Annotated in this window: 195 protein-coding genes, 1 pseudogene and 1 riboswitch (2 of these 197 running past the window's edge); of the genes and pseudogenes, 102 read left to right on the forward strand and 94 right to left on the reverse strand. The window is 63.4% G+C overall.

Translation table 11 applies throughout. The features are described 5' to 3' along the window. Positions 1–286 carry the end of a serine/threonine-protein kinase gene (locus QN085_RS23390; RefSeq protein ID WP_031325784.1) on the forward strand. It extends 320 nt beyond the left edge of the window, so only the last 286 of its 606 coding nucleotides appear in the window; the start codon falls outside the window, past its left edge; the stop codon is at positions 284–286. 3 nt (positions 287–289) lie between these two features. On the opposite strand, the gene QN085_RS23395 is transcribed toward QN085_RS23390, so the two are convergent. From QN085_RS23395 to putP, 9 genes are all read right to left on the reverse strand, one after another. Continuing rightward, a complete protein-coding gene (locus tag QN085_RS23395; protein ID WP_013974476.1) occupies positions 290–1,381 on the reverse strand; it encodes a glycosyltransferase in 1,092 nt (363 codons plus the stop codon). Positions 1,382–1,418: 37 nt separating this feature from the next. After that, positions 1,419–2,192: a glycosyltransferase family 2 protein gene (locus tag QN085_RS23400; protein ID WP_023663307.1), complete on the reverse strand. Its 774-nt coding sequence runs from the start codon at positions 2,190–2,192 to the stop codon at positions 1,419–1,421. A 66-nt stretch (positions 2,193–2,258) separates the two neighbouring features. After that, positions 2,259–3,215 (reverse strand): glycosyltransferase family protein, encoded by a 957-nt coding sequence (locus QN085_RS23405; RefSeq protein WP_015272035.1) that lies wholly within the window; start codon positions 3,213–3,215, stop codon positions 2,259–2,261. Positions 3,216–3,263: 48 nt separating this feature from the next. Next, entirely contained in the window at positions 3,264–4,667 is a 1,404-nt protein-coding gene (locus QN085_RS23410) for a PIG-L deacetylase family protein (protein ID WP_041506361.1), read from the reverse strand. Continuing rightward, a complete protein-coding gene (locus tag QN085_RS23415) occupies positions 4,664–5,560 on the reverse strand; it encodes an antimicrobial resistance protein Mig-14 (RefSeq protein ID WP_013974480.1) in 897 nt (298 codons plus the stop codon). The genes QN085_RS23410 and QN085_RS23415 overlap by 4 nt, the downstream gene beginning before the upstream one ends. Continuing rightward, the gene (locus QN085_RS23420) at positions 5,560–6,690 is read right to left on the reverse strand and encodes a glycosyltransferase (RefSeq protein WP_038410177.1); all 1,131 of its coding nucleotides are present in this window, start codon (positions 6,688–6,690) and stop codon (positions 5,560–5,562) included. Before QN085_RS23420 ends, QN085_RS23415 begins: the two co-directional genes overlap by 1 nt. After that, on the reverse strand, positions 6,674–8,431 hold the full coding sequence (locus tag QN085_RS23425; RefSeq protein WP_013974482.1) for a carbamoyltransferase family protein: 1,758 nt from the start codon (positions 8,429–8,431) through the stop codon (positions 6,674–6,676). Before QN085_RS23425 ends, QN085_RS23420 begins: the two co-directional genes overlap by 17 nt. 211 nt (positions 8,432–8,642) lie before the next feature. Next, positions 8,643–9,479: a 23S rRNA (adenine(2030)-N(6))-methyltransferase RlmJ gene (locus QN085_RS23430; RefSeq protein WP_013974483.1), complete on the reverse strand. Its 837-nt coding sequence runs from the start codon at positions 9,477–9,479 to the stop codon at positions 8,643–8,645. A gap of 185 nt (positions 9,480–9,664) precedes the next feature. Beyond that, positions 9,665–11,143, reverse strand: coding sequence for a sodium/proline symporter PutP (gene putP / locus QN085_RS23435; RefSeq protein WP_023661766.1), 1,479 nt, complete (start codon positions 11,141–11,143; stop codon positions 9,665–9,667). A 74-nt stretch (positions 11,144–11,217) separates the two neighbouring features. Here putP and QN085_RS23440 point away from each other — a divergent pair, with 74 nt between their 5' ends. The 11 genes from QN085_RS23440 (at position 11,218) to yccS (ending at position 27,678) form a co-directional block, all read left to right on the forward strand. Continuing rightward, the gene (locus QN085_RS23440; protein WP_128637173.1) at positions 11,218–11,436 is read left to right on the forward strand and encodes a hypothetical protein; all 219 of its coding nucleotides are present in this window, start codon (positions 11,218–11,220) and stop codon (positions 11,434–11,436) included. 64 nt (positions 11,437–11,500) lie between these two features. After that, positions 11,501–15,454 carry a trifunctional transcriptional regulator/proline dehydrogenase/L-glutamate gamma-semialdehyde dehydrogenase gene (putA, locus tag QN085_RS23445; protein WP_041506360.1) on the forward strand — a complete coding sequence of 1,318 codons (3,954 nt, stop codon included), beginning with the start codon at positions 11,501–11,503 and terminating at the stop codon, positions 15,452–15,454. Positions 15,455–15,666: 212 nt separating this feature from the next. Then, complete coding sequence (locus QN085_RS23450) at positions 15,667–15,924, forward strand: hypothetical protein (protein WP_023661765.1); 258 nt, start codon at positions 15,667–15,669, stop codon at positions 15,922–15,924. A 97-nt stretch (positions 15,925–16,021) separates the two neighbouring features. Next, positions 16,022–16,264, forward strand: a complete 243-nt coding sequence (locus QN085_RS23455) for a hypothetical protein (protein ID WP_023661764.1) — start codon at positions 16,022–16,024, stop codon at positions 16,262–16,264. 182 nt (positions 16,265–16,446) lie between these two features. Further along, a complete protein-coding gene (locus tag QN085_RS23460; protein WP_041506359.1) occupies positions 16,447–18,249 on the forward strand; it encodes an acyl-CoA dehydrogenase in 1,803 nt (600 codons plus the stop codon). Positions 18,250–18,281: 32 nt separating this feature from the next. After that, positions 18,282–19,724: a TldD/PmbA family protein gene (locus QN085_RS23465; protein WP_013974487.1), complete on the forward strand. Its 1,443-nt coding sequence runs from the start codon at positions 18,282–18,284 to the stop codon at positions 19,722–19,724. Further along, on the forward strand, positions 19,724–21,043 hold the full coding sequence (locus tag QN085_RS23470; protein ID WP_023661529.1) for a TldD/PmbA family protein: 1,320 nt from the start codon (positions 19,724–19,726) through the stop codon (positions 21,041–21,043). The genes QN085_RS23465 and QN085_RS23470 overlap by 1 nt, the downstream gene beginning before the upstream one ends. A gap of 126 nt (positions 21,044–21,169) precedes the next feature. Next, positions 21,170–22,597 carry a multidrug transporter subunit MdtD gene (gene mdtD, locus QN085_RS23475; protein ID WP_015272048.1) on the forward strand — a complete coding sequence of 476 codons (1,428 nt, stop codon included), beginning with the start codon at positions 21,170–21,172 and terminating at the stop codon, positions 22,595–22,597. Positions 22,598–22,709: 112 nt separating this feature from the next. Continuing rightward, positions 22,710–24,047: an ATP-dependent RNA helicase DbpA gene (gene dbpA, locus QN085_RS23480; protein WP_230396947.1), complete on the forward strand. Its 1,338-nt coding sequence runs from the start codon at positions 22,710–22,712 to the stop codon at positions 24,045–24,047. A 137-nt stretch (positions 24,048–24,184) separates the two neighbouring features. Further along, entirely contained in the window at positions 24,185–25,366 is a 1,182-nt protein-coding gene (locus tag QN085_RS23485) for a BaiN/RdsA family NAD(P)/FAD-dependent oxidoreductase (RefSeq protein ID WP_015272049.1), read from the forward strand. Between the two features lie 128 nt (positions 25,367–25,494). Then, positions 25,495–27,678, forward strand: coding sequence for a YccS family putative transporter (gene yccS / locus QN085_RS23490; RefSeq protein WP_013974492.1), 2,184 nt, complete (start codon positions 25,495–25,497; stop codon positions 27,676–27,678). Between the two features lie 130 nt (positions 27,679–27,808). Here the strand turns inward: yccS and QN085_RS23495 are convergent, their stop codons facing one another. Then, positions 27,809–28,546 carry a substrate-binding periplasmic protein gene (locus QN085_RS23495; RefSeq protein ID WP_023661311.1) on the reverse strand — a complete coding sequence of 246 codons (738 nt, stop codon included), beginning with the start codon at positions 28,544–28,546 and terminating at the stop codon, positions 27,809–27,811. A gap of 155 nt (positions 28,547–28,701) precedes the next feature. On the opposite strand from QN085_RS23495, the gene QN085_RS23500 reads away from it, so the two are divergent. Beyond that, complete coding sequence (locus QN085_RS23500; RefSeq protein ID WP_024087828.1) at positions 28,702–29,154, forward strand: GNAT family N-acetyltransferase; 453 nt, start codon at positions 28,702–28,704, stop codon at positions 29,152–29,154. Positions 29,155–29,186: 32 nt separating this feature from the next. On the opposite strand, the gene QN085_RS23505 is transcribed toward QN085_RS23500, so the two are convergent. The 9 genes from QN085_RS23505 to tkt all read right to left on the reverse strand — a co-directional run bounded on the left by QN085_RS23505 (position 29,187) and on the right by tkt (position 38,634). Beyond that, positions 29,187–29,483: a winged helix-turn-helix domain-containing protein gene (locus tag QN085_RS23505; RefSeq protein WP_013974495.1), complete on the reverse strand. Its 297-nt coding sequence runs from the start codon at positions 29,481–29,483 to the stop codon at positions 29,187–29,189. Between the two features lie 12 nt (positions 29,484–29,495). Beyond that, positions 29,496–29,996, reverse strand: a complete 501-nt coding sequence (locus QN085_RS23510) for a M48 metallopeptidase family protein (RefSeq protein ID WP_003259625.1) — start codon at positions 29,994–29,996, stop codon at positions 29,496–29,498. 39 nt (positions 29,997–30,035) lie between these two features. After that, positions 30,036–32,162, reverse strand: a complete 2,127-nt coding sequence (locus tag QN085_RS23515; protein WP_023661310.1) for a putative bifunctional diguanylate cyclase/phosphodiesterase — start codon at positions 32,160–32,162, stop codon at positions 30,036–30,038. 261 nt (positions 32,163–32,423) lie between these two features. Beyond that, on the reverse strand, positions 32,424–33,488 hold the full coding sequence (fba, locus tag QN085_RS23520; RefSeq protein ID WP_015272054.1) for a class II fructose-bisphosphate aldolase: 1,065 nt from the start codon (positions 33,486–33,488) through the stop codon (positions 32,424–32,426). A gap of 100 nt (positions 33,489–33,588) precedes the next feature. Beyond that, positions 33,589–33,918 carry an MliC family protein gene (locus QN085_RS23525; RefSeq protein WP_023661309.1) on the reverse strand — a complete coding sequence of 110 codons (330 nt, stop codon included), beginning with the start codon at positions 33,916–33,918 and terminating at the stop codon, positions 33,589–33,591. 79 nt (positions 33,919–33,997) lie between these two features. Then, positions 33,998–34,249, reverse strand: coding sequence for a hypothetical protein (locus QN085_RS23530; RefSeq protein ID WP_003257743.1), 252 nt, complete (start codon positions 34,247–34,249; stop codon positions 33,998–34,000). Next, complete coding sequence (locus QN085_RS23535; protein WP_024087831.1) at positions 34,249–35,412, reverse strand: phosphoglycerate kinase; 1,164 nt, start codon at positions 35,410–35,412, stop codon at positions 34,249–34,251. Before QN085_RS23535 ends, QN085_RS23530 begins: the two co-directional genes overlap by 1 nt. Positions 35,413–35,424: 12 nt before the next feature. Beyond that, on the reverse strand, positions 35,425–36,486 hold the full coding sequence (epd, locus tag QN085_RS23540) for an erythrose-4-phosphate dehydrogenase (protein ID WP_013974502.1): 1,062 nt from the start codon (positions 36,484–36,486) through the stop codon (positions 35,425–35,427). A gap of 150 nt (positions 36,487–36,636) precedes the next feature. Next, on the reverse strand, positions 36,637–38,634 hold the full coding sequence (tkt, locus tag QN085_RS23545; protein WP_013974503.1) for a transketolase: 1,998 nt from the start codon (positions 38,632–38,634) through the stop codon (positions 36,637–36,639). Positions 38,635–38,863: 229 nt separating this feature from the next. Here tkt and QN085_RS23550 point away from each other — a divergent pair, with 229 nt between their 5' ends. From QN085_RS23550 to QN085_RS23565, 4 genes are all read left to right on the forward strand, one after another. Beyond that, positions 38,864–39,856, forward strand: a complete 993-nt coding sequence (locus tag QN085_RS23550; RefSeq protein ID WP_023661307.1) for an ArsR/SmtB family transcription factor — start codon at positions 38,864–38,866, stop codon at positions 39,854–39,856. 18 nt (positions 39,857–39,874) lie between these two features. Next, positions 39,875–41,065: a methionine adenosyltransferase gene (metK, locus tag QN085_RS23555; protein WP_015272060.1), complete on the forward strand. Its 1,191-nt coding sequence runs from the start codon at positions 39,875–39,877 to the stop codon at positions 41,063–41,065. 145 nt (positions 41,066–41,210) lie between these two features. Continuing rightward, entirely contained in the window at positions 41,211–42,911 is a 1,701-nt protein-coding gene (ligB, locus tag QN085_RS23560) for an NAD-dependent DNA ligase LigB (protein WP_024087832.1), read from the forward strand. A 132-nt stretch (positions 42,912–43,043) separates the two neighbouring features. Next, positions 43,044–43,436 carry a DUF1090 domain-containing protein gene (locus QN085_RS23565; RefSeq protein ID WP_003257749.1) on the forward strand — a complete coding sequence of 131 codons (393 nt, stop codon included), beginning with the start codon at positions 43,044–43,046 and terminating at the stop codon, positions 43,434–43,436. A 73-nt stretch (positions 43,437–43,509) separates the two neighbouring features. On the opposite strand, the gene QN085_RS23570 is transcribed toward QN085_RS23565, so the two are convergent. Continuing rightward, positions 43,510–43,956 carry a c-type cytochrome gene (locus QN085_RS23570; RefSeq protein WP_024087833.1) on the reverse strand — a complete coding sequence of 149 codons (447 nt, stop codon included), beginning with the start codon at positions 43,954–43,956 and terminating at the stop codon, positions 43,510–43,512. A 119-nt stretch (positions 43,957–44,075) separates the two neighbouring features. On the opposite strand from QN085_RS23570, the gene mltA reads away from it, so the two are divergent. Beyond that, a complete protein-coding gene (gene mltA, locus QN085_RS23575) occupies positions 44,076–45,227 on the forward strand; it encodes a murein transglycosylase A (RefSeq protein WP_013974508.1) in 1,152 nt (383 codons plus the stop codon). Between the two features lie 49 nt (positions 45,228–45,276). Here the strand turns inward: mltA and QN085_RS23580 are convergent, their stop codons facing one another. Continuing rightward, on the reverse strand, positions 45,277–45,663 hold the full coding sequence (locus tag QN085_RS23580) for an MAPEG family protein (RefSeq protein WP_013974509.1): 387 nt from the start codon (positions 45,661–45,663) through the stop codon (positions 45,277–45,279). A gap of 28 nt (positions 45,664–45,691) precedes the next feature. Then, positions 45,692–46,525 (reverse strand): EamA family transporter, encoded by an 834-nt coding sequence (locus tag QN085_RS23585; RefSeq protein WP_013974510.1) that lies wholly within the window; start codon positions 46,523–46,525, stop codon positions 45,692–45,694. 320 nt (positions 46,526–46,845) lie between these two features. On the opposite strand from QN085_RS23585, the gene QN085_RS23590 reads away from it, so the two are divergent. Then, positions 46,846–48,081, forward strand: coding sequence for a cation:proton antiporter (locus QN085_RS23590; protein WP_013974511.1), 1,236 nt, complete (start codon positions 46,846–46,848; stop codon positions 48,079–48,081). 122 nt (positions 48,082–48,203) lie between these two features. Here QN085_RS23590 and QN085_RS23595 read toward each other — a convergent pair whose 3' ends face one another. Continuing rightward, entirely contained in the window at positions 48,204–48,605 is a 402-nt protein-coding gene (locus tag QN085_RS23595; RefSeq protein WP_003257757.1) for an acyl-CoA thioesterase, read from the reverse strand. A gap of 178 nt (positions 48,606–48,783) precedes the next feature. Then, positions 48,784–48,880: riboswitch (S-adenosyl-L-homocysteine riboswitch) on the forward strand. A 20-nt stretch (positions 48,881–48,900) separates the two neighbouring features. Between QN085_RS23595 and ahcY the strand changes: the two genes are divergently transcribed. From ahcY to rhlE2, 5 genes are all read left to right on the forward strand, one after another. After that, positions 48,901–50,310 (forward strand): adenosylhomocysteinase, encoded by a 1,410-nt coding sequence (ahcY, locus tag QN085_RS23600; protein ID WP_013974512.1) that lies wholly within the window; start codon positions 48,901–48,903, stop codon positions 50,308–50,310. Positions 50,311–50,476: 166 nt separating this feature from the next. Beyond that, positions 50,477–51,322 (forward strand): methylenetetrahydrofolate reductase [NAD(P)H], encoded by an 846-nt coding sequence (gene metF, locus QN085_RS23605; RefSeq protein ID WP_024087835.1) that lies wholly within the window; start codon positions 50,477–50,479, stop codon positions 51,320–51,322. 92 nt (positions 51,323–51,414) lie between these two features. Beyond that, positions 51,415–52,491: a hypothetical protein gene (locus QN085_RS23610; RefSeq protein ID WP_023661386.1), complete on the forward strand. Its 1,077-nt coding sequence runs from the start codon at positions 51,415–51,417 to the stop codon at positions 52,489–52,491. A gap of 166 nt (positions 52,492–52,657) precedes the next feature. Further along, a complete protein-coding gene (locus QN085_RS23615; protein ID WP_023661387.1) occupies positions 52,658–53,446 on the forward strand; it encodes a substrate-binding periplasmic protein in 789 nt (262 codons plus the stop codon). Positions 53,447–53,665: 219 nt separating this feature from the next. Further along, the gene (gene rhlE2, locus QN085_RS23620) at positions 53,666–55,552 is read left to right on the forward strand and encodes an RNA helicase RhlE2 (RefSeq protein WP_285688679.1); all 1,887 of its coding nucleotides are present in this window, start codon (positions 53,666–53,668) and stop codon (positions 55,550–55,552) included. 158 nt (positions 55,553–55,710) lie between these two features. Here rhlE2 and QN085_RS23625 read toward each other — a convergent pair whose 3' ends face one another. The 3 genes from QN085_RS23625 to QN085_RS23635 form a co-directional block, all read right to left on the reverse strand. Next, positions 55,711–56,289 (reverse strand): YceI family protein, encoded by a 579-nt coding sequence (locus QN085_RS23625; protein WP_013974517.1) that lies wholly within the window; start codon positions 56,287–56,289, stop codon positions 55,711–55,713. A gap of 34 nt (positions 56,290–56,323) precedes the next feature. Beyond that, positions 56,324–56,875, reverse strand: a complete 552-nt coding sequence (locus QN085_RS23630) for a cytochrome b (protein ID WP_023661484.1) — start codon at positions 56,873–56,875, stop codon at positions 56,324–56,326. Positions 56,876–57,089: 214 nt separating this feature from the next. Then, the gene (locus tag QN085_RS23635) at positions 57,090–58,955 is read right to left on the reverse strand and encodes a flavin monoamine oxidase family protein (protein ID WP_013974519.1); all 1,866 of its coding nucleotides are present in this window, start codon (positions 58,953–58,955) and stop codon (positions 57,090–57,092) included. 265 nt (positions 58,956–59,220) lie between these two features. On the opposite strand from QN085_RS23635, the gene QN085_RS23640 reads away from it, so the two are divergent. Both QN085_RS23640 and QN085_RS23645 read left to right on the forward strand, forming a co-directional pair. Next, complete coding sequence (locus tag QN085_RS23640; RefSeq protein WP_013974520.1) at positions 59,221–60,627, forward strand: adenosylmethionine--8-amino-7-oxononanoate transaminase; 1,407 nt, start codon at positions 59,221–59,223, stop codon at positions 60,625–60,627. Between the two features lie 129 nt (positions 60,628–60,756). Next, complete coding sequence (locus tag QN085_RS23645; RefSeq protein ID WP_013974521.1) at positions 60,757–61,476, forward strand: 16S rRNA (uracil(1498)-N(3))-methyltransferase; 720 nt, start codon at positions 60,757–60,759, stop codon at positions 61,474–61,476. On the opposite strand, the gene trhA is transcribed toward QN085_RS23645, so the two are convergent. The 7 genes from trhA to QN085_RS23680 all read right to left on the reverse strand — a co-directional run bounded on the left by trhA (position 61,477) and on the right by QN085_RS23680 (position 71,137). Continuing rightward, entirely contained in the window at positions 61,477–62,094 is a 618-nt protein-coding gene (gene trhA / locus QN085_RS23650; RefSeq protein ID WP_013974522.1) for a PAQR family membrane homeostasis protein TrhA, read from the reverse strand. A 157-nt stretch (positions 62,095–62,251) separates the two neighbouring features. After that, positions 62,252–62,725 carry a chemotaxis protein CheW gene (locus QN085_RS23655; protein WP_285688687.1) on the reverse strand — a complete coding sequence of 158 codons (474 nt, stop codon included), beginning with the start codon at positions 62,723–62,725 and terminating at the stop codon, positions 62,252–62,254. Further along, positions 62,718–67,670, reverse strand: a complete 4,953-nt coding sequence (locus QN085_RS23660) for a hybrid sensor histidine kinase/response regulator (RefSeq protein WP_024087837.1) — start codon at positions 67,668–67,670, stop codon at positions 62,718–62,720. Before QN085_RS23660 ends, QN085_RS23655 begins: the two co-directional genes overlap by 8 nt. Before the next feature lie 35 nt (positions 67,671–67,705). Further along, complete coding sequence (locus tag QN085_RS23665) at positions 67,706–69,760, reverse strand: methyl-accepting chemotaxis protein (RefSeq protein WP_041506358.1); 2,055 nt, start codon at positions 69,758–69,760, stop codon at positions 67,706–67,708. Between the two features lie 11 nt (positions 69,761–69,771). Further along, on the reverse strand, positions 69,772–70,326 hold the full coding sequence (locus QN085_RS23670) for a chemotaxis protein CheW (RefSeq protein ID WP_003257767.1): 555 nt from the start codon (positions 70,324–70,326) through the stop codon (positions 69,772–69,774). After that, positions 70,323–70,688: a twitching motility response regulator PilH gene (gene pilH / locus QN085_RS23675; protein WP_003257768.1), complete on the reverse strand. Its 366-nt coding sequence runs from the start codon at positions 70,686–70,688 to the stop codon at positions 70,323–70,325. The genes QN085_RS23670 and pilH overlap by 4 nt, the downstream gene beginning before the upstream one ends. A gap of 47 nt (positions 70,689–70,735) precedes the next feature. After that, positions 70,736–71,137: a response regulator gene (locus QN085_RS23680; RefSeq protein ID WP_003257770.1), complete on the reverse strand. Its 402-nt coding sequence runs from the start codon at positions 71,135–71,137 to the stop codon at positions 70,736–70,738. 212 nt (positions 71,138–71,349) lie between these two features. Here QN085_RS23680 and gshB point away from each other — a divergent pair, with 212 nt between their 5' ends. From gshB to QN085_RS23750, 14 genes are all read left to right on the forward strand, one after another. Continuing rightward, on the forward strand, positions 71,350–72,303 hold the full coding sequence (gshB, locus tag QN085_RS23685) for a glutathione synthase (protein WP_013974527.1): 954 nt from the start codon (positions 71,350–71,352) through the stop codon (positions 72,301–72,303). Between the two features lie 91 nt (positions 72,304–72,394). Beyond that, positions 72,395–73,300 carry an energy transducer TonB gene (locus QN085_RS23690; protein WP_013974528.1) on the forward strand — a complete coding sequence of 302 codons (906 nt, stop codon included), beginning with the start codon at positions 72,395–72,397 and terminating at the stop codon, positions 73,298–73,300. Between the two features lie 171 nt (positions 73,301–73,471). Continuing rightward, positions 73,472–74,041, forward strand: a complete 570-nt coding sequence (locus QN085_RS23695; RefSeq protein ID WP_013974529.1) for a YqgE/AlgH family protein — start codon at positions 73,472–73,474, stop codon at positions 74,039–74,041. After that, positions 74,041–74,478 (forward strand): Holliday junction resolvase RuvX, encoded by a 438-nt coding sequence (gene ruvX, locus QN085_RS23700; RefSeq protein WP_013974530.1) that lies wholly within the window; start codon positions 74,041–74,043, stop codon positions 74,476–74,478. Before QN085_RS23695 ends, ruvX begins: the two co-directional genes overlap by 1 nt. Positions 74,479–74,527: 49 nt before the next feature. Continuing rightward, a complete protein-coding gene (pyrR, locus tag QN085_RS23705; protein ID WP_023663354.1) occupies positions 74,528–75,046 on the forward strand; it encodes a bifunctional pyr operon transcriptional regulator/uracil phosphoribosyltransferase PyrR in 519 nt (172 codons plus the stop codon). A 12-nt stretch (positions 75,047–75,058) separates the two neighbouring features. Next, positions 75,059–76,063 (forward strand): aspartate carbamoyltransferase catalytic subunit, encoded by a 1,005-nt coding sequence (locus tag QN085_RS23710; protein ID WP_041506357.1) that lies wholly within the window; start codon positions 75,059–75,061, stop codon positions 76,061–76,063. Further along, positions 76,060–77,331: a dihydroorotase gene (locus tag QN085_RS23715; RefSeq protein WP_013974532.1), complete on the forward strand. Its 1,272-nt coding sequence runs from the start codon at positions 76,060–76,062 to the stop codon at positions 77,329–77,331. The genes QN085_RS23710 and QN085_RS23715 overlap by 4 nt, the downstream gene beginning before the upstream one ends. A 212-nt stretch (positions 77,332–77,543) precedes the next feature. Beyond that, positions 77,544–78,074 (forward strand): ATP-dependent protease subunit HslV, encoded by a 531-nt coding sequence (gene hslV / locus QN085_RS23720; RefSeq protein ID WP_003249309.1) that lies wholly within the window; start codon positions 77,544–77,546, stop codon positions 78,072–78,074. A gap of 76 nt (positions 78,075–78,150) precedes the next feature. Beyond that, positions 78,151–79,494 carry an ATP-dependent protease ATPase subunit HslU gene (gene hslU, locus QN085_RS23725; protein WP_015272084.1) on the forward strand — a complete coding sequence of 448 codons (1,344 nt, stop codon included), beginning with the start codon at positions 78,151–78,153 and terminating at the stop codon, positions 79,492–79,494. A gap of 196 nt (positions 79,495–79,690) precedes the next feature. Continuing rightward, positions 79,691–80,068, forward strand: a complete 378-nt coding sequence (locus QN085_RS23730) for a gamma-butyrobetaine hydroxylase family protein (RefSeq protein ID WP_003249306.1) — start codon at positions 79,691–79,693, stop codon at positions 80,066–80,068. 269 nt (positions 80,069–80,337) lie between these two features. After that, the gene (gene phaC, locus QN085_RS23735; RefSeq protein ID WP_015272085.1) at positions 80,338–82,017 is read left to right on the forward strand and encodes a class II poly(R)-hydroxyalkanoic acid synthase; all 1,680 of its coding nucleotides are present in this window, start codon (positions 80,338–80,340) and stop codon (positions 82,015–82,017) included. A 62-nt stretch (positions 82,018–82,079) separates the two neighbouring features. After that, positions 82,080–82,931, forward strand: a complete 852-nt coding sequence (phaZ, locus tag QN085_RS23740) for a poly(3-hydroxyalkanoate) depolymerase (RefSeq protein ID WP_013974535.1) — start codon at positions 82,080–82,082, stop codon at positions 82,929–82,931. 168 nt (positions 82,932–83,099) lie between these two features. Then, positions 83,100–84,782 carry a class II poly(R)-hydroxyalkanoic acid synthase gene (gene phaC, locus QN085_RS23745; protein ID WP_024087840.1) on the forward strand — a complete coding sequence of 561 codons (1,683 nt, stop codon included), beginning with the start codon at positions 83,100–83,102 and terminating at the stop codon, positions 84,780–84,782. A gap of 13 nt (positions 84,783–84,795) precedes the next feature. After that, entirely contained in the window at positions 84,796–85,410 is a 615-nt protein-coding gene (locus QN085_RS23750; protein ID WP_013974537.1) for a TetR/AcrR family transcriptional regulator, read from the forward strand. 130 nt (positions 85,411–85,540) lie between these two features. On the opposite strand, the gene QN085_RS23755 is transcribed toward QN085_RS23750, so the two are convergent. The 3 genes from QN085_RS23755 to QN085_RS23765 all read right to left on the reverse strand — a co-directional run bounded on the left by QN085_RS23755 (position 85,541) and on the right by QN085_RS23765 (position 87,143). Next, positions 85,541–86,314 carry a phasin family protein gene (locus tag QN085_RS23755; protein ID WP_013974538.1) on the reverse strand — a complete coding sequence of 258 codons (774 nt, stop codon included), beginning with the start codon at positions 86,312–86,314 and terminating at the stop codon, positions 85,541–85,543. Between the two features lie 10 nt (positions 86,315–86,324). Then, the gene (locus QN085_RS23760) at positions 86,325–86,744 is read right to left on the reverse strand and encodes a phasin family protein (RefSeq protein ID WP_023663112.1); all 420 of its coding nucleotides are present in this window, start codon (positions 86,742–86,744) and stop codon (positions 86,325–86,327) included. Positions 86,745–86,867: 123 nt separating this feature from the next. Then, positions 86,868–87,143 (reverse strand): polyhydroxyalkanoic acid system family protein, encoded by a 276-nt coding sequence (locus QN085_RS23765; RefSeq protein WP_013974540.1) that lies wholly within the window; start codon positions 87,141–87,143, stop codon positions 86,868–86,870. Positions 87,144–87,267: 124 nt separating this feature from the next. On the opposite strand from QN085_RS23765, the gene ubiE reads away from it, so the two are divergent. The 13 genes and pseudogenes from ubiE to QN085_RS23825 all read left to right on the forward strand — a co-directional run bounded on the left by ubiE (position 87,268) and on the right by QN085_RS23825 (position 98,722). Next, on the forward strand, positions 87,268–88,038 hold the full coding sequence (gene ubiE, locus QN085_RS23770) for a bifunctional demethylmenaquinone methyltransferase/2-methoxy-6-polyprenyl-1,4-benzoquinol methylase UbiE (RefSeq protein WP_013974541.1): 771 nt from the start codon (positions 87,268–87,270) through the stop codon (positions 88,036–88,038). Next, on the forward strand, positions 88,038–88,661 hold the full coding sequence (locus tag QN085_RS23775; protein WP_013974542.1) for a ubiquinone biosynthesis accessory factor UbiJ: 624 nt from the start codon (positions 88,038–88,040) through the stop codon (positions 88,659–88,661). The genes ubiE and QN085_RS23775 overlap by 1 nt, the downstream gene beginning before the upstream one ends. After that, the gene (gene ubiB, locus QN085_RS23780; protein ID WP_013974543.1) at positions 88,658–90,277 is read left to right on the forward strand and encodes a ubiquinone biosynthesis regulatory protein kinase UbiB; all 1,620 of its coding nucleotides are present in this window, start codon (positions 88,658–88,660) and stop codon (positions 90,275–90,277) included. The genes QN085_RS23775 and ubiB overlap by 4 nt, the downstream gene beginning before the upstream one ends. A 72-nt stretch (positions 90,278–90,349) precedes the next feature. Beyond that, on the forward strand, positions 90,350–90,742 hold the full coding sequence (gene hisI / locus QN085_RS23785; protein WP_013974544.1) for a phosphoribosyl-AMP cyclohydrolase: 393 nt from the start codon (positions 90,350–90,352) through the stop codon (positions 90,740–90,742). A 1-nt stretch (position 90,743) separates the two neighbouring features. Continuing rightward, on the forward strand, positions 90,744–91,079 hold the full coding sequence (locus QN085_RS23790; RefSeq protein WP_013974545.1) for a phosphoribosyl-ATP diphosphatase: 336 nt from the start codon (positions 90,744–90,746) through the stop codon (positions 91,077–91,079). Between the two features lie 172 nt (positions 91,080–91,251). Further along, complete coding sequence (locus QN085_RS23795) at positions 91,252–91,524, forward strand: twin-arginine translocase TatA/TatE family subunit (protein ID WP_003259853.1); 273 nt, start codon at positions 91,252–91,254, stop codon at positions 91,522–91,524. A gap of 3 nt (positions 91,525–91,527) precedes the next feature. Further along, positions 91,528–91,905 carry a Sec-independent protein translocase protein TatB gene (tatB, locus tag QN085_RS23800; RefSeq protein WP_003259854.1) on the forward strand — a complete coding sequence of 126 codons (378 nt, stop codon included), beginning with the start codon at positions 91,528–91,530 and terminating at the stop codon, positions 91,903–91,905. After that, the gene (gene tatC / locus QN085_RS23805) at positions 91,902–92,690 is read left to right on the forward strand and encodes a twin-arginine translocase subunit TatC (RefSeq protein WP_013974546.1); all 789 of its coding nucleotides are present in this window, start codon (positions 91,902–91,904) and stop codon (positions 92,688–92,690) included. The genes tatB and tatC overlap by 4 nt, the downstream gene beginning before the upstream one ends. After that, positions 92,687–93,394 (forward strand): 16S rRNA (uracil(1498)-N(3))-methyltransferase, encoded by a 708-nt coding sequence (locus QN085_RS23810; protein WP_013974547.1) that lies wholly within the window; start codon positions 92,687–92,689, stop codon positions 93,392–93,394. Before tatC ends, QN085_RS23810 begins: the two co-directional genes overlap by 4 nt. Before the next feature lie 217 nt (positions 93,395–93,611). Further along, a pseudogene (locus QN085_RS26075) lies at positions 93,612–94,508 on the forward strand (methyl-accepting chemotaxis protein); the annotation flags it as partial. 198 nt (positions 94,509–94,706) lie between these two features. Beyond that, positions 94,707–95,411 carry a methyl-accepting chemotaxis protein gene (locus QN085_RS26080; RefSeq protein WP_502945424.1) on the forward strand — a complete coding sequence of 235 codons (705 nt, stop codon included), beginning with the start codon at positions 94,707–94,709 and terminating at the stop codon, positions 95,409–95,411. A 263-nt stretch (positions 95,412–95,674) separates the two neighbouring features. After that, positions 95,675–97,618, forward strand: a complete 1,944-nt coding sequence (locus QN085_RS23820) for a methyl-accepting chemotaxis protein (protein WP_023661321.1) — start codon at positions 95,675–95,677, stop codon at positions 97,616–97,618. Positions 97,619–97,771: 153 nt separating this feature from the next. Then, entirely contained in the window at positions 97,772–98,722 is a 951-nt protein-coding gene (locus tag QN085_RS23825) for an RHS repeat-associated core domain-containing protein (protein ID WP_080563828.1), read from the forward strand. A gap of 116 nt (positions 98,723–98,838) precedes the next feature. Here QN085_RS23825 and QN085_RS23830 read toward each other — a convergent pair whose 3' ends face one another. From QN085_RS23830 to pip, 7 genes are all read right to left on the reverse strand, one after another. After that, a complete protein-coding gene (locus QN085_RS23830; RefSeq protein WP_013974550.1) occupies positions 98,839–99,573 on the reverse strand; it encodes an amino acid ABC transporter ATP-binding protein in 735 nt (244 codons plus the stop codon). After that, positions 99,566–100,528: an amino acid ABC transporter permease gene (locus QN085_RS23835; RefSeq protein ID WP_013974551.1), complete on the reverse strand. Its 963-nt coding sequence runs from the start codon at positions 100,526–100,528 to the stop codon at positions 99,566–99,568. Before QN085_RS23835 ends, QN085_RS23830 begins: the two co-directional genes overlap by 8 nt. A 78-nt stretch (positions 100,529–100,606) precedes the next feature. Further along, entirely contained in the window at positions 100,607–101,404 is a 798-nt protein-coding gene (locus tag QN085_RS23840) for a transporter substrate-binding domain-containing protein (RefSeq protein WP_024087841.1), read from the reverse strand. Between the two features lie 253 nt (positions 101,405–101,657). Further along, a complete protein-coding gene (mdoH, locus tag QN085_RS23845; protein WP_013974553.1) occupies positions 101,658–104,231 on the reverse strand; it encodes a glucans biosynthesis glucosyltransferase MdoH in 2,574 nt (857 codons plus the stop codon). Next, on the reverse strand, positions 104,224–105,945 hold the full coding sequence (locus QN085_RS23850; protein WP_015272100.1) for a glucan biosynthesis protein G: 1,722 nt from the start codon (positions 105,943–105,945) through the stop codon (positions 104,224–104,226). The genes mdoH and QN085_RS23850 overlap by 8 nt, the downstream gene beginning before the upstream one ends. Before the next feature lie 263 nt (positions 105,946–106,208). Beyond that, entirely contained in the window at positions 106,209–106,646 is a 438-nt protein-coding gene (gene dtd / locus QN085_RS23855; protein WP_013974555.1) for a D-aminoacyl-tRNA deacylase, read from the reverse strand. Beyond that, on the reverse strand, positions 106,643–107,614 hold the full coding sequence (gene pip / locus QN085_RS23860) for a prolyl aminopeptidase (RefSeq protein ID WP_013974556.1): 972 nt from the start codon (positions 107,612–107,614) through the stop codon (positions 106,643–106,645). The genes dtd and pip overlap by 4 nt, the downstream gene beginning before the upstream one ends. Positions 107,615–107,784: 170 nt before the next feature. Between pip and QN085_RS23865 the strand changes: the two genes are divergently transcribed. Then, positions 107,785–113,310 (forward strand): dermonecrotic toxin domain-containing protein, encoded by a 5,526-nt coding sequence (locus tag QN085_RS23865; protein WP_230396974.1) that lies wholly within the window; start codon positions 107,785–107,787, stop codon positions 113,308–113,310. A 59-nt stretch (positions 113,311–113,369) separates the two neighbouring features. Here the strand turns inward: QN085_RS23865 and hutG are convergent, their stop codons facing one another. The 7 genes from hutG to hutC form a co-directional block, all read right to left on the reverse strand. Continuing rightward, on the reverse strand, positions 113,370–114,173 hold the full coding sequence (hutG, locus tag QN085_RS23870) for an N-formylglutamate deformylase (RefSeq protein WP_013974557.1): 804 nt from the start codon (positions 114,171–114,173) through the stop codon (positions 113,370–113,372). Positions 114,174–114,183: 10 nt separating this feature from the next. After that, positions 114,184–115,389 carry an imidazolonepropionase gene (hutI, locus tag QN085_RS23875; protein WP_013974558.1) on the reverse strand — a complete coding sequence of 402 codons (1,206 nt, stop codon included), beginning with the start codon at positions 115,387–115,389 and terminating at the stop codon, positions 114,184–114,186. A gap of 16 nt (positions 115,390–115,405) precedes the next feature. Then, positions 115,406–116,809, reverse strand: coding sequence for an L-histidine transporter HutT (locus tag QN085_RS23880; RefSeq protein ID WP_023663049.1), 1,404 nt, complete (start codon positions 116,807–116,809; stop codon positions 115,406–115,408). Positions 116,810–116,966: 157 nt separating this feature from the next. Further along, positions 116,967–118,499 (reverse strand): histidine ammonia-lyase, encoded by a 1,533-nt coding sequence (gene hutH, locus QN085_RS23885; RefSeq protein ID WP_038410196.1) that lies wholly within the window; start codon positions 118,497–118,499, stop codon positions 116,967–116,969. A gap of 107 nt (positions 118,500–118,606) precedes the next feature. Beyond that, the gene (hutU, locus tag QN085_RS23890; RefSeq protein ID WP_013974561.1) at positions 118,607–120,280 is read right to left on the reverse strand and encodes a urocanate hydratase; all 1,674 of its coding nucleotides are present in this window, start codon (positions 120,278–120,280) and stop codon (positions 118,607–118,609) included. A gap of 255 nt (positions 120,281–120,535) precedes the next feature. Next, positions 120,536–121,108 (reverse strand): HutD/Ves family protein, encoded by a 573-nt coding sequence (locus QN085_RS23895; protein WP_013974562.1) that lies wholly within the window; start codon positions 121,106–121,108, stop codon positions 120,536–120,538. Further along, entirely contained in the window at positions 121,105–121,815 is a 711-nt protein-coding gene (gene hutC / locus QN085_RS23900; protein ID WP_013974563.1) for a histidine utilization transcriptional repressor HutC, read from the reverse strand. Before hutC ends, QN085_RS23895 begins: the two co-directional genes overlap by 4 nt. Before the next feature lie 145 nt (positions 121,816–121,960). On the opposite strand from hutC, the gene QN085_RS23905 reads away from it, so the two are divergent. After that, positions 121,961–123,325, forward strand: a complete 1,365-nt coding sequence (locus QN085_RS23905) for a formimidoylglutamate deiminase (protein WP_013974564.1) — start codon at positions 121,961–121,963, stop codon at positions 123,323–123,325. Between the two features lie 169 nt (positions 123,326–123,494). On the opposite strand, the gene QN085_RS23910 is transcribed toward QN085_RS23905, so the two are convergent. The 5 genes from QN085_RS23910 to QN085_RS23930 all read right to left on the reverse strand — a co-directional run bounded on the left by QN085_RS23910 (position 123,495) and on the right by QN085_RS23930 (position 128,860). Continuing rightward, a complete protein-coding gene (locus tag QN085_RS23910; protein WP_003259870.1) occupies positions 123,495–124,067 on the reverse strand; it encodes a lipocalin family protein in 573 nt (190 codons plus the stop codon). Continuing rightward, a complete protein-coding gene (gene bamE, locus QN085_RS23915) occupies positions 124,064–124,318 on the reverse strand; it encodes an outer membrane protein assembly factor BamE domain-containing protein (protein ID WP_003249234.1) in 255 nt (84 codons plus the stop codon). The genes QN085_RS23910 and bamE overlap by 4 nt, the downstream gene beginning before the upstream one ends. 225 nt (positions 124,319–124,543) lie before the next feature. Next, positions 124,544–125,140, reverse strand: a complete 597-nt coding sequence (locus QN085_RS23920; protein ID WP_013974567.1) for a DUF924 family protein — start codon at positions 125,138–125,140, stop codon at positions 124,544–124,546. A 3-nt stretch (positions 125,141–125,143) separates the two neighbouring features. Continuing rightward, a complete protein-coding gene (locus tag QN085_RS23925) occupies positions 125,144–126,154 on the reverse strand; it encodes a class 1 fructose-bisphosphatase (protein ID WP_013974568.1) in 1,011 nt (336 codons plus the stop codon). A gap of 255 nt (positions 126,155–126,409) precedes the next feature. Continuing rightward, positions 126,410–128,860 carry a glycogen/starch/alpha-glucan phosphorylase gene (locus QN085_RS23930; protein ID WP_024087843.1) on the reverse strand — a complete coding sequence of 817 codons (2,451 nt, stop codon included), beginning with the start codon at positions 128,858–128,860 and terminating at the stop codon, positions 126,410–126,412. A gap of 184 nt (positions 128,861–129,044) precedes the next feature. On the opposite strand from QN085_RS23930, the gene QN085_RS23935 reads away from it, so the two are divergent. Further along, the gene (locus tag QN085_RS23935) at positions 129,045–129,449 is read left to right on the forward strand and encodes a YkgJ family cysteine cluster protein (RefSeq protein WP_003259873.1); all 405 of its coding nucleotides are present in this window, start codon (positions 129,045–129,047) and stop codon (positions 129,447–129,449) included. Positions 129,450–129,600: 151 nt separating this feature from the next. Here the strand turns inward: QN085_RS23935 and QN085_RS23940 are convergent, their stop codons facing one another. From QN085_RS23940 to thiI, 3 genes are all read right to left on the reverse strand, one after another. After that, the gene (locus QN085_RS23940; RefSeq protein ID WP_038410199.1) at positions 129,601–131,025 is read right to left on the reverse strand and encodes a PhoPQ-activated pathogenicity-related family protein; all 1,425 of its coding nucleotides are present in this window, start codon (positions 131,023–131,025) and stop codon (positions 129,601–129,603) included. 191 nt (positions 131,026–131,216) lie between these two features. Next, positions 131,217–133,037 carry a translational GTPase TypA gene (gene typA, locus QN085_RS23945; protein ID WP_013974573.1) on the reverse strand — a complete coding sequence of 607 codons (1,821 nt, stop codon included), beginning with the start codon at positions 133,035–133,037 and terminating at the stop codon, positions 131,217–131,219. A 127-nt stretch (positions 133,038–133,164) separates the two neighbouring features. Further along, positions 133,165–134,619, reverse strand: a complete 1,455-nt coding sequence (thiI, locus tag QN085_RS23950; RefSeq protein WP_013974574.1) for a tRNA uracil 4-sulfurtransferase ThiI — start codon at positions 134,617–134,619, stop codon at positions 133,165–133,167. Positions 134,620–135,089: 470 nt separating this feature from the next. On the opposite strand from thiI, the gene glnA reads away from it, so the two are divergent. The 4 genes from glnA to ntrC all read left to right on the forward strand — a co-directional run bounded on the left by glnA (position 135,090) and on the right by ntrC (position 139,904). Next, positions 135,090–136,496, forward strand: coding sequence for a type I glutamate--ammonia ligase (gene glnA, locus QN085_RS23955; RefSeq protein ID WP_015272115.1), 1,407 nt, complete (start codon positions 135,090–135,092; stop codon positions 136,494–136,496). Between the two features lie 173 nt (positions 136,497–136,669). Next, a complete protein-coding gene (locus QN085_RS23960; protein ID WP_031324390.1) occupies positions 136,670–137,113 on the forward strand; it encodes a cupin domain-containing protein in 444 nt (147 codons plus the stop codon). Positions 137,114–137,385: 272 nt separating this feature from the next. Continuing rightward, the gene (gene glnL / locus QN085_RS23965) at positions 137,386–138,471 is read left to right on the forward strand and encodes a nitrogen regulation protein NR(II) (protein WP_013974577.1); all 1,086 of its coding nucleotides are present in this window, start codon (positions 137,386–137,388) and stop codon (positions 138,469–138,471) included. Further along, positions 138,468–139,904 carry a nitrogen regulation protein NR(I) gene (gene ntrC, locus QN085_RS23970; RefSeq protein WP_013974578.1) on the forward strand — a complete coding sequence of 479 codons (1,437 nt, stop codon included), beginning with the start codon at positions 138,468–138,470 and terminating at the stop codon, positions 139,902–139,904. The genes glnL and ntrC overlap by 4 nt, the downstream gene beginning before the upstream one ends. Before the next feature lie 357 nt (positions 139,905–140,261). On the opposite strand, the gene QN085_RS23975 is transcribed toward ntrC, so the two are convergent. Beyond that, positions 140,262–140,699, reverse strand: a complete 438-nt coding sequence (locus QN085_RS23975) for a hypothetical protein (RefSeq protein ID WP_023660971.1) — start codon at positions 140,697–140,699, stop codon at positions 140,262–140,264. Between QN085_RS23975 and trmL the strand changes: the two genes are divergently transcribed. Beyond that, positions 140,698–141,159 carry a tRNA (uridine(34)/cytosine(34)/5-carboxymethylaminomethyluridine(34)-2'-O)-methyltransferase TrmL gene (gene trmL / locus QN085_RS23980; RefSeq protein WP_013974580.1) on the forward strand — a complete coding sequence of 154 codons (462 nt, stop codon included), beginning with the start codon at positions 140,698–140,700 and terminating at the stop codon, positions 141,157–141,159. The two genes, QN085_RS23975 and trmL, sit on opposite strands and share 2 nt — an antisense overlap. A gap of 74 nt (positions 141,160–141,233) precedes the next feature. On the opposite strand, the gene secB is transcribed toward trmL, so the two are convergent. The 3 genes from secB to QN085_RS23995 are packed head-to-tail and all read right to left on the reverse strand — an operon-like array spanning position 141,234 to position 142,428. Continuing rightward, positions 141,234–141,719 carry a protein-export chaperone SecB gene (secB, locus tag QN085_RS23985; RefSeq protein WP_013974581.1) on the reverse strand — a complete coding sequence of 162 codons (486 nt, stop codon included), beginning with the start codon at positions 141,717–141,719 and terminating at the stop codon, positions 141,234–141,236. A 39-nt stretch (positions 141,720–141,758) separates the two neighbouring features. After that, positions 141,759–142,013: a glutaredoxin 3 gene (gene grxC, locus QN085_RS23990; RefSeq protein WP_003249204.1), complete on the reverse strand. Its 255-nt coding sequence runs from the start codon at positions 142,011–142,013 to the stop codon at positions 141,759–141,761. A gap of 1 nt (position 142,014) precedes the next feature. After that, positions 142,015–142,428 (reverse strand): rhodanese-like domain-containing protein, encoded by a 414-nt coding sequence (locus QN085_RS23995; RefSeq protein ID WP_003259887.1) that lies wholly within the window; start codon positions 142,426–142,428, stop codon positions 142,015–142,017. A gap of 206 nt (positions 142,429–142,634) precedes the next feature. Between QN085_RS23995 and gpmI the strand changes: the two genes are divergently transcribed. The 4 genes from gpmI (at position 142,635) to QN085_RS24015 (ending at position 147,789) form a co-directional block, all read left to right on the forward strand. Beyond that, the gene (gene gpmI / locus QN085_RS24000; RefSeq protein ID WP_013974582.1) at positions 142,635–144,170 is read left to right on the forward strand and encodes a 2,3-bisphosphoglycerate-independent phosphoglycerate mutase; all 1,536 of its coding nucleotides are present in this window, start codon (positions 142,635–142,637) and stop codon (positions 144,168–144,170) included. Between the two features lie 142 nt (positions 144,171–144,312). Further along, positions 144,313–145,617: a murein hydrolase activator EnvC family protein gene (locus QN085_RS24005; RefSeq protein WP_041506356.1), complete on the forward strand. Its 1,305-nt coding sequence runs from the start codon at positions 144,313–144,315 to the stop codon at positions 145,615–145,617. Between the two features lie 79 nt (positions 145,618–145,696). Then, positions 145,697–147,013, forward strand: coding sequence for a S41 family peptidase (locus QN085_RS24010; protein ID WP_023660970.1), 1,317 nt, complete (start codon positions 145,697–145,699; stop codon positions 147,011–147,013). 8 nt (positions 147,014–147,021) lie between these two features. Further along, positions 147,022–147,789: a divergent polysaccharide deacetylase family protein gene (locus QN085_RS24015; protein WP_023660969.1), complete on the forward strand. Its 768-nt coding sequence runs from the start codon at positions 147,022–147,024 to the stop codon at positions 147,787–147,789. A gap of 42 nt (positions 147,790–147,831) precedes the next feature. Here QN085_RS24015 and QN085_RS24020 read toward each other — a convergent pair whose 3' ends face one another. Both QN085_RS24020 and QN085_RS24025 read right to left on the reverse strand, forming a co-directional pair. Further along, positions 147,832–152,448, reverse strand: coding sequence for a dermonecrotic toxin domain-containing protein (locus tag QN085_RS24020; RefSeq protein ID WP_285688731.1), 4,617 nt, complete (start codon positions 152,446–152,448; stop codon positions 147,832–147,834). A gap of 132 nt (positions 152,449–152,580) precedes the next feature. Beyond that, entirely contained in the window at positions 152,581–154,527 is a 1,947-nt protein-coding gene (locus QN085_RS24025; protein ID WP_230684671.1) for a BCCT family transporter, read from the reverse strand. A 533-nt stretch (positions 154,528–155,060) separates the two neighbouring features. Between QN085_RS24025 and betI the strand changes: the two genes are divergently transcribed. The 7 genes from betI to trxC all read left to right on the forward strand — a co-directional run bounded on the left by betI (position 155,061) and on the right by trxC (position 166,528). Further along, a complete protein-coding gene (betI, locus tag QN085_RS24030; protein WP_003259891.1) occupies positions 155,061–155,717 on the forward strand; it encodes a transcriptional regulator BetI in 657 nt (218 codons plus the stop codon). 39 nt (positions 155,718–155,756) lie between these two features. Next, positions 155,757–157,229, forward strand: a complete 1,473-nt coding sequence (gene betB, locus QN085_RS24035) for a betaine-aldehyde dehydrogenase (protein WP_013974588.1) — start codon at positions 155,757–155,759, stop codon at positions 157,227–157,229. 78 nt (positions 157,230–157,307) lie between these two features. After that, the gene (gene betA / locus QN085_RS24040) at positions 157,308–159,005 is read left to right on the forward strand and encodes a choline dehydrogenase (protein ID WP_013974589.1); all 1,698 of its coding nucleotides are present in this window, start codon (positions 157,308–157,310) and stop codon (positions 159,003–159,005) included. A 264-nt stretch (positions 159,006–159,269) separates the two neighbouring features. Continuing rightward, positions 159,270–161,012 (forward strand): potassium/proton antiporter, encoded by a 1,743-nt coding sequence (locus tag QN085_RS24045; protein ID WP_013974590.1) that lies wholly within the window; start codon positions 159,270–159,272, stop codon positions 161,010–161,012. A gap of 35 nt (positions 161,013–161,047) precedes the next feature. Beyond that, complete coding sequence (mscK, locus tag QN085_RS24050) at positions 161,048–164,383, forward strand: mechanosensitive channel MscK (RefSeq protein ID WP_013974591.1); 3,336 nt, start codon at positions 161,048–161,050, stop codon at positions 164,381–164,383. Between the two features lie 180 nt (positions 164,384–164,563). After that, positions 164,564–166,024: a protein adenylyltransferase SelO gene (selO, locus tag QN085_RS24055; protein ID WP_023660966.1), complete on the forward strand. Its 1,461-nt coding sequence runs from the start codon at positions 164,564–164,566 to the stop codon at positions 166,022–166,024. Between the two features lie 69 nt (positions 166,025–166,093). Beyond that, positions 166,094–166,528, forward strand: coding sequence for a thioredoxin TrxC (gene trxC / locus QN085_RS24060; RefSeq protein WP_013974593.1), 435 nt, complete (start codon positions 166,094–166,096; stop codon positions 166,526–166,528). Here the strand turns inward: trxC and QN085_RS24065 are convergent. Both QN085_RS24065 and QN085_RS24070 read right to left on the reverse strand, forming a co-directional pair. Next, positions 166,525–167,298 carry a ParA family protein gene (locus QN085_RS24065; RefSeq protein ID WP_013974594.1) on the reverse strand — a complete coding sequence of 258 codons (774 nt, stop codon included), beginning with the start codon at positions 167,296–167,298 and terminating at the stop codon, positions 166,525–166,527. The genes trxC and QN085_RS24065 overlap by 4 nt on opposite strands. Before the next feature lie 79 nt (positions 167,299–167,377). After that, positions 167,378–168,280, reverse strand: coding sequence for a LysR family transcriptional regulator (locus tag QN085_RS24070; protein WP_023660965.1), 903 nt, complete (start codon positions 168,278–168,280; stop codon positions 167,378–167,380). Positions 168,281–168,387: 107 nt separating this feature from the next. On the opposite strand from QN085_RS24070, the gene QN085_RS24075 reads away from it, so the two are divergent. Next, positions 168,388–169,632: an MFS transporter gene (locus QN085_RS24075; protein ID WP_023660964.1), complete on the forward strand. Its 1,245-nt coding sequence runs from the start codon at positions 168,388–168,390 to the stop codon at positions 169,630–169,632. A 100-nt stretch (positions 169,633–169,732) separates the two neighbouring features. Here QN085_RS24075 and QN085_RS24080 read toward each other — a convergent pair whose 3' ends face one another. From QN085_RS24080 to pilM, 11 genes are all read right to left on the reverse strand, one after another. Next, complete coding sequence (locus QN085_RS24080) at positions 169,733–170,080, reverse strand: YgiW/YdeI family stress tolerance OB fold protein (protein ID WP_003257844.1); 348 nt, start codon at positions 170,078–170,080, stop codon at positions 169,733–169,735. Positions 170,081–170,194: 114 nt separating this feature from the next. Then, a complete protein-coding gene (hemE, locus tag QN085_RS24085; protein WP_013974598.1) occupies positions 170,195–171,259 on the reverse strand; it encodes a uroporphyrinogen decarboxylase in 1,065 nt (354 codons plus the stop codon). 236 nt (positions 171,260–171,495) lie between these two features. Further along, entirely contained in the window at positions 171,496–172,914 is a 1,419-nt protein-coding gene (locus tag QN085_RS24090) for a glutamate synthase small subunit GltD family protein (protein WP_013974599.1), read from the reverse strand. A gap of 106 nt (positions 172,915–173,020) precedes the next feature. Further along, positions 173,021–177,466 (reverse strand): glutamate synthase large subunit, encoded by a 4,446-nt coding sequence (gene gltB, locus QN085_RS24095; RefSeq protein WP_013974600.1) that lies wholly within the window; start codon positions 177,464–177,466, stop codon positions 173,021–173,023. A gap of 372 nt (positions 177,467–177,838) precedes the next feature. Further along, positions 177,839–179,449 carry an SPOR domain-containing protein gene (locus QN085_RS24100; RefSeq protein ID WP_013974601.1) on the reverse strand — a complete coding sequence of 537 codons (1,611 nt, stop codon included), beginning with the start codon at positions 179,447–179,449 and terminating at the stop codon, positions 177,839–177,841. A gap of 15 nt (positions 179,450–179,464) precedes the next feature. After that, positions 179,465–180,562: a 3-dehydroquinate synthase gene (aroB, locus tag QN085_RS24105; protein ID WP_013974602.1), complete on the reverse strand. Its 1,098-nt coding sequence runs from the start codon at positions 180,560–180,562 to the stop codon at positions 179,465–179,467. Positions 180,563–180,658: 96 nt separating this feature from the next. Beyond that, complete coding sequence (gene aroK, locus QN085_RS24110) at positions 180,659–181,177, reverse strand: shikimate kinase AroK (protein WP_015272136.1); 519 nt, start codon at positions 181,175–181,177, stop codon at positions 180,659–180,661. Positions 181,178–181,181: 4 nt separating this feature from the next. Beyond that, positions 181,182–182,450 (reverse strand): type IV pilus secretin PilQ, encoded by a 1,269-nt coding sequence (locus QN085_RS24115; protein ID WP_080563829.1) that lies wholly within the window; start codon positions 182,448–182,450, stop codon positions 181,182–181,184. Further along, positions 182,374–183,375, reverse strand: coding sequence for a pilus assembly protein PilP (locus tag QN085_RS24120; RefSeq protein ID WP_031325416.1), 1,002 nt, complete (start codon positions 183,373–183,375; stop codon positions 182,374–182,376). The genes QN085_RS24115 and QN085_RS24120 overlap by 77 nt, the downstream gene beginning before the upstream one ends. Positions 183,376–183,386: 11 nt before the next feature. Further along, the gene (locus QN085_RS24125; protein WP_023662590.1) at positions 183,387–183,923 is read right to left on the reverse strand and encodes a PilN domain-containing protein; all 537 of its coding nucleotides are present in this window, start codon (positions 183,921–183,923) and stop codon (positions 183,387–183,389) included. Next, positions 183,920–184,801, reverse strand: coding sequence for a type IV pilus biogenesis protein PilM (pilM, locus tag QN085_RS24130; RefSeq protein WP_024087852.1), 882 nt, complete (start codon positions 184,799–184,801; stop codon positions 183,920–183,922). Before pilM ends, QN085_RS24125 begins: the two co-directional genes overlap by 4 nt. Before the next feature lie 207 nt (positions 184,802–185,008). On the opposite strand from pilM, the gene QN085_RS24135 reads away from it, so the two are divergent. Further along, positions 185,009–187,459, forward strand: coding sequence for a penicillin-binding protein 1A (locus QN085_RS24135; protein ID WP_397427740.1), 2,451 nt, complete (start codon positions 185,009–185,011; stop codon positions 187,457–187,459). A gap of 215 nt (positions 187,460–187,674) precedes the next feature. On the opposite strand, the gene QN085_RS24140 is transcribed toward QN085_RS24135, so the two are convergent. The 3 genes from QN085_RS24140 to rpmE form a co-directional block, all read right to left on the reverse strand. Beyond that, complete coding sequence (locus QN085_RS24140) at positions 187,675–188,943, reverse strand: malic enzyme-like NAD(P)-binding protein (protein ID WP_024087853.1); 1,269 nt, start codon at positions 188,941–188,943, stop codon at positions 187,675–187,677. A 177-nt stretch (positions 188,944–189,120) separates the two neighbouring features. Then, positions 189,121–189,942 (reverse strand): thermonuclease family protein, encoded by an 822-nt coding sequence (locus tag QN085_RS24145; protein WP_023662593.1) that lies wholly within the window; start codon positions 189,940–189,942, stop codon positions 189,121–189,123. A 2-nt stretch (positions 189,943–189,944) separates the two neighbouring features. Then, positions 189,945–190,160 (reverse strand): 50S ribosomal protein L31, encoded by a 216-nt coding sequence (rpmE, locus tag QN085_RS24150; protein ID WP_003257833.1) that lies wholly within the window; start codon positions 190,158–190,160, stop codon positions 189,945–189,947. Positions 190,161–190,327: 167 nt separating this feature from the next. Here rpmE and QN085_RS24155 point away from each other — a divergent pair, with 167 nt between their 5' ends. The 3 genes from QN085_RS24155 to QN085_RS24165 all read left to right on the forward strand — a co-directional run bounded on the left by QN085_RS24155 (position 190,328) and on the right by QN085_RS24165 (position 195,105). Beyond that, positions 190,328–192,547 (forward strand): primosomal protein N', encoded by a 2,220-nt coding sequence (locus QN085_RS24155; RefSeq protein ID WP_013974612.1) that lies wholly within the window; start codon positions 190,328–190,330, stop codon positions 192,545–192,547. A gap of 121 nt (positions 192,548–192,668) precedes the next feature. Continuing rightward, positions 192,669–194,405, forward strand: a complete 1,737-nt coding sequence (gene argS / locus QN085_RS24160) for an arginine--tRNA ligase (protein ID WP_013974613.1) — start codon at positions 192,669–192,671, stop codon at positions 194,403–194,405. Between the two features lies 1 nt (position 194,406). Continuing rightward, the gene (locus tag QN085_RS24165; protein ID WP_003257831.1) at positions 194,407–195,105 is read left to right on the forward strand and encodes an SPOR domain-containing protein; all 699 of its coding nucleotides are present in this window, start codon (positions 194,407–194,409) and stop codon (positions 195,103–195,105) included. A gap of 36 nt (positions 195,106–195,141) precedes the next feature. Here the strand turns inward: QN085_RS24165 and QN085_RS24170 are convergent, their stop codons facing one another. Continuing rightward, entirely contained in the window at positions 195,142–195,561 is a 420-nt protein-coding gene (locus QN085_RS24170) for an NINE protein (protein ID WP_013974614.1), read from the reverse strand. A gap of 166 nt (positions 195,562–195,727) precedes the next feature. Here QN085_RS24170 and QN085_RS24175 point away from each other — a divergent pair, with 166 nt between their 5' ends. Further along, positions 195,728–196,363: a C40 family peptidase gene (locus QN085_RS24175; protein ID WP_013974615.1), complete on the forward strand. Its 636-nt coding sequence runs from the start codon at positions 195,728–195,730 to the stop codon at positions 196,361–196,363. Between the two features lie 127 nt (positions 196,364–196,490). On the opposite strand, the gene QN085_RS24180 is transcribed toward QN085_RS24175, so the two are convergent. After that, a complete protein-coding gene (locus tag QN085_RS24180) occupies positions 196,491–197,489 on the reverse strand; it encodes a type IV pilus twitching motility protein PilT (protein WP_023661483.1) in 999 nt (332 codons plus the stop codon). A 65-nt stretch (positions 197,490–197,554) separates the two neighbouring features. Here QN085_RS24180 and QN085_RS24185 point away from each other — a divergent pair, with 65 nt between their 5' ends. The 9 genes from QN085_RS24185 (at position 197,555) to QN085_RS24225 (ending at position 204,124) form a co-directional block, all read left to right on the forward strand. After that, complete coding sequence (locus QN085_RS24185; protein ID WP_013974617.1) at positions 197,555–198,241, forward strand: YggS family pyridoxal phosphate-dependent enzyme; 687 nt, start codon at positions 197,555–197,557, stop codon at positions 198,239–198,241. A 38-nt stretch (positions 198,242–198,279) separates the two neighbouring features. Further along, positions 198,280–199,098 carry a pyrroline-5-carboxylate reductase gene (proC, locus tag QN085_RS24190; RefSeq protein WP_023661482.1) on the forward strand — a complete coding sequence of 273 codons (819 nt, stop codon included), beginning with the start codon at positions 198,280–198,282 and terminating at the stop codon, positions 199,096–199,098. A 10-nt stretch (positions 199,099–199,108) separates the two neighbouring features. Further along, positions 199,109–199,699, forward strand: coding sequence for a YggT family protein (locus QN085_RS24195; protein ID WP_013974619.1), 591 nt, complete (start codon positions 199,109–199,111; stop codon positions 199,697–199,699). A 99-nt stretch (positions 199,700–199,798) separates the two neighbouring features. Beyond that, the gene (gene metX, locus QN085_RS24200; RefSeq protein ID WP_013974620.1) at positions 199,799–200,938 is read left to right on the forward strand and encodes a homoserine O-succinyltransferase MetX; all 1,140 of its coding nucleotides are present in this window, start codon (positions 199,799–199,801) and stop codon (positions 200,936–200,938) included. Positions 200,939–200,945: 7 nt separating this feature from the next. Further along, on the forward strand, positions 200,946–201,566 hold the full coding sequence (gene metW / locus QN085_RS24205) for a methionine biosynthesis protein MetW (RefSeq protein ID WP_013974621.1): 621 nt from the start codon (positions 200,946–200,948) through the stop codon (positions 201,564–201,566). Positions 201,567–201,588: 22 nt separating this feature from the next. After that, positions 201,589–202,023, forward strand: coding sequence for a DUF4426 domain-containing protein (locus tag QN085_RS24210; RefSeq protein WP_013974622.1), 435 nt, complete (start codon positions 201,589–201,591; stop codon positions 202,021–202,023). Further along, complete coding sequence (rdgB, locus tag QN085_RS24215; protein WP_003257822.1) at positions 202,020–202,616, forward strand: RdgB/HAM1 family non-canonical purine NTP pyrophosphatase; 597 nt, start codon at positions 202,020–202,022, stop codon at positions 202,614–202,616. Before QN085_RS24210 ends, rdgB begins: the two co-directional genes overlap by 4 nt. Then, positions 202,613–203,788, forward strand: coding sequence for a radical SAM family heme chaperone HemW (hemW, locus tag QN085_RS24220; protein WP_013974623.1), 1,176 nt, complete (start codon positions 202,613–202,615; stop codon positions 203,786–203,788). Before rdgB ends, hemW begins: the two co-directional genes overlap by 4 nt. Positions 203,789–203,797: 9 nt before the next feature. Beyond that, positions 203,798–204,124: a DUF3392 domain-containing protein gene (locus tag QN085_RS24225; RefSeq protein ID WP_003257821.1), complete on the forward strand. Its 327-nt coding sequence runs from the start codon at positions 203,798–203,800 to the stop codon at positions 204,122–204,124. Positions 204,125–204,921: 797 nt separating this feature from the next. Here QN085_RS24225 and trmB read toward each other — a convergent pair. The 4 genes from trmB to QN085_RS24245 form a co-directional block, all read right to left on the reverse strand. Then, complete coding sequence (trmB, locus tag QN085_RS24230; protein WP_013974624.1) at positions 204,922–205,644, reverse strand: tRNA (guanosine(46)-N7)-methyltransferase TrmB; 723 nt, start codon at positions 205,642–205,644, stop codon at positions 204,922–204,924. A gap of 9 nt (positions 205,645–205,653) precedes the next feature. Continuing rightward, entirely contained in the window at positions 205,654–206,448 is a 795-nt protein-coding gene (locus QN085_RS24235) for a thiazole synthase (protein ID WP_013974625.1), read from the reverse strand. A gap of 53 nt (positions 206,449–206,501) precedes the next feature. Further along, positions 206,502–206,702 carry a sulfur carrier protein ThiS gene (gene thiS / locus QN085_RS24240; protein WP_003257817.1) on the reverse strand — a complete coding sequence of 67 codons (201 nt, stop codon included), beginning with the start codon at positions 206,700–206,702 and terminating at the stop codon, positions 206,502–206,504. Between the two features lie 103 nt (positions 206,703–206,805). Next, positions 206,806–207,177 carry a DUF423 domain-containing protein gene (locus QN085_RS24245; protein ID WP_013974627.1) on the reverse strand — a complete coding sequence of 124 codons (372 nt, stop codon included), beginning with the start codon at positions 207,175–207,177 and terminating at the stop codon, positions 206,806–206,808. Positions 207,178–207,241: 64 nt separating this feature from the next. Here QN085_RS24245 and mtgA point away from each other — a divergent pair, with 64 nt between their 5' ends. Next, positions 207,242–207,952: a monofunctional biosynthetic peptidoglycan transglycosylase gene (gene mtgA / locus QN085_RS24250; RefSeq protein ID WP_013974628.1), complete on the forward strand. Its 711-nt coding sequence runs from the start codon at positions 207,242–207,244 to the stop codon at positions 207,950–207,952. Positions 207,953–208,119: 167 nt separating this feature from the next. On the opposite strand, the gene rpoH is transcribed toward mtgA, so the two are convergent. From rpoH to ftsY, 4 genes are all read right to left on the reverse strand, one after another. After that, positions 208,120–208,974: an RNA polymerase sigma factor RpoH gene (gene rpoH / locus QN085_RS24255; RefSeq protein WP_003249083.1), complete on the reverse strand. Its 855-nt coding sequence runs from the start codon at positions 208,972–208,974 to the stop codon at positions 208,120–208,122. Positions 208,975–209,085: 111 nt separating this feature from the next. Then, positions 209,086–210,108 (reverse strand): permease-like cell division protein FtsX, encoded by a 1,023-nt coding sequence (ftsX, locus tag QN085_RS24260; protein ID WP_013974629.1) that lies wholly within the window; start codon positions 210,106–210,108, stop codon positions 209,086–209,088. Further along, positions 210,105–210,776, reverse strand: coding sequence for a cell division ATP-binding protein FtsE (ftsE, locus tag QN085_RS24265; protein ID WP_013974630.1), 672 nt, complete (start codon positions 210,774–210,776; stop codon positions 210,105–210,107). The genes ftsX and ftsE overlap by 4 nt, the downstream gene beginning before the upstream one ends. Positions 210,777–210,778: 2 nt before the next feature. Continuing rightward, the gene (gene ftsY / locus QN085_RS24270; protein ID WP_041506355.1) at positions 210,779–212,290 is read right to left on the reverse strand and encodes a signal recognition particle-docking protein FtsY; all 1,512 of its coding nucleotides are present in this window, start codon (positions 212,288–212,290) and stop codon (positions 210,779–210,781) included. Positions 212,291–212,520: 230 nt separating this feature from the next. On the opposite strand from ftsY, the gene QN085_RS24275 reads away from it, so the two are divergent. The 6 genes from QN085_RS24275 (at position 212,521) to QN085_RS24300 (ending at position 219,776) form a co-directional block, all read left to right on the forward strand. Further along, a complete protein-coding gene (locus tag QN085_RS24275) occupies positions 212,521–213,876 on the forward strand; it encodes a M16 family metallopeptidase (protein ID WP_013974632.1) in 1,356 nt (451 codons plus the stop codon). Beyond that, entirely contained in the window at positions 213,869–215,359 is a 1,491-nt protein-coding gene (locus tag QN085_RS24280) for a M16 family metallopeptidase (protein WP_041506354.1), read from the forward strand. The genes QN085_RS24275 and QN085_RS24280 overlap by 8 nt, the downstream gene beginning before the upstream one ends. Beyond that, a complete protein-coding gene (rsmD, locus tag QN085_RS24285) occupies positions 215,359–215,961 on the forward strand; it encodes a 16S rRNA (guanine(966)-N(2))-methyltransferase RsmD (RefSeq protein WP_013974634.1) in 603 nt (200 codons plus the stop codon). Before QN085_RS24280 ends, rsmD begins: the two co-directional genes overlap by 1 nt. Positions 215,962–216,055: 94 nt before the next feature. After that, on the forward strand, positions 216,056–217,357 hold the full coding sequence (locus tag QN085_RS24290; protein WP_013974635.1) for a M16 family metallopeptidase: 1,302 nt from the start codon (positions 216,056–216,058) through the stop codon (positions 217,355–217,357). Continuing rightward, entirely contained in the window at positions 217,350–218,723 is a 1,374-nt protein-coding gene (locus QN085_RS24295) for a M16 family metallopeptidase (RefSeq protein ID WP_285688770.1), read from the forward strand. The genes QN085_RS24290 and QN085_RS24295 overlap by 8 nt, the downstream gene beginning before the upstream one ends. A 60-nt stretch (positions 218,724–218,783) precedes the next feature. Next, positions 218,784–219,776, forward strand: coding sequence for a hydrolase (locus QN085_RS24300; protein WP_013974637.1), 993 nt, complete (start codon positions 218,784–218,786; stop codon positions 219,774–219,776). Positions 219,777–219,904: 128 nt separating this feature from the next. Here QN085_RS24300 and QN085_RS24305 read toward each other — a convergent pair whose 3' ends face one another. Beyond that, the gene (locus tag QN085_RS24305; protein WP_013974638.1) at positions 219,905–220,759 is read right to left on the reverse strand and encodes a sulfurtransferase; all 855 of its coding nucleotides are present in this window, start codon (positions 220,757–220,759) and stop codon (positions 219,905–219,907) included. Between the two features lie 47 nt (positions 220,760–220,806). Further along, positions 220,807–221,472 carry a TetR/AcrR family transcriptional regulator gene (locus QN085_RS24310; protein WP_023663002.1) on the reverse strand — a complete coding sequence of 222 codons (666 nt, stop codon included), beginning with the start codon at positions 221,470–221,472 and terminating at the stop codon, positions 220,807–220,809. Positions 221,473–221,623: 151 nt separating this feature from the next. Here QN085_RS24310 and QN085_RS24315 point away from each other — a divergent pair, with 151 nt between their 5' ends. From QN085_RS24315 to QN085_RS24335, 5 genes are all read left to right on the forward strand, one after another. After that, positions 221,624–223,054 (forward strand): coniferyl aldehyde dehydrogenase, encoded by a 1,431-nt coding sequence (locus tag QN085_RS24315; RefSeq protein WP_023663001.1) that lies wholly within the window; start codon positions 221,624–221,626, stop codon positions 223,052–223,054. A 10-nt stretch (positions 223,055–223,064) separates the two neighbouring features. Then, a complete protein-coding gene (locus QN085_RS24320) occupies positions 223,065–223,550 on the forward strand; it encodes a hypothetical protein (protein ID WP_023663000.1) in 486 nt (161 codons plus the stop codon). Positions 223,551–223,570: 20 nt separating this feature from the next. Continuing rightward, positions 223,571–225,169, forward strand: coding sequence for a GMC family oxidoreductase (locus QN085_RS24325; RefSeq protein WP_013974642.1), 1,599 nt, complete (start codon positions 223,571–223,573; stop codon positions 225,167–225,169). 112 nt (positions 225,170–225,281) lie between these two features. Then, complete coding sequence (gene coaD, locus QN085_RS24330; RefSeq protein WP_003249065.1) at positions 225,282–225,761, forward strand: pantetheine-phosphate adenylyltransferase; 480 nt, start codon at positions 225,282–225,284, stop codon at positions 225,759–225,761. Positions 225,762–225,869: 108 nt separating this feature from the next. Further along, entirely contained in the window at positions 225,870–226,121 is a 252-nt protein-coding gene (locus QN085_RS24335; protein ID WP_013974644.1) for a YfhL family 4Fe-4S dicluster ferredoxin, read from the forward strand. A gap of 168 nt (positions 226,122–226,289) precedes the next feature. On the opposite strand, the gene mutM is transcribed toward QN085_RS24335, so the two are convergent. Continuing rightward, the gene (gene mutM, locus QN085_RS24340) at positions 226,290–227,102 is read right to left on the reverse strand and encodes a bifunctional DNA-formamidopyrimidine glycosylase/DNA-(apurinic or apyrimidinic site) lyase (protein WP_010955661.1); all 813 of its coding nucleotides are present in this window, start codon (positions 227,100–227,102) and stop codon (positions 226,290–226,292) included. A gap of 3 nt (positions 227,103–227,105) precedes the next feature. Next, positions 227,106–227,924, reverse strand: a complete 819-nt coding sequence (locus QN085_RS24345) for an HDOD domain-containing protein (protein WP_169774634.1) — start codon at positions 227,922–227,924, stop codon at positions 227,106–227,108. 191 nt (positions 227,925–228,115) lie between these two features. On the opposite strand from QN085_RS24345, the gene QN085_RS24350 reads away from it, so the two are divergent. From QN085_RS24350 to ilvD, 3 genes are all read left to right on the forward strand, one after another. Then, complete coding sequence (locus tag QN085_RS24350; protein WP_013974647.1) at positions 228,116–228,655, forward strand: type 1 glutamine amidotransferase domain-containing protein; 540 nt, start codon at positions 228,116–228,118, stop codon at positions 228,653–228,655. Positions 228,656–228,856: 201 nt separating this feature from the next. Then, complete coding sequence (locus tag QN085_RS24355; RefSeq protein WP_013974648.1) at positions 228,857–230,053, forward strand: class I SAM-dependent rRNA methyltransferase; 1,197 nt, start codon at positions 228,857–228,859, stop codon at positions 230,051–230,053. Between the two features lie 271 nt (positions 230,054–230,324). Further along, positions 230,325–230,686 carry the 5' portion of a dihydroxy-acid dehydratase gene (gene ilvD / locus QN085_RS24360; protein ID WP_015272169.1) on the forward strand. The gene runs 1,480 nt beyond the window's last position, so 362 of the gene's 1,842 nt are visible here — the first part of the coding sequence; its start codon is at positions 230,325–230,327; its stop codon lies beyond the right edge, outside the window.

Here is a 230,686-nt window from a genome sequence, read left to right on the forward strand (position 1 = left end):
TGAGGGTTTCAGCTGGGATACCTATCTGCCACGCCTGATCGAACTGATCCGCCAGCTGCACCGCAGCGGCGTGTATTTCCGCTCGTTGCACCTGGGTAATGTAGTGGTCACACCCGACCAGCAGTTGGGCCTGATCGACGTGGCCGACATGCGCTTCCTGCGCCCACCACTGTCGGCGCGCATGATTCGGCGCAATGTGCAGCATATGGTGCGCTATATCGAGCGGGAGAACCTGGGCGACCGCTTCCCCCTTGCCGCCTTCGAGGCAGCTTTGCTCGCGCGCTGAGCGTCAGCTGCGCAAAAGGCTCTGCGAGCCGTTGCAGAACGCCTGCCAGGCCTGCTCCGGGGCCAGCGCCTGGCGCTGCCGGGCTGCTACCGCCGGGGCACCGATAACCGAGCAACGCTCGATCGCCTCGGCCCAGGCATTTTCATCGGCAACGGGCAGGTAGCCACCGGTGTCCTGCAACTGCTCGCGGAACACCTGCAGGTCGCTGCATACCACCGGCACGTCGGCCATGACCGCCTCCTGCACCACCAGCCCAAGGCCTTCAGAACGTGAAGGCACCAATAGCCAGTCGAATGCCCGATACAGTCGCTGCAGGTCATCGCGGTGACCACTCAGGTGAACGCGCCCGGCCAGGCCCAGCGCGTCGATACGGGCTTGCAGCACCTCACGTAGAGGGCCTTCGCCGATGATTGCCAACTGCAGGTCCGACTGCCGCACACAGGCCTTGGCGAACGCCTCGATCAGCATCTCGAAACCTTTGCTTTCCACCAGTCGCCCGACCGCGCCCAGCATCACCCCTGTTACCTGTGGCAGCTGCAGGGCTTGCCTGGCCGCATCCCTGCTCAACAACGGTTCGGCGAAAGCCAGCGGGTCAAGGGCCATGCGCAAGGTCTGCACCGGCCTGCCCAGGTCGTGTTCGAGTGACGTGGCAAGTGTCTGTGAAACGGCGGCAATACTCAGCCGCTCGACCGGAAACATACGCAGCAGGCGAACATCGCTGGCACTCAGACGCGTCTTGCCATGGAACAGCACCTTGGCACGTACTTGCGGAACTTGATGCATCAATGGCAACACCAACCGCGCCACACCGACACCGTCGATCAGCACGACTTCAGCCTGTGCCTCTTTCAGAGCCTTGCGCAAACGCATTCGCAACCATGGGCGCAACAGGCGCCAGAAGTGCCGCCCTTTCAGCGCCCGTGACGGCATATGCCACTCCCGGGTCGAACCAAGCCCACAGCACAGTCCGCTACCCAGCAGCAGCCAATTACTGATCCGGGCATCGGCACCCGCATGTGACAGAATCTGCCGATGCACCTTGTGGATGGACATGTACGGCGATCCACCCGCCCACATCATATTGACGATGTTCATGGGCCCTCTCCCGCTCACGTAAGGTGGGACAGCGACTTCATTGAACAAAAATGGTGATTCCCATGCCAATCACGGCACCCGCCACCAGCGTCAATGCCAACTTTATCCGATCACGCTTACGACGTTTGGCCTTGCGTTCCACTTCGATGGGCAAGGTCACGTGATTACCAAATCCAGTGTGCAATACTGCATCACCCTCCAAGGTGACCGCTGTCAGATTTAACTCAGCATAGCGTCGGGAAAGTGCCTTCTCTCCAGCATAGGCGGCAAATGGCGCGCAACGCTGGTAATCGCTCAAACGGCGCAACCCGGGGTTGAGCGAAAATGCCTGCCACTCGGCCTTATCGGACAGCAGCGGGTAGCAAGGCACACCGGCGATCAACCGGCGATCCCCCAGGTGGATGTACGGGCTGTGGATGGCCAGGTCATGGGCATGGCTGCGCAGCCACACCTGCAAAAGGTCGGGGCTGGCCTCCAGGATGGCCCGAGAGTCCTCGACGAAGCCCTGGCGATAGAAGTGCCAGTCGTCCTCGCAGTGAAAGATGTAGGGCGTCTTGACATGGCTGTAGGCCAGGTCGATAGACGGCAACTGCCCCAACTTGGGCCGATTTACGAACACCTTGCAGTGCGGTTTCCAGTGCTCAGGCACAGCGGCATGCACGGCATCGTCACCGGAATCTTCGGTGATGAACACTTCGCGAATGGGCGCGGTATTGTAGCGATCGAAACTCTCAAGGGTGTCTTTGAGCAGATCGAACCGCCCACAACTGGTCACGACGAGCGTGACGTCACTCTCATTTGAAAAGCGCACCGGACTCCCTCCGCATTGCGACTATCGACTTTCAACGCCCGCTCCGTAGGCGCGAAAGTTCTAATGTTAGATGCCCAGCTTCAGGCGCAGCCGCTGCCATGCAGACAACGGCGGATGGGGCCTGAGCGCCGGGCGCATGTGGTCGACGATGCTACGTCCAACTGCCCCGAAACTGAAACGGGAAACCGCCAGGTGGCGGCCATTTTCTGCAATCTGCCGGGCCAGTTCAGGGTCCGCACGCAAACGGCGGAGCTTCTCCTGAAGGGTCGGGATGCTGTCATAGAACACTACGTTGTGCATGTCCTGCAGGCCCAGCGCGCGGTTCTCTTCCTCGCCTTGGTCATACGCCAGCAACACACAGCCGCAGGCCATGGCTTCGAAGTTCTTGATCATGTATTCGCCCATGCCAACGTCGGCACTGACGAAGAAGCGGATCCGGTTGAGCGTGTTGCAGTAATCTTCACCCGACTTGGTACGGGTCACCACCAGGTTCTCGACCCGACCCAACTCGTCCAGCAATGCCTTGCGGCCGCTGTAGGCCACGCTGTTGGTGCTGCCGACGAAGGCCAGTTCGATGTCGCGCTCACGCCCCTGGTCGGCCAGCAATTGCTCGTCGTAGCCCTTGGGCACGAACACGGCGTCGAAACCTTCCTGACGCAGGCGCTCGCTGACCATGTAGCCTGAGCTGATCACTCGCGCCCAGGGCAACTTGCGGTAATGGGCGCTGAACTTGCCTGTGTACTTGCACGGTATGTAGTTCTGGTAGGCATCGTGCTCGAGTATGACCAGGTTCGGCACGGTACGGATGAATGCCGCCTGACGGATTTCCTGCTTGAAACGCAGGAAGAAGACAATGCGGTCATAGCGCTCGACCTGCACTTCGCGCTTGAAATAGCGGCGCAGATTGCGCTGGTCTTCGCTGGTCAGCCAGCGCAAGTCGCACTCGCAGTTGGCCGCGACGCCATCGTACAGGCGGTCGAGAATCGCCCGCTGTTCCTTCTGCACCAGAAATAGGACTTTCATTGGGTTCCTTGGGCGCTCTGCGCCATCGCGGTCAACCATGGGGCGCGGCTACAGCTCACGCCGCCAGAACAGTTCATGTCGGCGCACGGCCTTGCGAAAGAATTCGTTCTCGCCGTAAGGCGACGGGTGCCGCCCGGCCAACCAGCGCTGCAACAAGCGGCGCAGGCGGCGCTTGAACGGTGCTGGCGGCTGCAGGTCGTGCATCATGCCCAGGGCCATGGCCTTGTCGCGCTGGGTCGCAAGGTCCAGTACCAGGCTGCAAGGAGCCCAGGCCTGGACAGCGTCCAGCTGTGGCGGCAGGGCCACGCCATCACCACTGTCGCCCATCGGCCAGCGGTCGTTGTCATGCAGGTGGTTGGCGTAGCACAGCAGGGTTTGCGGCTGCCAGGCCAGGCCTTGCAAGGCTTCCAGCACCGCTGCCTGGGCACAGATGTGGTCGGGATGCGGGTCGAGCTGCGGGTGCGGCATCACCAGCACCTCTGGCCTGGCCATTTCCAGCAAGGCCCGCAGGTCGGCGAGCAGGTTGCGCCAGGTCGGCGCGCCATCGCCATCGGCCGGCAGCGGGAACGGGTTGAATCGGCGGAATACGCGAATGTCGGCGAGGTCGGCCTCGCGAGAAGCGGCCGGCTGGTCTGGCGCAGCCTGCATGGCAGGCAGTTGCAGACAGAAGTAGCCCAGCTGCACGCAACGCGATTCCGCCACACCGGCCCAGCGTGGCACGGCGACACTATCCCAGGCCCTCAGGCGGCCCTTCAGGCGCGCGGCCTCGGCCTTTGCCAAGCCCATCTGCTGATAGTGCTCGGCCTCGATTTCACCAGCGGTCAGGGTCACTACCCAGGTTTCGTCGGCCTGGCTGTAAAGGCCGTAAGCGGCCAGCTCGGCATCATCGGCATGCGGCGCGATCACCATCACCCGGCGCCGTTGCAGCTCGACCGCCGGGGTTATCCACAAGCGCGGCTGGCCCGCCAGCCGGCAATGCCGGCCACGCAGGCGCAACGCGCCAGCCTGCAGAGGTGCGGCGAGGCCGGTGAGGTTGAGGAAGCGCACGCCATCGACGCCACGCTCGAAGGTTTGCCGGTCGGCATGCTCGCCAGCCACCAGCTCGACCTGCGGGTCCAGGAAGCGCCCCAGCCAGCTGCTTTTTACCCGCAGCTCGAGGACCAGGGTTTCGTTGCCCTGCAGCACGCACTCAGCCTTGAGCAAGCCGCCGCTCAGGCTGGCAGGAGCCTCCCGGGTCTGCTCGCCGAAGTCGTAGGCGTAGTCCTCGCCTGGCGCGTAGAACAGGTGGTCGGCAAACCAGGCCTCGTGAGCCGCCCATAACAGCGGCAACAGCAGCAGTGGCAACCACCACCAGCTGAACGCACCTATGGCCACCAGCGCGACCAGGCCCGCCAACAGGCCCAGGCGCTTGTTGCGCCGGTGGCGCTTGAGCAACTGCTGCTTGCGACTCACGCCTGATACACCGGTACGGGGTTGCACCAGCGGTCCTTGTACTCGCGGTCGGCACGGCCGAACGAGAACCGCAGCGGCTTGTTGCGTGCACGGGCGTCTTCCCAGGCGGCCTGGGTATTGAGGAAGCTCAGCACACTGCCGGGGCTGAAGGCCTTGGTTTCAGGGTCGACACCACCATTGATGTACTCGACGCTGATCCATTCCGGCGCTTCGACACGGTAAACCAGCTGGATGGCAATCGGCTTGCCGTCCAGCAGCAGCACCGAGCCGATCAGCAACTCGCGCAGGCGTTCCAGCACTTCGGCCATGCGCTCGGCGCCGGTGGCAGGGAAGCCCCAGCGGCGCTGGAACAGGTCGCAGTACATGCTGGCGATTTCCTGCGCGCTGAAGTCGCCGATCGGGCGCACCACACCGCCCGCCTCTTCCAGCAGGCGCAGTTCGCGGCGCTGGTTGTAGCGGAACTTCTTCGACAGGTCTTCATGGGCGCGGGCCATGGCCAGCTGTTCCTTCTGCGCCTTGAGGCCGCTGAAGCGGCCCTGGTTCAGTTCGGACAGGTAACGCGCGGCATGGCGCAACGGTGCAGCGGCGTCGGCCGCCGCCGGCAGGATGATCTCGGCGTTGCCCAGATCGAACAGGGCCTTTTTGCCGGCACGCTTGAGCACGTCCTTGGACAGCGCAAGGTGGCGCCCCCAGGTAGGAATGGCGGCTTTCAGCTCGCCGGCCTGGTGCCAGCCCAGGTAACGCACAGGGATCTGCGCCAGGTCCGCCAGCTGCTCGACCACCAGAGGATGGGTGGCGACACTGCCACCAAACCGGGCCCATGCCTCGGCATAGGCCTTGGCGTCGATAACTTGCCAACCGCGTTCGCGGAAGGCCTGGATACGGTTGAGCATCAGGCCTGCCCCACCAACGCGCGGACTTGCGGAAGCTGCCAGAATGCTTCGCGCACCGCCTGGTCGGAAAAGCGTTCACGCAGGCGCTGCAGCATGTGCTCGGCACAGGCCTGGCGTTGCTGCCCATCGAGCACAGCCATGTGTTTCAGACCCTGGGCCAATTGCCCCGCATCGCCCAGCGGGAACAGCATGCCAACACCCTCGACCACTTCGCGGGCACCACCACAGGCCGTGGCCAGTACCGGCACACCGGCGACCATGGCTTCGAGCAGGACCATGCCGAACGGCTCATGGTCGGAGCTCAGGGCGAATACATCGAACGCCTGGAAGTAACGGCGCGCATCCGGCACCTGGCCAAGGAAGTCCACTTGCCCGGCAATGCCCAGCTCGGCGGCCAGTGCCTTGAGCCTGGCTTCCAGGCGGCCCTTGCCCATGATTGCCAGGCGGGCGCCAGCCGGCAGCCCCGGTAGCGCTTCGGCAAAGCCACGCAGCAGGGTGGCCTGGTCCTTGTCCGGGTGCAGGCGCCCGACGTTACCGACAATCCACGCCTGTGCGTCCAGCCCCAAGGCCTGACGGGCCTCGGCGCGTGGAACCAGGGCTGCTTGCAGGGCGTCGATGTCGATGCGGTTATACAAGGTCTGGATACGTTCTGCCGGCCACTGCGGCAGACAGCGGCGCATGTCGTCACGCACTGCGTCCGACACGCCCAGCAAGCTCAGACGCTTGCTGAACAGGTTGGCGAAGATGCGTCGCCCCTTGCGCTCGTAGTCACCGAAAGCATGGTGCACGCCGATCACCGGCAAGCCGGTGCCCAGCAACGCCACGTAGATCGGTTTGAAGCGATGGGCAATGCAAAAGGCAAAATTGCGCTCGGCCGCGATCCGCCGCAATGCACGGATGGCGCCGAGTTTCAGGCCGCGCACGGCCTTGGAGCTGAACTCCAGGAACAGCACCTCGTCCGAGGCGCAGCCTGCCGCTACCAGCGGGTCGGCGGCGCCGGTGAGGAACACCGTGGTGACCTGGTAGCCACGCCCCTGGAACAGGCTGGCGTACTGACGGGCGCAGTCCAGGAACGGCCCGTCATAGCCATGGCAGAACTGCAGGATGCGCGGTTCAGAGCGGCTGGTCATACGGGGCCGCGCCGTCCTTCACAACCAGGATGTCTTCCATGATCAGGTACTGCAGGTCTGAGCCGAAGAACATGTTCAGGGCATCGGTCGGCGAGCAGATCATCGGTTCACCACGACGGTTCAGCGAAGTGTTCAGCGACACGCCGTTGCCTGTCAGGTCTTCCAGCGCCTTCATCATGTCGTAGTAGCGCGGGTTGTACTCGCGCTTGAGCACCTGGGCACGCGAAGTGCCGTCTTCGTGGACCACTTCCGGTACGCGGGTCTTCCACTCTTCAGCCACTTCGAAGGTGAAGGTCATGAACGGCGCCGGGTGGTCGACCTTGATCATTTGCGGGGCGACGGTGTCGAGCATCGACGGGCAGAAAGGTCTCCAGCGTTCGCGGAACTTGATCTGCTCGTTGATGCGGTCGGCTACGCCCGGCACGCTCGGGCAACCGATGATCGAACGGCCGCCCAGGGCACGAGGGCCGAATTCCATGCGGCCCTGGAACCAGGCCACCGGGTTGCCGTCGACCATGATTTTGGCGATGCGCTGCGGCATGTCGTCGAGCTTGCGCCACTTCGGCGCGTTCGGGTGACGGGCACAGGCAGCGATCACATCTTCGTTGGAGTACGAAGGGCCGAGGTAGACGTGTTCCATCTTCTCGACCGGTACGCCACGGGCGTGGGAAACGTAGGCGGCAGCACCCACGGCGGTACCGGCGTCACCGGAAGCCGGCTGGACGAACAGCTCTTTCAGGTCTGGGCGGGCAATGATCTTCTGGTTGAGCTTGACGTTCAGCGCGCAACCGCCGGCAAACGCCAGCTTGCCGGTTTCACGCAGCACGTCGCCCAGGTAGTGGTCGATCATCTGCAGGGCGATCTTTTCGAACAGCGCCTGCATGCTGGCCGCGTAATGGATGTACGGCTCGTCGGCGATGTCGCCTTCGCGCTTGGGGCCCAGCCACTCGATCAGCTTCGGCGAGAAGTAGAAGCCCTTGCCCTTCTCTTTATAGCGGCGCAGGCCAATGACGTTGGCGTATTCGGTGTTGATCACCAGTTCGCCGTTTTCGAAGCTGGCCAGACGCGAGAAGTCGTACTTGCTGGCGTCACCATACGGCGCCATGCCCATGACCTTGAACTCGCCATCGAGCATCTCGAAGCCGAGGAACTCGGTGATTGCGCCGTACAGGCCGCCCAGCGAGTCCGGGTCGAAGAATTCCTTGATCTTGTGGATCTTGCCGTTTTCGCCGTAGCCAAAGAAGGTGGTGGCGTATTCGCCCTTACCGTCGATGCCGAGGATTGCGGTTTTTTCCTTGAAGCCCGAGCAGTGGTAGGCACTGGAGGCATGGGCCAGGTGGTGCTCGACCGGCTCGATCTTGACCTTTTTCGGGTCGAAGCCCAGTTGTTCCAGGCACCAGACGATCTTCTTGCGGTAGCGCTTGTAGCGTCGGTTGCCCATCAGTATAGCGTCGAGGGCGCGATCCGGGGCGTACCAGTAGCGCTTGGCATAGTGCCAGCGCGCCTTGCCGAACAGGCTGATCGGGGCGAACGGGATGGCTACCACGTCGACGTCGGATGGCTTGATGCCAGCCTGTTCCAGGCAGAACTTCGCCGACTCGTAGGGCATGCGGTTCTTCGCATGCTTGTCACGCACGAAGCGCTCTTCTTCGGCGGCGGCAATCAGTTTGCCGTCAATGTACAAGGCCGCGGAAGGGTCATGGCTAAGGGCGCCGGACAGGCCAAGAATCGTCAATGCCAAGGGATTAGCCTCTTCATTCGGTAGAAATGCGCCAGCGGCCTCTTGGGCGGGTGGCGGCTAAAGGGCGGGATTATAACGCAAACATCAGGATAGGCACTGCATTAACCTGTGGGAGCGGGCGCGCCCGCGAACACCGGCAAAGCCGGTGCCATGCACCGCAGCGCCTGCTTCGCGGGCACGCCCGCCCCCACAGATACCCCAAGGCAAATGCTTATTCGGCGATCAGCCAGTCCATGCGGAAGCTGCCGGCGGTTTGTGCCAGCTCTTTGGCCAGCCATGGCAGCAGCTCCTTGAGCTCTTCTTCCAACCCCCACGGCGGGTTGGCGATGGCCAGACCGGAGCCGTTGAGCCCCTGCGGGCTGTCCTGGTGGTGCACATACAACTCGACCCGCAGCAGTTTCGGTGCGCCGGTGCTGGTCAGGTCCTGGTAGAAGCGGGTCAGCGAGCGCTGGTCCTTGATCGGGTACCAGATGGCGGCGACAGTCTGGCGCATGCGGCCGATCGCCTCTTTCATGGCGGTAGTGCAGCGCTTTAGCTCGTCAGCCTGTTCGAACGGCGGATCGATCAACATGATCGCGCGCTTTTCCTGCACCGGCAGCAAGGCCCGCGGCACATGCCAGCCTTCACCCAGGTGCACGAACACGCGCGGGTCTTTCTTCATGTTCTCTTTGAGCAGCGGCCCGTCTTCGGGATGCTTCTCGTTGAGCAGGGCGCGGTCCTGCTGGCGCATCAGACGGCGAGCCAGCTCGGGCGAACCGGGGTAGTAGCGCAGCTCGCCATCGGCATTCAGACGCTTGATGATTCGCAAATAGTCGTCAGCCATGGCCGGCAGGTCATCGCGATTCCACAGGCGGGCGACACCTTCCAGGTACTCGCCGGTGCGGGTTGCCTGGTCGCCCTGCAGGTCGTAAAGGCCGAGCCCTGCATGGGTATCGATATAGGCGAACGGCTGCTCCTTGCGCGACATCAGGGCGATGAGGCGGGTCAGCACGATATGTTTGAGGACGTCGGCGTGGTTGCCGGCGTGGAAGGCGTGACGATAGTTCATGGCAACTCCTGCGGGGGTGGCAAGTTTACCTTGCCTTGCAGGCGGAGTCAGGCCTGGCTGCTGATCGGCGGTGACCTCTTCGCGGGTAAACCCGCTCCCACAGGCACCTCACAGAATTTGAGTTCTGTGCAATCCCTGTAGGAGCGGGTTCACCCGCGAAGCAGGCGCCGCCGACTCAACGGGTATTACTTGTCAGCGTGATACGCCGCATCAGCAGTCTCGAAGCGCTTGACCATTGCCTGCGACGGGCTGCCCAGCTTGCTCACCACGACGATGGCGATACTGGCGAACAGGAAGCCCGGAATGATTTCGTACAGCCCGAGGGTGTCGAAGTTCTTCCACAGGATCACGGTCAGTGCGCCCACCACGATACCGGCCAGTGCGCCGTTACGGGTCATGCCTTTCCACAGTACCGAAATCAGCACCACCGGACCAAAGGCAGCACCGAAGCCGGCCCACGCATAAGCTACCAGGCCCAGCACGCGGTTTTCCGGATTGGCGGCCATGGCGATGGCGATCAGGGCGACGGCCAGCACCATCAGGCGGCCGACCCACACCAGTTCGACCTGCGAAGCGTTCTTGCGCAGGAACGCCTTGTAGAAGTCTTCGGTCAGGGCGCTGGAGCACACCAGCAGCTGGCAGCTCAGGGTACTCATCACCGCCGCCAGGATGGCCGACAGCAGCACACCGGCGACCCATGGGTTGAACAGGATCTTGGCCAGCTCGATGAATACACGCTCGTGGTTCTCGGTGACCGGGCCTGCCAGCTCAGGATGTGCCGAGAAGTAGGCGATGCCGAAGAAGCCTACGGCGCAGGTACCGACCAGGCACAGGATCATCCAGGTCATGGAGATGCGGCGGGCTTTGGCGATCGACTTCACCGAGTCGGCAGCCATGAAACGCGCCAGGATGTGCGGCTGACCGAAGTAGCCCAGCCCCCAGCCCATCAGCGAGATGATGCCGATGAAGGTGGCGCCCTTGAACATGTCGAAGTGGGCCGGGTTGACCGCATCGATGGCAGCGAAGGTGGTATCGAAGCCGCCAGTGGAGATCAGCACGATCACCGGAGTGAGGATCAGCGCAAAGATCATCAGCGAAGCCTGCACGGTATCGGTCCAGCTCACCGCCAGGAAACCACCGATGAAGGTGTAGGCGATGGTCGCAGCAGCACCGGCCCACAGGGCGGTTTCGTACGACATGCCGAAGGTGCTCTCGAACAGACGGGCACCGGCAACGATGCCGGAGGCGCAGTAGATGGTGAAGAACACCAGGATCACGATGGCCGAGATGATCCGCAGCAGGCCGCTGTTGTCTTCGAAGCGGCTGGAGAAGTAGTCCGGCAGGGTCAGTGCATCGCCGTTGTGCTCGGTCTGCACGCGCAGGCGGCCAGCAACGAACAACCAGTTCAGGTAGGCGCCGACGGTCAGGCCGATGGCAATCCAGGCTTCGGACAACCCGGAGAAGTAGATGGCGCCCGGCAGGCCCATCAGCAGCCAGCCACTCATGTCGGAAGCGCCGGCGGAAAGCGCGGTGACCACGCTACCCAGGCTGCGACCGCCGAGGATGTAGTCGGAAAGGTTATTGGTGGAGCGATAGGCGGCGAAGCCGATCAGCACCATTGCGGCGATATAGACCACGAAAGTGATCGTTAGTGGATTGCCCATGCGTGTGCCCTGGCGTTTGTTTTTATGTCATGCACAACCGCGGCAATGGCGGTTGCACCCAGGCGGCGAATCGTATGCAACAACGCAAAGCGGGTGCAACCATTTTTCCTTTGCAAGTTGCACCTCCCCGTGCATTTTCCGAAAAATCTGATTTTTTGCTCCCTTTTGGAGCAAAAAACCCGTTTTTCAGAATAAAACACACCGAAAACCACCCTTTTCAGGACATGGAAATGGCTGTCGGACGAGTTGCACCTTTTCCGCAAAAAATTAGGGTTGCACCTGGTTGCACCTGAATTGTCCTACAGCTACTCTTGGCGTCAGCTTAGGCCACAACCGTGGCAATAACGAGGATAAGAAATGGCGACGACCACCCTTGGGGTCAAACTCGATGACCCGACCCGTGAGCGACTCAAGGCAGCTGCGCAGTCGATTGACCGCACCCCGCACTGGTTGATCAAGCAAGCGATCTTCAACTACCTGGAGAAGCTCGAGGGTGGTGCCACCCTGACCGAACTCAACGGCCATGCCAGCAACCTGGCCGACGACGCCGGTGAGGTCCAACCTGACCACAGCCATCAGTGCTTCCTTGAGTTCGCCGAGAGTATCCTGCCGCAGTCGGTATTGCGCTCGGCGATCACCGCCGCCTACCGCCGCCCCGAACAGGAAGTGGTACCGATGCTGCTGGAGCAGGCGCGCCTGAGCGCCCCGCTGGCCGAAGCGACCAACAAGATGGCCGCCGGCATCGCCGAAAAACTGCGTAACCAGAAGAGCGCTGGCGGCCGTGCCGGCATCGTTCAGGGCCTGCTGCAGGAATTCTCGCTGTCGTCCCAGGAAGGCGTGGCACTGATGTGCCTGGCCGAAGCCCTGCTGCGCATCCCCGACAAGGGCACCCGTGATGCGCTGATCCGCGACAAGATCAGCACCGGCAACTGGCAACCGCACCTGGGCAACAGCCCGTCGCTGTTCGTCAACGCCGCCACCTGGGGCCTGCTGCTGACCGGCAAGCTGGTATCTACCCACAATGAATCCGGCCTCACCTCCTCGCTCACCCGCATCATCGGCAAGAGCGGCGAGCCGATGATTCGCAAGGGCGTCGACATGGCCATGCGCCTGATGGGCGAGCAGTTCGTCACCGGCGAAACCATCGCCGAAGCCCTGGCCAATGCCAGCCGCTTCGAGTCCAAGGGCTTCCGCTATTCCTACGACATGCTCGGCGAAGCCGCACTGACCGAGCACGACGCACAGAAGTACCTGGCGTCCTACGAGCAGGCCATCCACTCGATCGGCAAGGCCTCTCATGGCCGTGGCATCTATGAAGGCCCGGGCATCTCGATCAAGCTGTCGGCACTGCACCCGCGCTACAGCCGCGCCCAGTACGAGCGCGTGATGGAAGAGCTGTACCCGCGCCTGCTGTCGCTGACCCTGCTGGCCAAGCAGTACGACATCGGCCTGAACATCGACGCCGAAGAAGCCGACCGCCTGGAGCTGTCGCTCGACCTGCTCGAGCGCCTGTGCTTCGAGCCTTCGCTGGCCGGCTGGAACGGTATCGGCTTCGTTATCCAGGCCTACCAGAAGCGCTGCCCGTATGTGATCGACTATGTCATCGACCTGGCCAAGCGCAGCCGCCACCGCCTGATGATCCGCCTGGTGAAAGGCGCCTACTGGGACAGCGAAATCAAGCGCGCCCAGGTCGAAGGCCTGGAAGGCTACCCGGTCTACACCCGCAAGGTGTACACCGACGTGTCCTACGTCGCCTGCGCCCGCAAGCTGCTGGCCGTGCCAGAAGCCATCTACCCGCAGTTCGCCACCCACAACGCCCACACCCTGTCGGCCATCTACCACATTGCCGGTCAGAACTACTACCCGGGCCAGTACGAGTTCCAGTGCCTGCACGGCATGGGCGAGCCACTGTACGAGCAGGTGGTCGGCAAGATTTCCGAAGGCAAGCTGAACCGTCCGTGCCGCGTCTATGCACCGGTCGGCACCCACGAAACGCTGCTGGCCTACCTGGTGCGTCGCCTGCTGGAAAACGGCGCCAACACCTCGTTCGTCAACCGCATCGCCGACCACTCGATCTCCATCCAGGAACTGGTCGCCGACCCGGTCGCCAGCATCGAGCGCATGGGCACCCAGGAAGGCAGCATCGGCCTGCCGCACCCACGCATCCCGCTGCCGCGTGAATTGTATGGCAGCGAGCGGGCCAACTCGGCCGGCATCGACATGGCCAACGAACACCGCCTGGCGTCGCTGTCCTGCGCCATGCTGGCCACCGCCCACAACGACTGGAAAGCCACGCCACTGCTGGCCTGCGCTGCCAGCGAAGGCGCCGCCGCACCGGTCCTGAACCCGGCGGACCACCGCGACGTGGTCGGCCATGTTCAGGAAGCCACGGTCGCCGACGTCGACAACGCCATCCAGTGCGCACTGAATGCCGCTCCGATCTGGCAGGCCACCCCGCCGGCCGAACGCGCCGCCATTCTGGAGCGCACCGCCGACCTGATGGAGGCCGAAATCCAGCCGCTGATGGGCCTGCTCATCCGCGAAGCCGGCAAGACCTTCGCCAACGCCATCGCCGAAGTGCGTGAAGCCGTGGACTTCCTGCGCTACTACGCGGTGCAGGCACGCAACGACTTCAGCAACGACGCCCACCGCCCGCTGGGCCCGGTGGTATGCATCAGCCCGTGGAACTTCCCGCTGGCGATCTTCACCGGCCAGGTAGCCGCAGCGCTCGCCGCCGGCAACCCCGTACTGGCCAAGCCGGCCGAGCAAACCCCGCTGATCGCTGCCCAGGCCGTGCGCCTGCTGCTGGAAGCCGGCATTCCTGAAGGCGTGCTGCAGCTGCTGCCTGGCCGCGGTGAAACCGTCGGTGCCGGCCTGGTGGGTGACGAGCGCGTCAAGGGCGTGATGTTCACCGGTTCCACTGAAGTGGCCCGCCTGCTGCAGCGCAACGTCGCCGGCCGCCTGGACAACCAGGGCCGCCCGATCCCGCTGATCGCCGAAACCGGCGGCCAGAACGCGATGATCGTCGACTCCTCGGCACTGACCGAGCAGGTGGTGATCGATGTGGTGTCCTCGGCCTTCGACAGCGCCGGCCAGCGTTGCTCGGCACTGCGCGTGCTGTGCCTGCAGGAAGACTCCGCCGACCGCGTGATCGAAATGCTCAAGGGTGCCATGGCCGAAAGTCGCCTGGGCTGCCCGGACCGCCTGGCCGTGGACATTGGCCCGGTGATCGACGCCGAAGCCAAAGCCGGCATCGAGAAGCACATCCAGGGCATGCGCGAGAAAGGTCGCTCGGTCTACCAGGTGGCCATTGCCGATGCTGCCGAGCTCAAGCGCGGCACCTTCGTCATGCCGACCCTGATCGAGCTGGAAAGCTTTGACGAGCTCAAGCGTGAAATCTTCGGCCCGGTGCTGCACGTGGTGCGCTACAACCGTCGCAACCTGGACCAGCTGATCGAGCAGATCAACAACTCCGGCTACGGCCTGACCCTCGGCGTGCACACCCGCATCGACGAGACCATCGCCAAGGTGGTGGAAACCGCCAACGCCGGCAACATGTACGTCAACCGCAACATCGTCGGTGCAGTGGTGGGTGTGCAGCCGTTCGGTGGTGAAGGCCTGTCCGGCACCGGCCCGAAAGCCGGCGGCCCGCTGTACCTGTACCGCCTGCTGTCGACCCGCCCGGCCGACGCGATTGGCCGCCACTTCCAGCAGCAGGACGGCGAAGGCAAGCCTGACCGCGCCCTGCACGAACAGCTGATCAAGCCGCTGCACGGCCTGAAGGCATGGGCCGAGAGCAACCAGCTGGCCGACCTGGCTGCGCTGTGCAGCCAGTTCGCCAGCCAGTCGCAGAGCGGCATCGCCCGCCTGTTGCCAGGCCCTACCGGCGAGCGCAACAGCTACACCATCCTGCCGCGTGAGCACGTGCTGTGCCTGGCCGACAACGAAGCTGACCTGCTGGCGCAGTTTGCCGCAGTGCTGGCCGTTGGTAGCTCGGCGGTATGGGCGGACGGCGAGCCGGGCAAAGCCCTGCGTGTCCGCCTGCCGCGAGAGCTGCAGACCAAGGTCAAATTGGTGGCGGACTGGAACAAGGATGAAGTGGCGTTCGATGCCGTGATCCACCATGGCGACTCGGATCAACTGCGCGGCGTATGCCAGCAGGTGGCCAAGCGTGCCGGGGCGATCGTGGGTGTGCACGGGCTGTCCAGCGGCGACCACCAGATTGCGCTGGAGCGCCTGGTGATCGAACGGGCGGTGAGTGTGAACACTGCTGCTGCCGGTGGTAATGCCAGCTTGATGACCATTGGCTGACGCTGAGGGTTGTTAACGAAAAAAGGAGAGCTTCGGCTCTCCTTTTTTATTTCCAAGGATAAATTCCTGGCAGACGAATATACCGCGCACAGTGCAACCTCGTCTCTATCACCTAAGGTTTCTCAACCTAGCACAAGTGCTAGTTTTACCGCCTCGCTCAAAGAGACATCATTTGCCTCGCACCACTTCAAATAACTTGTAGCGAGAAAAGAATGAAAAAAGAAATAGAAGTTACCGGCATCACGATCTTCGCCAAAGAACAATATGCAGGTGAAATCTGGACCAACCTTTACTCACCTGACGAGCCGCTGCAAAGCTGTGTAGTTCGGGATACAAACGTGATGGACGCCGTTCACACCGCAAAGTCTGTGCTGCAGCCCGGCAAGCCACTGAAGGTTTTTGCCACGATCACGACCAGTGGCCATCCACAACTGTTGGAAAAAATCAGGATAGGTGATTTTTCGAACTGAACTCTAAGTCAGCCGAGACTCAAAGTTGCTCGCCATACGTTGCGCAGAGCAAATCTTATCTAAAAGACCTTGAACCATTTCAGGAAGGAATGCCGCCATGGCCGAATTCAATGTTAAAAAAATAAGCCTCTTTGCCGAGCAAGATCAGGTTAGCACCAATCTTTATAACGCCGCAGGTAATGTTCGGTCCTGCGTCGTCAGGGACAAAACCGTCATGAAGGCATTACACACAGCTCTCGTGACCACCGCATACAACGACGCTTATCAAATCATCGCCACCACCGATGAAACCGTTTCGCCCTACGTACTCACTGAGATCAAAATCGATAACACGCCCTGACAGCTCCACCAAATTAAACAAACTCACTACCCAGAGCAGGATGTTTTTTACGCTCGGTTCCTAGGTAGGCACATAGTGCGATATTTGCGGTAACTCATATTGATCATCACCTCGATCAATCGTCCTTGTCGCCAGTACCGATACAGTATCAAGCTGAATTACCGTATCCCAGGACTGCCGACATGGACGAGACTTTACTCAGCTCTCGCAACCTCGCCTTTGAACTCTACGAAGTCCTCATGGCCGAGGCCCTGACCCAGCGCCCGCGCTTCGCCGAGCACAACCGCGAAACCTTTGACGCGGCGCTATCGATTGCCCGCACCATCGCAGAGAAATTTTTCGCCCCGCACAACCGCAAGGCCGACGAAAACGAGCCGCGCTACGTGGATGGCCGCGCCGAACTGATCTCCGAAGTGAAACCCGCCGTCGACGCCTTTCTCGAAGCCGGCTTCCTCAACGCCAACCGCGACTTCGAAGCCGGCGGCATGCAGCTGCCGAGCCTGGTCTCGCAGGCCTGCTTCGCCCACTTCCAGGCGGCCAACGCCGGCACCACGGCCTACCCGTTCCTGACCATGGGCGCGGCCAACCTGATCGAGAGCTTCGGCAGCGATGAACAGAAACGCCTGTTTCTACAGCCGATGATCGAAGGCCGCTACTTCGGCACCATGGCCCTGACCGAACCCCACGCTGGCTCGTCACTGGCCGATATCCGCACCCGCGCCGAACCTGCCGGTGACGGCAGCTACCGGTTAAAGGGCAACAAGATCTTCATCTCCGGCGGTGATCACGAGCTGTCGGAAAACATCGTGCATATGGTTCTGGCCAAGCTTCCGGATGCTCCGCCCGGCGTGAAGGGCATCTCGCTGTTCATCGTACCCAAGTACCTGGTCAACGAAGATGGCAGCCGTGGCCCGCGCAACGATGTGCTGCTGGCAGGGCTGTTCCACAAGATGGGCTGGCGCGGTACTACCTCTACCGCGCTGAACTTCGGCGACAACGGCCAGTGCGTCGGCTACCTGGTCGGCCAGCCGCACCAGGGCCTGGCCTGCATGTTCCAGATGATGAACGAGGCACGCATCGGTGTCGGCATGGGCGCAGTGATGCTCGGTTACGCCGGCTACCTGTATTCGCTGGAATACGCCCGTCAGCGCCCGCAGGGTCGGTTGCCGGACAACAAAGACCCGCACAGCCCCGCAGTGCCGATCATCGAGCACAGCGATGTGAAACGCATGCTGCTGGCACAGAAGGCCTACGTGGAGGGCGCCTTCGACCTGGGCCTGTATGCCGCGCGCCTGTTCGACGACACCCAGACTGCCAGCGACGACAACGCCCGCAAGCAGGCGCAGGAGCTGCTCGACCTGCTGACCCCGATCGTCAAATCCTGGCCCTCGACGTTCTGCCTCAAGGCCAATGAACTGGCGATCCAGATCCTCGGGGGCCACGGCTACACCCGCGAGTACCCGGTAGAACAGTATTACCGCGACAACCGCCTGAACCCGATCCATGAAGGCACCGAGGGCATCCAGTCGCTCGACCTGCTGGGCCGCAAGCTGGCGCAGAACAATGGTGCCGGCCTCAAGCAGTTGATCCGGTCGATCGCTGCCACCGGCGAGCGCGCCAGCCACCATGCGAACCTCGACCCACTGCGCCAGCCGCTGGAGCAACTGGTCAACCGCCTGCAAGGTGTGACCCTGGGCTTGCTGGGTGACCTGGCCCAGGGCAAAGTCGCCGGAGCCCTGGCCAACTCGGCCCTCTACCTCAAGGCCTTCGGCCATTGCGTGATCGGTTGGCGCTGGCTGGAACAGGCGATCCATGCCGAACTCGGCCTGCTCAAGGGCAAACCCGCCGACCGCGACTTCTACCTCGGCAAGCTGCAGGCCGCGCGTTATTTCCTGACCTGGGAGGTACCTGGCTGCCATAATGAGCTGGCATTGCTCGAGGCGCGCGACGACACTTGCCTCGCCATGCAGGACGAGTGGTTCTAAGGGGGAGCCACCGTGTACACGGAGGCTTCCACATGTTCGATACCAGCGCCCTGCTGCGCCAGCGCTTTGCCGCGCTGCGCAGTAAGGCCGAGCTGTTTTCCCTGCGCCATGTGAAACAATCGCACCAGGCGCTGTCGGTTCGCCGCAACGTCGCGGAACCACCCTTCTTCAGCCAGGACGAGGGCGCCATGCTCACCGTGCGGGTGAATGGCGTGGAAGCCTATGCCGCCACCGCCGACCTGTCCCAGGCCGGCCTGCAGCGCGCCCTGGAGCAGGCCGAGGCGCTGGCCCGGCAGATCGCCCGATACAACCTGCTGGACCTGCGCGAGCAACCGGTGACCAGCGCACGCCACGACCACATTTCGCCCAACTTCGACCAACCCGTGCCCAACCTTGCCGACTGCCTTGGCCTGCTCGCTGCCGAATCGGCCAGCGTGCCCAAGGACAGCCGCCTGGTGGACTGGCAGGCCGGCCTGGGCCTGAGCCTGGTCGAGCAGACCTACCTAAACTCGGCCGGCGCCGAGCTGCGCCACGCCCAGCGCTTCCTGTTCCCGGGCCTGGGCGTGACCGCCAGCGATGGCCAGGACAGCCAGAGCCGCAGCCTGGGCCGCGACAACTTCGGCCAGCAGGGCGGCTTCGAGGTCATCGAGCGCTGCGGCCTGATCGGCGCTGCCCGCCGGGTGGCCGACGAGGCGCTGCAGCTGCTGCAGGCACCGAATACCCCCAGCGGCCCGCGCGACCTGCTGTTGATGCCGGACCAGATGATGCTGCAGATTCACGAATCCATCGGCCACCCGCTGGAGATGGACCGCATTCTCGGCGACGAACGCAACTACGCAGGCACCAGCTTCGTCAAAGCCGATGACTTCGGCCACCTGCAGTACGGCTCCGCGCTGCTCAACGTGACCTTCGACCCAACCATCGGCGAAGAGCTGGCCAGCTACAGTTTCGATGATGACGGCACCCAGGCCAACAAGCAGTTCCTGATCCGCGATGGCCTGCTGCTGCGCCCGCTGGGTGGTGCGCTGTCGCAGTTCCGCTCCGGCCTCGACGGCGTGGCCAACAGCCGCGCCTGCGGCTGGAACCGTGCGCCGATCGACCGCATGGCCAACCTCAACATCGAGCCGGGCGACCAGAGCCTGGATCAGCTGGTGAAGGGCATCGAGCACGGCATCCTGATGCGCACCAACCGTTCCTGGTCCATTGATGATGCTCGCAACAAGTTCCAGTTCGGCTGTGAATGGGGCCAACTGATCGAAAACGGCGAGCTCAAGGGCATCGTCAAGAACCCCAACTACCGTGGCATCTCCGCGCAGTTCTGGCGCAACCTGGCGGCGGTCGGCGACAGCAGTACCTTCCAGGTGCTGGGCACGCCCAACTGCGGCAAGGGCGAACCCAACCAGGTGGTACGGGTGGGGCATGCCTCGCCGGCCTGCGTGTTCCGCCAGATCGACGTATTCGGAGGAGACGCCTGATGAAACAAGCTTTCGAAACCCTGGTCGGGGATGTGCGCAAAGCCCTGCAGACGGGCGAACAGTTCACCCTCGGCTACAGCGCCGAACAGTCGCAATTCGTGCGTTTCAACCATGCCAAGGTGCGCCAGGCCGGCACCGTGAACCAGGCCGGCGCGCAACTGCGGTTGATCCGCGATGGCCGCCAGGCAGAGCAACAGGTGACCTTGAGTGGTGACACGCAACTGGATAGCCAGCGTCTGTTCACGGCCCTGGAGCAACTGCGCCAGACCTTGCCATTGCTGGCGGTCGATCCGTACTTGCGCCTGGACGAAAGCGCCTGGCACAGCCACAGCCAGCAGGAGCAGCCGCTGCCCGAACTGAGCGATGTGCTGACCTTGCTCGAGCGTGAAGCCGGCGACCTGGACCTTGTCGGCATCTACGCCGCCGGCCCCATCTGCCGGGGCTTCGCCAGCTCGTTCGGGGCCTTCGGCTGGCACCAGGCCAACAGCTTCAACTTCGACTGGAGCCTGTTCCACGAAAACGGCGAGGCGGTAAAGGCCAATTATGCCGGGCAAGTGTGGAGCGCCGACGACTTCACCGCACGCCTGCGCCAGGCGCGGGAACAGCTGGGTTTCCTTGGCCGCCCTGCCGTCACGCTGAAGCCTGGCAGCTACCGCGCCTACCTGGCCCCGGCGGCCATGGACGAAATAGCCGGCATGCTGTGCTGGGGCGGTTTTTCCGCACAGGCCCTGGCCACTGGCAACAGTGCCCTGCAGCGCCTGTACAACGGCGATGCGCGGCTGAGCCCGCTGGTGAGTTTCACCGAGCAGGTCAGCGGTTCGCTGAGCCCTGCGTTTTCCGATGAAGGCTCGCCGCGCCTGGATGTGCCGTTGATCCAGCAAGGCGAGGCCCGGCAGCGATTGATCAGTGCGCGCAGTGCGGCCGAGTTCGAGCTGCTGGCCAATGGCGCCGATAGTTACGAGTCGCCGTGTGCGCTGAGCCTGGCAGCAGGTAGCCTGCCGAGCGAGCAAATCCTGGAGCGGCTCGGTACCGGGCTGTACATCAGCAACCTGTGGTACCTGAACTATTCCGACCTGCCGGCGGCACGCATGACCGGACTAACCCGCTTCGCCACCTTCTGGGTGGAGAACGGGCAGATCCAGGGCCCGGTGAGCACCATGCGCTTCGATGACAGCCTGTACAGCTTGCTCGGCAGCCAGCTGGAGGACCTGACAAGCGAGCGCGAGATGATCCTGTCGACCAGTACCTATGGACAGCGCAGTACCGGGTCGAGTCATTTGCCGGGGGCACTGGTCAAAGGCCTGACCCTGACATTGTGACTGGACTTACCGGCCCTTTCGCGGCTAAAGCCGGCCCCACAGGATCTCCACGGCCCTTAATGTGGTGATATCCCTGTGGGAGCGGGTTCACCCGCGAAGAGGCCGGCACTGACAAACGAGGAAGTCATGCCCGAACGCACCCCGCTGGACCCCGTCACCGCCCGCTGGATCCCTTGGGTGGTGGCCATCGCCTTTTTCATGCAGTCCCTGGACGGCACCATCCTCAACACCGCACTGCCAGCCATGGCCCGGTCGCTGGCAGAAGACCCGCTGCGCATGCAGGGCGTGATCATCGCCTACATGCTCACCGTGGCCCTGCTGATCCCCGCCTCAGGCTGGATCGCCGACCGCTTCGGCACCAAGCGCATCTTCTTCAGCGCAATCCTGCTGTTCAGCTTCGGCTCGCTGCTGTGCGCCGCCGCCAACAGCCTCGGTTTCCTGATCTTTGCCCGTGTCGTGCAAGGGCTGGGCGGTGCGCTGATGCTGCCGGTCGGGCGCTTGGTAGTCCTACGTGCCTACCCGCGCACCGAGCTGGTGCGCATCATGAGCTTCATCACCATCCCCGGCCTGCTCGGGCCGCTACTGGGCCCTACGGTTGGCGGCTGGTTGGTGGAAATACTGAGCTGGCACTGGATCTTCCTGCTCAACCTGCCGGTCGGCCTGATCGGCTGCTACGCCGTTTGGAAGTTCATCCCCGACCTGCGCGGCGCCGAGCGCACCACGTTCGACGGCCCCGGGTTCCTGCTGTTTGGCGCAGCGATGGTATTGATCACCATCGCCATGGAAGGCCTGGGCGAACTGCACCTGCCGCACCTGCGGGTGATGTTGCTGCTGTTCGCCGGCATGGCCTGCCTGGCGGCCTACTGGCTGCGCGCCGGGCGCGACCCGGAGCCGTTGTTCTCACCCAGCCTGTTCCGCGTGCGCACCTTTGCCATCGGTATTCTCGGTAACCTGTTCGCCCGCCTGGGCAGCGGCGCGCTGCCGTTCCTTGTGCCGTTGCTGCTGCAAGTGGCGCTGGGCTACTCGCCGGCCCAGGCCGGCATGAGCATGATCCCGCTGGCGGCTGCGGCGATGCTGGCCAAGTCCATTGCCCGACCACTGATCGAACGCTTTGGCTACCGCATCATCCTCACCGGCAACACCCTGCTGCTGGGCCTGCTGCTGGCCAGCCTCGGGCTGGTCGACGAGCAGACGCCCTATGCCGTGCTGCTGATTCAGCTGGGCCTGCTCGGGGCAGTCAACTCGATGCAGTTCACCGCGATGAACACGGTGACCCTGATCGACCTCGACGACGCCAGCGCCAGCAGCGGCAACAGCCTGCTGTCGGTGGTCGCGCAGCTGGCCCTGAGCCTGGGCGTGGCATGTGCGGGGGCATTGCTCGGCGGCTTTACCGCAGCCGGAAACGCCGACGGTGTGGAAACCACCTTGGGTGCATTCCAGCTGACCTTCGTCACCATCGGCGTGATGGCCATGCTGGCGGCGGCGATATTCCTGCAGCTGTCGCCGACGGACGGAAGGCGTGCCCGTCGTCCGGAACAACACATGGAGTCGTAGGGCGAATGGCCATGAGGCTGGTAGACTATGCGGCATTTTTCGCTTCGCACCGCAGGCCCGCCTCGTGACCACCGAATCCACCGCCTTTGCCACCTTGCCGCTGTCCACTGCCATGCTGGCCAACCTGGACGCCCTCGGCTATGCCTCGATGACACCGATCCAGGCCCAGAGCCTGCCGGTCATCCTCAAGGGGCAGGACCTGATCGCCCAGGCCAAGACCGGCAGCGGCAAGACCGCCGCCTTCGGCATCGGCCTGCTCAACCCGATCAACCCGCGCTACTTCGGTTGCCAGGCGCTGGTGCTGTGCCCTACCCGCGAGCTCGCCGACCAAGTGGCCAAGGAGCTGCGCCGCCTGGCCCGCGCCGAGGACAACATCAAGATCCTGACCCTGTGCGGCGGCGTTTCGCTGGGCCCGCAGATCGCTTCGCTGGAGCACGGCGCACACATCATCGTCGGCACCCCAGGGCGCATCCAGCAGCACCTGGACAAGGGCACCCTGGTGCTCGACGGGCTGAACACCCTGGTGCTGGACGAGGCCGACCGCATGCTCGACATGGGCTTCTTCGATGCCATCGCCAGCATCATCGGCAAGACCCCGTCGCGCCGCCAGACCCTGCTGTTCTCGGCCACCTACCCGGCCGGCATCAAGCAACTGGCCGCCGACTTCATGCGCAACCCGCAACAGGTCAAGGTCGAGAGCCTGCATGCCGACAATCAGATCGAGCAGCGCTTCATCGAGATCGACCCGCAACAGCGCCTCGAGGCGGTCACCCGCGTGCTCGGCCACTACCGCCCGCAGTCCTGCGTGGCGTTCTGCTTCACCAAGCAGCAGTGCGAGGATGTGGTCGCCCACCTGACCGCCAAGGGCATCGTTGCCCAGGCCCTGCATGGCGACCTGGAGCAGCGCGACCGCGACCAGGTGCTGACCATGTTCGCCAACCGCAGCAGCTCGGTGCTGGTGGCTACCGATGTGGCCGCCCGCGGCCTGGACATCGATGGCCTGGATATGGTCATCAACGTCGAGCTGGCACGTGATGCGGAAATCCATGTGCACCGTGTCGGCCGCACCGGCCGTGCTGGCGAGAAAGGCATTGCGGTCAGCCTGGTGGCACCGGCCGAAGGCCACCGCGCCCAGGCCATCGAAGACCTGCAGAAGAGCCCGCTGCGCTGGGACCAGCTGGACAGCCTGAAGCACAAGGGTGGCGAACCGCTGCTGCCGCTGATGAGCACCCTGTGCATCGCCGCCGGGCGCAAGGACAAGCTGCGCCCGGGTGACATCCTCGGGGCGCTGACCGGTGACGCCGGCATCCCCGGCAAACAGGTGGGCAAGATTGCGATCTTCGATTTCCAGGCGTTCGTGGCCGTTGAGCGGCCGCTCGCCAAGCAGGCCATGCAGCGCTTGAACAGCGGCAAGATCAAGGGGCGTTCCCTGAAAGTCCGCATCGTCTGACCTAATTTTGGGGCCGCTTTGCGGCCCTTTCGCGACACAAGGCCGCTCCTACAGGGGATCGCAAACTCCTGTAGGAGCGGCCTTGTGTCGCGAGAGGGCTGCAAAGCAGCCCCCAGCAATCCTGAAGAGGTAACACCGTGCACTCCACCGACGTGATCATCCTCGGCGCCGGCGCCGCCGGCCTGATGTGCGCACAGCTCAGCGCCCGCCGTGGCCGCCGGGTACTGGTGCTCGACCACGCCAACAAACCGGGCAAGAAAATCCTCATGTCCGGCGGCGGCCGCTGCAACTTCACCAACATGTATACCGAGCCGGGCAACTTCCTCTCGCAGAATGCGCATTTCTGCAAGTCGGCCCTGGCTCGCTACACCCAGTGGGACTTCATCGAGCTGGTGTGCAAGCACGGCGTGGCCTACCACGAGAAGAAACTCGGCCAGCTGTTTTGCGACAACAAGGCCAGTGACATCCTCGACATGCTGCTGGCCGAATGCGATGAGGCCGGCGCCGAGATCCGCATGCACACCAGCATCGAGCAGATCGAGAAGACCGAAGGGGGCTACCTGCTGCAGACCAGCGGCGGCCAGTTCGCCTGCCAGTCGCTGGTGATCGCCACCGGCGGCCTGTCGATCCCGACCCTGGGTGCCACCGGCTTCGGCTACCAGGTGGCCCGCCAGTTCGGCCATACCCTGCTGCCAACCCGCGCCGGGCTGGTGCCGTTCACCATCACCGAGCCCCAACTGAAGGCACTGTGCACCGAGTTGTCCGGTACATCGCTGGATTGCACCGCCAGCTGCAACGGCACCAGCTTCCGCGAGAACCTGCTGTTTACCCACCGCGGCCTCAGCGGCCCGGCGATTTTGCAGATTTCCTCGTTCTGGGAAGCAGGCGACACGGTCGAGATCAACCTGCTGCCCGACCGTGATGCACTGACCTGGCTGCAACAGATGCAGGCCGAACGCGCCAACACCGAGCTGAAAACCGTGCTGGGCGAGGTATTTACCCGCAAGCTGGCCAACCTGCTGGCCGAGCAGTGGTTCGAGTCCCGGCCCATGAAGCAGTACACACCGGCGGAACTGGCACAGATCGCCGAGAAGCTGGCGAACTGGCAGGTGGTACCGGCCGGCACCGAGGGCTATCGCACTGCCGAAGTGACCCTGGGCGGCGTGGATACCCGAGAGGTGTCGTCCAAGACCATGGAATCGCTGAAAAGCCCTGGGTTGTATTTCATTGGTGAAGTGCTGGATGTGACTGGCCATTTGGGCGGTTTCAATTTCCAGTGGGCCTGGGCCTCCGCCAACGCCGCGGCGCAGTTCGTGTAGAGTAGAATCCATTCAGCAGCACGGAATGCTTCTTGCTGGCCCGTGCTCAGTGTCGGAATCCGGGCCGCTTCGCGCCCCGGTAACCGTCTCTGAAAGGTATTTCTCTGATCACTGCCTAGCAGGCCATCATGTCATCGAGCTCGTTCCGTCAGTCACTGCGTCGCCTGTGGGGTCAAGACAAGTTCAGCTACAGCATCCGGGTCACCATCGCCCTCACCGGCAGCCTGGCCCTGTGCTGGTACCAGAACGAAATGGCCCTGCTGATTCCGCTGTTCCTCGGCATCATCGCCAGCGCCCTGGCCGAAACCGATGACAGCTGGCAGGGCCGCCTCAGCGCCCTGGCCGTCACCCTTGTGTGTTTTGCCATCGCCGCACTGGCAGTCGAACTGCTGTTCCCCTACCCGTGGGTATTCGTCATTGCCCTGGCCTTGGCGGCCTTTGGCCTGACGATGCTCGGTGCCTTGGGCGAACGCTATGGCGCCATCGCTTCAGCGACCCTGATCACTGCGGTGTACACCATGATCGGCGTGGACCAGCGCGGCGGCCAAGTCACCGATTTCTGGCACGAACCGCTGCTGCTGGTGGCGGGCGCAGCCTGGTACGGGCTGCTGTCGGTGCTGTGGCAGGCGCTGTTTTCCAACCAGCCGGTGCAGCAGAGCCTGGCCAAGCTGTTCTTCGAGCTGGGCAGCTACCTCAAGCTCAAGGCCAGCCTGTTCGAACCCGTCCGCACCCTTGACGTCGAAGCCCGGCGCCTGGAGCTGGCCCAGCAGAACGGCAAGGTGGTGGCGGCGCTCAACGCGGCCAAGGAAATCATCCTGCACCGGGTGGGCAACAGCCAGCCGAATTCCAAGGTCAGCCGCTACCTCAAGCTGTACTTCCTGGCCCAGGACATCCATGAACGGGTCAGTGCTTCGCACTATCCCTACAACGCCCTGACCGAGGCTTTTTTCCACAGCGACGTGATGTTCCGCTGCCAGCGCCTGCTGCGCAAGCAGGGCTCGTCCTGCCAGGAACTGGCCCGCTCGATCCGCCTGCGCCAGCCGTTCGTGCTGGCCAGCGGTTATCCCGAGGCCCTCGAAGACCTAAACGCCTCGCTGGAACACCTGCGTATGCAGAACAACCCGGCCTGGCGTAGCCTGCTTCGCTCGCTGCGGGCGCTGGCGGCCAACCTGGCGACGCTCGACCGCCTGCTCAGCGCCGCCAGCAACCCGGACAGCCTGGCCGACACCAGCGATAGCAGCCTGCTCGACCGCTCTCCACGCTCGCTGAAGGACGTGTGGACCCGCCTGCGCACCCAATTGACGCCGACCTCGCTGCTGTTCCGCCATGCCCTGCGCCTACCCCTGGCGTTGTCGATCGGCTATGGCATGGTGCACCTGATCCACCCCACCCAGGGCTACTGGATCATCCTCACCACGCTGTTCGTGTGCCAGCCCAACTACGGTGCGACCCGGCGCAAGCTGGTGCAGCGGATAGCCGGCACCGCCGTCGGCCTGACGGTGGGCTGGGCATTGTTCGACCTGTTCCCCAACCCGGTCATCCAGTCATTGTTCGCCGTGGTCGCCGGGGTGGTGTTCTTCGTCAACCGCACCACCCGCTACACCTTGGCCACGGCCGCGATCACCCTGATGGTGCTGTTCTGCTTCAACCAGATCGGCGATGGCTATGGCCTGTTCCTGCCGCGCCTGTTCGATACCCTGGTCGGTAGCCTGATCGCCATCCTTGCGGTGTTCCTGTTCCTCCCCGACTGGCAGGGGCGGCGGCTGAACAAGGCGCTGGCCAATACCCTGGCCTGCGCCAGCGTGTACCTGCGGCAGATCATGCAGCAGTATGCCCACGGCAAGCGCGATGACCTGGCCTACCGCCTGGCCCGGCGCAACGCCCACAACGCCGACGCGGCGCTGTCCACCACCTTGGCCAACATGCTGATGGAGCCGGGGCATTTCCGGAAGGAGGCCGACGTCGGCTTCCGCTTCCTGGTGCTGTCGCATACCTTGCTTAGCTACCTGTCGGGGCTGGGTGCGCACCGCGACACCGCCTTGCCGGCGGAGGTGCAGGAACAGTTGATCGAAGGTGCCGGGCAAAGCCTGGCCAGCAGCCTGGACGAGATTGCCAACGGCCTGGCCGCGCGGCTGCCGGTGGCGATTCACAGTGATGCCGAAGAAGCGCTGGCCAATGCCCTGGAGCAGATGCCGGAAGAGCTGGACGAGCACCAGCGGCTGGTACAGACGCAGTTGGCGTTGATCTGCCGGCAGTTGGGGCCGCTGCGGACCTTGGCAGCGCATTTGATCAAGGAAGGTGCACCGGCCTGAGTTTCATATCGCCTGTGCGGGCCTCTTCGCGGGTAAACCCGCTCCCACAGGAACATCACAAATATCGAGTCCTGTGAGATACCTGTGGGAGCGGGTTTACCCGCGAAGAGGCCGGCACAGGCGATATAGATCAAAAGCCATGCTGGCGCATGAGCCGTGCATAGCTGCCATCCGCCTTCATCGCCGCAATCGCCTGCTCGAACCGCTCGACGATCCGCGCATGCTCCGGGTGCTTCAGGCTGACCAGGATATGCAGGGTGTTCTCTCCCAACGGCGGCTCCACCAGCATCACCCCATCGCGTACCTCTGGCAGCTCGCGCTGCAAGTTGTAACGGGCCACGTACTCGTCTTCCACCGCCAGGTCCACCCGCCCCGCCGCCAGCATGCGTACCGCAGAGGGAAAGTTGCGCACCGCCACCTTGTGCAGGCGGGTGTCGCGGTCGAACTCGGGGGAATAGGCATAATCACGCACCACAGCGATGCTGTAGGGATACAAATCTGACTGGCGCTTGTAGCGAAACGCCTCGCCCTTGCGTTGCAACAGGCGAATGCGGTTGACCAGGTAGGCTTCGGAAAACTGCCCGATGCTGGCGCGCGAGTCGTTGTACCAGGCGTTGATCAGCACGTCGTAACGCCCCTCGCTCACCCCCAGCAGAGCCCGCGCCCAAGGTGCCTCTTCGACCCCACTGGTGTAGCCGGCCCGGGCCAGCGCCGTGGTGACGATGCTGGTCGCCAGGCCACCGCCCGGCATGCTGGCATCGGTGAACGGCGGCCAATTGTCGGCCACCAGACGCAGCTTTTCGCGCCCCAGGGCGGGTGTTGCAAGCATCATTGCCAGCAATCCCAACACACAAAACAGTGGCCGCATGCTCACGTCCTTTCGCAATGGAGGGCACACACTGCCGATGAGATTACACAAAGGCGTCTTCGAGGGCAGCGGCCAATAGTGTCATTTAGCCTCTATTTTGGCCGTGGCACGTGCATCATGCGATGATCGACGGTCCACTCAAGGAGTTCGCACCAATGTCCATCGACTGGCTTTGCAAGCACCACACCGACCTCAGCAAGGACCAGCTCTACGCCATTCTGCAGTTACGCACGGAAGTGTTCGTGGTCGAGCAACGCTGCGCCTACCAGGAAGTCGATGGCCAAGACCTGACCGGCGATACCCTGCACCTGATGGGCTGGCGGGATGACAAGCTGGTGGCCTACCTGCGCCTGCTCGACCCGCAATCCCAAGGAGGGGATGTGGTGATCGGGCGGGTAGTGACTGCACCTGCGGCGCGCGAGCTGAAGCTTGGGCATACCTTGCTGCTCAAGGGGTTGGAGGCAGCGGAGCATTGCTGGCCGGGGGTGCCGGTTTATCTGTCGGCGCAGGCGCATTTGCAGGCATTCTATGCCCGGCATGGGTTCGCTGTGGTGGGCGAGGAATATCTTGAGGACGACATTCCGCATATCGGGATGCGCAAGGGATGAGATCGCCGGGCTGCAAAGCAGCCCGCAGTGGATCAGGGATACCCCAGCACTTCGCGAACCTGCCGCAGGTGCTGGATGATCCACTGTTTGTCAATCGCCCCCCAGTCATGAATGCGGTAATGCCCGGCGTGGTTGCGCGCGCCTTCCTGCTGTTCGAACTCGCAGACGATATCCAGGTCGGCTAGTGCCGCAATGGTGTCCTGGGCGGTGCGCCGGGGCATGCCGGTGGCTTCCATCAGGGCCGGAACGCTGGTCGCGGTCTGGCTGTCGATCAGCCAGGCCACGTACAGACGGCGGTAGAAGCTGCTCTTGGTCTTGCTCACTTCCATGCTGCGTGGTCCTTAACAGTTGCCCGGCAGCTCCCGATAGGTCAGGTAGACGCGCAGGTCGAATTCCAGTTGGTGGTAGTCCGGCTCCATGTGCTGGCAGAGCTGGTAGAACGCCTTGTTGTGGTCGCGCTCGCGCAGGTGTGCCAGTTCGTGCACCACGATCATGCGCAAGAACTGCGGCGCGGCCTCCTTGAACAGCGAGGCAATGCGGATTTCCTTCTTCGCCTTGAGCTTGCCGCCCTGCACCCTTGATATCGCCGTATTCAGGCCCAGGGCCCGATGGGTCAGGTCGAGACGATTGTCGAACAGCACCTTGTCCAGGTTGGGCGCGCTGCGCAGGTATTGCTGGCGCAAATCCTGGGCATAGCCGTACAACGCCTTGTCGTTCTGCACGTCATGGCGGTCGGGGTAGCGGCGCTGCAGGTACTCGCCCAGGCGGTCGCTGTCGATCATCTGCCGCACTTGCTGCTGCAGGTGCGGCGGATAGGCTTGCAAATATCGTAATACGGTCATGGCGCTGCATTCGGTGTAACGAATGCCGATTCTAGCCAATCATGGCCCCGGCCAGGAGAAAATCGCCGGGAAGCTGCTGGCATCCGTGGCGGTCATCGGGTAAGCCACCAGGAACCCCTGCACGTACTCACAGCCATTGGCTTTGAGCCAGGCTGCCTGAGCCGGGGTTTCCACCCCCTCGGCGATCACCGTGATGCTGTAGTCGAGGCACAGGCCGATGACGCTGCGCACCAGCGCGGCATCCACCACCGAGTCGGGCAAGCGCGCCACCAGGTGGCGGTCGAGCTTGAGGGTATCGATCGGCAGGTCGCGCAACATGCGCAACGAACAGTCGCCGGCACCAAAGTCATCCAGCGCCACCCGCACACCCAGCTCGCGCAAGCGGTGTATCTGTTTCACTGCCGCATCGATGTTGTACATCAGCGAGGTTTCCGCCACTTCCACTTCCAGCTGCGCCGGGTCCAACTGGTAAAGCTGGATGACCCGGTGCAGTTCGTCGACCAGGCTGGGCATGGCGAACTGCGCGCGGCTCAGGCTGATACCCAGCACCAGGTCCGCCGAGAAACGCTGGCACCAGGCCTGGCGCTGTGCCGCGCCCTGGCGGTAGATCCAGCTGGCCAGGCGGTTGATCAAGCGCGCCTCTTCCAGCAACGGGATGAACAGCCCCGGCGGTACGTCGCCGACACTGGGATGCTGCCAGCGCAACAAGGCCTCGAAGCCACGCAGGCGGCCATCGATGAAGCCGACCTGCGGTTGATAAACCAGAGTGAAGTCTTGCTGCTCCACGGCCATGCGTACGCTGTCCTCGAGCATCAGCCGCGAACGTGCCCTGCCATTGAGTTCCTGATCGTAGAAGCGATATTGCTGGCGCCCGGCCTGCTTCGCTGCGTACATCGCCGCATCGGCCGCGCGCAGCAGGCCTTCGACATTGGCCCCGCAATCCGGATAAGTGGCGATGCCAATGCTCACCCCAAGGCTCACATCCAGCCCTTCCACCTGGTGGCTGATGGAAATGCGTTCCAGCAACCGCTCGGCATAGCGCCCGGCCTGCTCCGGGTAAGGCAGGCTGTCGAACAGTGCAGTGAACTCGTCCCCGCCCATGCGCGCCAGCAGCGCTTCACTGCCCAGGCAATCCTTGAGCTGTTCGGCCACCCAGTGCAGCACCCGGTCGCCCGCGTCGTGGCCGAGCGAGTCGTTGATACGTTTGAAGCCGTCCAGATCCATGTACATCAGCGCCTGTGCCTTGTCCGAGCGCTCGTTGCGCAGCAGCGCACCTTCGGCGGCCTGGTAGAACCCGCGGCGGTTGAGCAGGCCGGTAAGCGGGTCGGTGACGGCCTGGTACTCCAGCTGCTGGTGCAGGTTGCGCACCACCGACATGTCCAGCACGGTGACCACCATGGCCTGTTGCTCGGACGGCAGTGGAGCACAGGACAACGCCACCGGCACCAGCTCCCCGCCAAGCGTACGCAGTTGGGCATCGTGAACGCGGAAGATGCGCCCCCCCAGGTAAGCCTGGTAGAACTCCGACTCGTTCCACAAGCAGGCACTGGCCAGTTGCACCAAATCGAGCAGATGGGCGCCCTGCAACTGCTGGACTGGCGCTGACAACAAACGGGAAATGGCCGGGTTGGCAAAGCTGATGATGCCTTGGGCATCCACCACCAGAATGCCTTCGGCAGCATTCTCCAGGATCGACGCGTTGAACGCCCTGGCCGTTTCCAGCTCACGGGTCAGGCGCTGCAGCATGCGCCGATTGCGCTGCTGGTCGAGCAGGGCCTGAACCTTGGGTTTGAGAATTTGCGGGTCGAACGGTTTGAACATGTAGTCCACGGCGCCACTGGCGTAGCCCTTGAGCACGGCCGCTTCGGACTGTTCATTGGCAGTGAGGAAAATGATCGGAGTCAGCCGGGTGCGCTGGCTGCCGCGCATCAGTCGGGCGACTTCGAAGCCGTCCATCTCCGGCATCTGTACATCCAGCAGCACCAGGTCGACATCGTGCTCGAGCAAAGCACCCAGGGCTTCCATCCCCGAGTTTGCCGTCAACACCTGCCAATCCTGACGGGCCAGCAATGCCCGCATGCTGATGAGGTTTTCGGGGTAATCGTCTACCACCAGAAGAACCGAGTTGCCATCCAGTGGCTGAGGGTGAGGTTGAGCGCCATCCATGCTGCTTCTCTATTATGTGACCGACTTCAAAATACGGTTGGATCCACTAGTACTCTAGACCTGAGCGGATAACACGCAATGCAATCAGAACGCTATCAGCGCCTCAATTCTACGGTAGCCGACTAACGGTCGCTCTGCCGGGAATATGTACCGCCCTCTTCGCAAGCATGCCGGCAAAGAGGCCTACACCGAGGCAAAGTTCTAACACCCAAAAATGAAAAAACCCGCATCGCTGCGGGCTTTTTCATTAATACCAGAAGATCAGTTGACCTTGGCGGCCAGTTCACCTTTCAGGTAGCGCTGGTACATGCCTTCCAGGGAGATCGGCTTGATCTTCGAGGCATTGCCAGCGGTGCCGAAGGCTTCGTAACGAGCGATACACACGTCACGCATGGCCTTGATGGTTTCACCGAAGAACTTGCGCGGGTCGAACTCGCTCGGGTTCTGCGCCATCAGGCGGCGCATGGCACCAGTGGAAGCCAGACGCAGGTCGGTGTCGATGTTGACCTTGCGCACGCCGTACTTGATACCTTCGACGATTTCCTCGACCGGTACACCGTAGGTTTCCTTGATGTCGCCGCCGTACTGGTTGATGATCGCCAGCCACTCTTGCGGCACCGAGGACGAACCGTGCATCACCAGGTGGGTGTTGGGGATGCGCTTGTGGATTTCCTTGATGCGGTCGATGGCCAGCACGTCACCGGTTGGTGGCTTGGTGAACTTGTAGGCACCGTGGCTGGTACCGATGGCGATGGCCAGGGCGTCGACCTGGGTCTTCTTGACGAAGTCGGCAGCCTCTTCCGGGTCGGTCAGCATCTGGCTGTGGTCCAGCACGCCTTCGGCGCCGATGCCGTCTTCTTCACCGGCCATGCCGGTTTCCAGCGAACCCAGGCAGCCCAGCTCGCCTTCTACCGAAACACCGCAGGCGTGCGCCATGGCAACGGTCTGCTGGGTAACGCGAACGTTGTATTCGTAGTCGGTCGGGGTCTTGCCATCTTCACCCAGCGAGCCGTCCATCATCACCGAGCTGAAGCCCAGCTGGATCGAGCGCTGGCAGACGTCAGGGCTGGTGCCGTGGTCCTGGTGCATGCACACCGGGATATGCGGGAATTCTTCGATGGCCGCCAGGATCAGGTGACGCAGGAACGGGGCACCGGCGTATTTGCGGGCACCGGCCGAAGCCTGGACGATCACCGGGGAGTCGGTCTTGTCGGCCGCTTCCATGATGGCGCGCATCTGCTCGAGGTTGTTGACGTTGAAAGCTGGTACGCCGTAACCGAACTCGGCGGCGTGGTCCAGCATCTGGCGCATGCTAATGAGTGCCATTGTGTATCTCTCTCCCGACAAGCGTCGTTTGTTTCGTGCAAGCCTGCCGCAGGGGCGGTTGCTGTTCAAGTAGTGTGGGCCACCCTCGCGGCCCGGCCAGTCACGGTGCCTTGCAGCCCCGCCCAATCAGATCGTTGGTTGCCACCCAGTACACCAGGCCTTCTTCGCCCTTGGTATGGAAGGCCAGCATGCCATCGCTGTACAGCACACCCGAGGCACCCGGCTCGGCCTTGAGCCGGTAGACCTGGTCGCCGCCACCAAGGCGCACATCGACCTGATCGCGCTGCGCATCGGCGAAGCGCCACAGCACTTCAGCCTGAGTGTCGCAGACCCAGCGGGTCCAGTCGTCTGCCGGAGCGGGTTGCGCCGGCTTCAGCAGCGAGCATCCTGCCAGTGTCGCCAGGGCCGTCACGGCCAAAAGCGCTTTCATTCAGTTTCCTCGATTTGGGGCTGCACAGCGGCCCCTACCTCAAGACCACAAATCAGCCTTCGGGTTGCCTGTTACCCGATCAAGGGCAACCAGGCGCCTTGCGCTGGTGGTCTTCGTCGTACTTTTCCAGGCCTTCCGGGCCCACGCGCTTGCTGATGACCGGCACGGTCTCGGCCTGCCACTCGGACTGGTAGCAACCGCCCTTTGGCGGCTGCGCCGGGTCGGTATCCGAGGCCGGGCTGCCGGCGCATGCGCTCAGCAGGCCAGCCAGCATCATCACAGGCAATTGCTTGACCATCAGGCCGCTCCCTTTGCCAAGCGCCGACGTCATCAGGCCTTGGCCCGCTCTTCCAGGATCGCCACGGCCGGCAGTACCTTGCCCTCGACGAACTCGAGGAAGGCGCCACCGCCGGTAGAAATGTAGGAGATATCGGCGCCAACGCCATATTTGTCGATGGCAGCCAGGGTGTCACCGCCACCTGCGATGGAGAACGCGGCGCTGTCGGCGATGGCCTTGGCCAGCACCTTGGTGCCGTTACCGAATTGGTCGAACTCGAACACGCCGACCGGGCCATTCCACAGGATGGTCTTCGACGACTTCAGCAGCTCGGCGAAATTGGCTGCGGTTTGCGGGCCGATGTCCAGGATCATGTCGTCAGCGGCAACGTCGGCAATGGCCTTGACGGTGGCTTCGGCGCTCTCGGCGAACTCCTTGGCAACCACCACGTCGACCGGCAGAGGCACGCTGACCTTGGCAGCGATGGCCTTGGCGGTATCGACCAGGTCAGGCTCGTACAGCGACTTGCCTACCGGGTGGCCGGCTGCGGCCAGGAAGGTGTTGGCGATGCCGCCACCAACGATCAGCTGGTCGCAGACCGAGCTCAGGCTGTTCAGCACGTCCAGCTTGGTGGAGACCTTGGAGCCGGCAACGATGGCTGCCATCGGCTTGGCCGGGGCCTTCAGGGCCTTGCCCAGGGCATCCAGTTCGGCTGCCAGCAGCGGGCCGGCAGCAGCGACTTTGGCGAACTTGGCAACACCATGGGTCGAACCTTCGGCACGGTGGGCAGTACCGAAAGCGTCCATGACGAACACGTCGCACAGGGCGGCGTACTTCTGCGCCAGCTCGTCGGCGTTCTTCTTCTCGCCCTTGTTGAAACGCACGTTCTCGAACAGCACCAGGTCACCAGCCTTGACCTCGACACCGTCCAGGTAGTCGGCTACCAGCGGCACGTCGCGGCCCAGGGCCTTGCTCAGGTAGTCGGCGACCGGCTTGAGGCTGTTCTCGGCAGAGAACTCACCCTCGGTCGGGCGGCCCAGGTGCGAGCAGACCATTACCGCTGCACCCTTCTCCAGGGCCAGCTTGATGGTCGGCAGCGCTGCCAGGATACGCGCGTCGCTGGCTACCACACCGTCCTTCACAGGCACGTTGAGGTCTTCGCGGATCAGTACGCGCTTACCTTGCAGGTCGAGGTCGGTCATCTTCAACACGGTCATGAATGCAGTCCTTCAGGGCTGTTTGTTGCGGGTTGGGTGGACGACGTGCAGATAGTGTTCGGCAACGTCGAGCATACGGTTGGCGAACCCCCATTCGTTGTCGAACCAGGCCAGCAGGTTCACCAGGCGGGGGCCGGAAACACGGGTCTGGCTGGCATCGACGATCGCCGAATGCGGGTCATGGTTGAAATCACAGCTGGCGTGGGGCAACTCGGTGTAGGCCAGCAAGCCTTTGAGCGGGCCTTCCAGCGCCGCCTCGCGCAGCACCCGGTTGACTTCGGCCGCACTGGTATCGCGGGCGGTCTGCAGGGTGATATCCAGGCACGAGACGTTGACGGTCGGTACGCGTACCGCTTTGGCCTGGATTCGCCCGGCAAGTTCCGGAAGCAGGCGCTCGATGCCACGCGCCAGACCAGTGGATACCGGGATCACCGACTGGAAGGCCGAACGCGTGCGGCGCAGGTCTTCGTGGTGGTAGGCGTCGATCACCGGCTGGTCGTTCATCGCCGAGTGGATGGTGGTGATCTGCACATACTCGATGCCGAATGCCTGGTCCAGCACACGCAGCAGCGGCACGCCGCAGTTGGTAGTGCAAGAGGCGTTGGACACCAGGCGCTCGTTGCCGGTCAGGCAGGCCTGGTTGACGCCGTAGACCACCGTGGCATCGACATCGGCCTCGCTGGCCATCGGCTGCGAGAACAGCACCCGAGGCGCGCCGGCGTCGAGGAAGCGCTGGCCATCGGCGCGGGTGTGGTAGGCGCCGGAGCACTCCAGCACCAGGTCGATATCCAGGGCGGCCCAGTCGATGCCTTCGGGGGTGGCACTGCGCATCACCTTCACGCAGTCGCCATTGATATGCAGACAGTCGCCATCGACCTTCACCTCACCGGGGAAACGCCCGTGGGTGGAGTCGAAGCGTGTCAGGTATTCCAGGCTGGCCTGGTCGGCCAGGTCGTTCAGCGCGACGATCTCGAAACCGGCCTTTGCCCCCCGCTCGAACAGCGCGCGCAGGACACAGCGGCCGATACGGCCATAACCGTTGAGTGCAACTTTGTAGGGACGCAGGTGGGGCATAGGTAGCTCTTGAACTCCGGCAGTTGAACGGGGCCGCTGCGCAGCCCATTCGCGGCACAAGGCCGCTCCTACAGGGGACGGCGTACGCAATACCCTGTAGGAGCGGCCTTGTGCCGCGAACGAGGGCCAGAGGCCCTCGCCTTCCTTGTATCAGTCTTCCAGCAGCTCTTCGGCAGTACCGAGGATGTTCTCCAGGGTGAAACCGAACTCTTCGAACAGTGCCGAGGCCGGCGCCGACTCACCGTAGGTGGTCATGCCGATAATACGACCTTCCAGGCCGACGTACTTGTACCAGAAGTCGGCGTGAGCGGCTTCGATGGCGATACGCGCACCTACTTCCAGCGGCAGCACGGACTGCTTGTAGGCAGCGTCCTGGGCATCGAACACGCTGGTGCACGGCATGGAAACCACGCGCACCTTGCGGCCTTGTTCGGTCAGCTTGGCGTGCGCCTGAACAGCCAGGCCCACTTCGGAACCGGTGGCGATCAGGATCAGCTCAGGCTCGCCGGCGCAGTCCTTGAGCACGTAGCCGCCGCGGCTGATGTCGGCGATCTGCTGGGCGTCGCGGTCCTGGTGCTGCAGGTTCTGGCGCGAGAAGATCAGCGCCGAAGGGCCGTCCTTGCGCTCCAGGGCGTTTTTCCAGGACACGGCGGATTCCACCGCGTCGGCTGGGCGCCAGGTGTCCAGGTTCGGCGTGCTGCGCAGGCTGGTCAGCTGCTCGATCGGCTGGTGAGTCGGGCCGTCTTCGCCCAGGCCGATGGAGTCGTGGGTATAGACGTGGATCACGCGCTGCTTCATCAGTGCCGACATGCGCACGGCGTTGCGGGCGTATTCCATGAACATCAGGAAGGTCGCGCCGTAAGGCACCAGGCCACCGTGCAGGGCAACACCGTTCATGATGGCGGTCATGCCGAACTCGCGAACGCCGTAGAACACGTAGTTGCCGCTGGCGTCGTTGGCTTCGACACCCTTGCAACCCTTCCACAGGGTCAGGTTGGAACCGGCCAGGTCTGCCGAACCGCCGAGGAACTCCGGCAGCAGCGGGCCGAAGGCATTCAGGGCGTTCTGGCTGGCCTTGCGGCTGGCGATGGTCTCGCCCTTGGCGGCCACTTCGTTGATGTAGGCCTGGGCTTTCTCGCTGAAATCGGCAGGCAGGTCACCGGCGGCTCGGCGCTTGAACTCGGCAGCCAGCTCCGGATAGGCCTTGGCGTAGGCGTCGAAGCGCTGGTTCCATTCGGCTTCGGCCTTGGCACCGGCAGCCTTGGCGTCCCACTCGGCGTAGATCTCGGCCGGGATTTCGAACGGGCCGTGGTTCCAGTTCAGTTCCTTGCGAGCCAGGGCAATTTCGTCGTTGCCCAGCGGTGCGCCGTGGCAGTCTTCCTTGCCCTGCTTGTTTGGCGAGCCGAAACCAATGATGGTCTTGCAGCAGATCAGGGTCGGGCGATCGCTCTTGCGGGCGGTCTCGATGGCGGTCTTGATCTCGTCGGCGTCATGGCCGTCGACGTTGCGGATCACCTGCCAGTTATACGCTTCGAAGCGCGCCGGGGTGTTGTCGGTGAACCAGCCGTGCACTTCGCCGTCGATGGAAATGCCGTTGTCGTCATAGAAGGCGATCAGCTTGTTCAGGCCCAGGGTGCCGGCCAGCGAGGCGACTTCATGGGAAATGCCTTCCATCATGCAGCCGTCGCCGAGGAACACGTAGGTGTGGTGGTCGACGATGTTATGGCCATCACGGTTGAACTGGGCGGCGAGCACCTTTTCGGCCAGGGCGAAGCCCACGGCGTTGGCGATACCCTGGCCGAGCGGGCCGGTGGTGGTCTCGACGCCTGGGGTGTAGCCGTATTCCGGGTGGCCCGGGGTGCGGCTGTGCAGCTGGCGGAAGCCTTTGATGTCATCGATGGTGACGTCGTAGCCGGTCAGGTGCAGCAGCGAGTAGATCAGCATCGAACCGTGGCCGTTGGACAGCACGAAGCGGTCACGGTCGGCGAAACTCGGGTTGCTCGGGTTGTGCTTCAGATAGTCGCGCCAAAGCACTTCGGCGATATCCGCCATGCCCATGGGGGCACCTGGGTGGCCGCTGTTGGCCTTTTGCACGGCATCCATGCTGAGGGCACGAATGGCGTTGGCACGTTCACGACGGCTGGGCATCGCTGATCTCCTAGGGGGCTTGAATAGGTGGTGTCACAAAAAAGGCGGCCATTTTCGCCCACTGGGGGGGCTTGGGGCAATGACGTATGGTCACAGTCGGGGGATTTTCCTGCGATTGGCATTCAATTCGGGAGTAAAACCGGGCGAACCATCCCGCTCATCACTCAATATCAAAACTTTTTGATATTGCCCTTGCTAGGGCAACGATGCCTGTCTAGACTGCCGCACCATGAACCTCCGCGCGCAATCGATCCCCGAGCAACGCGAAGCATTGGCTGCCCTGTGCAAAGCCAGTGGCGACGAGTTGCGCCTGAACGTATTGCGCGCCCTGGCCAACGACTCGTTCGGCGTGCTGGAGCTGGCGCAGATCTTCGATGTGGGCCAATCGGGCATGAGCCACCACCTGAAGGTGCTGGCCCAGGCCGAGCTGGTGGCGACCCGCCGCGAGGGCAATGCCATCTTCTACCGCCGCGCCTTGCCCGACAGCCTGCGCCTGGGCGGTCGGCTGCACGCGGCGCTGCTCGAAGAGGTGGACGACCTGACTCTTCCGCCTGACGTGCAGGCGCGTATCGCCCAGGTGCAGCAACGCCGCGCAGCCACCAGCCAGGACTTCTTCCTGCGCGTGGAAGAGAAGTTCCGCGCCCAGCAAGACCTGATCGCCGGCCTGCCGCAGTACCGCGAAAGCCTGCTGGCGCTGCTCGACAAACTGAATTTCGACCCGGCCGCCAGCGCCCTGGAGGTCGGCCCCGGCGACGGTGGCTTCCTGCCCGACCTGGCCCGGCGCTTCGCCCAGGTCACCGCCCTGGACAACAGCCCGACCATGCTTGAACTGGCGCGCCAGGTGTGCAAGCGCGAAGGGCTCGACAATGTGAACCTGCAGTTGGCCGATGCACTGGGTGCAACGGATGTGGCCGCCGACTGCGTTGTGCTGAACATGGTGCTGCACCATTTCAGCGACCCGGCCCTGGCCTTGCGCCAGCTGGCCAAACGGGTGAAGGCAGGCGGCAGCCTGCTGGTAACCGAACTGTGCAGCCATGACCAGGGGTGGGCGCGCGAAGCCTGCGGCGACCTGTGGCTTGGCTTCGAACAGGACGACCTGGCCCGTTGGGCCAACGCCGCCGGGCTGGCCCCCGGGGACAGCCTGTACGTGGGCTTGCGTAACGGTTTCCAGATCCAGGTCCGCCATTTCCAGCGGACGGCTGGCGACATACAACATCGGTAAATTTCAGGAACCTTCGAGATGAGCGAATACTCCCTTTTCACCTCCGAGTCCGTGTCCGAAGGGCATCCGGACAAGATCGCCGACCAGATTTCGGACGCCGTCCTTGATGCCATCATCGCCCAGGACAAATACGCTCGCGTAGCCTGCGAAACCCTGGTCAAGACCGGTGTCGCCATCATCGCCGGCGAAGTCACCACCTCCGCCTGGGTCGACCTGGAAGAGCTGGTGCGCAAGGTCATCATCGACATCGGCTACAACAGCTCCGACGTCGGTTTCGACGGCGCCACCTGCGCCGTGATGAACATCATCGGCAAACAGTCGGTGGACATCGCCCAGGGCGTCGACCGTTCCCGCCCGGAAGACCAGGGCGCCGGTGACCAGGGCCTGATGTTCGGCTACGCCAGCAACGAAACCGATGTGCTGATGCCAGCGCCGATCTGCTTCTCGCACCGTCTGGTCGAGCGCCAGGCCGAGGCGCGCAAATCGAAACTGCTGCCATGGCTGCGTCCGGACGCCAAGTCGCAGGTCACCTGCCGTTACGAAAATGGCAAGGTGGTCGGTATCGACGCCGTGGTGCTGTCGACCCAGCACAACCCTGAGGTTTCGCAGAAAGACCTGCAGGAAGCCGTGATGGAGCTGATCGTCAAGCACACCCTGCCTGCCGAACTGCTGCACAAGGGTACCCAGTACCACATCAACCCGACCGGCAACTTCATCATCGGTGGCCCAGTGGGTGACTGCGGCCTGACCGGGCGCAAGATCATCGTCGACTCCTACGGCGGCATGGCCCGCCATGGTGGTGGCGCGTTCTCCGGCAAGGACCCATCCAAGGTCGACCGTTCCGCCGCCTACGCCGGCCGCTACGTGGCCAAGAACATCGTCGCCGCCGGCCTGGCCGAGCGTTGCGAGATCCAGGTGTCGTACGCCATCGGCGTGGCCCAGCCGACCTCCATCTCGATCAACACCTTCGGTACCGGCAAGGTCTCCGACGACAAGATCATCCAGCTGGTGCGCGAGTGCTTCGACCTGCGTCCTTACGCCATCACCACCATGCTCGACCTGCTGCACCCGATGTACCAGGAAACCGCTGCCTACGGCCACTTCGGCCGTACCCCGCAGCAGAAGACGGTCGGCGACGACACCTTCACCACCTTCACCTGGGAGCGTACCGACCGCGCCCAGTCGCTGCGTGACGCTGCCGGCCTGTAAGCTTCCTACAGCGCCAGGCGAAAGCCCCTGCCGAGCAATCGGCAGGGGCTTTTTTGTGACATATGGGCTGACAAACGCTGCATGGCGACCCGCACGCTACCTGCCTAGGCTGAGGGCTCCCACCCGCCATGCAAGGATGCTGGCCATGCCGCTCATGCTGCTTTTCGCCCTACTGTTGACGTTGAATGCTCCCCTGGCCCGTGCCGCCACATGTCCCACCTGGAATCCGCAACAAGTCGAGGCTGAAGTGAGCCGACTGCGCGCCACGCTTGCCCGCTGGGACGACCATTATCATCGTCAGGGCATCGCATTGGTGGCTGATGAACTATACGACCAGAGCCGCCAGCACCTGGCGCACCTGCAGCAATGCTTTGGCATCACGACTACCCCGTCCCCGCTGGCCAGCGCTGGCGGGCCAATTCCGCATCCGGTGCCGCACACCGGCGTCGACAAGCTGGCCGACCTTCAGGCTGTAGAACGCTGGCTGGCCGGCAAGGCAGATGTATGGGTGCAACCAAAGGTCGATGGCGTAGCGGTCTCCCTCATCTACCGTCAGGGCCGGCTGGTGCAGTTGATCAGCCGGGGGGACGGCGTGCAGGGGCACGACTGGAGCCGCCACATCCCCCTGCTCGTCGAAATCAATCGGCAGCTGCCCCAGGCCATTGACCTGCAACTGCAGGGCGAACTGTACCTGCGCCTGGACGCGCATGTGCAAGCCCGGGCAGGCAGCGCCAACGCCCGAGGGACAGTAGCCGGGCTGCTGGCTCGCAAGCAGCTGGGTCGTGAGCAAGGTGAGCGCATCGGCCTGTTCGTGTGGGACTGGCCGCAGGGCCCCGAGCAGCAGGCCGAACGCCTCGCGAAGCTGGCGGAACTGGGTTTTGCGCACAGCCAGGATTACAGCGTCGCCATAGAAACAGCAGACGATGCAGCGCACTGGCGCGAGTACTGGTACCGCTCACCCCTGCCCTTCGCCACCGATGGCGTTGTGTTGCGCCAAGGCGTCCGGCCTCCGTCCGAGCGCTGGCAGGCCAAGGCGCCCTACTGGATCGCGGCGTGGAAGCACCCGTACACGCAAGCCTTGGCCGAAGTGCGCGAAGTACGCTTCCGCGTCGGCCGTACCGGCAGGGTTACGCCAGTCTTGCATGTACTGCCGGTTACCCTGGATGACCGGCGAATCACCCAGGTGAGCCTGGGATCGCTGGCACGTTGGCGCAAGCTCGACATCCGCCCCGGTGACCAGGTGGCCGTCAGCCTTGCCGGGCTGACCATCCCACGCCTGGAGCAAGTGGTGCACCGCGCCGCCGAGCGCCAACCGGTGATCGCACCAGCGCCCGGCCAGCATCATGCCCACAGTTGCTGGCAGATCAGCGAAGGCTGCGAGGACCAGTTCATTGCCCGCCTCACCTGGCTCAGCGGCAAGCAGGGGCTGGCCCTGCCGCGCACCGGCCCTGGTACCTGGCGCCGACTGGTGGCTGCCGGGCTGGTGACCTCGATGACCGACTGGCTGCATCTGGATGCCGAGCGCCTGGCCCAGGTAGCGGGTATCAGTGACACAACGGCTGCGCAGTTGCTGGGCAGTTTCGACCAAGCTCGCTCACGGCCCTTTGCCCAATGGCTGCGCGGGCTTGGCGCGCCTACACCCACCAGGATGCAGGTAACAGGCGACTGGCTGGAGCTGGCTGCCCGCACGAGTCTTGAATGGCAAGCCATGCCCGGTATCGGCGAAAAGCGCGGAGAACAGCTTGCTGGTTTTTTTGCAACCACCGAGGTTCAAGCCATTGCAACGCAACTGGCGACGGCAGGGATCGACGGATTCCGGATCGACAGGCAAAGCATCGAGCAATGATTATTTACCAATTTACCTGTAGGAAAATCCCGAGATTAAGCCGGAAAACCCCAACAAGGGTTTCTAAATGGGCAAAACCAAGGCAGGATTTCCCCCAACTTTTGCTGCCCCGCCCCCTCAAGGAGGCTTTTCATGAAACGTATTTCGACCCTTTTCCTGATCGCGACACTGGGCCTGGCCGCTGGTGCCGTACAAGCCGCCCAGCCGGATGCCGGCCTGACCGGTTGCGCCGCCAAGCGTAGCGCCATCGAGAACCAGTTGAAGATTGCCCGTGACCACGGCAACAACGAACAGGCCGCAGGGCTTGAAGAGGCACTGCGAGGGGTAGACAACTGCACCGATGCCAGCCTGCGCAAGGAACGTGAGCAGAAGGTGCTCGACGCACGTCACGAAGTGGCGCAGCGGGAAAAGGACTTGAAGAAAGCCGAGAAGAAAGGCGATTCGGAGAAGATCAACAAGCGCAAGGACAAGCTGGCCGAGTCGCGCAAGGAACTGCAGGAAGCGGTGGAGGATCTGGATCGCTGACAGAGATTCGAATACTGCGTTGCCTTTACTGACCTCATCGCAGGCTTGCCGGCGATGAGGTCGCAACAGGCCATCAATGATTACGAAACTCGGAATGACAGGCCTTGCAAGCCGCTTCGACCTTGTCCATCGGCGCCTTCAACTGCGCAGCGTCCAGCGGCTGGCCCCGGGTGACATCGACCAGTTCGCCAGTGACGCCTTCCAGCTGGCGGGCCAGGTCATGAAAGCGCGTCTGCCGCTCCCATACCTCGGCACGCGCACTACTGTCGCCACCATCACGCGCCTGTGGGAAGTGCTGCCAGGGCTGGTGCGAAAGGTTGTCCAGCTTCAGCGCACCGTCGGCAAACTTCACCCCGTCGAACGGCAACCGCCCACGCAACATGCCGCCCAGGTCTTCGCTGGTCTTGAGCATGTCCTTGAAGATCACCTTGCGCTTGCCCAGCGGGGAGTTCGGGTCAACCCGGTCACAACCACTCAGGGCCAGTGCTGCCAGCAGAACAACGGTCAATCGCTTCAACATCACGGTCACTTCGGCCTACGCAAATGGGCGGCCAGTATCGCTGCCCAGCGGCGAAAGACCAATAGCCACATAAAAAACAGGGGCGAATATCCGTGTTCACCCATGACAGGAACATACTCATGAAATCTGCCCTGCGCCATCTGGCCTGGACACTCCCGGCGCTGGCCCTGCTGGCCGGCTGCAACGGTGGCGAAAGCGCCAAACCCGAGCCCCATGCCATCGCCACCTACGCCAATGCCACATGGCAGGACCTGCCTGCCGTCAGCGACAGCGACCTGGTGGCGGGTTTCCAGGCCTGGCGCAACGGCTGTGAAAAGCTCAAGCGCGACACCGTCTGGGCCAGCACCTGCGAAGCAGCCGCCAGCGTGCCCGACAATGCCTTGCAGGTGCGTACCTTCCTGCAACAGAACCTGCAGGTATACGGCCTGCGCTCGGCCGAAAATAACGCCAACGGCCTGATCACCGGTTACTACGAACCGGTCTACCCTGGCAGCCTGAGCCAGTCGGCAACCAATCACGTGGCGGTCTACGGCATCCCCGACGACATGATCGTGGTCGACCTGGCCAGCGTGTACCCCGAACTCAAGGGCAAGCGCCTGCGCGGTCGCCTTGATGGCCGGGTGCTCAAGCCATACGACACCGCCGAGGTGATCAACCGTGACGGCGTCAAGGCACCGGTGCTGGCCTGGCTGACCGACCCGATGGACCTGCAGTTCCTGCAGATCCAAGGTTCCGGCCGGGTACAACTGGAAGACGGGCGCCAGCTGCGCCTGGGTTACGCCGACCAGAACGGCCACCCCTACCGGCCAATCGGGCGCTGGCTGGTGGAACAGGGCCAGTTGAAGAAGGAAGAAGTGAGCATGGGCGCCATTCATGCCTGGGCCCAGGCCAACCCACAACGGGTGCCGGAACTGCTCGCCAGCAACCCCAGCTACGTGTTCTTCAGCACCCGCCCGGACAGCAACGAAGGGCCACGCGGTTCGCTGAACGTACCGCTGACCGCTGGCTACAGCGTGGCCATCGACCGCAAGGTGATTCCGCTGGGCAGCTTGCTGTGGTTGTCCACCACTCGCCCGGACGGTACACCGGTGGTACGCCCGGTGGGGGCCCAGGATACCGGCGGGGCAATTACTGGCGAGGTGCGCGCCGACCTGTTCTGGGGCACTGGGCCGGAAGCTGGGGAACTGGCCGGGAACATGAAGCAGCAGGGGCAGATCTGGATGCTGTGGCCCAAGGGCAAGCCGCTGCCCGAGGTGCCGAAAGTGCCTTGATCGGCGGTGGATTCTTCGCGGGCGAGCCCGCGAAGAAGGCGACGCGGTATCAGATGGAAACCACGAAGAAAGCCACAATGATCGCCATCCCGGCAAACCACACCAGCGATCGCAGCATGGCCCAGTCAGCCAGGTAACAGATGATGTAGAGCAGCCGGCTGGTGATGTACATCACCCCCAGCACATCCTGGGTCACCTGCTCGGCATTGCCGACGATATCCGCCACCAGCACCGCCGCGGCAAATGCCGGGAAGGCCTCGAAACTGTTCTGCTGGGCAGCATGCGCGCGCCGCGGCAGCCCGGACAGGGTATCCAGGAAGGCACGCGGGTCGTGGTTGTCGCGCAGTCGGAAGCGGCCACTACCGGCCTTGGCTATCAACGCGCACAGTGGCGGCAAGAGCAGCGCGATCAGGATGCACCACAGGGCAACAGTCATGGACAGGACTCCTTGTTCAGTCTTCGGGTCAAAGCTTCATTACCAGCATGCCGGCCAACACCAGCCCGCAAGCTAGGAGTCTCGGCCCGCCAAAAGGTTCTTTCAGGTAGCGCATGCCCAGCAGCACCACCAGAATCACACTCAACTCCCGCAACGCCGCCGCTTCGGCCACCGACCCCAAGTGCATGGCCCACAGCACCAGCGCGTAACTGAGCAGTACACACAGCCCCACCGCCAGCCCCAGGCGCCACTGAAGGCGCCAGAACAACACAAACGGCGCACGCCGCGCCACGCTGGCCAGCAACGGGAAGGGCCAGGCACTGAGCAAGGTCAGCCATACCAGGTAATCCCAAGGCTTGCCCCACAAGCGCACGGCCTGGCCGTCGAACCAGGTGTAGCAACCAATGCACAGGCCGATCAGGGCAACCACCGGCAGCATCGACCAGGGCAGCCGGTCACCGCCACCGCCCTGCCACAATAGGCAGGCCATGCCACAGGGGATCAGCAGGATGCCAATGATCTGCTGCTGGCTCAGCGATTCGCCGGCAAAGGCCAAGGTCAGCCCCAGCACCACCAGCGGCGACAGCCCGCGCATCAGAGGATAGACCAGCCCCAGGTCGCCCACGCGGTAGGCCTGGATCAACAGGAAGCGGTACAGCTGCTCGGCCAGCGCCGAAGCCAGCAGCCAGGGCCAGATGTTAGTCGGCGGTACCTCGACGAAGGGCACCGCCAGCACCGCGAAAGCCAACGCCACCGTATCCATGCTGGCGATCACCAGCAGGCGCTCGCCGCTGAATTTGATCAGGGTATTCCAGGTCGCATGCAGCAGTGCAGCGACCAACACCAGGGAAGTTGCCAGCACGCCTTCTTATCCTTGTGGCTTTTTATATTTGTGAATATACAGCGCTCGAGGGGACCGTTGTGGGAGCGGGCATGCCCGCGAAGAAAGCAACTCGGTGCATGGCACCGGCTTTGCCGGTGTTCGCGGGCATGCCCGCTCCCACAGAGACCGCGCCAGCCTTCGGGTTTTGCACAAGTCTGGGTATGCGATACAACCTTCTGGATGGGAACGTTTCAAACGAATCCGGTCAAACCCTGTGTCCCGAACCCCGCGCCAGGTCATCAAAGAACTGCCCGAGCCATTCGGGTTACGACTTGGAAGCCACTGTTACAGGATTCGGGATGCTTGAACTAGTTGCCGCGTTTATCTGCCTCACCACCCTCCTTACCTATGTAAATTACCGTTTCATCGGCCTGCCCCCTGCCATCGGTGTGATGGTCACGGCGCTGCTGTTTTCCCTGATGCTGCAGGGCTTGAGCCTGATCGGCTTCCCTGGCCTGGAAGCTCGCGTCGAAGGTCTGATGAACCAGATCGACTTCAATGACCTGCTGATGCACTGGATGCTGGCGTTTTTGCTGTTCGCCGGCGCCTTGCACGTGAACCTCTCCGACCTGCGCAGCTACCGCTGGCCCATCGGCCTGCTGGCCACCGTCGGCGTACTGATTGCCACCGTCGTCATTGGCTACCTGTCGCACTGGGTGTTCGCCCTGTTCGGCTGGCAAGTGCCGCTGATCTACTGCCTGCTGTTCGGTGCGCTGATCTCGCCCACCGACCCGATTGCCGTGCTTGGCGCGCTACGTACCGCCAATGCCTCCAAACCGCTGAAAACCACTATCGTCGGCGAGTCGCTGTTCAACGACGGCACTGCGGTGGTGGTGTTCACCGTGTTGCTGGGCATCATCCAGCTGGGCGAGACGCCGAGCATGACCGACACGGCGATCCTGTTCGCCCGCGAGGCCATCGGCGGCGTGCTGTTCGGCGGCCTGATCGGCTATGCCACCTACCGCATGATCAAGAGCGTCGAGCAATACCAGGTGGAAGTGATGCTGACCCTGGCGCTGGTCATCGGCGGCTCGGCAATGTGCTACGAACTGCACGTTTCGGCGCCGATCGCCATGGTGGTGGCCGGGCTGATAATCGGCAACCTGGGGCGCAACCTGGCGATGAACGACATGACCCGTCGCTACATGGACGGCTTCTGGGAGCTGATCGACGACATGCTCAACGCCTTGCTGTTCGCGTTGATCGGCCTGGAGCTGTTGCTGCTGCCTTTCAACTGGATGCACATGGTAGCCGGCGGCGTGCTGGCGCTGGCGGTGCTACTGTCGAGGTTGCTGACCGTGGCCCCGGCGATCGTGCTGCTGCGGCGCTGGCGCCCGGTGCCCAAGGGCACGGTACGGGTGCTGACCTGGGGTGGCTTGCGCGGTGGGGTGTCGGTTGCCCTGGCACTGTCGCTGCCACTGGGCGAAGAACGTGACCTGCTGCTGTCGATCACCTACATCGTGGTGCTGTCGTCAATCCTGGTGCAGGGGTTGAGCATCGGGCGGGTGGTGCGCAAGGTCAGCGCTCAGCCGTGAGAAATTGTGCCGGCCTCTTCGCGGGTAAACCCGCTCCCACAGGATCTGCGCTACCTTTCGGACGGTGAAAAACCTGTGGGAGCGGGTTTACCCGCGAAGAGGCCGGCACCGACAACCGAGATCTATTCGACTGCACTGTCCGGGAACTGGTCCTGGATGTACTTGATCTCGGTCCGCCCATGCGCCGCCGGCAACCCATCCTCGCCAAGGTTGACGAAGACCATCTTGTCGACCGTGAGGATGGCCTTGCGGGTGATCTTGTTGCGCACTTCGCACTTGAGGGTGATCGAGGTACGGCCGAACTCGGTGGCAGTGATGCCCAGCTCGATGATGTCGCCCTGACGCGAGGCACTGACGAAGTTGATTTCCGATATGTACTTGGTCACCACACGCTGGTTGCCCAACTGGACGATGGCGTAGATCGCAGCCTCTTCGTCGATCCAGCGCAACAGGCTGCCACCGAACAAAGTGCCATTTGGGTTGAGGTCTTCGGGTTTAACCCACTTGCGGGTATGAAAGTTCATCTGTACTCCTGACCTGCTTGGCTAACGTGCAGCAATGATGGCAGAGCGGCCGCTGTCGCTCCATTGAACATCGACTATCGTCGCGATTAATCGACAGAAAACCTTGGGCAAGCCGACGGGCGCGGCTATAATCTCCGCCGTTTCACATGGCCGCCCACAGCGGCGCCATGCCCGCCACCCGTCCGAGGGGCGCTGCAGCAGGCTAGGCCTGTCAGGCTCGGATGGGGCGTTGCTCGCTCTCGCGGGCGCTTAACGCACAACGGCGCCCATTCGCACACTACGAATGGAGGCTCTCATGAGCGCTGCAAACATGCCTGCTGGTTTTACCGATTACAAAGTCGCCGACATCTCCCTGGCCGCCTGGGGTCGTCGCGAAACCATCATCGCCGAATCGGAAATGCCTGCACTGATGGGCCTGCGTCGCAAGTACCTGGCCGAGCAACCGCTCAAGGGTGCGAAGATCCTGGGCTGCATCCACATGACCATCCAGACCGCCGTGCTGATCGAAACCCTGGTTGCCCTGGGTGCCGAAGTGCGCTGGTCGTCCTGCAACATCTTCTCCACCCAGGACCAGGCCGCCGCGTCCATCGCCGCCGCCGGTATCCCGGTGTTCGCCTGGAAAGGTGAAACCGAACAAGAGTACGAGTGGTGCCTGGAGCAGACCATCCTCAAGGATGGCCAGCCATGGGACGCCAACATGGTCCTCGACGACGGTGGCGACCTGACCGAGCTGCTGCACAAGAAATACCCGCAAGTGCTGGAGCGCGTGCACGGTGTGACCGAAGAGACCACCACCGGCGTGCACCGCCTGCTGGACATGCTGGCCAAGGGCGAGCTGAAAGTCCCGGCGATCAACGTGAACGACTCGGTTACCAAGAGCAAGAACGACAACAAATACGGCTGCCGTCACAGCCTGAACGACGCCATCAAGCGTGGTACCGACCACCTGCTGTCGGGCAAGCAGGCCCTGGTGATCGGCTACGGTGACGTGGGCAAGGGCTCGGCCCAGTCCCTGCGCCAGGAAGGCATGATCGTCAAGGTCACCGAAGTCGACCCGATCTGCGCCATGCAGGCCTGCATGGACGGTTTCGAAGTGGTTTCGCCGTTCATCGACGGTATCAACAACGGTACCGAAGCCAGCATCGACAAGGCCCTGCTGGGCAAGATCGACCTGATCGTGACCACCACCGGTAACGTCAACGTCTGCGACGCCAACATGCTCAAGGCGCTGAAGAAGCGTGCCGTGGTGTGCAACATCGGCCACTTCGACAACGAGATCGACACCGCCTTCATGCGCAAGAACTGGGCCTGGGAAGAGGTCAAGCCGCAGGTGCACAAGATCCACCGCACCGGCGCTGGCAGCTTCGACCCGCAGAACGACGACTACCTGATCCTGCTGGCCGAAGGCCGCCTGGTAAACCTGGGTAACGCCACTGGCCACCCAAGCCGCATCATGGACGGTTCGTTCGCCAACCAGGTACTGGCGCAGATCTTCCTGTTCGAGCAGAAGTTCGCCGACCTGTCGCCCGAAAAGAAAGCCGAGCGCCTGACTGTCGAAGTACTGCCGAAGAAGCTCGACGAAGAAGTGGCCCTGGAAATGGTCCGCGGCTTCGGTGGCGTGGTCACCCAGCTGACCAAGCAGCAGGCCGACTACATTGGTGTGACCGTCGAAGGCCCGTTCAAGCCACACGCATACCGCTACTAAGCGGCCAGCTTGAAGCTTCAAGCGGCAATCAAAGGCAGACCATGCCGTTGCCGCTTGCAGCTCAAGCATCACGGATCTTGAACGATGCCCAAGCCAGGCCGGCCATAACCGATCTGGCTTTTACTTGCAGCCTGCCGCTTGAAGCTTGCTGCCAGAGGAACGCCTGATGTCCCAGGAACGCCGTTACAGTTTCGAGTTCTTCCCGACCAAGACCGATGCCGGTCACGAAAAGCTGATGGGCGTCGCCCGCCAGCTGGCCGCCTACAACCCGGACTTCTTCTCCTGCACCTACGGTGCCGGTGGCTCGACCCGCGACCGCACGCTGAACACCGTGCTGCAGCTGGAAAGCGAAGTGAAGATACCTGCCGCGCCGCACCTGTCGTGCGTAGGCGACACCAAGGCCGAACTGCGTGCCCTGCTGGCCGAATACAAGGCTGCAGGCATCAAGCGCATCGTCGCCCTGCGTGGCGACCTGCCATCGGGTATGGGCATGGCCAGTGGCGAACTGCGCTACGCCAGCGACCTGGTCGAATTCATTCGCCAGGAAACTGCCGATCACTTCCACCTGGAAGTGGCCGCCTACCCGGAGATGCACCCCCAGGCCCGCAACTTCGAGGCTGACCTGGCCAACTTCGTGCACAAGGTCAAGGCCGGTGCCGACAGCGCCATCACCCAGTACTTCTTCAACGCCGACAGCTACTTCTACTTCGTCGAGCGCGCGCAGAAGCTGGGCGTGGACATCCCGGTGGTACCCGGCATCATGCCGATCACCAACTACAGCAAGCTGGCGCGTTTCTCCGACGCCTGTGGCGCCGAGATCCCGCGCTGGATCCGCAAGCAGCTGGAAGCCTATGCCGACGACACCGCCAGCATCCAGGCATTCGGTGAAGAAGTGATCACCCGCATGTGCGAACAGCTGCTGCAAGGCGGAGCACCGGGGCTGCACTTCTACACCTTGAACCAGGCCGAGCCGAGCCTGGCGATCTGGAACAATCTGAAGCTGCCGCGCTGAAATTTTTTGCAAAATCTGTTTAAGATTTGATTAAGGCTTTGGTCATAGACTAAAGCCTTATTCATTTTCCGGTTACACAGGTCTTGCCTGCCATGCAGCCCCTCCAGCCATTGCGTCCACAGCTCGTCTACCTGGCTTTTGGCCCGGCAACCTACCATCAGGAGGCCTGCTTCAGCATCGTCAGCGCCCTCGCCCATCTGGGCACGGCAGCGAGCGAAGCCATGGACATCCAGGTCTATACCGATAACCCGCAGCCCTATGCCGGCCTGCCGGTCACCTTACACCTGCTGGACGAAGCCACGCGCCAGGCATGGAACGCGCCTCACGGCTATCACTTTCGCAGCAAGCATGTGCTGTTGCGCCAGGTGCTGCAGCAACACCCGCTGGCAGTGCTGATCGACACCGACACCTTCTTCCGCAAGTCGCCGCTGGAGCTGTTCGCCCGGGTAGCCCCTGGCCGCCTGCTGTGCAATGCCATCGGCGCACGCTACGGCAGCAACCAGAAGTGCCTGCTGTACAAGAACCTGCTGGCCATCCTCGAGTCCAGGGGCTTGGCTGATTGCCAGATGCCACTGGTCAATTCGGGGGTGATCGGCCTCACCGCCGAAGACGCCGGCACTCTGGACCGCTCCATCGCCATGATGGACGAGTTCCACCCCCTGGCTCGCGAGGCGTATACCCTCGAGGAGTTCTGCCTGGCGGTGGCGGCCTACCGCACGCTGGAATTGGCCGAATGCACAGATGTCATCCACCACTACTGGAGCCGCAAGGCGCAGTTCCGCGCCAAGATTCAGGCCTGGCTGCGCAAGCACGGCCACGACCCGCTGAGCCAGGCGGCGCTGGCCGACGTATCCCTGGTCAATGACCAGCTGCCACGGCCGCCGGCCCTGCAACGCCTGGGTTACAAGGCGCTGAGCATGACCCTGCCAAGCCACGAGCGCCAGTTCGCCCGAGAACTGCTGTATGGCTGCTACCCCTACCCCAATGAGTTCGACCGCGCCTGCGCGCCGGCCTGGTGGGACAAAGCCCTGGAAAACCTCAACGCCCGCCATGGCCACATGGAACCCGAGCAACTGCGCCAGTGCCTGCGCCACCCGGGGTTGCGCCTGTCGCTGGGCGAGCGGCGCAAGGATATCGAGGCGCATCTGCTGAGGTCATCCCACACTTGAGCGAACCTGTGCCGGCCTCTTCGCGGGTAAACCCGCTCCCACAGGATCTCTGCTGGCTTGCAGGCTCGCGCTGTACTTGAGGGAGCGGGTTTACCCGCGAAGAGGCCGGCACAGGAGAACATCATCCTCACTGGCCTTGAACAGGCCGAGCGCGTAATCTCCGGCCATGCCACACATCGCCCGACTGTTCTGGATCCTGTTGCTCGCCTGCCTAAGCCCGCTGGCCTTGGGCGAGCGCCTGCGCCTGGTAACCGACGACTGGGCACCCTATGCATACCAGCACGACGGCCAGCCTCGCGGCATCGACTACGAAGTCACCACCCGGGTGTTCGAGCGCCTTGGCGTCGAGGTGGAGTGGGAGTTCCTGCCGTGGAAGCGCTGCCTGGCAATGATCGAGCAGGGCTTGGCCGACGGCATCATGGATATCTTCCAGAACGAGTCGCGCCAGCACTACCTGGTGTACGCCCCCGAGCCCATGTCGGAGGTAGAGTTCGTCCTGTTCCAGGCCCGCACTCGACGCCATGCCGTCAAGACTCTCGATGACCTTGCCGGCCTAACCGTCGGCACCTCACCCGGCTACGCCTATGGTGCCGCTTTCAACGAAGCCGTACATTTCCGGCGCGAAGCTGCACCTACCCATGAAGCCAACTTCGGCAAGCTGATGCTGGGCCGCATCGACCTGGCAATCACCGACCGCAAGGTCGGCCATTACCTGCTGCGGCATCTGGGCCTCCAAAAGCAGGTCGAGGAGCTGCCCTTGATGATCAGCCGCCAGCCCCAGTACCTGGCGCTGGCGCGCAAGCCGGGGCGGGAAGCACTGGCCCAGGCCTTCGCCGTGGAACTGCGGCGCTTCAAGCTGGAACCGGCCTATGCAGCAATCAACAACCGCTACACAGGCGACATCGGAAACATTCTCAACGCCGTTGAGCAGCAGGAAAGCAGCACAGCGCGATAGCTCTGTTATACTCGGGCCTTCCCGCCCGGCTCACGCCCGGACGCTCGGCCTCGCAACAGGCATCCCGATCGGCATCGACGCACTTTCGCGTCCACCCTCTGCTACCCGGATGTGCAGTGAAAGCCCAGCTGGACCGGACGCGATCGCATCCCACCGATGCCCGTCGCGCCAGGCAGAACATCCCAAACGGGCCCAGCCCACACGAGAACAGGATTGCCCATGTCCTTTGCTTCCCTCGGTCTCTCCGAGGCTCTTGTCCGCGCTATCGAGGCTGCGGGCTATACCCAGCCGACCCCCGTGCAACAGCGGGCGATTCCCGCCGTGTTGCAAGGCCGCGACCTGATGGTCGCCGCACAGACAGGTACTGGTAAAACCGGCGGTTTCGCCCTGCCGATCCTCGAGCGCCTGTTCCCGGCCGGCCACCCCGACAAGTCGCAGCGCCATGGCCCGCGCCAACCTCGCGTGCTGGTCCTGACCCCGACCCGCGAACTGGCAGCCCAGGTGCATGACAGCTTCAAGGTCTATGCCCGTGACCTGCCACTGGTCAGCGCCTGCATTTTCGGCGGCGTCGGCATGAACCCGCAGATCCAGGCCATTGCCAAGGGTGTGGACGTGCTGGTCGCCTGCACGGGCCGCCTGCTCGACCTGGCCGGCCAAGGCAAGGTTGACCTGGCCCACGTGGAAATCCTGGTGCTGGACGAAGCCGACCGCATGCTCGACATGGGCTTCATCCATGACGTCAAGAAGGTCCTCGCTCGCCTGCCAGCCAAGCGCCAGAACCTGTTGTTCTCGGCCACGTTCTCCAAGGACATCACTGACCTCGCCGATAAGCTCCTGCACAACCCGGAGCGTATCGAGGTCACCCCGCCGAACACTACCGTCGAGCGTATCGAGCAGCGCGTCTACCGCCTGCCCGCCAGCCACAAGCGCGCGCTGCTGGCGCACCTGATCACCCAGGGTGCCTGGGAACAGGTACTGGTGTTCACCCGCACCAAGCACGGCGCCAACCGCCTGGCCGAGTACCTGGAAAAGCACGGCCTGACCGCCGCCGCAATTCATGGCAACAAGAGCCAGAACGCCCGCACCAAGGCCTTGGCCGACTTCAAGGCCAACAGCGTGCGCGTACTGGTCGCCACCGACATCGCCGCCCGTGGCCTGGACATCGACCAGCTGCCGCACGTGGTCAACTTCGAGCTGCCGAACGTAGAGGAAGACTACGTCCACCGTATCGGCCGTACCGGCCGTGCCGGGCGTTCGGGCGAGGCCATTTCCATGGTCGCGCCGGATGAAGAGAAACTGCTCAAGAGCATCGAGCGGGTAACCAAGCAGAAGATCCCGGACGGCGACCTGATGGGTTTCGACGCCAGCCAGGTTGAAGCAGAAAAGCCTGAAGTACGCGAACGCCAGCAGAACAATGGCCGTGGTGGCCGTAACCAGCAGGCCCGCGGCGACGGCGGCAAAGACGCCAACGGCGGCCGCAAGGACAAGGGCAAGGATAAAGGCAAGGCCAAGCAACAGGCTGCGGACAAGCCGGCCGACAAGGAAAAGAGCGGCGACAAGCAACAACAGCAACGCAAGCCGCGTGACAAGAAGCCACGCCAGCAGCAACAGCAGGCCAGCAACAGCAGTGCGCCGAAAGTGCCTGTCGACCGTGATCCGGAAGAGTTCCTGGACGACGATATCGACAACTTCGGCAACCGTGCCGACTATGTCAGCCCGTACCAGGGCAAGAACCAGGGCCGCAATCGCCGCCCGGGTGCCAATGCCGGCCAAGGTCAGGGCCAGGGTAATGGCCAGCGCAGCAACGCCGGTGGCCAGGGTCGCAATAGCGGCCAGCCGCGCAGCAGCGGTGGCGGCGAGAAACGTCCGGCCCGCGCCAATAATGGTGGCGGCGCCCGTCGTGATGGTGGCGGCCGTGGTCGCCCGGCCCGTGACGATGCTGCACGGCAAGAGCCGGCCGTGCGCAACCCGCGCCAGCCGGAAAAACAGCCAGTGATCATCCGCAAGGAGTCCAAGCTCGACCGTTACCCGACGCCAGAGCAGCTGGATGACCTGCCGAGCCGCCCGCGCGGTGAGCGCCCGGCGCTGTTGACCCGCAAGGGCTGACAAAAAGTATGAGGGGGCCGCTTTGCGGCCCTTTCGCGACACAAGGCCGCTCCCACAGGTATTGCGCTGCAAGTGAAATCTGCGCAATACCTGTGGGAGCGGCCTTGTGTCGCGAAAGGGCTGCGAAGCAGCCCCCTCGGTACTTCAGCTAAAGCAAATTACTTCTGCTTCACACCTTCAACACTGATATCCAGGTCCAGGGTCTGCGAGGTAGCGCCCGGGCCCTTGATGCCGAAGTCGTTCAGGTTCAGCGTGGTGGTAGCGTTGAAACCAGCGCGCTCGCCGCCCCATGGATCCTTGCCTTCACCGTTGAAAGTGGCCTTGAAGGTGACCGGCTTGGTCACACCGTGCATGGTCAGGTCGCCAGTCACGTCAGCAGTCTTGTCGCCAGTCGGCTTGACGCTGGTGGAGACGAACTTGGCTTCGGGATACTTCTTCACGTCGAGGAAGTCGGCGCTGGCAATGTGCTTGTCACGCTCGGCGTGGTTCGACCACAGGCTGGCGGTTTTCAGGTCGACGTTGATCTTGCTGGCTTCAGGCTTTGCACTGTCCCAGGTGAAGTTGCCGTCGAAGTCCTTGAAGGTACCGTGAATGAAGCTGTAGCCCAGGTGGCTGATCTTCCAGTCAACGAACGCGTGCTGGCCTTCCTTGTCGATCTTGTACTCGGCAGCCATGGCCTGGCCGGCGGAGAGCAGAGCGGTACCGAGCGCCAGAGCGGCAAAAGTCTTTTTCAACATCCTTACTTCCTTCCTTTGCAATTGAGGTTGAGAGTCAAGCTTTGCGGCCCAGCATGCGGGTCAGGGTCGCGTCACGGTCGATGAAATGGTGCTTGAGCGCTGCCAAGCCATGCAGCACGGCAAAAATCACCAAGCCCCAGGCCAGCCAGAGATGGATCACGCCTGCCAGGTCTGCCTGGTCGGGCAGGTCGCTGACGAGTGCCGGCACTTCGAACAGGCCAAACACCGGAATGCCGACACCGTCGGCGGTGGAAATCAGGTAACCGGCGATCATTACCGCGAACAGCCCCAGGTACAGGGCCAGGTGGCCCAACTTGGCTGCCAGGCGGGTGAATGCGCCGTGGCTGGCTGGTGCCGGTGGTGGCGGGCTGATGAAGCGCCAGAGCACCCGCAGCAGCATCACCGCCAGCAGCACCAGGCCGATGCTCTTGTGCAGGTCCGGGCCGGCCTTGCGCCAAGGGCTGTAGTAGTCGAGGCCGACCATCCACAGGCCCAGCCCGAACAGGCCGAAGACTGCCAGAGCCACGCCCCAGTGCAGGACGATGCTGACCACGCCGTAGCGAGAAGATGAATTGCGCAGTTGCATGTTGACGTGTTTCCCCGTGAAAGCTGTGCACAGACTAACGCGTAACGCATCGAATAAAAGCGTAAAAAATTGCTTTGGTTTATCGAGAAATCCGATATGTATTCTGTAAGCTTCCCATTAAGGAAACATTAACGATAGTTGGGTAATCAGCGGTTGCCAGTGCCGGCCCTGTGGGAGCGGGTTTACCCGCGAAAGGGCCAGCACTGTCAATAAATCAACCGGCCTTGGCTTGGGTATTGGCTACAGCTTTCTTGGCCGGTTCGGACTTGGCAGTCGCTTTCTTGGTCTCGGCAGGCTTGTGGGTCGGTTTGTGCGCCGGTGCATGCTTGCCAGATGCAGCCTTGGTCGCAGCAGGCTTGGTCGCTGCTTCCTTGACCACAAGCGCTGGCGCAACCGGGGCCGGCGCTGCTTGCGGGGCTGGGGCTGGCGCAGGCGCCACTTCCTCGGCCTTGGCAATCGGCTCGGCCTTCACCTCAGGCTTGTCCGCCCCGCCAAACAGGCGCTTGAAGAAGCCCGGCTTATCCTGCTTGGCCTCATCGACCGGCTTCGGCTCGGCCTTGACCGGGGCCTTGTCAGCCTTGTCGCCCTTGTCGGAAGAACCACCGAACATGTTGGAGAAGAACCCGCCCTTGCTCTCCTTGGCCGCCACGGCGCCTGCAGCTGCCGCCGCCGCCACTGGTGCCGCCTTGGCCGGGTCGAACGACTTGCCGGCCAGCAGGTCCTGCACCTGGCTGGCCGCGCGCTGGCCACTGCGCAGGGCGCCTTCCAGAGTGCCCGGGTAGAGGGCGTCGGTATGCTCACCGGCAAAGGTGATGCGCTGCACCGGACGCTCCCAAAGGCGCCAGTACTTGCTGATCTGCCCCGGGCCGTAGGCCAGGTAGGCGCCGCCGGTACCGGCGTCGGTGCTGTAGCGCTTGACCTCGTAGCCGGTGAACGAACCACGGGCCTGCGGGTAGAACGCATGCAGGCGGATCAGCACCTGGTCGACCATCTGCTTGTCACCGAACGCCTGCAGCAGGCGGGCGTTGTCGCCCGACAGGTTGATCACCACGTTGGCGCCACCCTTGAGCGCGGGTTCGATCCACAGCATGCCCAAGCCTGCGTTACTGAAGATTTCGCCCGACATGCGCGCCCGGCTTTCCCACACTGGCTTCTTGAACTTGAGCATCAGCTGGTCGCGCCAGCCATAGTTGGTACCCTTCAACGCCGCCAGGTGCTGGCTGTCCAGGCCCGGGGTCATCTGGATCTTGGCCAGGGCGCGCAGGGGCACGGCCATGACCAGGTAATCCGCCTGGTAGCCGACGCTGCCGACCTTGACCGTGACACCGTCCTTGTCCTGGACGATGGAGGTCACGGGTGAACTGGTCTTGATCGTCTTCAGTTGCTTGACGAACGCTTGGGCCAGTACCGGGCTGCCACCGGGCAGGCGCGCGGCACGCAGGTCACGGTCGCTGACGCCACGATACACGCGGTTCTGCTGGGCAAAATACAGCAGCGACAGGCGCGATGGCTCATCGTAGCGGGTACGGATCTGCTGGTTGACCAGCTGGCGGGCGGTGGTCGGCAGCTGCAGCTTGTCCAGCCAGGTGGAGACGTTGATCTGGTCGAGGGCGAACAGCGTGCTGTTGGCTTGCGGGTTCAGCGGGTCTTCGATCGAACGGGCCAGGTCATCGAGGGTTTTCTCGTAACGCTTGAGCGCCTCGGCGGTGGCCGGCTGCTTGGTAGCCAGGTCGGTGGCACTGAAATACTCGCCGTCAATCAGGTAACCGGGGGTACGCACGAACTCCGGTGCCGGCAGTGTTTCAAGTTTGAAACGGTCGAGGTACTGGTTGAGCACCGGCTGCGCCTTGGCGTTGCCGATCCACTCACTGGTAGCCAGGCCAGAGCGCCCGCCCATGCCCGGCTTGGCTTCCAGCAGCGTCACCTGCCAGCCTTTGTTCTGCAGCTCGTAGGCGGCCGTCAGGCCCGCCAGGCCGCCACCCACGACGATCGCCGAAGGTGTCTTGTCCTTTGCCAGCGCGGCGCCGCTGGACACACCAATCAATACCAACGCGCACAGGCGCACCCAAGCAGCAGCCATGTCGGCGAACTCCGAGTCAGGGGGTTTCAGAAACGTGGAGAGGCAGAAATGCCCCGGGAGAGATGCGTTAAGAATACGTCAGGTCTACCGACCCTGCCAGCGCAGTGACATCAAGTCCTTTTCGCCACTGACATTTTTGCCTGCAGCGTTTCCACGCGGTAGCAAGCGTAGCTGGCAACCCGATGAACAGCGGCGGTTGTCCTGCCCTGCGGCATTGCTTAGGCTTACGCGGTCGAACCAAGCCGCAAAGCCAGGAGAAGTGCCCATGGGCCTCAATGATCAGTGGATGCAACGCGACCTCAAGGTCCTGTGGCACCCCTGCACCCAGATGAAAGACCACGAGAAGCTGCCGCTGATCCCGATCAGGCGCGGCGAAGGCGTGTGGCTGGAAGACTTCGAAGGCAAGCGCTACCTGGATGCGGTGAGCAGCTGGTGGGTCAACGTGTTTGGCCACGCCAACCCGCGTATCAACCAGCGCATCAAGGACCAGGTCGACCAGCTGGAGCACGTGATCCTGGCCGGTTTCAGCCACCAGCCGGTGATCGAGCTGTCCGAGCGCCTTGTAGCCATGACCCCGGCCGGCCTCGACCGGTTGTTCTATGCCGACAACGGTTCGTCGTGTATCGAAGTGGCGCTGAAGATGAGCTTCCACTACTGGCAGAACGTCGGCAAGCCGGGCAAGAAGCGCTTCGTCACCCTGACCAACAGCTACCACGGAGAAACTATCGCCGCCATGTCGGTCGGCGATGTGCCGCTGTTCACCGAAACCTACAAGGCGCTGCTGCTCGACACCCTCAAGGTGCCCAGCCCCGACTGCTACCTGCGCCCCGAAGGCACGAGCTGGGAAGAGCACTCGCGCACCATGTTCCAGGCCATGGAACAGACCCTGGCCGAGCACCACGCCTCGATCAGCGCGGTGATCGTCGAACCGCTGATCCAGGGTGCCGGCGGCATGCGCATGTACCACCCGGTGTACCTCAAGCTGCTGCGCGAGGCCTGCGACCGCTACGACGTGCACCTGATCCACGACGAAATCGCCGTGGGCTTCGGCCGCACCGGCACCATGTTCGCCTGTGAACAGGCCGGCATTCGCCCGGACTTCCTGTGCCTGTCCAAGGCCCTGACCGGCGGTTACCTGCCGCTGGCCGCCTGCCTGACCACCGACAAGGTGTACCAGGCGTTCTACGACGACTACCCGACCCTGCGCGCGTTCCTCCACTCGCACAGCTATACCGGCAACCCGCTGGCCTGCGCCGCGGCGCTGGCGACCCTGGACATCTTCGAGCAGGACAACGTGATCGAGGCCAACAAGGCATTGGCCACCCGCATGGCCAGCGCCACCGCGCACCTGGCCGACCACACGCATGTGGCCGAGATTCGCCAGACCGGCATGGCCCTGGCCATCGAAATGGTCCAGGACAAGGCCGGCAAGGTCGCCTACCCGTGGCAAGAGCGTCGTGGCCTGAAAGTGTTCGAGCATGCCCTGACGCGTGGCGCCCTGCTGCGCCCGCTGGGCAGCGTGGTGTACTTCCTGCCGCCGTATGTGATTACGCCAGATCAGATCGACTTCCTGGCAGAAGTGGCCAGCGAAGGCATCGACATTGCCACCCGCGATAGCGTCAGCGTGGCCGTACCGGCCAACTTCCACCCCGACTTCCGCGACCCGGGCTAAGCCCGGAAGCCCGCCGCGTACTCTGTGGGAGCGGGTTCACCCGCGAATGCAATAGTGGAGTCACCGCCGCATTCGCGGGTGAACCCGCTCCCACAGGGACCACCTTCTCCCTTTAGCTTGAGCTCAACCATGAGACTGTCCCGCTTTTTCATCGACGCCCCCCTGAGCCTCGGCGAGCATGACCTGCCCGAAGCCCAGGCCCACTACATCGGCCGCGTACTGCGCATGGCCCCCGGCGACGCCGTGCAGCTGTTCGACGGCAGTGGCCAGGAATACCGCGGCCAGTTGCTCGAAGTGGGCAAGAAAACCGTGCGCGTCAGCCTCGACCAGGCCCTCGCCGGCCAGGCCGATTCACCACTGCACGTGCACCTCGGCCAAGGCCTGTCCCGTGGCGAGCGCATGGACTGGGCGATCCAGAAAGCCACCGAGCTGGGCGCCAACGAAATCACCCCGATCGTCAGCGAACGCTGCGAAGTGCGGCTGAAGGACGAGCGCGCCGACAAGCGCCTGGCCCACTGGCGCCAGGTGGCGATCAGCGCCTGCGAACAATGCGGCCGCTCGACCTTGCCGGTCATCCACCCGCCAGTGACCCTGGCCGAGTGGCTGAACAGTGCCAATGCCGACCTGAAACTGGTCCTGCACCCGGTGGCCGAACCGCTCACCAGCCATGCCAAGCCGGCCACACTGGCCTTTCTGATCGGCCCCGAGGGCGGCCTGAGCGAAGCGGAGGTCGAGCAGGCCAAGGCTGCCGGTTTCCACGCAGCACGCCTTGGCCCACGCGTGCTGCGCACCGAAACCGCACCGGTGGTTGCATTGTCGGTGGCACAGCAACTGTGGGGTGACTTTTAACTAACGCACGTAGAACGACACCGCCACGAAATGCATGAGGCTGCCGGCGATCACGAACAGGTGCCAGATGCCATGCCAGTGGCGGAAGCGGCTGTCGAAGGCGAAGAAGATGATGCCGACGGTGTAGAACACCCCGCCGGCAGCCAGCCAGGCAAAGCCGGCGCTGCCGAGCGAGTGCAGCAGCGGCTTGACCGCCACCAGCACGATCCAGCCCATCACCGCATAGATGATGATCGACAGGATGCGCGCTTCGGAGCGCGGCTTGATCTCCTGCAACATGCCGATCACCGCTAGCCCCCAGACAACCCCGAACAGGCTCCAGCCCCAGGGCCCGCGCAGACTGACCAGGCAGAACGGCGTGTAGCTGCCCGCGATCAGCAGATAGATCGACAGGTGATCGAGCTTGCGCATGATCACCTTCGCCCGCCCGCGAGTGCTGTGGTACAGGGTAGAAATGCTGTACAGCAACAGCAAGGTGCTGCCGTAGATGGAGAAACTGACGATCTTCCACGGGTCGCCCTGCAGGCCCGCGACCACGATCAGCCAGATGGCACCGATACAGGCAAGGACGGCACCGACCAGGTGGGTCCAGGCGTTGAAGCGTTCACCGTAGTACATGCAAACACAGACCTCCTGAGGTGGGCTGGGTTCCTGCGTCCTTCTGTTCCGGCCTCTTCGCGGGTAAACCGCTCCCACAGGGATCCCACGATACCAGAGGGTGGCGCACTACCTGTGGGAGCGGGTTTACCCGCGAAGAGGCCCTGTGTCTTACATCCTACCCAAGCTCAGGTTGCAATTGCGCGTCACGCACCAGCCGTTCCAGCCCGGCCAGGTCCGGCACCCGCGCTACCTGTTCGCCCACCTGCACCGCCGCCAGTTCCAGGCGACCCAACGCCACGTCCACGTAGTTCAGCTGGCTGTCCAGCTTGCATGAGCGCGGTATGTCCTGCAGCAACAACGCCAGGTAGCGCAGACCGGTATCACCCAAGGCATTGAGCACCACCACGCGTGCCCGCTCGCCGCAGGGTGTCTCGCCACCGCACGCGGCTTCGAAGCCGATCAGCGGCAGGCGCTGCTGGCGCCAGTCGATCCAGCCCAGGTGCCAGGCCGGGTCGCCGCGTTGGCACACCACATTGCGCTGGCCACTCAACTCGGCCACCGCCACGTTGGGCAACACCAAGGTACGGTCACCCAACGGCAGCAAAAGCCCGGTCAGGCTGCTGCGTTGGCCGGCGATCAGTTCAAGCATGGGTCTGGCTCCAGTGGGCAATGCTCTGCAACAGGACCGACTCCTGATACGGCTTGCCCAGGTATTCGTTGACGCCGATGGCCATGGCGCGGTCGCGGTGCTTCTGCCCGGTGCGCGAAGTAATCATTATGATCGGCAAGTCTTTCAGACGCTCGTCACGGCGGATACGTGTGGCCACCTCGAAGCCGTCCATGCGCGGCATCTCGATGTCCAGCAGCAACACATCGGGGCGGTGTTCTTCCAGCAGGGCCATTGCATCGACCCCGTCCTTGGCCGTCAGCACACTCATGCCGTGGCGTTCCAACAGGCGGCTGGTGACCTTGCGCACAGTCACCGAATCGTCCACCACCATTACCAGCAACGCCCGCCGTGGCGCAGGGCCGAACACCTGGCGCCGAGCCGCACCGCCACCCGGCAGGCGCGCCAGGCGCCGCTGCTGGCCACGCAACTGGCCCAGCAGGTCAAGAATCAGTACCACCCGACCATCGCCCAACAGCGTTGCCCCCGACAACCCGGCAACTGCGGCAAACTGCGGCCCCAGGCTCTTCACCACGATCTCGCGGCTGGGCGACAGGCTATCGGCCTGGATGGCGAACGATTGCTCCTGGGAATGCACCAGCAGCACTGGCAGAGGCACGCTCTGCCCGAGCAATGCCGGGCGTGGCATGCCCTGCAGCAGCTCACCCAGGTAGCGCAGCTCGTATTCGTGGCCGGCGTACACATAGCGTGGGGCGTCCAGCTGGTAGCACGCCGCCAGTTCTGCCGGCGGCACGCGGACGATGCCCTCGATGGTGTTCAACGGAATGGCGTACTGCTCTTCACCCAGGTGCACCATCAGCGCACGGTTGACCGACACGGTGAACGGCAGGCGGATCAGGAAGCGCGCCCCCTTGCCTTGGGCCGACTCGATACTCATCGAGCCACCCAGCTGCTTGACCTCCTCGTGCACCACGTCCATGCCCAGGCCACGCCCGGAAATCTGGGTGATCTTCTCGGCAGTGGAAAAGCCCGGGCGCAGAATGAACTGAAGGATCTCGTGATCGCTCAATTGCGCCTGCGGGTCCAGCAGGCCGCGCTTGATGGCCTTGCGGCGCACCGCTTCCAGTGGCACGCCGGCACCGTCGTCGGTCATTTCGATAACGATATCCGCGCCTTCGTGCAGCAGATTCAGGTGAATGGTGCCCTGCTCCGGCTTGCCCGCGGCCAGGCGCATTTCGCGGCTTTCCAGGCCATGGTCGACGGCGTTGCGCAGCATGTGCTCCAGCGGCGCCACCATACGTTCGAGCACGCTGCGGTCGAGTTCACCCTCGGCATTGCCGACCACCAGCTCCACCTGCTTGCCCAGCTCGCTGGCCACCTGCCGTACCACACGCTGCAAGCGCGGCACCAGGCGCTCGAAGGGTACCATCAGAGTAGCGGTCAGGCCTTCCTGCAACTGGCTGTTCACCCGCGCTTGCTGCTGCAGCAGGCTGTGGGCTTCCTGGGCGCGCTGTGCCAGGGTTTCCTTGAGGTCGAGCAAGTCCGAGGCGGACTCGAACAAGGCCCGCGACAGCTGCTGCAGTTGCGAGTGGCGGTCCATTTCCAGCGGGTCGAAGTCGTCATAGGCATCGCCTTCGAACTGCTGCCGGCTGGACATCCGCCCTTGGGTCTCGATATCCAGGCGCAGCAACTGGTCGCGCATGCGCTCGAGGGTGGTTTCCATCTCGTTGAGGGTGAACTGCGCATCGTTCACCTGCTGCTCGATGCGCCCGCGGATGATCGAGTGCTCACCGGCCAGGTTGCCCAGGTCGTCGAGCAGCTCGGCATCGACCTTGACCATATCACCTGGTGCCCGCTCCGGAGCCACCGCCGGCGCCTCACTGGTCGCGGCCTCGACCGGCCCCTGGCCGGCAGCGCTGTCGGCCAGGGCCGAGAAGCTGAAGTTGCGGATGTAGTCGATCAGCGCGGTGGCAGCATGCAGCGGTTGCCCCAGGCGCACGGCATCGAGCATATGCGCCAGGCGGTCATGGCAGTTCTGCAGCAAGGCGAACAGTGGCGCGCTCGGTGGCATACGGCCTGCGGCCAGCAGTTCGTAGAGAAACTCCAGCTCGTGGGCCAGGTCGCCGATCGGCGCAATTTCGACCATGCGCGCCACACCCTTCAGGGTGTGCAGGTCGCGCATCAGGTTGTCCACCTCGACACTGCTGCGCGGGTCAGCCTGCCAGCGCGCCAGGGCAGCGGCGGCACTCTCGACGATGTCCGAGCTTTCTTCGAGGAAGACTTCCAGCAGCTCTTCGCCTGGGCTTTCCGGCTCTTCGACCAGCGGCTCGGCCACAGCTGGCAGCAAAGGGTTGTGCGCAGGCCCGAGGCCAAGGGTATCGGCCAGGTCCATGTCCGGATGCAACGGCGTGACCGTGTCGATGCCCACCAGGCCAGTGGCCTCCGGTGCCAGGGCCTGGCCAAGCAGGTGGCGCAGGCTGTCGACCAGCTCTGGCCTTGGCGGGATGTCCTGCCCGGCCGCCACTTCGTCGAGCATGTCCAGCAGTGCTTCATGGGCCCGCTGCACGTGGGCGAAGAACCGTGCATCGGCGGGCAGGCTGCCCTCCTCCACGGCGCCGTACAAGTCGAGCAAGGCCTCGCACACGTCATCCATCTGCCACAGGTCGGCCAGATGCGCAGCGTGGCCCAGGGTAGTCAGTTCGTCGAGCAGGGTGTCCAGCGCATCGCGCTGGCCGGGCTGTTCCTGCCAGCGCGACAGCAACGACTCGGCATCAAGCAGGATATCCATGGCCTGGGCCAGGAAACTGGCAATCGATTGCGGGTCGCGCTTGCTGCGCCGCCCATGCTGCGGGTCGTCATGCAAGCTGGCCAGGTGCCCGTCAACCGCCTGGCCGACCTGCTCGATCAGTTCCGCGGCGCCGGGGATGGCTGCCAACGGCGTGCTGTCGAGTTGCGCCAGGCCCAGGTGGAACAGCGAGCGCGCAGCTTCCAGCCATTCGATCTCGGCCATTTGCAGGGGCAGTTGGTGGCCCTTGTATTCACGAGCCAGGCGGTCGAAGGCGGTGGCCAGTTCGGCGACCGGCATCACCCCGGCCATGGCGGCACTGCCCTTGAGCGTATGCAGGGCGCGCTGCAGGCCATCGCTGACCTGCGTATCGTGGCCGTCGGCGCCCTGCAGGAAAGCATCCAGGCTGGCCAGGTGGCCCTGCGCCTCGCTGCGGAAAATCTCGAGCAGTTGCGGATCGAGGCCGTCGATGTCGGCCGCCACCGGGGCATCGTTTTCGGCCAGGGCATGCAGGTGCCCGGCCAGTTGCTCGATTTCCGTCAGTTGCGGTAACTGGCCTGCGGCAAAGTCGGCCAGCAGGTCGGGCAGGTAGACGAATACCTGCTGCAGGGCCACCACGCCTTCCGGGCTGAGCACGCTGCGGCCCTCGAGTACCCGGTTCAGCAGGTGTTCTGCGCCCCAGGCCAGCTCGGCCACCGCCTCGGCATGCACCATGCGGCCGCTGCCCTTGAGCGTATGCAAGGCGCGGCGTACTTCTCCCAGTGCCTCGCGCTGCTGGTTGTCGGCACGCCAGCGCAACCAGTGGCGCTCGATTTCCGGCAGCAGTTCACCGGCCTCGTCGAGAAACACTTCACGCAGCTCGTCATCGATGCCATCAGCGCTGCCATCCTGGCCTGCGGTGGCCTCGACCATCGCGCAGTGCACACCCAGTGTCGCCAGGCTGGCGCGCGCCATGTCGATGAAGGGCTGGCCATCCGCCAATGGGTCCGCCACCCGCCATTGCAGGTAGCATTCGGCGGCGCTCAGGGCCTCGGCCAAGTGCGTCAGCTCATCGGCTGGCGGCTCCACCTCCAGGTGCTGCAGCCACCGCTGCACATAGCTGGCGCAACCGGCAAACAGCTCGGCCACGGTCGGCAGCATCAACATCGCCAGTGCACCACGAATCTGCTGCAACAGCCCTGGCAAAGGTTGCAGGCGTTGCCGAGGCCAGCCGGATTCCAGGCAATCGCCGATCAGGTCCTTGGCCTGCTGCAGCACATTCAGCGACTCGTTCAACACCAGCTGGCGGATTTCGGCCAGGTCCGAGCCCGGCAGGCCGCCCTGGCCGTTTTCCTCCAGCGGGCCAACCATGCCATTGAGCGTGGCCTCCACGTACAGCAGGGCCCCCGCTACATCCATCAACACCGCGTCGTCCACGGCCCGCTCGCCCTGGGCCAGGGCCTGCAGCGCCAGCACCTGGTCGATGATCACCCGGCGTGGCTGCTGGAAGCCAAGCACCGCCAGGGTGTCGGCCACGTGGCGCAGCGGTGCCAGCAGGGCATCGAGCTGCTCGCTGTGCTGGCGATCGCCACGCACGAACTGGTCCAGGCGCTCCTTGATGCGCATCAGGTCGTCGCACAGCGCGGTCACCACCGAGCGCAGGGCATCGCGGCCCGGCCCTGCCTGCAGCTGGTCGCGCCAGTTGCCCAGCGACAGGTCGAGGTTGGCCAGGTCGTCGGCACCGGCAAAGCGTTGTGTGGCGCCGCTGATCAGGCTGGCCTGGGCCAACGGCTCCTCGCCACGGCAGGCACGCAGCTGGTTGAGCAGCGGCAGCATCACCAGTGGCAGGTCGTGGCGGGCGCCGCGCAGGCGCTCCAGATACGATGGCAATTGCTCCAGGCCGCGGAACAACGCGCCCAGGCAATCACCGCGGGGGCTGACCTGACCATCGGCCAGGGCCTTGGCGAACAGCTCCAGTTCTTCAGCCAGGCGCGTGGCACCGCGCAGTTCGAGCATGCGCAGGCAGCCGTGCACCTGGTGGAGGTTGTCGACCACGAACGCCATCATCGACAGGTCGCCAGGCTCGCCGGCAAAGCGCTCCAGCGCCTGGCGCGCCTGGCCCAGGCAGTCAAGGATGGCGGCTTTGGTCCAGGCCAGCGCCACGGTGTCGTGGCGCTCGGGGCTTACAGCTGCTACAGCCATGGGCACTCCTCGGCGCTGCTCTTCAGTAGGGCTATTCACTTGGGCTCTGCTGGTGGTGGCAGGGTGAACCCGGACACCGAACGGCGCATCTCGCTGGCCATGCGTGCCAGGTGGCGGATGCTGTCGGCAGTGGCGCCGGAGCCGGCGGAGGTCTGCGCGGTAATCTGCTGGATGACCGCCATGGTGTGGGAGATCTGCCCGGCAGACGAAGTCTGCAGCTGGGCGGCATCGGAGATGCTGTGGATAAGGTCGGCGAGGTTCTGCGATACGCCTTCGATCTCGGCCAGCGCCACCCCGGCATCCTGGGCCAGGCGGGCACCTCGCACCACCTCGGCGGTGGTCTGCTCCATGGATATCACCGCCTCGTTGGTGTCGGCCTGGATGGTGCGCACCAGCGCTTCGATCTGCCGGGTGGCCGAGGACGAGCGTTCGGCCAGGCGCTGCACTTCGTCGGCGACCACGGCGAACCCACGGCCGGTCTCGCCGGCCAGCGAGGCCTGAATCGCCGCGTTGAGGGCGAGGATGTTGGTCTGGTCGGCAATGTCGTCGATCAGGCTGACGATGTCGCCGATTTCCTGGGAAGATTCACCGAGGCGCTTGATCCGTTTGGCGGTGTCCTGGATCTGTTCGCGAATGTTGTCCATGCCGTTGATGGTGTTGTGCACCACCTCGTTGCCCTTGTTGGCGATCGCCACCGAGCGCTCGGCCACCTTGGCCGACTCGTAGGCATGCGCCGAAACCCGGTCGATCGATTCGACCATGTCGCCAACCGCCTCGGAAGCCTCGCTGATCTGCTCGGCCTGGTGCTCCGAGGCCTTGGCCAGCTGGCGTGCGGTGTTCTGTGTGTCCTGCACGGCGGCAGCGACCTGCACGGCACTGTGGTTGATGGTGGCGACCAGGTCGCGCAATTGGTCCACGGAATAGTTGATCGAGTCGGCAATGGCGCCGGTGAAGTCTTCGGTCACCGATACGGTCACGGTCAGGTCGCCGTCAGCCAGCTCTTCGATTTCGTCGAGCAGGCGCATGATCGCCTGCTGGTTGCGTTCGTTCTTTTCCGCCGTCTCACGCAGCTGGCGGTTGGTGGTGCGTACCATGACCAGGCCGATGAGGATGATCGAAGCCAGCGCCAGAAGGCCCAGGACATAGCCGCCGACGGTGTCGAGCGTGCGCCCGCCAGCCAGGTTCTCGAAACCGTTGGCCAGGTGCGAGGCCTCGTCGAGCAGGGTTTGCGACAGACTGAAGATGTTGCCCGCAGCCTCGCGCACGCGGAACAGTTCCGGCGAGGTTTCGAGGATTTCATCCACCGAGCCGGCAACGAACTGGAACAGCTCGGCAATTTCAGCCAGGCGCGCACGGGCATCGGCGTCCTCGACACGGGTCACCTGGATCGCCGCGTTGCCACTGAGCATGCCCTCGAGCACCTGGCCGAAGCGCCCGGCATCGCGGCCGAAGGCATCCGCCGCCTGGGCCGCGGCATCGTCACCGGCCAGCACGGTGTTGACCGAGCCGAGAATGCGTTCGGCCAGCAGCAACTGGCGCTGGGCCACCGCCACCTGGCTGGCCGGGGCGCCACTCTGCAGCAGGATTTCGACCACTTTCTCGTATTCCACCTGCAACTGCGGCACGGTCTCGGCCAGGGTCGCCGCCACCTGGTGCAGCGACAGCACGGTCTGCTCGCTGGCCAGGATGGTGTCGGTGTTCTTGCGCAGGTTTTCCCAGTCGCGGCGTACCGCTTCCATCTCGTCACGCACCATGGGCGGCGCAGGTGGCAGGCCGGTGGACTTGTCACCTTCACGCAAGTAGCCCCAGCGCCGTTCGAAATCGTTGCGCGCGTCCGACAGCAGCTTGAAGGCCAGGGCCTTGCCGGTGGCGGCTTCGGTGGCGTTCTTGGCGATGCGCTGCGACAGCACCCGCAGTTCGCCGGCGTGGCCGATGTACTGCTTGTCGTAGTTGGACTGGGTGTTCAGGTAGGCAAAGTTGGCGAACAGCAGAATGATCGACAGGATCAGGATCAGGAACAGCACGGTGATCTGCGCGATGCTGCGGGTACGTGGGGTCACGGTGGTGACGGGGGTGGCAGGCTTGTTCACGTTCGCAGGTCCTATAACGCCACATCGAGAAAGCCCGGCGCCTGGGCCAGGGCGAAGGGGCTGAAGATCGCCCAGTTGCGTTCACGCGGGAAATGCCCCTGCACGAAAGGTGCAGCCGCGCGGATCAGGGGCTGTGGCGGCGACAGTTGCAGGCTGTCGAGGGCAAAGTGCTGCAGGCCCAGCACCTCGTCCACCAGCAGGCCGACGAACAGGTCCTCGTGATCCAGCACCAGCACCCGCCGCTGCTTGCCCGGGGCGGCGTGGCCCAGGCCGAAGAAACTGCTCAGGTCCATCACCGGTAACAGCCGCCCGCGCAGGTTGGCTACCCCGCACACCCACGGCTGCACGCCGGGGACGCGGCTGCTGCGCGGTTCGCGCAGCACCTCGGCAACCTCGCCCATGGGCGCGACGAACCATTGCCCGGCTATGCGGAAGCCGATGCCGCTCCACTGTTGCAGGCGGTTGTCCTGCGGTGGCTGGTCGGCGACCAGCAGGCGGCAGCGCCGGTCGATGTCCAGCAACAACTCGAAGGCGGTCAGCGACGCGCCCTGCGGGCGGGTGGTCAAGCCCCGAGCACTTCTTTGAGCTTGGCGATCAGCGCGTCCTCTTCCACCGGCTTGGTCAGGAAGTCACGAGCGCCCTGGCGCGTGGCCCAGATACGGTCGGTTTCCTGGTCCTTGGTGGTGACCACGATCACCGGGATGGTGCTGGTTTCCGGGTCCTTGCTGAGCTGACGGGTTGCCTGGAAGCCGTTCATGCCGGGCATCACGATGTCCATCAACACCGCGTCGGGCTTGTCCTGCCGTGCCAAGGCCACGCCATCGGCACCGTTGTTGGCCTTGAGCACCTGGTAGCCGTGCTTTTCCAGCCATTCGGTCAATCGGTACATCTCTGTCGGCGAGTCGTCGACAATCAGAACTCGGGCCATGCTGGTTCCCCATCAGGAAAGAAAGACCGTGCCATGGCGGGGCGCGGTCAGGGTGCGTGTTGTTGGGCTGCGGCAAAACCGGGCACGTGGGCGCGGATCGCGTCGAGCAGTTCTTCCTTGCTGAACGGTTTGGTCAGGAACTGGTCGGAGCCGACCACCCGGCCGCGGGCCTTGTCGAACAGGCCGTCACGTGACGAAAGCAGAATGACCGGGGTGTCCTTGAAGGCACTGTTGTGCTTGATCACCGCGCAGGTCTGGTAGCCGTCCAGGCGCGGCATCAACACATCGACGAAGATGATGCTGGGCTGGTGGTCGACGATCTTGGCCAGCGCATCGAAGCCATCGCTGGCGGTGATCACCTCGCAGCCCGCTTCACCGAGCAACATCTGTGCGGTGCGGCGGATCGTGCGCGAGTCGTCGATCACCATCACCTTCAGGGGTTGTTCCATCACTTGGGCTACCGTCGCTGCTTATGCCGAATTCCTGGAGCTGCTGCGCAGCCCCAAAGGCCTGTTGTATAGCGCTATGACTGGCATTTTTAGCACACTCCGGGTGGCCGTTCCATCTGCGGCGCCCCTTGACCGGCGGCGTTCACGGCGCCACCCTGAGCCACTTTTCTTTCGATCCATCGCGGCCACGTGCCGCCAAGAGGAACCACCCCATGAGCGTTCGCCTCGGCATTGTCATGGACCCCATCGCGTCCATCTCCTACAAGAAGGACAGCTCGCTGGCCATGCTGCTGGCCGCCCAGGCACGCGGCTGGAGCCTGTTCTACATGGAACAGCGCGATATGTACCTGGGCGCCGGCCAGGCCCGTGCGCAGATGCGCCCGCTGAAAGTGTTCGCCGACCCGGCCCGCTGGTTCGAGCTGGGCGAGGAGCAGGACAGCGCGCTGGCCGAGCTGGACGTGATCCTGATGCGCAAGGACCCGCCCTTCGACATGGAGTTCGTCTACAGCACCTACCTGCTGGAGCAGGCCGAGCGCGAAGGCGTGCTGGTGGTCAACCGCCCGCAGAGCCTGCGCGACTGTAACGAAAAACTGTTCGCCACCCAGTTCCCGCAGTGCATGGCGCCTACCCTGGTCAGCCGCCGTGTCGACATCCTGCGCGAGTTCGCCGACAGCCGTGGTGACGTAATCCTCAAGCCGCTGGACGGCATGGGCGGCGCCTCGGTGTTCCGCCACCGCAAGGACGACCCGAACCTGTCGGTGATCCTGGAAACCCTGACCCAGCACGGCAACCAGCAGATCATGGCGCAGGCCTACCTGCCGCAGATCGTCGACGGCGACAAACGCATCCTGATGATCGACGGCGAGCCGGTGGACTACTGCCTGGCGCGTATCCCGGCCAGCGGCGAGACCCGTGGCAACCTGGCCGCCGGCGGCCGTGGCGAAGCACGCCCGCTGACCGACCGCGACCGCTGGATCGCCGCCCAGGTCGGCCCGACCCTGCGCGAGAAGGGCCTGATGTTCGTGGGCCTGGACGTGATCGGCGACTACCTCACCGAAATCAACGTCACCAGCCCCACCTGCATCCGCGAGATCGATGCCGCCTACAACACCGATATCGGCGGGCAATTGATGGATGCCATTGATCGCCAGCTGAAGGCGCGCTGACCGCCGACGCACGGCAACAACCCAGAGTGGGGTATGATGCGGGTCCTTTTAGCCTGGCCTGCTGCCCCGCCCTGCGGTTGCTGGAAACCCGATGACGCTGCCCGCTGACATCCCCGCCGACCTGCTGCCCCCCCGTGTTCGCCCGGTGGACCGGCTCGGCTTTACCCTGTTCCTGGCTGCCCTGGTGCACCTGGCGCTGATCCTCGGCGTCGGCTTCAGCGTGGTCAAGCCTGCCGAAATCCGCCACACCATGGACATCACCCTGGCCACCTTCAAGAGCGAGAAACCGCCGGAGAAAGCCGATTTCCAGGCCCAGGACAACCAGCAGGGCAGCGGCACCCTGGACAAGAAAGCGGTACCCAAGACCACCGAACTGGCACCGTTCCAGGACAGCAAGATCAACAAGATCACCCCGCCACCCGCCGCGAAGCCCGAGGTGGTACCGCCCCCTGTCCCGCAGAAGTCGGCGGTAGTGACCACGGCGCCCAAGCCGCAGAAGGTCGAGCCCAAACCCAGGGAAAGCAAACCGCAGCCCAAGCCGGCAGCCCCGGCACCGGACTTCGACAGCTCACAGTTGTCCAGCCAGATCGCCAGCCTGGAGGCGGAGCTGTCCAACGAGCAGCAGATGTACGCCAAGCGCCCGCGCATCCACCGGCTCAATGCCGCCTCGACCATGCGCGACAAGGGGGCCTGGTACAAGGAAGAGTGGCGCAAGAAGGTCGAGCGGGTGGGCAACCTGAACTACCCCGATGAAGCGCGCCGGCAACAGATCTACGGCAACCTGCGCATGATGGTGTCGATCAACCGCGATGGCTCGTTGTACGAGGTACTGGTGCTGGAGTCGTCCGGGCAACCGGTGCTTGACCAGGCGGCGCAGCGCATCGTGCGGCTGGCGGCGCCGTTTGCGCCGTTTACCGGGGACCTGGCCGAGTTTGACCGGCTGGAGATCATCCGCACCTGGCGCTTTGCCCGTGGGGACCGTTTGTCCAGTAACTGACCTGCGGCATTACGCGGTCCCTGTGGGAGCAGGTTTACCCGCGAAAGCGTCCGACTAAGCGACATCATTGCCTGATCTGGCGCATTCGCGGGTAAACCCGCTCCCACAGGGAACGCGCAAGCCTCGTTACGCACCTTGTCAGCCTCGCCACCTGGCGCCACACTATCCCCCATGAAAACCCTCACGCCGAGCTACCTCAAGCATCAGTTCCTGATCGCCATGCCACACATGGCCGATCCGAACTTCGCCCAGACCCTCACGTACATCGTCGAGCACAACGCCCATGGCGCCATGGGCCTGGTGGTCAACCGGCCGCAGGAGCTGAACCTGGCCGACATCCTCGAGCAGCTGCGCCCGGACGAAATGCCACCGGCCAGCACCTTGCAGGTGCCGATCTACCAAGGTGGCCCGGTACAGACCGACCGTGGCTTCGTGCTGCACAGCAGCGAATGCAGTTTCCAGGCCACCGTGGCGCTGGATGGGCTGTCGCTGACCACCTCGCAGGATATATTGCTTGCCATCGCCGCCGGGGTAGGCCCGAAACAGAGCCTGATCACCCTGGGCTATGCCGGCTGGGAAGCGGGCCAACTGGAAGCGGAGCTTGCCGACAACGCCTGGCTCAACTGCCCGTTCGACCCGGAAATCATCTTCGGCCTGACCAGCGACCTGCGCCTGGAAGCCGCCGCCGCCAGCCTGGGGATCAACCTGAACCTGCTGACCAGCCAGGCGGGCCACGCCTGATGGCCGAACTGCACCCGGAATTGCGTCTGCTGCTGGGCTTCGACTACGGCAGCAAACAGATCGGCGTAGCCGTCGGCCAGGTGGTTACCGGCCAGGCCCGCGAGCTTTGCACCCTGAAGGCACAGAACGGCGTGCCGGACTGGGCCCAAGTGGAAAAGCTGATTGCCGAATGGAAGCCCGACGCCATCGTCGTCGGCCTGCCGCTGAACATGGACGGCACCCCCAGCGAAATGAGCGCCCGCGCAGAAAAGTTCGCCCGCCGCCTGAACGGCCGCTTCAACCTGCCCGTGCACACCCACGACGAACGCCTGACCACCTTCGAGGCCAAGGGCGAGCGCATGGCCCGTGGCGGCCAGCGCGGCAGCTACCGCGACAACCCGGTCGATGCCATCGCCGCCGCCCTGTTGCTGCAAGGCTGGCTGGAGGCCAATACCTGATCATCTTTGCCGCCGGCCCCGCCCGGCGCACCCTTCCGAGGAGCCCGCAATGAGCCTACCCAATCCCGCCGACCTGATTCGGCAGATGGCTGTCGACCTTCGTGCCCACCTGGCGCGCCGGGCAATTAACGAACCGCGCTACATCGGCATCCGCACCGGCGGCGTCTGGGTTGCCCAGGCCCTGCAGGAAGCCATGGGCGAAACCAGCCCCATGGGCACTCTGGACGTGTCGTTCTATCGCGACGACTTCAGCCAGAACGGCCTGCACCCGCAAGTGCGCCCGTCCGAACTGCCGTTCGAGGTCGAGGGCCAGCACCTGGTGCTGGTGGATGACGTGCTGATGAGCGGCCGCACGGTACGCGCCGCGCTCAACGAACTGTTCGATTATGGCCGCCCGGCCAGCGTCACCCTGGTCTGCTTGCTGGACCTGGATGCCGGCGAACTGCCAATCCGCCCGAATGTACTCGGCGCCACCCTGTCGCTGCCCCCCCATGAACGGGTAAAATTGACCGGACCCGCACCGCTCGCCCTCGAGCGCCAGGACCTCGCCTCCGCTTCCGCCCTTTAAGAGTCCCCCGCGATGACGCCAATCGACGCCAAGCGCCCGCTGCAGCTCAATGATCAGGGCCAGCTGCGCCACTTCCTCTCGCTCGACGGTTTGCCCCGCGAACTGCTCACCGAGATCCTCGACACCGCCGACTCCTTCCTGGAAGTCGGTGCCCGGGCCGTGAAGAAGGTCCCGTTGCTGCGCGGCAAGACTGTGTGCAACGTGTTCTTCGAGAACTCCACCCGTACCCGTACCACGTTCGAACTGGCGGCCCAACGCCTGTCGGCCGACGTGATCAGCCTGAACGTGTCGACCTCCTCGACCAGCAAGGGCGAAACCCTGTTCGATACCCTGCGCAACCTCGAAGCCATGGCCGCCGACATGTTCGTGGTGCGCCACTCCGACTCCGGGGCTGCGCACTTCATCGCCGAGCATGTGTGCCCGGAAGTTGCCGTGATCAACGGCGGTGACGGCCGCCACGCGCACCCGACCCAGGGCATGCTCGACATGCTCACCATCCGCCGCCACAAGGGCAGCTTCGAGAACCTGTCGGTGGCCATCGTCGGCGACATCCTGCACTCGCGCGTGGCCCGCTCCGACATGCTGGCGCTCAAAGCGCTGGGCTGCCCGGACATCCGCGTGATCGGCCCGAAAACCCTGATCCCGATCGGTATCGAGCAGTACGGCGTGAAGGTCTACACGGACCTCGCCGAAGGCCTGAAGGACGTCGACGTGGTGATCATGCTGCGCCTGCAGCGTGAGCGCATGGCCGGCGGCCTGCTGCCCAGCGAAAGCGAGTTCTACCGCCTGTTCGGCCTGACCACCGCGCGCCTGGCCGGCGCCAAGCCCGACGCCATCGTCATGCACCCGGGCCCGATCAACCGTGGCGTGGAAATCGAGTCGGCGGTGGCCGACGGCAAGCACTCGGTGATCCTCAACCAGGTCACCTACGGCATCGCCGTGCGCATGGCCGTGCTGTCCATGGCCATGAGCGGGCAGAACGTGCAACGTCAATTCGACCAGGAGAACGCCCAGTGACCATCAGTATTCTCGGCGCCCGGGTCATCGACCCGAACAGCGGCCTGGACCAGGTCACCGACCTGCACTTGGACGGCGGCCGCATTGCCGCCATCGGTGCAGCCCCGGCCGGCTTCAGCGCCAGCCGCACGATCCAGGCTGATGGCCTGGTCGCCGCACCCGGCCTGGTCGACCTCGGCGTGTCCCTGCGCGAGCCGGGCTACAGCCGCAAAGGCAACATCGCCAGTGAAACCCGCGCCGCCGTCGCCGGCGGTGTCACCAGCCTGTGCTGCCCGCCGCAGACCAAGCCGGTGCTGGACACCTCGGCCGTGGCCGAGCTTATCCTTGACCGCGCCCGCGAGGCCGCCAACAGCAAGGTCTACCCGATCGGCGCCCTGACCAAGGGCCTGGAAGGCGAGCAACTGGCCGAGCTGGTGGCACTGCGCGACACCGGCTGCGTGGCCTTCGGCAATGGCCTGAAGGAAATCCCCAACAACCGTACCCTGGCCCGCGCCCTGGAATACGCCGCCACCTTCGACCTGACCGTGGTGTTCCATTCCCAGGACCGCGACCTGGCCCAAGGCGGCCTGGCTCACGAAGGTGCCATGGCCAGCTTCCTCGGCCTGCCGGGCATTCCGGAAACCGCCGAGACCGTGGCCCTGGCGCGCAATCTGCTGCTGGTGGAACAGACCGGCGTGCGTGCTCACTTCACCCAGATCACCAGCGCCCGTGGCGCGCGGCTGATCGAGCAGGCCCAGCAGCTTGGCCTGCCGGTGACCGCCGATGTGGCGCTGTACCAACTGATCCTTACCGACGAGTCGCTGCGTGAGTTCTCCAGCCTGTACCACGTGCAGCCACCGCTGCGCACCGCCGCCGACCGTGACGGCCTGCGTGCGGCGGTGAAGTCGGGCGTGATCCAGGCGATCTCCAGCCATCACCAGCCACACGAGCGCGACGCCAAGCTGGCCCCGTTCGGCGCCACCGAGCCGGGCATCAGCAGTGTCGAACTACTGTTGCCGCTGGCCATGACCCTGGTGCAGGACGGCCTGCTCGACCTGCCAACCTTGCTAGCCCGCCTGAGCAGCGGCCCGGCGGTGGCCCTGCGCCTGCCGGCCGGCGAGCTGAAAGTGGGAGGCGCGGCCGACCTGGTGCTGTTCGACCCGCAAGCCTCGACCGTGGCCGGCGAGCAGTGGTTCTCCCGCGGTGAGAACTGCCCGTTCATCGGCCACTGCCTGCCGGGTGCGGTGCGTTATACCTTGGTCGATGGGCATGTCTGCCACGAGGCCTGAGTGAAGCTCTTCGCGGGCACGCCCGCTCCCACAGGATCACCACTATTCCAAGGCATGTGGTAATCCTGTGGGAGCGGGCGTGCCCGCGAATGCCCTTGCAGGGTTCCCCCTGTCATGCGCGACCATTCATCCCCCACGGTTGAAATCCTTCCCCCCACCCCCATATGAGTCTGCATCAGGCACTTTCGCCCCGCTGCGTGGAGACTCTCCCCTTGACCACCATCGTTTCTGTCCGCCGTAACGGCAAAGTCGTCATGGGCGGCGACGGCCAGGTATCCCTCGGCAACACCGTGATGAAAGGCAACGCCAAGAAGGTGCGCCGCCTGTACCACGGCCAGGTCATCGCGGGCTTCGCCGGCGCCACCGCCGATGCGTTCACCCTTTTCGAGCGCTTTGAAGGCCAACTTGAAAAACATCAGGGCCACCTGGTCCGCGCCGCCGTCGAGCTGGCCAAGGAATGGCGTACCGACCGCTCCCTGAGCCGCCTGGAAGCCATGCTGGCCGTGGCCAACAAGGACGCCTCCCTGATCATCACCGGCAACGGCGATGTGGTCGAACCCGAAGACGGTCTGATCGCCATGGGTTCCGGCGGCGCCTACGCCCAGGCCGCAGCACGCGCCCTGCTGAACAAGACCGACCTCTCGGCCCGTGAAATCGCCGAGACCGCCCTGAACATCGCCGGCGACATCTGCGTGTTCACCAACCACAACCTGACCATCGAGGAGCAGGACCTGGCCGACTGATCAGCTGTTCTGGCGCTCCATCCCGGTGATGGGGCTTTTCCACGCTGAATCATTCTGCCCGAGGACCCTATTGATCATGTCCATGACCCCCCGCGAGATCGTCCACGAACTCAACCGCCACATCATCGGCCAGGACGACGCCAAGCGCGCCGTGGCAATCGCCCTGCGCAACCGCTGGCGGCGCATGCAGCTCCCCGCCGAGCTGCGCGCCGAAGTGACCCCGAAGAACATCCTGATGATCGGCCCAACCGGCGTCGGCAAGACCGAAATCGCCCGCCGCCTGGCCAAGCTGGCCAACGCGCCGTTCCTCAAGGTCGAAGCCACCAAGTTCACCGAAGTGGGCTACGTGGGCCGCGACGTCGAGTCGATCATCCGCGACCTGGCCGATGCCGCGCTGAAGATGCTGCGTGAGCAAGAGATCATCCGCGTGCGCCACCGCGCCGAAGACGCCGCCGAAGACCGCATCCTCGATGCCCTGCTGCCGCAGGCGCGGGTCAGCAGCTTCGCCGAAGAAGCCGCGCAGACCAGCACCGATTCCAACACCCGCCAGCTGTTCCGCAAGCGCCTGCGCGAAGGCCAGCTGGACGACAAGGAAATCGAGATCGAAGTGGCCGATGCCGTGGGCGTCGAAATTGCCGCGCCGCCCGGCATGGAAGAAATGACCAACCAGCTGCAGAGCCTGTTCGCCAACATGGGCAAAGGCAAGCGCAAGGCGCGCAAGCTGAAGGTCAAAGAGGCGCTGAAGATGGTTCGCGATGAAGAAGCGAGCCGCCTGGTCAACGAGGAAGAACTCAAGGCCAAGGCCCTGGAAGCTGTCGAGCAGCACGGCATCGTGTTCATCGACGAAATCGACAAGGTTGCCAAGCGCGGCAACGTTGGCGGCGCCGACGTGTCCCGTGAAGGCGTGCAGCGCGACCTGCTGCCGCTGATTGAAGGCTGCACCGTCAACACCAAGCTGGGCATGGTCAAGACCGACCACATCCTGTTCATTGCCTCGGGTGCGTTCCACCTGAGCAAGCCGAGCGACCTGGTGCCCGAACTGCAAGGCCGCCTGCCGATCCGTGTGGAGCTCAAGGCCCTGACCCCTGAAGACTTCGAGCGCATCCTGCAGGAGCCGCACGCGTCGCTGACCGAACAGTACCAGGCCCTGCTCAAGACCGAAGGCCTGAATATCGAGTTCCTCGCCGACGGTATCAAGCGCCTGGCCGAGATTGCCTACCAGGTGAACGAGAAGACCGAGAACATCGGTGCCCGCCGCCTGCACACCCTGCTCGAGCGTTTGCTCGAAGAGGTGTCGTTCAGCGCTGGCGACCTGGCCAGCACCCATGACGAAGCGCCGATCCAGATCGACGCGGCGTACGTGAACAGCCACCTGGGTGAGCTGGCGCAGAACGAAGACCTGTCGCGTTACATCCTGTAAGACCGCAGGGGGCCGCCTTGCGGCCCATCGCGACGCAAGGCCGCTCCCACAGGTAGGGCGTTGCCCTCCAATGCAGCGCTGAACTTGTGGGAGCGGCCTTGTGTCGCGAAAGGGCTGCGCAGCAGCCCCAATGTCCCTTGAATCCCTCCTCCATAAGCTGGAAGCTTGCACCATCAGCTCCCGAGAGATTCCAGCCATGGCCCGCCTGCCCACCGCCATCAACCTGCACAAAGCCTCGAAAACCCTCAGCCTCACCTACGCCCCCGGCGAGGTCTACCACCTGCCCGCCGAATTCCTGCGCGTGCACTCCCCCTCCGCCGAGGTCCAGGGCCACGGCAACCCCATCCTGCAGTTCGGCAAGATCAACGTCGGCCTCAGCGGGCTGGAACCTGCCGGGCAATACGCACTGAAACTGACCTTCGACGACGGCCATGACAGCGGCCTGTTCACCTGGGAGTACCTCGAGCAACTGTGCCTGCGCCAGGAACAGCTGTGGGCCGAGTACCTCGACGAACTGCACAAGGCCGGGAAATCCCGCGACCCCGCCGAGTCGGTGGTCAAACTCATGCTCTAGCGCAAGGCCTTCAGGATTTAGAGCGCATTTTCTAAATTCATTTGTTTGAATACCTTACAGACAGCCCAGTGACGGGCTGTCTTGCGCATTACATGAAAGTCGGGTAACCAATGGGGGGTGGCAAGTTCCCTGCATCAAACTGCAGATAGCCAGAACCCTCGCAGCACCGCTGTTCCTTATCACTGGTCACCCGAGTAGCAGTACCGGGCTCAGAACTGTGCACCCGCCACAGAAACCGGTACTCGTCTCAGGACAACGGAGCGTCGTAGATGAGTAACAAGAACAACGATGAGCTGCAGCGGCAGGCCTCGGAAAACACCCTGGGGCTGAACCCGGTCATCGGTATCCGTCGCAAGGACCTGTTGAGCTCGGCACGCACCGTGCTGCGCCAGGCCGTGCGCCAACCGCTGCACAGCGCCAAGCATGTGGCCCACTTTGGCCTGGAGCTGAAGAACGTGCTGCTGGGCAAATCCAGCCTTGCCCCGGAAAGCGACGACCGTCGCTTCAATGACCCGGCATGGAGCAACAACCCACTTTATCGTCGCTACCTGCAAACCTACCTGGCCTGGCGCAAGGAGCTACAGGACTGGATCGGCAGCAGCGACCTGTCGCCCCAGGACATCAGCCGCGGCCAGTTCGTCATCAACCTGATGACCGAAGCCATGGCGCCGACCAACACCCTGTCCAACCCGGCAGCGGTCAAACGCTTTTTCGAAACAGGCGGCAAGAGCCTGCTCGATGGCCTGTCCAACCTGGCCAAGGACCTGGTCAACAACGGCGGCATGCCCAGCCAGGTGAACATGGACGCCTTCGAGGTGGGCAAGAACCTGGGCACCAGTGAAGGCGCCGTGGTGTACCGCAACGATGTGCTGGAGCTGATCCAGTACAGCCCCATCACCGAGCAGGTGCATGCCCGCCCGCTACTGGTGGTGCCGCCGCAAATCAACAAGTTCTACGTATTCGACCTGAGCCCGGAAAAGAGCCTGGCGCGCTACTGCCTGCGCTCACAGCAGCAGACCTTCATCATCAGCTGGCGCAACCCGACCAAAGCCCAGCGCGAATGGGGCCTGTCCACCTATATCGATGCGCTCAAGGAGGCGGTCGACGCGGTGCTGGCGATTACCGGCAGCAAGGACCTGAACATGCTCGGTGCCTGCTCCGGCGGCATCACCTGCACGGCATTGGTCGGCCACTATGCCGCGCTAGGCGAGAACAAGGTCAATGCCCTGACCCTGCTGGTCAGCGTGCTGGACACCACCATGGACAACCAGGTCGCCCTGTTCGTCGACGAGCAGACCCTGGAGGCCGCCAAGCGCCACTCCTACCAGGCCGGCGTGCTCGAAGGCAGCGAGATGGCCAAGGTGTTCGCCTGGATGCGCCCCAACGACCTGATCTGGAACTACTGGGTCAACAACTACCTGCTCGGCAACGAGCCGCCGGTGTTCGACATCCTGTTCTGGAACAACGACACCACGCGCCTGCCGGCCGCCTTCCACGGCGACCTGATCGAAATGTTCAAGAGCAACCCGCTGACGCGCCCGGACGCCCTGGAGGTTTGCGGCACCCCGATCGACCTGAAACAGGTCAAATGCGACATCTACAGCCTTGCCGGCACCAACGACCACATCACCCCGTGGCAGTCGTGCTACCGCTCGGCGCACCTGTTCGGCGGCAAGATCGAGTTCGTGCTGTCCAACAGCGGCCATATCCAGAGCATCCTCAACCCGCCAGGCAACCCCAAGGCGCGCTTCATGACCGGTGCCGATCGCCCGGGTGACCCGGTGGCCTGGCAAGAAAACGCTACCAAGCATGCGGACTCCTGGTGGCTGCACTGGCAAAGCTGGCTGGGCGAACGTGCCGGCGAGCTGAAAAAGGCACCGACCCGCCTGGGCAACCGTGCCTATGCCGCTGGCGAGGCATCCCCGGGCACCTACGTTCACGAGCGTTGAGCTGCAGCGCCGTGGCCCCTGCGGGGCGCCACGGTGTTCATTTCACCCCATGAGTCACGCGCATGCCGCAACCCTATATCTTCAGGACCGTCGAGCTGGACAACCAGTCCATCCGCACCGCCGTCCGCCCGGGCAAGTCGCATCTGACGCCGCTGCTGATCTTCAACGGCATCGGCGCCAACCTGGAGCTGGTGTTTCCGTTCATCGAGGCGCTGGACCCGGACCTGGAAGTCATCGCCTTTGACGTGCCCGGGGTCGGCGGCTCGTCCACGCCGCGCCACCCTTACCGCTTCCCCGGGTTGGCCAAGCTGACGGCACGCATGCTCGACTACCTCGACTACGGCCAGGTCAATGCCATCGGCGTGTCGTGGGGCGGCGCCCTGGCCCAGCAGTTCGCCCACGACTACCCCGAGCGCTGCAAGAAGCTGGTGCTGGCCGCCACTGCCGCCGGTGCGGTGATGGTGCCGGGCAAGCCCAAGGTGCTGTGGATGATGGCCAGCCCGCGGCGCTACGTGCAGCCGTCGCATGTCATCCGCATTGCGCCGACGATCTATGGCGGCGGCTTCCGGCGTGACCCGGACCTGGCCATGCAGCACGCCGCCAAGGTGCGATCCGGCGGCAAGATGGGCTATTACTGGCAGCTGTTCGCCGGGCTTGGCTGGACCAGCATCCATTGGCTGCACAAGATCCAGCAGCCGACCCTGGTGCTGGCAGGCGACGACGACCCGTTGATCCCGCTGATCAACATGCGCCTGCTGGCCTGGCGAATTCCCAATGCCCAGCTACACATTATCGACGACGGCCATCTGTTCCTGATCACCCGGGCCGAGGCCGTCGCCCCGATCATCATGAAGTTCCTTCAGCAAGAGCGTCAGCGCGCTGTCATGCACCCTCGCCCGGTTTCGGGTGTGTGAAGGCGATTTGGGACCCTGTGGGAGCGGGTTCACCCGCGAAGAATCCAACTCGGTGTATGGCACCGGCTTCGCCGGTGTTCGCGGGTGAACCCGCTCCCACAGAGACCCTGCTAAATCAGTGAATATGTTTAGTCATGAGGCACCAGGTCAGGACGAGGGAGTGTTGCCATGAAAGACAAAACGGCCAAAGGAACGACAACGCTTCCCGCCACCAGCATGAACGTGCAGAACGCCATCCTCGGACTGCGCGGCCGTGACCTGATTTCCACGCTGCGCAATGTCAGCCGCCAAAGCCTGCGTCATCCGCTGCACACCGCGCATCACCTGTTGGCCCTGGGTGGTCAGCTGGGCAGGGTGATGCTGGGTGACACACCGTTTCAGCCGAACCCGCGGGATCCGCGCTTCAGCGACCCGACATGGAGCCAGAACCCGTTCTACCGGCGCGGCCTGCAAGCCTACCTGGCCTGGCAGAAGCAGACCCGCCTGTGGATCGAGGAAAGCCACCTGGACGATGATGACCGGGCCCGTGCGCACTTCCTGTTCAACCTGATCAACGATGCACTGGCGCCGAGCAACTCGCTGCTCAACCCGCTGGCGGTCAAGGAACTGTTCAACAGCGGTGGCCAGAGCCTGGTGCGCGGCGTGGCCCACCTGCTCGATGACCTGCGCCACAACGATGGCCTGCCACGCCAGGTCGACGAGCGCGCCTTCGAAGTGGGCGGCAATCTGGCTGCAACCGCCGGCGCCGTGGTGTTTCGCAACGAGCTGCTGGAGCTGATCCAATACAAGCCGATGAGCGAAAAGCAGCACGCCCGGCCACTGCTGGTAGTGCCGCCACAGATCAACAAGTTCTACATCTTCGACCTCAGCTCGACCAACAGCTTTGTCCAGTACATGCTCAAGAGCGGCCTGCAGGTGTTCATGGTGAGCTGGCGCAACCCCGACCCGCGCCACCGCGAATGGGGCCTGTCGAGCTACGTGCAGGCCCTGGAAGAAGCGCTCAACGCTTGCCGCAGCATCAGCGGCAACCGCGACCCCAACCTGATGGGCGCCTGCGCCGGCGGCCTGACCATGGCCGCGCTGCAGGGCCACCTGCAGGCCAAGCACCAGCTGCGCCGGGTGCGCAGCGCCACCTACCTGGTCAGCCTGCTGGACAGCAAGTTCGAAAGCCCCGCCAGCCTGTTCGCCGACGAGCAGACCATCGAGGCCGCCAAGCGCCGCTCCTATCAGCGCGGCGTGCTGGATGGCGCCGAGGTGGCGCGGATCTTCGCCTGGATGCGGCCCAACGACCTGATCTGGAACTACTGGGTCAACAACTACCTGCTCGGCAAGACACCACCAGCCTTCGACATCCTGTACTGGAACGCCGACAGCACGCGCCTGCCCGCCGCGCTGCATGGCGACCTGCTGGACTTCTTCAAGCTCAACCCGCTGACCCACCCCGCCGGCCTGGAGGTATGCGGCACCCCCATCGACCTGCAGAAGGTCGATCTGGACAGTTTCACCGTGGCCGGCAGCAACGACCACATCACCCCGTGGGATGCGGTGTACCGCTCGGCCTTGCTGCTGGGCGGCGACCGTCGCTTCGTGCTGGCCAACAGCGGGCACATCCAGAGCATCATCAACCCGCCCGGCAACCCCAAGGCCTATTACCTGGCCAACCCCAAGCTGTCCAGCGACCCGCGTGCCTGGTTCCACGATGCCAAGCGCAGCGAAGGCAGCTGGTGGCCGTTGTGGCTGGAGTGGATCACCCCGCGCTCCGGCCCGCTCAAGGCACCGCGCAGCGAACTGGGCAATGCCACCTACCCACCGCTGGGCCCTGCGCCGGGCACCTACGTGCTGACCCGATGAGCATGCCGACTGGATGAAGACTCGCGACCGTATCCTCGAATGTGCCCTGCAGCTGTTCAACCAGCAGGGCGAACCGAACGTATCCACCCTGGAAATTGCCAACGAACTGGGCATCAGCCCCGGCAACCTCTACTACCACTTCCACGGCAAGGAGCCGTTGGTGCTGGGGCTGTTCGAGCGCTTTGAAGAAGCGCTGATGCCTTTACTCGACCCGCCGCTGGAGGTACGCCTGGATGCCGAGGATTACTGGCTGTTCCTGCACCTGATCGTCGAACGCATGGCGCAGTACCGCTTCCTGTTCCAGGACCTGTCGAACCTGACCGGGCGCCTGCCCAAACTGGCCCGCGGCATGCGCAGCCTGATCAACGCGCTCAAGCGCACGCTGGCGGCGTTGCTGGCCAGCCTCAAGGGCCAAGGGTTGGTAGAGAGCGAGACCCAGGCGCTGGGGCAACTGGTGGAGCAGATCACCCTGACACTGATGTTCTCGCTGGATTACCAGCGGGTACTGGGGCGCGAGGGGGATGTGGGGATTGTGGTGTACCAGGTGATGATGCTGGTGGCGCCGCATCTGCAGGCCAAGGCGCGGGGGGCGGCGGAGCAGTTGGCGGTGAGGTATCTGGAGGGGTAAGCCTGACAGGAATGTATTGCAGCGGCCGACGCATTCGCGGGTGAACCCGCTCCCACAGGTACGGTGCAGAGCTTACAAGCGGCGCAGCACCTGTGGGAGCGGGTTTACCCGCGAAGAAGGCGACGCGGTATCAGATCAGGGTACCGTTGCCTGTCGGTGCCGAAGGCGGGTTGCTGGCCGGAGCCGCGGTTGGTGCAGGAGCTGCGCTAGCGGCCGGAGCGGCGCTCGCCGCTGGAGCTGCCGGCTTGGCGGCTGCTGGCTTGGCCGGTGCTTTCTTCACTGCCGGCTTCTTCGCCACAGCCGGCTTGGCCGCTGCCGGTTTCGCTGCAGGCTTGGCCGCCGCGGTCTTGGCAGCAGGTTTCGCCGCAGCAGTCTTGGCCGCCGGCTTGGCCGCCGCGGTTTTCGCCGCAGGCTTGGCCGCTGCCGTCTTGGCCAGTGGCTTGGCCGCCGCCTTGCTCGCAGCCGGTTTGGCCGCAGCGCGCGACGAAATCGGCGTAACCGAAGCGCCGGTGAGTTTCTCGATCTGCTTGGTCAGGCTGTCCACCTGCTGGTGCAGGGCCTTGATCTCGTTGCGGCTCGGCACGCCAAGGCGCGAGATGGCGCTGTTCAGGCGCTTGTCGAAGGCCTCTTCGAGTTCGCTCCACTTGCCCAGCGCACGGTCCTTCACGCCCGACACACGCGAAGTGGTCGACGACTTGGCAGTTTCAGCAACACCTTCGGCGGTCTTCTTCGCCTGCTTCTCGGCCTTCTCGCCATCCTTCACCAGCGAGTCGAACAGCTTCGGGCCGTCCTGGTCGATCTTCGAATAGATACCAAGCCCCGCCAGCCAGATCTTGCGGGAGTACTTCTCGATCCCGCCGACCCAGGAGCTGCCTTCTTTCTCGGAATTCTTCTTGCCAGCCATCCTGCTCTCCTTATGGTTTGTGCGCGACGCGCTCGAGCAGCTCGTGGAGCTGTTCAAGCTTGATGGACAACGCCTCAACGTCATGTTTAGACGGAATGCCAAGGCGATTCAAGGCGCGACCTACCCGCGCGTCGAAAGCTTTTTCGATCTTGTCCAGTTGAACTTCGACCTTGCCGCGTACGCGACTGACTTCCTGGGTCGCTTCGTCGATCTGGTTGTTGGCAGCATCGAGCTCCTTGTCGATGCGCTTCTTGCCACGCTTCTCGACGCCTTCGCCGGCCTTGACCAGCTCATTGAAGTAGTCGGAGCCTTCCTGGCCCACACGCGCATAGGCGCCGATGCCTGCCAGCCAGATCTTGCGCGCGTAGCCGCGCACCTCGCCCAGCGTGCCCGGGGCGTCGTCCTTTTTCTTCACAGTCACTTTGGCCATGCTCTGTACCTCATGCTCATGAGTGGAGGAGAAACCGCCCATGGAGGTTGGGCTTGAGCACAAGGTAGAGAGGTAAATTAGAATCTTCACCCTAAGGTGAACGAGCATGGCCCCGGGAAGGGGTCAGGCCAGGGCTTTGTCCAGCGCCCGCTCGATCTCGCCCTTGATGGTGCCGCTCATCATCGACAGCATCATGCCCAGCTTCAATTCGACGCGGATGCGGTCATCGAAGATGTGCACACTGCCGTTGGCACCGCTGCGCGCCACCTCGACCCGGTCACCGTTCCAGGTGGCCTTGAGGTCGTACTCGCGGGTCAGTTTGTCGACCAGCGCTTCAGCCTTGGCACGGGCGGCATCGCGGCCGAGGGAATGTTTGCGTTCGACGCTGATCTGGGTCATGCGGGTGTTCCTGAAGATGAAGACATAATGGGCATTATGCCCGCCCCTGCCCACTGGCACACCCCGCCAAGACAAATCTGCCCGTTCGCCCTAGAATGGCGGTAATTTTTTCCGGTGAAGCGATATGAACGACCAGCGCAAAGGCGACCACGCCGAACCCACCACCCATTTCGGTTACCAGGACGTCCCTGAAAGCCAGAAGGCGAAGAAAGTCGCCGAGGTGTTCCACTCGGTAGCGGCCAAGTACGACCTGATGAACGACGTGCTTTCCGGCGGTATGCACCGCCTGTGGAAGCGCTTCACCATCGAGCTGTCGGGCGTACGCGCCGGCAATCGTGTACTGGACATCGCCGGCGGTACCGGCGACCTGGCCGCCAAGTTCTCGCGGCTGGTCGGCCCGACCGGTCAGGTAGTGCTGGCCGACATCAACGAATCGATGCTCAAGGTCGGCCGTGACCGCCTGCTCGACCGTGGCGTGGCCGGCAACATCGAGTTCGTTCAGGCCGACGCCGAGAAGCTGCCATTCCCGGACAACCACTTCGACTGCGTGACCATCGCCTTCGGCCTGCGCAACGTCACCCACAAGGACGAAGCCATCCGCTCGATGCTGCGCGTGCTCAAGCCAGGCGGTCGCCTGCTGGTGCTGGAGTTCTCCAAGCCGACCAACAAGCTGATGTCCAAGGCCTACGACGCCTACTCGTTCGCCTTCATGCCGCTGGCCGGCAAGCTGATCACCAACGACTCGGAGAGCTACCGTTACCTCGCCGAGTCGATCCGCATGCACCCCGATCAGGAAACCCTGAAGGCCATGATGGTCGAGGCCGGTTTCGACCGGGTCACTTACCACAACATGACCAGCGGCATCGTTGCCGTGCATCGGGGGATCAAGCCCTGATGCTGCTGGCCGGGCTGCTCGCCAGCGCCGAACATGGCCTGAACCGCGTCCTGCGCATGGACAGCACGGCCCTGCCGCGGCTGGCCGCGCTGGAGGGCAAGGTCATCGAGATCGACTGCCGCCAGCCAGCCTTGCAGGTGTTCATCCTGCCCGATGAAGAGGGCCTGATGCTCGCCGCCCACTGGCAAGGCGAGGTCGACTGCAGCCTGCGCGCCCCGGCCGGCAGCCTGGCGCAACTGGCCCTGGCCAGGGACAAGACCGCCGTGCTGCACAGCCCGCAAGTCGAACTGCATGGCGACAGCGCCGTGTTGCTGGACCTGTTCGGTGTGCTGCAGGACCTGGATCTGGACTGGGAACACGAACTGCAACGCTGGCTTGGCCCGGTCGCCACGGCGCTGCTGGCCGGCCACATCCGCCTGCGTGCACGCTGGACCCGCCAGGGCCTGGCGCGCTTCAGCCAGAACCTTTCCGAGTACCTGGCCGAAGAGTCCCGTACCCTGGTCGGCAAGCGCGAAGCCGAAGCCGCCTTCAGTGAGCTCGATACCCTGAAGCTCGATACAGAACGCCTCGAGGCGCGCCTCAAGCGCCTCTCCCGATCCCTTGATACCAGCGATAACGCATGAAGCTGCTCGCCGTCCGCCGTCTTTTTCGCATCCAGCGTGTGGTGATCCGCTACCGTCTCGATGACCTGCTGTTCGACCTGCCGCTGCCCTGGTGGCTGATGAGCCTGCGCCTGCTGATGCCGTGGCGCTGGCTGCCGCGCAAGCCGTCCGAGCTCAACCGAGGCGCGCGCCTGCGCCTGGCCCTGCAGGACCTGGGGCCGATCTTCATCAAGTTCGGCCAGTTGTTGTCCACCCGCCGTGATCTGCTGCCCAACGACATAGCCGATGAACTGATGCTGCTGCAGGACCGCGTGCCGCCGTTCGACCCCAAGCAGGCCGTGGCACTGATCGAGGCACAGCTGGGCGCCCCGGTAACGCAACTGTTCAGCCGCTTCGACGTCGAACCACTGGCCTCGGCCTCGGTGGCCCAGGTGCATGCTGCGCGCCTGAAAAGTGGCGAAGAAGTAGTGGTCAAGGTGGTTCGCCCGGGCCTGAAGCCGGTGATCGCCCAGGACCTGGCCTGGCTGTTCCTGATCGCCAAGGCCGCCGAGCGCGCTTCGGCCGACGCCCGCCGCCTGCACCCGGTGGAAATCGTCGGCGACTACGAAAAAACCATCTACGACGAGCTCGACCTGCTGCGCGAAGCGGCCAACGCCAGCCAGTTGCGGCGCAATTTCGAAGGCTCCGAGCTGATGTACGTGCCCCAGGTGTACTGGGACCTGTGCCGCCCCAAGGTGCTGGTGATGGAGCGCATCTACGGCGTGCCGGTGACCGACATGGCCACCTTGGCCGATCAGCGCACCGACATGAAGCTGCTGGCCGAACGAGGCGTGGAGGTGTTCTTCACCCAGGTGTTCCGCGACAGCTTCTTCCATGCCGACATGCACCCGGGCAACATTTTCGTCAGCACGGTCAAACCATGGAGCCCGCAGTACATCGCCATCGACTGCGGCATCGTCGGCAGCCTGACCGCCGAGGACCAGGACTACCTGGCGCGCAACCTGATCGCTTTCTTCAAGCGTGACTACCGCCGCGTCGCCCAGTTGCACATCGACTCGGGCTGGGTGCCGGCGCACACCAAGGTCAACGAGTTCGAAGCGGCGATCCGCACCGTGTGCGAGCCGATCTTCGAAAAACCGTTAAAGGATATTTCCTTCGGCCAGGTGCTGATGCGCCTGTTCCAGACCGCCCGGCGCTTCAACATGGAAGTGCAGCCGCAGCTGGTGTTGCTGCAGAAGACCCTGCTCAACATCGAAGGCCTGGGCCGCCAGTTGTACCCAGACCTGGACCTGTGGAGCACCGCCAAACCATTCCTCGAGCGCTGGATGCGCGACCGCATGAGCCCCAAGGCCGTGCTCGGCAACATCCACAGCCAGGTCGAGCAACTGCCTCACCTGGCCGACATGGCCCGCGACCTGCTCGAGCGCCTGTCGCAACCGCACCTGCACGATCCGCAACTGCCGGAGCGGCGCCGCCAGGGTGACCGCTGGGCGCTGCGCCTGCTCGGCGCCGGCCTGCTCGGAGGTGGCGCGGTACTGGCCGCTGGCGCCGCCGCAGCCGCCAGCCTGGCCGCCCCTGCCGCCTGGCCGGCCTGGCTGATGCTGGCCGCCGGCCTTTACCTGATCGTGCGCCAATAGCCAGCCGCGCCCATGGCTGGCACACTAGCGCAAAGGGCCCGGCACAGGAGCGGGCCCGCTTTGGAGTCGACGATGAAAGACTGGCTGGACGAGATCAAGTGGAACAGCGAGGGCCTGGTACCGGCGATCGCCCAGGACCACAAGACCGGACGCGTGCTGATGATGGCCTGGATGAACCGCGAATCGCTGGCCCTGACCGCCGCCGAGCAACGCGCCATCTACTGGTCGCGTTCGCGTGGCAAGCTGTGGCGCAAGGGCGAGGAATCCGGGCATGTGCAGAAGCTGCATGAAATGCGCTTGGACTGCGATGCCGACGTGATCATCCTGATGGTCGAGCAACTGGGCCATATCGCCTGCCATACCGGCCGTGAAAGCTGCTTCTACCGCGTCTTCGAAGACGGCCAGTGGAAAACCGTCGACCCGGTCCTGAAAGACCCGGATGCCATCTACAGCGCAGGACACTGACATGAGCGACACCCTGAACCGCCTGGCCGAAGTGCTTGAAGAACGCAAGCAAGCGGCCCCCGACAGCTCCTACGTGGCCAGCCTGTACCACAAGGGCCTGAACAAGATCCTCGAAAAGCTCGGCGAAGAGTCGGTCGAGACGATCATTGCCGCCAAGGATGCCGCGGTCAGCAAGGATTACAGCGATGTCATCTACGAAACCGCCGACCTGTGGTTTCATAGCCTGGTAATGCTCAGCGCGCTGGGCCAGCATCCGCAAGCCGTGCTCGATGAGCTGGAGCGTCGCTTCGGGCTTTCCGGGCATGATGAGAAGGCGGCTCGACAGCCGTCTGCCTGATGTAATTCAAGTGCGCGGGGCCCCCTCTCTTTTTTGTGGGAGCGGGTTCACCCGCGAAGAATGCGACGCGGTGTATGGCACCGGCTAAGCCGGTGTTCGCGGGTGAACCCGCTCCCACAGGGGCCGCGTTGCCAGAACAATTCGCTTTACCTGTAAATTTCAGGAGTACGAAATGGGTATCTTTGACTGGAAACACTGGATCGTCCTGCTGGTGGTCGTGGTCCTGGTGTTCGGTACCAAGAAGCTGAAGAACTTCGGCAGTGACCTGGGTGAGTCGATCAAGGGCTTCCGCAAAGCCATGAGCGACGAAGAGAACAAGCCGGCCGAGCAGACCCCGCCGCCTGCCCAACCCGTTCCACCGGTGCAGAACACTGCCCAGCAGAACCAGGGCCACACCATCGAAGGCCAGGCCCAGCCGGTCCAAGAGCCACAGCGGAAAGACTGACCCATGTTCGGCATCAGTTTCAGCGAGCTGCTGCTCGTCGGTCTGGTCGCCCTGCTGGTGCTCGGCCCCGAGCGCCTGCCCGGTGCCGCGCGCACCGCAGGCCTGTGGATCGGCCGGCTCAAGCGCAGTTTCAACAGCATCAAGATGGAAGTGGAGCGCGAAATCGGCGCCGACGAAATCCGCCGCCAGCTGCACAACGAGCACATCCTGCAGATGGAGGAGGAAGCCAAGCGCATCCTCAACCCGATGACGCCGCCGGCGCAGCCGCCTGTCACCACCGCCACCGTTCAGCCCCCCGCCGGGCTCGAAGCCAGGCCGGTCGAGACCGCTGCCGCCCCGGCCACGCCTTCTGAACCGCCTCAACCGCCGCGAGCCCCATGAGCGAAAATCCGGAACACGACCAGCCAATGCCGCTGGTTTCGCACCTGACCGAACTGCGCACCCGCCTGTTGCGCTGCGTTGCCGTCATTTTCCTGATCTTTGCCGGGCTGTTCTCCTTCGCCCAGCAGATCTACACCCTGGTCTCCGCACCGCTGCGCGAGCACTTGCCGGCCAATGCGACGATGATCGCCACCGACGTGGCATCGCCGTTCCTCACGCCGTTCAAGCTGACCATGATCGTCTCGCTGTTCCTGGCGATTCCGTTCATCCTCCAGCAGATCTGGGGCTTCATCGCACCCGGGCTGTACCGCCATGAAAAGCGCATCGCCATTCCGCTGCTGGTGTCGAGCATCTTCCTGTTCTACGCCGGCATGGCCTTCGCCTATTTCCTGGTGTTCCCGCTGATCTTCGGCTTCTTCGCCAGCGCCACGCCGGAAGGCGTGTCGATGATGACCGACATCGCCAGCTACCTCGACTTCGTGATGACGCTGTTCTTCGCCTTTGGCGTGGCCTTCGAAATCCCGGTGGCGGTGGTGCTGCTGGTATGGATCGGCGTGGTCGACGTGAAGTACCTGAAGAAGATTCGCCCCTACGTGATCATCGGCTGCTTCGTGGTCGGCATGGTCCTTACCCCTCCGGACATCTTCTCCCAAACCCTGCTGGCCGTACCCATGTGGCTGCTGTTCGAGATCGGCGTGCTGTGCGGCAGCCTGATCCGCAAGCGCAGCGCCCACGACGAAACCGCCAACGACCACAACGACCAGCCACCAGCGACCCAACCGTGAACCTGTTGCTCCTTGAAGAGGCCGACTTCGTCTCGGCCGACCGCGTCGTCCTCGCAGATCGGCGCTTCACCCACATGCAGGATATCCACCGTGTGGCGGTGGGCGACAACCTGCGCGTTGGCCGTATCAACGGCCTGATGGGCAAGGCCACGGTGCTGCGCCTGGAAAAGCACGAAGCCGAACTGGAAGTCGCCTTTGACCAGCAGCCACCGGCCAAGCTGCCGCTGACCCTGGTGCTGGCCGTACCTCGGCCAAAAATGCTGCGCCGGCTTTTCCAGACCGTGGCCACCCTTGGCGTGCCGCGATTGATCCTGCTGAACAGCTACAAGGTCGAGAAAAGCTTCTGGCAAACACCGTTCCTGCACCCGGACAGCGTTCGCGAGAACCTCATCCTGGGCCTGGAACAAGCCCGCGACACCGTGCTGCCCGAAGTGATCATCGAGAAGCGCTTCAAACCGTTCGTCGAAGACCGCCTGCCGGCCATCGCCGCAGGCACCCTGGGCCTGGTCGGGCACCCCGGCCCCTACCCCGCCTGCCCGCGCGCCGTGGAACAGCCCGTGACCCTGGCCATCGGCCCGGAGGGCGGCTGGATCCCTTACGAAGTCGATCTGCTGGGCAAGGCTGGCCTGGCACCCGTGCAGCTGGGAGACCGCATTTTGCGGGTCGAGACTGCGGTGACAGCACTGCTATCACGAATTTTCTGACACATAAGTCAACTTTCAGCCATAAAGTTTCCCTCCCCCAGGCCGATTGTCTTGGCAACACAACAATTAATCGTGGTGCCAAGCCGCCGGGGAGTCGTACATGTATCAATGGTTCGCCCACTCATTGGGCAATGTGAGTGTCAATCGCAAACTGGGGCTAGGCTTCGGCCTGGTACTGCTGTTGACCCTGGCCATCACCCTGGCCGGCTGGCACGGCATGGACAGCATCATCAACCGTGGCGACAAGCTGGGAAACATCTCTGTCATCCTGCAGTACACCCAGGAACTGCGCATCGCCCGCCAGCATTACCAGCGCCAGCCTGACGAAGCCTCGGTGGCAGAGTTGGAAAAGGCACTGGGCAACCTCGAACGCCAAGTGCAGTTTATGCTCGGGCAGATCGAGCAGCCCGTTGACAGACAGCGCCTTGAGCAGCAGCGCGAGGCCGTGCGCGGCTACCAGCAGGCATTCAACGACCTGAAACAGGCCGGCCAGCGCCGCGAGGCCAGCCGCGCCGTACTTGGCGACACTGCCGATAAGGCCGCGGAGCTGATTGGCCGGGTGCAACGCGGCCTGCTGCAGGGAGGCGATATCAGCCAGTACCAGCACGCAGTGGAAGTCAGCGCCCTTTTGCAGCAGGCGCGCTTCCAGGTACGCGGCTACACCTACAGCGGCAACGCCGACTATCAGCAAACGGCGCTGAAAGCTATCGACCAGGCCTTGGCCGAACTGCGCGCGCTACCGGCCAAAGTGCCGGCGGAGCATGCTGCCAGCCTGGACGATGCCACCACCGCCCTGGCAGGCTACCGCGACGCGGTCACCCAGTTCGGCAGTGCCCAGGTCGCCAGTGAGCAGGCCCTGCAGAGCATGGTCGAGCACGGCACGGTACTGCTGGAGACCAGCCAGGCGATGACCACCTCACAAACCGCCGTGCGCGACGCCGGGGCGGCCCAAGCCAAGACCGTGCTCGCCGTGGCCACCGTGCTGGCGCTGGCTCTCGGCCTGCTGGCGGCCTGGGCCATCACCCGGCAGATCATCGTCCCGCTGCGCCAGACCTTGCACGCCGCCGAGCGCGTGGCCAGTGGCGACCTGACCCTGAGCCTGCAGGTACAACGTCGCGATGAACTGGGCCAGTTGCAGGCCAGCATGCAGCGCATGACCCAGGGCCTGCGCGAACTGATCAGCGGCATCGGTGATGGTGTGACGCAGATCGCCAGTGCTGCCGAGGAGCTGTCGGCGGTGACCGAGCAGACCAGTGCCGGAGTCAACAACCAGAAGGTCGAGACCGATCAGGTGGCAACCGCCATGAACCAGATGACCACCACCGTGCATGAGGTGGCGCGCAATGCCGAGCAGGCCTCGGAAGCTGCGTTGATGGCCGATCAGCAAGCCCGCGAAGGCGACCGTGTGGTGGGCGAGGCAGTGGCGCAGATCGAGCGCCTGGCCGGCGAAGTGGTCAACTCCAGCGAAGCGATGAACCAGCTCAAGGCCGAAAGCGACAAGATCGGCAGCGTGCTCGACGTGATCAAGTCGGTGGCCCAGCAGACCAACCTGCTGGCCCTCAACGCGGCGATCGAGGCGGCCCGGGCCGGCGAGGCCGGGCGTGGCTTTGCCGTGGTGGCCGATGAGGTGCGCAGCCTGGCGCAGCGCACCCAGCAATCGACCGAAGAGATCGAAGAGCTGATTGCCGGCCTGCAGAGCGGCACCCAGCGCGTGGCCAGCGTGATGGACAGCAGCCGCCAGTTGACCGACAGCAGCGTCGAACTGACCCGCCGCGCCGGCAGCTCGCTGGAAACCATCACCCGGACCGTATCGTCGATCCAGGCCATGAACCAGCAGATTGCCACGGCAGCGGAAGAACAGACGGCCGTGGCAGAAGAGATCAACCGCAGCGTGATGAACGTGCGGGATATTTCTGACCAGACCTCGGCGGCCAGTGAAGAGACGGCCAGTTCCAGCGTGGAGCTGGCGCGGTTGGGTACCCACCTGCAAGGGTTGGTGGGGCGGTTCAGACTCTAGGCTGATGTGTAAGTCGCCTGTACTGGCCTCTTCGCGGGTAGACCCGCTCCCACAGGTACCGCACAGTTCTCAAAATCTGTGCAGTACCTGTAGAAGCGGGTTTACCCGCGAAGAGGCCGGCACAGATGGAATATTCCTACCTGTTGAAGTGAAATTTCCTACCTGATTATCAGGTCAAGTCCTACAGCTCCGCTGCCGATTGGCAAAGGTGTGATGCCAGCAATACGCCTGCATCCTCGCCCCCAATCGCACGGAGATTCCTCATGCTCGGCTACCTCAACCGCAAGCTCGGCAACATCAGTGTCGCCGCCAAGCTCGCCCTCGGCTTTGCCGTAGTCCTGCTGCTTACCCTGGCCACCACCGTCAGTGGCTGGCGTGCACTGGATGACGCCATTGTGCGCTCGCAGCAACTCAGCGAAATCGGCCTGATCAACGACCTGACCAAAGACTTGCGCGCAGAGCGCATCACTTACCGCGTACTCAACGACAACGCCAGCAGAACGCGGATAGCCAACATTCTCGACCAGCTCAACAGCATGCTGAGCACCTTGCAACAACGTAGCAGCGTGGATGAATCCCGGCAGATGCTGACCGAAAAGCTGGCGTTGCTGCAGCGCCTGCGCGGCGATTTCAGCGAGCTGGAGAATACTGTCGCCAAGCGTATCGCCCTGCGCCAGGCCATGCAGGCCCGTGAGCAGAAGCTCACCGAAGTAATCGACGATCTCCAGACCCAGGCCTTGCTGAGGATGCCTGCCAACAGCCAGCAAAGCGGTGTGCTGGGGCTGATGGACACGCTTAGCCGACATATCGACGGTGCCAACCAGCAGAGCCTGGTTCCGGCCTACACCTTCTCCCCTGTGGAAAGCTTCGCCAAGGTCGGCGACAGCTCCCTGGATGCCGCCGCCAGCAGCCTTGCGCAACTGCTCAAAGGCCTTGCTCCACTTGGCTTGCCGCTTACGCTCACCCAGCAGCCTGGGGAGCAGCTGGCCAACTACCGCGCCAGCCTGGATGAGTATCGTCGGGCTGCGGTGCGTGTCGAACAGCTGCAAAACAATATGGAGAACATGGGCAACGAGCTGCGTGCGGTAAGCCTGGAACTTGGCAAACGCAAGATCGAGCAGCGCGACAGGGAGGCCCTTGAGGCCCGCTCACTGCTGACCACTGTAGCCCTGCTGGCGTTGGCCGTAGGCGTCCTGTCGGGCTGGCTGATCACTTTGCAAATCACCCAGCCGCTGCGTCAGACCCTGGCCGTGGCCGGGCGCATCGCCAAGGGCGACCTGAGCCAGGTCGAACCGGTGCAACGCCGCGACGAGATGGGCCAGTTGCAAACCAGCATGCGCGAAATGACCTTGAGCCTGCGCGAGCTGATCGGTGGCATCGACCAGGGCGTCAGCCACCTGTCACAGGCCGCCACACAGCTGGCGGCCAGTAGCGAAGACACCAAGCTGCGCATCAACCAGCAACGCGAGGAAACCGATCAGGTGGCCACGGCCATGAACCAGATGAGCGCCACCGTGCAGGAAGTGGCGCAGAACGCCGAACAGGCCTCGCTGGCGGCGACCAACGCCGACCAGCAGGCACAGATCGGCGACCAAGTGGTGGCCGAAGCTATTGGCCGTATCGAACAGCTGGCCGGGCAGATGGACCATTGCCTGGCGGCCATGCAGCACCTGGCGGGCGAGAGCCAGCGCATTGGCAGCATCCTCGATGTGATCAAGTCAGTGTCCGAGCAGACCAACCTGCTGGCCCTGAACGCGGCGATCGAAGCGGCACGGGCGGGTGAAGCCGGGCGTGGTTTTGCCGTGGTGGCCGATGAAGTGCGCGGTCTGGCCCAGCGCACCTCGACGGCGACCGAGGAAATCGGCCAACTGATCGACAGCCTGCACAACGGCACCGACGAAGTGACCCGCCTGCTGGACAACAGCAAGAACCTGACCGAGCAGAGTGTGGAGCTGAGCCGCAAGGCTGGGCATGCGTTGAGCCAGATCACCGACACGGTGTCCAGCATCCAGGGCATGAACCAGCAAATTGCCACGGCCAGCGAAGAGCAGAGCGTGGTCGCCGAGCAGATCAACCGCAGTGTGCTGAATGTGCGCGATGTGTCGGATCAGACCAGTGCGGCCAGTGAGCAAACGGCGACTTCGAGTGGGGAACTGGAGCAGTTGGGGCAGCAGTTGCGGGGGATGGTGGGGCGGTTCAATATTTGAGTTTGCCGGGGCTGCTCTGCAGCCCCTCAACCGTTCAACCAGGGCTTGGGTATAAAGAATTAACTGAGCACACCAACCTAGCATTTTTGCCAGTTGTTGGGGCTGCCTTGCTGCCCGCACCCTTGAGGCCATGATTCAATAGGGAGTCATCTCATGGGTAATCGTCAATTACGCTTTTATGAACATGATCGGCTCGCCTCTATTGGAGTGCCCGGCAACCCAGTAAGAATAATGTACGCGGCCGGCAGCCCGATATGCCAGCTAGGGGGCTCATCCTTTGCCGAGGGCAACCTGATTGCTATCGACCAAGCAAACTCCGTCTTGGCTTCGAGCCATAGTTCTGCTGTCAACAGGCTGACATACTGTGCTTATGGATATAACCCCATTGGGCCTTCACCTGTAGCACCAGGTTACAACGGAGAGTATCTTGAGGATTTCGGCGTTTACTTGTTAGGCCGCGGCGAACGAGGATACAGCCCCCGCCTTAGGCGATTTATTTCTTCCGATCGTGCCAGCATCTTCCTGACTGGCAACCTTAATGCATACGCTTACACTGCGGGCGATCCGATTAATTATAACGATCCCTCAGGAAATATCCGCGGACCTATAGCGCGCTACTACGATTGGAAAGCTGGAAAGTCCCTAGTCAAAGCCTCAAAAAATTTGAAAAACCGCATAGACAGCACTCGAAACTTAGAATACAACATCGGCCACGAAAAAAGAAAAGACGCGCAAAGAGCGAGGGACATTAAAACGACTGACATCGCACTTAAGAAAACAGAAACCGAAATGTTAGCGCTCATAGATTCCATGGCGAAAATGGATGGCACAGTAACATACGAGAGCAGCAAGCATGGATTAAAGGCAAGTTATTTGTACGAAGACTACGCCAACCAAGCTGCCAAACTAAAAAGCCTAGAATCCACTTTTGAAGCGCTGAGCACCAAGCGCTCGGAACTAGAGAAAGCAACATCTCAAGTTTCGCGCGCAAAATCGGAATTTGAACAGAATGAATTAGCAATCCAGACAGCCCGCAGCCGTCTAGATTATCTAGAAAAGAAATATCCTCATCTAGCTTCAAAGGCAATAAGAAAAAACCTTTAAGCAACATGCAGCGCAACTTTTCTTTGCCTCCTGCATTCCAAACAACAAATGAGCGAGACAGCCAACCCGCAGGAAGCGAGCTTTGGGGTTGGCTACGCTCTACCGTTCACTACCTGTCACAACACCTGGCGCAGGAACGCCTGCGCACGCGGGTCTTTCGGCGAGGCGAAGAACGCGGCTGGGGCCGAATCTTCCAGCAACTTGCCATGGTCGAAGAACAGCACGCGGTCCGCCACTTCACGGGCAAAGCCCATTTCGTGGGTAACGCAGACCATGGTCATGCCTTCCTGGGCCAAGGTCTTCATCACGTCCAGCACCTCGCCGACCATTTCCGGGTCAAGCGCCGAGGTTGGCTCGTCGAACAGCATCACTTTCGGGTCCATGGCCAGGGCTCGGGCGATCGCCACCCGCTGCTGCTGGCCACCGGACAGGCGCGACGGGTATTCGTTGGCTTTCTGCGCAATGCCTACCTTCTCCAGCAGCGCCCGGGCCTTGGCTTCGCGGTCGGCCTTGTTGCGCTTGCGCACCACCTTCTGTGCCAGGCACAGGTTCTCCAGCACGGTCATGTGCGGGAACAGGTTGAAGTGCTGGAACACCATGCCGACTTCGCGGCGGTAGGCGTTGATGTCGGTCTTCGGGTCGGCCAGTTGCAGGCCGTCGATGGCCACATGGCCTTCGTCGAAATGCTCCAGGCCGTTGAGGCAACGCAGGAAGGTCGATTTGCCCGAACCCGACGGGCCGAGCACCACCACCACCTCGCCCTTGGCGACCTGGGTGGTGACGTTATCCACAGCCCGTACCACGTGGCCACGGGTGTCGAAGACTTTCAGCAGGTCACGGACTTCAATCACTTTGCGCAAGCCTCCGCTCGAGCCGGCTGGCCAGGTGCGACAGCGGCAGGTTGATCAGCAGGTACAGGCCTGCCACGCAGAACCAGATCTCGAAGGTCGAGAACGAGGTGGTAATGGCCTCGCGGCCGCTCTTGGTCAGTTCGGTGATGGCGATCACCGACACCAGCGAGGTGTCCTTGACCAGGCTGATGAACTGGCCGGCCAAAGGCGGCAGCACGCGCTTGAAGGCCTGCGGCAGGATGACGTGGCGCATCGACTGGCCTGCGTTCAGGCCCAGCGAGCGGGCCGCTTCGTTCTGGCCCTTGGCAATGGACTGCACGCCGGCACGAACGATTTCGGCCACGTAGGCGCCGGTGAACAGCGCCAGTGCAGCCACCCCGGCAAACTCGCGGGACAGGTTGAGCACGGTACCGATGAAGAAGTAGAAGATGAAGATCTGTACCAGCAGCGGTGTACCGCGCACCAGCTCGACGTACACCGTCGACAGGTCCCGCAGCGTAGGGTTGCTAGACAGGCGGCAGAGGCCGGCGAACAGGCCGATCAACAGGCCCAAGGCACCGGATACCACCGAAATCCAAAGCGTGGTCCACAGGCCCCAGGCCAGCGGGCCGGCCGCCCAGTGACGGGTGACGCCAATCTGGTCGCCTTCGGAAACATCGTCGCCGCGGGCCAGCTGCAGGCTGTCCTTGGCCACATCGAGCACCTGCTCGGCACCGTTCTCGTCCTTCAGCGTGACACGGGCATTATCGCCAGAGATGACGATGTCCTGCACGGTGCCGTAACCGGCGGCGCGCTGTGCTTCCTCGGCCTTGTAGGCGAAGTACTGCGGTACGCGGTTCCAGCGCCACTCGTAGGAAATCATCGAGGTGGCCATGTACAGGCTGAACGCCAGGCCCACCAGGACCAGGGCAGTCAAACCGTGCCAGGGCCACTGGGCTTTCTTGTGTTTGATCACGTGGGGTACTTCCGTAAATGCGAACGCGCAGGGTTTGCCTGCGCGTCGGGGTCATAAAGCCGGCTTGTGGCCTGGGCCTTATTCCATTTCCTTCAGCCAGTCCTTGTTCTTGAACCACTTGTCGTGAATACGATCGTAGGTCCCGTCATGCTTGATCTGGTGCAGGAAGTTGTTGATGAAGTTGATGCTGTCGTAGTCGCCTTTCTTCAGGCCGAAGGCCAGCGGCTCGTAGGTGAAGGGTTCTTCGAGGAACAGCAGCTTGCCGGCACCGGCCTTGTCCACTGCCACCACGTTGTACGGCGCGTCGTAGACGAAGGCGTCAGCCTTGCCGTTGACCACGTCCATCACCGCTTCCTGCTCGTTGTCGTAGCCGTGGTACTTGGCCTTGGCGATCAGCTTCTTGGAAACCATTTCGCCGGTGGTGCCGAGCTTGGAGGTGATGCGGTACTTCTCGTTGTTCAGGTCCTTGTACGACTTGATCTCGCCCGCCAGTTCCTTGCGGATCAGCAGGGTCTGGCCGACCACGATGAAGGGTTCGCTGAAGTTCAGGCGCAGGTTGCGTTCCTGGGTCAGGGTCATGCCGCTACCGATCATGTCGAACTTGTCGGTCAGCAGGGCCGGGATGATGCCGTCATAGGCCGTGGATACCGGCTCGAACTTGACGCCCATGGACTTGGCCATGGCTTTGAGGATATCGACTTCAAAGCCGATGATCTCGCCACGCTTGTTGGTCATCTGGAACGGCATGTAGGTCGGGTCCATGCCCACGCGCAAGGTGCCGCGCTTGACCGCGTCATCGATCGCGCCCGCCTGGGCGGCCGTTACGGCGACCAGGGCGGTGACACCGACCAGCAGTCGCGAAAGGTATTTCTTGATCATCACCAAGTCCCCTAGCAAGAAAAGTAGCGAATCTTATTGTTGGCATGGCCGTCGTGGCCAATGCGTCATATCGGAGAGGGATGCTAACGCATGGCGGCTCGGGGACCTAGAGCCGGGGGGGACTTTGTTGGCCAAAATCGGTGGGAGCCCTGAAAAGCTTCGCGGGCACGCCCGCTCCCACAGGTACAGCGCATGCCTCAAAGGCTGTGAAGTACCCTGTGGGAGCGGGCGTGCCCGCGAATAGGCCCTGTCAGGCGCCGACGAGTGCCGGTTGGCCTTCATTCTCCGGATGCAACGGCAACAGCGGCGAATGCGGGTCGTTCTTGATCGACGCACGCCACACGTCGATCCACGCCGCATTGTGCTCGGCCCAGACCTGCTCGTGCAGGCGGGTCAGCGCCACCGGGTCGCTGAGCAGGGCCAGGCGGGTATTGAGGTCCAGCCCTTTCGGCCCTACCTCCATCGCCTTGGCCACGCGCTCGGCGCGCAGTGCCTCGATCGGCGCTGCCTGACCATGACGGGCAGTGGCCATGGCGCAGGCCAAGGCGTTCTGCCGCGGGTCGACCACAGCCCGTACGAAGCCGTCATGCAGGGCATGCCAGCGGTTTTCGTGGGTGTACTGGTCGGTGGCCAGCAGCTCCTGCGGAGTGGCGTATTCCTCGGGGATGAGGAACAGCTTCTCGTCCTTGGCCGCCAGGCCCAGGCGGGTACGGCTGGAGATCACCGAAACCGGGATCGACAGCACCAGCGAACCAACGATTGGCGCCAGCCACCACAGGAAGCTCGGGTTCAGCCAGGCCACCAGCGCCGCCCAGGCAATACCCAGCAGGGTCTGCGGGCCGTGGCGGCGCACTGCTTCGCTCCAAGGCGTGGAGTCGTCGTCACGCTGCGGCGAGTTCCAGGTCGCGGCCCAGCCCAGGAACGCGGCCAGCACGAAGCGGGTGTGGAAGATCATGCGCACCGGTGCCAGCAGCATGGAGAACAGCATCTCCATCAGCATCGACAGGGTGACCTTGATGCGCCCGCCAAACTCTGTCGCGCCCTTGGCCCAGATCAGGATGACGCTGAGCAGCTTGGGCAGGAACAGCAGCACGATGGTGGTGGAGAACAGCGCCACGGCCTTCTCCGGGTGCCACTGCGGCCACAGCGGGTAGAGCTGGTACGGTTCGATGAAGTACTGCGGCTCCATCAGCGTGTTGGTGGCCAGCAGCGCGGTCGACAGCACCAGGAACAGGAACCACAGCGGTGCCGACAGGTACGACATCACACCGGTGAGGAACACCGCACGGTGCACCGGGTGCATGCCCTTGACCAGGAACAGGCGGAAGTTCATCAGGTTGCCGTGGCACCAGCGGCGGTCGCGCTTGAGCTCATCGAGCAGGTTCGGCGGCAGTTCTTCGTAGCTGCCCGGCAGGTCGTAGGCAATCCACACGCCCCAGCCGGCACGGCGCATCAGCGCGGCTTCGACGAAGTCGTGGGAGAGGATTGCACCGGCGAACGCACCCTTGCCCGGCAATGGCGCCAGGGCGCAGTGCTCGATGAACGGCTTCATGCGGATGATCGCGTTGTGGCCCCAGTAGTGCGACTCGCCTAGCTGCCAGAAGTGCAGGCCGGCGGTGAACAGCGGGCCGTACACGCGGGTGGCGAACTGCTGCAGGCGCGCATACAGGGTGTCCATGCCCGAGGCCTTCGGCCCGGTCTGGATGATGCCGGCGTCCGGGTTGGCCTCCATCAGGCGCACCAGGCTGCTCAGGCACTCGCCGCTCATGACGCTGTCGGCGTCGAGTACGACCATGTACTTGTATTCGCCGCCCCAACGACGGCAGAAGTCGTCGAGGTTGCCACTCTTGCGCTTCACCCGGCGCCGACGACGACGGTAGAAGATGCGGCCGAAGCCTTTGGTTTCGCGGCACACGTCCAGCCAGGCCTGTTGCTCGGCAACGGCGATGTCGGTGTCGTTGGTGTCGCTGAGCACAAAGAAGTCGAAGCGATCGAGGTTGCCGCTGGCGGCCACCGACTCGAACGTTGCGCGCAGGCCGGCGAACACGCGCGGCACGTCTTCGTTGCAGATCGGCATCACCAGCGCGGTACGCGCCTCGGGCGCGATCGGCTCGTTGCCTGCACTGCTACCCGAAATCTTGTACTTGTCGCGCCCGGTGAGCAGCTCGAGGAAGCCCATCAGCGCAGTCCAGAAGCCCGCCGATACCCAGCAGAACAGGATGCCGAAGAGAACCAGGATGGACGTCTGCAAGGCATACGGCCAAACCTGCACCACGGTGTCCCACAGCGGCTGGTTGACGACTTCGTCAAAGTCCACGAACGACCAGCCCTGGTACGGCAGGATGCCCTTCATGTACCAGCCGGCAACGATGGTCTGGCCGATCATCAGCGCCAGCAGGATGTAACGGCGGATCGAACCGACCGTACGCCAGCGGGCTGGCGGCAGCTCGCGCTTGGGCGGCTGCGGGGCGTTGGTGCGGCCAGTCATGCGCCGCCACATGCGGATCAGCACGTTGGTACGCCATGGCTCGGGCACGACCTTGGTGCGCTTGATCGGCGGGGCGATCTTCAGGCACAGGCGGCCGCTGCCGTCGACACCAAGCATTTCGGCGTCTTCCAGCTCGGCGGCGCTGCCTACGGTCAGGCGCGGGCCCACCGAGGCCTGCACGGCCTCGGCAGAGCTGGCGGCCGGGTTGGCCGCCAGGCGTTGGTGCAGCTCACTGAATGACGTGCAGCTGGCGAGTTCCGCCCGTTGCTCGTCGCTCAGTGGTAGGTGGGCCAGGTACTCGCGAAGCGATTCCGGCCTTGCGCTTGAGTTACTCATCGGCAGGCAACTGATAGCTCCAGGTCTCGGTCAGCACCTTCTCGGTGGTGGCCGGGGTCCCGTTGGTGGGCGCCGCATCGGCGGCAGGTTGTTCGGCCTTGGCGGCTTTCTCGGCCTTGGCTTGCTTGGCTGCAGCCTTGTCCTGCTTGGCGTCCTTGGCAGGCTTGGCGGCTTCGACCGGCACGTCACGCACAAGCGCGGCACGCATTTCGGTCGATTTGTTGGCTTCCTTGACCTTCAAACGCAGGGTCAGGCGCCAGCCCTTGGTCTCAGGGTTATAGCGCAGGTTGTTCTCGACCACCTCGGCATTGTCGCCCACGCTGATCTGGCTGCGCACGGCGGTGTCTTCCGGCAGGGCGGCCAGCGCCGGGCCGGCGAAGTCGACCAGGAAGGCCACGCTGCCGTCTGGCTGGCGGATCAGGTTGGATTGCTTGACGTCGCCGGTGGAACGCAGGGTCTGCTTGACCCAGCCCAGCTCGGGAGCCTGGAACTTCGGCTCGTCGATGGTCCAGTGCAGGCGGTACGCGTACTCGAATGGCTTGCCTGGCTCAGGCAGCTTTTCCGGGCTCCAGAAGGCCACGATGTTGTCATTGGTCTCGTCGGCAGTCGGGATTTCGACCAGGTCGACGGTGCCCTTGCCCCAGTCCCCCTTCGGCTCGATCCAGGCGCTCGGGCGCTTCTGGTAGTTGTCGTCGAGGTCTTCGTAGTCGCTGAAGGCGCGCTGGCGCTGCATCAGGCCGAAACCACGCGGGTTCTCGACGCTGAAGTTGCTCACGGCCAGGTGTTTCGGGTTGTTCAGCGGGCGCCACAGCCATTCGCCGTTGCCGGCATGGATCGACAGGCCTTCGGAGTCGTGCAGGGCCGGACGGTAGTTGAGGACCTTGGACGGCTGGTTGGGGCCGAACAGGTACATGCTGGTCAGCGGGGCAATGCCCAGGCGGCTGACATGGTCACGCAGGAACACGCGGGACTGCACGTCGACCACGGTATCGTTGCCTGGGCGCAGGGTCAGCTTGTAGGCGCCGGTGGAACGCGGCGAGTCCAGCAGGGCGTAGATGACCAGGTGCTTGTCGGCCGGCTTGGGCTTCTCGACCCAGAACTCGGTAAAGCGCGGGAACTCCTCGCCCGACGGCAGTGCGGTGTCGATGGCCAGGCCACGGGCCGACAGGCCATACACATGGCCCTTGCCGACCACGCGGAAGTAGCTGGCGCCAAGCAGGGTCATGATCTCGTCCTGCTTGTCGGCCTTGTTGATCGGGTACAGCACGCGGAAACCGGCGTAACCCAGGTTCTTGGTGGTTTCCGGGTCGTGTGGCACGTCACCGAACTCGAAACGGCTCGGGTCGTACTTGATTTCCTCGACCTTGGTGGCGGTGACCTCGTTGATCTTCACCGGGGTATCGAAGTGCATGCCCTGGTGATAGAACGACAGCTTGAACGGGGTCTTGTCCTTGGCCCACTCGGCCTTTTCCTGCAGGAAATGAATCTTCTGGTAGTCCGCGAACTTCATGTCGCGGAATACGGCCGGCAGGTTGCTTTTCGGTGCTTCGTACTTCTGGCCGGCCAGATCCTTTGCCTTGGCTGCAACATCGTCAAGATTGAATGCCCACAGCTGGCCCGCGCTCATCAGGCCGACCAGTGCAACACTGGCCATCAGGGCCTTGCGCAGCCCGGTACCGGGGATTCTTGATGCTTTTTGGGGACTAACAATCACGAGCAACCCTCGCCGAAAACAGATCATGAAACCAACGGCCAGCGACAAATGCCGGGTTGGCGAGCACTGTTCGGACCCCGTGAGGGCGTAATGATTCCCCAAACGGATCCAGACAATACTCGAGTCAGAGTGAAACGAACCTGCGAACGCAGGTCCATGCAGCGCGCGATTATCCAGCAGGTCGCGTGACAACGCATCAGGCTGGAACAACTATTTATCGTACAAAACCCCTTGTTTTCCTGTGAACAAGGGGTTTTTTAACCTCATATTTGTAACATAAATGTTACGGGGCCATCATTGACCAGGTGCACCTGCATGTCTGCGCCGAATTGCCCGCTTGCCACATCAGCGTGCCGGGCCTTCGCCTGCTGCAAAAGATAGTCGAACAACTCGGCGCCGAGGGCCGGTGGCGCTGCCGTCGAGAAGCTCGGGCGCATGCCGTTGCGGGTGTCTGCCGCCAGGGTGAATTGCGACACCAGCAACAAACCTCCCCCGACATCCTTGAGCGACAGGTTCATCTTGCCCTGCTCGTCGCTGAACACCCGGTAGTTCAACAACTTGTGCAACAGCTTGTCGGCCTGCTCACGGGAATCTTCAGGCTCGACGGCCACCAGCACCAGCAAACCCTGGTCGATGGCACCCACTACCTCCCCCGCTACTTCCACCCGCGCACCACGCACGCGCTGCAGCAGGCCCCTCATGCTTCTTCCAGGGGCAGGTCGAGCAGGCGCCGGGCCATCTGGTCGGCGGCACGCACCAGGGCATCGGTGATGCCCGGCTCGGAAGCCGCGTGGCCAGCGTCACGGATCACCTTCAGTTCGCTGTTCGGCCAGGCCTGGTGCAGCGCCCAGGCGTTGTCCAGCGGGCAGATCACATCATAGCGGCCATGCACGATCACGGCCGGCAGGTGGGCGATCTTCGGCAGGTCGCGGATCAGCTGGTCCGGCTCGAGGAAGGCGTTGTTCATGAAGTAGTGGCATTCGATACGGGCGATCGACAGTGCACGCTGCGGCTCGGAGAAGCGGTCGACCACCAGCGGATTGGGGCGCAGGGTGGCGGTACGGCCTTCCCAGGTGGACCAGGCCTTGGCCGCGTGCATCTGGGCAATCTGGTCGTTGCCGGTCAGGCGCTTGTGGAAGGCCGTGACCAGGTCACCGCGCTCCTCCGGCGGGATCGGCGCGATGTAGTCCTGCCAGTAATCGGGGAACAGGCGGCTGGCGCCTTCCTGGTAGAACCATTGGATTTCCTGGGGCCTGCACAGGAAGATGCCGCGCAGGATCAGGCCATGCACCCGCTCGGGGTGGGTCTGGGCGTAGGCCAGCGCCAGGGTGGAGCCCCACGAGCCGCCGAACAGCACCCACTTGTCGATGCCAAGGTGCTCGCGGATGCGCTCGAGGTCCTCGACCAGGTGCCAGGTGGTGTTGTTCTCCAGGCTCGCGTGCGGCGTGGAACGGCCACAGCCGCGCTGGTCGAAGGTGATGATGCGGTACAGGGTCGGGTCGAAGTAGCAGCGGCTCTGGGCGTCGCAACCGGCTCCCGGGCCGCCGTGGATGAATACCACCGGCAGACCTTCTGGCGAGCCGCTTTCGTCGACATACAGCACATGCGGCGCTTCCACGGCCAGATCGTGCCGGGCGTAGGGTTTGATCTGCGGGTACAGGGTCTGCATTGCGCACTCCGTGTGAGGATTATTCGGCCGTGGGCCATCATAAACCTGAATTGCGCTTTGAGCACTGCCCGCGCTGATGCCGCCGCACCTCGAGGGCACATATATCTACCTCCAGCAGCTCAGACAGGCCCGCGATAGTCCCTCGCCCCAAATCAAGCAAGGGCTTCGCCATGCCAACTGCAGTCACTGCCGTACCTAGTGTTCATTACGCCACCATCGAGCGCAGAATCCCCACCTGGCTCAAGCAGGCTCCGCCAGAAACCCAGAGCGCGATGCGCAACTGGCATCAAGCCCCTGCCTGGCTGTCGACGGCAATCCAGCAACAACCGGAAGTCGCCAAGGCATGGCAGGAAGAGCACGCACGTCACCGCGAGCACCAGGTGCAGGTGCACAAGCTGTTCGAAAAGCTTCCAACCCTGGAAGCGTACGCCACCAAGACACTCACCGAAGCCATCAAGCAGCGATTCAGGCTTGACCTGGACGTGCGCAACACCTACCTCGTCGATGCCCGCCAGATCGAAACGACCAATGCCATCGACAGCCGCCAGGCCGTCGACCGGGCTACACGCTCGCTGCTGCACTGCGCCTTGCACAACTTCGACCAGGATGCCGCTGCCGAACATGGCATGGACGCGCCCGCCTCCCTGCTCAAGAGGTCGGTCATAGTCGATCACCGGCGCTTCATGGGCACCGTGCCGATCAACAATGCACTGGATATCGCCGCCGAAGATTTCGCCGACTTGTGTCGTACGCTGGATATCGGCGGCAAATACCATCAACAGGTACATGCCATCTACTATCCAGCGGCCACGCCGCCACTCGGCGCGGATGAAGCCGCACTGGCCGTTTATGAAACACTGGGGCGTGCAGAGGTATCGGCATTCCGGCAATCACTGCATTTCGCCCGCCTCAAGGGGGATATCAGCGAGGCGCTATATTCCGCCGCTCTTGCCACGCCACTTGACCAGGCGCCATCGCCCTCTTCGCCGGTGACGTTCAGCCTGCTCGACTTGTGGGAAGCCGAGCTGACCGGCGTTGTGCTCATCACCCTGCAAGCTGAAGAGCATCACGCAGTGGCGCTGTACATCCCCGAAGACAGCACCACGCCCCTCAAGGAATTCGCCAGCCAGGAAGCCATGAACGAAGAGTTGCGCGACAGGCTCCAGGCCGATATCGGCTACCTGGACAGGCACCTCGCCGACCGCGACAAGGCGCCGATAACCACCCGTCTGAAGGATCGGCTAATGCCCCTGGCCTGGAGTGCCCGCGGCCTGCATGAGCGTGTTCCGGATCCGCACGCCACCCTGTATCCGGTCAAAAAGCCTTTCAGCCACGCCTTCCAGGGCGTGATGACGTTCCAGAAGACCCAGCGTCATGAGAAGGATGTGCTGTTCCACGCCACGCCAACCGAAATCGTCGATCGGCGCACCGCCCAAGCCCACCGAGAGCTGATTGCCGGCCGTGTGCTCACGGCCTTGAACATCGCCGGCTTCTTCGTGCCAGGGCTTGGCGAGGCAATGCTTGCTGTTTGCCTGGCCCAGCTGGCCCATGAGGTGTATGAAGGGATCGACGCCTGGGAAAACGACGAACGTGATACTGCCTATGGCTATCTGGTCGATGTGATCGAAAACGTGGCCATCATGGCCGCCCTCAGCGCAGCAGCCAAAGCTTTGAGAGGCTTGCACGGCAGCGAAACCGGCACGTCGCTGGAAGGGCCGGAGATTGAAGAGCCAGAGGATGAGGAGCCAGGGATAACCCGTATTCCGGTAGAAACGCCTTCATTCATCGAAGAACTGGAAGACGTGGAAACATCCGATGGTCAGACGCGGTTGTGGAAACCCGACCTCACGCCCTACCGGAGTCACGAGACGCTGCCCCATGACCTGGTACCGGACGAACTGGGCCTACGGCATCACCAAGGCAAACGCTGGCTGGTACTGCAGGGCAATCAGTACATCGTCAGCCAAACGCCAACGACTGGCGAATATCGTTTGCAACACCCTGCAAGTCCTCGCCGTTACCAGCCGCCAGTGCGGCACAACGGTGCCGGAGCATGGTTGCACGTTACCGATAAGCCACTGAGTTGGTCGGGCATGACACTCCTGCGCCGCATCGGCCACTTGAGTGGGCACTTCGACGAGCCGACGCTGCAACGGATTATCGCCGTCAGCGGCGTACACGAAGACGAGCTGCGCCGCGCCCTGGCCGAAAGCCAGCGGCTGCCGGCCTTGCTGGAAGACACCCTGCAACGTTTCAAGCTGGACGAAACGGTCCGCCAGCTGGCGGACGAGAGCACTCGGCCCGCTGAGTTTGCCAGGGCCTACGCCGGCCTTTCGCGCGACCTGGCGCCGGGCGCCGAGGCCATCCAGAGGGCGTATCCGAAATTGCCGTCAGCAGTCGCCAATGAGCTGGCGCGCGAGGCCAGTGCCAACGAACTGCAGATACTCGACAACGGCAAGGTACCACTGCGCCTTGCCGAAGAGGCCCGCATCTACCAGCAACAAATTCGCCTTGCCCGCGCCTGCGAAGGGCTGTACCTGTCCAGCGTGCCGAACTGGGATAGCGACCTGTTGATCGTGCATACGCTCGAACGCTTGCCAGGCTGGCCTGCACAGACCAGGCTCCGGCTGCTCCAGCGCATGTCCTGGCCGACCCAGGATCATGCCATAGGCACACTGGACACCCGCCCATTCAAGACCATCACCCATGCCCAGGCAGGGTACATCGTCCACGACGAAAGCCTGCCCAGCGCGGCGGTCAAGGTGTATTCAAGCCTTTACGCTGCATTGTACGAGGCACTGCCAGCGGCCATGGCAAGCATGGACGTCGCCGATCAGCAAGCGCTGCAGCGCCTTGTACAGGAAAGCCCGTTGCTGCCTCGCCCGGCCTTGAGGGTGCTGCTGGGCATGCAGCCCGTACGCCCAGGCTACCGTTCTCCCATGCGCCTGGCTGATGGCCGCCTGGGCTACCCACTCAGTGGCGGCGGCCCGGCCACCCATGGCATAACCCGCCAGCAGCTGTTCGAAGCTATCGAAGCCACAGGGCTCGCCGAACGCACCGGCCGCTCGGCGGCTCAGGTTCTGCAGGCACTTGCCAGCCGCGGCCGTACGCAACTGCAGATATTCGAACATTTGCAGACACTACTGGAGCAGCGCAACGAGCTGCAAAGCAGCCTGGACGATTGGAGTGAAGCCATTTCGCCGGCAAGCGACCAAGCAGCACAGGACTACGACAGCCTGCGTGACTCGATCATGCAACACTGGTACGACACTGCGCTGGACGAGAGCACCGGGCCCACCACGGAACTGCGTATCGCCCGCGTCCCCCTTGCCGATGTGCCCCTCACCTTGCCCGCTTTTTTCAACGCACGCGTGCGCAGCCTGAGCCTGATCGACTTACCGTCAGGGTCCTTGGCGGGCTGGGCGCAAAACGAGCGCCTGCTGCAACGCCTGCTCAGGCAGATGCCGCAGATCGAGTCGCTGGAAATCAGCCGTCCGTTTGACCCCAGGGCAACGCCCTCGCCCTTCCTGTTCAGCGTGCCCACCATCACCGAGTGCCTGCCAGGCTTGCAACGACTGGTGCTCACCAACCAGAACATGGCGCTCTCCGAAAGCGACCTGAACCTGCTGTCAGGGCTTCGCCAATTGAGATACCTGGACCTGAGTGGTAACCGGCTGGCGCAGAGCAACAGGCCAAGTTTCCATGAGTTGACCCTGGACTACCTGGGCCTGGACCAGATGCAGCTGGCCCAATGGCCGATCGGGATTGGCAGCGACGCCCTGGCGCGCATTGCCCACCTGTCGTTGCGCCACAACAATCTCAGGTCTTTGCCCTCGTTCCTGCTTCATGAAGCGGACATGCTGACCACCCCACCGGTGATCTCGCTGGAAGGCAACAGCATCAATGAATCTCACCTGCAGCGATTGTTGCTGAACGAGCGCGTCGACACCTCGGGCATCACCACGGACCAGCCAGAGGCAATGTCCGAACAACTCGCACGCATTCGCGATGAGCGACGGCAGATGCGCGATGCGATCGATGGCTGGGCCCAGGCATCCAGTTCGAGCAACCCATTGACCCAGGCCGCACTGACGGACAGGCAACGTATCGCGTCAGCGATCGATCAATTCTGGGAACAACAGGAGCAGGGCCAGTCATACCTGCGCCTGCAACTCGAGGACGTGGCCATCGAGCATTTCCCCAGGCGGCTTCCAGCGTTCTTCGGCGCCCGCGTACACGCGCTCAGCCTGACGCGGTTGCGGGGCAGCGCCTCGCAGCTCGACGAACTACTCAGCCGGTTCCCTAACATCAGCCGGTTGACCATCGATGCACACCAGGCCGCCATGCCCTCGCTGGCATCTGCCCTGGCTCGCCTTCCCCAACTCACCTACCTGGAGTTTCGCAACATGGGGCTGGAGGTCGACCAGGCCATGATGGACATTTTCGCAGGGCTGCGAAACCTGACCTCGCTGGACCTGTCGGGCAACCGTGCAGGCAACATCGACCATGTGCCCGCATCGCTGGCCAGCAACCTGCAGTCACTCGCATTGACCAACATGAACCTCCAAGCCTGGCCCAGCTGGTGTGACAGTTTGCTGCCATTGGAACTTCTGGACCTGAGCTCGAACAACATCACCCAGTTGCCCGAGCACATCCTGACGAACCTGAACAATCCCATGCCAATCTCGTCGATCGCCTTGTTCGACAACCCGCTGCCTCCTGAAACCATCCTGCGGGTACGCAGCTTCTCGGACAGCCAGCACAGCTATTCCTTTGCCCTGGATATCCCCGACGACCTGATGTTCTTCGATACTTCCAGCGAAGGATCTCTCGACCACCTTCACTTCCCACTGCTGGGCGATGATACGCCCAGGCTGAAGGACTGGATGCTGGGTAGCGAAGCACAGAATGCCGCATTGCAGGACTGCTGGGAGCGGCTCGAAGGTAGTGATCTGTTGCGTCTGGTGGGCCGTTTGCACAATGCCGCCCCATACCTTGACCCAAATACGCAAGCCACCTTCTGCGAACGGGTGCGCTTGATGCTGGTGGTGGCTGCAAGCAACGAAACCGAACGCCCGATCATGGAGAGCATCGCCGCAGCGGCATTGCCAGACCCGGTAACCGGCTCGCAGACCTGCCATGACGGAGCGCTGCAGGAGTTCAACAATATTGAACTGTACCTGATGAGCCAACGCCTGTTGGTCGACGCCGGCGATTCCCTGCAAGCACTGCGTCGTCGGCTATTGCAGCTTTTCCGGATCGAACAGCTGGAGCTGCTGGCCAACCAACGGACTGGCCCGGGTGACCTGGTCTCGGTACGTCTGGCCTACCGCCGGGAACTGGCCAGGGAACTGGACCTGCCGATCGCCGATAGCATGCGTTTTCGAGGTGCTGCGAACCTGGCGCGGGACGAGCTATCCAGTGTGCTGGAAAAGGTTCGGAAAAGTGAACTGAGCGATGCACTGGTCGGATACATGCTGGCGAATACGGATTGGACCACGCGTCTGCGAGCCGAATTTGCCGACCGCTTCGCCGAAATAGAAGCACGTTTCCGCCTGCGGGTGCTTGAGCTGGCAAGCAAGGACCACTCGCTTCAGGACGAGTTGAACTTGCAGCAAGGCCTGCAAGATGACAAGGAGCAGGAAGAGAAGGAGCTACTGCGCGAACTTACCATCAAGCAGATCAACAACAACTGAGCAGTAGTGACTGGCGACGCGAACAACCTGCATCGCGTCGCCATTCTTACTGGCGAACTTCACCGCCCGTAATGCGCCTTGCCCCAGTCCAGCACTGCCTGCAGAAGCTGCTTCAACACCTCCTGTGTCGGCCGTGCCAGGTCTTCGCGGTAAGCGAACGGCTCGGCTTCTTCCATGTAAGTGCTCTGCGCCAGCTCCAGCTGCACCGCATGGATGTGGTTGGCCGGATCGCCGTAATGCCGGGTGATATGCCCGCCCTTGAAGCGGCCATTGAGCACGTGGCTGTAACCTTGGGCCTGGGCGCACACCTCTTTCAGCCGTTCGGCCAGGGCCGGGTCGCAGCTGGCGCCGTTGAAGGTACCCAGGTTGAAGTCCGGCAGCTTGCCGTCGAACAGGTGCGGGATCAGCGAACGGATCGAATGGGCGTCCCACAGCAGGGCGTAGCCGAACTGCTCGCGCAGCCGCGCCAGCTCGCGACGAATCGTGTCGTGGTAGGGGCGCCAGATCTGCTCCAGATACTGCTTGCGCTCCTCGCCTGTCGGCACCAGCCCGTCCTTGAACAATGGCTCGCCATCGAACAGCGTGGCCGGGTACAGGCCAGTGGTGGCACCGGCGTACAACGGCTTGTCGTCATCCGGCCGATTCAGGTCGATGACGAAGCGCGAATACTCCGCCGCCACCACGCTGGCGCCCATTTCACGGGCAAAGTCATACAGCCGTGGAATATGCCAGTCGGTGTCCGGCAGGCTGCGCGCCTGGTCGACCAGGCCGTCTCTTACCGCCGGCGACAGTTGCAGGCCGGCATGGGGCATGCTGATCAGCAGCGGCAGGCGCCCCTGGTGAAAACTCAGTACCTTGTCCATCGTGCCTCACTCAGTTGGAAATCTCGTGGCCCTTGCGCACCACGCGCTTGGGCAGGTCGCCGCCCAGCCAGTAGGCCAGGTCGGCGGGGCGTTCGATCTGCCAGGCGACGAAGTCCGCGACCTTGCCCACTTCCAGCGAGCCGTGGCTGTCGCCCAGGCCCAACGCAGTGGCGGCGTGCACGGTGACACCGGCCAGGGCTTCTTCCGGGGTCATGCGGAAGCAGGTGCAGCCCATGTTCAGCATCAGCCGCAGCGACAACCCTGGCGAGGTGCCGGGGTTGAGGTCGCTGGCCAGGGCAATCTTCACGCCGTGGCGGCGCAAGGCGTCCATCGGCGGCAGCTGGGTTTCGCGCAGGAAGTAGAACGCGCCCGGCAGCAGCACGGCGACCGTGCCGGCTTTTGCCATGGCAATGGCGTCTTCCTCGGTCATGAATTCCAGATGGTCAGCCGAAAGCGCCTGGTAGCGCGCAGCCAGGCTGGAGCCGTGCAGCGACGACAACTGTTCGGCGTGCAGCTTGACCGGCAGGCCCAGCTCGCGCGCCTTGATGAACAGCCGCTCGACCTGGGCCGGGGAGAACGCCAGGTGTTCGCAGAAGGCATCCACTGCGTCCACCAGGCCTTCGGCGGCCAGGGCCGGCAGCATTTCATCGCAGATGTGCGCGATGTAGTCGTCAGCCCGGCCGACGTATTCCGGCGGCAAGGCATGGGCTGCCAGGCAGGTGGCGCGCACCGCCAGAGGCAACTCGTCGGCCAGGCGCCGGGCCACACGCAGCATCTTGCGCTCGTTGGCCAGGTCCAGGCCGTAGCCTGACTTGACCTCGATGGTGGTCACGCCATCGCGCATCAACGCCTGGACCCGCTGGCGAGCACTGGCGAACAGCTCGTCCTCGCTGGCCGCACGGGTGGCCCGCACGGTGCTGGCGATGCCACCGCCCTGTGCGGCGATTTCGGCATAGCTCACACCCTGCAGGCGCTGCTCGAACTCACCGCTGCGGTTGCCACCGAACACCGCGTGGGTGTGGCAGTCGATCAGCCCCGGGGTGACCCAGGCGCCGCCCAGGTCCACCGTACGCTCGGCATCGACCGACGCCAGCTCGACGCGTGGGCCGATCCACTCGATCAGCCCGGCGTTGGTGACGATGGCCGCGTCCTCGATGGCCGAGTAACGGCCCTCGGCCATGGTTGCCACATGGCAGTGCTGCCAGACGGTTCTCATACATTGACTCCTGTACTTAGCGGTGCAGCTCGGCCGGTTCCGCTACCGGTTTGCCCTGCCCTGCGCGCGGCTTGCACCACAGCAGGTAGGACGCCACCAGGAACACCACCCAGACCACGCCGACGAGCAGTGCCGCCTGGGTATCCGGGAAGTAACCGAGCACGCCAAAGATGAACACCATGAACGCAATGGCCATGGCCGGGCCGTAAGGCCAGAACGGTACCGGGAACTGTAGCTGGGCCACTTGTTCACGGCTCATGCTGCGGCGCATGGCCACTTGGGTGAGCAGGATCATCAGCCATACCCACACGGTGGCGAAGGTAGCGATCGAGGCGATCAGCAGGAACACGTTCTCCGGGATCAGGTAGTTGAGCAGCACGCCGATCAGCAGCGCAGCACCCATCACCACCACGGTCATCCACGGCACGCCGTGCTTCGACAGCTTGCTGAAGCCGCGCGGCGCGTGGCCTTGCTGGGCCAGGCCGTACATCATGCGGCCGGCGCCGAAGATGTCGCTGTTGATGGCCGAGATCGCGGCGGAAATCACCACGATGTTCAGCACTGCGGCGGCAGAGCCGATGCCCAGGTTACTGAAGATCTGCACGAACGGGCTGCCCTGGCTGCCGATTTGCGGCCATGGGAACAGGCACATCAGCACGAACAGGGTGAGCACGTAGAACAGCAGGATGCGCAGCGGCACGGCGTTGATCGCCTTGGGGATGACCCGCTGCGGGTCCTTGGCCTCACCGGCGGTGACGCCGATGATTTCGATACCGCCGAACGCGAACATCACCACGGCAAAGGAGGCGATCAGGCCACCCACGCCATTGGGCATGAAGCCGCCGTGGTCGAACAGGTTGCTGACACCCACGGCCTGCCCGGTGCCTACCTGGCTGAAGCCGAAGGCCATGATGCCGAGGCCGGCCAGGATCATCGCCACGATGGCGCCGACCTTGAGCAGCGACAGCCAGAATTCCATTTCGCCAAAGACCTTGACGTTGCACAGGTTGAGGCCGCCGATCAGGAAGACGATGCCCAGCACCCAGATCCAGCGGGCCACTTCCGGGAACCAGAAGCCCATGTAGATACCGAAGGCAGTGACGTCGGCGATGGCGACGATGACCATCTCGAAGGCGTAGGTCCAGCCGAGGATGAAGCCGGCCATGGGGCCGAGGTAGGTGCTGGCGTAGTGGCCGAACGAACCGGCGACCGGGTTGTGCACAGCCATTTCGCCGAGGGCGCGCATGACCATGAACACGGCGGCGCCGCCGATCAGGTAGGCCAGCAGCACAGCCGGGCCGGCCATCTGGATGGCCGAGGCGGAACCGTAGAACAGCCCGGTGCCGATGGCGGAACCGAGGGCCATGAAACGGATGTGGCGGGCACTTAGCCCGCGCTTTAGACCTTGAGCTTGTTGCATGTCACGTCCTTAAATTGTTTTTGTGGTCGTGAGATCGAGGGGGGCTGCCTTGCAGCCCAATCGCCGGCAAGCCAGCCCCCACAGAGATGGTGTGTCGCATCTCCATCTGTGGGAGCCGGCTTGCCGGCAATGAGCCGCACAGCGGCCCCTGGGGGCATTACAGGCTTGGCAGCACACCAGCCGGCAGCAGGCCGGTCAGGCGACCCTTGGCCAACAGTTCCACGGCCTTTTCGATGTCGGGCGCGAAGAAACGGTCACGGTCGTAGTGCGGCACTTCGCTGCGCAGCGCCTGGCGCGCCTGCTCCAGCTTGGCCGAGGTCTTCAGGCCCTTGCGCAGGTCCAGGCCCTGGCAGGCGCCCAGCCATTCGATGGCCAGCACGCCACGGGTGTTTTCGGCCATTTCCCACAGGCGCTTGCCGGCAGCCGGGGCCATCGACACGTGGTCTTCCTGGTTGGCCGAGGTCGGCAGGCTGTCGACGCTGTGCGGATGCGACAGGGCCTTGTTCTCGCTGGCCAGGGCAGCAGCGGTGACCTGGGCGATCATGAAGCCCGAGTTGACCCCGCCGTTTTCCACCAGGAACGGCGGCAGCTGGGACATGTGCTTGTCCATCATCAGCGAGATACGGCGCTCGCTGAGCGAACCGATTTCAGCGATGGCCAGGGCGATGTTGTCGGCGGCCATGGCCACCGGCTCGGCGTGGAAGTTACCGCCGGAAATCACGTCACCTTCGGCAGCGAACACCAGCGGGTTGTCCGACACGGCGTTGGCTTCGATGCCCAGTACCTCGGCGGCCTGGCGCAGCTGGGTCAGGCAGGCGCCCATGACCTGCGGCTGGCAGCGCAGCGAGTACGGGTCCTGAACCTTGTCGCAGTTCTTGTGCGACAGCGACACTTCGCTGGAGTCGCCCAGCAGGTCACGGAAGCAGGCAGCGGTGTCGATCTGGCCGCGCTGGCCACGCACTTCGTGGATGCGCGCATCGAACGGCGAGCGCGAGCCCAGTGCGGCTTCGACGCTCAGGCCGCCGCAGGCGATGGCAGCGGCGTACAGGTCTTCACCCTGGAACAGGCCACGCAGGGCATAGGCGGTGGACGCCTGGGTGCCGTTGAGCAGGGCCAGGCCCTCCTTGGCGGCCAGGGTCAGCGGCTCGAGGCCGGCCACGGCCAGGGCTTCGGTGGCTGGCAGCCACTGGCCCTTGTAGCGGGCCTTGCCTTCACCCAGCAGCACCAGCGACATGTGCGCCAGCGGGGCGAGGTCGCCGGAGGCGCCCACCGAACCCTTCAGCGGGATGTGCGGATAGACTTCGGCGTTGACCAGGGCAATCAGCGCGTCGATGACTTTGCGACGGATGCCGGAGAAACCACGGCTGAGGCTGTTGATCTTCAGCACCATGATCAGCCGCACCAGGGCGTCATCCAGCGGCGCGCCGACACCGGCGGCGTGGGACAGCACCAGCGAGCGCTGCAGGTTTTCCAGGTCGTGGCTGGCGATGCGGGTCGAGGCCAGCAGGCCGAAACCGGTGTTGATGCCGTAGGCGGTACGGTCTTCGGCAATGATCTGCTCGACGCAGGCAACGCTGGCGTCGATGGCCGGCGCGGCGCTGGCGTCCAGTTGCAGGCGCACGGGCGCGGCATGGATGGCGCGCAGCTGGGCCAGGGTCAGGGTGCCGGGCTTGAGGGTCAATTCGGTCACTTCACTACTCCAATCGCGTGGAGCCGCAGGCCCGTTTGTGAGTGCCTGCGTGCTCCTTCTTGTTGTTCAGTATCACCCCTCGTGGGGTGCGATCCAAAGCGTGGCGATCAGCCAGTGATCATCGGCAGGTCCAGGCCCTGCTCCTTGGCGCACTCGATGGCGATGTCGTATCCGGCATCGGCATGACGCATCACACCGGTCCCTGGGTCGTTGGTCAGCACGCGAGCGATACGCTCGGCGGCTTCGTCGGTACCGTCGCAGACGATGACCATGCCAGAGTGCTGGGAGAAGCCCATGCCCACGCCACCACCGTGGTGCAGCGAAACCCAGGTAGCACCGCCGGCGGTGTTCAGCAGGGCGTTGAGCAGCGGCCAGTCGGAGACAGCGTCGGAACCGTCGCGCATGGCTTCGGTTTCACGGTTGGGGCTGGACACCGAACCGGAGTCCAGGTGGTCACGGCCGATCACGATCGGTGCCGACAGCTCGCCGCTGCGTACCATTTCGTTGAACGCCAGGCCCAGCTTGGCGCGCAGGCCCAGGCCAACCCAGCAGATACGTGCCGGCAGGCCCTGGAAGCTGATGCGCTCGCGGGCCATGTCCAGCCAGCGGTGCAGGTGGGCGTCGTCGGGGATCAGTTCCTTGACCTTGGCGTCGGTCTTGTAGATGTCTTCGGCATCACCGGACAGCGCCGCCCAGCGGAACGGGCCGATGCCACGGCAGAACAGCGGGCGGATGTAGGCCGGCACGAAGCCCGGGAAGTCGAAGGCATTGGCCACGCCTTCTTCCTTGGCCATCTGGCGGATGTTGTTGCCATAGTCGAAGGTCGGAACACCCTGCTTCTGGAAATCGAGCATGGCTTGCACGTGCACGGCCATCGACTGCTTGGCGGCCTTGACCACTGCAGCCGGCTCGGTCTGCGCACGGTCGCGGTACTGTTCCCAGGTCCAGCCGGCTGGCAGGTAACCGTTCAGCGGGTCGTGGGCGCTGGTCTGGTCGGTGACCATGTCCGGGCGCACGCCACGCTTGACCAGCTCTGGCAGGATTTCAGCAGCGTTGCCGTGCAGGGCGATGGAGATGGCCTTGCCTTCGGCGGTGTACTTGGCAATGCGTGCCAAGGCGTCGTCGAGGTCAGTGGCCTGCTCGTCGACGTAGCGGGTTTCCAGACGGAAGTCGATGCGGCTCTGCTGGCATTCGATGTTCAGCGAGCAGGCACCGGCCAGGGTGGCGGCCAGTGGCTGGGCACCGCCCATGCCGCCCAGGCCGGCGGTCAGTACCCACTTGCCTTTCAGGCTGCCGCCGTAATGCTGGCGGCCGGCTTCGACGAAGGTTTCGTAGGTGCCTTGGACGATGCCCTGGCTGCCGATGTAGATCCAGCTGCCGGCGGTCATCTGGCCGTACATGGCCAGGCCCTTGGCGTCCAGTTCGTTGAAGTGTTCCCAGTTGGCCCAGTGCGGTACCAGGTTGGAGTTGGCGATCAGTACGCGCGGGGCGTTGCTGTGGGTCTTGAACACGCCGACCGGCTTGCCCGACTGCACCAGCAGGGTTTCGTCGTCTTCCAGGCGGGTCAGGGTCTCGACGATCTTGTCGTAGCACGCCCAGTTACGGGCAGCGCGGCCGATACCGCCGTACACCACCAGTTCTTTCGGGTTTTCCGCGACCTGTGGATCGAGGTTGTTCATCAGCATGCGCAGTGGCGCTTCGGTCAGCCAGCTTTTGGCAGTCAGCTTGTTGCCACGTGGGGCACGGATTTCAACGTCACGGTATTTGTTGTTGTCGGTCACGGGAAAGGTCCTCTGCGGTCGTCCGCGGGCGGGTATGTCGTGGTAGATATACAAACACACCTTTACTTGTATGTACAAGCATGGACAACCAAAATAATTGGACTTTTCCGCTGAGCGGCAAAAGAAATGGGGCCGCTGCGCGGCCCTTCGCGGGCTTGCCCGCTCCCACAGAGAGCTCCACTGCCTTCAAGGCGTGCGCTGTACCTGTGGGAGCGGGCAAGCCCGCGAAGGGCTGCGCAGCAGCCCCCGGCTATCTCAACGTGAAACGAGTTCGATCAGGCAGAACCGCCCCTGCACATCCAACCCCAGCAACTGGTCATTGCCCTCCAGCCGCAGGCAGTCATACAACCCCAACCGCTGCGTCTCGCGCCCGGCAATGCCAACCTCGACCTGGCTGCTGGCAGCGAACAGCAACACTGTCGACGCCGAACTGTACAAGCGGCTGGTGCCATCGAACCACTGCAACCGCGCCCGGTAGCGCTGCGGTGCGTAGATCAGGTTGAAATCGCGGATCGCCCCGCCCAGCAGCTTGCAGCTGACCTGGCTCTCGCCACTGAAGGCGAAGGCATCGAACGGCAGCAACGGCCTGCTGGCCTGGCCGTCGACCAGCAGGCGCATGCCGTCACCCTGCAGCACGGTGATGATCCGCTGGTAGCCGGCGAAGGTGGAAAACCCGCCGGACTCCTCAATATCGGCAATCGACAAGCGCCAGCCAAAGCCGTCCAGGCCTTCGCCACTGTCGCGGGTAATCTCTTCGGTGAAACCGCCACCGTTCTTCCACGGCATGCGCGGGTAGCCCTGCGCACGCAACAACTGCAGCTGACTCATTTACTGAAACGTCCTTCCAGGCGGTGACGGGAACCGGGGTGGATCAGCCGCGCGGCGGTCACCGGCTGGCGGCCGGACCAGGTGCGACGGCGGATCAGCAGGCAGGGCTCGCCCCGCTCGATCTGCAACAGGCGGCATTCTTCCGGCTCGGCCAGGATTGCCTCTACTACGTGCTCACCCTCGGTCAGCGGCGCCACCTGCGACAGGTAGGCGTATGGCGTCTGCCGGGTGAAGTCCTGCTTGAGGTAGTCGGGGGCAATCGCCGCATTGACGTAGCGGTCCTCGATCTGCACCGGCACGCCGTTCTCGAAATGCACGATCAGCGAGTGGAACACTCGCTGGCCTTCGCGCATGTCCAGGGCCAGGGCCCGCTCGGAACCGGCCGTTTCCTCGGTGAGGGTAATCACCTGGCAGCTATGCTGGTGGCCACGCGCGGCAATTTCGTCGGCGATGTTGTTGACCTCGAACAACGCCGAACGTCCCTTGGGCTCGGCCACGAAGGTACCGACCCCTTGCATGCGCACCAGCAGGCCTTCTGCGGTGAGCTCGCGCAGGGCGCGGTTGATGGTCATGCGGCTGAAGCCCAGCTCGCTGACCAGTTCGCTCTCCGAGGGCACCCGGTGATGCGGTGGCCAGCTGCCGTTGTCGATCTGCTGGATGATCATCTGTTTGACCCGGGCGTAAAGCGGAGCCGGGCCCTCGCCCATCTGGGCAACCAGCGCGGAGACAGGAGGTGTCGGCACGGCGTTGGATCCTTGTGCAAATGGAATGAGCGGTAGCTTGCCGCAGTTTACCCGGCAGGCAAACGCCTGTATATGTATATACAAGTTAACAATAACAGGATTTTCACCGATGTCCGCCTACTTCGCCGAACGCGCCCTGCTACCCACGGGCTGGGCCAGCCATGTTCGCATCGAGGTCACCAGTGATGGCCATGTGGCCCGCATCGAACCAGGTGCCTCGGCCGAAGGCGCCGAGCGGCTGGCCGGCCCGCTGCTGCCCGGCATGCCCAACCTGCACTCGCATGCCTTCCAGCGCGCCATGGCAGGGCTGGCAGAAGTCGCCGGCAACCCCAACGACAGTTTCTGGACCTGGCGCGACCTGATGTATCGCCTGGTCGGCCAGATCAGTCCAGAGCAGCTGCAGGTCATCGCCCGCCAGCTGTACATCGAAATGCTCAAGGCCGGCTATACCTCGGTCGCCGAGTTCCACTACGTGCACCATGACCAGGCCGGCAGGGCCTACGCCGATCCGGCCGAACTGTCCCACCGCATCAGCGCGGCTGCAGCCGACAGCGGCATTGGCCTGACCTTGCTGCCGGTGCTTTACAGCCACGCAGGCTTCGGCGGCCAAGCCCCGAATGACGGGCAACGGCGCTTCATAAATTCCACTGAACAGTACCTGCAACTACAAGCGCAGCTGGCCCCGCTGCTGGCCGCGCAACCCGCGCAGCAACTGGGTCTGTGCTTCCATTCGCTGCGCGCGGTGACGCCCGGGCAGATCGCCGAAGTGCTGGCAGCCAGCGACAAACAGTGCCCGGTGCATATCCATATCGCCGAGCAGCAGAAGGAAGTCAACGACTGCCTGGCCTGGAGCGGCCTGCGCCCGTTGCAGTGGCTGTACGAGCATGTAGATGTGGACCCGCGCTGGTGCCTGGTGCACGCAACCCACGCAGAGCCGGATGAAGTCACCGCCATGGCCCGCAGCGGCGCGGTAGCCGGGCTTTGCCTGACCACCGAGGCCAACCTGGGCGACGGGATTTTCCCGGCAGTGGACTACCTGGCGCAGGGTGGGCGCATGGGCATTGGTTCGGACAGCCATGTGTCGCTGAGCGTTGTGGAGGAACTGCGCTGGCTGGAATACGGCCAGCGGCTGCGCGACCAGCGGCGTAACCGCCTGTATCGCGGCGACCAGCCGATGGTCGGGCGAGCGCTGTATGACGCTGCCCTGGCGGGCGGTGCGCAGGCGCTGGGGCAGGCGGTCGGGGAACTGGCCGTGGGCAAGCGCGCCGACTGGCTGGTGCTCGATGGGCAGGACCCTTACATCGCCATGGCCGATGGGGATGCGATTCTCAACCGCTGGCTGTTTGCTGGCGGCGATCGGCAGGTGCGGGATGTGATGGTGAATGGGCAGTGGGTGGTGCGCCAGGGGCGGCATGCGCAGGAAGAGCAAAGCGCGCTGGCGTTTGCCGAGGTACTGCGGCAGCTTTTGGGCTGATCTGCCGGCAGTTCTATCGCATTCGCGGGTAAACCCGCTCCCACAGGTGAGGCGCTGAACTCAGATACTGTGCAGTACCTGTGGGAGCGGGTTTACCCGCGAACACCGGCGAAGCCGGTGCCATAAATCGCGGTTGCGGGTAGGCCCACACCCACAACTACTCTGAACCTCAGTGCATCTTGACGATCTGCTGGTCAGACGCGCGCCAGATCAGCCGGCTGGTGTCATAACCCTGCTGCCGGGCCTTGGACATCAGGTTCTCGCGCTCCCAGGCTGGTAGCGTCGGCGTACGCGACAGCAGCCACAAGTGCTTGCGGTCCGGGCTGCCGACCACCGCCGTGCGATAGCGATCATCCACATACAGAATCCAGTACTCGCCCCTCGCCACCCCTGGCACCAGCTTGGTGAACCAGTTGTCGAACTCGACCCACAATTTGTCGGTGTGCCCTGGCTCCTGGATGTTCGCATGCCCTTCGGCGCGCAGCCATTCGTCACCCATGGTGCGGCAGCGGTTGAGCACGCCGAGGCTACCATCGAGTCTGAGGTTGTAGTGCGCTTCGGACTGCTCACAGCCGGTCTGGTAGCGCATTGGCAGGCGCGCCAGTTCGTACCACTTGCCCTGGTAGCGCTTGAGGTCGATGTTGCCCGCGGTCTTCGGCGCCAGCGGGTCGTGCACGGAGCCGGCACAACCGCCCAGCAGCAACGCCAGGCATACCCCCATCAGCAGATACACGCGCCTCATTTGAGACCCTGCCCTGAATACATGAGCACCTTGTCAGCCGCGTACTGCACACTGATGAAGCTCTTCTCGTCCCCCCAGGTGCAGCTGCTCATCCCCAGCGCGCCAGAGCACTCGGTCGGCGTGCCGAGCAGCTGCTCGACCTCGGCCTTGTTCATACCGGCCTTGATCTTGGAATAGTTTTCCTGGTTGATCTTGCTGCAGGCAGTCAGGACGACGCACAGCGACAACAGGGCGAGGGAACGCAACGACATGAAGGACACTCCTGGAGAGGGGATACAGGCGAGTGGCCTGCAGTGACCTTCGACGGTAAAAACCCTCCCAGGTTCCCTGCTCCCCCTCCTCTACCCCTACGCCATTGGTCGGATGGCCACTACTGTGCGATTAATCACAAAGCATTACCCCGCACAAACAAAAAGGCCGCCCCGTGCAGGAGGCGGCCTTGCGTCGCGACGGCCTGCGCAGCAGGCCACGAAACCTCAGAACCTGGACCCAGGTTCCAGCAAAAAGTCCATCTCTTCGCTGGTACTCGGCCGCTCCAGCACCAGGTTGCGATGCGGGAAGCGCCCGAAACGGGCAATTACCCGCTGGTGCTGCTCGGCATAGTCGAGGAAGCCTTCGAACAACCGGCGGTTGGCTTCGGGTTGCTCGTCCAGCAGCACCTGGTAGCGCTCGACGCACAGGTTCTGCCAGTCCAGCACTTCGGCATGTTCCAGAACCAGCAGCACGAACACCCGCTGTATCGGCAGCAGTTGGTAATCCCAGTTCTTCTGCAAACCCTGCATCGCCACCACCTGGGCACGCCGGTCGCCCTCGAAGGCACGCGGCGTGTCGCGGTAGATCATGCGCGGCAACTGGTCCAGCAGGATCAGCAGGCCCAGCCAGCCCTGCGGGCTTTGCTGCCACTCGTCGAGCCCACCCGCCAGGGCATGCTCGACCAGGTCGCCAAACAGCGCATGGGCGTCGGCGTCATGATGCTTGCCGAACCACAGCGTGCTCTTCTCGTCAGCCACGGCCTGGGGACTGGTGCCCCAACCGAACCACCACTCCAGCAACGGCTGCCAAGGTGCGAGCATGACTTACTCCTTGTGGTAGGCGGTGACGCGCTCGACCTCTTCCTTCGAGCCGAGGATTACCGACACACGCTGGTGCAGGCTTTCTGGCTGGATGTCGAGGATGCGATCGTAACCGTTGGTGGAGGCACCGCCGGCCTGTTCGATGATGAAGGACATCGGGTTGGCTTCGTACATCAGGCGCAGCTTGCCCGGCTTGCTCGGTTCGCGAGCGTCACGTGGGTACATGAACAGGCCGCCACGGGTCAGGATGCGGTGTACGTCCGCCACCATCGAGGCGATCCAGCGCATGTTGTAGTTTTTCTTCAGCGGGCCGGTCTCGCCTGCCAGCAGTTCGCCCACGTAACGCTGAACCGGGGCTTCCCAGTGGCGCTGGTTGGACATGTTGATGGCGAATTCTGCGGTAGTTTCCGGCACGCGGATGTTTTCGTGGGTGAGGACGAAGCTGCCCAGTTCGCGGTCCAGGGTGAAGCCCTTGACGCCGTTGCCCAGGGTCAGGATCAGCATGGTCTGCGGGCCGTAGATGGCGTAACCGGCGGCGACCTGCTGGGTGCCTGGTTGCAGGAAGGCTTTTTCGTTCAGGGTTTCGTTCTGGCTCAGGTATTCGTTAGGGCAACGCAGTACCGAGAAGATGGTGCCGACCGAAACGTTGACGTCAATGTTGGACGAGCCGTCCAGCGGGTCGAATACCAGCAGGTAGGCGCCTTTCGGGTACTTGCCCGGGATCTGGTAGGCGTTGTCCATTTCTTCGGAAGCCATGCCGGCCAGGTGGCCGCCCCACTCGTTGGCTTCCAGCAGGATATCGTTGGAAATCACGTCCAGTTTCTTCTGGACTTCGCCCTGCACGTTTTCAGTGCCCATGCTGCCCAGCACGCCACCGAGGGCGCCTTTGGACACGTGATGGCTGATTTCCTTGCACGCACGCGCCACCACTTCGATCAGGAAGCGCAGATCGGCAGGGGTATTGTTGCTGCGGGTCTGCTCAATCAGATAGCGACTCAGGGTAACGCGGGACATGTATGGCTCCGAAAGGATTGGGGGATAAAAACCCCCGCAGTTTACAGGGAGAGTTGCAGGCTAGCGAGTGATGAGACTCGCAACGGCTCTCAGACGGCACAATAGGTCGGTAGTTCAGCGCGCGCCAGGCCGGTGGTCTGGTTGTGGGCCCATTCGCGGGCACGCCCGCTCCCACAGGGACTGCACAAGATTTCCAATGTTGTGCAAATCCTGGGGGAGCGGGCGTGCCCACGAAGAGGCCGGCACAGGCTTACCTCAATCCAAAGCCTTCCAGATCTCGCTGGCATATTCCCGAATGGTCCGGTCCGAGGAGAACCAGCCCATCCGCGCGGTATTCAGCACCGCCATGCGCCACCATTCCTGCGGCGTGTGCCAAAGCTCCTCGACCCGTCGCTGGGCATCCCAGTAGGCATCGAAATCGGCACACACCAGGAAACGGTCATGAGCTACCAGCCCGTCGATCAGCGCGCTGTAGCGCGACGGGTCGTCCGGTGAGAACACCCCGCTGCGAACAGCCTGCAACACGTCGTTCAGGCGGCTGGACGCGGCAATCGCCGCACTGGCGCCAAAGTCACCGTCGCGCCGCCTGGCCTCCACCTGCTGCGCAGTAAGGCCGAAGATGAACATGTTTTCGGTACCCACCTGCTCGCTCATCTCGACATTGGCACCATCCAGGGTACCGATGGTCAACGCGCCGTTCAGGCCGAACTTCATGTTGCTGGTGCCGGACGCTTCGTAACCGGCGGTGGAGATCTGCTCGGAAAGGTCCGCCGCCGGGATGATGCTTTCAGCCAGACTGACGTTGTAGTTGGGCAGGAACACCACCTTCAGCAGGCCGCGCACGGTGGGGTCGTTGTTCACCACCCGGGCGATGTCGTTGGCCAGCTTGATGATCAGCTTGGCCTGGTGATAGCTGGCCGCGGCCTTGCCGGCGAAGATCTTCACCCGCGGCACCCAGTCGGTACCGGGGTCGTTGCGCATGGCCTGGTACAACGCCACGGTGTGCAGCAGGTTGAGCAACTGGCGCTTGTATTCGTGGATGCGCTTGACCTGCACGTCGAACAACGCCTCGGGGTTCACCGTAACGCCCAGGCGGTCCTGGATGATGCTGGCCAGGGCACGCTTGCTGTGCAGGCGCTGCGCGGCGAACTGCTTGCGGAAACCGCTCTTGTCGGCGAACGGTACCAGATTGGCCAGGCGTCCTTCGGGGTCGTCCAGCAGCTCAGGGCCCAGCGCCTCGATCAGCATCGCGGTCAGCTGCGGGTTGGACTGGTACAGCCAGCGGCGGAAGGTAATGCCGTTGGTCTTGTTGTTGATCCGTTGCGGGTAGAGCTTGTGCAGCTCGGCGAACACCGTGCTTTTCATCAGTTTGCTGTGCAGCGCCGACACACCGTTGACGCTGTGCGAGCCGAGGAACGCCAGGTTGCCCATGCGCACCCGGCGGCCATTGTCTTCCTCGATCAACGACACAGCCCGCAACACGTCGAAGTCGTGCAGGCCTTTCGCCCGCAGCGCGTCGATGTGGTAGGCGTTGATCAGGTAGATGATCTGCATGTGCCGCGGCAGCATGCGTTCCATCAGCGCAACGGGCCAGGTTTCCAGGGCTTCGGGCAGCAAGGTGTGGTTGGTGTAGGCCAGGGTGCCGACGGTCAGCTCCCAGGCGGTATCCCAAGGGATCTCATGCTGGTCGACCAGCAGGCGCATCAGCTCGGCCACGGCGATCGACGGGTGGGTGTCGTTGAGCTGGATGGCCGCCGCATCCGGCAGGTTGAGCAGGTTGTCGTGCATGTTCAGATGGCGGCGCAGCAGGTCCTGCAACGAAGCCGAGACGAAGAAGTATTCCTGGCGCAGGCGCAGTTCCTGGCCCGCCTCGGTGCTGTCGGCCGGGTACAGCACCCGCGAAATGCTTTCGGCCCGTGCCACCTCGGCCACCGCGCCCAGGTGGTCGCCGGCATTGAAGCGTTCCAGGTGCAGCTCTTCCAGCGCCCGCGCACGCCACAGGCGCAGGGTATTGACGCTGGCCCCGCGCCAACCGACCACCGGGGTATCGTAGGCCACCGCCCGCACGGTCTCGCCCGGCCACCACACCTGACGCTGCTGGTCGTGGATGTCGTGCACCGTTTCGACGCTGCCGCCAAAGCTGATGGGGTAGATCACCTCGGCGCGCTCGAACTCCCAGGGGTTGCCGAAGTCGAGCCAGTTCTCGGTCTGCTCCTGCTGCCAGCCATCGACCATGGCCTGACGGAACAGCCCGTGCTCATAGCGGATGCCATAACCGTGAGCAGCGATGCCCAGGGTCGACATGCTCTCCATGAAGCACGCCGCCAGGCGGCCCAGGCCACCGTTGCCCAGCGCAGCATCGGGCTCGAGCAGGCGAATGCGCTCCAGGTCCACATTCAGCCCTTCCAATGCGTCGCGGGCAATGTCGAGCAGGCCCAGGTTGCTCAGGCTGTCATACAGCAGCCGGCCGATGAGGAATTCGAGAGAAAGGTAATAGACCCGCTTCTGGCTGCGGCGATACGCCTGGCGGGTGTGGTCCATCCAGTGATCGACCATGTGATCGCGCGCGGCCAGGGCGATGGCCTCGAACCAGTCGTGGTCGAAGGCGTGCTCTGGGTCCTTGCCAACCGCGTAGGTCAGCTTGTCCAGTACAGCGGCGCGAAATTCGGCCACCTCGGCGTCACGAGCTTTGGGTTCCTGGGACATGCGGCATCCTCGGGCAAGTTGACGAAAACGGAGGGAGACTGTTGAGCCTAGACCCTTCGACAGGGAGTGACAGTTAGCGTTCGCAGTTTTCATGCCCACTTTGCGATTCCGGCAAAAGGTTGTTCATAAATTGAACAATTCCGGTATGATCGCGCGCCCCAAGACCGTGATACACCCCATAAAGATGAAAACGACCCTGATCGCCGCAGCCGAAGTCGACCGCCTGGAGACCTGGCAGCGCTACACCAGCAACATGTGTCATGGCTGCCATTCGACCTGCTGCACCCTGCCGGTGGAGGTGAAGATCAAGGATCTGATCCGTATCGGCGTGGTCGACGAGTTCGAGAAAGACGAACCGCCGAAGAACATCGCCAAGCGCCTGCAGAAGGACGGCATCATCGAACGCTTCAACCAGAAGTCGGGGATCTTCACCCTGACCCGGATGAGCAATGATGACTGCCTGTATCTGGATCGTAAAAGCCGGCTGTGCACCATTTATGACAAGCGGCCGGATACCTGCCGCAACCACCCCAAGGTCGGGCCACGGCCGGGGTATTGTGCGTACAAGCCCAAGGTGGTCGGGCGCTGATCGCTAGACTTCAAGGGCCTCTTCGCGGGCTTGCCCGCTCCCACAAGGGTCGCGCAAATCATGGGTTCAGCGACACACCTGTGGGAGCGGGCAAGCCCGCGAAGGGCCGCAAAGCGGCCACTGCTGGCCAATTATGTGCCAAGCCAGAATTCTACTTTCCGCCAGAGGGAAAGCTCCTGCACGCACCACCCTGCTCCGCCGGTGGATGTCCGGGATAGGTCTGCGGCAGCACGCTGACCGGGCTGGTTGCGATAAAGCCATCAGCAAACTTCGCTTCGACGAACTGCGCCTGCCATCCCACCGCCGGCGGCGTGCGCTGCAGGGTGAAACTCTGCATGGGAGCGAGCGTCTCGGATTGGTAGCGCACCCCGCAGGCAAAACGGAAGTCGCGGTCCTGGCTGTTACTCGCCGTCCAGACCTTAACCGCCACTGGCGGCTCGGAGAATTCGACGCTCATCTGCCCGCCTTGCCCGTTCGGCGACACCTGCACGCTTGGCAGAGGGGCCCCATCGCGCAAGCGCGACACCGCAGGTACCAAGGTACTGACTACCGCTTGACGCACCCCGCCATGGTCGGAGTTCGGCAATACCCTGAGGCTGGTCTGGCCCGGCAGGCGCTGCTGATAATCGGTGACCGGGTCAGGGGCGAAGAAATCGTCACCACTGGCGGACACCAGGTACTTGGGAATGGCCAGACGCTGCCTTTTCTCGTTCAGGTACTGCATCGGGTCCATCATCGCCATCAGCTGCTCGAAAGCCGGGGTGCCCAGCTGTTGCAGGACACCAGCCTGCTGGTAGGAACCCAGCGCCAGGGGCCAGTGACCACCATAGCGCTTGCGCAATCCGGCCAGCATGTCCGAAGTATCCGCGACGTCGATCACACTGGGCACGATGGCCATCACCCGCTCATCGGCCAATGCCGTGAGCCATGCGCTCCAGCCGCGCTTGGAGGCACCCGTGATAATGAAGCGGTCCACCGTGAGCCCTTGCCCTGCCAGCTCTTGCTCGGCCAGATCCATCGCCCGGCTTGCCGCCGCGGCCATCGGCACGTGCAGTGGCAATTCCGGCGCGGCGCCGCGAAGCGCATGAGCCCAGGTATGGGCCACGGCGTCATCCTCGCGCAAGGGCTTCTCGTTATCGTTGAAGGTCACGTACTGATTGGGCACATCGCTGATCATGACCACGGCCATCCGTGCCTTGAGGGCGACTTCGCGCAATGCCTCGCGGGTATAGTCCGGGGTTTGCGCCGGTCCGAACCGTACACCGTTGTTCACCACCAGCAAGGCTTTGCCGGGCACGGCATTGTGCGGGATATGCAGCTCGACATCATGCTCCCAGCGGCGCGGCTCAACCACCGGCGCTGGCTCCCAAACCTGGGAAACCATCTGCAAGCGACGAAACACATAACCAGGCTCGGAGGTTTGCTCGAGCAATACCGCTTCCAAGGGTGCCTGACGCACCTTGCCAATATGGCACTGGACAACATCCTGCGGACGCAGGCTGGCACAATCCTGCATGGTGCAAGCCTGCAAGCCAGCCATCAGGCAGGGGATGGCCAGCGCTAAACGGTAATTCATGTGCATGCTTCCTGCTTCGAGAAAGCACTTCACGCTAGGCATCACAACAAGCGCGCACAAGTCGCAAAAGGCCGTGAAGGATGCAACCTACATCAGCTTGAGATATCACCTACAAAAACCTGCGTCAGACAAACAAAAACGCCCCCGTCCTTTCGACCGGGGGCGTTTTCGTTTCAGCTCAAGCTAGACGATCAAGCCTTGGCTTTCTTGGCAGCGCGGGTACGCTCGCCTTCGTCCAGGATCTTCTTGCGCAGGCGGATCGACTTCGGAGTCACTTCGCACAGCTCGTCGTCCTGGATGAATTCCAGGGCCTGTTCCAGGGTGTGGCGAACCGGCGGTACCAGGGCGATGACTTCGTCTTTGCCCGAAGCACGCATGTTGTCGAGCTTCTTGCCTTTGGTCGGGTTCACGCCCAGGTCGTTGTCACGGCTGTTCAGGCCGATGATCTGACCGTTGTAGATGTCCTGGCCGTGCTCGATGAACAGCTTGCCGCGAGCCTGCAGGGTTTCCAGCGAGTAGGTCAGCGCCTTGCCGGTCTCGATCGAAACCAGTACACCGTTCAGACGACCGGACATCTGGCCGGCTTTCATGGTGTCGTAGCGATCGAAGATCGAGGTCAGGATGCCTGCACCGTTGGTCAGAGTCAGGAACTGGTTACGGAAACCGATCAGACCACGAGCAGGTACGTTGTACTCCAGACGTACACGGCCTTTGCCATCCGGCGCCATGTTGGTCAGGTCGCCCTTACGCAGGCCCATTTCTTCCATGACCTTGCCCTGGGATTCTTCAGGGATGTCGATGGTGACGTTCTCGAACGGCTCCTGCTTCACGCCGTTGACTTCGCGGATGATCACTTCAGGGCGGCCTACAGCCATCTCGAAGCCTTCACGACGCATGGTTTCGATCAGAACCGACAGGTGCAGCTCACCACGGCCGGAAACCTTGAACTTGTCAGCCGAGTCGCCTTCTTCAACGCGCAGTGCAACGTTGTACAGCAGCTCTTTGTCCAGACGTTCCTTGATGTTACGGCTGGTGACGAACTTGCCTTCCTTGCCGCAGAACGGCGAGTCGTTGACCTGGAAGGTCATCGAAACGGTCGGCTCGTCAACGGTCAGTGGCTTCATCGCCTCGACGTGGTTCATGTCGCACAGGGTGTCGGAGATGAACAGCTCGTCGAAACCGCTGATGCAGACGATGTCGCCAGCCTGGGCTTCTTCAACGTCGACGCGGTGCAGGCCGTGGTGGCCCATCAGCTTGAGGATACGGCCGTTACGCTTCTTGCCTTCGGTGTCGATGGCAACAACCGGGGTGTTCGGCTTGATACGACCACGGGCGATACGGCCAACGCCGATAACACCGAGGAAGCTGTTGTAGTCCAGAGCGGAGATCTGCATCTGGAACGGGCCATCGACGTCAACGTTCGGCGCCGGTACGTTGTCGACGATCGACTGGTACAGCGGGGTCATGTCTTCGGCCATGTCGGTGTGGTCCAGACCGGCGATGCCGTTCAGGGCCGAAGCGTAGACAACCTGGAAGTCCAGCTGATCATCGGTGGCACCGAGGTTGTCGAACAGGTCGAAGATCTGGTCCAGAACCCAGTCAGGACGCGCGCCCGGGCGGTCAACCTTGTTGATCACGACGATCGGCTTCAGGCCAGCTTCGAAAGCCTTCTTGGTCACGAAGCGGGTTTGCGGCATCGGGCCGTCCTGGGCATCGACCAGCAGCAGCACGGAGTCGACCATCGACATTACACGCTCAACCTCGCCACCGAAGTCGGCGTGGCCGGGGGTGTCGACGATGTTGATGTGGTAGCCGTTCCAGTTGATGGCGGTGTTTTTCGCCAGGATGGTAATGCCGCGCTCTTTTTCCTGGTCGTTGGAGTCCATCACGCGCTCGTCGTTGAGCTCGTTACGCTCCAGGGTGCCGGACTGGCGCAGGAGTTTGTCGACCAGGGTGGTTTTACCATGGTCAACGTGGGCGATGATGGCGATGTTACGCAGATTTTCGATCACAACTGTATCTCGATCAGAGGATTCGGTTGCCGCCAGTGTAGGCGGCGAATATGTATGGTTTGAGGCTCAGCGGGCCCGGTGGTCGGGAGGGCGATGGCGGATGCTGCCGCCATACAGCCCTGGCGTCTTATGCCGGACGATAAACACGCACATTGGCATGTCCCTCACTGAGCAGGTGGTGTGCGTGCAGACGGCTCATCACACCTTTGTCGCAATACAGCAAGTACTGGCGGTTGGCATCCAGCTGCTTGAACTTGCTGTTGATGGCATAGAACGGCATGGCCTGGACTTCGATACCGTCCAGCACCAGAGGTTCGTCTTCCTGGGCATCGGGGTGACGAATGTCGATGACGATCTGGCCGGGCAGCGCCTCGGTCACTTCCTCGATTTCGATGTCCTTGCCCAGTTCGTCGATCACATGGTCGATGGAGATCAACCGGGCGCGTTCCAGGGCGCGCTCCAGCACGGCCATGTCGAACTGCTTCTCTTCATGCTCCATGCGGTGGCGCTTGGCGTGGGTGGTCGGGTTTACCGAGATCACGCCGCAGTATTCTGGCATGTGCTTGGCGAAGTCGGCAGTGCCGATCGCGTAGGCCTGGTCGATGATGTCCTGCTTGTGGCTGGCCAGCAGGGGGCGCAGCACCAGCTTGTCGGTGGCCGAGTCGATGATCGACAGGTTCGGCAAGGTCTGGCTGGACACCTGGGAAATCGCTTCGCCGGTGACCAGGGCATCGATCTCCAGGCGGTCGGCCATGTGCGCGGCACCACGCAGCATCATGCGCTTCAGCGTCACACCCATGTAGCTGTTGTCGACCTTGTTCAGAATCTCGCCGACCACTTCCTCGAACGGCACGCTGATGAACAGCACGCGCTGGCTGCTGCCGAACTTCTTCCACAGGTAGTGAGCCACTTCCATCACGCCCAGCTCGTGGGCACGGCCACCGAGGTTGAAGAAGCAGAAGTGGGTCATCAGGCCGCGGCGCATCATCTGATAAGCCGCCACGGTGGAGTCGAAGCCACCGGACATCAGTACCAGTGTCTGCTCCAGGGCGCCCAGCGGGTAGCCGCCGATGCCCTGGTGCTGGTTATGGATCACGTACAGGCGCTGGTCGCGGATTTCGATGCGCACCAGGACTTCCGGGTTCTTCAGCTCGATGCCGGCGGCGCCGCACTGCTGGCGCAGCTGGCTGCCGACGTAACGGTCGACGTCCATCGAGGTGAAGTCGTGGTGACCACCGCGCTTGCAGCGCACGGCGAAGTGCTTGCCGGCCAGCAGGTGGCCGAAGTGCTGCTTGCACTTGGCGACGATGTCATCGAAGTCGCCGAGCGGGTATTCCTCTACCTGCAGGAAGTGGGTGATACCCGGGGTGCAGGTGAGGCGCTCGATCATCTCGCGCTGGACCTTTTCGTCTTCGACGCGGGTGACCACTTCGAGATTGTCCCAGACACCATCGACCACGAGCTCAGGATCGAGGTCCTTGAGCACGTTGCGGATGTTCTTGCCGAGCTGGCGGATGAAGCGCTTGCGCACCGGCCGGCTCTTGATGGTGATTTCTGGGAAGACTTTGACGATAAGTTTCATTGGTTAACAGCGCGCGCAGGGCCTGCCGAAAATGAGGGGCGCGAATTATAGCGGAAATTGCTCAGGATTTGACCAACTTTTGTACAGAAGGTCGGATTTATATTGCCTGCACCGGCCTCATCGCCGGCAAGCCAGCTCCCACAGGCTATCCACAGTTCTCAAGACCTGCGCCCTACCTGTGGGAGCTGGCTTGCCAGCGATGAGGCCCTCAAAGAAAGCACATAACTCAAGCAATGCACACTATTGGTGCACTGCTACCAAAATTCGCATCTTAAGAGTGCACTTTTCCCCAGCAACCCACCCCCAGATGCCCGCAAACGCCCCCTTTTATCCCGCCCTCGCCATTTTCGGGCACTGGCATGCAATTTGCTCCCTTGTGAGGCAGGTAAGCTTGGCCGACTATCCGCGCCCGGCAACACCCTTTTTCCAGGGCAGCGGCCCACCGCGCTCTAGACCATCCGGAGGACAACATGTCGAAGTCGGTTCAACTCATCAAAGATCATGACGTCAAGTGGATTGATCTGCGTTTCACGGACACCAAAGGCACTCAGCACCACGTGACCATGCCGGCGCGTGATGCACTGGAAGACGACTTCTTCGAAGTCGGCAAGATGTTCGACGGTTCCTCCATCGCTGGCTGGAAAGGCATCGAAGCCTCCGACATGATCCTGATGCCGGTCGACGAAACTGCCGTACTGGACCCGTTCACCGAAGAGCCGACCCTGATCATCACCTGCGACATCGTCGACCCGTCGAGCATGCAGGGCTACGATCGTGACCCTCGCGCCATTGCCAAGCGCGCCGAAGAGTACCTGAAGAGCACCGGCATCGGTGACACCGTATTCGCAGGCCCGGAGCCAGAGTTCTTCATTTTCGACGAAGTGAAGTTCCAGTCGGACATCTCCGGCTCGATGTTCAAGATCTTCTCCGAGCAAGGCTCGTGGATGACCGGCGCTGACGTGGAAGGCGGCAACAAAGGCCACCGTCCAGGCGTGAAGGGCGGCTACTTCCCGGTTCCGCCGTTCGACCACGACCACGAAATCCGTACTGCCATGTGCAACGCACTGGAAGAAATGGGCCAGACCGTCGAAGTTCACCACCACGAAGTGGCGACTGCCGGCCAGAACGAAATCGGTGTCAAGTTCAACACCCTGGTGAAGAAGGCTGACGAAGTACAGGCGCTGAAGTACGTCGTGCACAACGTTGCCGACGCCTACGGCCGCACCGCTACCTTCATGCCGAAGCCACTGTACGGCGACAACGGCTCGGGCATGCACGTGCACATGTCGATCTGGAAAGACGGCAAGAACACCTTCTCGGGTGAAGGCTATGCCGGCCTGTCCGACACCGCCCTGTACTTCATCGGCGGTATCATCAAGCACGGTAAGGCCCTGAACGGCTTCACCAACCCGTCGACCAACTCCTACAAGCGTCTGGTCCCAGGCTTCGAAGCCCCGGTAATGCTGGCCTACTCGGCTCGCAACCGTTCCGCCTCGATCCGTATTCCTTACGTCGGCAGCCCGAAAGCCCGCCGTATCGAAGCTCGCTTCCCGGACCCATCGGCCAACCCATACCTGGCCTTCGCGGCCCTGCTGATGGCCGGCCTGGACGGTATCCAGAACAAGATCCACCCAGGCGATGCTGCCGACAAGAACCTGTACGACCTGCCGCCTGAAGAGGCCAAGGACATTCCGCAGGTTTGCGGCAGCCTGAAGGAAGCTCTGGAAGAGCTGGACAAGGGCCGTGCGTTCCTGACCAAGGGCGGCGTGTTCTCCGACGACTTCATCGATGCCTTCATCGAGCTGAAGAGCGAAGAAGAAATCAAGGTCCGCACCTTCGTTCACCCGCTGGAATACGAGCTGTACTACAGCTGCTGATCTGATCGGCGCCTGGCGCCGATGACATGATCACGAACGGCCTCCTTCGGGAGGCCGTTTTCGTTTCCGTGGTTGCCTCATCGATTTCATACAGAACCAGCAGATGCCGCTGACATTTCGCCGCCCCTTCAGCACGCAGGGTAGGCGTCCCTTCAGTCAACGGACATCACGCCATGCGCAAACTTCTACATGCAATGATTACCGTATCCGCCCTCCTCGCCGGCTGCGCCAGCAATGGCACCGCGCCAGGCCAGGCAACGTCACAGGTGCTTCACCGCGCCACCGGCAGTTGGGACGGCACCCCCTATCGCAATTACCCCGAAGGACGACCAGTGCTGTCGCTGGTGAAAGTCAGCATCCCCGCCCACACAACCCTCGGCTGGCACTGCCATCAGGCGCTCAATCTAGGCTATCTGGCGGAGGGCAGACTTGAGGTGGAAACCCGCGACGGCAAGCGCACAAGCCTGGTTGCGGGCCAGACGCTGGCAGAACTTCAAGGGGAAGTGCACCGCGGGCACACCACTGGGCAGCCCGCCACTGTCATGGTGTTCCACGCAAGCAATGAAGACCTGGCGTTTTCAACGCCAGAAGCCGAATGCCCGCCAGCTGTGCGATAAACCCTGAAACCACCTATGCTCCATATTGGTGCATTCTGTGGACTAACGCCCCCGAATGCACCCCAAAAGCGATCACGTGAACCGTTTAATCAGTTCATTCTGGTGCGAATTGTCCCGTCTCCAGGGCTTTATCGGCAAATTCCGCTTCTTTTCGGAGCCTTGGTTTGGTTCTTGCATTTTTTGCCCAAAGACTGGAATCAGCGGATCCACCGCGCGCCCGACCATGGCCGCGCCCATGCCCGACACGCGCCAAAAGAGGTCGACGACGCCCTATGACCATCAGCGATGCCCAGCACCGTCTGCTTCTGGACAACCTGACCACCGCCACGCTGCTGCTCAACGCCGAGCTGCGCCTGGAGTACATGAACCCGGCCGCGGAAATGCTGTTGGCGGTCAGTGGCCAGCGCAGCCATGGGCAGTTCATCAGCGAACTGTTTACCGAGTCGACCGAGGCGCTCAGCTCGCTGCGCCAGGCGGTCGAGCAGGCGCACCCGTTCACCAAGCGCGAAGCGCAGCTCACCTCGCTGACCGGGCAGACCATCACCGTCGACTACGCGGTAACCCCGATCCTGCATCAGGGCCAGACCCTGCTGCTGCTGGAGGTGCACCCACGCGACCGGCTGCTGCGCATTACCAAGGAAGAGGCCCAGCTGAGCAAGCAGGAAACCACAAAGATGCTGGTGCGCGGCCTGGCCCACGAAATCAAGAACCCCCTTGGCGGCATCCGCGGCGCAGCCCAGCTGCTGGCCCGCGAGCTGCCTGAAGAAGGCCTGCGCGACTACACCAACGTGATCATCGAGGAAGCCGATCGCCTGCGTAACCTGGTCGACCGCATGCTCGGCTCGAACAAGCTGCCGTCGCTGGCCATGACCAACATCCACGAAGTGCTTGAGCGGGTCTGCAGCCTGGTCGAGGCCGAAAGCCAGGGTTGCATCACTTTGGTGCGCGATTATGACCCCAGCCTGCCTGACGTATTGGTCGACCGCGAGCAGATGATCCAGGCCGTGCTCAACATCGTGCGCAATGCCATGCAGGCGATCAGTTCGCAGAACGAACTGCGCCTGGGCCGCATCACCCTGCGCAGCCGTGCCCTGCGCCAGTTCACCATCGGCCATGTGCGCCATCGCCTTGTGGCGAGGGTGGAGATCATCGACAACGGCCCGGGCATCCCGCCGGAACTGCAGGACACCCTTTTCTATCCCATGGTCAGCGGTCGCCCGGACGGTACCGGGCTGGGCCTGGCCATTACCCAGAACATCATCAGCCAGCACCAGGGCCTGATCGAGTGTGAAAGCCATGCAGGCCACACCGCATTCTCGATCTACCTGCCCCTGGAACAAGGAGCCACCGCCTCATGAGCCGAAGTGAAACCGTATGGATCGTCGACGATGATCGCTCCATCCGCTGGGTCCTGGAAAAAGCCCTGCAACAGGAAGGCATGACCACCCAGAGCTTCGATAGCGCCGATGGCGTCATGGGCCGCCTGGCACGCCAGCAACCGGACGTGATCATTTCCGACATCCGCATGCCGGGCACCAGCGGCCTCGACCTGCTGGCACAGATCCGTGAGCAGCACCCGCGCCTGCCGGTCATCATCATGACCGCCCACTCCGACCTGGACAGCGCCGTTGCGTCGTACCAGGGCGGTGCATTCGAGTACCTGCCCAAGCCATTCGATGTGGACGAGGCGGTCTCGCTGGTCAAGCGCGCTAACCAGCACGCCCAGGAGCAACAAGGGCTGGATGTGCCGCAGAGCCTGGCGCGCACCCCGGAAATCATCGGTGAAGCACCGGCAATGCAGGAGGTGTTCCGCGCCATCGGCCGCCTCAGCCACTCCAACATCACCGTGCTGATCAACGGTGAGTCCGGTACCGGCAAGGAGCTGGTGGCCCACGCCCTGCACCGCCACAGCCCGCGTGCGGCCTCACCGTTCATCGCACTGAACATGGCAGCCATCCCCAAGGACCTGATGGAGTCCGAGCTGTTCGGCCATGAAAAGGGCGCCTTCACCGGCGCCGCCAACCTGCGCCGAGGGCGCTTCGAGCAGGCCGACGGCGGCACCCTGTTCCTCGACGAGATCGGCGACATGCCCGCCGACACACAGACCCGCCTGCTGCGAGTGCTGGCCGATGGCGAGTTCTATCGCGTGGGCGGCCACGTACCGGTCAAGGTCGATGTGCGCATCATCGCCGCCACTCACCAGAACCTGGAGTCGCTGGTGCAGGCCGGCAAGTTCCGCGAGGACTTGTTCCACCGCCTGAACGTGATCCGCATCCACATTCCGCGGCTGGCCGACCGCCGCGAAGATATCCCTGCCCTCGCCCGCCACTTCCTCGCCCGTGCCGCCCAGGAGCTGGCGGTCGAGCCGAAGATCCTCAAGCCGGAAACCGAGGAATTCATTCGCAATCTGCCGTGGCCGGGCAACGTACGGCAGATGGAGAACACCTGCCGCTGGATCACCGTGATGGCCTCCAGCCGCGAAGTGCTGATCGGCGACCTGCCGCCGGAGCTGTTGAACCTGCCACAGGACGCCGCACCGGTAACCAACTGGGAGCAGGCCCTGCGCCAGTGGGCCGACCAGGCGCTGGCGCGCGGGCAGACCAGCCTGCTGGACAGCGCAGTGCCGAGCTTCGAGCGGATCATGATCGAGACAGCCCTCAAGCACACTGCTGGCCGTCGGCGCGATGCGGCACTGTTGCTGGGTTGGGGACGCAACACCCTGACGCGCAAGATCAAGGAGCTGGGGATGAATGTGGCGGGGGGCGATGATGAGGAAGGTGACGAGCACTGAGTTCCAGGTAAACCAATAGTTGTTAGGGGCCGCTTTGCGGCCCCTAACATTTCAGCCCTTCGATGCACCGATCCTGTGCCCGATGCACCTCACTAAGGCACAAATCCCCTCAAAAAACGGCCAATTCACCCTGAAAGCCCAGATTCACGGGCTTTTCAAAACTGGCACGCCCCCTGCAATAACCAATACATATCCAGTTTCGGGGGCCCTGGTACAGGCAGGCCGGGTGAACCCCTCTTTTATTCGCAACATCGCCAGTTTTGGGGACCTCGGTACAGGCAGGCCGGGCCATCCCCCCTTTATACGCAGTACCCCTTTCGGGGACCCTGGTACAGGCAGGCCGGGATATCCCCTCTTTTATTCGTGCAGTTTCACCTGCAACCGCCAGCGCCCAGCGTCCTCTGCACCGGCCCACTCGCCGTGCAGGGGGCGCGCGGCCACCACCGTCAGCAACAGCCCTTCCTTGCTACTCTGCACCCGCCAACTCACAGGCTTGCCCTGCAGGCTCAGTTGCCCTTGCCGGGCCTTGCCTTGGGCCTGGAACAACAGTGCTACGGTACCGTCCACATTCTCGCCATGCAGCTGAGGCTCTTCGTTGAACCACAGCTCCAGGCCATCCTGCACCACCTCCACCTGCTGCAACTCGCGCTCGTCGGGTGTAGTCAGGCGGCCGATCATCAGCCCTACCATCAAGCCGACGATCGCCAGCGACAGCATCACCCGCGGGAACGCCTTCGAACGCACGTCCGGTTCGGGGGTAGAATGCCCGTCATCTTCACGCTTGGAGCCGTGCATGTTTCACGTCATCCTTTTTCAACCAGAAATTCCGCCGAATACCGGCAACATCATTCGCCTCTGCGCCAACAGCGGCTGCGACCTGCACCTGATCGAGCCCATCAGCTTCGAACTGGACGACAAGCGCCTGCGGCGCGCGGGGCTGGATTACCACGAGTATGCCACGCTCAAGCGCCACGAGAGCCTGGCCGGATGCCTGGAAAGCCTGGGCAACCCACGGCTGTTCGCCTTCACCACCAAGGGCTCGCACCCGTTCCACGAAGTGGCTTACCAGCCGGGTGATGCCTTCCTGTTCGGGCCAGAAAGCCGCGGCCTGCCGGCCGAAGTACTGGACAGCCTGCCGGCCGAACAACGCCTGCGCCTGCCGATGCGGCCGGGGTGCCGCAGCCTGAATCTGTCCAATACCGTGGCTGTGACGGTGTATGAGGCGTGGCGGCAAAATGGGTTTGCCGGCAGTTGATGCGCTGCCGGCGATAGGGCCGGAACAGGCCAACAAAAAAGGCGACCGAAGTCGCCTTTTTTCAAACGCAGCTATTACTGCACAGTCGGCGCTTCGCCGGCTTCCTGCATGCGCTGCATTTCTTGCGCGTACAGGGCGTCGAAGTTGACCGGCGACAGCATCAGGGCCGGGAACGAACCGCGGGTCACCAGGCTGTCGAGGGTCTCGCGGGCGTACGGGAACAGGATGTTCGGGCAGAACGCACCCAGGGTGTGGCTCATCGAAGCCGCGTCCAGGTTCTTGATCAGGAAGATACCGGCCTGCTGCACTTCAGCGATGAAGGCCACTTCGTCACCGTTCTTGACGGTAACCGACAGGGTCAGTACCACCTCGTGGAAGTCGCCTTCCAGGGCTTTCTGCTTGGTGTTAAGGTCCAGGGCAACGCTCGGCTCCCAGGTCTGGCGGAAGATCTGCGGGCTTTTCGGGGCTTCGAACGACAGGTCGCGCACATAGATGCGCTGCATGGAGAACTGAGGGCTGTTGTCTTCTGCAGCAGCGCCGTTGGTCTGTTGGTCAGTCATGGCAGATCCTTATCCTAATGTTTTTGAATGCAGTGCAAATCAGGCCGCCAGCAGCGCGTCGAGCTTGCCGGCGCGCTCCAGGGCATAAAGGTCATCGCATCCACCGACGTGGGTGCTGCCGATCCAGATCTGCGGCACAGATGTACGGCCGGCCTTCTGGCTCATCTCGGCACGAACCTGTGGCTTGCCGTCGACCTTGATTTCCTCGAAGGCCACGCCCTTGCTCTCGAGCAGGTACTTGGCGCGCATGCAGTAGGGGCAGTAGTCGCTGGAATAGACGATGACGGGCTTCATATCACTTCACCAGGGGCAGGTTATCGGCTTTCCAGCTGGAAACGCCACCGCTCAGTTTGGCGGCGTTGTAACCAGCCTTGAGCAGCTCGCGGCAGATGGTGCCGGACTGCTGGCCCATCGAGTCGACGACGATCAGGGTCTTCTCTTTGTGCTTGTCCAGCTCGCTCATGCGGTTGACCAGCTTGTCCTGCGGGATGTTCACCGCACCGACGATGTGACCGGCGGAGTATTCCTTGGTCGGGCGGATGTCGATGACCAGGGCTTTCTCGGCATTGACCAGGGCAGTCAGCTGGCCGTTGCTCAGGCTCTGGCCGCCGCGACGGATTTCGTTGACCAGCAGCGCGACCAGCAAAACAACGAAGATCGCCACCAGGATGTAGTGGTTTGTCGCAAATTGAATCAGGTTAGCAACCATCTGGGGTGTTCCACGCGATTGAAAATGCCGGCCAGTATACACAGGCCCTTATTGCCACCAAAGCCCGACGGGCCGGCCGGAAAGGTACCTTCATGTTGCCACATTGGCCACGCTGGTCAGGGAACAGGACGAATATTCGCCGCCGGTGGCGCATTTGCCCTAAAATGCGTGTCTTTATCATCTTTGAACAACCGTGAGTTTGATTGATGACGAGTACGCCCAAACCCCTGGTCCTGATCATCCTGGATGGCTTCGGCCACAGCGAAAGCCCCGAATACAACGCCATCTATGCCGCCAACACACCGGTCTATGACCGCCTGCGCGCCAGCCAGCCGCATGGCCTCATTTCCGGCTCGGGCATGGATGTCGGCCTGCCGGACGGGCAGATGGGCAACTCCGAAGTCGGTCACATGAACCTCGGCGCCGGCCGCGTGGTGTACCAGGACTTCACCCGAGTGACCAAGGCCATCCGCGACGGCGAGTTCTTCGAGAACCCGGTTCTGACCGGCGCCGTGGACAAGGCAGCCAGTGCCGGCAAGGCCGTGCACATCCTCGGCCTGCTGTCGGACGGCGGCGTACACAGCCACCAGGACCACCTGGTAGCCATGGCCGAACTGGCCGCGCAGCGCGGTGCGGAAAAGATCTACCTGCACGCCTTCCTCGATGGTCGCGACACGCCACCACGCAGCGCGCAGTCGTCCATCGAACTGCTCGACGCCACCTTCGCCAAGCTGGGCAAGGGCCGCATCGCCAGCCTGATCGGCCGCTACTACGCCATGGACCGCGACAACCGCTGGGACCGCGTCAGCGCCGCCTACAACCTGATCGTCGACAGCGCTGCCGAATACACCGCCGACACCGCCTTGGCCGGCCTGGAAGCGGCCTACGCCCGCGACGAGAGCGACGAGTTCGTCAAGGCCACGCGCATTGGTGAAGCCGTCAAGGTCGAAGACGGCGATGCGGTGATCTTCATGAACTTCCGCGCCGACCGCGCTCGCGAACTGTCGCGCGTGTTCGTCGAAGCCGACTTCAACGAATTCCCGCGTGCCCGCCTGCCAAAACTGGCCGCCTACATCGGCCTGACTCAGTACTCGGCGAAAATCCCGGCCCCCGCCGCCTTCGCCCCGGCCAGCCTGAACAACGTGCTGGGCGAGTACCTGGCGAAGAACGGCAAGACCCAGCTGCGCATCGCCGAGACCGAGAAGTATGCCCATGTCACCTTCTTCTTCTCCGGCGGCCGTGAAGAGCCTTTCGAAGGCGAAGAGCGCATTCTGATCCCATCGCCGAAGGTCGCCACCTACGACCTGCAGCCGGAAATGAGCGCACCGGAAGTTACCGACCGCATCGTCGAGGCTATCGAGCAACAGCGTTATGACGTGATCGTGGTCAACTACGCCAACGGCGACATGGTCGGCCATACCGGCGTGTTCGAGGCTGCGGTGAAAGCCGTCGAGGCCTTGGATGGCTGCGTCGGGCGCATCGTCGAAGCTCTGGACAAGGTCGGCGGCGAAGCGCTGATCACCGCCGACCACGGCAACGTCGAACAGATGGAAGACGAATGCACCGGCCAGGCGCACACCGCGCACACCACCGAGCCGGTGCCGTTCATCTATGTCGGCAAGCGCAACGTCAAGGTGCGTGACGGCGGCGTGCTGGCCGATGTGGCGCCGACCATGCTGAAGCTGCTGGGGCTGGAAAAGCCGGTGGAAATGACTGGTACCTCGATCCTGGTCGACGCCTGATTCTGTTTATTGGGGCCGCTCTGCGGCCCCAATAACACATGAATTCCAGACAAACGCCCCTCTGCACCCGCAGCGAGGCGTTTTTTTTGCCCGCCCGCGCGGGCATACTAGGCCAGTCTCCATCCTTGGTACGCCAAACCCCATGCTTCGCGCCCTGATCCTCCTAGCCCTGTCTTGCCTGCTCAGCCCGGCCTTTGCCGATGAGCGTGCGCAGACCCAGCAGCAACTGGACGCCACCCGCCAGGACATTGCCGAGCTCAAGAAGACGCTGGGCAAGCTCCAGGAAGAAAAGGCCGGTGTGCAAAAGGACCTCAAAGCCACCGAGACCGATATCGGCAACCTCGAAAAGCAGGTGGAGGCCCTGCAGCAAGAACTAAAAAAGACCGAGGGCGAGCTGGAGCGCCTTGATACCGAGAAAAAAAAACTCCAGAGCGCCCGCGTTGAACAACAGCGACTGATCGCCATCCAGGCCCGTTCGGCCTACCAGAACGGCCGCGAGGAATACCTCAAGCTGCTGCTCAACCAGCAGAACCCCGAGAAGTTTGCCCGCACCCTCACCTACTACGACTACCTGAGCAACGCGCGCCTGGAGCAACTGCGCACCTTCAACGAAACCCTGCGCCAGCTGGCCAACGTCGAACAGGAAATCGCTACCCAGCAGCAACAGTTGCTGGCCCAGCGCGCCGACCTCGACAGCCGCCGCCAGGCCCTGGAAACCGAGCGTGGCAAGCGCCAGCAGGTGCTGGCCAAGCTCAACAGCGACATGAAGGACCGCGACCAGAAGCTGCAATCGCGCGAGCAGGATCAGGCCGATCTGTCCAAGGTACTCAAGACCATCGAGGAAACCCTCGCCCGCCAGGCCCGCGAAGCCGAAGAAGCGCGCAAGAAGGCCCTGCTGGCCCAGCAGGAAGCGGAAAAACGCCGCCAGCAGGAAGCCCTGGCCGCCGCTGCCGCCCGCGAGCAGGCCCGCGAACCGGTGGAGCCACCGAAAAAGGCCCGCACCACCCTGGGCCCGCTGGTTTCCAGCGACGGCGCGAACTACGGCGGCGCATTTTCTGCCGCACGGGGAAAACTTCCCTGGCCAGTCAATGGTCGATTGCTGGCACGTTTCGGTGATGCCCGCGGCAGCGATGCCCGTGCCAAGTGGGACGGGGTGATGATCAGCGCCAACCCGGGCACCCAGGTCCGTGCCGTGCACGGCGGGCGCGTGGTGTTCGCCGACTGGTTGCGCGGTGCCGGGCTTCTGGTCATTCTCGACCATGGCAACGGTTACCTGAGCCTGTACGGCCATAACCAGAGCCTGCTCAAGAGCGCCGGTGATATCGTCAAGGCTGGCGAGGCCATTTCCACCGTTGGCGACAGCGGCGGCCAGGACGCTTCCGGCTTGTACTTCGCCATCCGCCAGCAGGGCCGGCCTACCGACCCTTCGCAGTGGTGCCGGGGCTAAGTCAAATTTCTACGGGGTAGCCCACGGGCTGCGCCGATGCTCCCAAGGGAGCGCTTACAGGATCAGGAGTTCGTTCGACATGCTGCACTCGCCTCGTCTCACCCAGCTGGCCCTGTCCATCGCCCTGGCGGTCGGCGCGCCCCTGGCCACTGCCGCGGAGCCGGCCAAGCCGGCCGCAGTACCGGCCACCGAGGTGACCGCCAAGGCGCCACTGCCGCTTGAAGAGCTGCGCACCTTCGCCGAGGTCATGGACCGTATCAAGGCGGCCTATGTGGAGCCGGTGGATGACAAGACCCTGCTGGAAAATGCCATCAAGGGCATGCTCAGCAACCTCGACCCGCACTCGGCCTACCTCGGCCCAGAGGACTTCCAGGAGCTGCAGGAAAGCACCAGCGGCGAGTTCGGCGGGCTGGGCATCGAAGTAGGCCAGGAAGACGGCTTCATCAAGGTGGTCTCGCCGATCGATGACACCCCGGCCTCGCGTGCCGGCGTGCAGGCCGGCGACCTGATCGTCAAGATCAACGGCGCCCCGACCCGTGGCCAGACCATGACCGAAGCGGTCGACAAGATGCGCGGCAAGGTCGGCGAAAAAATCACCCTGACCCTGGTGCGCGACGGCGGCAACCCCTTCGACGTGACCCTGGCCCGCGCGGTCATCCAGGTCAAGAGCGTGAAGAGCCAGCTGCTGGAGAACGACTACGGCTACATCCGTATCACCCAGTTCCAGGTCAAGACCGGCGACGAAGTAGGCAAGGCCCTGGCCAAACTGCGCAAGGACAACGGCAAGAAGCTGCGCGGCGTGGTGCTGGACCTGCGCAACAACCCGGGCGGCGTGCTGCAGTCGGCGGTGGAAGTGGCCGACCACTTCCTGACCAAGGGCCTGATCGTCTACACCAAGGGCCGCATCGCCAACTCCGAGCTGCGCTTCTCGGCCGACCCGGCAGACGCCAGCGACGGCGTGCCACTGGTTGTGCTGATCAACGGCGGCAGTGCCTCGGCCTCGGAAATTGTCGCCGGCGCCCTGCAAGACCAGAAACGCGCCGTGCTGATGGGCACCGACAGCTTCGGCAAAGGCTCGGTGCAGACCGTGCTGCCACTGGCCAACGATCGTGCGCTGAAGCTCACCACCGCGCTGTACTTCACCCCCAACGGCCGCTCGATCCAGGCCCAGGGCATCGTCCCCGACATCGAAGTGCGCCCGGCCAAGCTCACCGCCGAAGCCGACACCGACAACTTCAAGGAAGCCGACCTGCAGGGCCACCTGGGCAACGGCAACGGCGGCGCCGACCGACCGACCGGCAGCGGCAAGCGCAAGGAGCGCCCGCAGGATGACGACTTCCAGCTGAGCCAGGCCCTGAGCCTGCTCAAAGGCCTGAACATCACCAAGGGCGACTGATCCACCCCATGCGTTATCTGCTGTGTCTGCTGTTCTGCCTGATGGCCGGGGTCGCGCAAGCGGCACCGGCCAGCAAGGCCTACATGAGCATCATCATCGACGACCTGGGCCAGAGCAGCGAGCGCGACAGCCGTACCTTGGCCCTGCCCGGCCCGGTGACCATGGCGATCATGCCCGACACCCCGCATGCCACAACGTTCGCCCGTCAGGCGCACAAGGCCGGCAAGACGGTGATCCTGCACATGCCCATGGACCCGGCCACCGGCCCTTACGCGTGGCACCCCGGCACGCCGATCGATGAACTGGCCAAACGCCTGGACGCAGCCCTGGCCAAGGTTCCGTATGCCGCCGGCATCAACAACCACATGGGCAGCCTCATGACCGCCCAGCGTGAGCCGATGGCCTGGCTGATGGGAGAACTGCAGCGCCGACACCTGTTCTTCGTCGACAGCCGCACCAGCGCCGCCACCGTAGCGGCGGCCGAGGCCCAGGCGCTGGGGCTGGCACATGTTTCGCGGGATGTGTTCCTGGATGACGTGCGCACCCCCGAGGCGATTACCCTACAGCTTCAGCAAGGCATCGCACTGGCGCGCAAGCAGGGTTCTGCCGTGCTGATCGGCCACCCCTACCCGCAGACACTTGAAGTATTGGCGCACGAGCTACCACACCTGCGCAGCCAGGGCGTCAGGCTGATAAACCTGCAGCAGATGATCGCCGAGCGGAGTAATCAGGCCATGCCCGCACATGGCAAGCATGGCCGCTACAGCAACCGCTGAAACATCCACCACTTGGCCGCTGCACTATTCGGGTGGAAGCCTTCAGTCGAACGGAATGATCCCGTCTACCTGCTCCAGGCGCAGGTCACCGCGGTAGATCGATAGCAGCTCTTTACGCTGGGTCGCTGCACGCAACTGGGCCTTGCGCCCTAGCTTGCGCTCCCTCCAGAGCTTGAGGTGGCCTTTGACGAACTCGCGTGCCGCTGCACTTTCACTCGTATAGTGGAAGTGCGCCTCCCACACACAAATGCCCTGTGTTCGCCCAGTCGCCGGCGGCCGACGGATCTCGTAGATGTCGAGGTAGTCCTCGACACTGATCCGCTTCCGCTCAGGGACGCGAGAGATGGTCACTAGGCGCCGCTTCCACAGAAACCGCAAACTTTCAGCCGTGGGACGGTGGCTAGAAAGGTATAGTTCCGTCAAACATTCATCATGCGAAGTTTCCAGCCGGGTGATGCCATCGCTCAGCGCCTCGATCACCTGTTTCGTCGAGTCGAGACGCGGCAACCGCCCAAGCACTTCTTCAAGTTTTTCCTTATGCCCGTCAATGATGGTTGAAAGACTAATGGGCTGATCAGACTTGATATATTGCCTGGCAAGCTTGATGACCGACTCGATGTCACCTATCAGCGCTTGCGCCTGCTTGGTGAGCGCACCCGAAGCCACGGGCGTTACTAAATCCTCTGGAGTAACCGTGACATCCTCGACCCACTTCCCATCCTTTTCACGGAACGTTTTCAGCACGGCCTTGCGATAGTCGAGTTGCTCTATGACCGACCGCCCATCGACCTCCCGCTGTAGGCCGACAACGCTCCTGCCCCGCTGGGTCCGCACGACTCGGCGCTTACCGCCGCGGGCGGGGTAAAGTGATACCCGCGGCCTTGGCTGCTCGGCCAGCTCCTGCTCGCGCACGAGCTCCTCAAACGCAGCCTCGGCCCTTGCCTTCAATCCCTTCAGAACCCTTCGGTAGTCTTGCAGCGACGCCGCTCTGATCGCCTTGCCGCCAAAACTGCGCAGGTACTCACTCATGGCCAGCGCCTGCTCGTAGGCGTCCACCACACCTTTCAGAATTTCAATGCGTTCCACGGTAGAGAACACGCCTCCCGCAAGATCTGCATGAGCGGCCCCGGCGCTCTGCAATTCAGGCCCATTCAGATAGGCCTCGTATTCCACGAGTACGCGCTCGTCGACCTCCGCCAGGCGGTCCAGGCTAGCTTCCGCCAAGTCCGTCAACTGACGAAACGCCAGGTCTGTTGCCGACAGCCGACGCCGCTCGATGAGACCGTTGAGTTCCTTCGTTTTACTCATACTCTTGCCAGTGACGGCATCGGTAAAGACAATCTCGTCGTCCTTGAGCGTGCACTCCAGTAGCCGGTCGAAGTCGACCAATATTTTTTCAAGGTCGCGCTCCCACTCCACCACTTGCTGAAGCTTTGTGTAGAAGTCCCGATAGTGCTGCTTCTCACCTTCCAGTTCAGGCAGGACGACCAGGGATTCGGCAAGCGTGTTTATATCAGCAGCGTTAATCAGGCTCGCCAATTCGTTGTAGTAACTTTCGCAGTTCGAGATCAGCTCTTGCCGGCTTGAACTGCGTTGCTGCTTCAAGGCGTCTTCCAGGCTGAGCCCATAAGAGCTCAGCGGAATGATCTTGGTGAGTACCTCATCGTGCTCGAGCGCGTTGCGTATCACACTTTTCAAATCAGCCAGAACCCGCAACTTGGCTTGGTGATTGAGTGACTCCAGGAGTTTGACCTGTTCACTGCCGCTGCTTCTGGCCGCCTCGAGCTTCTTGGTACTGTCCAGCAGAAACTCACGATGTTTGCGGAATTCCTCGCTAAGTGCGTTATTTTTCAGGGTCAAGTTTTTTTCAAGGTCCATCAATTCTTCAAGCTTCTGCCTGTTCTGCCGCTGCAGAATTTCCCGGCGGGTTTTCGGCCCTCCACCCAACAGTCGCAATGACCGGTCGATGCGCCATGCGCCGTTTTCCAAACTTAGCCAAGGCCCGATGCTGCCCTGCGGACCGACGATGCGGACCTGATCAGTGATCAGCTCGACCCTGTAGACCTCTGCACCCATCTGCGCATATAGCCGATCTTCGATCTGGTACAGCCCTTTGGTAGAGCCTGAAACCACCGGCGTTCGAGCGCTCAAGTCCTGGCCCGAGCGTAGCGCCTTGAGCGATTCACGCTGGGACGGTGTTATCCAGTTGAAACCCTGGTTTCCTCGCCAGGAGAAGTCCAGTTGAATGCCAGTCAGAGACCCTGGCAGCCCCACCTTGCCTTGAGCAGGCACCACCTGCTGCTGGCTGCCTGACGGCAAGGGCCGAGCGCCCCACTCCAACGCCACGGCAGAAGGGGGCGACGCCAGTTGTGGGCCGGGCAACCGCGCGTGCATCAGGGTCATGCCGACGTTGAGTATCAGGTCGACCACCGCAGCCGAACGCTCGAACTCGCTGCCTTCACTCAAAGCCGACACATCGTCCCTGACTGCCGCAACACCCTGCGCCAACCAGGCCACAACGGCGACAGGCCCTCGCAGCAGCGGCGTAACGGTCTGGAACAGCAACCAGGCACCGCGCTCGAGCAGCGCCCAGCGGCTTTCGGCATTGGACGTGACATCTTGCTCTGCAATCGCCACCAGCAGGTCACGATTGGCGTTGTAGAGCTTGGTATCCACATCGATGCTCCACAGACGCAGGGCAAGCTGTGCCGACTCAGGCAGCAGCAAAGGGTCTCCTCCCACGTGCACCAGGCGAGTGTCAGCGCTCAGATCGCTGTGGTAGAACGCACGCGCTTCAGCGCTCATCCACTGCAAGATGCTCGCTTGCAGCGACTCCGACTGGGCAATGTAGGCTTTGAGTTTATCCAGGCTGGCAAACTCCCGGAGCGCTTCGCTTTTGTACAATGGCCGATAGAGCAGAACCACGGAAGGCTCCGCGCAATACAGCAGGTACATGCCCGAGACCAGGTCGTAGCGTTCGGACTGGGTAGCCGTGGTGAATGCCAGCGGGATCAACGACGCCGCCGGCCCCGCGCTGTAAAAGCCTCGGCAGTAGTCGGTAACAACCTGCAGACCGGCATCACTGAGCCTGCGCTCCAGCCTCGCGTCGAGCGCACTGAATATCATCGTCTGCCGCCATTCGCGGGCAAAACGCTCGACCCGTTGCGGGCGCTTCACGGGCTCGTTCATGGCCTGCGCCACATACGCGGGATATTTGCCGCCTATATCAACGCGCTGGACCAGTTCACGCAGGTAGGCGCCTGTCAGCCAAGGCATGATCAACTGGTCATTCTTATGCCGGATACCGGTGATGACGGCATCACCCAGCGAGCTGAGGTGACCGATGGCGAATTCGGTCAACGTCTTGTCGGCAAGCCGTACCCACGGCTCCCCACCGCCCGCCCCAGTAGCAGCACCACCCGGCACGCCTTGGGACAACTTGAGCTCCAGTATCAGATCATCAGGCTGGTAATTGGCCTCGAGCGGATAGTCCGCCAGTAGCGCTTCGCGAAGTTTCTGGCGGGTATAGGAATGCAGATCCAGAATCTCATCCGGCGCCGTGGAGCCTTCGCATATCGCCTGCTCCAGGGCCAGTTCGAATACCGCATCCTGATAGGCAAAACTGTCAGCCGCCTTGGCCTTGAGCAGGCCAGGCAGGGGCTTCGCCGGCTCATCCTGACCGACGAAGTAGCCGTCGATGAACCACTGCTCCGGGGCGCTCAGCGCGTCGAACACCTGCTCCAGTTCCGCCACGTTACCCAGGTGATAATGCCGGACGCCGCTGGCACGGGTAAGCATATTGTCCAGCAGAAGTGCCGTTTGCTGGGCGAAAATATCGCCTTCCAGCTCCTGACGGTGCCAGGTGAATGCATCGTATTGGAACCGTTCAGCCAATGTGTCCCGCAGGGCTTCGGCAAACTCATCAAGCGAATCGAACGCACGAACAACGCTTGAGGGAGAACACCACAGCACGACCTGCCTTTCATCCCATTCTCCGGTAACCAGCAGCATGGTCTGCATCTCGCGGGTTTGCTGCCCGCGCAAATCCAGTTGCACTTCCACGACGAACACCGAAGGCGATGCCGTACCACCACCCAGCAGCCCGTGCACACAGGCCTGCTGCTGGGCATCCAGGCCCTGCAGAGGCAAATTACTCAGCAATGCTGTCTTCAGCAGCAACTGCAACCAGCGGTCGCGTGACACACCTGCTGAGCCAATGGCTTGCCAGTAGTCGATCTGCGCCTGGCACCAGTCTTCGTCCAACTGCGCGATCAATGCGTCGAAACCATCCGTCCCGGCAACCAGTTGTATCACACCGAATGCGTCATCGGCCCCTGGGAACAGGAAAGGGGAAGCCAGAGTCAGCGCAAAAGCTCGCCCGTTTATCGGCTCCAGATCTAGCGACTTGCCATCCAGCCAAGCCTGCAGCACTGCATCAATCAGGGGCTTTCGATCCCAGTGCGGCTGGCTTGGATGAGGTATCAGCAGCTCCAGCGCTTCAGCGGTAAGTACCGGTTCGACATCAGTCAACACTGGGTGCCGCACTTTCAGCTGCGCCAGCAATTGGTCGCCGACCACCTTTCGCAGGGTAGGTCGGCCTGCGAACTGGCGAGCGACCGCCGCCTTGAAATCGAATACAGAATCAGGGGGGGTTGGCATGACAGGTCCTCTTGTTGGTGGGGTGGCCAACCTAGAGAAACCGCTCTTATCCATGGTGCTGGATAAATAGCACCCGCCCAACAAAAAAGGCCCTGTTCTTGGGAACAGAGCCTTTCTCACTCAACGCAGCGATCAGCTGTACACACGCCCCAGCAACTGGCGGTGGCTTTCGAACTGGTCCAGCACATCACGCACGATCTGCTCCGGCGCAAAGCCCATCAGGTCGTACTCCTGGCTGCCATCGTGCAGGTACACCTCGGCGCGGTAGAAGCGCTGGCGCACTTCCGGCTCACCTTCCACCGGCGCTTCGCTCGGCGCGGCCAGGTAGCCATCCAGGCTTACTTCATAGACGAACGGGTTGCCCTCTTCCATCAACACCCGCAGGCCCATCATGTTGCGCGACTGGCCAACCCGGGTTTCCACCTCGAAGCCCAGGGTCTGCAACTGCGCGGCGGCTTCTTTCAGCGCCGGGCTGACCTGCTTGTCCATGAAACGCTGCACCACGGCCTGGGTCGGCTGCAGTTCCAGCTGGGTCAGGCGCTCGCTGAAGCCACGACGGCCACGTGCGGCCAGCTCGGCACGCTCCTGCTCCACCACCACGTCCTGCTTCATGGCCTTGTACAGGCCGAACATGAACAGCACCAGCACCACCGAGAACGGCAGGCCCGCCAGTACCACCATGGTCTGCATGGCCTCGAAGTTACCGGCGAACAGCAGGCCGATGGTGACCAGGGTGATGACCACCGACCAGAACACCACCATCCAGTGCGGGGCGTCTTCGTCAACCTTGCCACCTTTGCACGACAGGTTGGCCATCATCACCGCTCCGGAGTCGGCCGGGGTGAGGAACAGCACGAAGCCGACGAACACCGCTACACCGATGACGATCTTGGCCGCCGGGAAGTATTCCAGCAGCTGGTAGATCGACATCGACGGCTGTTCCAGGGCGGTCTTGCCGAGTTCCACGGCGCCCTGGTTGATCACCAGGTCCAGCGCGGTGTTGCCGAAGATCGACAGCCAGGCCAGGGTGAAGCCCAGCGGGATCAGCAACACGCCGCTGACCAGTTGGCGCACGGTGCGGCCCTTGGAGATACGGGCAATGAACATGCCGACGAACGGGCCCCAGGAGATCCACCAGGCCCAGTAGAACACGGTCCACAGGCCCAGCCAGCGCTCGGACTTGCCGGCTTCGCCTTCATACACATAGAGGTCGAAGGTTTTCAGCACGATGCCGTTGAGATAGTCGCCGATGTTCTGCACGAAGCCGTTGAGCAGGTGCAAGGTTTCGCCGCCCAGCAGGACGAAGATCAACAGGCCGCTGAACAGCACGATGTTCAGGTTGGACAGGCGGCGAATGCCGTTTTCCACACCCGAGACCGCCGCCACGGTGGCAACGCCGGCCATGACCAGGATCACCACCAGCAGGTTGGTCTTGCTGTGGTCCATGCCGAACAGGTATTCCAGCCCGGAGGCCACCTGCATCGAACCGATGCCCAAGTTGGTCACCAGGCCCAGAAGTGTGACGAACATGCCGAAGATGTCCACGGCATTGCCGGCAGCACCCTTGACCCAACGCTCACCCACCAGCGGGTACAGCGCCGAGCGCAGCGCCAGCGGCTGGTTGTGGCGGTAGGCGAAGTAACCCACGGCCAGGCCGACCAGGGCGTAGATCGCCCAGCCATGCAGGCCCCAGTGCAGGAAGGTCAGCTGCAGGCCCTGGCGCGCTGCGTCGAGGCTGGCAGAAGTGCCTTCCGGTGGGTTGAAGTAGTGGTCCAGCGGCTCGGAGGCGCCGAAGTACAACAGCGAAATGCCGATACCGGAGGAGAACAGCATGCCGGCCCAGGCGCCATAGCTGAAGTCGGGCTGGTCATCCTTGCCGCCAAGCTTGAGCTTGCCGTAGTCGGAGAAGGCCAGGTAGATGACGAACAGCAGGTAACCGCCGATTACCAGCATGTAATACCAGCCGAAGGTGCGCGTCAGCCATTTCTGGGCTACGCCCAGCACTTGGCCGGCGGTTTCGGGTACAGCGATAAGCAAGGCAGTCAAAACGAGAATCATCAGCGCGGAGGTGAAGAACACCACGCGGTTGACCCGTACCCTCTCGGCCGGAGGGTTGGTAAGTGAGGCAGAACTCATTGCACGAATGCTCCGGGCAGTGCGGCTGTGGAGGCTAATCAGTCTTTCCCGAGCAATTGGTGGAATATCCCCACTGCATCAGGTGTTATAAAAGCACCCTTGGAAACCGTGATCCCGAATCGATACGTTGCAAAAAACAGACAGGTGGCCTGCTGCAAATGCCACGCCTCAGCTGAGGTGCGCGCATTCGTCACAGATCACCCCGCCCGCTCCAAGGGCCCGCCGCAGGGTCCATGACCGCACGGCAGAATCTGCATTTCGCATCGCTCATGCCCGTCAACGCCTTGTATTCAGGGGGTTACGCGATTTCCTGGGGTGTCAATCCGTGCTTTCTCGACCGCCTTAAAAACTGTCAATGGCACAAATTGTCGCAGAGCTTATTCTTTATTGATTGAACGTTCAATCAAAACAAAATAGACTGGCCTTCGCCGAGTCAGCCGCCCGTCGTCTGCTCGCAGGCCTGAGGAGAACGCAAGATGCCCAAGGTCGGTATGCAACCCATCCGCCGCCAGCAGTTGATCGAAGCCACGTTGCAGGCGGTCGATCAGGTCGGACTGGGTGACGCCAGCATTGCGCTGATTGCCCGTTTGGCCGGTGTGTCGAACGGCATCATCAGTCACTACTTTCGGGACAAGAACGGCCTGATAGCAGCGACGATGGGTTACATCATGAACATGCTCAACGAAGGTGTCAGAGCACGTCGCCAGGCCCTGACGGACGACAGCCCGCGCGCCCACCTGAAAGTGATCATCGAGGGCAACTTCGATGCCAGCCAGGTAAACGGCCCGGCGATGAAAACCTGGTTGGCCTTCTGGGCTTCCAGCATGCACCAGCCCGATTTGCACAGGTTGCAGCGGATCAACGACCACCGCTTGTATTCCAACCTGTGCTGCCAGTTCCGCCGCGCCCTGCCGCTCTACCATGCGCGCAAGGCAGCCCGCGGCCTGGCAGCTTTGATCGACGGCTTGTGGCTGCGTGGCGCCCTGTCGGGTGATGCATTCGACACCGACCAGGCGATACGGATTGCTTACGAATACATGGATCTACAACTGGCTAAACAGCACACCCTGGGTACAAACGACCAGGCCGCTGAACAACCGCGCACGGCCCTTGCCAACCCAGCAGGAGCGTGACGCGCAAGCCAAACCACACACTGCACTTGCGAGGACACTATGGCCCGTTTCGGAACGCAAAAACTCTACATTGATGGCGCTTACGTCGACGCTGGCAGCGATGCCACCTTCGAAGCCATCAACCCGGCTACCGGCGAAGTCCTCGCCCACGTGCAACGTGCCACCGAGGCTGACGTCGAGAAAGCCGTCGAAAGCGCCGAGCGTGGCCAGAAAGTCTGGGCCGCGATGACCGCCATGCAGCGTTCGCGCATCCTGCGCCGCGCCGTCGAGATCCTGCGCGAGCGCAACGACGAGCTGGCCATGCTGGAAACTCTGGACACCGGCAAGTCGTACTCGGAAACCCGCTACGTCGACATCGTCACCGGCGCCGACGTGCTGGAGTACTACGCAGGCCTGGTTCCGGCCATCGAAGGCGAGCAGATCCCGCTGCGTGAATCGTCCTTCGTCTACACCCGCCGCGAGCCGCTGGGCGTGACCGCCGGTATCGGCGCCTGGAACTACCCGATCCAGATCGCCCTGTGGAAATCCGCTCCGGCCCTGGCCGCCGGCAACGCGATGATCTTCAAGCCGTCGGAAGTCACCTCGCTGACCACCCTGAAACTGGCCGAGATCTACACCGAAGCCGGCTTGCCGAACGGCGTGTTCAACGTCCTGACCGGCAGCGGCCGTGAAGTCGGCACCTGGCTGACCGAACACCCACGCATCGAAAAAGTCTCCTTCACCGGCGGCACCACCACCGGCAAGAAGGTCATGGCCAGCGCCTCGAGCTCGTCGCTCAAGGAAGTCACCATGGAGCTGGGCGGCAAGTCGCCACTGATCATCTGCGCCGACGCCGACCTGGACAAGGCCGCCGACATCGCCATGATGGCCAACTTCTACAGCTCGGGCCAGGTTTGCACCAACGGCACCCGCGTGTTCATCCCGGCTGAAATGAAAACTGCCTTCGAGGCCAAGATCGTCGAACGCGTTGCCCGCATCCGCGCTGGCAACCCGGAAGACGAAAACACCAACTTCGGCCCGCTGGTCAGCTTCCAGCACATGGAAAGCGTGCTTGGCTACATCGCCAAGGGCAAGGAAGAAGGTGCCCGCGTGCTGTGCGGTGGCGAGCGTCTGACCGCCGGTGATTTCGCCAAGGGTGCATTCGTGGCCCCGACCGTGTTCACCGACTGCACCGACGACATGACCATCGTCAAGGAAGAGATCTTCGGCCCGGTGATGAGCATCCTCACCTACGAAACCGAAGAAGAAGTTATCCGTCGTGCCAACGACACCGAGTACGGCCTGGCCGCCGGTGTCTGCACCAACGACATCACCCGCGCCCACCGCATCATCCACAAGCTGGAAGCCGGTATCTGCTGGATCAACGCCTGGGGCGAATCGCCGGCCGAAATGCCGGTCGGTGGCTACAAGCAGTCGGGCGTCGGCCGTGAGAACGGCGTCAGCTCGCTGGCTCAATACACTCGCATCAAGTCGGTCCAGGTCGAGCTGGGCGGCTACAACTCGGTCTTCTAAGGCCCTGTCCAGCCACGCCCGTGCCTCAGCGCACGGGCGTTCCTGCTCCCTGAACACCGCCAACACGAGGGTACTTTCATGTCCCAAGAATTCGATTACATCATCGTCGGTGCCGGTTCGGCCGGTAACACCCTGGCGACCCGCCTGACCGAAGACGCAGGCGTCACCGTATTGCTGCTGGAAGCCGGTGGCCCCGACTACCGCTTCGACTTCCGCACCCAGATGCCAGCAGCCCTGGCCTTCCCGCTGCAGGGCCGCCGCTACAACTGGGCCTACGAGACCGATCCGGAGCCGTACATGGACGGCCGCCGCATGGAATGCGGTCGCGGCAAAGGCCTGGGTGGCTCGTCGCTGATCAACGGCATGTGCTACATCCGCGGTAATGCCCTGGACTTCGATGGCTGGGCAGAACTGCCAGGCCTGGAAGACTGGACCTATCTGGACTGCCTGCCGTACTTCCGCAAGGCCGAAACCCGCGACATCGGCCCGAACGACTACCACGGTGGCGAAGGCCCGGTCAGCGTGACCACGCCGAAAGCCGGCAACAACCCGCTGTTCCACGCCATGGTCGAAGCCGGCGTGCAGGCCGGTTACCCGCGCACCGAAGACCTGAATGGCTACCAGCAGGAAGGCTTCGGCCCGATGGACCGTACGGTGACCAAGAACGGCCGCCGCTCCAGCACCGCCCGCGGCTATCTGGACCAGGCCAAGAAGCGCCCGAACCTGACCATCGTCACCCACGCCCTGACTGACCGCGTGCTGTTCGACGGCAAGCGCGCCATCGGCGTGACCTACCTGGTCGGTGACAGCGAAGAGCGCGTTGAAGCCCGTGCCCGCAAGGAAGTCATCGTCAGCTCCGGCGCCATCGCTTCGCCGCAGCTGTTGCAGCGCTCCGGCGTTGGTCCGCGCGCCCTGCTGGAAAGCCTCGACATCCCGGTGGTGCACGATCTGCCAGGCGTTGGCGAAAACCTGCAGGACCACCTGGAGCTGTACCTGCAGTACGCCTGCACCCAACCGGTGTCGCTGTACCCATCGTTGCTGTGGTGGAACCAGCCGGCCATCGGTGCCGAGTGGATGTTCAACGGCACCGGCATCGGCGCCAGCAACCAGTTCGAGGCCGGTGGTTTCATTCGTACCCGCCCTGAATTCAAATGGCCGAACATTCAATATCACTTCCTGCCAGTGGCCATTAACTACAACGGCTCCAATGGCGTGAAGGAACACGGCTTCCAGGCACACATGGGTTCCATGCGCTCGCCTGCCCGCGGCCGCATCCAGGCCAAGTCGAAGGACCCGCGCCAACACCCGAGCATTCTGTTCAACTACATGTCCACCGAGCAGGACTGGCAGGAATTCCGTGACGGCATCCGCCTGACCCGTGAAATCATGGCCCAGCCGGCACTGGACCCGTACCGTGGCCGTGAGATCAGCCCCGGCGCGCACGTGCAGACCGATGAAGAGCTGGACAAGTTCATCCGCGAGCACGCCGAAACCGCCTTCCACCCGTCCTGCTCGTGCAAGATGGGCACCGACGACATGGCGGTGGTCGACGGCGAAGGCCGCGTGCATGGCATGAAGGGCCTGCGTGTGGTCGATGCGTCGATCATGCCGCTGATCATCACCGGTAACCTCAACGCCACCACGATCATGATCGCCGAGAAAATCTCGGACAAGATCCGTGGCCGCAAGCCGCTGCCGCGCAGCACTGCCAAGTACTACGTGGCGGGCGATGCACCGGTGAAGGGCAAGCCGATGCGCGAGGTCAAGCAGGCGTAAGCCTGCACCGGCCTCTTCGCGGCTAAAGCCGCTCCCACAGGGCTCACACAGGTTTTGAAACTGTGCAGTACCTGTGGGAGCGGGTTCACCCGCGAAAGGGCCCGCCCAGGCAACACCCGAAAAGGCACCCACCGCGGTGCCTTTTTTTCATCTGCAGAAACGCTTTACAGCCTGCCAATTCATCAGGTTAGAATCATTTGGCACGCGACCTGCTAGCGTCATGCTATCAAGTCCCCTCCCCCGCGGTCCCCGGAGTACCTGCCTTTGGATGCAAGCACCATCAACAGCCTGTTCCTGATCGGCGCATTGCTGGTGGGCGCAAGTATCCTGGTCAGTTCGCTGTCGTCGCGCCTGGGCATCCCTATCCTGGTCATCATCCTTGCGGTCGGCATGATCGCCGGCGTCGATGGTGGCGGCATCATCTTCAACAACTATCCGACCGCCTACCTGGTGGGCAACCTGGCGCTGGCCGTGATCCTGCTCGACGGTGGCCTGCGCACACGGGTGGCGAGCTTCCGCGTGGCGCTGTGGCCGGCGCTGTCGCTGGCCACCATCGGCGTAATGATCACCACCGCCCTCACGGGCCTGGTCGCCGCCTGGCTGTTCGACCTGAGCCTGATCCAGGGCCTGCTGATCGGCGCCATCGTCGGTTCCACCGACGCTGCGGCGGTGTTCTCGCTGCTCGGCGGCAAAGGCCTGAACGAGCGGGTCACCGCCACCCTGGAGATCGAGTCGGGTAGCAACGACCCGATGGCAGTTTTCCTCACCGTCACCCTGATCGACATGATCGCCAGCGGCCAGACCGGCCTGCACTGGAGCCTGCTCACCCACCTGCTGCGCGAATTCGGCATCGGCGGGCTGGTGGGCCTGGGCGGCGGCTGGCTGATGCTGCAACTGGTCAACCGCATCAAGCTGGCTGGCGGCCTGTACCCCATCCTGGTGATCGCCGGCGGCCTGGTGGTGTTCTCGCTGACCAACGCCCTGCACGGCAGCGGATTCCTTGCCGTGTACCTGTGCGGCCTGGTGCTGGGCAACAAGCCCATCCGCAGCCGCCACGGCATCCTGCACATGCTCGACGGCATGGCGTGGCTGGCGCAGATCGGCATGTTCCTGGTGCTGGGGCTGCTGGTCACGCCCCACGACCTGCTGCCCATCGCCCTGCCGGCGCTGGGCCTGGCGCTGTGGATGATCCTGGTGGCGCGCCCGCTGTCGGTGGTCGCCAGCCTGTTGCCGTTCAAGGCCTTCCACGGCCGTGAAAAAGCCTTCATTTCCTGGGTCGGCCTGCGCGGTGCGGTTCCGATCATCCTCGCGGTGTTCCCGCTGATGGCCGGCCTGCCGGACGCCCAGCTGTTCTTCAACCTGGCCTTCTTCATCGTGCTGGTGTCGCTGCTGGTGCAAGGCACCAGCCTGCCGTGGATGGCCAAGCTGCTGAAAGTGACGGTACCGCCAGACCCGGCGCCGATCTCCCGTTCGGCGCTGGAAGTGCACATCACCAGCGAGTGGGAAATGTTCGTCTACCGCCTGGGTGCCGAAAAATGGTGCATCGGCGCCGCCCTGCGCGAGCTGAAGATGCCCGAAGGCACGCGAATCGCCGCGCTGTTCCGGGGCGAGCAACTGCTGCACCCGTCCGGCAGTACGGTACTGGAAGTAGGCGACATGCTCTGCGTGATCGGCCACGAGCACAACCTGCCGGCCCTGGGCAAGCTGTTCAGCCAGGCACCACAACGTGGCCTCGACCTGCGTTTCTTCGGCGACTTCGTGCTCGAAGGCGATGCCGAACTGGGTGCGGTGGCAGCGTTGTACGGTCTGAAACTCGACGGCCTGGACGCGAAAATGCCACTGGCCCAGTTCATCCGACAAAAGGTCGGAGGCGCTCCAGTAGTAGGTGACCAGGTCGAATGGCATGGCACGATCTGGACCGTGGCCACCATGGACGGGAACAAGATTCAGAAAGTAGGCGTCAGATTCCCCGAAGGAACGCGACCCGGACCAGGATTGTTCCTCTAAACTTCGTTTCTGCCGGATCCACAAGTAGTCTGCCTATGTCCCTGCGCGTGTACCTCCGCACAGCCCTGTTCGGGCTGTGCCTGTCTCTCTCGTTCGCCGCTGGCGCGGCCGAGCTTCCCACCACGACTAGCATCCAGAGCAGCCTGAACAAGATTTCCCAGCCCAAGGGTGCCGAGGCCGACCCCAAGGCTGCGCAACAGACACCGGAGCAGAAGGCCCAGCAACAGGTGCTGGAACAGACCCTGGCACTGCTGCTCAGCAAGGAAGACAGCGAAAAGAAGCTTGAGGCACTCAAGCAGCAATTGGCTGGCGCGCCCAAGGAAACCGCCGACAGCCAGCGCGAGCTGATCAAGCTCAAGGCCAGCAAGCCACTGCCGGTGGCCCAACGCTACGCCACCCTGAACGTGCCACAGCTGGAGCAGATGCTCAGCGAGCGCAGTACGCAACAAGGCGAACTGCAAAAGGCACTGTCGGATGCCAACAGCCTGATCATCAACTCGCAGACCCGCCCAGAGCGGGCTCAGGCAGAAATCAGCAACAACCAGACACGTACCCAGCAGATCAACCTCAGCCTCAAGAGCGGCAAGGAGAACGGCAAGCCACTCAACAGCGACCAACGCAACAAGCTCAATGCCGAGCTGGCGTCGCTCAATGCCCTGACCTCGTTGCGTCGCCAGGAACTGGCCGGCAACGGCCTGCTGCAGGACCTGGGCAATGCCCGTCACGACCTGCTGATCGAGCGCGCCACACGAATGGAGCAGGAAATCCAGGACCTGCAATCGCTGATCAACGAAAAGCGCCTGGCCCAGTCGCAGCAGGCGGTCACCCAGCAATCGATCGAAGCGCAGAAAGCCGGCGGCAGCACCCTGCTGGCCAACGAAAGCGCTGCCAACCTGAAACTGTCCGACTACCTGCTCAAGAGCACCGACCGCCTCAACGAGCTGACCCAGCAGAACCTGCGCAGCAAGCAGCAGCTAGACAGCCTGACCCAGGCCGACCAGGCCCTCGATGAACAGATCAGCGTGCTCAAGGGCAGCCTGCTGCTGTCCAAGATCCTCTACAAGCAGAAACAGGCCCTGCCGCACCTGAAAGTGGACCGCGACCTGGCTGACCAGATCGCCGATATCCGTCTTTACCAGTTCGAGGTGAACCAGCAACGCGAGCAGATGAGCAGCCCCGCCGCGTACGTCGACAACCTGCTGCTTGGCCAGCCACAGGAGCAGGTTACCCCTCAGCTGCGCAAGGCGCTGCTGGAGGTGATGATTACCCGCGTCGACCTGCTCGAACGCCTCAGCCGGGAGCTGTCGGCACTGCTCAACGAATCGATCACCTTGCAGCTCAACCAGAAGCAGCTGCTCGGCACCGCCCAGGGCTTGCGCACCACGCTCGAAGAGCAGATGTTCTGGATTCCCAGCAACAAGCCACTGGACTGGGAATGGCTGAGCCTGGTGCCGGCACGCTTTGCCGACCAGGTAGCCAGCCTGCCCTGGGGTTCGGGCCTCAAGGAACTGGCCGATGGGCTGGGCCAGCGCCCGCTGCTGTTCCTGCCCTTGCTGTTGGTGATCGGCGGCCTGCTGTGGCGGCGCAAATACCTGTACCAACGGCTGGGCAAGGTGCACCAGGACATCGGCCACTTCCGCCGTGACAGCCAGTGGCACACGCCCCAGGCGATCTTCATCAACATCCTGCTGGCAATGCCGGTCAGCCTGGGCCTGGCCCTGTGCAGCTACGCCCTGCAGATCGACGCCCGCGGGCAGAATGCCAACCTCGGCGCCGCCCTCTGGCAACTGGCCCAGGCCTGGCTGGTGTTCTACACCGCCTACCGCATCCTCGCCCCGGGCGGCGTGGCGGAAATCCACTTCCGCTGGCACAAGCCGCAGGTCGAGTTCCTGCGCGGCTGGGTGCGGCGCCTGGGCACCGTGGTACTGGCACTGGTCGGTGTGGTGGCGGTGGCCGAACATCAGCCTTCGGCGCTGGCCGATGATGTGCTGGGTATCGGCGTGGTACTGACCTGCTACGCACTGATGGCCTGGCTGCTCAGCCGCCTGCTGCTCAGCAGCCCGGCACACCGCGACACCTCGCTGTTCCGCAAGGCCGTGGGCGTGGCCTTCACCGCCCTGCCCATCGCCCTGTTCGTGGCCGTGTGCTTCGGCTACTACTACACCGCGCTGAAACTTACCGACCGGCTGATCTACACCCTGTACCTGCTGCTGTTCTGGCTGGTGATCGAAGCCGCGTTCGTGCGTGGCCTGTCGGTGGCGGCACGGCGCCTGGCCTACCAGCGCGCGCTGAGCAAGCGGGCGGCGGCCAAGGAAGGGCTGGATGGCGAAGTCATCACCGAAGAACCAACGCTGGATATCGAACAGGTCAACCAGCAGTCGCTGCGCCTGATCCGCCTGGCCCTGCTCGGCGGCTTCATCGCCGGCCTGTACTGGGTGTGGTCGGACCTGATTTCGGTGTTCGCCTACCTCAACAATTTCACCCTGTACGAGTACTCCAGCGGCACCGGAGCCACCGCCAGCATGGTGCCGATCAGCCTGGGCGACTTCCTCGGTGCGCTGGTCATCATCGGCATCACCTTCGCCCTCGCACGGAACTTGCCCGGCCTGCTCGAAGTCCTGGTGCTGTCGCGGCTCAACCTGGCCCAGGGCAGTGCGTATGCCACTACAACCTTGCTGTCCTATGTCATCGTCGGCGTCGGTATCGTCAGCACCCTGTCGACCCTTGGGGTCAGCTGGGACAAGCTGCAATGGCTGGTGGCCGCGCTGTCGGTGGGCCTGGGCTTCGGCATGCAGGAGATCTTCGCCAACTTCATCTCCGGCATCATGATCCTGTTCGAGCGCCCGGTACGGATTGGCGACACCATCACCATCGGCAACCTGTCGGGCACGGTGAGCAAGATCCGCATCCGCGCCACCACCATCACCGACTTCGACCGCAAGGACATCATCGTCCCCAACAAGACCTTCATCACCGGCCAGCTGATCAACTGGTCGCTGACCGACACGGTCACCCGGGTAACGCTGAAGCTGGGCATCGACTATGGCTCGGACCTGGACCTGGTGCGCGACCTGCTGCTCAAGGGTGCCCACGAAAACCCACGCGTGCTCAAGGACCCGGAGCCGATCGTGTACTTCCTCAACTTCGGCGAGAGCTCGCTGGACCACGAGCTGCGCATGCACGTACGCGACCTGGGCGACCGCAACCCGACGCTGGACGAGATCAACCGCTACATCAACCGCGAGTTCAAGGCGCACAACATCAAGATCTCGGTGCGCCAGGTCGAGGTGTTTCTGATGGATCCGAAGGGCGGTAAACAGCAGCTGATTCCGGTGGAGCAGCCGAAACCGGATGGCACTGCTTCGGCCTGAGTGGGCTCTAATACTTTATTCTGTGCAGAATCCCTGCGAGGGCTTCGCCCTCGTTCGCGGACGCGCCTGCTCCCACAAGGGCCGCGCCGCTCTCAGGCACTGCGCAATACCTGTGGGAGCGGGCTTGCCCGCGAAGGGCCGCAAAGCGGCCCCAGTCCATCAATTTCTGGAGCCGGCCCCGTGAAAGCCCTCGACCAACTCACCTTCGACAATCGCTTCGCCCGCCTGGGCGACGCGTTCTCCACCCAGGTCCTGCCCGAACCCATCGCAGACCCACGCCTGGTGGTAGCGAGCGAGTCGGCCATGGCGCTGCTCGACCTCGACCCAGCCCAGGCAGACCTGCCGGTTTTCGCCGAGCTGTTCAGCGGCCACAAGCTATGGGAAGAGGCCGACCCGCGGGCGATGGTCTATTCCGGCCATCAGTTCGGCTCCTACAACCCACGCCTGGGTGATGGCCGCGGCCTGCTGCTGGCCGAAGTGCTGAATGACCAGGGCGAGCACTGGGACCTGCACCTCAAGGGCGCCGGCCAGACGCCCTACTCGCGCATGGGCGACGGCCGCGCCGTGCTGCGTTCCTCGATCCGCGAGTTCCTCGCCTCCGAGGCCCTGCACGCCCTGGGCATTCCCAGCAGCCGGGCACTGTGCGTGATCGGCTCGAGCACCCCGGTTTGGCGCGAAACCCGCGAAAGCGCGGCCATGCTCACCCGCCTGGCGCAGAGCCATGTGCGTTTCGGGCATTTCGAATACTTCTACTACACCAGGCAGCCGGAACAGCAGCGCGTGCTGATCGACCACGTGCTGGAGCAGCACTACCCCGAATGCCGCGATGCCGAGCAGCCTTATCTGGCCATGTTCCGCACCATCGTCGAGCGCAATGCCGAGCTGATCGCCCGTTGGCAGGCCTACGGTTTCTGCCACGGGGTGATGAACACTGACAACATGTCGATCCTCGGCATCACCTTCGACTTCGGCCCGTATGCCTTCCTCGACGACTTCGACGCCAACTTCATCTGCAACCACTCCGACGACCGTGGCCGCTACAGCTACGCCAACCAGGTACCGATCGCCCACTGGAACCTCAGTGCGCTGGCCCAGGCGCTGACCACGGTGATCGAAGTCGAACCGCTCAAAGAGGCGCTGGGCCTGTTCCTGCCGCTGTACCAGGCACACTACCTGGACCTGATGCGCCGCCGCCTGGGCCTGACCACCGCGGAAGAGGACGACATGGCGTTGGTCGAGCGCCTGTTGCAGCGCATGCAGAGCGGTGGTGTGGACTACAACCTGTTCTTCCGCAAGCTGGGCGATCAGCCCGTGGCCGAGGCGCTGAAGGTGGTGCGTGACGACTTCATCGACCTGGCCGGTTTCGATGCCTGGGGGGCGGACTACCTGGCCCGTTGCGAGCGCGAAGCGGATAATGTCGAAGGGCGGCGTGAGCGCATGCATGCGGTGAACCCGCTGTATGTGCTGCGCAACTACCTGGCACAGAAAGCTATCGAAGCGGCCGAAGCGGGGGACTACAGTGAAGTGCGACAGCTGCATCAGGTGTTGAGCAAACCGTTCGAGGAGCAGGCCGGGATGCAGGGCTATGCCGAACGCCCGCCGGAATGGGGCAAGCACCTGGAAATCAGCTGCTCCTCCTGACCAACTCCGAACCCTGTGGGAGCTGGCTTGCCGGCGATAGGGCCCGAACAAACAACACAAGGAATTGATATGTCCGAACCACTGGTTATCCCCTGCCCCCACTGTAACGGCCTCAACCGCCTGCCCGCCGAGCGCCTGGGCGACGCGCCGAAATGCGGCCGCTGCAAACAGGACGTGCTGCTGAGCACCCCCTTCGAACTCACCGAAGCCAGCTACGCCAGCCAGATCAAAGGCGACCTGCCACTGCTGGTCGACATCTGGGCCGACTGGTGCGGCCCGTGCAAATCCTTCGCCCCCACCTTCGAACAGGCCGCCCGCCAACTGGCCGGCCGCTGCCGCCTGGCCAAGCTCGACAGCGAAGCCAACCGCAACCTGGCCGGGCAACTGGGCATCCGCTCTATCCCCAGCCTGCTGCTGTTCAAGAATGGCCGTGAAGTCAGCCGTCAGGCCGGGGCGTTTCCACTCCAGTCATTGCTGGAGTGGTTGCGTAGCCAGGGGGTTTAAGCGTTCTCTTCGAGCAGCGAATGCAACTCGACAAACTGCTGGGTCAGCTTGTGCCTGGGCTCTAGGTGAATCAGCGGAAGGCTGGCATGGTGCGACTCACGCATCTTCACCGAGCTGCCCAGGTACACCGGTAGCACCGGGAGCCCTTCGGCCAGCAGCTCGTCGAGCATCTGCTGTGGCAGGCTGGCACGGGACTGGAACTGGTTGACCACGATGCCTTCGACCACCAGGTCTTCGTTGTGGTCATCCTTGAGCTCTTCGATCTCAGCCAGCAGGCCATACAGGGCCTGGCGCGAGAAGCTGTCGCAGTCGAAAGGAATCAGCACGCGATCGGCGGCGATCAGTGCGGAAACCGCATAGAAGTTCAGCGCTGGCGGGGTATCGATGTAAATGCGCTCGTAGTCCTCGTCCAGTTCGTCGAGCAACTTACGCAGCTTGTTGATCTTGTGCTTCGCCTCAAGCTTCGGCTGCAGATCGGCCAGCTCGGCCGTGGCGGTGACCACATGGAGGTTGTCGAACGGGGTTTCGTAGATATCGACCTGGTTCTTCTTGCTGAACGGCCCGCTGGACAGGCTTTGCTTGAAGAAGTCGGCGATGCCCATGGGGATATCGTCGCCGGTCAGGCCAGTCAGGTACTGGGTCGAGTTGGCCTGGGCATCCAGGTCGATCAGCAGGGTCCGATAACCTTCGCTGGCGCTCACAGCCGCCAGGTTGCAAGCGATGCTCGACTTGCCCACACCACCTTTCTGATTGAACACCACGCGCCGCATGATTGACCTCCGTGTATCAACGAATGCCCGAGTATGTGGCGCCGCTGCGGCAATGACCAGTGCCATTTGCCCGGAACAACTACACTGCCCCGCCAACCACCTGCCCCGTGAGCAACTCGGCAAATGCCCGTGCCATCGCCGACCCACCATGCTCGCGCTGCACCAGCCACACAGCCGACATCGCCCCTTCATCCAGCAGCGTACGATAGACCACCCCCTCGATGCGCATGCGCTGGAACGACGCCGGCAGCACCGATACCCCAAGCCCTGCCGATACCAGCCCGATGATGGTCATCGCCTCCCCCGCCTCCTGGGCAAAATGCGGGCTGAAACCCGCCTGGCGCGCCAGGCTCAGCAACTGTGCGTGCAACCCGCTGCCATAGCTGCGCGGGAAGAACACGAACGGCTCATGAGCCAGCGCGGCCATTTGCACGCCATGCTCCGTGCCTTCGGCCAACGGATGCGAGGCATTGATCACTGCCACCAGCGGCTCGCGAAACAACTCGGTGGCCATCAGCCCTTCCGGCAGCGGCATCGGCCGCATCAGCCCGACCTCGATGGACTCGTCGAACACCCCTTCCGCCACATCGCGGCTGCTCATTTCCTTGAGGTTCAGGTGCACCGCCGGGAAGCGCTGGCGAAACGCGTGGATGGCCTTGGGGATCTTCGAGGTGAACGGTGCCGAGGAGGTAAAGCCGATCTTCATCTCCCCCAGCTCCCCCAACTGCGCACGCCGGGCGACATCGGCAGCCTTTTCCACCTGCGCCAACACCTGACGGGCCTCCTCGAGGAACAATCGACCCGCCTCGCTCAGCTCCACCCGACGGTTGGTGCGCTCGAACAGCCGGGCACCCAGTTCCTGCTCCAGCGCTTGGATCTGCTGGCTCAAGGGCGGCTGCGAAATACCCAGTTGCTGGGCAGCGCGGCCAAAATGCAGCTCTTCGGCCACGGCGATGAAGTAACGCAAATGGCGCAGTTCCATGATCAGCTCCGAACAGGTCGCAAAACATCTCAAATAGGTCGAACAATATATTGGATCTAATCATTAGCCAGCTATATGCTTTTTTCATTGCGCCAGAGGTACCCCCCGTGAAAACTGCTGCAGCTGCCCTTCCCGCCGAGCCCGAACCTGCCCCGCTGAACGAAATGTGGATCGAAAAAGGCACCCCCGCCTTCATGAAGACCGTGCTGGCGCTATTCAGCGGCGGCTTCGCCACCTTCGCCCTGCTGTACTGCGTGCAGCCGATGATGCCGTTGCTGTCGAAGGAATTTGCCATCAATGCGGCGCAGAGCAGCCTGGTGCTGTCGGTCTCCACAGCCATGCTGGCGTTCGGCCTGCTGATCACCGGCCCTATCTCCGACCGCATCGGGCGCAAGCTGGTGATGGTGTTTGCCCTGGTATGCGCCGCCCTTTCCACCCTGGCCAGCGCGGTGATGCCGAGCTGGGAGCTGGTACTGGCCACCCGCGCCTTGGTCGGCCTGTCGCTGAGCGGCCTGGCGGCGGTGGCGATGACCTACCTGAGCGAAGAGATCCACCCGCAGCACATTGGCCTGGCCATGGGCCTGTACATCGGCGGCAACGCCATTGGCGGCATGAGCGGGCGCCTGATCACCGGCGTGCTGATCGATTTCGTCAGCTGGCACACGGCGATGCTGACCATCGGCGGCCTGGCCTTGGTTGCGGCGCTGGTGTTCTGGAGGGTGCTGCCCGAATCGCGCAATTTCCACCCGCAGGCGATGAACCCACGAAGCCTGCTGGATGGCTTCGTCATGCACTTCAAGGATGCCGGACTACCCTGGTTGTTCCTCGAAGCCTTCCTGCTGATGGGCGCCTTCGTCACCCTGTTCAACTACATCGGCTACCGCCTGCTGGCCGAGCCCTATCACATGAACCAGGCGCTGGTCGGCTTGCTGTCAGTGGTGTACCTGTCTGGCATCTACAGCTCGGCGCAGGTCGGCGCGCTGGCTGACAAACTGGGCCGGCGCAAGGTGTTCTGGGCCAGTATCGTGGTGATGGCGGGCGGTTTGCTGATGACCCTGGCCAGCCCGCTGGTGATGGTGATCCTCGGTATGCTGGTGTTCACCTTCGGCTTTTTTGGCGCGCACTCGGTGGCCAGCAGCTGGATCGGCCGCAGGGCTTTGAAGGCCAAGGGACAGGCGTCGTCGTTGTACCTGTTCAGCTATTACGCCGGGTCGAGTGTGGCCGGTACGGCGGGCGGGGTGTTCTGGCACCAGTGGGGCTGGAATGGCATCGGGCTGTTCATTGGCGGCCTGCTGGCGGTGGCGTTGCTGGTGGCGCTGCACCTGAGCAGGCTACCACCGAAAACTGCTTGAGGCCCATTCGCGGGTAAACCCGCTCCCACAGGGACCGCGTTGGAAATAAGGGAAGCGCCGTACCTGTGGGAGCGGGTTCACCCGCGAAGAGGCCAGCGGATCAGTTGATGATCTCGACCATATCCACATCCACCTCCCGGCTCATCAGGTGCTTCTCCACCTCACCGGTCAGCTTGACCTTGGTCTTGTCGTTGAACGGCGTCGGTGGCAAGTCTTCATCATCGATTTCCACGGTGATGGTGCCGGTGTTGTCCTTGAACTCGTACTTGTCGTCGTTGTTGATCTTCTTGGTCACGAAGCCTTGCAGCACCACTGGAGTGTCGTCGGCAGCATCGTTGGCCGCAGCTACGGTGGTGACCGACTGGGCGCCAGGGCCGGTGTAGCCGGCAGCCAGGGCGGCAGTGCTGAACAAGGGGGCAAGAATCATCGCAATGTAACGTGCTTTCATGAGGATCAGGTCCTGTTTCGGTTTCGATGGGACCAGATTAACGACGATCGCTGAATTAAAACTTAATGAACAAAAAGCCCGACACATGGCCGGGCTTCGTGTTCAGCGATCGACTCACTGATGGTACTGCGCCGACAGCTCATGCACGGCGTTGATGAACACGCCGGCGTGCTCTGGGTCGACTTCCGGTGTGATGCCGTGGCCGAGGTTGAACACATGGCCTGTGCCGTGGCCATAGCTGGCCAGGATGCGCGCCACTTCCTTGCGGATGGCCTCGGGCTTGGCGTACAGCACGGTCGGGTCCATGTTGCCCTGCAGCGCAACCTTGTCACCCACGCGGCGGCGGGCATCGCCGATCTCGCAGGTCCAGTCCAGGCCCAGCGCGTCGGCGCCGGCTTCAGCGATGCTTTCCAGCCACAGGCCGCCGTTCTTGGTGAACAGGATCACCGGCACCTTGCGCCCTTCGTGCTCGCGAATCAGGCCGCTGACGATCTTGCGCATGTAGGCCAGGGAGAACTCCTGGTAAGCGGCCGCCGACAGGTTGCCGCCCCAGGTGTCGAAAATCTGCACGGCCTGGGCACCAGCGAGGATCTGGCCGTTGAGGTAGCTGGTGACCGACTGGGCCAGCTTGTCCAGCAGCAGGTGCAGGGCCTGCGGATTGTCGTAGGCCATGGCCTTGGTCTTGCGGAAGTCCTTCGACGAGCCGCCTTCGACCATGTAGGTGGCCAGGGTCCACGGGCTGCCGGAGAAGCCGATCAGCGGCACGCGGCCGTTGAGCTCACGGCGGATGGTGCTGACCGCGTCCATCACGTAGCCGAGGTCTTTCTGCGGGTCGGGGATTGGCAGCGCCTCGATGTCAGCCGGGGTGCTGACGACTTTCTTGAAGCGCGGGCCTTCGCCGCTTTCGAAGTACAGGCCCAGGCCCATGGCATCGGGGATGGTGAGGATGTCCGAGAACAGGATCGCCGCGTCCAGCGGGTAGCGGTCCAGCGGCTGCAGGGTGACCTCGCAGGCGAACTGCGGGTTCATGCACAGGCTCATGAAGTCACCGGCCTTGGCGCGGCTGGCGCGGTACTCCGGCAGGTAGCGGCCGGCCTGGCGCATCATCCACACCGGGGTGACGTCTACGGGTTGCTTGAGAAGTGCACGCAGGAAACGATCGTTCTTCAGGGCAGTCATGTCGGCATCCGGAAAAATAGTGCGGGCATTTTCTCAGACGCCAGCGCAAAAGGCACGGTCAAGGCCATGCGTTTTGTCTATTGGATGCCATGGATCAAGGGTTTTTGTATACAAAAATGCCGTTGGGGCTGCTTTGCAGCCCGTCGCGACACAAGGCCGCTCCTACAGGAAGTACGCGATCCCCTGTAGGAGCGGCCTTGTGTCGCGATGGGCCGCGAAGCGGCCCCGACAATCAATCAGACTTCCAGGTAGTCCAGAATGCCTTCAGCAGCAGTACGCCCTTCGAAGATAGCCGTCACCACCAGGTCCGACCCACGCACCATGTCGCCACCGGCAAACACTTTCGGGTTGCTGGTCTGGTGCTTGAACTTGCCTTTCTCCGGTGCAACCACGCGGCCCTGGCTGTCCAGTTGGATGCCATGCTGCTCGAACCAAGGCGCCGGGCTTGGGCGGAAGCCGAAGGCGATGACCACGGCATCGGCCGGCAGAATCTCTTCAGACCCCGGGATCGGTTCCGGGCTGCGGCGGCCACGGGCGTCCGGTTCGCCGAGACGGGTCTCGACCACCTTCACGCCTTCGACCTTGTCCTCGCCGACAATGGCGATAGGCTGGCGGTTGTAGAGGAACTTCACGCCCTCTTCCTTGGCGTTCTTCACCTCACGACGCGAACCCGGCATGTTGGCCTCGTCACGGCGATAGGCGCAGGTCACCGATTTGGCGCCCTGGCGGATCGAGGTGCGGTTGCAGTCCATCGCGGTGTCACCACCGCCCAGTACCACCACCTTCTTGCCCTGCATGTCGACGAAGTCTTCCGGCGACTTCTCGAAGCCCAGGTTGCGGTTGACGTTGGCGATCAGGAAGTCGAGCGCGTCATGCACGCCCGGCAGGTCCTCGCCCGGGAAGCCGCCCTTCATGTAGGTGTAGGTACCCATGCCCATGAATACCGCGTCGTACTCGGCGAGCAGTTGCTCCATGGTCACGTCCTTGCCCACCTCGGTGTTCAGGCGGAACTCGATGCCCATGCCGGTGAACACTTCACGGCGGTTGCTGAGCACGGTCTTTTCCAGCTTGAACTCGGGAATACCGAAGGTCAGCAGGCCGCCGATTTCCGGGTTGCGGTCGAACACCACCGGGGTCACGCCGGCACGTACCAATACGTCGGCACAGCCCAGGCCGGCCGGGCCGGCACCGATGATGGCAACGCGCTTGCCGGTTGGCTTGACCTTGGACATGTCCGGGCGCCAGCCCATGGCGAAGGCGGTGTCGGTGATGTACTTCTCCACCGAGCCGATGGTCACCGCACCGAAGCCGTCGTTCAGGGTGCAGGCACCCTCGCACAGGCGGTCCTGCGGGCATACGCGGCCGCACACTTCCGGCAGGGTATTGGTCTGGTGCGACAGCTCCGCCGCAGCCAGGATGTTGCCTTCGGAAACCAGCTTCAGCCAGTTGGGGATGAAGTTGTGTACCGGGCACTTCCATTCGCAATACGGGTTACCGCAGCCCAGGCAGCGGTGTGCCTGCTCCACGGACTGCTGCGGCTTGAACGGCTCGTAGATTTCCACGAACTCCTTCTTGCGCTGGCGCAGCAGCTTTTTCTTCGGGTCCTTGCGGCCCACTTCGATGAACTGGAAGTCGTTGTTCAGACGTTCAGCCATTTTTCAAAACCTCTTTACCGCAGTTGCCAGCCTCAGGCTGCAAGCTGCAAGACGATCACTTGAGCACGACGGGCCCCGCGCACGGGGCCGTCACTTGCAGCTGTTGTTACTGCGGGTTGGCACGGGTGCTGGACAGCAGTTGCTTCAGGTTGGCTGCCTTCGGCTTGACCAGCCAGAAGCGCCGCACGTAGTCGTCCAGGTTCTCCGAGAGCTCACGCCCCCACTCGCTGCCGGTCTCTTCCACGTACTCGGCAAGGACCCGCGCCAGGTGGCTGCGGTAGGCCTCCATCGCTTCACCACTGATACGCTGGATTTCCACCAGCTCATGGTTGAGCTTGTCAACGAAGGTATTGTCCATGTCGAGCACGTAGGCGAAGCCGCCAGTCATGCCAGAACCGAAGTTGTAACCGGTCTTGCCCAGCACACAAACAAAGCCGCCGGTCATGTATTCACAGCAGTGATCGCCAGTGCCCTCGACAACAGCGTGGGCGCCGGAGTTACGTACAGCGAAGCGCTCGCCAGCAGTACCGGCGGCGAACAACTTGCCGCCGGTGGCGCCGTACAGGCAGGTGTTGCCGACGATGGCGCTGTGCTGGGTTTCGAACGGGCTGCCGGCTGGCGGCACGATGGTGACCTTGCCACCGGTCATGCCCTTGCCGACGTAGTCGTTGGCATCGCCTTCCAGGTGCAGGTTCAGGCCACCAGCGTTCCACACGCCGAAGCTCTGGCCCGCAGTGCCCTTGAAGCGGAAGGTGATCGGTGCCGCGGCCATGCCCTGGTTGCCGTGCAGGCGGGCGATTTCACCCGAGACCCGCGCACCGATGGAGCGGTCGCAGTTGCAGATGTCGAGGCTGAACTCGCCACCGGCCTGGTCGCGGATGGCCGGCATGGCCATTTCCACCATCTTCTCGGCCAGCTCGCCCTGGTCGAACGGCGGGTTCTTGTCGACTTCGCAGAACTGCGGCTTGTCAGCCGGGATGTGCGAGCTGCCCAGCAGCGGCGTCAGGTCCAGGTACTGCTGGCGCTCGGTGTCGCCTGGCAGCACGTCGAGCAGGTCGGTACGGCCGATCAGCTCGCCGAGGCTGCGTACGCCCAGCTTGGCCAGCCACTCACGGGTTTCTTCGGCGACGAAGGTGAAGAAGTTGATCACCATGTCGACGGTGCCGATGTAGTGATCCTTGCGCAGCTTGTCGTTCTGGGTGGCCACGCCGGTAGCGCAGTTGTTCAGGTGGCAGATGCGCAGGTACTTGCAGCCCAGTGCGATCATCGGCGCGGTACCGAAGCCGAAGCTTTCGGCGCCGAGGATGGCTGCCTTGATCACGTCCAGGCCAGTCTTCAGGCCACCGTCGGTCTGTACCCGTACCTTGCCGCGCAGGTCGTTGCCGCGCAGGGTCTGGTGGGTCTCGGCCAGGCCCAGCTCCCATGGGGCGCCGGCGTACTTGATCGAGGTCAGCGGCGAAGCACCGGTACCACCGTCGTAGCCGGAGATGGTGATCAGGTCGGCATAGGCCTTGGCCACACCGGCGGCGATGGTGCCGACGCCGGCTTCTGCCACCAGCTTGACCGAAACCAGGGCCTGCGGGTTGACCTGCTTGAGGTCGTAGATCAGCTGGGCCAGGTCTTCGATCGAGTAGATGTCGTGGTGCGGCGGTGGCGAGATCAGGGTCACGCCCGGTACCGCGTAACGCAGCTTGGCGATCAGGCCGTTGACCTTGCCGCCTGGCAGCTGGCCGCCTTCACCGGGCTTGGCGCCCTGGGCAACCTTGATCTGCAACACTTCGGCGTTGACCAGGTACTCCGGGGTCACGCCAAAGCGGCCGGTGGCCACCTGCTTGATCTTCGAGCTCTTGATGGTGCCGTAGCGCGCCGGGTCTTCACCGCCCTCGCCAGAGTTGGAACGCGCGCCCAGGCGGTTCATCGCCTCGGCCAGCGCTTCGTGAGCCTCCGGCGACAGTGCACCCAGCGAAATACCGGCGGAGTCGAAGCGTTTGAGGATCGCCTCCAGCGGCTCGATCTGCTCCAGCGGCAGCGGCTGGTCAGCCACTTTCACCTTCAGCAGGTCGCGGATCATCGACACCGGACGCTGGTCGACCAGCGTGGTGTATTCCTTGAACTTGGCATAGTCGCCCTGCTGCACGGCAGCCTGCAGGGTGTTGACCACATCCGGGTTGTAGGCGTGGTACTCGCCACCGTGAACGAACTTCAACAGGCCGCCTTGCTGGATCGGCTTGCGCGCGCTCCAGGCTTCGGCTGCCAGCAGCTTCTGGTCGCTTTCCAGGTCTGCGAAACGCGCACCCTTGATGCGGCTGGAAACGCCCTTGAAGCTCAGGCCGACCACTTCCTCGGACAGGCCGATGGCTTCGAACAACTGCGCGCCACGGTACGAGGCGATGGTGGAGATACCCATCTTCGACAGGATCTTCAGCAGGCCCTTGGAGATGCCCTTGCGGTAGTACTTGAAGACTTCGTCCAGGTCGCCCAGCACTTCGCCGGTACGAATCAGGTCAGCCAGCACTTCATAGGCCAGGTACGGGTAAACGGCCGAGGCACCGAAGCCCAGCAGCACGGCGAAGTGGTGCGGGTCGCGGGCGGTGGCGGTTTCCACCAGGATGTTGCTGTCGCAACGCAGGCCCTGTTCGGTCAGGCGGTGGTGTACCGCACCAACGGCCAGCGAGGCGTGCACCGGCAGCTTGCCAGGGGCAATGTAGCGGTCGCTCAGCACCAGCTGGGTCTTGCCAGCGCGCACTGCTTCTTCAGCCTGGTCGGCAATGTTGCGGATGGCCGCTTCCAGGCCGACGCTCTCTTCATAGTTGAGGTCGATCAGCTGGCGGTCGAAACCTTCGCGCTCCAGGTTCATCAGCGAACGCCACTTGGCGGGCGAGATGACCGGCGAGCTGAGGATTACCCGCGAAGCGTGCTCGGGGGATTCCTGGAAGATGTTGCGTTCGGCGCCCAGGCAGATTTCCAGGGACATGACGATCGCTTCGCGCAGCGGGTCGATCGGCGGGTTGGTCACCTGGGCGAACTGCTGGCGGAAGAAGTCGTACGGCGAACGCACGCGCTGCGACAGAACGGCCATCGGCGTGTCGTCACCCATCGAGCCGACTGCTTCCTGGCCCTGCTCGCCGAGCGGGCGCAGGACCTGGTCACGCTCTTCGAAGGTGACCTGGAACATCTTCATGTACTGCTTGAGCTGGTCGGCGTCGTAGCTGGCCACGCCCTGGTCATCGGTCAGCGTCGCCTGGATGCGCGTGGCGTGCTGACGCAGCCAGCGCTTGTACGGGTGGCGCGACTTCAGGCGGTTGTCGATGGCGTCGGTGTCGAGGATCTGGCCGGTTTCGGTGTCCACGGCGAAGATCTGGCCTGGGCCAACGCGGCCCTTGGCGATGACGTCCTCGGGCTTGTAGTCCCATACGCCGATTTCCGACGCCAGGGTGATGTAGCCGTTCTTGGTGGTCACCCAGCGCGCCGGGCGCAGGCCGTTACGGTCGAGCAGGCACACCGCATGGCGGCCTTCGGTCATTACGATACCGGCCGGGCCATCCCACGGCTCCATGTGCATGGAGTTGTATTCGTAGAAGGCGCGCAGGTCGGCGTCCATGGTCTCGACGTTCTGCCAGGCTGGCGGTACCAGCATGCGCACGCCACGGAACAGGTCGATGCCACCAGTGACCATCAGCTCCAGCATGTTGTCCATGCTAGAGGAGTCGGAGCCGACGCGGTTGACCAGCGGGCCGAGCTCCTCGAGGTCGGGGATCAGGTCGTTGGCGAACTTGGTGCGACGGGCCATGGCCCAGTTGCGGTTGCCGGTGATGGTGTTGATCTCGCCGTTGTGGGCGAGGAAGCGGAACGGCTGCGCCAGCGGCCATTTCGGCAGGGTGTTGGTGGAGAAGCGCTGGTGGAACACGCAGATCGCGGTTTGCAGGCGCTCGTCACCCAGGTCCGGGTAGAAGGCCGCGAGATCGCGCGGCATCATCAGGCCTTTGTAGATGATGGTCTTGTGCGAGAAGCTGCAGATGTAGTGGTCGGCGTCGTGGGCGTTGGCCACGGAGGAACGGCGACGGGCACTGAACAGCTTGATGGCGAATTCCTGGTCGCTCAGGCCTTCACCGCCGATGAACACCTGCTCGATCTGTGGCAGGCGCTCAAGGGCCAGGCGGCCGAGCACGCTGGTATCGATCGGCACCTTGCGCCAGCCGACCAGTTTCAGGCCAGCAGCGAGGATTTCGCGGTCCATGTTGGCGCGGGCGGCTTCCGCTTTGACCGGGTCCTGGTTGAAAAACACCATGCCGACAGCGTACTGCTTGGGCAGCTCGACGGCGAAGTGCTCCTGGGCCACGGCACGCAGGAATTGATCGGGCTTCTGCATGAGCAGACCGCAACCGTCACCGGTCTTGCCGTCGGCGTTGATACCGCCGCGGTGGGTCATGCAGGTCAGTGCCTGCATGGCGGTTTGCAGAAGGTGGTGGCTCGGTTCGCCCGTCATATGGGCGATCAGGCCAAAACCACAGTTGTCCTTGAATTCTTCGGGATGGTACAGACCTGTTTTCATAGACACATTCTCACCAGGTTCACCTCTCAACGGAGGTAAATCTCTTTTTTAACAACCACTTACCATCCACGCCGATCAAACGCCAGCTTTTTTGCGGTGGCCATGGAAAACCATTGTTGCACAGCGACAGCGATGCTCACAAATTTTCATGTCTCACCATTGAAAATTTATGTCGCAATTTTGAATGTTTTTGCGCCATGCGCCGTGATAGCGGCTTGGCTCGAGTCTGAAGCGTTTCAGCCATGACTGCAAGTAAGGCTTGTGGCCGGCAGTCTGGGACAGAAAAGCCTGCCGCGTGACAACGCAGCAGGCTAGTCGAAAGTCAGTAATCGCTCAGCAACTGGGCGGCGGGGTGGTGCCGCCCGGAAGGTATCAGCGGGCCGAGGCCAGCTCTTGTTGGACGCTGGCGACGGTACGTGGCCAAGGTTTACCAGCCTGGACCTTCGCTGGCAAGTTCTTGATTGCCGCAACCGCTGCGTCGCGGTTGGCGAAGTTGCCGTAAGTGACTACGTACAGCGGCTTGCCCTGCAGGTTTTTCTTGAAGTAGCGATAGTCGCCACCTTGAGCCTTAACGAACGCCTGAGCCGAAGCCTCGGAGCTGGTACCCAGGATCTGCACCACGTAATTGCCCGGTTTCTGCCCGGCGTACCAGCCGCTGTTGCCGCTGCCACCGGCTGCCGGCTTCTCGACAGGCTTGGCGGCCGGCTTGGCCACGGCGACCTGGGTCGGTGCTGGGGCAGGCTTGGCAGGCGCAACCGGCTTGGCAGGTTGGGTTGCGACAGGTTTTGGCGCAGGCGCAACCGGCTGCGGCTGCGTCTGTACTGGCTGGGCAGGTACCGGTGCCGGGCCCGCTGGCACACCTTGCGGCGGCGCGATGGTGGTCACGGTTGGCGGCGGGTTGCCTGGCTGCAGGGCGGTATCACCGGCCGGGCTGCCCTCTTCACCCTCGCCCATGCCCGCGGCCTGGGCCAGTGGCTCGCGCATCACCGGCTGCGACTGGCCAACCAGCGGCAGCGGCATCGGCTGGGACGAACCCGAGAACTCGATGGCGGGATTGCCACCATTGGCCTGGCCCTCGCCAAGCGGCAGCTGGGCCTGGGCGGCCGGCGCTTCGGCAGGTGCCTTGTCACCTTTCTTCGGCATCAACACCGCGGCCGCAACGGCGACCACAACCACAGCGGACAGCGCGAGCACATGTTTTTTAGGCATCTTGAACCCCATGGATGGTCGCTTGGCCGTCGAGCGGCTGGCGATCATGGCTTCGATCAAAGTGTCACGGGCGACCTGGTTGATGTTGCCAGGCCAGCCGTCGGAGTTTTCATGGATATCGACGATCTGTTCACGGCTGAACACCTCGATGCCCCGGCCAGCACCTTCCAGGCGCTGCTCCAGGTACTCGCGGGTTTCTTCTTCACTGTAGGGGGCGAGTTCGATGATGTGGAAGCGTTCTTCCTCGATATTGATCTCGTCCAGCCCGGCAATCAGCGACGGCTCACCGAACAGGAACACGTGCGGGCGCCCTTCCGGTACACCCGCCGCCAATTCCAGCAACGCTTGGAGTGCCGACTCGTCGAGTTGTTCCGCATCGTCCACCAGCAAATACACTTCCTGGCCGGTCAGTGCCAGTTGCACCACCTTGGCCAGGATCGCCTGCATTTCGGCCTCGGCCACATCCAGGTTCTGTGCAACCTGGCCGAGTACGCTGGCGGCATCGCTGGCGCCACGGGCGGACACCACCACGCTCTGCACCGCCTGCTTGTTGGTACTGGCCACCAGGGCCTGGCGCAGCAGGGTCTTGCCACTGCCCAGCGGGCCGGTGACAACCAGCATCAGCTGGCTGTAGCGCGCCAGGTGATGCAGCTGGCCGAGCACGGGCTTGCGCTGGGCCGGGAAAAACTTGAAGCCGGGCACACGGGGCGCGAACGGATCATGGCTCAACTGGTAATGGTCGAGAAAGGCCTCATCGGCATGCAAACTGGTCATTGCGCTGTCACAACCTCAAAGCTGGGCCACGATCGCGCGGTAATCCGCCGACAACGTGGCCTGTAGAATCTCTTTCGGATAGTCGTCGGTCACCACGGCCTCGCCCATCTGGCGCAGCAGCACCAGACGCAGGCGGCCGTCGAGCACTTTCTTGTCGACCGCCATGTGCTCCATGAAATGCGCCGGGGTCATCTCCTGTGGTGGCACCACCGGCAAGCCTGCGTCCTGCAACAGGCGGATTCCGCGATCGCGCTCGGCCTGGTCGATCCAGCCAAGGCGCATGGACATCTCCAGAGCCATCACCGTGCCCGCCGCCACGGCTTCGCCGTGCAGCCACACGCCGTAACCCATGTGGGTCTCGATAGCATGCCCGAAGGTGTGCCCCAGGTTCAGCGTGGCGCGCACGCCAGACTCGCGCTCGTCGGCACCCACCACCGCGGCCTTGGCCGCGCAGGAGCGGCGGATGGCTTCGGTCAGCGCCACCGGGTCGAGGGCACGCAGTGCCTGCATATTGTCCTCGAGCCAGGCGAGGAACGGTTTGTCGCAGATCAGTCCGTACTTGATCACTTCGGCAAGGCCTGCGGACAGCTCGCGCGATGGCAGGGTCTTGAGGCTGGTGGTGTCGATCAGCACCGCATTGGGCTGGTAGAAGGCACCGACCATGTTCTTGCCCAACGGGTGGTTGATGCCGGTCTTGCCGCCGACCGAGGAGTCGACCTGGGACAGCAAAGTGGTCGGCACCTGGATGAAGTCGACGCCGCGCTGGTAGCAGGCGGCAGCGAAGCCGGCCATGTCACCGATCACGCCGCCGCCCAGGGCAACCACGGTGGTGCGGCGGTCGTGCCGTGCTGTCAGCAGGCCATCGAAGATCAGCTGCAGGGTTTCCCAGTTCTTGTGGGCTTCGCCATCGGGCAATACCACCGGCAGCACCGAATAGGCCCCCAGGGTCTTGCTCAGGCGTTCGAGATACAGGGGCGCGACGGTCTCGTTGGAAACAATGGCAACCTGCCGCCCGGCAATGTGCGGCGCCAGCAGCTCAGGCTGGTCCAGCAGGCCTTCGCCAATGTAGATCGGGTAGCTACGCTCGCCCAGGTCGACCTTTAGTGTCTGCATGTATCCCCACAATGTACTTGTGCGCGGCGCCGCTCGGGCACCTACGCGGTTACGTTGAACCTCGCCTCGGCGCTGGTGGCCGAGAATAGTCCCGGGCTAACGGGGCGGCAACTGCTGCAAGCGCTCGAGAATATCGATCACCACCATGCGTGGCGGCCGCTCGTCGGTTTCTACCACCAGGTCGGCGATCTCGCGGTAGAGCGGGTCGCGGGCTTCCAGCAGGGCGCGCAAGGTCGCCTCGGGATTGGCGGTGCGCAAAAGGGGGCGATTGCGATCACGCGCGGTGCGACCAACCTGCTGTTCGACCGAAGCATGCAGATAGATCACCCGGCCACCCTGATGCAGGGCCTTGCGGTTGGCTTCGCGCATTACCGCGCCACCGCCGGTCGCCAAGACCACGCCGTCGAGTGCGCACAGCTCGGCGATCATCGCCTGCTCGCGGTCACGGAAACCCGGCTCGCCTTCCTTGTCGAAAATCCACGGGATGTTGGCGCCGCATCGCAGTTCGATTTCCTTGTCGGAATCCTTGAACAGCAGGCGCAGCTCTTTGGCCAATAGGCGTCCGATGGTGCTTTTACCAGCACCCATGGGCCCCACAAGTATCAAATTTCGCACAGAATCAACGACTCACAGCAATCGCCTGGTCACTCATGATACGCGGAGTCAGGAAGACCAGCAGCTCGGATTTTTTCTCTTGTAATGCATCGCGTCGAAACAGCCGCCCAACATACGGCAGATCGCCGAAAAATGGCACCTTGTCGACCACATTGTTTTGCGAAGTCGAGTACACGCCACCGATCACGATCGTTTCTCCGTCCGTCACGCGAACCTTGGCATTGACCTCGTTCTTGCGGATCGGCGGTACGTTGTTCAGGGCATTGACGTAATCCGGCTCGTCCTTGGTCACCCTGACGGTCATGATCACCTTGTTGTCCGGAGTGATCTGCGGGGTCACTTCCAGCGACAACGAGGCTTCGCGGAATGCTACCGAGGTGGCGCCGCTCTTGCTGGTTTCCTGGTACGGCACCTCGGTGCCTTTGAGGATCCTGGCCGTTTCCTTGTCGGCCGTGACCACCTTGGGCTGCGAGATGATTTCGCCGTTGCCGCTCTTTTCCATGGCACTGAGTTCCAGGTCGAGCAGCACATCGCCACGCAACAGGCCCAGACCGATGCTACCGCCCACCCGCTCCACCCCGAGATCGACGAACAGATCCTTGCCCGGGCGCGGGCTCTCGACATACAGCGGCCCACCCCAGCGCACCCCCAGGCTTTTCTCGTAATCGACGTTGGCCTCGACGATACGTGCCTCGATCGCCACCTGACGCACCGGCACATCCAGCTGCGCCACCAGTTGCCTCAGCTCGGCAAGGCGGTCTGCCGGCTGGTGCACCACCAGCGTATTGGTGCGCTCATCGACACTGAGGCTGCCCCGACTGGTGAGGATGCCGTCATCCGCCAGGCTCGCCAGCAGCAGCTCTGCCAGATCGGCGGCCTTGGCGTGATGAATGGGCAACAGCTCCCGACGCAATGGCTGCAACTGTGCATCCAGCGCCTGGCCCACATGGGCATCGACAGACTGCGCGGCAAACTCCGCTGCGGGCGCCACCAGCAGCACATTGCCCTCCTGTCGCCGGGCCAAGCCCTTGGTGCGCAGCACCAGATCCAGCGCCTGGTCCCATGGAACATCCTCAAGGCGCAAAGTGACGCTACCCTGCACGGCATCGCTGGCAACCAGGTTGACACCGGCATAGTCAGCCAGCACCTGCAGCACCGAGCGCACTTCCACATCCTGGAAGTTCAGCGACAGTGGTTCACCCTGATAAGGCATTGCCGACGCCAGCGGGAACGGCAGCAGGGCTGCCAGCATCCATTTCATCAATCTTTTCATCGTCATCCGGGGCCTCCTTGCCCAGGTGCTTTGCCAGCGTGATGAACGCCGTGCGTTCATGCCACCCCCCGGCCATGAACAGCCGTTCGCGTACTTCGACCTGGGATTGATCAACTCTCGCCACCACCCCCTGGTCACGCCCGACCCGGTCCCCAGGGCGTACGCGATAGAGCCTGCCCGCCGCCATCAGCAGTGCTTCGTGTTCCGCTCCACGTGACAGGCTGCCGACCATCTCCAGTTGCGCCAAAGGCACGCCGGCCAACCCGCTGGCCGACAATCGCGTCGCTCCAGGCGCAAACGGGTCGACTGCGGGCGCTGCCGTCACGCCCCTGGCTGGCATGCGCGCTAGCATCGCAGGCTGCGGCACTGGCGCCAGCGCCTGATAGGCATCAACCCGCAACTGCAGGCGCAGCAGCCCAGGCTTGCCATCTGCTGGAGCCAGTTGCAGGTCACCACTACGCAAAACACGCGCCTGGCCCAACCAGTCACCCAGCCACTGGCGCAATGCCGCGTATCGCCCCACCACCTGTAGCTCCAGCGGCACCTGGCGGAAACCGGCCTGCTGTTCGTCTTCATGAACGTCGAAGCGCTCGATCAGCAAGCCATGCGCGTGCCCCGAAGCCGCCAGACGTTCGAGAAGGTCACTCATGCCCTCACCAGCCGCCAGGTGCCAGTGCGCCTCGCGCAAGCGTTGCTCGGCGATGGTTACCGACGCGTGGAGTTGCTCCAACTCGGCCAGTTGCACCGCGCCGGCTGAATGCTGTTCGTGCAACTCGGCGTGCCGAGCCTCCTCCTGCGCCTGCTGTTGCAGCGCTGCAGGCAGACGTATGGCACAGCCCAGGCCGAACAACGCCAAGGCCACCAGCACTGGCGCCAGCTGCCTGAAGCGGCTGGAGCTCTCGGCCATGGCCAGCCAGCCGAGCACCTGCGCAGCATTCACGACCAGAACGCCGAAACGCGCGCCCCCAGCAGGAATTCATCGCCGCCTGGCAGGCTCCTGATGCGCTTGAGCTCCAGACCAACCAGCGCACTCGAGCGGCTCAGGTCACGCATGAACTGCGCGACCACGGCACCTGACTTGGCCAGCCCGGTCATCTGCAAATTGCCATCTTCCAGGCTGAGGTCGAGCAGTTGCACACCCACCGGCAACGCCCGCTCGAGGTCAGCGAACACCCCGGCCAGCACATCCTGATGGGCGCGCAGTGCTTCCAGCGCCGCCGCGCGTGCCAGCAGCGCCTCATGCTGCGCATGCACATCGGCCAGCGGCTGCAACTGCTCGCCCAACACTTCAAGGGCTGCCTGGTGCCGGGTATTGGCCAGCGCCTGCTGCTCCCCGCGCTGGCGGGCCAGCTGGTCGACCAACATCACGCCACACAGGGCCAGTAGAGCGCCGGCGACCAGTTGCCTGCGGAAAGACCGCAACGCCGCTTGGCGCTGCCGTTCGCGCCAGGGCAGAAGGTTCAGCCGCATCATCGACGCAATCCTCCGAGAGCCAGGGCGCAAGCCAGAATCATCGCACCATCGACGTGCTCCAGGCGCGCCAGGTCAGGCACCAGGCGACACGGAAGGTTCAGCTGGGAGCCGAGGCTTTGCAACTGGCCCGCTTCGACCGGAGAACAGCTGGCAATCAACAGGCATTCCGGCAAAGGCTCACCGGCAAGCAAGGCCAGCAGGCGCTCTGGCAGCGCCCCGGTTATCGTCGACAGCCCCAGGCTCAGCTCACGCCGTTGCTGAGGCTGCCCCGAATGCCAGCCATAAAGGATGGTGCTGTGCGCCTCGATACGCAGCAACGCCGAGCTCTGGTGCCGGCCCTGCGGCAGCATGCGCCCCAAGGCAATGCTGTCGACCTCCACGGCCTCCAGTTGCAACCCTGCCTCCTCGACGATGCCTTCAAGTGGCGCCAGTGCGCTCTGCCGACATGCCGCCACCATCACCTCGGCGCAGCCTGGCTGGACGCGAGAACCGCCCAGGACCTGAAAATCCAGGGCCAGGTCTTCCAGCGGAAATGGAAACAGCCGTTCGGCGTCAGCCAGCAGCTGCGCCTCCACTTCTGCACCGCCCTGTTCCACTGGCAGGTGGCACAGCTTGCATATCACCTGGTTACCCGGCAGTGCCAGCGCGACCCGGCGCTGTTTGAGGCCGCTGCGCCTGTAGGCGCGCCTCAAGGCAGCCGCCACGGCGCCAGGCTCTGCCGCCCAATCACTGCCAGCCAATGATTCGAACGGCTCTTGTACCGAGGCAAGCACCCGGCAGCGCCGGTTACGCCGCTGCAGTTGCACAATCCGAACGGAGTCAGGGGCAATTTCCACCCCCACAAGTGAACCGGCATCCTTGCCGAAGCGTCCTAGCATCGTGGCATCCTTGTTGTCTGTCGCCGCCATCCTTCGCGGCTACCTGCCCCAACCCCGCGTCAGCACTAGGCCGCGCCTGCCCATCGAGGCGACGGGCAGCCTGGCCGGTAACCCGGAGAGGCGAAAAAATGCTTATAATGCCCAGCGTTTTTTGGTCCGCCGGACCTGCGTGCAATCCACTCCCAACCTGGACACCGAAAAGCCTTGATACGTCTGCTGAAGTTCTTCTGGTGGTCTTCCGTCGCAGTCATCTGCGCGCTCGTACTCGGTGTGAGCGGTGCGTTTCTGTATCTTAGCCCCAACCTGCCCTCGGTCGAGTCGCTCAGAAGCATCCAGTTGCAGATCCCCCTCAGGGTGTACAGCAGCGACGGCAAGCTGATTGCCGAGTTCGGCGAAATGCGTCGCTCACCGATCCGCTTCGAGGAAATTCCCCCACAATTCATCCAGGCGCTTCTGTCGGCCGAGGACGACAACTTCCTCAATCACTACGGTGTCGACCCCAGCAGCCTGATGCGCGCCGCGACCCAGTTGGTGAAAACCGGCCATATCCAGACCGGCGGCAGTACCATCACCATGCAGGTGGCGAAGAACTTCTTCCTCACCAGCGAGCGCAGCTTCTCGCGCAAGACCAACGAAATCCTGCTGGCCCTGCAGATCGAGCGTGAGCTGACCAAGGACGAGATCCTCGAGCTGTACGTGAACAAGATCTACCTGGGCAACCGCGCCTACGGTATCGATGCCGCCGCGCAGGTGTACTACGGCAAGTCGATCCGCGACGTGAGCCTGGCGCAGATGGCGATGATCGCCGGCCTGCCCAAGGCACCCTCGCGCTTCAACCCGCTGGCCAACCCCGTACGCGCCAAAGAGCGCCGCGACTGGATCCTTGGCCGCATGTACAAGCTGGGCAAGATCGACGAAGCCAGTTACCAGGCGGCCCTGGCCGAGCCGCTCAACGCCAGCTACCACGTGCCCACGCCTGAAGTGAATGCGCCTTACATCGCCGAAATGGCCCGCGCCGAAATGGTCGGTCGCTACGGCAGCGACGCCTACACCGAAGGCTTCCGCGTCACTACCACGGTGCCCAGCGACATGCAGGAAATGGCCAACAAGGCCATCCTCAACGGTCTCTCCGACTACGATGAGCGCCACGGCTACCGCGGGCCCGAAGCACGTTTCCCGGGCCGCACCCAGGCAGCCTGGCTGCAGGAACTGGGCAAGCAGCGCAGCCTCGGTGGCCTGGAGCCGGTCATCGTCACCCAGGTCGAAAAAACCGGCCTCAAGGTGCTGACCCGCAGCGGCCAGGAAGAGCAGGTGGCCTGGGACACCATGAAATGGGCGCGCCCGTTCATCAACAGCAACTCCCAGGGCCGTGCGCCGCAGTCACCGGCAGATGTGGCCCAGGTTGGCGACCTGGTGCGCGTGCAGCGCCTCGAGGATGGCAAGTTCAAGTTCAGCCAGGTACCTGGCGCGCAGAGTGCGCTGGTCACCCTCGACCCTTACAACGGCGCCATCCGCGCCCTGGTCGGCGGTTTCTCGTTCGAGCAGAGCAACTACAACCGCGCCATGCAGGCCAAGCGTCAGCCGGGCTCGAGCTTCAAGCCGTTCATCTACAGCGCCGCACTGGACAGTGGCTACACCGCATCCAGCCTGGTCAACGATGCACCAATCGTGTTCGTCGACGAGTACCTGGACAAAGTCTGGCGACCGAAGAACGACACCAATACCTTCCTTGGTCCGATCCGCATGCGCGAAGCGCTGTACAAGTCGCGCAACCTGGTGTCGATCCGCCTGCTGCAGGCCATGGGCGTGGACCGCACCATCGACTACATCGCCAAGTTCGGCTTCAACAAGCAGGACCTGCCACGCAACCTGTCGCTGGCACTGGGCACCGCCACCCTGACCCCTATGGAAATCGCCACAGGCTGGAGTACTTTTGCCAACGGCGGGTACAAGATCACCCCGTACCTGATCGAACGCATCGAAAGCCGCAGCGGCGAGACGCTGTTCACCGCCAACCCGGCTCGGGTACCGCAAGGTGCCGAGGACCAGGCGGGTGTGGCCGCGCCCGAACAGCCGATCAGCACAACCGCCATGCCTGGCGAGGCACCCGCTGCCTTCAGCCAGGTGGCTTCTGCACCGCAGGCGCCGGCCGTGGCCGAGCGTATCATCGACGGTCGCACCACCTACATCCTCACCAGCATGCTGCAGGACGTGATCAAGCGCGGCACCGGACGCCGGGCGCTGGCCCTGGGCCGCACCGATCTGGCAGGCAAGACCGGTACTACCAACGAGTCCAAGGACGCCTGGTTCTCCGGCTACAACGCCGACTACGTGACCACCGTGTGGGTCGGCTTCGATCAGCCCGAAACCCTTGGACGCCGCGAGTACGGCGGCACGGCGGCACTGCCGATCTGGATGAGCTTCATGGGCGCGGCACTCAAGGACAAGCCTGCGCATGCGCCGGCAGAACCGGAAGGCATCCTCAGCCTGCGCGTCGACCCGGTCAGCGGCCGTGCCGCTTCGCCGAGCACGCCGAATGCCTACTTCGAGCTGTTCAAGGCCGAGGACTCGCCGCCGTCGGTGGACGAACTGGGCACTGGCGCAGCACCGGGCAGCCCGCTGCCGGCGGATGAAGCGGCGCCGATGGATCTGTTCTGACCAGATGTAAAGCCGGGGGCGCTTTGCGCCCCTATCGCGACACAAGGCCGCTCCCACAGGAAACGCCTAGCCCCTGTGGGAGCGGCCTTGTGTCGCGATGGGCTGCAAAGCAGCCCCAGAATCCGACAGGCAACCAAAAATAGCAGCATGGCGCACCGCCAAACAAAAAGCCCCGGCTCATACGAGCCGGGGCTTTTTGTGTCGCCAGGCAGCAATCAGCCTTTGAACACGTCATCCACGCTGGTCAGCGGGTAGTGCTTCGGATACGGCAGGGTTGCCACGCCGGATTCGATGGCGGCCTTGGCCACAGCGTCGGAAACGACGGTGATCAGACGTGCGTCCAACGGCTTCGGAATGATGTACTCACGACCAAATTCCAGAGCCTGTACGCCGTAGGCGTCGCACACTTCCTTCGGCACTGGCAGCTTGGCCAGATCTTTCAGGGCGATGGCGGCGGCGATTTTCATTTCTTCGTTGATGCGCTTGGCGCGAACGTCCAGGGCACCACGGAAGATGAACGGGAAGCCCAGTACGTTGTTGACCTGGTTCGGGTAGTCGGAACGACCGGTAGCCATGATCACGTCGCTGCGAGTGGCATGCGCCAGCTCTGGCGAGATTTCCGGGTCCGGGTTCGAGCAGGCGAACACGATCGGGTTGGCAGCCATCGACTTCAGGCCTTCGGCGCTCAGCAGGTTCGGGCCAGACAGGCCTACGAACACGTCGGCACCGTCGAGTGCGTCAGCCAGGGTGCGCTTGTCGGTGGCGTGGGCGAACTGCGCCTTGTACTGGTTCAGGTCGTCACGGCCAGCGTGGATCACGCCGCTGCGGTCGATCATGTAGATGTTTTCGACCTTGGCACCCATGCTTACCAGCAGCTTCATGCAGGAGATGGCGGCAGCGCCGGCACCCAGGCAGACGATCTTGGCGTCCTCCAGCTTCTTGCCGGCGATTTCCAGGGCGTTGATCATGCCGGCCGCGGTCACGATGGCGGTACCGTGCTGGTCATCGTGGAATACCGGGATGTCGCACTGTTCGATCAGGGTGCGCTCGATTTCAAAGCACTCAGGCGCCTTGATGTCTTCGAGGTTGATGCCACCGAAGGTGATCGAGATGCGGCGAACGGTGTCGATGAACGCCTGCGGGCTTTCCGATTCCACTTCGATGTCGAACACGTCGATACCGGCGAAACGCTTGAACAGAACACCCTTGCCTTCCATGACCGGCTTGGAAGCCAGTGGGCCGAGGTCACCCAGACCGAGGATGGCGGTGCCATCGGAAATCACCGCAACCAGGTTGCCTTTGCCGGTGTATTTGTAAGCCAGCTCTGGATCACGGCCGATTTCACGCACGGGCTCAGCAACACCTGGGCTGTAGGCCAGGGCGAGGTCACGGGCGGTGGCTGTGGGCTTGGAGAGTTCGACGCTCAGTTTCCCCGGACGAGGTTGAGCGTGATATTCGAGAGCGGCGGTTTTCAGGTCTGACATGGTGGGCATTCCGCTATTTACTGTTCTGACGGACCGCCGAGGATACGCAAAGAGCCGGGGAGCCACAAGACTGGTCGGTCACTTGTGTCAAGGCCTTTAGCCTACGACTTTACGCTATAACCCACGGGGCATACGCCTAACAGTGTGTACAATCCAATAGCGAAATGTCTACATCTTTTAGCCTGAAATGCGCTCCAACATGCTTGGATCGGTCAACGGCAACAGCCAGCGTCGCTGCCCGGGCTTGAGGCCGCCCTTGCGGGAACGATCCAGCACCCAGCCACGCGCCTCGACCTGGCGTCCCTTGAGGTTATCGAAGAAGCTGGCGGGGAAGTTGCGCTGCAGACGAGCGGGAACCTGCAGCACCACCGCACCGTCCAGGTTCAGCCAGACCCCGCCACGGTTGCGCTCCACGCCTTCGATGCGGCCCGCAATGACCGCGAATCCCGACTGCCGGACATCCCCTGCACGCACCACCGGCGAACGACGCCACAGCCCGGAGCCAGCCTTGCGCGCAGCCTGCTCGGCAAGCTGCTGGCAAGCGCTGAGGCGCACATTGGGGGCAACCGCGACGCGATAGCCCAAGCCCTCGCTGAGCAGCTGTGCTTCGATATTGTCGCCATTGCGGCCGTAGATATGCGCCAGCGTGCGGCCGTATTTGTCCTTGGACTCGACGCCCGGCTCCAGCCCGATACGCCCATCGCTGGCTTTGACCAAGGCCTGCAAACGCTGCCTGGCAGCCTCGGCATAGGGCTCGCTGGAGCGCCCGTTACGGCCGATTTCCGGGGCATTGATGCCGATCAATCGCACGCTGCGGCCATCGACCAGGCGCAAGGTATCGCCATCGACCACCTGGCGCACCGCCACCTGCTGAGGGCTGCCTGGTAGCGGGCAGAACGCCAGGGCCGGGAAATGCCAGATGACGCCCATAAAAAAGGCGCCCACAAGGGGCGCCTTTTTTTGCAGCAATGCGAAACCCGAGGGGTTCGCCATGCGCATGATTACTTCTTGGTACCGAACATACCGAAGCGATCGGCGAACTTCTGTACGCGACCACCGGTGTCCAGGACTTTCTGCTTACCGGTGTAGAACGGGTGGCACAGGTTGCAAACGTCGATCGCCAGGGTGCTGCCCAGGGTCGAACGGGTTTCAAACTTGTTGCCGCAGCTGCAGGTGACTGCAACTACTTCGTAGTTCGGATGAATATCTGCTTTCATGGTCACTTCCTCGAGCTGCGTGCCGCCACCCAACACCAATTGTTGAATACCGCACGTAATTAGGCGGCGAATAATACCAGAGCATCACGCCAACGCAAGTTGTCGCTTGCACCGACCGTCGTCTGCTAGGCTCGCCAGTCTTTGAAACGCCCTCCGAGACTTTCCGCGTGTCCGACGTCATCCTGCGCCTTGCCCTGCCCTCCCCGCTGCGTCGCCTGTTCGACTACAAGGCGCCGGCAAGCATGGCGCGCCAGGCCTTGACTCCGGGCATGCGCATTCGCGTGCCATTCGGCCGCCGCGAAATGATCGGCGTGCTGGTGGAGGTGTGCGAGCAGAGCGAAGTGCCCGCCGACAAGCTCAAGCCGGCCAGCGCCCTGCTCGACCCGGTATCACCGATCCCGCCGTCGCTGTTCAAGTTGTGCTTGTGGACCGCCCAGTACTACCAGCACAGCCTGGGTGACACCCTGAGCTGGGCCTTGCCGACCCTGCTGCGCCAGGGCGAACCCTCCGAGATGCGTCAGGAGCGCTTCTGGCACGTCGCCCCCGGCGCCCGCCTGGAAGACCCGCGCATCGCCCGCGCACCGCGCCAGCGCGATGCCCTCAAGACCCTGGCCCAGCACCCGCACGGCGTGGCCCATAGCCTCCTGGCCAAGCTCAATCTGAACAAGGACAGCCTGGACCTGCTGCTGGCCAAGGACCTGGTGCAGATCGAGGTCCGCCGCCATCTGCCGGCACTGCGCCACGAACACTGGCTGGCACAGCCGGAACTACCGCTCAACGAAGAGCAACGCGATGCCTTCGACGCCGTGCGCGAAGGCTTTGGCGGCTTTGGCGCCTTCCTGCTGGCCGGTGTCACCGGCAGCGGCAAGACCGAGGTGTACCTGCAACTGATCCGCGAAACACTGGAAGCCGGCAAGCAGGCCCTGGTACTGATCCCGGAGATCAACCTCGGCCCGCAGACCCTGGCCCGCTTCGAGCAGCGCTTCAACGCCCGCATCGCCCTGCTGCATTCGGCGGTGAACGACCGCGAACGCCTGGATGCCTGGCTGGCAGCCCGGGACGGCGAGGCCGACATCATCATCGGCACCCGCTCGGCACTGTTCACGCCGATGAAGAACCCCGGCCTGATCATCATCGACGAGGAGCACGACGGCTCCTATAAACAGCAGGAAGGCCTGCGCTACCACGCCCGCGACCTGGCACTGGTGCGCGCCCACCAGGAAAACGTCCCGATCCTGCTCGGTTCCGCCACGCCATCGCTGGAAACCCTGCACAATGCCCTGACCGGTCGCTACCGCCTGTTGCGCATGAACCAGCGCGCCGGCGGTGCCCGCCCGCCACGCATGCTGCGCCTGGATGTGAAGAGCCTGCCGCTGGACAGCGGTATCAGCGGCCCACTGCAGCAGGCCATACGCCAAACCCTGGAGGCAGGCCAGCAAGTGCTGGTATTCCTCAATCGCCGCGGTTTCGCCCCGACCTTGCTGTGCCATGATTGCGGCTGGCTGTCCGAATGCCCACGCTGCGATGCACGCATGACCGTGCACCAGCGCTCCGGCGTGCTGCGCTGCCACCATTGCGGCTATGACGAGCGCCTGCCGCAGCAGTGCCCGCAGTGCAACCATGTTGACCTGCGCCCGGTCGGCGCCGGCACCGAGCGTGCCGAGGAGCGCCTGAAAGTGCTGTTCCCGGATTACCCGATCCTGCGTGTGGACCGCGACAGCACCGCGCGCAAGGACGCCATGCACAACCTGTTCAGCACCATCCAGCGCGGCCAGCCGAGCATCCTCGTCGGCACCCAGATGCTCGCCAAGGGCCATCACTTCCCGCGGGTGACCCTGGTGGCCATCCTCGATGCCGATGGCGGGCTGTTCTCCGGCGACTTCCGTGCCAGCGAACGCATGGCACAGTTGATCGTGCAGGTCGCCGGGCGGGCCGGGCGGGCCGAAGAGCCCGGCAAGGTCATCATCCAGACCCACCTGGCCGACCATCCACTGCTGGTGCAGCTTACCGAGCAGGGCTACTTCGCCTTCGCCGAGCAGGCCCTGGACGAACGCCGCGCCGCCGGGCTGCCGCCTTACTCGCACCTGGCGCTGCTACGCGCCGAAGCGCACAAGCCCGGGCAGGCCGAAGGTTTCCTCGACGAGGCCTGCGCCGCCGCCGAGCGCCTGGTGGCCGAACAGCGCCTACCTGGCATCGAGCTGCTGGGGCCGGTGCCAGCACCGATGGAGCGCCGCGCCGGGCGCTTCCGCGCACAACTGTTGATACAGGCCAATACGCGGGCGCCTTTGCATCGACTGATCAGCGCCTGGTTGCTAGTGTTGGAGCAGATGCCGAGCGGGCGCCAGGTGCGGTGGTCGCTGGATGTCGACCCGGTAGACCTTTATTGATCCTGCGGGCTGCTTTGCAGCCCCAAAGGTTGGCAACCCGCCCCCAGCCACGGATAATGCCCAGTTTTTCCACCTGCGCATCCAAGCGCTCCACCGCGCTTGCGGTCGAAAAGAGATCCCCATGAAAGACACCATTCGCCAGCTGATCCAGCAAGCCCTCACCCAACTCGTCACCGACGGTGTGCTGCCTGAAGGGCTGTCGCCGGCGATCCAGGTGGAAAACGCCCGGGACAAGACCCACGGCGACTTCGCCAGCAACATCGCCATGATGCTGGCCAAGCCGGCCGGCATGAAGCCGCGCGACCTGGCCGAGAAACTGATCAATGCCCTGCCGGCCAGCGCCGACATCAGCAAGGTCGAAATCGCCGGCCCCGGCTTCCTCAACTTCTTCCAGAACACCGACGCCCTGGCCAACCGCCTGGATGCCGCACTGGCCGACGCCCACCTGGGCGCGCGCAAGGCCGGCCCTGCGCAAAAGGTTGTGATCGACATGTCGGCACCCAACCTGGCCAAGGAGATGCACGTCGGCCACCTGCGTTCGACCATCATCGGTGACAGCGTGGCGCGCGTGCTGGAGTTCCTCGGCGATGACGTGATCCGCCAGAACCACGTGGGCGACTGGGGCACCCAGTTCGGCATGCTGCTGGCCTACCTGGAAGAAAACCCGATCACCAGCGACGAGCTGTCGGACCTGGAAAACTTCTACCGCGCCGCCAAGAAGCGCTTCGACGAATCCGAAGAGTTCGCCACCCGTGCCCGTGGCCTGGTGGTCAAGCTGCAGGCCGGCGACCCGGACTGCATGGCCCTGTGGACGCGCTTCAAGGACATTTCGCTGTCGCACTGCCAGAAGACCTACGAGCTGCTGAACGTCAAGCTGACCATGGCCGACGTGATGGGTGAAAGCGCCTACAACGACGACCTGGCCAACGTGGTCGCCGACCTCAAGGCCAAGGGGCTGCTGGTCGAAGACCAGGGCGCCCAGTGCGTGTTCCTCGACGAGTTCAAGAACAGCGAAGGCGAGCCACTGCCGGTGATCGTGCAGAAGGCCGACGGCGGCTACCTGTACGCCACCACCGACCTGGCCGCCGTGCGCTACCGCAGCAACGTCCTCAAGGCGGACCGCGCCCTGTACTTCGTCGACCAGCGCCAGGCCCTGCACTTCAACCAGGTGTTCGAAGTTGCACGCCGCGCAGGCTTCGTGGGCCACCCGATGCAGATGGAGCACATGGGCTTCGGCACCATGAACGGTGCCGACGGCCGCCCGTTCAAGACCCGTGACGGCGGTACCGTGAAGCTGATTGACCTGCTCACCGAGGCCAAGGAACGCGCCTACGCGCTGGTCAAGGAAAAGAACCCGAGCCTGGCCGACGAAGAACTGCGCCACATCGGTGAAGTGGTTGGCATCGGCGCTGTGAAGTACGCCGACCTGTCCAAGCACCGCACCAGCGACTACAGCTTCAACTTCGAGCTGATGCTCAACTTCGAAGGCAACACCGCGCCTTACCTGCTGTACGCCTACACCCGCGTGGCCGGCGTATTCCGCAAACTGGGCAAAGGCTTCGATGAAGTCGATGGCAACATTGTGCTGCAGGCTGCCCACGAGCAGGACCTGGCCGCGCGCCTGGCGCAGTTTGGCGAAATCCTCAACAACGTCGCCGACAAGGGTACGCCGCACGTGCTGTGCAGCTACCTGTACGACCTGGCCGGCCTGTTCTCCAGCTTCTACGAGAACTGCCCGATTCTTGCCGCCGAAACCCCGCAGCAGCAGCAGAGCCGCCTGCGCCTGGCGGCCCTGACCGGCCGCACCCTCAAGCAAGGTCTGGAACTGCTCGGCCTGGAAACCCTGGAGCGCATGTAAGTTGGCTGCCAAGAAAAAACCTGCACCCAAACGCGGCGCCAGCCGCCAGACGGCGCCGGCCAAGCAGCCGATTCCCGGTTGGGTATGGCTGGCGGTCGGCCTGACCGTAGGCGCGTTCATCGTGTTCCTGATGAAGCTCGAGCCTGGTGGCGAAGACATCAAGCGCACCAAGCCGGAGCAGCAGAAAGCGGACAAGGTGGCCGAAGCCGGCAAGTCGGCGCAGCCCACTCCGCAGCAGCCGGTGAAGCCGAAGTACGACTTCTACACGCTGCTGCCGGAGTCCGAGGTGATCGTACCGCCGGAGGCCGTACCAGAGAAGACGCCACCCGTCCCGGCCCAGCCGGTGACCCCGGTGACGCCAGCCGAAGCGGCAAAGATCGACACGGCGCGAGCCCAGGCAGCATTGATGGGCCAGACACCGCCACCGGCACCGCCAGTCATCAAGCCGGCGGCGACCACCCAGTTCTTCCTGCAGGCCGGCTCGTTCCGCAAGCAGGCCGATGCTGACAAGGTGCGCGCGCAGATCATCCTGCTGGGGCAGTCGGTAAAGGTAGAGTCGGGCACGGTCAAGGACGAAACCTGGTACCGCGTGCTGGTGGGGCCGTTCAGCAACCGCGAGCAGCTGACCGGGGCGCAGAAGCAACTGGCCGGGGCAGGCTTCAGCAACCTGCTGCTGCAACAGCGGCAGACCCGTCAGTAACCTGGAATTCGGGGGCGCTTTGCGCCCCCTGTGTCCTCAACCCCGCCCCGCATTCCGCTCGGAAACCTGGCTGTTCAGCGTCCAGAAGTCGTACAGCACCCCCACCAGAAACAGCCCGCCGGTAAAGAAGTAGATGATCGCGGTGATCCACTTGCCCTGATACAGCCGGTGCAGACCAAACACCCCGAGGAAGGTCAGCAGGATCCAGGCGATGTTGTAGTCAATGCGCCCGGACTGGAACCGGAGGTCGGCTTCACGGTCCATGGACGGGATCAGGAACAGGTCGATCAACCAGCCGATGCCCAGCAGGCCCAGGGTGAAGAACCAGATAGTGCCGGTTACGGGCTTGCCGTAATAGAAACGATGCGACCCGGTAAAGCCGAAAATCCATAGCAGGTAGCCAATGGTCTTGCTGTGGGTGTCGTGAAACGGCGCCCCCTGTTGATAACTGTTCATTCATAGCCCCCGTGGGTTATCCGAAAATTTTCTAAGAAAAAATGTGACTTTCTCGTCGCAGGCCGACGTACGGCACCTGGACAATCGACCAACGGATCAAAGATTGATCAAAAAGCTGTTATAAAGTTGCGCGCCCAACACATAACTATTCATAAGAGCTTCATCTATGCCGCCTTTACTCAAGACATGGCTGACCCTCTGCCTATTATTGCCCCTGGCCGCCCACGCCACCAATCGTGAGCAACGTCTTCCCAATGGTTTTACCGGCTACACCACCAATGCCTCGGTAAAACATGCACCGGTCAAGCAGACCGCAATGCGCACCCGTCCAAGCAATGCCGCCAACAGCCGCGGCGTGCCCGGTGTGCCAGTCGCGGCAATGTCGCCGAAGCAGAGCAGCGATGTGCTCAGCCGTGCGGTGAATGTGCTCGGCACCCCTTATGTCTGGGGCGGCAGCAGCCCGAAGAAAGGCTTCGACTGCAGCGGGCTGGTCAAATACGCCTTCAACGACGTCGCCGACGTCGACCTGCCGCGCACCTCCAATGCCATGGCCCAGGGCCACGGCGTCAAGGTAGCCAAGGGTGACCTGAAGCCAGGTGACCTGATCTTCTTCAACATCAAGAGCCGTCGGGTGAACCACGTTGCCATCTACCTGGGCAACGACCGCTTCATCCATGCTCCACGCCGTGGCAAGCGGGTAAGCATCGACACCCTGAGCAAGCCTTACTGGCAGAAGCATTACGTGGTGGCCAAGCGAGTGCTGCCGAAAGAACAGCAGCAACTGAGCCTGGCCAAGCGCTGATCTGATCGGCGCTCTCCTGTCCGGGCCTCTTCGCGGGTAAACCCGCTCCCACAGGTACACCACAGCATTCGAAGGCTGTGTTATCCATGTGGGAGCGGGTTTACCCGCGAAAGGGCCAGCACAGGCACTATAGATCGCTGATCAGCCCCCTCTCCTTCAACCCCCGCATCGCCCCTTCCATCGTCCGCATCCCGTCCGCACCACCCGCCTGCATCACCGAACACAACTGCGCCATCCGCCCTTCCCGAACCAGGTTACGCACCGCTGGCGTCACCACCAGCACTTCCCGCGCAGCAACCCGCCCTCCGCCCGCGCGCCTGACCAGCATCTGCGCTACCACCAGGCGCAACGACTCGGCCAGCATCGCCCGCACCAACGGCTTCTCTTCGGCAGCGAACACCTCCACCAACCGGTCAACACTGCTCACCGCCGAACGGGTATGCACTGTCGCCAGTACCAGGTGCCCGGTCTCAGCCGCACGCAAGGCCAGGCGAATGGTTTCCAGGTCGCGCAGCTCACCGATCATGATCACATCCGGGTCTTGGCGCAGGGCACTGCGCAGCCCCTGGGCGAACCCACCGCAATGGCGGCCGACTTCACGCTGGTTGACCAGGCTGCGCTGGCTGCTGTGGATAACTTCGACAGGGTCCTCAAGGGTGATGATATGCAGAGCACGATCGCGGTTCAGCTGGTCGAGCAGTGTCGCCAAGGTGCTGGACTTGCCACTGCCGGTCGGCCCACCGACGAGGATCAAGCCATCTCGGCACTGCGCAACAGCTTGAAACACATCGCCCAGGTCGAGTTCATCGAGCGTGGCGATATGCCCCGGGATCAGGCGAAAGGTGGCCGCAGGGCCGTGCAACTGGCGAAACAGATTCAGCCGAAAGCGCCCTAGCGCCGGCAATTCCAGCGCCAGGTCCAGCTCATCACCCTGGGCCCACTGTCGGCGCTGGTCTTCATCCAGCATGGGTGCCATGCCCTCGATCAAGGCGACCGGGCCCAAGGTCGGCAGGGCCATGCGCTGCAGCTCGCCATCCAGGCGCAACATCGGTAACTGGCCCGCCGCCAGGTGCAGGTCGGAAGCCCCCGCATCCACGGCCCGGGCCAACAGGTCGGTCACATCCATGAGACTCCCCAAAGGCCTTCAAGTAGGTAGAATGCCGCAAACCCTCCAGCCGCCGGCATCAGTCCATGTCCACCCTAGCAGACAACCTTTCCGCTATTTCCGCCCGTATCGCCAGCGCTGCCCAGGCTGCCGGGCGTGATCCGGCCAGCGTCCAGTTGCTGGCCGTGAGCAAGACCAAGCCAGCCAGCGCCATCCGCGAAATCCACGCCGCCGGCGTATGCGATTTCGGGGAAAACTACCTACAGGAAGCGCTGACAAAGCAGCAGGCACTCGGCGACCTGCCCTTGATCTGGCACTTCATCGGCCCCATCCAGTCGAACAAGACCAAAGCCATCGCCGAGCATTTCGACTGGGTACATTCCGTGGACCGCCTGAAAATCGCCCAACGCCTCTCGGAGCAGCGCCCGGCCGGTCTGCCACCACTGAACATCTGCCTGCAGGTGAACGTCAGCGGCGAAGACAGCAAATCCGGCTGCACCCCTGCCGACCTGCCGGCCCTGGCCAAAGCGGTAGCCGCACTGCCCAACCTGCGCCTGCGCGGGCTGATGGCCATTCCCGAACCCACTGATGACCGCGCCGCCCAGGAAGCCGCCTTCGCCACCCTGCGCCAGTTGCAGGAAGGCCTTGGCCTTGGTCTGGACACCCTGTCCATGGGCATGAGCCACGATCTGGAAGCGGCCATTGCACAGGGTGCGACCTGGGTGCGTATCGGTACCGCCCTGTTCGGTGCCCGCGATTACGGGCAGCCCTGATTCCATGCTTTACTCACTCTTTCCTACAAGGACCTGACATGAGCAAGACTCGTATTGCCTTTATCGGCGCCGGCAACATGGCCGCCAGCCTGATCGGTGGTCTGCGTGCCCAGGGCCTGGACGCCTCGCAGATCCGCGCCAGCGACCCGGGCGCCGAGACCCGCAGCCGCATCCAGGCCGAGCACGGCATCGAAACCTTCGAGAACAACGCCCAGGCCATCGATGGCGCCGACGTCATCGTGCTGGCGGTCAAGCCGCAGGTCATGAAAGCCGTATGCCAGGCCCTGCAACCGAACCTGCAGGAAGGCCAGCTGATCGTTTCCATTGCCGCCGGCATCACCTGCGCCAGCCTGCAAAGCTGGGTCGGCGCTCGCCCTGTCGTGCGCTGCATGCCCAACACCCCGGCACTGCTGCGCCAGGGCGTCAGCGGCCTGTACGCCACCGCGGAAGTATCCAGCGAACAACGCCAGCAGGCCGAGCAACTGTTGTCGGCCGTGGGCACCGCCCTGTGGCTCGAGCAGGAGCAGCAACTGGACGCCGTGACGGCAGTCTCCGGCAGCGGCCCGGCGTACTTCTTCCTGCTGATCGAAGCCATGACCGCGGCAGGCGAAAAGCTTGGCCTGCCACGTGAAACTGCCTCCCGCCTGACCCTGCAGACAGCCTTGGGCGCCGCACGCATGGCGGTTGCCAGCGATGTCGACGCTGCCGAACTGCGCCGCCGAGTCACCTCGCCTGCAGGCACTACCGAAGCGGCGATCAAGTCGTTCCAGGCCAGCGGCTTCGAAGCCATCGTCGAACAGGCGCTGCAGGCTGCGGCTACACGTTCCGCCGAGCTGGCCGAACAACTGGGCAAATAAGGAGCTTCAGATGAATGCACTGTCCGGCGCCGCGATCTTCGTGGTGCAAACCCTGGTCAGCCTGTACCTGGTGATCGTCCTGCTGCGCTTTGTCCTGCAGCTGGTCAAGGCCAACTTCTACAACCCGCTGTGCCAGTTCGCCGTGCGCGCCACACAGCCGCTGCTCAAGCCGATTCGCCGAGTCATCCCCAGCGTTGGTGGGCTGGATACCTCGTCGCTGCTGTTGTCGGTGGTCATCCAGGCGCTGCTGATGGCTTTCGTGCTGATGGTCACCTACGGGACCTTCGGTGACATCCTGCACCTGCTGATGTGGGCCATCATCGGTATCACCTCGCTGTTCCTGAAGATTTTCTGGGTCGCGATGATCGTCATGGTGATCGTGTCCTGGGTTGCTCCCAACAGCCACAACCCGGCGGCTGAGCTGGCCTACCAGATCAGTGAACCGGTGCTGGCACCGTTCCGCCGCATCGTGCCCAACCTGGGTGGCATGGACATCTCGCCGATCTTCGCCTTCCTCGCGATCCAGGTAATCCAGTCGTTCGTCATGCCGCCTCTGGCCGCCTACGCCGGCATGCCACAAGAGCTGTGGCGGATGATCTGAGCCCCACCTGACTCTGGTTGCTTCCAGCGACAAGCCTCTGCTTGCCGCTGGGGGTAGCGCTCTTTAGACTTACGCCTCCGTCAAGCGTGAGCAGGGTCGATGTCCACTGTCTTTCCCGAAGATTCCGTCGGTCTGGTAGTACCGCAAACCGCCCGGTTCGATGAACCGCTGGCCCTGGCCTGCGGCCGCTCCCTGGCCAGTTACGAACTGGTCTACGAGACCTATGGCACCCTGAACGCCAGCGCGAGCAACGCCGTGCTGATCTGCCATGCCCTCTCCGGCCACCACCATGCCGCTGGCTACCATGCCGCCACCGACCGCAAGCCGGGCTGGTGGGACAGTTGTATCGGCCCTGGCAAGCCGATCGACACCAACCGCTTCTTCGTGGTCAGCCTGAACAACCTGGGCGGCTGCAACGGCAGCACCGGCCCCAGCAGCATCAACCCGGCCACCGGCAAGCCCTACGGCGCCGACTTCCCGGTGCTGACCGTGGAAGACTGGGTGCACAGCCAGGTGCGCCTGGCCGAGCGCCTGGGCATCCAGCAGTGGGCCGCCGTGGTCGGTGGCAGCCTGGGTGGCATGCAGGCGCTGCAGTGGACCATCAGCTACCCCGAGCGCGTGCGCCATTGCGTCGACATCGCCTCGGCGCCCAAGCTGTCGGCACAGAACATCGCTTTCAATGAAGTGGCACGCCAGGCCATCCTCACCGACCCCGAATTCCACGGCGGTTCGTTCCAGGACCAGGGCGTGATCCCCAAGCGTGGCCTGATGCTGGCGCGCATGGTCGGCCACATCACCTACCTGTCGGATGACTCGATGGGTGAAAAATTCGGCCGCGAGCTGAAGAGCGACAAGCTCAACTACGACTTCCACAGCGTCGAATTCCAGGTCGAGAGCTACCTGCGCTACCAGGGCGAGGAGTTTTCCGGGCGCTTCGACGCCAACACCTACCTGTTGATGACCAAGGCGCTGGACTACTTCGACCCCGCCGCCGCCCAGGGCGGCGACCTGGCAGCCACCCTGGCCCACGTCAAGGCGGATTACTGCATCATGTCGTTCACCACCGACTGGCGCTTCTCCCCGGCCCGTTCGCGCGAGATCGTCGACGCCCTGATGGCCGCGCGCAAGAATGTCTGCTACCTGGAGATCGACTCGCCTTACGGGCACGATGCCTTCCTGATCCCCACGCCTCGCTACATGCAGGGTTTCTCGAACTACATGAACCGCATTGCCATCTGAGGACAGCATGAGAGCCGATCTGGAAATCATCCACGACTGGATCCCCGCCGGCAGCCGGGTACTCGACCTGGGCTGCGGCAGCGGCGAACTGCTGGCCTCGCTGCGCGACCGCAAGCAGGTCACCGGCTATGGCCTGGAGATCGACGCCGACAACATCGCGGCCTGTGTGGCCAAGGGCGTCAACGTCATCGAGCAGGACCTGGACAAGGGCCTGGGCAACTTCGCCAGCAACAGTTTCGACGTGGTGATCATGACCCAGGCCCTGCAGGCCGTGGAGTACCCCGACCGCATTCTGGACGAGATGCTGCGCGTGGGCCGCCAGTGCATCATCACCTTCCCCAACTTCGGCCACTGGCGTTGCCGCTGGTACCTGGCGACCAAAGGCCGCATGCCGGTTTCGGACTTCATGCCGTACACCTGGTACAACACGCCAAACATCCACTTCTGCACCTTTGCCGACTTCGAAGAGCTGTGCCACGAGCGCCGCGCCAAGGTGCTAGACCGCCTGGCAGTCGACCACTTGCACCGCAACGGGTGGGCTGGCCGGCTTTGGCCTAATCTTCTAGGTGAGATCGGCATCTATCGTGTCAGCAGCCCGGGCCTGCAAGAACATCAGCTCGCGGTCTGACGCCCACCGGAGGAATCACCCCATGCGTCGCCTAGCCCTGTTCCTGATCAGCCTGTGCCTGGCCCTGCCGGTACTGGCTGCCGATGCTGCCCGCCCCGAGCGCAAGGAAGTGTTTGGCGACGTGACGGTGCACTACAGCGCGTTCACCTCGAGCATGCTTACACCGGAGGTGGCCGCAGCCACCGGCCTGGTACGCAGCAAGAACCAGGGCGTACTCAACATCGCCGTGCTCAAGGCCAACAAGCCCGCCATGGCGGTGGTCAGCGGCACGGTCAAGGACTTGACCGGGCGCAGCAGCCCGCTGTCGTTCAAGCAGATCACCGAACAGGGCGCGGTGTACTACATTGCCCAGTTCAAGATCGACCAGCCAGAAACCGTCACCTTCGACCTGAATATCGAAACCGGCGGCATCAGCAACTCCCTCAGTTTCAACCAGGAAGTGTTCCCAGGCGAATGATGAATTTCCAGCAACTCGTATTGGCCAGCCACAACGCCGGCAAACTCAAGGAACTCCAGGCCATGCTCGGCGCGTCCGTGCAACTGCGCTCGATCGGTGAGTTCAGCCAGGTCGAGCCGGAAGAAACCGGCCTGTCGTTCGTCGAGAACGCCATCCTCAAGGCGCGCAACGCCGCACGCATTTCCGGCCTGCCGGCCCTGGCCGACGACTCGGGCCTGGCGGTGGACTTCCTCGGCGGCGCGCCGGGCATCTACTCGGCGCGCTATGCAGACGGCAAGGGTGATGCGGCGAACAATGCCAAGCTGCTCGAAGCACTGAAAGACGTGCCTGAAGCCGAGCGCGGCGCACAGTTCGTCTGCGTCCTGGCACTGGTGCGCCATGCTGACGACCCGCTGCCGATCCTGTGCGAAGGCCTGTGGCACGGGCGCATCATGTTCGAGGCCAGTGGCGAGCACGGCTTTGGCTACGACCCGCTGTTCTGGGTACCGGAGCGCAGCTGCTCCAGCGCCGACCTGGCCCCTGTGGACAAGAACCAGCTCAGCCACCGCGCCCGCGCCATGGCCCTGCTGCGCCAACGTCTGGGCCTGGCATGATCGAAACGCTGTCCAACCCCGGCGCGGCGGGCTTCACCAGCCTGCCGCCGCTGGCGCTGTACATCCACATCCCGTGGTGCGTACGCAAATGCCCTTACTGCGACTTCAACTCCCACGCTGCCGGGCCTGAACTGCCGGAAGATGCCTACGTCGCCGCCCTGCTGACCGACCTCGACCAGGAGCTGGCTGCCGTGCAAGGCCGGCCGATCAGCTCAATCTTCTTCGGCGGCGGTACCCCCAGCCTGTTCAGTGCCGACGCCCTTGGCTGGCTGCTGCGTGGCGTGGAACAACGTATCCCGTTTGCACCGGACATCGAAATCACCCTGGAGGCCAACCCGGGCACGTTCGAGCAGGACAAGTTCAAGGCCTACCGGCAAACCGGTATCAATCGTCTGTCCATCGGTGTGCAGAGCTTCCAGCCAGCCAAACTGCAGGCGCTGGGGCGTATCCACAATGGCGATGAAGCGGTCCGCGCCGCCGGCATGGCGCGCGCCGCCGGCTTCGACAACTTCAACATGGACCTGATGCACGGCCTGCCCGACCAGTCGCTCGACGACGCGCTGGGCGACCTGCGCCAGGCCATCGACCTGGGGCCAACGCACCTGTCGTGGTACCAGCTGACCGTGGAGCCGAACACGGTGTTCTGGAACCAGCCGCCCGAGCTGCCCGAGGACGACATCCTCTGGGATATCCAGGAGGCCGGCCAGGCACTGATGGCCGAACACGGCTTCCGCCAGTACGAAGTCTCGGCCTATGCCCAAGCGGGGCGCGCTGCCCGGCACAACCTCAACTACTGGCGCTTTGGCGACTTCATCGGCATCGGCGCTGGTGCCCACGGCAAGCTGACCTTCGCCGACGGGCGCATCCTGCGCACCTGGAAGACCCGCCTGCCCAAGGACTACCTGAACCTGGCCAAGCCGTTCAAGGCCGGCGAAAAGCTACTGCCAGTCGACGAGCTGCCGTTCGAGTTCCTGATGAACGCCCTGCGCCTGACCGATGGGGTGGAAGCCGAACTGTTCACCCAACGCACCGGTTTGCCGCTGGCACAACTGCGCGAGGCACGCCGCGCTGCCGAACAAAAGGGCCTTTTGCAGGTCGAACCGGATCGGCTGGTGGCCACGCCGAGGGGCCAGTTGTTCCTCAATGACCTGCTGCAGTATTTCTTGACCTAAGGATGACCCATGGATCTGGTACTTGATCTGCTCGCGACGGTTTCTCGCTGGAGCCGCAGCAACCTGTCGGAGATTTCACTGGCCTTGGTAGGCTGCCTGCTGGTGCTGTTCGGCACCGATATCAAGGGCTGGGTGGAACAGCGCCTGGGCGGCCTGGCGGGCGCCCTGCGCGTACCGTTCATGGCCTTGCTGGTGATGATCGGCAGCGGTGCGGCGCTGATCTATGCCACGCCTTGGGTGGTGAAAGGGCTGAGCCAGTTCAACAACTACGCGCTGGCGCCGGTGCTGCTGGTGGTACTGGTGCTGATCGGGGTGGTGGCGGATCGACGGGGCTGAGCCACGGCCTTGCGCTGAACCTTGCAGGAGCGGCCTTGAGTCGCGATGGGCCGCAAAGCGGCCCCAGCAATTGCTGCCTCACCGCTGACATCCTGGGGCCGCTACGCGGGCCATCGCGACACAAGGCCGCTCCTACAATGACCGCGTAATCTGGCGAGTACAGAGATGGGTTGTAAAAGCTGCCCCGGAGAACCAGGGCAGCCCTACCACCTGACTAGCCCTTACTGGGCATCATCGAAGTGATCGCGCATGAAGTCCCGAACGGTCTTGAGCACAGTCAAGATCCGGATGAACGTCCAAACGCGGCTCAGCGCATCAAGCAAACGCTTCATATGCCTTGGCCTCCGTGTTGGCGGGCCAATCTTCCAGCATCTAACCGGTACTTCGATGCCTTCAAAAACTGTGTGAGAGTCTTCTGTGAAGTGGCCAGGTCAATGGCCCTTCGAGAGGTGCACCGGCACGGTTCTCAGGCCGTGTCGAAGGGGCCGGAAAGCAGAATTCTTCTCCTACCCGGCCCATCACTGATTTCATCCACACAGGAGCAGCGCGATGATACTTGGAATGCTCACCCAAGACTGTTAACCGCTCCGACACACGTGATGCCGGATATTTCTGAGCATTGACGTTCCCCCGCTACGCTGCCTATGATCAGCCAACTGTGTGAGGGTTTTCTGTGAAACCTCAGAGCGAAGGATACTCAGTCCTGTTGCTCACATAAAAAACCGCCCTTTCAAAGGCGGTTTTTTTTCGCCTGCATTTCTGCAGGCATCGGCAAATCGAAAGGCCGTATCAGCCGGTCAATCCACCTTCTCGAACTTCAAATCCCAAACCCCATGCCCCAGCCGCTCGCCGCGGCGCTCGAACTTGGTGATCGGGCGTTCTTCCGGCCGTGGCACGTAAGTACCGTCGGCCGCACGGTTGCGATAGCCCGGGGCAGCGCTCATCACTTCCAGCATGTACTCCGCATACGGTTCCCAGTCGGTGGCCATGTGGAACACGCCACCGGGCTTGAGCTTGCGCCGTACCAGTTCGGCGAACTCCAGCTGGACGATGCGGCGCTTGTGGTGGCGCGCCTTGTGCCATGGGTCGGGGAAGAACAGCATCAGGCGGTCGAGGCTGTTGTCCGCCACGCAGCGGTTCAGCACTTCGATGGCATCGCAGTCATATACCCGCAGGTTTTTCAGGCCCTGGGTCAGCACGCCGTTGAGCAGCGCACCAACACCCGGGCGGTGTACTTCCACACCAATGAAGTCCTGTTCAGGCGCGGCAGCAGCCATTTCCAGCAGGGAATGGCCCATGCCGAAGCCGATCTCCAGGGTGCGCGGCGCCGAGCGGCCGAACACCTGGTCGTAGTCCACCGGGCTGTCGGCCAGCGGCAGGATGTACAGCGGGCCGCCCTGCTCCAGGCCACGTTGCTGGCCTTCGGTCATGCGCCCGGCGCGCATCACGAAACTCTTGATGCGGCGGTGCGGGCGGGCTTCGCCGTCGGGGGTGATCGGCGTATCGTGCGATTCAGTCATCAGGGGCTCTTACTTGATCAGACCATCCAGCGGCGAAGAGGCGCTGGCATAGAGTTTCTTCGGCATACGGCCGGCCAGGTAGGCCATGCGACCGGCGACGATGGCGTGCTTCATGGCCTCGGCCATCAGCACCGGCTGCTGGGCGTGGGCGATGGCCGAGTTCATCAGCACAGCTTCGCAGCCCATTTCCATGGCGATGGTGGCGTCGGACGCAGTACCCACACCAGCATCCACCAGCACCGGCACCTTGGACTCTTCCAGGATGATCTGCAGGTTGTAGGGGTTGCAGATACCCAGGCCGGTACCGATCAGGCCAGCCAGCGGCATGACCGCAATGCAACCGGCTTCGGCCAACTGGCGGGCGATGATCGGATCATCGCTGGTGTAGACCATCACATCGAAACCGTCTTTGACCAACACTTCGGCGGCCTTGAGGGTTTCGATCACATTGGGGAACAGGGTTTTCTGGTCGGCCAGTACTTCCAGCTTGACCAGGTTGTGGCCATCCAGCAGTTCGCGGGCCAGGCGGCAGGTGCGCACGGCTTCGACCGCGTCATAGCAGCCAGCAGTGTTCGGCAGGATGGTATAGCGGTCCGGAGGCAGCACATCGAGCAGGTTCGGCTCGCCCGGGTTCTGGCCAATGTTGGTGCGGCGCACGGCTACGGTGACGATCTCGGCACCCGAGGCTTCGATGGCCAGGCGGGTTTCTTCCATGTCACGGTACTTGCCGGTACCGACCAGCAGGCGCGACTGGAAAGTACGCCCGGCCAGGGTGAAGGGCTTGTCGCTACGAACGTTGCTCATGGTTGTTCCTCGGGAAAAGGTTGCTGGGCTTGCAGGTGAATCGCCGGCCAGAATCAGCCGCCACCGATGGCGTGGACCACTTCGACCTGATCGCCGTCGTTCAACAGCGTGCTGTCGTGCTGGCTACGCGGCACGATATCCAGGTTCAGTTCCACCGCGACGCGGCGCCCGGTCAGCTCCAGGCGGGCCAGCAGGGCCGCGACGCTTTCGCCAGCGGGCAATTCGTAAGGTTCACCGTTCAGTTGAATGCGCATGCGCACGGCCACCATTGTTCTTTGGGGGCCCGCATTCTAGCGCTGAACCGCCCTGCAACCCAAGGGCGCTGCACGCCATTAGTCGCGATTGTGGACCACTCGGTCAACCGAGCCGCCAGGCTGCCAGGCCCAGGCACAGCCAGCCGGCCAGGAAGCACAGGCCACCAAGCGGGGTGATGATGCCGAGCTTGCCCAGGCCGCTGAGGGTCAGCAGGTACAGGCTACCGGAGAACAGCACTATCCCCAGGGCAAACAGGCCGCCAGCCCAGCCGACCAGGCGCCCTGGCAGGTGCACCGAAAGCACGGCGACAGCGAAGATGGCCAGGGTATGTACCAACTGGTAGGTCACACCAGTCTGGAAGATCGCCAGGTAGTCGGCCGTCAGCCGGCTTTTCAGGCCGTGGGCGGCGAAAGCGCCCAGGGCGACACCGGTGAAGCCGAAAAAGGCGGCAAGCATCAGGAAGCTGCGAAGCATGGGACGACTCCTTGGATCGGGTCTGTATAATGGCCCCTTCCACCCGTACGGCCAAGCCATCGCCATGCTGCCAACCCTTCTCCGCCGCCTCTCTCGCGCCCTGCTCTGGTTCGCTGCCGGCAGCATCGTGCTGGTACTGGTGTTCCGCTGGATCCCACCACCCGGTACGGCGTTGATGGTGGAGCGCAAGGTGCAGTCCTGGGTGAATGGCGAGCCGATCGACCTGCAGCGCGACTGGGAGCCGTGGGAGAACATCTCCGACGACCTCAAGGTCGCGGTCATTGCCGGCGAGGACCAGAAGTTCGCCAACCACTGGGGCTTCGACATCCCGGCCATCCAGGCAGCGCTGGCCTACAACGAGCGCGGCGGCAGCATTCGCGGTGCCAGCACCCTGACCCAGCAGGTGGCCAAGAACCTGTTCCTGTGGTCCGGGCGCAGCTGGTTCCGCAAAGGCCTGGAGGCCTGGTTCACCGCGTTGATCGAGCTGTTGTGGTCGAAGGAGCGGATTCTCGAGGTCTACCTGAACAGTGCCGAATGGGGCAAAGGTGTGTTTGGCGCCCAGGCGGCAGCGCGCTACCACTTTGGCGTCGATGCCAGCCGGCTTAGCCGCCAGCAGGCGGCGCAGCTCGCAGCGGTGCTGCCGAGCCCGATCAAGTGGAGCGCCAGCCGGCCGAGCACCTATGTGGCCAGCCGGGCCGGCTGGATACGCCGGCAGATGAGCCAGTTGGGTGGGCCCAGCTACCTGATGCAGCTCGACACTTCGCGCAAGCCTTGAGGGCCTCTTCGCGGGCACGCCCGCTCCCACAGGGCCAGCATTACCCCTGAGGCCTGTGCAGTACCTGTGGGAGCGGGCGCGCCCGCGAAGAGGCCGGTAAATCTTGCACAAAAAAAAGCCGCTAACCCTATGCGGGCCAGCGGCTTTTCCTTGCAGCCAGGGCTCGATCAGGCCGCGATCAGCGCCTTGACCTTGTTCATCGCATTCTTTTCCAGCTGGCGAATCCGCTCAGCCGAAACGCTGTACTTGTCCGCCAGCTCATGCAACGTGGCCTTCTCTTCCGCCAACCAGCGCTGGTAGAGAATGTCGCGGCTACGCTCGTCCAGCCCTTGCAATGCTTCGTGCAAGTTGCTGGTAGAGTTGTCGCTCCAGTCGGCATCCTCCAGCTGCACCGCCGGGTCGTAACGGTGGTCTTCCAGGTAATGCGCAGGCGACTGGAAGGCACTGTCGTCGTCAGCTTCCGCTGCCGGGTCGAACGCCATGTCCTGGCCGCTGAGGCGGCTTTCCATCTCGCGCACTTCACGTGGCTCCACGCCCAGGCTTTCCGCCACGCGGTGCACTTCGTCGTTGTTCAGCCAGGCCAGACGCTTCTTCTGGCTGCGCAGGTTGAAGAACAGCTTGCGCTGGGCCTTGGTGGTGGCCACCTTGACGATGCGCCAGTTGCGCAGGATGAACTCGTGGATCTCTGCCTTGATCCAGTGCACGGCGAACGACACCAGGCGCACGCCCATTTCCGGGTTGAAGCGCTTGACGGCTTTCATCAGGCCGACGTTGCCTTCCTGGATCAGGTCGGCCTGGGCCAGCCCGTAGCCGGCATAGCTACGGGCGATATGTACGACGAAACGCAGGTGGGCCATCACCATTTGACGAGCGGCCTCGACATCCTGCTCATAATAGAGACGCTCGCCCAGATCACGCTCCTGCTCGACAGTCAGCAGCGGGATGCTGTTGACCGTGTGCACGTAGGCTTCCAGGTTTGCACCAGGTACCAGGGCATAGGCAGGTTGCAACGATGTGGTCATTCAAGAACCTCCGACTTACAGAACTCGCGCCTTGTGGGCGCTGCCAACATTGACCTGGAACGACGGTACAAGTTCCATGGTGAATAATTTGTCAATGCTGGCACGTAAAAACTATCGCGGCGCCAGCTCGTTCAGATGGCGGGCCACTGCGATCCATGCACCGATATACCCCAACAGCACCGCTCCGATCAAGAGCGACAGACCATCGGACGCCGGCACCCCACCTAGGGCGAAGTCGCTGCCGTACAGCCCGGAAAGCCCTACCACCGCCTCGTTCAGCCAGTTCAGGCCAAACGCCAGGATACCCCAGGCAATCACCCCTGCACCCAGGCCATACAGTGCGCCCATGTAAAGGAAAGGCCGGCGTACGTAGGCGTCTGTACCACCGACCAGCTTGATCACTTCGATCTCGGTACGGCGGTTTTCAATATGTAGACGAATTGTGTTACCGATTACTAACAGCAGGGCAGAAATCAGCATCACGGCCAGGCCGAAGACGAAGCGGTCACCCAGTTTGAGGATGGCCGCAAGGCGCTCGACCCATACCAGGTCGAGTTGCGCCACTTCCACCCGCGGCAGCTCCGACAGGCGCTGACGCAAGGCTTCCAGGGCCGGCTTGTCGACTTCGGTCGGGGTCACCACCACTACGCCGGGCAGCGGGTTGTCAGGCAGTTCACGCAGAGCTTCGCCCAGGCCGGACTGTTGCTGGAACTCCTCCAGCGCCTGCTCGCGGCTGACATACTGGGCGTCGGCCACACCGGGCATGCCCTTGATCTCGTCGCGCAGCGCCTCGCCTTCGCGGCTACCGGCATCGAGCTTGAGGTATAGCGAGATCTGTGCGGCGCGCTGCCACGAGCCGCCAAGCTTCTCGACGTTCTTCAGCAGCAATGACAGGCCCATGGGCATGCTCAGCGCCACCGCCATCACCAGGCAGGTGAAGAAGCTGCCGATCGGCTGCTTGCCCAGCCGGCGCAGGCTGTCGGCCATGCTGGCACGGTGGCTTTCCAGCCAGGCATGCAGCAGTGTGCGGAAATCCGGGCCGTCATCGTCGTCGTGCTTTTTCTTCGCCGGTTGCGGGTCGGCCGGCTTCGGCGCAACCCGCTCGGAAACCTTCGGCGTACGTGTAGTGCTCATTGCCCGGCCTCCCCATCGCCGATCAAGCGGCCGCGCTGCAAGGTCAGCATGCGGTGGCGCATGCGCGCAATCAGTGCCAGGTCGTGGCTGGCGATCAATACCGTGGTACCCAGGCGGTTGATGTCCTCGAACACCCCCATGATCTCCGCGGCCAGGCGCGGGTCGAGGTTACCGGTGGGTTCGTCGGCCAGCAGCAGGGCTGGCTGGTGAACGATGGCGCGGGCGATGCCCACCCGTTGCTGCTGCCCGGTGGACAGGTCGGCCGGGAACAGCTCGCCCTTGTCGGCCAGCGACACTCTCTCCAGCGCCGAGTCCACGCGCTTGGCGACCTCGGCCTTGGACAGGCCGAGAATCTGCAGCGGCAAGGCGATGTTGTTGAACACCGTGCGGTCGAACAACAGCTGGTGGTTCTGGAACACCACGCCGATCTGCCGGCGCAGGAACGGGATCTGCGAGTTGCTGATCTGGCCCAGGTCCTGCCCGGCCAGCATCAGCTTGCCGCTGGTCGGGCGCTCCATGGCCAGCAGCAGGCGCAGCAAGGTGCTCTTGCCCGCGCCCGAGTGGCCGGTGACGAACAGGAATTCGCCCCGGCGCGCCCGGAAACTCAGCTCATGCAAACCCACATGACCATTGGGATAGCGCTTGGCAACCTGTTCGAATCGGATCATGTTCAGTCTCGCTCGGCGAACAGAGCCTTGACGAACGGCTCGGCTTCGAAGGTACGCAGGTCGTCGATGCCTTCACCGACACCGATGAAGCGGATCGGCAGCTTGAACTGCTTGGCCAGGGCGAAGATCACCCCGCCCTTGGCAGTGCCGTCCAGCTTGGTCAGGGCCAGGCCGGTCAGTTCGACGCTCTGGTTGAAGTACTTGGCCTGGCTGATGGCGTTCTGGCCGGTGCCGGCATCGAGTACCAGCAGCACCTCGTGTGGCGCTTCGGCGTCGAGCTTGCCGATGACCCGGCGGACTTTCTTCAGCTCTTCCATCAGGTTGTCTTTGGTGTGCAGGCGGCCAGCGGTGTCGGCGATCAGCACGTCGACGCCACGGGCCTTGGCGGCCTGTACGGCATCGAAGATCACCGAAGCAGAGTCGGCGCCGGTGTGCTGGGCGATTACCGGGATCTGGTTACGCTCGCCCCACACCTGCAGCTGCTCGACTGCAGCGGCACGGAAGGTGTCGCCAGCAGCCAGCATCACTTTCTTGCCTTCGAGCTGCAGCTTCTTGGCCAGTTTGCCAATGGTGGTGGTCTTGCCGGCGCCGTTCACACCGACCACCAGAATCACATAGGGTTTGTTCTGCGCCTGCACCACCAGCGGCTGCTCGACCGGGCGCAGCAGCGCAGCCAGTTCTTCCTGCAGCGACTTGTACAGGGCATCGGCATCAGCCAGCTGCTTGCGGGCAACCTTCTGGGTCAGGTTCTGGACGATGGTGGAAGTGGCTTCCACACCAACGTCGGCGGTCAGCAGGCGGGTTTCGATTTCGTCGAGCAGGTCGTCATCGATGACCTTCTTGCCCAGGAACAGGCTGGCCATGCCCTCGCCGATACTGGCGCTGGTCTTCGACAGGCCCTGCTTGAGGCGGGCGAAGAAACCGGGCTTGGCCTGCTCGGCCTGCACGGCGACCGGGGCTGCAGCCACAGGGGCAGCAGGCTCTGGTGCAGGGCGTTCCGGGATGGCGGGCGGCGCTTTCGGCTCCAGATCCGGCACCAGAGCCACGGGCTCTTCAGCAACCGGCAGCACCAGGTTGCTGACCGGCGCGGCCGGTTCGACGACCGGGGCTGGCTCGATCGGGGCCGCCTGCAAGGGCATCGACGCGACCGGCCGCGGTGCAGGTGCCACCAGCGGCTGGGAAGCGACCGGCTCGGGTTCAGGGGCCTGCAACGGTTGGGAAGCAAGCGGTTCGGGGACAGGGGCCTCGACCACCGGGGATTGGACGGGTGCGGCGACCTGCTGCGGTTCTGTCAGCTGTGGCGCCGCAGGGGCCTGAACGGGTTCAGGGGCCTGTGGCGCTTCGGCGGTAGCCCCTTCGACCGGAGCGGCTGCAGGCTGCTCGACGGCTGGGGGTTCATTCGCGGGCACGCCCGTTGCCACAGGTTGCTGCGGTTTCTTGCGAAACCAGCTGAACAGGCCTTTCTTCTCACCAGCCTCGGCTGGCGCTTTTTTGTCGTCGTTGGAACCAAACATGGAAGACGGCTATCTCAGGGTAGCGATGGGCCAGCTATGGCGCATCGGGAATTCTCTCTACGCAGAACAGACTATCTTGAAGCCGGCTGGTTCATGCGCAACGTTTTGTCTTAGTGTCCTGCGGGCCAGAACGGCGACAGGCATGGTCGCCAGGCAACCGGATCAGTATCCTAGCACCTCCTGGCCCGCCGACGCTAAACCAGCGGGCCGCCGAACAGGTTAAACACCGTATGAATGCTCTAGCCCGCCGCGCCGCTGGCCTGTTGCTCGGCACGCTCTGCCTGCCGCTCGCGGTCTTCGCCGCCGATGTGCAACCCACCCACGAATTCATCCTCGACAACGGCCTGAAAGTAGTCGTGCGCGAGGACCACCGCGCCCCGGTGGTGGTCTCGCAGATCTGGTACAAGGTTGGCTCCAGCTACGAAACCCCTGGCCAGACCGGCCTGTCCCATGCGCTGGAACACATGATGTTCAAGGGCAGCGCCAAGGTCGGCCCCGGTGAGGCCTCGCGCATCCTGCGTGACATAGGCGCCGAAGAAAACGCCTTCACCAGCGACGACTACACCGCCTATTACCAGGTGCTGGCCCGCGACCGCCTGCCGGTGGCCCTGGAGCTGGAGGCCGACCGCCTGGCCAGCCTGCGCCTGCCCGCTGACGAATTCAGCCGCGAAATCGAGGTGATCAAGGAAGAACGCCGCCTGCGCACCGACGATCAGCCCAACTCCAAGGCGTTCGAGCTGTTCCGCGCCATGGCCTACCCGGCCAGCGGCTACCATACCCCGACCATCGGCTGGATGGCCGACCTGGAGCGCATGAAGGTCGAGGAACTGCGCCACTGGTACGAATCCTGGTACGCCCCCAATAACGCCTCCCTGGTGGTGGTCGGCGATGTCACCGTCGATGAGGTCAAGGGCCTGGCGCAGAAGTACTTCGGCAGCATCCCCAAACGCGCCGTGCCACCGGCCAAGTTGCCGCTCGAGCTGGCCCAACCAGGCCAGCGCCAGCTGACGCTGCACGTGCGCACCCAGTTGCCGAGCCTGATCTACGGTTTCAACGTACCTGGCCTGCCCACCGCCAAGGATCCGCGTACGGTGCATGCCCTGCGCCTTATCTCGGCATTGCTCGACGGCGGCTACAGCGCCCGCATGCCGGCACGCCTGGAACGCGGCCAGGAACTGGTGGCCGGCGCTTCGTCCAGCTACAACGCCTTCACCCGCGGCGACAGCCTGTTCCTGATCTCGGCCACGCCGAACGTCCAGAAGCAAAAAACCCTCGCCGATGTCGAGAAAGGCATCTGGCAGCTGCTTGATGAGCTCAAGACCACCCCGCCCAGCGCCGAAGAGCTGGAGCGCGTACGCGCCCAGGTCATTGCCGGCCTGGTCTACGACCGCGACTCCATCAGCAGCCAGGCCACTACCATCGGCCAGCTGGAAACCGTCGGCCTGTCGTGGAAGCTGATCGACAGCGAGCTGGATGAGCTCAAGCGCGTTACTCCGCAGGATATCCAGAACGCCGCGCGTACCTACTTCACCCGCGAACGCCTGAGCGTTGCCCATGTACTGCCCGAGGAGTCCGCTCATGAGTAATCGCCGCGTACCACGCCCAACCCTGCTGACCACGGGCATCCGCGCCCTGGCGCTGGCGGCGGTGCTGGCCGCCCCGGCCATGGCCGACAACGCCGCCAAGGCCGACAGCAACGCGGCACGCCCGGCCAATACCTTGCAGTCACTGGCCGAACTGGATGGCAAGGCGCCCAGCCGGCGCCAGTTGAACATACAGCACTGGAACACTGCAGAAGGCGCCCGCGTGCTGTTCGTCGAGGCCCGCGAACTGCCGATGTTCGACCTGCGCATCACCTTCGCCGCCGGCAGCAGCCAGGATGGCGGCACGCCAGGCCTGGCCGCCCTGACCAACGCCATGCTCAACGAAGGCGTGGCCGGCAAGGATGTGACTGCCATCGCCGAAGGCTTCGAGGGGCTGGGTGCCGACTTTGGCAACGGCTCCTACCGCGATATGGCCGTGGCTTCGCTGCGCAGCCTCAGTGCCAAGGACAAGCGTGAACCGGCGCTCAAGCTGTTCACCGAAGTGACTGGCAAGCCGACCTTCCCTGAAGACGCCCTCAAGCGCATCAAGAACCAGATGCTGGCCGGCTTCGAGTATGAAAAGCAGAACCCTGGCAAGGTCGCTGGCAAGGCCCTGTTCGCCAAGCTCTACGGCGACCACCCCTACGCCCACCCGAGCGACGGCACTGCCGAAAGCATCAGCGGCATCACCCTGGAACAGCTGCGCGCCTTCCACGCCAAGGCCTACACCAGCGGCAACGCGGTCATCGCCCTGGTCGGCGACCTCAGCCGCGCCGAGGCCGAAGTCATCGCCGCCCAGGTATCAGCTGGCCTGCCCAAGGGCCCCGCGCTGGCCGCACCGGCCCAACCCGGCGAAGCCAAGGCAGGCCTGACCCACATCGACTTCCCGTCCAAGCAGACCCACCTGATGCTGGCCGAACTCGGCATCGACCGCCAGGACCCGGACTGGCCGGCCCTGTCACTGGGCAACCAGATCCTCGGCGGCGGTGCGTTCGGCACCCGGCTGATGAGCGAGGTACGTGAAAAGCGCGGCCTGACCTACGGTGTGTACTCGGTGTTCAGCCCGATGCAGGTTCGCGGCCCGTTCATGATCAACCTGCAGACCCGTGCCGAACTCAGCGAGGGCACGCTCAAGCTGGTGCAGGATATTCTCGCCGACTACCTCAAGGCCGGCCCCACCCAGCAGGAGCTGGACGATGCCAAGCGCGAACTGGCCGGCAGCTTCCCGCTGTCCAATGCCAGCAACGCCAGCATCGTCGGCCAACTGGGTGCCATTGGCTTCTACAACCTGCCGCTGACCTGGCTGGAGGACTTCATGCAGCAGTCCCAGGCCCTCACCGTCGAGCAGGTAAGGACGGCCATGAACAAACACCTGTCAGCCGATAAACTGGTGATCGTCACCGCTGGCCCGAAAGTGCCGCAAAAACGGCTGCCAGCCCCTACTGACAAGCCCTCCGAGCAGCCGCTCGGGGTACCGGAGCACTAATGCCAAGATCCACCCCTACCGCCCGCCCACAACCGGGCCACAGCAAGGGCCAGGGCCACCTGCGCATCATCGCCGGCGAGTGGCGCAGCCGACGTCTGGCGGTGCCGGAAGGCGAAGGCCTGCGGCCAACGCCTGACAGAGTGCGGGAAACCCTGTTCAACTGGCTGGCCCCCTGTATCGAGGGTGCCCGCGTTCTGGACGCCTTCACCGGCAGCGGTGCCCTGGTGCTCGAAGCCCTGTCCCGCGGGGCCGAGGACGCGGTCGCGCTGGACAGCAACCCGGCGGCCATCGCCAACCTGAAGAACAACCTCGAGATCCTGCGCTGCCCGCGCGGGCAAATCCTGCAGACCGACGCCCTGCGCTATCTGCAAGGCCCGGCCAAGCAGCAGTTCGACGTGGTGTTCCTCGACCCGCCGTTCCACCAGGACCTGCTGGCAGACACCTGCAACCTGCTGGAACAGAACCAGTGGCTGCGCGAGCAGGCGTGGGTCTACACAGAAAGCGAGGCTGCCCCGTCGACCTTGCAGTTGCCGGGCAACTGGCGCCTGCACCGCGAGAAAAAGACCGGCCAGGTGCACTACGCACTTTGGCAACGGGGTTGATCCGGTAACCCTGGGTTGCCGTATTTAGTTACCACAAACCCGCCGCCTTCATGGCTGAAGCTGCTCCTCCGATTCCTGCAGGAGCACTTCAACCATGACCGACCACCCCGCCCCACCCGCGCCGGCAGGCTCGGTGCACAGCTTTACCCTCGCCAACGGCCTGCGCGTCTACCTGCGTGAAGACAACCGCGCGCCGCTGGTCAGCGTGCAGCTGTGGTACCACGTAGGCTCCAGCTACGAGCCTGAGGGCCACACCGGCCTGTCCCACGCCCTGGAGCATCTGCTGTTCGAGGGCAGCAGCAAACTGGCTCCAGGCCAGTATTCAGCCCTCATGAGCCGCCTGGGCGGTGACCCAAATGCCTTTACCTACCCCGATGCCACGGTCTTTCCGCTGACTTTGCCACGCAACCGCCTGGAAATTGCCTTGGAGGCGCTGGCCGACGTCATGGCCAGCGCCACCCTCAGCGACGTGCCTTTTGCCCGTGAACTGGCAGTAGTCATGGCCGAGCGCCGCGAGGATATCGACAACAGCCCCTTGGCACTGGCAGTGGAACATCACCAGTTGCTGGCCTATGGCAACAGCGGCTATGGCAACCCCGTGACCGGCCACAAGACCGACCTCGACCATATGACCCCGACGGCGGCGCGCACCTGGTACCAGACCTGGTACCACCCCAACAATGCCACGCTCGCCGTGGCTGGTGACATTGCCCTGGCCCAGCTGCAAAAGCTGGTTACACGGCACTTTGCAGCGATCCCCGCCAACCGCCTGCCAACACGGCAAAAACCCACAATGCCTTCTGGGCAGGTTCGGCGCAGCCAGACCCTGCGCTGGCATGGCCTGAACACCGGCGTGCTCATCAGCTTCAACCTTCCCAGCCAATGCACCGCCCGCTCTGGCTCACAAGCCTGCGCACTGCGCCTGCTGCCGGACATTCTTGCTGAAGGCCACGCCAGCACGCTGCAGCGCCTGTTGATACAAGACACTCCGCTGCTACAGGGCCTGAGAGCGACCTATGAGCCATGGCAGCGCGGTGACAGCCTGCTGACCTTGTACGCGTTCTGCAGCCCGCAGGTTACGCCGGAGGCAGCAGCCGAAAGGCTGATGCAGGAAATCGAAGCGTTCCGCCAGTCGGCCCCCTCCAAGGAAGATCTTCAACGCGCCAAGGCTCGCCTGCTGGCCAGGCAACTATTCGCAAGAGACGACATCGGCAAACAGGCAGAGGCCATCGGCAAACAGGCCGCCTGCGGTCTGGACCCCGTTGCCCTGGACGATGAGCGACAAGCCATCGAAGCCGTGACAGCCGAGCAGGTAGGCCTGATTGCGCTGGAATTCCTGACTGAAGCCCGTGCGGCCATCACCTTCATGCACCACAAGGAAAGTACCGATGAATGACAAGATCGCGAGCATCCCGCAACCGGCTGTAGCCAACGGAAGTCACAGTGGTCTGGTCTCGGTCCAAGGCGTTGATCTGGACCAGCTCGAAACCCCTCAGACGCAGGTGCAGGCGTGGACCACGGAAGCAGGTACAGGCGTGAAGTTCGTCGAAGCCCGCGGGCTGCCTATCGTAGATGTGGTCTTGCGGTTCAAGGCAGGCACGGCCCAGGACACCTTGCAACCCGGCCTGGCAGCCTTGACGCTGTACATGCTCGACGAGGGCAGCCGGCGCTACACCAGCGCCAGGCAAGCTGAGGGCATGGAGCGCCTGGGCGCGATCATGGAAAAGCAGATACGCCTGGAGCATGCAACGCTGAGCCTGCGCAGCGTGAGCACGAAAACGATACTCGCACCAGCCCTGGACCTGTTTACCGACCTTGTGGCAAACCCGGCTTTCCCCGCGCCTGCCCTGGAAAAGATCAAGCGCCAGTTCGTGCAGCACAACGCATCCCGCGAACGGCACCCCAGGCTCAGGGCGCGTAGCGAGGCGTTTCGCCATCTGTTCCAGGGGCATCCCTATGGCAACCCGCTGGGCAGCACCATTCAAGGCGTGAACGCCGTCAGCCCTGAAGACTTGCGGGCATTCCACCAACGCGCCTATAGCGCCAGCAACCTGGAAATGGTGCTTGTCGGGGACCTGGCCCTGAGCGAGGCGCAAGCCATCGCGCAACAGATCAGCCAAGCCCTGCCGCAAGGCTGGTCCGCCGCTGACCTGCCAGCCGTTCCGGAAGCTACCCATGCAACCATCAACGTCGAACAGCCCGGCAACAGCAGCGCAGTGCTGCTGGCATTGCCCATGAACGTTCCCGCCAATGACCCGGATTTCCCAGCCATTGTGCTAGCCAGTGAAGTGTTGGCTTCAGGCCTTGAATCGCGCCTGATGGTGGAACTGCGCCAACGTCGCGGGTTGACCTACGGCATCTACAGCCGCGCTTCGCCGTTGAGTGCCGGCGGGCTGTTCACCATAGAGTGGGACATCGCGCCACGGTACGTGCAATGCTCGCAGGAACTGGTAGCAACCTTGCTGTGCGATTTCATCGAGCAAGGGCCAACCAAGGCCGAACTGCAGCTGGCGTGCAAACAGCTGGCCGGGCAATTACTGCGTGGTGTGGCGCAAAACAACAGCCTGGCAGCATTGCTGACGGAGATAACCCACCAACATCAGCCTGCAGACCACCTGAACAGCTACATCGAGCGCATCGGTAGGCTGAGCCCGGCAGATATCTGCGCGGCGATGCAAGACCGTCTCGACTTGAACTGCGAGGTACTGGTCAGTGTCGGCCCACGTGTCGACCAGCAACCGCTGCCAGCCACCGACCAATAGCGCAGGTACAGTGGCGTTGTTTCATGGCACTCTAGGCAGGCACATCACGAGTCGCCTAGCATGCCCAGCCCCAGCGCCACATTCCGCCCGGCCATCGGCCTGTCCAACCCCCACCTGCAAACTCTGTGGGGGCCACTGTGGCGCAAGCTGCCTGAACTGCAGCGCAACCGCGAGCGGCTATGGCTGGCCGATGGCGACTTCATCGACCTGGACTGGCACGGCCCGCACCAGCCCCACGCGCCGTTGGTGCTGGTCCTGCACGGTTTGACCGGCTCCTCCCACTCGCCCTACGTCAAAGGTTTGCAGCAAGCGCTGCACGGCCGCGGCTGGGCCAGCGTGGCGGTGAACTGGCGCGGTTGCTCGGGCGAGCCCAACCTGCTGCCACGCAGCTACCATTCCGGTGCCAGCGAAGACCTGGCCGAAATCGTCAGCCACCTGCGCGCCCAGCGCCCGTTGGCGCCGTTGTATGCGGTGGGTTATTCGCTAGGGGGCAATGTGCTGCTGAAATACCTTGGCGAAAGCGGTGTCGCCAGCCAGTTGCAGGCTGCGGTGGCAGTGTCGGTGCCGTTTCGCCTGGATCACTGCGCCGACCGCATCGGCCAGGGCTTTTCAAAGGTGTACCAGGCGCATTTCATGCGCGAGATGCTGGCTTATGTTCAGCTCAAGCAGCGGCACTTCCACGACAAGGGCCAGCATGAACGGCTAGCGACGCTGCAACGGCTGGGGCCGCTGGTCAACCTGCGCACGTTCTGGGAATTCGACGGCAAGGTCACCGCACCGCTGAACGGTTTTCGCGATGCGCACGACTACTACCGCCGCTCATCGAGCCATTTCTTCCTCGGCCAGAACCGCACGCCGACGCTGATCATCCATTCCAGCGATGACCCTTTCGTCTCCGGCCACAGCCTGCCAACGGCCCGCGAACTGGCGCCGCAGACCCGCTTCGAACTGCACAGCCGCGGCGGCCATGTGGGGTTTGTCGATGGCAGCCTGCGTAACCCGGGGTATTACCTGGAGCGGCGGATTCCACAGTGGTTGGTGGAAGGCCAATAGGAGCTGCAGTTTTCATTGGCAGTACCGACCTAATCGCCGGCAAGCCAGTTCCCACAGGTGTGGCACAGGCCCGATGGGTAGTGATGTACCTGCGGGAGCTGGCTTGCCGGCGATGAGGCCGGGCCTGCTTACTCGCCAGTGGCTACGCCATGCTGCGGATCGTTGATCCACTCGCTCCACGACCCGGCATACAGCTTGCCCAGTGGATATCCCGCCAACGCCAAGGCGAAAAGGTTATGACACGCCGTCACCCCCGACCCGCAATACGCCACCAACTGCTCCGGTGCACGCCCGGCGAGCTTTTCAGCAAAGCGCTGTTTTAGCTGGTCCGAAGGCAGAAAACGCCCATCAGCCCCAAGGTTGTCGGTAAACGCCGCGCACTGCGCCCCCGGAATATGTCCCGCAACCGGGTCGATCGGTTCCACTTCGCCACGGAAGCGCGGCAAGGCACGCGCATCGATCAAGGTCAGGTCTGGGTTACCCAGACGCTTGGCCAGGTGCTCGGCATCAATCAGCAGCTTGCCGTCCGGCTCACCGTTGAAGGTGCCTTCCCGCTTGAGCGGCGGGTCCAGGCTGAGCGGCAGGTGCGCCGCATGCCAGGCCTTCAGGCCACCATCGAGGATCGCTACACCGCTGCGCTTGCCCAGCCAGGCCAGCAGCCACCAGGCACGGGCGGCAAAAGCGCCAGGGCCGTCGTCGTACAGCACCACCTCGCTGTCATCGTCCAGGCCCCACTCACGCAGGCGCTCGACCAACCGGCGCGCATCCGGCAATGGGTGGCGCCCGGTGCGTCCCTTGCTCACAGGCCCGCTGAGGTCACGCTCCAGGTCAGCAAAATGCGCTCCGGCAATATGCCCCTGGGCATAGCTGCGTTGGCCATAGTCCACATCCTCGAGGGCAAAGCGGCAGTCGAGGATCACCAACTTGGGCGAGCCCAGACGCTCGGCCAACTGCTGCGGGGTGATCAATTGCGCAAGGGGCATGACAATCTCCTGATCGAAGGCACTATCGATAACACTGAGGCCCTGGGTTAGTGCTCCAGGGCCTGGTTGAACGGTACATGGAATTCCTGGCAAAGGGCGTCCACCGCATTGCGGGCGTTGTCGGTGACGAAACCGAGCTCCAGCACCAGTACCTGGTAGACGCCGCGCTTGAAGGCTTCTTCACCCAGATGCGCGGAATGTTCCCGCGTGGTGCTGAGAAAACGTACCCAGGACGTCAATACGATCCAGGCATTGATGGTCAGCGATTCGATCTGGGCTTGTGTCATGGCCAGGATGCCCGCCTCGACGAAACCGCGGTAGATCGCCTGGCCCTGACGCAGGCATCGTTCGGAAAAGCGCCGATAACGTGCGGCCAGCTCCGGGTCGCTGTCCAGCAGGTGTTCCAGATCACGATGCAGAAAACGGTAGTTCCACATCGCCGCCAACAGCGCCTTCAGGTAGAAGCGCTTGTCCTCCACGGTCGCCGCACGGCCTTGCGGCGGGCGCAGGAAGCTGTCCACCAGTTCTTCGTACTGACTGAACAGCAAAGCGATGATCGCCTGCTTGTTGGGGAAGTGGTAATACAGGTTGCCGGGCGAAATTTCCATGTGCGCGGCAATGTGGTTGGTACTGACGCTGCGTTCGCCCTGCTGGTTGAACAGCTCGAGGCTGTTCTGCACGATGCGCTCTCGGGTCTTCATGCGCGGGGCCATGCTCAGCTCCCAGTCTGCGGGCCTTCATCAAAGGGTCATCTTACGGCGTATTGGCAATGGAATGCACCGCTCGACAACGCGGAAAAATTCGCACCATCGTACAAATTAGAGTATAGGCTCTAGGGATTCCCTCCCCGGACTCGACGCCGCCATGAACTCGCCCAGTGCCTTGCCCCCTGTGCAATCCGACCTCGACCTTGCGGCGACGTTCGCCACCCAGCGCCAGGCTTTTGCCGGCAACTCATCGCCAGCGGCGGCGCAGCGGCGCCAATGGCTGAAAAGCCTGCGGGAAGCCTTGCTGGCCGGCCAGGCCGAACTGATCGAGGCAATCGGCCAGGACTTTGAGGGGCGCAGCGCCGACGAGACCCTGCTGGCCGAGCTGCTGCCCTCGGTGCAAGGCCTGCGTCACGCCGAAAAGCACCTGCAGCGCTGGATGCGCGCCAGCCGGCGCAAGGTCGGCCTGGCCTTCCAGCCGGCCAGCGCGCAGGTGCGCTACCAACCCCTGGGCGTGGTCGGCATCATCGTGCCGTGGAACTACCCGCTGTTCCTTGCCATCGGCCCACTGACCTGTGCCCTGGCCGCCGGCAACCGGGTCATGCTCAAGCTCAGCGAAGCCACGCCTGCCACTGGCCAGGCGCTCAAGCAACTGCTGGAGCAGGTGTTCCCCACCGATCTGGTCAGCGTGGTGCTCGGCGAAGTCGAGGTAGGCCAGGCCTTTGCCCGCCTGCCGTTCGATCACCTGCTGTTCACCGGCGCCACCAGCGTGGGGCGCCAGGTAATGCTGGCTGCGGCGCACAACCTGACCCCCGTCACCCTAGAACTGGGCGGCAAGTCGCCGGCCATAGTCTCTGCCGACGTACCGCTGGACAGCGCCGCCGAGCGCATCGCCTTCGGCAAGACCCTCAATGCCGGCCAGACCTGCGTCGCCCCCGACTACGTGCTGGTGCCACGCGAGCGCCTGGATGCCTTCAGCGATGCCTACCAGCGTGCCGTACGCCGGCTGTACCCGCGCATCGCCGGCAACCCCGACTACACCGCCATCATCAACCAGCGCCAGCTGCAGCGCTTGCAGCATCTACTGGACGATGCCCACGCCAAAGGTGCGCAGGTACTCGACCTGTACCCCGGTGAAGCCCGCCAGGGCCGGCGCCTGCCACCCCACCTGCTACTGGGGGTGAACGACGGCATGCAGGTGATGCAGGACGAAATCTTCGGCCCATTGCTGCCGCTGGTGCCCTACGACAGCCTCGAGCAGGCACTGGCCTACATCAACCAGCGCCCGCGCCCGCTGGCGCTTTACTACTTCGGCTATGACCGCGCAGCCCAGGAGCAGGTGCTGCGCCACACCCACTCCGGCGGAGTGTGCCTGAACGACACCCTGCTGCACGTGGCCCAGGATGACTTGCCGTTCGGCGGCATCGGCCCTTCAGGCATGGGCCATTACCATGGCCACGACGGCTTCCTGACCTTCAGCAAGGCCAAGGCGGTGCTGGCCAAGCAACGCTTCAACGCTGCCCGGCTGATCTACCCGCCTTATGGCAAAGCCTTGCAGCGCCTGGTCTTCAAGCTTTTCATCCGCTGAGGGCGAGCCCATGCACCGCCGCGAACTGCTGCGCTTCAGCCTTGGCGCCAGCGTCTTTCTGGCGGGTACCAGCCTGGTCGGCTGCAGCGCACAGACAGCCGCAACGGGTTACCAGGTACTGCGCGACGACGACCTGCCGCTGCTGCGCGCGCTGATCCCGGTGGTACTGGCCGGCACCCAGGCCGCCGAGACACTGGTGCTGCATAGCCTCGACCACAAACTGGCGGCGCTGTCGCCGGAAATACTCAAACTCACCCGGCAGTTGTTCGACGTGCTCAACCTGCCGCTCACCCGCGGCCCACTGACCGGGGTCTGGGGCGCCTGGGAGCAAGCCAGCGCCGCGCAGGTCACGGCCTTCCTGAAACGTTGGCAGGACAGCTCGCTGAACCTGCTGCGCATGGGCCACGCCTCGCTGCTGCAGTTGCTGCAGATGGCCTGGTACGAACGCCCCGAATCCTGGGCCGCCTGCGGCTACCCCGGGCCACCGAAAATCTGAAAACAACAAGAGCAGCGCCAATGCCTGTACCCGACCCGTTTCGCCAAGGCCTGGAAAGCGGCTGGATCACCCACGACGCCTCGCGCCTGGAGCACGACCTCACGCTGGAAGCCGACGTTGCCGTGATCGGCAGCGGTGCCGGTGGCGCTACCAGCGCGCAAATGCTCAGCACTGCCGGCTTCAAGGTGCTGCTGATCGAAGAAGGCCCACTGAAGACCAGCAGCGATTTCCACCTGCTGGAAAACGAAGCCTATGCCAGCCTGTACCAGGAAGGCCTGGGCCGCATGAGCAAGGACGGCGCCATCACCATCCTCCAGGGCCGCGCCGTGGGCGGCACCACGCTGGTCAACTGGACCTCCAGCTTTCGCACGCCGCCACAGACCCTGGCCCACTGGGCCGCAGCCCACAAGGTGAGCGGCCTGGGCGAGGAGCAGATGCGCCCCTGGTTCGAGCGCATCGAGCAAGAGCTGGGCATCACCCCTTGGGCCCTGCCACCGAACGCCAACAACGAAGTGCTGCGCCGTGGCTGCGAACAGCTGGGCTACCGCTGGGCGGTGATCCCGCGCAACGTGCGCGGCTGCTGGAACCTAGGCTACTGCGGCATGGGTTGCCCGGTGAATGCCAAGCAGTCGATGCTGGTCACGCGTATTCCCGCCACCCTCGAACAAGGCGGCGAGCTGCTGTACCTGGCTCGGGCCGAGCGCTTCGAACACAACGGCGAGCGCATCCAGGGCCTGTCATGCCAGGCGCTGGATAGCCAGGGCATACACACCACAGGCCGGCAGATCCGCGTTCGCGCGCGTCACTACATCCTTGCCGGTGGTGGCATCAACAGCCCGGCCCTGCTGCTGCGTTCCGACGCGCCCGACCCGCATGGCCGCCTGGGCAAACGTACCTTCCTGCACCTGGTCAACTTCAGCGCAGCACGCTTCAACGATCGTATCGACCCCTACTACGGCGCTCCGCAGTCCATCTACAGCGACCACTTCCAATGGCAAGGCGGCAACGATGGCCCGATTGGCTACAAGCTGGAGGTGCCACCGCTGCACCCGGCCCTGGCCACCACGCTGCTGGGCGGGCATGGCCACGAGAATGCCCAGCGCATGGCCGCGCTGCCACATACCCACGTGATGCTGGCGCTGCTGCGTGACGGCTTCCACCCGCAAAGCCAGGGCGGGGCCGTGGAGCTGCGCGGCGATGGCTCACCGGTGCTCGATTACCCGATCACCGACTACCTGCGCGACGGGCTGCGCCGCGCCTACCGCAGCATGGCGCAGATCCAGTTCGCCGCCGGCGCCACCCAGGTCACCCCCGTGCACAGCGATGCCAGCGCCGCGTCCAACCTGGCGCAGGCCTTGGCCATGATCGACCGGTTGCGCCTGGAGCCGTTCCGCACACGCCTGGGCAGCGCTCACGTGATGGGTGGCTGCGCCCTCGGCGACGACCCGCGCCAGGCGGTATGCGACAGCCTTGGCCGCCATCACCAGCTGGAAAACCTGTCGGTTCACGACGGCTCGCTGTTCCCCACCAGTATCGGCGCCAACCCGCAACTGTCGGTGTATGCCATCAGTGCCAGGCTCACCGAAGCACTGGTCGCCCGCCTGGCACACAGTGCATGACAAGGAACAGGCCCCCTGTCTATAGTGCCGTCAGCCGGCCGCATGACTTGGCCGGGGCGCCGTCGCTGCGCTACCATCCGACTCCCCCACGCACTCCAGCCAGGATGACGCGATGAACCGAGTGTTGTACCCGGGTACTTTCGACCCCATTACCAAAGGCCATGGCGACCTGGTCGAGCGCGCCTCGCGGCTGTTCGACCACGTGATCATCGCGGTGGCGGCCAGCCCGAAGAAAAACCCGCTGTTCCCGCTGGAACAACGGGTGGAGCTCGCCCGTGAGGTCACCAAGCACCTGCCCAATGTCGAAGTCATCGGCTTCTCCTCCCTGCTGGCGCATTTCGCCAAGGAGCAGGGCGCCAACGTCTTCCTGCGTGGCCTGCGTGCGGTGTCCGACTTCGAGTACGAGTTTCAGTTGGCGAACATGAACCGGCAACTGGCCCCCGACGTCGAGAGTCTGTTCCTCACGCCTTCGGAGCGTTATTCGTTCATTTCCTCGACCCTGGTCCGGGAAATTGCCGCGCTGGGTGGTGATATCAGCAAGTTCGTCCACCCAGTGGTGGCCGATGCGCTGACCGAACGCTTCAAGAAATGACCTTTAGCGGCTGATCATCGCGCCCGCGTGCACTGCGGGCGCGAATGCGGCACAATTGTGCCCACTGCGTTGAACATGCCCGGGCGCGGAGCCCCGGCCGGAGTCCCCATGTCCCTGATCATCACCGACGATTGCATCAACTGCGACGTCTGCGAACCCGAGTGCCCGAACGAGGCCATCTCCCAAGGCGAAGAGATCTACGTGATCGACCCTAACCTGTGCACCCAGTGTGTAGGCCATTACGACGAGCCGCAATGCCAGCAGGTCTGCCCGGTCGACTGCATCCCGCTGGATGAAGCGCACCCGGAAACCGAAGAAGAGCTGATGGCCAAGTACCGCCGGATTACTGGCAAGGCCTGATCGCTGCCTGAACGCCTCCACGCGGTCCCTGTGTGGGAGCGGCCTTGCGTCGCGATGGGGCGCGAAGCGGCCCCAGGATTTCAGCTTCGCAGCAGAAACTGCCGGGGCCGCTGTGCGGCCCTTTCGCGACGCAAGGCCGCTCCCACAAGGGGTTCCGCGTAACTTGCCTCAGCGCTGGCAACGCGGGCAATACACACTCGCCCTCTGCCCCAGCTTCACCTCGCGCAACTCCGTGCCACACACCTTGCACGGCTGCCCGCCCCGCCCGTACACGAACAATTCCTGCTGGAAGTACCCCGGCTGCCCATCACCACCGATGAAGTCGCGTAGCGTGGTGCCGCCCTGTTCGATCGCCGCCGCCAGCACACGCTTGATCTCGATCGCCAGCTTCAAGTAGCGCGCCCGGGAAATCCCGCCCGCTTCCCGACGGGGGTCGATGCCAGCGGCAAACAGCGCCTCGGTGGCGTAAATGTTGCCCACCCCCACCACTACCGCGTTATCCATGATGAATGGCTTGACCGCCATCGACCGCCCACGGGACAACTGGAACAGTCGCTCGCCGTCGAACAGGTCGGTCAGCGGTTCAGGCCCCAGGCGCAGCAGCAGTTCGTGATTGAGCGGGTCCAGGCTCCACAGCATCGCGCCAAAGCGGCGCGGGTCGGTGTAGCGCAGCATCAACCCCGACTCAAGCTCGATATCCACATGCTCATGCTTGGCCGCCGGCAAGCCCAGTTCGACCAGGCGCAGGTTGCCCGACATGCCCAGGTGACTGATCAGGGTGCCGACCTCGGCATTGATCAACAGATACTTGGCGCGCCGCTCGACACTGACGATGCGCTGCCCCGACAGGCGCACATCCAGGTCTTCCGGAATCGGCCAGCGCAGGCGCCGGTCACGTACCACCACCCGGCTGACGCGCTGGCCTTCCAGATGGGGCGCAATACCGCGCCGGGTGGTTTCTACTTCTGGCAATTCCGGCATGTGTCAGTGCCCGCCCATCTCGCGAATGTTCTGCTTGAGGTTCTCGAAATCGTATTCCGACAAACCAATGTAATCGAGCACCAGCGGGCCAACCACACTCCATTCGTGGTCCACGGCCTGGCTGCCCAGCACCCGGTACGATGCGCAGATGTGCTCGGCCATCTTCAGCACTGCCAGCAGGTTTTTCAGTTGGCTCTGGGTATTGCGCGCGCTCTCGTCGCGGAACACCGCCAGGGCGTTGTGGTGGTTGGCAATGGCCGCGCTGAGGTGCTCGGGCAGGCGCCAGGACTTGGCCGTGAAATAGCCGACCACCGAATGATTGGTGTTGAACACGCGGTTTTCGGTGTCGACCACGCGGGTTTCCTCGTCGGCCTTGGCATAGGCGTCCTCCAGCACATCCATATAGTTGGGGAAGCGCTTGAGCATCAGCGGCACGCCACAGTCATGGAACAGGCCCAGGGTATAGGCCTCGTCTGCCGCCTGGATGCCGGTGCGCTTGGCCAGAGTGAGGCAGGTCATCGCCACGTCCTGGGCAGTGTCCCAGAAGCGGTTGAGGGTAACGATGGTCTCGTCGGTCATTTCACCCTTGATCGACTGGGCGTTGATCAGGTTGATGATCGAACGGCTGCCCAGCAGGTTCACCGCGCGCTGGATCGAACCGATCTTGTTGGAAAGGCCGAAATGCGGGGAATTGACCAGCTTGAGCAAGGCGCCCGAGAGGCCCGGGTCCTGGGAAATCAGCTTGGCGATGGTTTCCAGGTCCGGGTCAGGCATGTACTGCTCGAATTGCAGGTCGACCATTATCTGCGGTTGCGGCGGGATGGTGATGCCTTGCAAGGCTTGCTGGATCTGTTCGGCGCTGAGTTCTTGGGACATACGTGCACACTCGTTTGGGACCGGCGATTCTAACCCTCCAGACCGGAAATGGACCAACCACTGAATCGTTGCGCCGGAACTTTACTCTATCCATGCGGGCCTCTCTCTCATATTCATCAAGGAAAGGAGCAAGGCCCATGAGTGCAGAACTGAACGGCAAGCGAGTGGCTTTCCTGGTCACCGACGGCTTCGAGCAAGTGGAGCTGACAGGCCCTCGCGAGGCCCTGGAACAGAGCGGCGCGGTGGTGGACATCCTCAGCGACAAAGAGGGAACGGTACGCGGCTGGAACCACGACCAGCCGGCTGACGCATTCGCCGTGGACGCAACCTTCGAAAGCGCCCACCTGGATCTCTACGATGCTCTGGTGCTGCCCGGTGGCGTGCAAAACTCTGACACGATTCGGTTGATTCCCGCTGCGCAGAAACTGGTGAAAAGCCACGATTCGGCTGGCAAGCCGCTGGCGGTGATCTGTCATGGTGGCTGGTTGCTGGTGTCCTGCGGGTTGGCCAAGGGCAGGCGGCTGACCAGCTACAAAACCCTGCAGGACGACATCCGCAATGCCGGCGGAGACTGGGTGGATGAAGAAGTGGTGGTCGATGGCAACCTGATCACAAGCCGCCAGCCCGATGACATTCCGGCGTTCAACCGGCAGTTGATCAAGGCATTGGCAGCCTGACGTCATCTCATGGCCTACGCGAGACCTGTAGGAGCGGCCTTGTGTCGCGAAAGGGCCGCAAAGCGGCCCCGGCAATCAATGCAGCGCTGCTGAAACCCTGGGGCTGCTGCGCAGCCCTTTCGCGACACAAGGCCGCTCCCACAACGGGCATGCGGCCCGGCAACAGGCTATAATCCCGCTCTTTTTTCCCGGAGCGACGTCATGTCCCTGCCCAGCCTACGCCTCAAAGCCAATGCCGACCGCCGCCTGCGCGCCGGCCACCTGTGGGTCTACAGCAACGAAGTCGACGTCAGTGCGACCCCGCTGCAAGGCTTCCAGGCCGGCCAGCAGGCTGTTCTCGAGGCAGCCAACGGCAAGCCGCTAGGCATCGTCGCACTGAGCCCGAACAATCTGATCTGCGCCCGCCTGCTGTCGCGCGACGCCAAGCTGCCGCTGGACAAGTCGCTGCTGGTGCACCGCCTGAACGTCGCCCTGTCGCTGCGTCAGCGCCTGTTCGACCAACCGTGCTACCGCCTGGTCTATGGCGATTCCGACCTGTTGCCAGGCCTGGTTGTCGACCGCTTCTTCGACATCCTCGTAGTGCAATTGGCCTCCGCCACCATGGAAGCACATAAGGACGACGTGATTGCAGCCCTGGTACAGGTGCTCAAGCCAAGCGGCATCCTGTTCAAGAACGACTCCTCCGCGCGAGATGCCGAAGGCCTGCAGCGCTATGTCGAAACCGTCTATGGCGAGGTGCCGGACTGGGTGCCGCTGGAAGAAAACGGCGTCAAGTTCGAAGCCCCGGTACGCGAAGGCCAGAAGACCGGCTGGTTCTACGACCACCGCATGAACCGTGCACGCCTGGCGCCGTACGTGAAAGGCAAGCGCGTGCTCGACCTGTTCAGCTACATCGGTGGCTGGGGCGTGCAGGCCGGTGCCTTCGGCGCCAGCGAAGTGTTCTGCGTCGATGCCTCGGGCTTTGCCCTGGACGGCGTCGAGCGTAACGCCGCCCTGAACGGCATCAGCGAGAAACTGACCTGCATCGAAGGCGATGTGTTCGAGGCGCTGCGCGAACTGAAGGCCGCCGAAGAGCGCTTCGACGTGATCATTGCCGACCCACCCGCCTTCATCAAGCGCAAGAAAGACCTGAAGAACGGCGAAGCGGCCTACCGCCGCCTGAACGAGCAGGCCATGCGCATGCTGACCAAGGATGGCATCCTGGTCAGCGCCTCGTGCTCGATGCACCTGCCCGAGGACGACCTGCACAACATCCTGCTGACCAGCGCCCGTCACCTGGACCGCAACCTGCAGTTGCTCGAACGCGGCGGCCAAGGCCCCGACCACCCGGTGCACCCGGCCATCGCCGAAACCCGCTACATCAAGAGCATCACCTGCCGGTTGCTGCCAAACAGCTGATATCCGCTAAAAAGGGCCGCCAAGCGGCCCTTTCCTGCTGCAATCTCCCCGCCAGCTATCCACATCTGCATTCCCTCGCCGCGCCAGCGGTGTAGAATCGGCCTATTCATCGCCAGTCATCCCCGGCGGGTTTATGAGCTCTGCCCAAGCACGCGGCGATCCCGCGCGGTCTTCGGCCCCATCCGTGCCAGTGGCAACCGGCCTGCGGTACAAAGGACAAGAGAAGCTCACTCCCCTTTTTGTGACCTGATTAAGCCGCCAGGAGTGTTTCATGCCTGATTATCGTTCCAAGACTTCCACCCAAGGCCGCAACATGGCCGGCGCCCGTGCCCTGTGGCGCGCCACCGGGATGAAGGACGAAGATTTCAAGAAACCGATCATCGCCATCGCCAACTCGTTCACCCAGTTCGTCCCGGGCCACGTGCACCTGAAGGACCTGGGCCAGCTGGTCGCCCGCGAAATCGAACGCGCCGGTGGCGTGGCCAAGGAATTCAACACCATCGCGGTCGATGACGGCATCGCCATGGGCCACGACGGCATGCTCTACTCGCTGCCAAGCCGCGAGATCATCGCCGACGCCGTGGAGTACATGGTCAACGCCCATTGCGCCGACGCCATCGTGTGCATCTCCAA

Origin of the sequence: Pseudomonas sp. M2(2023) (genome assembly GCF_030263955.1) — a bacterium.
GTDB lineage: Bacteria > Pseudomonadota > Gammaproteobacteria > Pseudomonadales > Pseudomonadaceae > Aquipseudomonas > Aquipseudomonas asiatica.

What these genes read in the sequence shown, in the direction of transcription:
- QN085_RS23395 (WP_013974476.1), bottom strand. Translation starts at nt 1,381, where the DNA reads ATGAACATCGTCAATATGATGTGGGCGGGTGGATCGCCGTACATGTCC.
- QN085_RS23405 (WP_015272035.1), bottom strand. Translation starts at nt 3,215, where the DNA reads ATGAAAGTCCTATTTCTGGTGCAGAAGGAACAGCGGGCGATTCTCGAC.
- QN085_RS23415 (WP_013974480.1), bottom strand. Translation starts at nt 5,560, where the DNA reads ATGCTCAACCGTATCCAGGCCTTCCGCGAACGCGGTTGGCAAGTTATC.
- QN085_RS23420 (WP_038410177.1), bottom strand. Translation starts at nt 6,690, where the DNA reads ATGACCAGCCGCTCTGAACCGCGCATCCTGCAGTTCTGCCATGGCTAT.
- QN085_RS23430 (WP_013974483.1), bottom strand. Translation starts at nt 9,479, where the DNA reads ATGAACTATCGTCACGCCTTCCACGCCGGCAACCACGCCGACGTCCTC.
- putP (WP_023661766.1), bottom strand. Translation starts at nt 11,143, where the DNA reads ATGGGCAATCCACTAACGATCACTTTCGTGGTCTATATCGCCGCAATG.
- QN085_RS23440 (WP_128637173.1), top strand. Translation starts at nt 11,218, where the DNA reads ATGCAACAACGCAAAGCGGGTGCAACCATTTTTCCTTTGCAAGTTGCA.
- putA (WP_041506360.1), top strand. Translation starts at nt 11,501, where the DNA reads ATGGCGACGACCACCCTTGGGGTCAAACTCGATGACCCGACCCGTGAG.
- QN085_RS23450 (WP_023661765.1), top strand. Translation starts at nt 15,667, where the DNA reads ATGAAAAAAGAAATAGAAGTTACCGGCATCACGATCTTCGCCAAAGAA.
- QN085_RS23455 (WP_023661764.1), top strand. Translation starts at nt 16,022, where the DNA reads ATGGCCGAATTCAATGTTAAAAAAATAAGCCTCTTTGCCGAGCAAGAT.
- QN085_RS23460 (WP_041506359.1), top strand. Translation starts at nt 16,447, where the DNA reads ATGGACGAGACTTTACTCAGCTCTCGCAACCTCGCCTTTGAACTCTAC.
- QN085_RS23465 (WP_013974487.1), top strand. Translation starts at nt 18,282, where the DNA reads ATGTTCGATACCAGCGCCCTGCTGCGCCAGCGCTTTGCCGCGCTGCGC.
- QN085_RS23470 (WP_023661529.1), top strand. Translation starts at nt 19,724, where the DNA reads ATGAAACAAGCTTTCGAAACCCTGGTCGGGGATGTGCGCAAAGCCCTG.
- mdtD (WP_015272048.1), top strand. Translation starts at nt 21,170, where the DNA reads ATGCCCGAACGCACCCCGCTGGACCCCGTCACCGCCCGCTGGATCCCT.
- dbpA (WP_230396947.1), top strand. Translation starts at nt 22,710, where the DNA reads ATGCTGGCCAACCTGGACGCCCTCGGCTATGCCTCGATGACACCGATC.
- yccS (WP_013974492.1), top strand. Translation starts at nt 25,495, where the DNA reads ATGTCATCGAGCTCGTTCCGTCAGTCACTGCGTCGCCTGTGGGGTCAA.
- QN085_RS23495 (WP_023661311.1), bottom strand. Translation starts at nt 28,546, where the DNA reads ATGCGGCCACTGTTTTGTGTGTTGGGATTGCTGGCAATGATGCTTGCA.
- QN085_RS23500 (WP_024087828.1), top strand. Translation starts at nt 28,702, where the DNA reads ATGTCCATCGACTGGCTTTGCAAGCACCACACCGACCTCAGCAAGGAC.
- QN085_RS23505 (WP_013974495.1), bottom strand. Translation starts at nt 29,483, where the DNA reads ATGGAAGTGAGCAAGACCAAGAGCAGCTTCTACCGCCGTCTGTACGTG.
- QN085_RS23510 (WP_003259625.1), bottom strand. Translation starts at nt 29,996, where the DNA reads ATGACCGTATTACGATATTTGCAAGCCTATCCGCCGCACCTGCAGCAG.
- QN085_RS23515 (WP_023661310.1), bottom strand. Translation starts at nt 32,162, where the DNA reads ATGGATGGCGCTCAACCTCACCCTCAGCCACTGGATGGCAACTCGGTT.
- fba (WP_015272054.1), bottom strand. Translation starts at nt 33,488, where the DNA reads ATGGCACTCATTAGCATGCGCCAGATGCTGGACCACGCCGCCGAGTTC.
- QN085_RS23525 (WP_023661309.1), bottom strand. Translation starts at nt 33,918, where the DNA reads ATGAAAGCGCTTTTGGCCGTGACGGCCCTGGCGACACTGGCAGGATGC.
- QN085_RS23530 (WP_003257743.1), bottom strand. Translation starts at nt 34,249, where the DNA reads ATGACGTCGGCGCTTGGCAAAGGGAGCGGCCTGATGGTCAAGCAATTG.
- QN085_RS23535 (WP_024087831.1), bottom strand. Translation starts at nt 35,412, where the DNA reads ATGACCGTGTTGAAGATGACCGACCTCGACCTGCAAGGTAAGCGCGTA.
- epd (WP_013974502.1), bottom strand. Translation starts at nt 36,486, where the DNA reads ATGCCCCACCTGCGTCCCTACAAAGTTGCACTCAACGGTTATGGCCGT.
- tkt (WP_013974503.1), bottom strand. Translation starts at nt 38,634, where the DNA reads ATGCCCAGCCGTCGTGAACGTGCCAACGCCATTCGTGCCCTCAGCATG.
- QN085_RS23550 (WP_023661307.1), top strand. Translation starts at nt 38,864, where the DNA reads ATGAACCTCCGCGCGCAATCGATCCCCGAGCAACGCGAAGCATTGGCT.
- metK (WP_015272060.1), top strand. Translation starts at nt 39,875, where the DNA reads ATGAGCGAATACTCCCTTTTCACCTCCGAGTCCGTGTCCGAAGGGCAT.
- ligB (WP_024087832.1), top strand. Translation starts at nt 41,211, where the DNA reads ATGCCGCTCATGCTGCTTTTCGCCCTACTGTTGACGTTGAATGCTCCC.
- QN085_RS23565 (WP_003257749.1), top strand. Translation starts at nt 43,044, where the DNA reads ATGAAACGTATTTCGACCCTTTTCCTGATCGCGACACTGGGCCTGGCC.
- QN085_RS23570 (WP_024087833.1), bottom strand. Translation starts at nt 43,956, where the DNA reads ATGTTGAAGCGATTGACCGTTGTTCTGCTGGCAGCACTGGCCCTGAGT.
- mltA (WP_013974508.1), top strand. Translation starts at nt 44,076, where the DNA reads ATGAAATCTGCCCTGCGCCATCTGGCCTGGACACTCCCGGCGCTGGCC.
- QN085_RS23580 (WP_013974509.1), bottom strand. Translation starts at nt 45,663, where the DNA reads ATGACTGTTGCCCTGTGGTGCATCCTGATCGCGCTGCTCTTGCCGCCA.
- QN085_RS23590 (WP_013974511.1), top strand. Translation starts at nt 46,846, where the DNA reads ATGCTTGAACTAGTTGCCGCGTTTATCTGCCTCACCACCCTCCTTACC.
- QN085_RS23595 (WP_003257757.1), bottom strand. Translation starts at nt 48,605, where the DNA reads ATGAACTTTCATACCCGCAAGTGGGTTAAACCCGAAGACCTCAACCCA.
- ahcY (WP_013974512.1), top strand. Translation starts at nt 48,901, where the DNA reads ATGAGCGCTGCAAACATGCCTGCTGGTTTTACCGATTACAAAGTCGCC.
- metF (WP_024087835.1), top strand. Translation starts at nt 50,477, where the DNA reads ATGTCCCAGGAACGCCGTTACAGTTTCGAGTTCTTCCCGACCAAGACC.
- QN085_RS23610 (WP_023661386.1), top strand. Translation starts at nt 51,415, where the DNA reads ATGCAGCCCCTCCAGCCATTGCGTCCACAGCTCGTCTACCTGGCTTTT.
- QN085_RS23615 (WP_023661387.1), top strand. Translation starts at nt 52,658, where the DNA reads ATGCCACACATCGCCCGACTGTTCTGGATCCTGTTGCTCGCCTGCCTA.
- rhlE2 (WP_285688679.1), top strand. Translation starts at nt 53,666, where the DNA reads ATGTCCTTTGCTTCCCTCGGTCTCTCCGAGGCTCTTGTCCGCGCTATC.
- QN085_RS23625 (WP_013974517.1), bottom strand. Translation starts at nt 56,289, where the DNA reads ATGTTGAAAAAGACTTTTGCCGCTCTGGCGCTCGGTACCGCTCTGCTC.
- QN085_RS23630 (WP_023661484.1), bottom strand. Translation starts at nt 56,875, where the DNA reads ATGCAACTGCGCAATTCATCTTCTCGCTACGGCGTGGTCAGCATCGTC.
- QN085_RS23635 (WP_013974519.1), bottom strand. Translation starts at nt 58,955, where the DNA reads ATGGCTGCTGCTTGGGTGCGCCTGTGCGCGTTGGTATTGATTGGTGTG.
- QN085_RS23640 (WP_013974520.1), top strand. Translation starts at nt 59,221, where the DNA reads ATGGGCCTCAATGATCAGTGGATGCAACGCGACCTCAAGGTCCTGTGG.
- QN085_RS23645 (WP_013974521.1), top strand. Translation starts at nt 60,757, where the DNA reads ATGAGACTGTCCCGCTTTTTCATCGACGCCCCCCTGAGCCTCGGCGAG.
- trhA (WP_013974522.1), bottom strand. Translation starts at nt 62,094, where the DNA reads ATGTACTACGGTGAACGCTTCAACGCCTGGACCCACCTGGTCGGTGCC.
- QN085_RS23655 (WP_285688687.1), bottom strand. Translation starts at nt 62,725, where the DNA reads ATGCTTGAACTGATCGCCGGCCAACGCAGCAGCCTGACCGGGCTTTTG.
- QN085_RS23660 (WP_024087837.1), bottom strand. Translation starts at nt 67,670, where the DNA reads ATGGCTGTAGCAGCTGTAAGCCCCGAGCGCCACGACACCGTGGCGCTG.
- pilH (WP_003257768.1), bottom strand. Translation starts at nt 70,688, where the DNA reads ATGGCCCGAGTTCTGATTGTCGACGACTCGCCGACAGAGATGTACCGA.
- QN085_RS23680 (WP_003257770.1), bottom strand. Translation starts at nt 71,137, where the DNA reads ATGGAACAACCCCTGAAGGTGATGGTGATCGACGACTCGCGCACGATC.
- gshB (WP_013974527.1), top strand. Translation starts at nt 71,350, where the DNA reads ATGAGCGTTCGCCTCGGCATTGTCATGGACCCCATCGCGTCCATCTCC.
- QN085_RS23690 (WP_013974528.1), top strand. Translation starts at nt 72,395, where the DNA reads ATGACGCTGCCCGCTGACATCCCCGCCGACCTGCTGCCCCCCCGTGTT.
- QN085_RS23695 (WP_013974529.1), top strand. Translation starts at nt 73,472, where the DNA reads ATGAAAACCCTCACGCCGAGCTACCTCAAGCATCAGTTCCTGATCGCC.
- ruvX (WP_013974530.1), top strand. Translation starts at nt 74,041, where the DNA reads ATGGCCGAACTGCACCCGGAATTGCGTCTGCTGCTGGGCTTCGACTAC.
- pyrR (WP_023663354.1), top strand. Translation starts at nt 74,528, where the DNA reads ATGAGCCTACCCAATCCCGCCGACCTGATTCGGCAGATGGCTGTCGAC.
- QN085_RS23710 (WP_041506357.1), top strand. Translation starts at nt 75,059, where the DNA reads ATGACGCCAATCGACGCCAAGCGCCCGCTGCAGCTCAATGATCAGGGC.
- hslU (WP_015272084.1), top strand. Translation starts at nt 78,151, where the DNA reads ATGTCCATGACCCCCCGCGAGATCGTCCACGAACTCAACCGCCACATC.
- QN085_RS23730 (WP_003249306.1), top strand. Translation starts at nt 79,691, where the DNA reads ATGGCCCGCCTGCCCACCGCCATCAACCTGCACAAAGCCTCGAAAACC.
- phaC (WP_015272085.1), top strand. Translation starts at nt 80,338, where the DNA reads ATGAGTAACAAGAACAACGATGAGCTGCAGCGGCAGGCCTCGGAAAAC.
- phaZ (WP_013974535.1), top strand. Translation starts at nt 82,080, where the DNA reads ATGCCGCAACCCTATATCTTCAGGACCGTCGAGCTGGACAACCAGTCC.
- phaC (WP_024087840.1), top strand. Translation starts at nt 83,100, where the DNA reads ATGAAAGACAAAACGGCCAAAGGAACGACAACGCTTCCCGCCACCAGC.
- QN085_RS23750 (WP_013974537.1), top strand. Translation starts at nt 84,796, where the DNA reads ATGAAGACTCGCGACCGTATCCTCGAATGTGCCCTGCAGCTGTTCAAC.
- QN085_RS23755 (WP_013974538.1), bottom strand. Translation starts at nt 86,314, where the DNA reads ATGGCTGGCAAGAAGAATTCCGAGAAAGAAGGCAGCTCCTGGGTCGGC.
- QN085_RS23760 (WP_023663112.1), bottom strand. Translation starts at nt 86,744, where the DNA reads ATGGCCAAAGTGACTGTGAAGAAAAAGGACGACGCCCCGGGCACGCTG.
- QN085_RS23765 (WP_013974540.1), bottom strand. Translation starts at nt 87,143, where the DNA reads ATGACCCAGATCAGCGTCGAACGCAAACATTCCCTCGGCCGCGATGCC.
- ubiE (WP_013974541.1), top strand. Translation starts at nt 87,268, where the DNA reads ATGAACGACCAGCGCAAAGGCGACCACGCCGAACCCACCACCCATTTC.
- QN085_RS23775 (WP_013974542.1), top strand. Translation starts at nt 88,038, where the DNA reads ATGCTGCTGGCCGGGCTGCTCGCCAGCGCCGAACATGGCCTGAACCGC.
- ubiB (WP_013974543.1), top strand. Translation starts at nt 88,658, where the DNA reads ATGAAGCTGCTCGCCGTCCGCCGTCTTTTTCGCATCCAGCGTGTGGTG.
- hisI (WP_013974544.1), top strand. Translation starts at nt 90,350, where the DNA reads ATGAAAGACTGGCTGGACGAGATCAAGTGGAACAGCGAGGGCCTGGTA.
- QN085_RS23790 (WP_013974545.1), top strand. Translation starts at nt 90,744, where the DNA reads ATGAGCGACACCCTGAACCGCCTGGCCGAAGTGCTTGAAGAACGCAAG.
- QN085_RS23795 (WP_003259853.1), top strand. Translation starts at nt 91,252, where the DNA reads ATGGGTATCTTTGACTGGAAACACTGGATCGTCCTGCTGGTGGTCGTG.
- tatB (WP_003259854.1), top strand. Translation starts at nt 91,528, where the DNA reads ATGTTCGGCATCAGTTTCAGCGAGCTGCTGCTCGTCGGTCTGGTCGCC.
- tatC (WP_013974546.1), top strand. Translation starts at nt 91,902, where the DNA reads ATGAGCGAAAATCCGGAACACGACCAGCCAATGCCGCTGGTTTCGCAC.
- QN085_RS26080 (WP_502945424.1), top strand. Translation starts at nt 94,707, where the DNA reads ATGACCACCACCGTGCATGAGGTGGCGCGCAATGCCGAGCAGGCCTCG.
- QN085_RS23820 (WP_023661321.1), top strand. Translation starts at nt 95,675, where the DNA reads ATGCTCGGCTACCTCAACCGCAAGCTCGGCAACATCAGTGTCGCCGCC.
- QN085_RS23825 (WP_080563828.1), top strand. Translation starts at nt 97,772, where the DNA reads ATGGGTAATCGTCAATTACGCTTTTATGAACATGATCGGCTCGCCTCT.
- mdoH (WP_013974553.1), bottom strand. Translation starts at nt 104,231, where the DNA reads ATGAGTAACTCAAGCGCAAGGCCGGAATCGCTTCGCGAGTACCTGGCC.
- dtd (WP_013974555.1), bottom strand. Translation starts at nt 106,646, where the DNA reads ATGAGGGGCCTGCTGCAGCGCGTGCGTGGTGCGCGGGTGGAAGTAGCG.
- pip (WP_013974556.1), bottom strand. Translation starts at nt 107,614, where the DNA reads ATGCAGACCCTGTACCCGCAGATCAAACCCTACGCCCGGCACGATCTG.
- QN085_RS23865 (WP_230396974.1), top strand. Translation starts at nt 107,785, where the DNA reads ATGCCAACTGCAGTCACTGCCGTACCTAGTGTTCATTACGCCACCATC.
- hutG (WP_013974557.1), bottom strand. Translation starts at nt 114,173, where the DNA reads ATGGACAAGGTACTGAGTTTTCACCAGGGGCGCCTGCCGCTGCTGATC.
- hutI (WP_013974558.1), bottom strand. Translation starts at nt 115,389, where the DNA reads ATGAGAACCGTCTGGCAGCACTGCCATGTGGCAACCATGGCCGAGGGC.
- QN085_RS23880 (WP_023663049.1), bottom strand. Translation starts at nt 116,809, where the DNA reads ATGCAACAAGCTCAAGGTCTAAAGCGCGGGCTAAGTGCCCGCCACATC.
- QN085_RS23895 (WP_013974562.1), bottom strand. Translation starts at nt 121,108, where the DNA reads ATGAGTCAGCTGCAGTTGTTGCGTGCGCAGGGCTACCCGCGCATGCCG.
- hutC (WP_013974563.1), bottom strand. Translation starts at nt 121,815, where the DNA reads ATGGGCGAGGGCCCGGCTCCGCTTTACGCCCGGGTCAAACAGATGATC.
- QN085_RS23905 (WP_013974564.1), top strand. Translation starts at nt 121,961, where the DNA reads ATGTCCGCCTACTTCGCCGAACGCGCCCTGCTACCCACGGGCTGGGCC.
- QN085_RS23910 (WP_003259870.1), bottom strand. Translation starts at nt 124,067, where the DNA reads ATGAGGCGCGTGTATCTGCTGATGGGGGTATGCCTGGCGTTGCTGCTG.
- bamE (WP_003249234.1), bottom strand. Translation starts at nt 124,318, where the DNA reads ATGTCGTTGCGTTCCCTCGCCCTGTTGTCGCTGTGCGTCGTCCTGACT.
- QN085_RS23920 (WP_013974567.1), bottom strand. Translation starts at nt 125,140, where the DNA reads ATGCTCGCACCTTGGCAGCCGTTGCTGGAGTGGTGGTTCGGTTGGGGC.
- QN085_RS23925 (WP_013974568.1), bottom strand. Translation starts at nt 126,154, where the DNA reads ATGTCCCGCGTTACCCTGAGTCGCTATCTGATTGAGCAGACCCGCAGC.
- QN085_RS23930 (WP_024087843.1), bottom strand. Translation starts at nt 128,860, where the DNA reads ATGTCCCAGGAACCCAAAGCTCGTGACGCCGAGGTGGCCGAATTTCGC.
- QN085_RS23935 (WP_003259873.1), top strand. Translation starts at nt 129,045, where the DNA reads ATGAAAACGACCCTGATCGCCGCAGCCGAAGTCGACCGCCTGGAGACC.
- QN085_RS23940 (WP_038410199.1), bottom strand. Translation starts at nt 131,025, where the DNA reads ATGAATTACCGTTTAGCGCTGGCCATCCCCTGCCTGATGGCTGGCTTG.
- thiI (WP_013974574.1), bottom strand. Translation starts at nt 134,619, where the DNA reads ATGAAACTTATCGTCAAAGTCTTCCCAGAAATCACCATCAAGAGCCGG.
- glnA (WP_015272115.1), top strand. Translation starts at nt 135,090, where the DNA reads ATGTCGAAGTCGGTTCAACTCATCAAAGATCATGACGTCAAGTGGATT.
- QN085_RS23960 (WP_031324390.1), top strand. Translation starts at nt 136,670, where the DNA reads ATGCGCAAACTTCTACATGCAATGATTACCGTATCCGCCCTCCTCGCC.
- glnL (WP_013974577.1), top strand. Translation starts at nt 137,386, where the DNA reads ATGACCATCAGCGATGCCCAGCACCGTCTGCTTCTGGACAACCTGACC.
- ntrC (WP_013974578.1), top strand. Translation starts at nt 138,468, where the DNA reads ATGAGCCGAAGTGAAACCGTATGGATCGTCGACGATGATCGCTCCATC.
- trmL (WP_013974580.1), top strand. Translation starts at nt 140,698, where the DNA reads ATGTTTCACGTCATCCTTTTTCAACCAGAAATTCCGCCGAATACCGGC.
- QN085_RS23975 (WP_023660971.1), bottom strand. Translation starts at nt 140,699, where the DNA reads ATGCACGGCTCCAAGCGTGAAGATGACGGGCATTCTACCCCCGAACCG.
- secB (WP_013974581.1), bottom strand. Translation starts at nt 141,719, where the DNA reads ATGACTGACCAACAGACCAACGGCGCTGCTGCAGAAGACAACAGCCCT.
- grxC (WP_003249204.1), bottom strand. Translation starts at nt 142,013, where the DNA reads ATGAAGCCCGTCATCGTCTATTCCAGCGACTACTGCCCCTACTGCATG.
- QN085_RS23995 (WP_003259887.1), bottom strand. Translation starts at nt 142,428, where the DNA reads ATGGTTGCTAACCTGATTCAATTTGCGACAAACCACTACATCCTGGTG.
- gpmI (WP_013974582.1), top strand. Translation starts at nt 142,635, where the DNA reads ATGACGAGTACGCCCAAACCCCTGGTCCTGATCATCCTGGATGGCTTC.
- QN085_RS24005 (WP_041506356.1), top strand. Translation starts at nt 144,313, where the DNA reads ATGCTTCGCGCCCTGATCCTCCTAGCCCTGTCTTGCCTGCTCAGCCCG.
- QN085_RS24010 (WP_023660970.1), top strand. Translation starts at nt 145,697, where the DNA reads ATGCTGCACTCGCCTCGTCTCACCCAGCTGGCCCTGTCCATCGCCCTG.
- QN085_RS24015 (WP_023660969.1), top strand. Translation starts at nt 147,022, where the DNA reads ATGCGTTATCTGCTGTGTCTGCTGTTCTGCCTGATGGCCGGGGTCGCG.
- QN085_RS24020 (WP_285688731.1), bottom strand. Translation starts at nt 152,448, where the DNA reads ATGCCAACCCCCCCTGATTCTGTATTCGATTTCAAGGCGGCGGTCGCT.
- betI (WP_003259891.1), top strand. Translation starts at nt 155,061, where the DNA reads ATGCCCAAGGTCGGTATGCAACCCATCCGCCGCCAGCAGTTGATCGAA.
- betB (WP_013974588.1), top strand. Translation starts at nt 155,757, where the DNA reads ATGGCCCGTTTCGGAACGCAAAAACTCTACATTGATGGCGCTTACGTC.
- betA (WP_013974589.1), top strand. Translation starts at nt 157,308, where the DNA reads ATGTCCCAAGAATTCGATTACATCATCGTCGGTGCCGGTTCGGCCGGT.
- mscK (WP_013974591.1), top strand. Translation starts at nt 161,048, where the DNA reads ATGTCCCTGCGCGTGTACCTCCGCACAGCCCTGTTCGGGCTGTGCCTG.
- trxC (WP_013974593.1), top strand. Translation starts at nt 166,094, where the DNA reads ATGTCCGAACCACTGGTTATCCCCTGCCCCCACTGTAACGGCCTCAAC.
- QN085_RS24065 (WP_013974594.1), bottom strand. Translation starts at nt 167,298, where the DNA reads ATGCGGCGCGTGGTGTTCAATCAGAAAGGTGGTGTGGGCAAGTCGAGC.
- QN085_RS24070 (WP_023660965.1), bottom strand. Translation starts at nt 168,280, where the DNA reads ATGGAACTGCGCCATTTGCGTTACTTCATCGCCGTGGCCGAAGAGCTG.
- QN085_RS24080 (WP_003257844.1), bottom strand. Translation starts at nt 170,080, where the DNA reads ATGAAAGCACGTTACATTGCGATGATTCTTGCCCCCTTGTTCAGCACT.
- hemE (WP_013974598.1), bottom strand. Translation starts at nt 171,259, where the DNA reads ATGACTGCCCTGAAGAACGATCGTTTCCTGCGTGCACTTCTCAAGCAA.
- QN085_RS24090 (WP_013974599.1), bottom strand. Translation starts at nt 172,914, where the DNA reads ATGGCTGAACGTCTGAACAACGACTTCCAGTTCATCGAAGTGGGCCGC.
- gltB (WP_013974600.1), bottom strand. Translation starts at nt 177,466, where the DNA reads ATGAAAACAGGTCTGTACCATCCCGAAGAATTCAAGGACAACTGTGGT.
- QN085_RS24100 (WP_013974601.1), bottom strand. Translation starts at nt 179,449, where the DNA reads ATGACCAGTTTGCATGCCGATGAGGCCTTTCTCGACCATTACCAGTTG.
- aroB (WP_013974602.1), bottom strand. Translation starts at nt 180,562, where the DNA reads ATGCAGACACTAAAGGTCGACCTGGGCGAGCGTAGCTACCCGATCTAC.
- QN085_RS24115 (WP_080563829.1), bottom strand. Translation starts at nt 182,450, where the DNA reads ATGAAAAGATTGATGAAATGGATGCTGGCAGCCCTGCTGCCGTTCCCG.
- QN085_RS24125 (WP_023662590.1), bottom strand. Translation starts at nt 183,923, where the DNA reads ATGATGCGGCTGAACCTTCTGCCCTGGCGCGAACGGCAGCGCCAAGCG.
- pilM (WP_024087852.1), bottom strand. Translation starts at nt 184,801, where the DNA reads ATGCTAGGACGCTTCGGCAAGGATGCCGGTTCACTTGTGGGGGTGGAA.
- QN085_RS24140 (WP_024087853.1), bottom strand. Translation starts at nt 188,943, where the DNA reads ATGTCAGACCTGAAAACCGCCGCTCTCGAATATCACGCTCAACCTCGT.
- QN085_RS24145 (WP_023662593.1), bottom strand. Translation starts at nt 189,942, where the DNA reads ATGCGCATGGCGAACCCCTCGGGTTTCGCATTGCTGCAAAAAAAGGCG.
- rpmE (WP_003257833.1), bottom strand. Translation starts at nt 190,160, where the DNA reads ATGAAAGCAGATATTCATCCGAACTACGAAGTAGTTGCAGTCACCTGC.
- argS (WP_013974613.1), top strand. Translation starts at nt 192,669, where the DNA reads ATGAAAGACACCATTCGCCAGCTGATCCAGCAAGCCCTCACCCAACTC.
- QN085_RS24170 (WP_013974614.1), bottom strand. Translation starts at nt 195,561, where the DNA reads ATGAACAGTTATCAACAGGGGGCGCCGTTTCACGACACCCACAGCAAG.
- QN085_RS24175 (WP_013974615.1), top strand. Translation starts at nt 195,728, where the DNA reads ATGCCGCCTTTACTCAAGACATGGCTGACCCTCTGCCTATTATTGCCC.
- QN085_RS24180 (WP_023661483.1), bottom strand. Translation starts at nt 197,489, where the DNA reads ATGGATGTGACCGACCTGTTGGCCCGGGCCGTGGATGCGGGGGCTTCC.
- QN085_RS24185 (WP_013974617.1), top strand. Translation starts at nt 197,555, where the DNA reads ATGTCCACCCTAGCAGACAACCTTTCCGCTATTTCCGCCCGTATCGCC.
- proC (WP_023661482.1), top strand. Translation starts at nt 198,280, where the DNA reads ATGAGCAAGACTCGTATTGCCTTTATCGGCGCCGGCAACATGGCCGCC.
- QN085_RS24195 (WP_013974619.1), top strand. Translation starts at nt 199,109, where the DNA reads ATGAATGCACTGTCCGGCGCCGCGATCTTCGTGGTGCAAACCCTGGTC.
- metX (WP_013974620.1), top strand. Translation starts at nt 199,799, where the DNA reads ATGTCCACTGTCTTTCCCGAAGATTCCGTCGGTCTGGTAGTACCGCAA.
- metW (WP_013974621.1), top strand. Translation starts at nt 200,946, where the DNA reads ATGAGAGCCGATCTGGAAATCATCCACGACTGGATCCCCGCCGGCAGC.
- QN085_RS24210 (WP_013974622.1), top strand. Translation starts at nt 201,589, where the DNA reads ATGCGTCGCCTAGCCCTGTTCCTGATCAGCCTGTGCCTGGCCCTGCCG.
- rdgB (WP_003257822.1), top strand. Translation starts at nt 202,020, where the DNA reads ATGATGAATTTCCAGCAACTCGTATTGGCCAGCCACAACGCCGGCAAA.
- hemW (WP_013974623.1), top strand. Translation starts at nt 202,613, where the DNA reads ATGATCGAAACGCTGTCCAACCCCGGCGCGGCGGGCTTCACCAGCCTG.
- QN085_RS24225 (WP_003257821.1), top strand. Translation starts at nt 203,798, where the DNA reads ATGGATCTGGTACTTGATCTGCTCGCGACGGTTTCTCGCTGGAGCCGC.
- trmB (WP_013974624.1), bottom strand. Translation starts at nt 205,644, where the DNA reads ATGACTGAATCGCACGATACGCCGATCACCCCCGACGGCGAAGCCCGC.
- QN085_RS24235 (WP_013974625.1), bottom strand. Translation starts at nt 206,448, where the DNA reads ATGAGCAACGTTCGTAGCGACAAGCCCTTCACCCTGGCCGGGCGTACT.
- thiS (WP_003257817.1), bottom strand. Translation starts at nt 206,702, where the DNA reads ATGCGCATTCAACTGAACGGTGAACCTTACGAATTGCCCGCTGGCGAA.
- QN085_RS24245 (WP_013974627.1), bottom strand. Translation starts at nt 207,177, where the DNA reads ATGCTTCGCAGCTTCCTGATGCTTGCCGCCTTTTTCGGCTTCACCGGT.
- mtgA (WP_013974628.1), top strand. Translation starts at nt 207,242, where the DNA reads ATGCTGCCAACCCTTCTCCGCCGCCTCTCTCGCGCCCTGCTCTGGTTC.
- rpoH (WP_003249083.1), bottom strand. Translation starts at nt 208,974, where the DNA reads ATGACCACATCGTTGCAACCTGCCTATGCCCTGGTACCTGGTGCAAAC.
- ftsX (WP_013974629.1), bottom strand. Translation starts at nt 210,108, where the DNA reads ATGAGCACTACACGTACGCCGAAGGTTTCCGAGCGGGTTGCGCCGAAG.
- ftsE (WP_013974630.1), bottom strand. Translation starts at nt 210,776, where the DNA reads ATGATCCGATTCGAACAGGTTGCCAAGCGCTATCCCAATGGTCATGTG.
- ftsY (WP_041506355.1), bottom strand. Translation starts at nt 212,290, where the DNA reads ATGTTTGGTTCCAACGACGACAAAAAAGCGCCAGCCGAGGCTGGTGAG.
- QN085_RS24275 (WP_013974632.1), top strand. Translation starts at nt 212,521, where the DNA reads ATGAATGCTCTAGCCCGCCGCGCCGCTGGCCTGTTGCTCGGCACGCTC.
- QN085_RS24280 (WP_041506354.1), top strand. Translation starts at nt 213,869, where the DNA reads ATGAGTAATCGCCGCGTACCACGCCCAACCCTGCTGACCACGGGCATC.
- rsmD (WP_013974634.1), top strand. Translation starts at nt 215,359, where the DNA reads ATGCCAAGATCCACCCCTACCGCCCGCCCACAACCGGGCCACAGCAAG.
- QN085_RS24290 (WP_013974635.1), top strand. Translation starts at nt 216,056, where the DNA reads ATGACCGACCACCCCGCCCCACCCGCGCCGGCAGGCTCGGTGCACAGC.
- QN085_RS24295 (WP_285688770.1), top strand. Translation starts at nt 217,350, where the DNA reads ATGAATGACAAGATCGCGAGCATCCCGCAACCGGCTGTAGCCAACGGA.
- QN085_RS24300 (WP_013974637.1), top strand. Translation starts at nt 218,784, where the DNA reads ATGCCCAGCCCCAGCGCCACATTCCGCCCGGCCATCGGCCTGTCCAAC.
- QN085_RS24305 (WP_013974638.1), bottom strand. Translation starts at nt 220,759, where the DNA reads ATGCCCCTTGCGCAATTGATCACCCCGCAGCAGTTGGCCGAGCGTCTG.
- QN085_RS24310 (WP_023663002.1), bottom strand. Translation starts at nt 221,472, where the DNA reads ATGGCCCCGCGCATGAAGACCCGAGAGCGCATCGTGCAGAACAGCCTC.
- QN085_RS24315 (WP_023663001.1), top strand. Translation starts at nt 221,624, where the DNA reads ATGAACTCGCCCAGTGCCTTGCCCCCTGTGCAATCCGACCTCGACCTT.
- QN085_RS24320 (WP_023663000.1), top strand. Translation starts at nt 223,065, where the DNA reads ATGCACCGCCGCGAACTGCTGCGCTTCAGCCTTGGCGCCAGCGTCTTT.
- QN085_RS24325 (WP_013974642.1), top strand. Translation starts at nt 223,571, where the DNA reads ATGCCTGTACCCGACCCGTTTCGCCAAGGCCTGGAAAGCGGCTGGATC.
- coaD (WP_003249065.1), top strand. Translation starts at nt 225,282, where the DNA reads ATGAACCGAGTGTTGTACCCGGGTACTTTCGACCCCATTACCAAAGGC.
- QN085_RS24335 (WP_013974644.1), top strand. Translation starts at nt 225,870, where the DNA reads ATGTCCCTGATCATCACCGACGATTGCATCAACTGCGACGTCTGCGAA.
- mutM (WP_010955661.1), bottom strand. Translation starts at nt 227,102, where the DNA reads ATGCCGGAATTGCCAGAAGTAGAAACCACCCGGCGCGGTATTGCGCCC.
- QN085_RS24350 (WP_013974647.1), top strand. Translation starts at nt 228,116, where the DNA reads ATGAGTGCAGAACTGAACGGCAAGCGAGTGGCTTTCCTGGTCACCGAC.
- QN085_RS24355 (WP_013974648.1), top strand. Translation starts at nt 228,857, where the DNA reads ATGTCCCTGCCCAGCCTACGCCTCAAAGCCAATGCCGACCGCCGCCTG.